This window comes from Gordonia sp. VNK1 (assembly GCF_040049135.1).
In the GTDB taxonomy this organism is placed as follows: Bacteria; Actinomycetota; Actinomycetes; order Mycobacteriales; family Mycobacteriaceae; genus Gordonia; species Gordonia oleivorans.
The window spans coordinates 114,942-341,417 of sequence record NZ_JBDZDJ010000005.1; the positions used below are offsets into that span (position 1 = coordinate 114,942).

General features: G+C 67.8%; 196 protein-coding genes, 1 tRNA gene, 5 pseudogenes and 3 riboswitches (1 of these 205 cut by a window edge). Of the genes and pseudogenes, 89 read left to right on the forward strand and 113 right to left on the reverse strand.

The features are described 5' to 3' along the window. Positions 1–2,246, forward strand: the 3' portion of a protein-coding gene (locus tag ABLE94_RS08050) for a molybdopterin-dependent oxidoreductase (RefSeq protein ID WP_348808527.1). 511 nt of this gene lie to the left of the window's left edge; the window shows 2,246 of its 2,757 coding nt (coding positions 512–2,757); the start codon falls outside the window, past its left edge; it ends in the stop codon at positions 2,244–2,246. A 94-nt stretch (positions 2,247–2,340) separates the two neighbouring features. Beyond that, entirely contained in the window at positions 2,341–3,627 is a 1,287-nt protein-coding gene (locus tag ABLE94_RS08055; protein ID WP_425476165.1) for an Nramp family divalent metal transporter, read from the forward strand. A 166-nt stretch (positions 3,628–3,793) separates the two neighbouring features. Here ABLE94_RS08055 and ABLE94_RS08060 read toward each other — a convergent pair whose 3' ends face one another. After that, on the reverse strand, positions 3,794–5,017 hold the full coding sequence (locus ABLE94_RS08060) for an acyl-CoA dehydrogenase family protein (protein WP_348808529.1): 1,224 nt from the start codon (positions 5,015–5,017) through the stop codon (positions 3,794–3,796). Positions 5,018–5,217: 200 nt separating this feature from the next. Then, positions 5,218–5,349: riboswitch (cobalamin riboswitch) on the forward strand. A 33-nt stretch (positions 5,350–5,382) separates the two neighbouring features. Here ABLE94_RS08060 and ABLE94_RS08065 point away from each other — a divergent pair. From ABLE94_RS08065 to ABLE94_RS08075, 3 genes are read left to right on the forward strand one after another with little or no spacing between them, the layout of a single operon-like run. Further along, positions 5,383–5,607 carry a CbtB-domain containing protein gene (locus tag ABLE94_RS08065; RefSeq protein ID WP_348802570.1) on the forward strand — a complete coding sequence of 75 codons (225 nt, stop codon included), beginning with the start codon at positions 5,383–5,385 and terminating at the stop codon, positions 5,605–5,607. Positions 5,608–5,619: 12 nt separating this feature from the next. Continuing rightward, a complete protein-coding gene (locus ABLE94_RS08070; RefSeq protein ID WP_348802571.1) occupies positions 5,620–6,537 on the forward strand; it encodes a CbtA family protein in 918 nt (305 codons plus the stop codon). Next, positions 6,534–7,184, forward strand: a complete 651-nt coding sequence (locus tag ABLE94_RS08075) for a (2Fe-2S)-binding protein (RefSeq protein WP_348808530.1) — start codon at positions 6,534–6,536, stop codon at positions 7,182–7,184. Before ABLE94_RS08070 ends, ABLE94_RS08075 begins: the two co-directional genes overlap by 4 nt. A gap of 79 nt (positions 7,185–7,263) precedes the next feature. Here ABLE94_RS08075 and ABLE94_RS08080 read toward each other — a convergent pair whose 3' ends face one another. Both ABLE94_RS08080 and ABLE94_RS08085 read right to left on the reverse strand, forming a co-directional pair. Beyond that, entirely contained in the window at positions 7,264–8,085 is an 822-nt protein-coding gene (locus ABLE94_RS08080) for a CbtA family protein (RefSeq protein ID WP_348808531.1), read from the reverse strand. 25 nt (positions 8,086–8,110) lie between these two features. Further along, complete coding sequence (locus tag ABLE94_RS08085) at positions 8,111–8,332, reverse strand: CbtB domain-containing protein (protein ID WP_348802574.1); 222 nt, start codon at positions 8,330–8,332, stop codon at positions 8,111–8,113. A 61-nt stretch (positions 8,333–8,393) separates the two neighbouring features. Next, a riboswitch (cobalamin riboswitch) is annotated at positions 8,394–8,480 on the reverse strand. A 120-nt stretch (positions 8,481–8,600) separates the two neighbouring features. Here ABLE94_RS08085 and ABLE94_RS08090 point away from each other — a divergent pair. Further along, positions 8,601–13,262, forward strand: coding sequence for an ATP-dependent helicase (locus tag ABLE94_RS08090; protein ID WP_348808532.1), 4,662 nt, complete (start codon positions 8,601–8,603; stop codon positions 13,260–13,262). Continuing rightward, positions 13,249–14,034 carry a DNA-formamidopyrimidine glycosylase family protein gene (locus ABLE94_RS08095; protein WP_348808533.1) on the forward strand — a complete coding sequence of 262 codons (786 nt, stop codon included), beginning with the start codon at positions 13,249–13,251 and terminating at the stop codon, positions 14,032–14,034. The genes ABLE94_RS08090 and ABLE94_RS08095 overlap by 14 nt, the downstream gene beginning before the upstream one ends. A gap of 10 nt (positions 14,035–14,044) precedes the next feature. On the opposite strand, the gene ABLE94_RS08100 is transcribed toward ABLE94_RS08095, so the two are convergent. Continuing rightward, the gene (locus ABLE94_RS08100; protein WP_348808534.1) at positions 14,045–14,467 is read right to left on the reverse strand and encodes a pyridoxamine 5'-phosphate oxidase family protein; all 423 of its coding nucleotides are present in this window, start codon (positions 14,465–14,467) and stop codon (positions 14,045–14,047) included. 113 nt (positions 14,468–14,580) lie between these two features. Beyond that, positions 14,581–16,341, reverse strand: a complete 1,761-nt coding sequence (glpD, locus tag ABLE94_RS08105) for a glycerol-3-phosphate dehydrogenase (RefSeq protein ID WP_348808535.1) — start codon at positions 16,339–16,341, stop codon at positions 14,581–14,583. Positions 16,342–16,409: 68 nt separating this feature from the next. Here glpD and glpK point away from each other — a divergent pair, with 68 nt between their 5' ends. Next, positions 16,410–17,918, forward strand: a complete 1,509-nt coding sequence (gene glpK / locus ABLE94_RS08110; protein WP_348808536.1) for a glycerol kinase GlpK — start codon at positions 16,410–16,412, stop codon at positions 17,916–17,918. A gap of 44 nt (positions 17,919–17,962) precedes the next feature. On the opposite strand, the gene ABLE94_RS08115 is transcribed toward glpK, so the two are convergent. The 3 genes from ABLE94_RS08115 to ABLE94_RS08125 form a co-directional block, all read right to left on the reverse strand. Next, positions 17,963–18,415, reverse strand: coding sequence for a hypothetical protein (locus ABLE94_RS08115; RefSeq protein ID WP_348808537.1), 453 nt, complete (start codon positions 18,413–18,415; stop codon positions 17,963–17,965). After that, positions 18,408–19,784 (reverse strand): hypothetical protein, encoded by a 1,377-nt coding sequence (locus ABLE94_RS08120; protein ID WP_348808538.1) that lies wholly within the window; start codon positions 19,782–19,784, stop codon positions 18,408–18,410. Before ABLE94_RS08120 ends, ABLE94_RS08115 begins: the two co-directional genes overlap by 8 nt. Positions 19,785–19,928: 144 nt before the next feature. Further along, positions 19,929–21,332, reverse strand: a complete 1,404-nt coding sequence (locus ABLE94_RS08125) for an NAD(P)H-quinone dehydrogenase (protein ID WP_348808539.1) — start codon at positions 21,330–21,332, stop codon at positions 19,929–19,931. Between the two features lie 235 nt (positions 21,333–21,567). Between ABLE94_RS08125 and ABLE94_RS08130 the strand changes: the two genes are divergently transcribed. Continuing rightward, a complete protein-coding gene (locus ABLE94_RS08130; RefSeq protein ID WP_348802586.1) occupies positions 21,568–22,053 on the forward strand; it encodes a gamma-glutamylcyclotransferase family protein in 486 nt (161 codons plus the stop codon). A gap of 33 nt (positions 22,054–22,086) precedes the next feature. On the opposite strand, the gene ABLE94_RS08135 is transcribed toward ABLE94_RS08130, so the two are convergent. Next, positions 22,087–23,280, reverse strand: a complete 1,194-nt coding sequence (locus ABLE94_RS08135; RefSeq protein WP_348808540.1) for an amidohydrolase — start codon at positions 23,278–23,280, stop codon at positions 22,087–22,089. Between the two features lie 49 nt (positions 23,281–23,329). Then, positions 23,330–24,037 carry an enoyl-CoA hydratase/isomerase family protein gene (locus tag ABLE94_RS08140; RefSeq protein WP_348808541.1) on the reverse strand — a complete coding sequence of 236 codons (708 nt, stop codon included), beginning with the start codon at positions 24,035–24,037 and terminating at the stop codon, positions 23,330–23,332. Between the two features lie 160 nt (positions 24,038–24,197). On the opposite strand from ABLE94_RS08140, the gene ABLE94_RS08145 reads away from it, so the two are divergent. The 3 genes from ABLE94_RS08145 (at position 24,198) to ABLE94_RS08155 (ending at position 26,595) form a co-directional block, all read left to right on the forward strand. Further along, on the forward strand, positions 24,198–25,001 hold the full coding sequence (locus ABLE94_RS08145; protein ID WP_348808542.1) for a purine-nucleoside phosphorylase: 804 nt from the start codon (positions 24,198–24,200) through the stop codon (positions 24,999–25,001). Positions 25,002–25,072: 71 nt separating this feature from the next. Further along, positions 25,073–25,726 (forward strand): hypothetical protein, encoded by a 654-nt coding sequence (locus tag ABLE94_RS08150; protein WP_348808543.1) that lies wholly within the window; start codon positions 25,073–25,075, stop codon positions 25,724–25,726. An 89-nt stretch (positions 25,727–25,815) separates the two neighbouring features. Then, positions 25,816–26,595 carry an ABC transporter ATP-binding protein gene (locus ABLE94_RS08155; protein WP_348808544.1) on the forward strand — a complete coding sequence of 260 codons (780 nt, stop codon included), beginning with the start codon at positions 25,816–25,818 and terminating at the stop codon, positions 26,593–26,595. A 36-nt stretch (positions 26,596–26,631) separates the two neighbouring features. Here the strand turns inward: ABLE94_RS08155 and upp are convergent, their stop codons facing one another. Further along, complete coding sequence (gene upp / locus ABLE94_RS08160; RefSeq protein ID WP_348802593.1) at positions 26,632–27,255, reverse strand: uracil phosphoribosyltransferase; 624 nt, start codon at positions 27,253–27,255, stop codon at positions 26,632–26,634. Positions 27,256–27,362: 107 nt separating this feature from the next. Here upp and ABLE94_RS08165 point away from each other — a divergent pair, with 107 nt between their 5' ends. The 3 genes from ABLE94_RS08165 to ABLE94_RS08175 all read left to right on the forward strand — a co-directional run bounded on the left by ABLE94_RS08165 (position 27,363) and on the right by ABLE94_RS08175 (position 30,126). Continuing rightward, complete coding sequence (locus ABLE94_RS08165; RefSeq protein WP_348802594.1) at positions 27,363–27,761, forward strand: type VII secretion target; 399 nt, start codon at positions 27,363–27,365, stop codon at positions 27,759–27,761. Beyond that, positions 27,761–28,723 carry a C40 family peptidase gene (locus ABLE94_RS08170; protein ID WP_348802596.1) on the forward strand — a complete coding sequence of 321 codons (963 nt, stop codon included), beginning with the start codon at positions 27,761–27,763 and terminating at the stop codon, positions 28,721–28,723. The genes ABLE94_RS08165 and ABLE94_RS08170 overlap by 1 nt, the downstream gene beginning before the upstream one ends. Before the next feature lie 101 nt (positions 28,724–28,824). Then, positions 28,825–30,126, forward strand: a complete 1,302-nt coding sequence (locus ABLE94_RS08175) for a SatS C-terminal domain-containing protein (RefSeq protein WP_348808545.1) — start codon at positions 28,825–28,827, stop codon at positions 30,124–30,126. Between the two features lie 87 nt (positions 30,127–30,213). On the opposite strand, the gene ABLE94_RS08180 is transcribed toward ABLE94_RS08175, so the two are convergent. Genes ABLE94_RS08180 through ABLE94_RS08190 form a run of 3 tightly spaced genes read right to left on the reverse strand, consistent with a single transcriptional unit; the run spans position 30,214 to position 33,073 of the window. Further along, a complete protein-coding gene (locus ABLE94_RS08180) occupies positions 30,214–31,344 on the reverse strand; it encodes an adenosine deaminase (RefSeq protein ID WP_348802599.1) in 1,131 nt (376 codons plus the stop codon). Beyond that, positions 31,341–32,657: a thymidine phosphorylase gene (locus ABLE94_RS08185; protein ID WP_348808546.1), complete on the reverse strand. Its 1,317-nt coding sequence runs from the start codon at positions 32,655–32,657 to the stop codon at positions 31,341–31,343. The genes ABLE94_RS08180 and ABLE94_RS08185 overlap by 4 nt, the downstream gene beginning before the upstream one ends. Next, positions 32,654–33,073, reverse strand: coding sequence for a cytidine deaminase (locus tag ABLE94_RS08190; protein WP_348803188.1), 420 nt, complete (start codon positions 33,071–33,073; stop codon positions 32,654–32,656). The genes ABLE94_RS08185 and ABLE94_RS08190 overlap by 4 nt, the downstream gene beginning before the upstream one ends. A gap of 224 nt (positions 33,074–33,297) precedes the next feature. Between ABLE94_RS08190 and sdhC the strand changes: the two genes are divergently transcribed. From sdhC to ABLE94_RS08210, 4 genes are read left to right on the forward strand one after another with little or no spacing between them, the layout of a single operon-like run. Next, complete coding sequence (gene sdhC / locus ABLE94_RS08195; RefSeq protein WP_348808547.1) at positions 33,298–33,705, forward strand: succinate dehydrogenase, cytochrome b556 subunit; 408 nt, start codon at positions 33,298–33,300, stop codon at positions 33,703–33,705. A gap of 12 nt (positions 33,706–33,717) precedes the next feature. Continuing rightward, positions 33,718–34,170, forward strand: a complete 453-nt coding sequence (locus ABLE94_RS08200; protein ID WP_348802602.1) for a succinate dehydrogenase hydrophobic membrane anchor subunit — start codon at positions 33,718–33,720, stop codon at positions 34,168–34,170. Between the two features lie 36 nt (positions 34,171–34,206). Next, entirely contained in the window at positions 34,207–35,961 is a 1,755-nt protein-coding gene (gene sdhA / locus ABLE94_RS08205; RefSeq protein WP_348802603.1) for a succinate dehydrogenase flavoprotein subunit, read from the forward strand. Then, entirely contained in the window at positions 35,961–36,749 is a 789-nt protein-coding gene (locus tag ABLE94_RS08210; protein ID WP_348802605.1) for a succinate dehydrogenase iron-sulfur subunit, read from the forward strand. The genes sdhA and ABLE94_RS08210 overlap by 1 nt, the downstream gene beginning before the upstream one ends. 88 nt (positions 36,750–36,837) lie before the next feature. Here the strand turns inward: ABLE94_RS08210 and ABLE94_RS08215 are convergent, their stop codons facing one another. Further along, a complete protein-coding gene (locus ABLE94_RS08215) occupies positions 36,838–37,398 on the reverse strand; it encodes a Uma2 family endonuclease (protein ID WP_348802606.1) in 561 nt (186 codons plus the stop codon). 130 nt (positions 37,399–37,528) lie between these two features. Between ABLE94_RS08215 and ABLE94_RS08220 the strand changes: the two genes are divergently transcribed. The 4 genes from ABLE94_RS08220 (at position 37,529) to ABLE94_RS08235 (ending at position 41,241) form a co-directional block, all read left to right on the forward strand. Further along, positions 37,529–37,915, forward strand: coding sequence for a hypothetical protein (locus tag ABLE94_RS08220; RefSeq protein WP_348808548.1), 387 nt, complete (start codon positions 37,529–37,531; stop codon positions 37,913–37,915). A 140-nt stretch (positions 37,916–38,055) separates the two neighbouring features. Beyond that, on the forward strand, positions 38,056–39,561 hold the full coding sequence (locus tag ABLE94_RS08225; RefSeq protein ID WP_348808549.1) for an APC family permease: 1,506 nt from the start codon (positions 38,056–38,058) through the stop codon (positions 39,559–39,561). Then, positions 39,551–40,510, forward strand: coding sequence for a universal stress protein (locus ABLE94_RS08230; protein ID WP_348802609.1), 960 nt, complete (start codon positions 39,551–39,553; stop codon positions 40,508–40,510). The genes ABLE94_RS08225 and ABLE94_RS08230 overlap by 11 nt, the downstream gene beginning before the upstream one ends. Further along, positions 40,507–41,241: a type 1 glutamine amidotransferase gene (locus ABLE94_RS08235; protein ID WP_348802610.1), complete on the forward strand. Its 735-nt coding sequence runs from the start codon at positions 40,507–40,509 to the stop codon at positions 41,239–41,241. The genes ABLE94_RS08230 and ABLE94_RS08235 overlap by 4 nt, the downstream gene beginning before the upstream one ends. Positions 41,242–41,244: 3 nt before the next feature. Here the strand turns inward: ABLE94_RS08235 and ABLE94_RS08240 are convergent, their stop codons facing one another. Together ABLE94_RS08240 and ABLE94_RS08245 are read right to left on the reverse strand one after the other, a co-directional pair. Next, on the reverse strand, positions 41,245–42,660 hold the full coding sequence (locus ABLE94_RS08240) for an NAD(P)/FAD-dependent oxidoreductase (RefSeq protein ID WP_348808550.1): 1,416 nt from the start codon (positions 42,658–42,660) through the stop codon (positions 41,245–41,247). Continuing rightward, the gene (locus tag ABLE94_RS08245; protein ID WP_348808551.1) at positions 42,657–44,159 is read right to left on the reverse strand and encodes an aminobutyraldehyde dehydrogenase; all 1,503 of its coding nucleotides are present in this window, start codon (positions 44,157–44,159) and stop codon (positions 42,657–42,659) included. Before ABLE94_RS08245 ends, ABLE94_RS08240 begins: the two co-directional genes overlap by 4 nt. 110 nt (positions 44,160–44,269) lie before the next feature. On the opposite strand from ABLE94_RS08245, the gene ABLE94_RS08250 reads away from it, so the two are divergent. The 3 genes from ABLE94_RS08250 (at position 44,270) to ABLE94_RS08260 (ending at position 47,464) form a co-directional block, all read left to right on the forward strand. Further along, a complete protein-coding gene (locus tag ABLE94_RS08250) occupies positions 44,270–44,734 on the forward strand; it encodes an Lrp/AsnC family transcriptional regulator (RefSeq protein WP_348802613.1) in 465 nt (154 codons plus the stop codon). Next, a complete protein-coding gene (locus tag ABLE94_RS08255) occupies positions 44,731–46,119 on the forward strand; it encodes an aspartate aminotransferase family protein (RefSeq protein ID WP_348808552.1) in 1,389 nt (462 codons plus the stop codon). Before ABLE94_RS08250 ends, ABLE94_RS08255 begins: the two co-directional genes overlap by 4 nt. Positions 46,120–46,216: 97 nt before the next feature. Then, positions 46,217–47,464: a D-alanyl-D-alanine carboxypeptidase family protein gene (locus ABLE94_RS08260; RefSeq protein ID WP_425476166.1), complete on the forward strand. Its 1,248-nt coding sequence runs from the start codon at positions 46,217–46,219 to the stop codon at positions 47,462–47,464. 16 nt (positions 47,465–47,480) lie between these two features. On the opposite strand, the gene ABLE94_RS08265 is transcribed toward ABLE94_RS08260, so the two are convergent. The 3 genes from ABLE94_RS08265 to ABLE94_RS08275 form a co-directional block, all read right to left on the reverse strand. Continuing rightward, positions 47,481–48,536, reverse strand: coding sequence for a YhjD/YihY/BrkB family envelope integrity protein (locus ABLE94_RS08265; RefSeq protein WP_348802615.1), 1,056 nt, complete (start codon positions 48,534–48,536; stop codon positions 47,481–47,483). Between the two features lie 82 nt (positions 48,537–48,618). After that, the gene (gene trpS / locus ABLE94_RS08270; RefSeq protein ID WP_348802616.1) at positions 48,619–49,656 is read right to left on the reverse strand and encodes a tryptophan--tRNA ligase; all 1,038 of its coding nucleotides are present in this window, start codon (positions 49,654–49,656) and stop codon (positions 48,619–48,621) included. A 24-nt stretch (positions 49,657–49,680) separates the two neighbouring features. Further along, on the reverse strand, positions 49,681–50,538 hold the full coding sequence (locus tag ABLE94_RS08275) for an exodeoxyribonuclease III (RefSeq protein WP_348802617.1): 858 nt from the start codon (positions 50,536–50,538) through the stop codon (positions 49,681–49,683). A gap of 124 nt (positions 50,539–50,662) precedes the next feature. Here ABLE94_RS08275 and ABLE94_RS08280 point away from each other — a divergent pair, with 124 nt between their 5' ends. Next, a complete protein-coding gene (locus ABLE94_RS08280) occupies positions 50,663–50,842 on the forward strand; it encodes a (2Fe-2S)-binding protein (protein ID WP_348802619.1) in 180 nt (59 codons plus the stop codon). A 97-nt stretch (positions 50,843–50,939) separates the two neighbouring features. Beyond that, positions 50,940–51,425, forward strand: coding sequence for a bacterioferritin (gene bfr / locus ABLE94_RS08285; RefSeq protein WP_348802620.1), 486 nt, complete (start codon positions 50,940–50,942; stop codon positions 51,423–51,425). 111 nt (positions 51,426–51,536) lie between these two features. On the opposite strand, the gene ABLE94_RS08290 is transcribed toward bfr, so the two are convergent. After that, positions 51,537–52,829, reverse strand: a complete 1,293-nt coding sequence (locus ABLE94_RS08290; RefSeq protein ID WP_348808553.1) for an MFS transporter — start codon at positions 52,827–52,829, stop codon at positions 51,537–51,539. A gap of 116 nt (positions 52,830–52,945) precedes the next feature. Further along, positions 52,946–54,664 (reverse strand): cutinase family protein, encoded by a 1,719-nt coding sequence (locus tag ABLE94_RS08295; RefSeq protein WP_348808554.1) that lies wholly within the window; start codon positions 54,662–54,664, stop codon positions 52,946–52,948. Positions 54,665–54,867: 203 nt separating this feature from the next. After that, positions 54,868–54,988, forward strand: a riboswitch (SAM riboswitch). Positions 54,989–55,050: 62 nt separating this feature from the next. Here ABLE94_RS08295 and ABLE94_RS08300 point away from each other — a divergent pair. Together ABLE94_RS08300 and metX are read left to right on the forward strand one after the other, a co-directional pair. Beyond that, positions 55,051–56,379, forward strand: coding sequence for a bifunctional o-acetylhomoserine/o-acetylserine sulfhydrylase (locus ABLE94_RS08300; RefSeq protein WP_348808555.1), 1,329 nt, complete (start codon positions 55,051–55,053; stop codon positions 56,377–56,379). A gap of 29 nt (positions 56,380–56,408) precedes the next feature. Next, the gene (gene metX, locus ABLE94_RS08305; RefSeq protein WP_348808556.1) at positions 56,409–57,557 is read left to right on the forward strand and encodes a homoserine O-acetyltransferase MetX; all 1,149 of its coding nucleotides are present in this window, start codon (positions 56,409–56,411) and stop codon (positions 57,555–57,557) included. Positions 57,558–57,595: 38 nt separating this feature from the next. Here metX and ABLE94_RS08310 read toward each other — a convergent pair whose 3' ends face one another. From ABLE94_RS08310 to ABLE94_RS08320, 3 genes are all read right to left on the reverse strand, one after another. Then, positions 57,596–59,095, reverse strand: a complete 1,500-nt coding sequence (locus ABLE94_RS08310) for a molecular chaperone (protein WP_348808557.1) — start codon at positions 59,093–59,095, stop codon at positions 57,596–57,598. Between the two features lie 107 nt (positions 59,096–59,202). Beyond that, a complete protein-coding gene (locus ABLE94_RS08315) occupies positions 59,203–59,526 on the reverse strand; it encodes a DUF3017 domain-containing protein (RefSeq protein WP_348802626.1) in 324 nt (107 codons plus the stop codon). Beyond that, on the reverse strand, positions 59,523–60,389 hold the full coding sequence (locus ABLE94_RS08320; protein WP_348802627.1) for a bifunctional methylenetetrahydrofolate dehydrogenase/methenyltetrahydrofolate cyclohydrolase: 867 nt from the start codon (positions 60,387–60,389) through the stop codon (positions 59,523–59,525). Before ABLE94_RS08320 ends, ABLE94_RS08315 begins: the two co-directional genes overlap by 4 nt. Positions 60,390–60,445: 56 nt before the next feature. Between ABLE94_RS08320 and ABLE94_RS08325 the strand changes: the two genes are divergently transcribed. Both ABLE94_RS08325 and ABLE94_RS08330 read left to right on the forward strand, forming a co-directional pair. Continuing rightward, on the forward strand, positions 60,446–61,402 hold the full coding sequence (locus tag ABLE94_RS08325; RefSeq protein WP_348808558.1) for a serine/threonine dehydratase: 957 nt from the start codon (positions 60,446–60,448) through the stop codon (positions 61,400–61,402). A gap of 39 nt (positions 61,403–61,441) precedes the next feature. Next, positions 61,442–61,906 carry a tRNA (cytidine(34)-2'-O)-methyltransferase gene (locus ABLE94_RS08330; RefSeq protein ID WP_348808559.1) on the forward strand — a complete coding sequence of 155 codons (465 nt, stop codon included), beginning with the start codon at positions 61,442–61,444 and terminating at the stop codon, positions 61,904–61,906. 232 nt (positions 61,907–62,138) lie between these two features. Here the strand turns inward: ABLE94_RS08330 and ABLE94_RS08335 are convergent, their stop codons facing one another. From ABLE94_RS08335 to ABLE94_RS08350, 3 genes and pseudogenes are all read right to left on the reverse strand, one after another. Continuing rightward, positions 62,139–62,366 (reverse strand): DUF167 domain-containing protein, encoded by a 228-nt coding sequence (locus ABLE94_RS08335; RefSeq protein WP_348802631.1) that lies wholly within the window; start codon positions 62,364–62,366, stop codon positions 62,139–62,141. Between the two features lie 174 nt (positions 62,367–62,540). Beyond that, positions 62,541–65,807 carry an error-prone DNA polymerase gene (locus ABLE94_RS08340; RefSeq protein WP_348808560.1) on the reverse strand — a complete coding sequence of 1,089 codons (3,267 nt, stop codon included), beginning with the start codon at positions 65,805–65,807 and terminating at the stop codon, positions 62,541–62,543. A gap of 343 nt (positions 65,808–66,150) precedes the next feature. Next, positions 66,151–66,587, reverse strand: a pseudogene (locus tag ABLE94_RS08350) (helix-turn-helix domain-containing protein); the annotation flags it as partial. Positions 66,588–66,743: 156 nt separating this feature from the next. On the opposite strand from ABLE94_RS08350, the gene ABLE94_RS08355 reads away from it, so the two are divergent. The 5 genes and pseudogenes from ABLE94_RS08355 (at position 66,744) to ABLE94_RS08375 (ending at position 69,753) form a co-directional block, all read left to right on the forward strand. Beyond that, a complete protein-coding gene (locus ABLE94_RS08355; RefSeq protein WP_348808561.1) occupies positions 66,744–67,106 on the forward strand; it encodes an ArsR/SmtB family transcription factor in 363 nt (120 codons plus the stop codon). Continuing rightward, positions 67,103–68,206 carry an ACR3 family arsenite efflux transporter gene (arsB, locus tag ABLE94_RS08360; RefSeq protein WP_348808562.1) on the forward strand — a complete coding sequence of 368 codons (1,104 nt, stop codon included), beginning with the start codon at positions 67,103–67,105 and terminating at the stop codon, positions 68,204–68,206. Before ABLE94_RS08355 ends, arsB begins: the two co-directional genes overlap by 4 nt. Continuing rightward, positions 68,199–68,846 (forward strand): annotated as a pseudogene (locus ABLE94_RS08365) (arsenate reductase/protein-tyrosine-phosphatase family protein). The gene arsB and the pseudogene ABLE94_RS08365 overlap by 8 nt, the downstream one beginning before the upstream one ends. Positions 68,847–68,920: 74 nt before the next feature. Further along, a complete protein-coding gene (locus ABLE94_RS08370; protein ID WP_348808564.1) occupies positions 68,921–69,346 on the forward strand; it encodes an arsenate reductase ArsC in 426 nt (141 codons plus the stop codon). Beyond that, positions 69,343–69,753 carry an arsenate-mycothiol transferase ArsC gene (locus ABLE94_RS08375; protein ID WP_348808565.1) on the forward strand — a complete coding sequence of 137 codons (411 nt, stop codon included), beginning with the start codon at positions 69,343–69,345 and terminating at the stop codon, positions 69,751–69,753. Before ABLE94_RS08370 ends, ABLE94_RS08375 begins: the two co-directional genes overlap by 4 nt. 24 nt (positions 69,754–69,777) lie before the next feature. Here the strand turns inward: ABLE94_RS08375 and ABLE94_RS08380 are convergent, their stop codons facing one another. After that, positions 69,778–70,263, reverse strand: coding sequence for an ArsI/CadI family heavy metal resistance metalloenzyme (locus ABLE94_RS08380; protein ID WP_348808566.1), 486 nt, complete (start codon positions 70,261–70,263; stop codon positions 69,778–69,780). 99 nt (positions 70,264–70,362) lie between these two features. Between ABLE94_RS08380 and ABLE94_RS08385 the strand changes: the two genes are divergently transcribed. The 3 genes from ABLE94_RS08385 (at position 70,363) to ABLE94_RS08395 (ending at position 74,038) form a co-directional block, all read left to right on the forward strand. Beyond that, positions 70,363–70,725, forward strand: coding sequence for an Rv2640c family ArsR-like transcriptional regulator (locus ABLE94_RS08385; RefSeq protein ID WP_348808567.1), 363 nt, complete (start codon positions 70,363–70,365; stop codon positions 70,723–70,725). A gap of 296 nt (positions 70,726–71,021) precedes the next feature. After that, positions 71,022–72,953, forward strand: coding sequence for an SDR family oxidoreductase (locus ABLE94_RS08390; protein WP_348808568.1), 1,932 nt, complete (start codon positions 71,022–71,024; stop codon positions 72,951–72,953). Next, positions 72,950–74,038: an alanine racemase gene (locus ABLE94_RS08395; RefSeq protein ID WP_348808569.1), complete on the forward strand. Its 1,089-nt coding sequence runs from the start codon at positions 72,950–72,952 to the stop codon at positions 74,036–74,038. The genes ABLE94_RS08390 and ABLE94_RS08395 overlap by 4 nt, the downstream gene beginning before the upstream one ends. A 184-nt stretch (positions 74,039–74,222) precedes the next feature. On the opposite strand, the gene ABLE94_RS08400 is transcribed toward ABLE94_RS08395, so the two are convergent. The 3 genes from ABLE94_RS08400 to ABLE94_RS08410 form a co-directional block, all read right to left on the reverse strand. Continuing rightward, the gene (locus ABLE94_RS08400; protein ID WP_348808570.1) at positions 74,223–75,881 is read right to left on the reverse strand and encodes a DNA polymerase Y family protein; all 1,659 of its coding nucleotides are present in this window, start codon (positions 75,879–75,881) and stop codon (positions 74,223–74,225) included. Further along, a complete protein-coding gene (gene imuA', locus ABLE94_RS08405) occupies positions 75,881–76,705 on the reverse strand; it encodes a DnaE2-dependent mutagenesis accessory factor ImuA' (protein WP_348802637.1) in 825 nt (274 codons plus the stop codon). Before imuA' ends, ABLE94_RS08400 begins: the two co-directional genes overlap by 1 nt. Positions 76,706–77,010: 305 nt before the next feature. After that, positions 77,011–78,093: an Rv2578c family radical SAM protein gene (locus ABLE94_RS08410; RefSeq protein ID WP_348802638.1), complete on the reverse strand. Its 1,083-nt coding sequence runs from the start codon at positions 78,091–78,093 to the stop codon at positions 77,011–77,013. A gap of 101 nt (positions 78,094–78,194) precedes the next feature. Here ABLE94_RS08410 and ABLE94_RS08415 point away from each other — a divergent pair, with 101 nt between their 5' ends. Then, the gene (locus tag ABLE94_RS08415; protein WP_348802640.1) at positions 78,195–79,487 is read left to right on the forward strand and encodes a serine/threonine-protein kinase; all 1,293 of its coding nucleotides are present in this window, start codon (positions 78,195–78,197) and stop codon (positions 79,485–79,487) included. A 21-nt stretch (positions 79,488–79,508) separates the two neighbouring features. On the opposite strand, the pseudogene ABLE94_RS08420 reads toward ABLE94_RS08415, so the two are convergent. After that, positions 79,509–80,208 (reverse strand): annotated as a pseudogene (locus tag ABLE94_RS08420) (response regulator). Then, positions 80,205–81,479: a PspC domain-containing protein gene (locus tag ABLE94_RS08425; protein WP_348802642.1), complete on the reverse strand. Its 1,275-nt coding sequence runs from the start codon at positions 81,477–81,479 to the stop codon at positions 80,205–80,207. Before ABLE94_RS08425 ends, ABLE94_RS08420 begins: the two are co-directional and overlap by 4 nt. Before the next feature lie 140 nt (positions 81,480–81,619). On the opposite strand from ABLE94_RS08425, the gene ABLE94_RS08430 reads away from it, so the two are divergent. Together ABLE94_RS08430 and ABLE94_RS08435 are read left to right on the forward strand one after the other, a co-directional pair. Then, the gene (locus tag ABLE94_RS08430; protein ID WP_348802643.1) at positions 81,620–82,975 is read left to right on the forward strand and encodes a PspC domain-containing protein; all 1,356 of its coding nucleotides are present in this window, start codon (positions 81,620–81,622) and stop codon (positions 82,973–82,975) included. Further along, positions 82,972–83,244 carry a hypothetical protein gene (locus ABLE94_RS08435; protein WP_348802644.1) on the forward strand — a complete coding sequence of 91 codons (273 nt, stop codon included), beginning with the start codon at positions 82,972–82,974 and terminating at the stop codon, positions 83,242–83,244. Before ABLE94_RS08430 ends, ABLE94_RS08435 begins: the two co-directional genes overlap by 4 nt. Before the next feature lie 27 nt (positions 83,245–83,271). Here ABLE94_RS08435 and guaA read toward each other — a convergent pair whose 3' ends face one another. Beyond that, positions 83,272–84,861, reverse strand: coding sequence for a glutamine-hydrolyzing GMP synthase (guaA, locus tag ABLE94_RS08440; protein WP_348808571.1), 1,590 nt, complete (start codon positions 84,859–84,861; stop codon positions 83,272–83,274). Positions 84,862–84,961: 100 nt separating this feature from the next. On the opposite strand from guaA, the gene ABLE94_RS08445 reads away from it, so the two are divergent. The 3 genes from ABLE94_RS08445 to ABLE94_RS08455 are packed head-to-tail and all read left to right on the forward strand — an operon-like array spanning position 84,962 to position 86,901. Further along, entirely contained in the window at positions 84,962–85,576 is a 615-nt protein-coding gene (locus ABLE94_RS08445; protein WP_348802646.1) for a biotin transporter BioY, read from the forward strand. A gap of 51 nt (positions 85,577–85,627) precedes the next feature. Next, positions 85,628–86,302, forward strand: a complete 675-nt coding sequence (locus ABLE94_RS08450) for an energy-coupling factor ABC transporter ATP-binding protein (protein WP_348802648.1) — start codon at positions 85,628–85,630, stop codon at positions 86,300–86,302. Next, on the forward strand, positions 86,299–86,901 hold the full coding sequence (locus ABLE94_RS08455) for an energy-coupling factor transporter transmembrane component T family protein (protein ID WP_348802649.1): 603 nt from the start codon (positions 86,299–86,301) through the stop codon (positions 86,899–86,901). The genes ABLE94_RS08450 and ABLE94_RS08455 overlap by 4 nt, the downstream gene beginning before the upstream one ends. 14 nt (positions 86,902–86,915) lie before the next feature. On the opposite strand, the gene ABLE94_RS08460 is transcribed toward ABLE94_RS08455, so the two are convergent. The 3 genes from ABLE94_RS08460 to guaB all read right to left on the reverse strand — a co-directional run bounded on the left by ABLE94_RS08460 (position 86,916) and on the right by guaB (position 91,525). Then, a complete protein-coding gene (locus tag ABLE94_RS08460; RefSeq protein ID WP_348802650.1) occupies positions 86,916–88,700 on the reverse strand; it encodes a GMC family oxidoreductase N-terminal domain-containing protein in 1,785 nt (594 codons plus the stop codon). A 65-nt stretch (positions 88,701–88,765) separates the two neighbouring features. Beyond that, complete coding sequence (locus ABLE94_RS08465) at positions 88,766–89,908, reverse strand: GuaB3 family IMP dehydrogenase-related protein (protein ID WP_348802651.1); 1,143 nt, start codon at positions 89,906–89,908, stop codon at positions 88,766–88,768. Between the two features lie 105 nt (positions 89,909–90,013). Next, complete coding sequence (guaB, locus tag ABLE94_RS08470; protein WP_348802652.1) at positions 90,014–91,525, reverse strand: IMP dehydrogenase; 1,512 nt, start codon at positions 91,523–91,525, stop codon at positions 90,014–90,016. A 132-nt stretch (positions 91,526–91,657) separates the two neighbouring features. Between guaB and ABLE94_RS08475 the strand changes: the two genes are divergently transcribed. Next, entirely contained in the window at positions 91,658–92,047 is a 390-nt protein-coding gene (locus tag ABLE94_RS08475) for a DUF5319 domain-containing protein (protein ID WP_348808622.1), read from the forward strand. A 61-nt stretch (positions 92,048–92,108) separates the two neighbouring features. On the opposite strand, the gene ABLE94_RS08480 is transcribed toward ABLE94_RS08475, so the two are convergent. From ABLE94_RS08480 to ABLE94_RS08490, 3 genes are all read right to left on the reverse strand, one after another. Continuing rightward, positions 92,109–93,020: an anti-sigma-D factor RsdA gene (locus tag ABLE94_RS08480; protein WP_348808572.1), complete on the reverse strand. Its 912-nt coding sequence runs from the start codon at positions 93,018–93,020 to the stop codon at positions 92,109–92,111. Then, a complete protein-coding gene (locus ABLE94_RS08485) occupies positions 92,992–93,582 on the reverse strand; it encodes a sigma-70 family RNA polymerase sigma factor (protein WP_348802654.1) in 591 nt (196 codons plus the stop codon). The genes ABLE94_RS08480 and ABLE94_RS08485 overlap by 29 nt, the downstream gene beginning before the upstream one ends. A 146-nt stretch (positions 93,583–93,728) precedes the next feature. Then, entirely contained in the window at positions 93,729–94,448 is a 720-nt protein-coding gene (locus ABLE94_RS08490; protein ID WP_348808573.1) for a hypothetical protein, read from the reverse strand. A gap of 574 nt (positions 94,449–95,022) precedes the next feature. On the opposite strand from ABLE94_RS08490, the gene ABLE94_RS08495 reads away from it, so the two are divergent. Beyond that, positions 95,023–95,319 (forward strand): WhiB family transcriptional regulator, encoded by a 297-nt coding sequence (locus tag ABLE94_RS08495; protein ID WP_053777703.1) that lies wholly within the window; start codon positions 95,023–95,025, stop codon positions 95,317–95,319. Positions 95,320–95,455: 136 nt separating this feature from the next. Here ABLE94_RS08495 and groL read toward each other — a convergent pair whose 3' ends face one another. The 3 genes from groL to ABLE94_RS08510 form a co-directional block, all read right to left on the reverse strand. Then, positions 95,456–97,066 carry a chaperonin GroEL gene (gene groL / locus ABLE94_RS08500; RefSeq protein WP_348808574.1) on the reverse strand — a complete coding sequence of 537 codons (1,611 nt, stop codon included), beginning with the start codon at positions 97,064–97,066 and terminating at the stop codon, positions 95,456–95,458. Positions 97,067–97,492: 426 nt separating this feature from the next. Continuing rightward, positions 97,493–97,792 (reverse strand): co-chaperone GroES, encoded by a 300-nt coding sequence (gene groES / locus ABLE94_RS08505; RefSeq protein ID WP_006334733.1) that lies wholly within the window; start codon positions 97,790–97,792, stop codon positions 97,493–97,495. 174 nt (positions 97,793–97,966) lie between these two features. Next, positions 97,967–99,526 carry an MFS transporter gene (locus tag ABLE94_RS08510; RefSeq protein ID WP_348808575.1) on the reverse strand — a complete coding sequence of 520 codons (1,560 nt, stop codon included), beginning with the start codon at positions 99,524–99,526 and terminating at the stop codon, positions 97,967–97,969. Positions 99,527–99,624: 98 nt separating this feature from the next. Between ABLE94_RS08510 and ABLE94_RS08515 the strand changes: the two genes are divergently transcribed. Next, a complete protein-coding gene (locus tag ABLE94_RS08515) occupies positions 99,625–100,092 on the forward strand; it encodes a MarR family winged helix-turn-helix transcriptional regulator (protein WP_348802658.1) in 468 nt (155 codons plus the stop codon). A 58-nt stretch (positions 100,093–100,150) separates the two neighbouring features. Here the strand turns inward: ABLE94_RS08515 and tsaD are convergent, their stop codons facing one another. Genes tsaD through alr form a run of 6 tightly spaced genes read right to left on the reverse strand, consistent with a single transcriptional unit; the run spans position 100,151 to position 105,302 of the window. Further along, entirely contained in the window at positions 100,151–101,197 is a 1,047-nt protein-coding gene (gene tsaD / locus ABLE94_RS08520) for a tRNA (adenosine(37)-N6)-threonylcarbamoyltransferase complex transferase subunit TsaD (RefSeq protein WP_348808576.1), read from the reverse strand. Continuing rightward, a complete protein-coding gene (gene rimI, locus ABLE94_RS08525) occupies positions 101,194–101,751 on the reverse strand; it encodes a ribosomal protein S18-alanine N-acetyltransferase (protein ID WP_348802660.1) in 558 nt (185 codons plus the stop codon). The genes tsaD and rimI overlap by 4 nt, the downstream gene beginning before the upstream one ends. 26 nt (positions 101,752–101,777) lie before the next feature. Then, on the reverse strand, positions 101,778–102,527 hold the full coding sequence (gene tsaB / locus ABLE94_RS08530) for a tRNA (adenosine(37)-N6)-threonylcarbamoyltransferase complex dimerization subunit type 1 TsaB (protein WP_348802661.1): 750 nt from the start codon (positions 102,525–102,527) through the stop codon (positions 101,778–101,780). Then, positions 102,524–102,973, reverse strand: a complete 450-nt coding sequence (tsaE, locus tag ABLE94_RS08535; RefSeq protein ID WP_348802662.1) for a tRNA (adenosine(37)-N6)-threonylcarbamoyltransferase complex ATPase subunit type 1 TsaE — start codon at positions 102,971–102,973, stop codon at positions 102,524–102,526. Before tsaE ends, tsaB begins: the two co-directional genes overlap by 4 nt. Next, positions 102,970–104,100: an alpha/beta fold hydrolase gene (locus tag ABLE94_RS08540; RefSeq protein ID WP_348802663.1), complete on the reverse strand. Its 1,131-nt coding sequence runs from the start codon at positions 104,098–104,100 to the stop codon at positions 102,970–102,972. Before ABLE94_RS08540 ends, tsaE begins: the two co-directional genes overlap by 4 nt. Further along, positions 104,097–105,302, reverse strand: a complete 1,206-nt coding sequence (gene alr, locus ABLE94_RS08545; RefSeq protein WP_348808577.1) for an alanine racemase — start codon at positions 105,300–105,302, stop codon at positions 104,097–104,099. Before alr ends, ABLE94_RS08540 begins: the two co-directional genes overlap by 4 nt. Positions 105,303–105,515: 213 nt before the next feature. On the opposite strand from alr, the gene ABLE94_RS08550 reads away from it, so the two are divergent. Further along, positions 105,516–105,869: a hypothetical protein gene (locus ABLE94_RS08550; RefSeq protein ID WP_348802665.1), complete on the forward strand. Its 354-nt coding sequence runs from the start codon at positions 105,516–105,518 to the stop codon at positions 105,867–105,869. Here the strand turns inward: ABLE94_RS08550 and ABLE94_RS08555 are convergent. From ABLE94_RS08555 to eccCa, 12 genes are all read right to left on the reverse strand, one after another. Beyond that, on the reverse strand, positions 105,837–107,327 hold the full coding sequence (locus tag ABLE94_RS08555; RefSeq protein WP_348808578.1) for an NAD(P)H-hydrate dehydratase: 1,491 nt from the start codon (positions 107,325–107,327) through the stop codon (positions 105,837–105,839). The two genes, ABLE94_RS08550 and ABLE94_RS08555, sit on opposite strands and share 33 nt — an antisense overlap. A 6-nt stretch (positions 107,328–107,333) precedes the next feature. Next, positions 107,334–109,196, reverse strand: coding sequence for a glutamine--fructose-6-phosphate transaminase (isomerizing) (gene glmS, locus ABLE94_RS08560; protein ID WP_348802667.1), 1,863 nt, complete (start codon positions 109,194–109,196; stop codon positions 107,334–107,336). 6 nt (positions 109,197–109,202) lie between these two features. Continuing rightward, on the reverse strand, positions 109,203–110,144 hold the full coding sequence (locus ABLE94_RS08565) for a dienelactone hydrolase family protein (RefSeq protein WP_348802668.1): 942 nt from the start codon (positions 110,142–110,144) through the stop codon (positions 109,203–109,205). A 10-nt stretch (positions 110,145–110,154) separates the two neighbouring features. Beyond that, a complete protein-coding gene (locus ABLE94_RS08570) occupies positions 110,155–110,415 on the reverse strand; it encodes a hypothetical protein (protein ID WP_348802669.1) in 261 nt (86 codons plus the stop codon). After that, entirely contained in the window at positions 110,412–111,422 is a 1,011-nt protein-coding gene (locus ABLE94_RS08575) for a hypothetical protein (RefSeq protein WP_348802670.1), read from the reverse strand. Before ABLE94_RS08575 ends, ABLE94_RS08570 begins: the two co-directional genes overlap by 4 nt. Beyond that, a complete protein-coding gene (locus ABLE94_RS08580; protein WP_348802671.1) occupies positions 111,422–111,802 on the reverse strand; it encodes a hypothetical protein in 381 nt (126 codons plus the stop codon). Before ABLE94_RS08580 ends, ABLE94_RS08575 begins: the two co-directional genes overlap by 1 nt. A 78-nt stretch (positions 111,803–111,880) precedes the next feature. Next, positions 111,881–112,576 carry an HAD family hydrolase gene (locus tag ABLE94_RS08585; RefSeq protein ID WP_348802672.1) on the reverse strand — a complete coding sequence of 232 codons (696 nt, stop codon included), beginning with the start codon at positions 112,574–112,576 and terminating at the stop codon, positions 111,881–111,883. Between the two features lie 11 nt (positions 112,577–112,587). Beyond that, complete coding sequence (gene glmM, locus ABLE94_RS08590) at positions 112,588–113,916, reverse strand: phosphoglucosamine mutase (protein ID WP_348802673.1); 1,329 nt, start codon at positions 113,914–113,916, stop codon at positions 112,588–112,590. Position 113,917: 1 nt separating this feature from the next. Beyond that, positions 113,918–114,520 carry a 30S ribosomal protein S9 gene (gene rpsI, locus ABLE94_RS08595; RefSeq protein ID WP_348802674.1) on the reverse strand — a complete coding sequence of 201 codons (603 nt, stop codon included), beginning with the start codon at positions 114,518–114,520 and terminating at the stop codon, positions 113,918–113,920. After that, positions 114,517–114,960, reverse strand: a complete 444-nt coding sequence (rplM, locus tag ABLE94_RS08600) for a 50S ribosomal protein L13 (RefSeq protein ID WP_348802675.1) — start codon at positions 114,958–114,960, stop codon at positions 114,517–114,519. Before rplM ends, rpsI begins: the two co-directional genes overlap by 4 nt. A gap of 206 nt (positions 114,961–115,166) precedes the next feature. Beyond that, positions 115,167–116,519 (reverse strand): type VII secretion-associated protein, encoded by a 1,353-nt coding sequence (locus ABLE94_RS08605; RefSeq protein ID WP_348802676.1) that lies wholly within the window; start codon positions 116,517–116,519, stop codon positions 115,167–115,169. Then, the gene (gene eccCa, locus ABLE94_RS08610; RefSeq protein WP_348803191.1) at positions 116,516–120,685 is read right to left on the reverse strand and encodes a type VII secretion protein EccCa; all 4,170 of its coding nucleotides are present in this window, start codon (positions 120,683–120,685) and stop codon (positions 116,516–116,518) included. Before eccCa ends, ABLE94_RS08605 begins: the two co-directional genes overlap by 4 nt. Positions 120,686–120,795: 110 nt before the next feature. Between eccCa and eccD the strand changes: the two genes are divergently transcribed. Continuing rightward, a complete protein-coding gene (eccD, locus tag ABLE94_RS08615) occupies positions 120,796–122,349 on the forward strand; it encodes a type VII secretion integral membrane protein EccD (protein ID WP_425476167.1) in 1,554 nt (517 codons plus the stop codon). 1 nt (position 122,350) lies between these two features. Beyond that, positions 122,351–123,748: a type VII secretion-associated serine protease mycosin gene (gene mycP, locus ABLE94_RS08620; RefSeq protein ID WP_348802677.1), complete on the forward strand. Its 1,398-nt coding sequence runs from the start codon at positions 122,351–122,353 to the stop codon at positions 123,746–123,748. Between the two features lie 101 nt (positions 123,749–123,849). Here mycP and ABLE94_RS08625 read toward each other — a convergent pair whose 3' ends face one another. Next, positions 123,850–124,803: a 4-hydroxy-3-methylbut-2-enyl diphosphate reductase gene (locus ABLE94_RS08625; protein WP_348802678.1), complete on the reverse strand. Its 954-nt coding sequence runs from the start codon at positions 124,801–124,803 to the stop codon at positions 123,850–123,852. Between the two features lie 52 nt (positions 124,804–124,855). Here ABLE94_RS08625 and ABLE94_RS08630 point away from each other — a divergent pair, with 52 nt between their 5' ends. The 3 genes from ABLE94_RS08630 to ABLE94_RS08640 are packed head-to-tail and all read left to right on the forward strand — an operon-like array spanning position 124,856 to position 127,270. After that, entirely contained in the window at positions 124,856–125,662 is an 807-nt protein-coding gene (locus ABLE94_RS08630; RefSeq protein WP_348808579.1) for a lipid droplet-associated protein, read from the forward strand. Between the two features lie 49 nt (positions 125,663–125,711). Continuing rightward, positions 125,712–126,965: an exodeoxyribonuclease VII large subunit gene (gene xseA, locus ABLE94_RS08635; protein ID WP_348808580.1), complete on the forward strand. Its 1,254-nt coding sequence runs from the start codon at positions 125,712–125,714 to the stop codon at positions 126,963–126,965. Beyond that, on the forward strand, positions 126,962–127,270 hold the full coding sequence (locus tag ABLE94_RS08640) for an exodeoxyribonuclease VII small subunit (protein WP_348802681.1): 309 nt from the start codon (positions 126,962–126,964) through the stop codon (positions 127,268–127,270). Before xseA ends, ABLE94_RS08640 begins: the two co-directional genes overlap by 4 nt. Before the next feature lie 42 nt (positions 127,271–127,312). Here the strand turns inward: ABLE94_RS08640 and ABLE94_RS08645 are convergent, their stop codons facing one another. Together ABLE94_RS08645 and ABLE94_RS08650 are read right to left on the reverse strand one after the other, a co-directional pair. After that, positions 127,313–128,881 (reverse strand): FMN-binding glutamate synthase family protein, encoded by a 1,569-nt coding sequence (locus ABLE94_RS08645; protein WP_348802682.1) that lies wholly within the window; start codon positions 128,879–128,881, stop codon positions 127,313–127,315. Positions 128,882–129,016: 135 nt separating this feature from the next. Next, positions 129,017–129,598, reverse strand: coding sequence for a DUF4245 domain-containing protein (locus tag ABLE94_RS08650; protein ID WP_348808581.1), 582 nt, complete (start codon positions 129,596–129,598; stop codon positions 129,017–129,019). A 159-nt stretch (positions 129,599–129,757) separates the two neighbouring features. Between ABLE94_RS08650 and glpX the strand changes: the two genes are divergently transcribed. Both glpX and ABLE94_RS08660 read left to right on the forward strand, forming a co-directional pair. Further along, on the forward strand, positions 129,758–130,753 hold the full coding sequence (gene glpX / locus ABLE94_RS08655) for a class II fructose-bisphosphatase (RefSeq protein WP_348802684.1): 996 nt from the start codon (positions 129,758–129,760) through the stop codon (positions 130,751–130,753). Between the two features lie 114 nt (positions 130,754–130,867). Further along, positions 130,868–131,521, forward strand: coding sequence for a YoaK family protein (locus tag ABLE94_RS08660; RefSeq protein ID WP_348802685.1), 654 nt, complete (start codon positions 130,868–130,870; stop codon positions 131,519–131,521). A gap of 64 nt (positions 131,522–131,585) precedes the next feature. Here ABLE94_RS08660 and ABLE94_RS08665 read toward each other — a convergent pair whose 3' ends face one another. The 3 genes from ABLE94_RS08665 to ABLE94_RS08675 are packed head-to-tail and all read right to left on the reverse strand — an operon-like array spanning position 131,586 to position 136,775. Next, entirely contained in the window at positions 131,586–133,028 is a 1,443-nt protein-coding gene (locus tag ABLE94_RS08665) for a wax ester/triacylglycerol synthase domain-containing protein (RefSeq protein ID WP_348802686.1), read from the reverse strand. Between the two features lies 1 nt (position 133,029). After that, positions 133,030–134,511, reverse strand: a complete 1,482-nt coding sequence (locus ABLE94_RS08670) for an HAD-IB family hydrolase (RefSeq protein ID WP_348808582.1) — start codon at positions 134,509–134,511, stop codon at positions 133,030–133,032. Then, positions 134,508–136,775 (reverse strand): glycerol-3-phosphate 1-O-acyltransferase, encoded by a 2,268-nt coding sequence (locus tag ABLE94_RS08675; protein ID WP_425476170.1) that lies wholly within the window; start codon positions 136,773–136,775, stop codon positions 134,508–134,510. The genes ABLE94_RS08670 and ABLE94_RS08675 overlap by 4 nt, the downstream gene beginning before the upstream one ends. Before the next feature lie 126 nt (positions 136,776–136,901). On the opposite strand from ABLE94_RS08675, the gene ABLE94_RS08680 reads away from it, so the two are divergent. Continuing rightward, complete coding sequence (locus ABLE94_RS08680; protein WP_348808623.1) at positions 136,902–138,602, forward strand: fumarate hydratase; 1,701 nt, start codon at positions 136,902–136,904, stop codon at positions 138,600–138,602. Between the two features lie 101 nt (positions 138,603–138,703). Here the strand turns inward: ABLE94_RS08680 and ABLE94_RS08685 are convergent, their stop codons facing one another. Next, on the reverse strand, positions 138,704–139,663 hold the full coding sequence (locus ABLE94_RS08685; RefSeq protein ID WP_348802692.1) for a hypothetical protein: 960 nt from the start codon (positions 139,661–139,663) through the stop codon (positions 138,704–138,706). 173 nt (positions 139,664–139,836) lie between these two features. Between ABLE94_RS08685 and ABLE94_RS08690 the strand changes: the two genes are divergently transcribed. From ABLE94_RS08690 to ABLE94_RS08700, 3 genes are all read left to right on the forward strand, one after another. Beyond that, positions 139,837–140,580 (forward strand): VIT1/CCC1 transporter family protein, encoded by a 744-nt coding sequence (locus ABLE94_RS08690; RefSeq protein ID WP_348808583.1) that lies wholly within the window; start codon positions 139,837–139,839, stop codon positions 140,578–140,580. Between the two features lie 105 nt (positions 140,581–140,685). Beyond that, entirely contained in the window at positions 140,686–142,101 is a 1,416-nt protein-coding gene (locus tag ABLE94_RS08695; protein WP_348802694.1) for a class II fumarate hydratase, read from the forward strand. A 255-nt stretch (positions 142,102–142,356) separates the two neighbouring features. Next, positions 142,357–143,043, forward strand: a complete 687-nt coding sequence (locus ABLE94_RS08700) for a PIG-L deacetylase family protein (protein ID WP_348802695.1) — start codon at positions 142,357–142,359, stop codon at positions 143,041–143,043. 78 nt (positions 143,044–143,121) lie between these two features. On the opposite strand, the gene ABLE94_RS08705 is transcribed toward ABLE94_RS08700, so the two are convergent. Continuing rightward, positions 143,122–144,084 carry a L,D-transpeptidase family protein gene (locus ABLE94_RS08705; RefSeq protein WP_348808584.1) on the reverse strand — a complete coding sequence of 321 codons (963 nt, stop codon included), beginning with the start codon at positions 144,082–144,084 and terminating at the stop codon, positions 143,122–143,124. Between the two features lie 198 nt (positions 144,085–144,282). Between ABLE94_RS08705 and ABLE94_RS08710 the strand changes: the two genes are divergently transcribed. The 3 genes and pseudogenes from ABLE94_RS08710 to ABLE94_RS08720 all read left to right on the forward strand — a co-directional run bounded on the left by ABLE94_RS08710 (position 144,283) and on the right by ABLE94_RS08720 (position 148,362). Beyond that, positions 144,283–145,242 (forward strand): phosphotriesterase family protein, encoded by a 960-nt coding sequence (locus ABLE94_RS08710; RefSeq protein ID WP_348802697.1) that lies wholly within the window; start codon positions 144,283–144,285, stop codon positions 145,240–145,242. A 227-nt stretch (positions 145,243–145,469) separates the two neighbouring features. Continuing rightward, entirely contained in the window at positions 145,470–146,972 is a 1,503-nt protein-coding gene (locus tag ABLE94_RS08715; protein WP_348808585.1) for a class I adenylate-forming enzyme family protein, read from the forward strand. A 147-nt stretch (positions 146,973–147,119) separates the two neighbouring features. Continuing rightward, positions 147,120–148,362, forward strand: a pseudogene (locus ABLE94_RS08720) (MCE family protein). Here ABLE94_RS08720 and ABLE94_RS08725 read toward each other — a convergent pair. The 8 genes from ABLE94_RS08725 to ABLE94_RS08760 all read right to left on the reverse strand — a co-directional run bounded on the left by ABLE94_RS08725 (position 148,363) and on the right by ABLE94_RS08760 (position 158,344). Then, positions 148,363–149,073, reverse strand: a complete 711-nt coding sequence (locus ABLE94_RS08725) for a TetR/AcrR family transcriptional regulator (RefSeq protein ID WP_348808586.1) — start codon at positions 149,071–149,073, stop codon at positions 148,363–148,365. It abuts the pseudogene before it with no gap. A 119-nt stretch (positions 149,074–149,192) separates the two neighbouring features. Beyond that, on the reverse strand, positions 149,193–150,242 hold the full coding sequence (locus ABLE94_RS08730) for a phosphotransferase family protein (RefSeq protein ID WP_425476171.1): 1,050 nt from the start codon (positions 150,240–150,242) through the stop codon (positions 149,193–149,195). 31 nt (positions 150,243–150,273) lie between these two features. Continuing rightward, positions 150,274–151,581 carry an acyl-CoA dehydrogenase family protein gene (locus ABLE94_RS08735; RefSeq protein ID WP_348808588.1) on the reverse strand — a complete coding sequence of 436 codons (1,308 nt, stop codon included), beginning with the start codon at positions 151,579–151,581 and terminating at the stop codon, positions 150,274–150,276. A 46-nt stretch (positions 151,582–151,627) separates the two neighbouring features. Then, on the reverse strand, positions 151,628–152,449 hold the full coding sequence (locus ABLE94_RS08740) for an SDR family oxidoreductase (protein WP_348808589.1): 822 nt from the start codon (positions 152,447–152,449) through the stop codon (positions 151,628–151,630). An 81-nt stretch (positions 152,450–152,530) separates the two neighbouring features. Further along, entirely contained in the window at positions 152,531–154,390 is a 1,860-nt protein-coding gene (locus ABLE94_RS08745; RefSeq protein WP_348802705.1) for an ABC transporter permease subunit, read from the reverse strand. Then, positions 154,387–155,571 (reverse strand): polyamine ABC transporter substrate-binding protein, encoded by a 1,185-nt coding sequence (locus ABLE94_RS08750; RefSeq protein WP_348802706.1) that lies wholly within the window; start codon positions 155,569–155,571, stop codon positions 154,387–154,389. Before ABLE94_RS08750 ends, ABLE94_RS08745 begins: the two co-directional genes overlap by 4 nt. Next, the gene (locus tag ABLE94_RS08755) at positions 155,568–156,698 is read right to left on the reverse strand and encodes an ABC transporter ATP-binding protein (RefSeq protein WP_348802707.1); all 1,131 of its coding nucleotides are present in this window, start codon (positions 156,696–156,698) and stop codon (positions 155,568–155,570) included. Before ABLE94_RS08755 ends, ABLE94_RS08750 begins: the two co-directional genes overlap by 4 nt. Then, positions 156,695–158,344, reverse strand: coding sequence for an amidohydrolase (locus ABLE94_RS08760; RefSeq protein ID WP_348802708.1), 1,650 nt, complete (start codon positions 158,342–158,344; stop codon positions 156,695–156,697). The genes ABLE94_RS08755 and ABLE94_RS08760 overlap by 4 nt, the downstream gene beginning before the upstream one ends. Positions 158,345–158,514: 170 nt before the next feature. On the opposite strand from ABLE94_RS08760, the gene ABLE94_RS08765 reads away from it, so the two are divergent. Beyond that, a complete protein-coding gene (locus tag ABLE94_RS08765) occupies positions 158,515–159,903 on the forward strand; it encodes an NAD(P)/FAD-dependent oxidoreductase (RefSeq protein WP_348802709.1) in 1,389 nt (462 codons plus the stop codon). A gap of 66 nt (positions 159,904–159,969) precedes the next feature. On the opposite strand, the gene phoH2 is transcribed toward ABLE94_RS08765, so the two are convergent. The 4 genes from phoH2 to ABLE94_RS08785 form a co-directional block, all read right to left on the reverse strand. Next, on the reverse strand, positions 159,970–161,277 hold the full coding sequence (gene phoH2 / locus ABLE94_RS08770) for an RNA 5'-3' helicase PhoH2 (protein ID WP_348802710.1): 1,308 nt from the start codon (positions 161,275–161,277) through the stop codon (positions 159,970–159,972). Positions 161,278–161,740: 463 nt separating this feature from the next. After that, entirely contained in the window at positions 161,741–162,613 is an 873-nt protein-coding gene (locus ABLE94_RS08775) for an acyl-ACP desaturase (protein WP_348802711.1), read from the reverse strand. Positions 162,614–162,710: 97 nt separating this feature from the next. Beyond that, positions 162,711–163,988: a serine hydroxymethyltransferase gene (gene glyA / locus ABLE94_RS08780; protein WP_348803194.1), complete on the reverse strand. Its 1,278-nt coding sequence runs from the start codon at positions 163,986–163,988 to the stop codon at positions 162,711–162,713. Positions 163,989–164,105: 117 nt separating this feature from the next. Beyond that, positions 164,106–165,362 carry a DUF885 domain-containing protein gene (locus ABLE94_RS08785; RefSeq protein WP_348802712.1) on the reverse strand — a complete coding sequence of 419 codons (1,257 nt, stop codon included), beginning with the start codon at positions 165,360–165,362 and terminating at the stop codon, positions 164,106–164,108. Between the two features lie 143 nt (positions 165,363–165,505). Between ABLE94_RS08785 and coaA the strand changes: the two genes are divergently transcribed. Next, positions 165,506–166,447 (forward strand): type I pantothenate kinase, encoded by a 942-nt coding sequence (gene coaA / locus ABLE94_RS08790; RefSeq protein WP_348802714.1) that lies wholly within the window; start codon positions 165,506–165,508, stop codon positions 166,445–166,447. Positions 166,448–166,496: 49 nt separating this feature from the next. On the opposite strand, the pseudogene ABLE94_RS08795 reads toward coaA, so the two are convergent. The 3 genes and pseudogenes from ABLE94_RS08795 to ABLE94_RS08805 form a co-directional block, all read right to left on the reverse strand. Further along, positions 166,497–166,993, reverse strand: a pseudogene (locus ABLE94_RS08795) (carboxymuconolactone decarboxylase family protein). Beyond that, positions 166,990–167,757: an SDR family oxidoreductase gene (locus tag ABLE94_RS08800; protein WP_348808590.1), complete on the reverse strand. Its 768-nt coding sequence runs from the start codon at positions 167,755–167,757 to the stop codon at positions 166,990–166,992. The pseudogene ABLE94_RS08795 and the gene ABLE94_RS08800 overlap by 4 nt, the downstream one beginning before the upstream one ends. 187 nt (positions 167,758–167,944) lie before the next feature. Further along, positions 167,945–170,101 (reverse strand): HNH endonuclease signature motif containing protein, encoded by a 2,157-nt coding sequence (locus ABLE94_RS08805; protein WP_348808591.1) that lies wholly within the window; start codon positions 170,099–170,101, stop codon positions 167,945–167,947. Between the two features lie 386 nt (positions 170,102–170,487). Here ABLE94_RS08805 and pdxR point away from each other — a divergent pair, with 386 nt between their 5' ends. Further along, entirely contained in the window at positions 170,488–171,981 is a 1,494-nt protein-coding gene (pdxR, locus tag ABLE94_RS08810) for a MocR-like pyridoxine biosynthesis transcription factor PdxR (protein WP_348802718.1), read from the forward strand. 57 nt (positions 171,982–172,038) lie between these two features. On the opposite strand, the gene ABLE94_RS08815 is transcribed toward pdxR, so the two are convergent. Next, positions 172,039–172,851, reverse strand: a complete 813-nt coding sequence (locus ABLE94_RS08815) for an isoprenyl transferase (RefSeq protein WP_348808592.1) — start codon at positions 172,849–172,851, stop codon at positions 172,039–172,041. Positions 172,852–172,892: 41 nt separating this feature from the next. Continuing rightward, positions 172,893–173,969: an ABC-2 transporter permease gene (locus ABLE94_RS08820; protein WP_348808593.1), complete on the reverse strand. Its 1,077-nt coding sequence runs from the start codon at positions 173,967–173,969 to the stop codon at positions 172,893–172,895. A 65-nt stretch (positions 173,970–174,034) separates the two neighbouring features. On the opposite strand from ABLE94_RS08820, the gene ABLE94_RS08825 reads away from it, so the two are divergent. From ABLE94_RS08825 to ABLE94_RS08835, 3 genes are all read left to right on the forward strand, one after another. Next, on the forward strand, positions 174,035–174,484 hold the full coding sequence (locus ABLE94_RS08825) for a MarR family winged helix-turn-helix transcriptional regulator (protein ID WP_348808594.1): 450 nt from the start codon (positions 174,035–174,037) through the stop codon (positions 174,482–174,484). 85 nt (positions 174,485–174,569) lie between these two features. Next, positions 174,570–175,235, forward strand: coding sequence for a PAQR family membrane homeostasis protein TrhA (gene trhA / locus ABLE94_RS08830; protein ID WP_348808624.1), 666 nt, complete (start codon positions 174,570–174,572; stop codon positions 175,233–175,235). Positions 175,236–175,345: 110 nt separating this feature from the next. Further along, on the forward strand, positions 175,346–176,962 hold the full coding sequence (locus ABLE94_RS08835; RefSeq protein ID WP_348808595.1) for an alkaline phosphatase D family protein: 1,617 nt from the start codon (positions 175,346–175,348) through the stop codon (positions 176,960–176,962). Positions 176,963–176,998: 36 nt separating this feature from the next. On the opposite strand, the gene ABLE94_RS08840 is transcribed toward ABLE94_RS08835, so the two are convergent. The 5 genes from ABLE94_RS08840 to ABLE94_RS08860 all read right to left on the reverse strand — a co-directional run bounded on the left by ABLE94_RS08840 (position 176,999) and on the right by ABLE94_RS08860 (position 183,135). Next, on the reverse strand, positions 176,999–178,075 hold the full coding sequence (locus tag ABLE94_RS08840) for a 3-deoxy-7-phosphoheptulonate synthase (RefSeq protein ID WP_348808596.1): 1,077 nt from the start codon (positions 178,073–178,075) through the stop codon (positions 176,999–177,001). Between the two features lie 291 nt (positions 178,076–178,366). Next, complete coding sequence (locus tag ABLE94_RS08845) at positions 178,367–180,958, reverse strand: PEP/pyruvate-binding domain-containing protein (RefSeq protein WP_348808597.1); 2,592 nt, start codon at positions 180,956–180,958, stop codon at positions 178,367–178,369. Next, the gene (locus ABLE94_RS08850) at positions 180,955–181,929 is read right to left on the reverse strand and encodes a DUF7064 domain-containing protein (protein WP_348802725.1); all 975 of its coding nucleotides are present in this window, start codon (positions 181,927–181,929) and stop codon (positions 180,955–180,957) included. Before ABLE94_RS08850 ends, ABLE94_RS08845 begins: the two co-directional genes overlap by 4 nt. Before the next feature lie 58 nt (positions 181,930–181,987). Further along, entirely contained in the window at positions 181,988–182,617 is a 630-nt protein-coding gene (locus tag ABLE94_RS08855) for a TetR/AcrR family transcriptional regulator (protein ID WP_348802726.1), read from the reverse strand. Between the two features lie 71 nt (positions 182,618–182,688). Continuing rightward, the gene (locus ABLE94_RS08860) at positions 182,689–183,135 is read right to left on the reverse strand and encodes an Lrp/AsnC family transcriptional regulator (protein ID WP_348802727.1); all 447 of its coding nucleotides are present in this window, start codon (positions 183,133–183,135) and stop codon (positions 182,689–182,691) included. 97 nt (positions 183,136–183,232) lie between these two features. On the opposite strand from ABLE94_RS08860, the gene rocD reads away from it, so the two are divergent. From rocD to ABLE94_RS08875, 3 genes are all read left to right on the forward strand, one after another. Continuing rightward, positions 183,233–185,308 (forward strand): ornithine--oxo-acid transaminase, encoded by a 2,076-nt coding sequence (gene rocD, locus ABLE94_RS08865; protein WP_348802729.1) that lies wholly within the window; start codon positions 183,233–183,235, stop codon positions 185,306–185,308. A gap of 64 nt (positions 185,309–185,372) precedes the next feature. Next, the gene (locus tag ABLE94_RS08870; protein ID WP_348802730.1) at positions 185,373–185,993 is read left to right on the forward strand and encodes a histidine phosphatase family protein; all 621 of its coding nucleotides are present in this window, start codon (positions 185,373–185,375) and stop codon (positions 185,991–185,993) included. After that, positions 185,993–186,817 (forward strand): patatin-like phospholipase family protein, encoded by an 825-nt coding sequence (locus ABLE94_RS08875; RefSeq protein WP_348802731.1) that lies wholly within the window; start codon positions 185,993–185,995, stop codon positions 186,815–186,817. The genes ABLE94_RS08870 and ABLE94_RS08875 overlap by 1 nt, the downstream gene beginning before the upstream one ends. Before the next feature lie 39 nt (positions 186,818–186,856). Here the strand turns inward: ABLE94_RS08875 and ABLE94_RS08880 are convergent, their stop codons facing one another. Next, positions 186,857–188,863 (reverse strand): thioredoxin domain-containing protein, encoded by a 2,007-nt coding sequence (locus ABLE94_RS08880; RefSeq protein WP_348802732.1) that lies wholly within the window; start codon positions 188,861–188,863, stop codon positions 186,857–186,859. A gap of 18 nt (positions 188,864–188,881) precedes the next feature. Between ABLE94_RS08880 and ABLE94_RS08885 the strand changes: the two genes are divergently transcribed. Next, positions 188,882–189,103, forward strand: a complete 222-nt coding sequence (locus tag ABLE94_RS08885) for a PIN domain-containing protein (RefSeq protein WP_348802734.1) — start codon at positions 188,882–188,884, stop codon at positions 189,101–189,103. Positions 189,104–189,120: 17 nt separating this feature from the next. On the opposite strand, the gene ABLE94_RS08890 is transcribed toward ABLE94_RS08885, so the two are convergent. Together ABLE94_RS08890 and mca are read right to left on the reverse strand one after the other, a co-directional pair. Then, on the reverse strand, positions 189,121–189,483 hold the full coding sequence (locus ABLE94_RS08890) for a hypothetical protein (protein WP_348808598.1): 363 nt from the start codon (positions 189,481–189,483) through the stop codon (positions 189,121–189,123). After that, a complete protein-coding gene (gene mca / locus ABLE94_RS08895) occupies positions 189,480–190,346 on the reverse strand; it encodes a mycothiol conjugate amidase Mca (RefSeq protein WP_348803196.1) in 867 nt (288 codons plus the stop codon). The genes ABLE94_RS08890 and mca overlap by 4 nt, the downstream gene beginning before the upstream one ends. A 132-nt stretch (positions 190,347–190,478) precedes the next feature. On the opposite strand from mca, the gene ABLE94_RS08900 reads away from it, so the two are divergent. The 8 genes from ABLE94_RS08900 to ABLE94_RS08935 all read left to right on the forward strand — a co-directional run bounded on the left by ABLE94_RS08900 (position 190,479) and on the right by ABLE94_RS08935 (position 200,172). Continuing rightward, positions 190,479–190,952, forward strand: a complete 474-nt coding sequence (locus tag ABLE94_RS08900; protein WP_348802736.1) for a DUF4307 domain-containing protein — start codon at positions 190,479–190,481, stop codon at positions 190,950–190,952. A gap of 76 nt (positions 190,953–191,028) precedes the next feature. Further along, on the forward strand, positions 191,029–191,781 hold the full coding sequence (locus tag ABLE94_RS08905) for a queuosine precursor transporter (protein ID WP_348802737.1): 753 nt from the start codon (positions 191,029–191,031) through the stop codon (positions 191,779–191,781). A gap of 168 nt (positions 191,782–191,949) precedes the next feature. Then, a complete protein-coding gene (gene greA / locus ABLE94_RS08910; protein ID WP_348802738.1) occupies positions 191,950–192,447 on the forward strand; it encodes a transcription elongation factor GreA in 498 nt (165 codons plus the stop codon). A gap of 118 nt (positions 192,448–192,565) precedes the next feature. Then, positions 192,566–193,447: an SGNH/GDSL hydrolase family protein gene (locus ABLE94_RS08915; RefSeq protein ID WP_348802739.1), complete on the forward strand. Its 882-nt coding sequence runs from the start codon at positions 192,566–192,568 to the stop codon at positions 193,445–193,447. A 63-nt stretch (positions 193,448–193,510) separates the two neighbouring features. Further along, on the forward strand, positions 193,511–194,965 hold the full coding sequence (locus ABLE94_RS08920) for a DUF3375 domain-containing protein (protein ID WP_348802740.1): 1,455 nt from the start codon (positions 193,511–193,513) through the stop codon (positions 194,963–194,965). Next, on the forward strand, positions 194,962–195,558 hold the full coding sequence (locus ABLE94_RS08925; protein ID WP_348808599.1) for a DUF4194 domain-containing protein: 597 nt from the start codon (positions 194,962–194,964) through the stop codon (positions 195,556–195,558). Before ABLE94_RS08920 ends, ABLE94_RS08925 begins: the two co-directional genes overlap by 4 nt. Then, positions 195,558–198,953, forward strand: coding sequence for an ATP-binding protein (locus ABLE94_RS08930; RefSeq protein WP_348808600.1), 3,396 nt, complete (start codon positions 195,558–195,560; stop codon positions 198,951–198,953). Before ABLE94_RS08925 ends, ABLE94_RS08930 begins: the two co-directional genes overlap by 1 nt. Before the next feature lie 28 nt (positions 198,954–198,981). Next, positions 198,982–200,172 carry a Wadjet anti-phage system protein JetD domain-containing protein gene (locus ABLE94_RS08935; protein WP_348802744.1) on the forward strand — a complete coding sequence of 397 codons (1,191 nt, stop codon included), beginning with the start codon at positions 198,982–198,984 and terminating at the stop codon, positions 200,170–200,172. A gap of 33 nt (positions 200,173–200,205) precedes the next feature. On the opposite strand, the gene ABLE94_RS08940 is transcribed toward ABLE94_RS08935, so the two are convergent. The 6 genes from ABLE94_RS08940 to ABLE94_RS08965 form a co-directional block, all read right to left on the reverse strand. Beyond that, positions 200,206–201,486 (reverse strand): HipA domain-containing protein, encoded by a 1,281-nt coding sequence (locus ABLE94_RS08940; protein WP_348802745.1) that lies wholly within the window; start codon positions 201,484–201,486, stop codon positions 200,206–200,208. Then, a complete protein-coding gene (locus tag ABLE94_RS08945) occupies positions 201,483–201,728 on the reverse strand; it encodes a helix-turn-helix domain-containing protein (protein WP_348802746.1) in 246 nt (81 codons plus the stop codon). The genes ABLE94_RS08940 and ABLE94_RS08945 overlap by 4 nt, the downstream gene beginning before the upstream one ends. Positions 201,729–202,060: 332 nt before the next feature. After that, positions 202,061–202,807: a DUF4352 domain-containing protein gene (locus ABLE94_RS08950; RefSeq protein WP_348808601.1), complete on the reverse strand. Its 747-nt coding sequence runs from the start codon at positions 202,805–202,807 to the stop codon at positions 202,061–202,063. Between the two features lie 354 nt (positions 202,808–203,161). Then, a complete protein-coding gene (locus ABLE94_RS08955; protein WP_348802748.1) occupies positions 203,162–203,554 on the reverse strand; it encodes a type II toxin-antitoxin system VapC family toxin in 393 nt (130 codons plus the stop codon). A 6-nt stretch (positions 203,555–203,560) separates the two neighbouring features. Then, positions 203,561–203,824, reverse strand: a complete 264-nt coding sequence (locus tag ABLE94_RS08960) for a type II toxin-antitoxin system Phd/YefM family antitoxin (protein ID WP_348802749.1) — start codon at positions 203,822–203,824, stop codon at positions 203,561–203,563. 99 nt (positions 203,825–203,923) lie between these two features. After that, on the reverse strand, positions 203,924–204,799 hold the full coding sequence (locus tag ABLE94_RS08965) for a hypothetical protein (RefSeq protein WP_348802750.1): 876 nt from the start codon (positions 204,797–204,799) through the stop codon (positions 203,924–203,926). Between the two features lie 162 nt (positions 204,800–204,961). Here ABLE94_RS08965 and ABLE94_RS08970 point away from each other — a divergent pair, with 162 nt between their 5' ends. The 3 genes from ABLE94_RS08970 (at position 204,962) to ABLE94_RS08980 (ending at position 207,240) form a co-directional block, all read left to right on the forward strand. Continuing rightward, entirely contained in the window at positions 204,962–205,270 is a 309-nt protein-coding gene (locus ABLE94_RS08970) for a hypothetical protein (RefSeq protein WP_348802751.1), read from the forward strand. A 99-nt stretch (positions 205,271–205,369) separates the two neighbouring features. Continuing rightward, on the forward strand, positions 205,370–206,407 hold the full coding sequence (locus ABLE94_RS08975) for an ATP-binding cassette domain-containing protein (RefSeq protein ID WP_348808602.1): 1,038 nt from the start codon (positions 205,370–205,372) through the stop codon (positions 206,405–206,407). Next, on the forward strand, positions 206,404–207,240 hold the full coding sequence (locus tag ABLE94_RS08980) for an ABC transporter permease (protein WP_348802754.1): 837 nt from the start codon (positions 206,404–206,406) through the stop codon (positions 207,238–207,240). Before ABLE94_RS08975 ends, ABLE94_RS08980 begins: the two co-directional genes overlap by 4 nt. Here the strand turns inward: ABLE94_RS08980 and ABLE94_RS08985 are convergent. Then, positions 207,222–210,560, reverse strand: coding sequence for an AfsR/SARP family transcriptional regulator (locus tag ABLE94_RS08985; RefSeq protein ID WP_348808603.1), 3,339 nt, complete (start codon positions 210,558–210,560; stop codon positions 207,222–207,224). The two genes, ABLE94_RS08980 and ABLE94_RS08985, sit on opposite strands and share 19 nt — an antisense overlap. Before the next feature lie 79 nt (positions 210,561–210,639). Here ABLE94_RS08985 and ABLE94_RS08990 point away from each other — a divergent pair, with 79 nt between their 5' ends. Beyond that, a complete protein-coding gene (locus ABLE94_RS08990; RefSeq protein ID WP_348808604.1) occupies positions 210,640–211,158 on the forward strand; it encodes an SRPBCC family protein in 519 nt (172 codons plus the stop codon). 66 nt (positions 211,159–211,224) lie between these two features. Here ABLE94_RS08990 and ilvA read toward each other — a convergent pair whose 3' ends face one another. From ilvA to ABLE94_RS09005, 3 genes are read right to left on the reverse strand one after another with little or no spacing between them, the layout of a single operon-like run. Then, positions 211,225–212,424, reverse strand: a complete 1,200-nt coding sequence (ilvA, locus tag ABLE94_RS08995; RefSeq protein WP_348808605.1) for a threonine ammonia-lyase — start codon at positions 212,422–212,424, stop codon at positions 211,225–211,227. 34 nt (positions 212,425–212,458) lie between these two features. Beyond that, a complete protein-coding gene (locus tag ABLE94_RS09000; RefSeq protein ID WP_348802761.1) occupies positions 212,459–213,640 on the reverse strand; it encodes a cystathionine gamma-synthase in 1,182 nt (393 codons plus the stop codon). Positions 213,641–213,679: 39 nt separating this feature from the next. Next, entirely contained in the window at positions 213,680–215,080 is a 1,401-nt protein-coding gene (locus ABLE94_RS09005) for a cystathionine beta-synthase (RefSeq protein WP_348808606.1), read from the reverse strand. A gap of 84 nt (positions 215,081–215,164) precedes the next feature. On the opposite strand from ABLE94_RS09005, the gene ABLE94_RS09010 reads away from it, so the two are divergent. Continuing rightward, positions 215,165–216,103: an SGNH/GDSL hydrolase family protein gene (locus tag ABLE94_RS09010; protein WP_348802763.1), complete on the forward strand. Its 939-nt coding sequence runs from the start codon at positions 215,165–215,167 to the stop codon at positions 216,101–216,103. Positions 216,104–216,151: 48 nt separating this feature from the next. Continuing rightward, the gene (locus tag ABLE94_RS09015) at positions 216,152–217,375 is read left to right on the forward strand and encodes an acetyl-CoA C-acetyltransferase (RefSeq protein ID WP_348808607.1); all 1,224 of its coding nucleotides are present in this window, start codon (positions 216,152–216,154) and stop codon (positions 217,373–217,375) included. 65 nt (positions 217,376–217,440) lie between these two features. Here the strand turns inward: ABLE94_RS09015 and ABLE94_RS09020 are convergent, their stop codons facing one another. The 3 genes from ABLE94_RS09020 to ABLE94_RS09030 form a co-directional block, all read right to left on the reverse strand. Next, on the reverse strand, positions 217,441–218,298 hold the full coding sequence (locus ABLE94_RS09020; RefSeq protein ID WP_348802765.1) for a Bax inhibitor-1/YccA family protein: 858 nt from the start codon (positions 218,296–218,298) through the stop codon (positions 217,441–217,443). 166 nt (positions 218,299–218,464) lie between these two features. After that, positions 218,465–219,142, reverse strand: coding sequence for a TetR/AcrR family transcriptional regulator (locus tag ABLE94_RS09025; RefSeq protein ID WP_348802766.1), 678 nt, complete (start codon positions 219,140–219,142; stop codon positions 218,465–218,467). Continuing rightward, positions 219,096–221,417, reverse strand: a complete 2,322-nt coding sequence (locus ABLE94_RS09030) for an MMPL family transporter (RefSeq protein ID WP_348808608.1) — start codon at positions 221,415–221,417, stop codon at positions 219,096–219,098. The genes ABLE94_RS09025 and ABLE94_RS09030 overlap by 47 nt, the downstream gene beginning before the upstream one ends. Before the next feature lie 131 nt (positions 221,418–221,548). Between ABLE94_RS09030 and ABLE94_RS09035 the strand changes: the two genes are divergently transcribed. Then, positions 221,549–221,622: transfer RNA gene (locus tag ABLE94_RS09035), tRNA-Leu, on the forward strand. A 92-nt stretch (positions 221,623–221,714) separates the two neighbouring features. Here the strand turns inward: ABLE94_RS09035 and ABLE94_RS09040 are convergent. The 5 genes from ABLE94_RS09040 to ABLE94_RS09060 form a co-directional block, all read right to left on the reverse strand. Beyond that, complete coding sequence (locus ABLE94_RS09040; protein ID WP_348808609.1) at positions 221,715–223,298, reverse strand: hypothetical protein; 1,584 nt, start codon at positions 223,296–223,298, stop codon at positions 221,715–221,717. Between the two features lie 64 nt (positions 223,299–223,362). Then, entirely contained in the window at positions 223,363–224,058 is a 696-nt protein-coding gene (locus tag ABLE94_RS09045; protein ID WP_348808610.1) for a signal peptidase I, read from the reverse strand. A 174-nt stretch (positions 224,059–224,232) separates the two neighbouring features. Beyond that, positions 224,233–225,657 carry a cutinase family protein gene (locus tag ABLE94_RS09050; protein WP_348808611.1) on the reverse strand — a complete coding sequence of 475 codons (1,425 nt, stop codon included), beginning with the start codon at positions 225,655–225,657 and terminating at the stop codon, positions 224,233–224,235. Positions 225,658–225,788: 131 nt separating this feature from the next. Continuing rightward, positions 225,789–225,998, reverse strand: coding sequence for a hypothetical protein (locus tag ABLE94_RS09055; protein WP_348808612.1), 210 nt, complete (start codon positions 225,996–225,998; stop codon positions 225,789–225,791). Then, positions 225,995–226,315, reverse strand: a complete 321-nt coding sequence (locus ABLE94_RS09060) for a hypothetical protein (protein WP_348808613.1) — start codon at positions 226,313–226,315, stop codon at positions 225,995–225,997. The genes ABLE94_RS09055 and ABLE94_RS09060 overlap by 4 nt, the downstream gene beginning before the upstream one ends. Between the last annotated feature and the right edge of the window lie 161 nt (positions 226,316–226,476).

A 226,476-nucleotide genomic window follows, 5' to 3' on the forward strand; every position in this document is an offset into this window, starting at 1 on the left:
GCGTCGTCACCGGCACCGAACCGTATACCTTTGACGTCGAGGTGCCGGGGATGCAGTTCCTGCGGGTGCTCACCTCACCGCACCCGCATGCCCGGATCACCTCGATCGACACCACCGAGGCGGCCACGGTCGAGGGCGTGACCCTGATCCTGACCCACGAGAACGTCTCCACCCGACGGTTTTCCACCGCGCGTCATGACCTTCGCGAGGACGATCCGGACGACACCCTGGTCTTCGATCCGGTGGTGCGCTTCGTCGGCCAGCGGGTCGCCGCCGTCGTCGCCGACACCGCGACGGCCGCCGAGGAGGCCTGCCGCCGGATCACCGTGACCTACGAACCACTGCCCGCGGTGTTCGATCCGTCCGACGCCCGCCGGCCGGGTGCCCCGCTCATCCACCCGGACCGCACCCCGGCGGATCGCGTGGCGCACGCCGACCGCAACGTGATCGCCGCATTCCATGACGGTTTCGGCGGTGATGTGGATGTGGCACTGCACAATTCGCCGGTCACCGTCGGCGGAACCTGGCGGACGTCGCGGGTCAGCCACGCCCAACTCGAAACGCACGGCAGCATCGGTTGGCTCGACGACGACGGCCGGCTCGTCCTGCGGACCAGCACCCAGGTCCCATTCCTGGTGCGTGACGAACTCGCCTTGCTCCTCGATCTCCCACCGGAACGGATCCGCGTCGCCGCCGCCCGCGTCGGCGGCGGATTCGGCGGCAAACAGGAGTTGCTCACCGAGGATCTCGTTGCGATCGCGGTACTGCGGACCGGCCGTCCGGTCGGCTACGAGATGACCCGCACCGACGAGATGACCCGTACCACCTACCGTCATCCCTTCGAGGTGTCGGTGGATCTCGGCGCCGATGACGCCGGGCGGCTGAGGGCGATGAAGGTCGACGTGCTCTCCGACACCGGCGCCTACGGCAACCACGCCATCGGGGTGATGTTCCACGCCTGCGCCGAATCGGTCTCGGTGTACAACTGCCCGGTCAAACGGGTGGATGCGGAGGTCGTCTATACCAACAACCCTCCGTCGGGGGCCTTCCGCGGATACGGCCTCGGCCAGGTCATCTTCGCGATCGAGAGTGCGATGGACGAACTCGCGCTGCGGCTCGGTGTCGACCCGTTCGAGCTGCGCCGGATCAACGCTGTGGCACAAGGTGATCCGCTGTTGATCGCACACCCGGAACCCGAGGAGGACCTGGTCTACGGCAGCTACGGACTCGACCAGTGCCTCGACCTGGCGCAGGCGGCATTGACGAAGGGCAACGGCGTCACCGCACCGGCCGGAGAGTCGTGGCGGATCGGCGAGGGTATGGCCCTCGCGGCGATCGCGACCATGGCCCCACGCGGACATCACTCCGATGTCAGCGTCGCCGTCGACGCCGGCGGGACGTATCACGTCGGGGTCGGCACGGCCGAGTTCGGCAACGGCACCACCACTGTGCACGCCCAGATCACCGCGACAACGATGTCGACGTCGGTGGATCGCGTCGTCCTCCGCAACGGCGACACCGACGCCGCCGGCTACGACACCGGGGCCTTCGCCTCCGCGGGTACCACCGTCGCGGGCAAGGCAGTGTACGGCGCCGCGCTGGAACTGCGAGAGGTGTTGCTGCGCACCGCAGCCGCGTTGTCCTCGGCCACCCCCGACGAGGTCCGCCTGACCGCCGACGGCCCGCTCGTCGGGGAGCGGATGATCACCTTCGCCGAGCTGATCGGCGCCGTCGACGCCGATCATCGCATCGAACTTCCCGGCGGGCCTCGTGCCGTGGCAACCGGCGCCGAACACGGCGAACTGCGATCCATCGCCTTCAACGTGCAGGCATTCCGCGTGGCCGTCGACACCGACTCCGGCTCGGTGGTCATCCTGCAGTCCGTCCACGCCGCCGACGCGGGCACCGTGATGAACCCCGAGCAGTGCCTCGGACAGGTGGAGGGTGGCGTCGCGCAGGCGATCGGCTCGAGCCTGTACGAGGAGATCATGCTCGACGGCAAGGGCGCGGTGTTGACGCCGGTGTTCCGCACCTACCGCGTACCGCAGATGGTCGACATCCCCGATACCGAGGTGTTCTTCGCCGACACCTCCGACGACCTCGGCCCCTTCGGCGCCAAGTCGATGAGCGAATCGCCGTACAACCCGGTGGCGCCGGCTCTGGCCAATGCGATCCGCCGGGCCATCGGAGTGCGACCACACGAGACACCGATGTCGCGGGATCGGGTCTGGCGACTTCTGCAGTGACGAAACCGGCTCACCCATCCGCGATTTTTCGGCGTACCGAACTTTTGGTTTCGCCTCACTTGATGATCGGCCACGGCTGTGACAGATTGAGCGGGTGAATCAGGTGGACACGCGCACCTCCGAGTCACCGGATACCGCGGCGACCCGACGACGAATCCGGCTGCGTCGATTCCGGTCGTTCCGTCAAATCGCACTGTTCGGCCCGGCCTTCGTCGCCGCCGTCGCCTACGTCGACCCCGGTAACGTCGCCGCCAACATCACCGCGGGCGCCCGCTACGGATTCCTGCTGGTCTGGGTGCTGGTGATCGCCAACGTCATCGCCATGCTCATCCAGTACCAGTCGGCCAAGCTCGGCATCGTCACCGGCAGGAGCCTCCCCGGACTACTTGGCGAACGGCTCGGCAAACGCCGGCGCCTCGCCTACTGGGCCCAGGCGGAGATCGTCGCCATCGCCACCGACCTCGCCGAGGTCCTCGGCGGCGCGATCGCCCTGCAGTTGCTCTTCGATCTGCCCCTCCTGGTCGGCGGCATCATCGTCGGCGTCGTCTCCACGGTGGTGTTGTTGCTGCAGAACCCGCGCCAGCAACGGGTCTTCGAGACCGTCATCCTGTCGATGCTGGCCATCATCGTGGTCGGCTTCCTGGCTGGTCTCGTGGTGAACCCGCCGCCGGTGTCCGACGTCGTCGGCGGTCTCGTTCCCCGCCTGCAGGGTCCCGAAACCGTGCTGCTGGCCGCCTCGATGCTCGGCGCGACGGTGATGCCGCACGCCATCTACGTGCACTCGTCACTGGTGATCGACCGGCACGGCGTCGCCAAGACCCCGGCCCGACGGCGGCTGCTGGTGCGTGCCACCCGTTGGGATGTGGTGACCGCCCTGATCATCGCCGGCGCGGTGAACATCTCCCTGCTGCTGCTCGCGGCCCAGAATCTGCGCGGCAAGGAGGGCACCGACACCATCGAGGGCGCCTACCACGCGGTGGCCGATTCGATGGGACCGCACATGGCGACCATCTTCGCGATCGGGCTGCTGGCCAGCGGACTGGCCGCCACCTCGGTCGGATCGTCGGCGGGTGCGGCCATCATGGCCGGCCTGTTGCACAGACGTATCCCGCTGGTGATCCGGCGGCTGGCCACCCTGGTTCCCGCCCTGGCGGTGCTCGCCCTCGGCGTCGATCCCACCTGGGCACTGGTGATGAGCCAGGTGGTCCTGAGTTTCGGCATCCCCTTCGCGATCATCCCGCTCGGACGACTCACCGCCGACCGGTCACTGATGGGTGAGTTCGCCGACGGGTGGCCACTGCGCATCGTCGCGGCCCTGTCGTCGGTGATGATCGTCGTCCTCAACATCGCCCTCATCGTGCTGGTGTTGACCGGGACCTGAGCGGAATGGGGCCACCGCCGGCGGCACGGCCCCCGCGACCATTGGCCACCGCGACCACTGAATCTGGTGCTTGCCGCAGTGGTTGCGCGACCGGGTGTTCGGGGTTGAGACCAACAGATACCGGCCTCGACGACGCCCGGCGTCGAGGCCGGTATCGGCGGCGCGTCTAGGCCAGCAACCCCTTGGCCACGTGGGTCACCTGGATCTCGTTGCTGCCCGCGTAGATCATCAGCGACTTGGCGTCGCGCGCAAGCTGTTCCACGCGATACTCGGCCATGTAGCCGTTGCCGCCGAAGAGCTGCACGGCCTCCATCGCCACGTCGGTGGCGGCCTTGGACGAGTACAGCTTCATCGCCGACGCCTCGGCCAGGCTCGGCGGCTTGCCCGCCTTGGTGCGCTCGATCGCGCTGAAGAGCATGTTCTGCACGTTGATCCGGGCCACCTCCATCTCGGCGAGCTTGAGCTGGATGAGCTGGAATCTCCCGATCTCCTGACCCCACAGCGTGCGGGTCTTCGCGTAATCGATGCTCAGGCGTAGACATTCGTTGATGATGCCCATCGCCAACGCCGCGATGCCGATGCGCTCGGCGGTGAAACCGGCCTTTGCCCCTTCTGCGCCACGCGAATCCGAGCCGGTGTCCTCGGTCTCGCCGAGCAGCCGGTCACGACCGAGGCGCACATTGTCGAAGAACAACTCACCGGTCGGCGAGCTCACCATGCCCATCTTCTTGAACGGTTTGCCCTGGGTCAGCCCCTCCATACCCTTGTCGAGGACGAAGGAGAGCACCTTGCGCTCCCGCATCGGGGTGTCCGAGCCGTCGTCGAGTTTGGCGAAGACGACGATCGTGTCGGCGTACGGACCGTTGGTGATGAAGGTCTTCTGCCCGTTGAGCACGTACTCGTCGCCGTCGCGGCGCACCGTGGTCTTCATGCCGCCGAGGGCATCCGAGCCCGAGTCGGGTTCGGTGATCGCCCACGCGCCCACCTTCTCCATCGTCACCAGTTCGGGTAACCAGCGCTTCTTCTGCGCGAGGGTGCCCTTGCCGCGGATGGTCGAGGCCGTCAGACCCATGCTGACGCCCATGGAACCGACGAGTCCGAGGCAGACGCCGGCCAGTTCGATGTTGACGATCATGAACATCGAGCCGGCCATGGCACCTCCGCCACCACCGCCGGACGACTTCTCCCCGGCGGCCTCGGCGGCCAGCTCCTTTTCCAGCGCATCCTTGGCCATCGCGTCGACACCGAAGGTGGACAACAACTTTCGGGTGATGTCATAGGGCGGCAGCACCCCCGTCTCGAGCTCGTCGATGTGCGGACGGATCTCCTTGTCGATGAACGCGCGCAAGGCGTCGCGCACCATCAGATCTTCCTCTGACCATTCGAACATCGACACACCTCACAAGTAGGGAGCACCAGTGGAACACGTTTCAGCTCCCAACTGTGTCAGCCGCCACTGTCACCGTCAAGGAACAGATCGGAGATTTCATCTCTTTGCTGAGGGATGCGCCGATCCGGACAATGCGGCCACCTCCGCACGGGACTATCGAGACATCCCGGACACCCGTCTTGACCTGCACTCTTCCGGGTGATGTGCTCATCTGCGACGGCGCACGGAACCCGGTGAGAATCCGGGACGGTGGCGCCACTGTGAGCCCGACGTATCGCCCACGCGATACGTCACCGGCAAGTCAGACACGTCGCCGTCACCGAGTTGCACACCATCGACGGGGCGCATCACCCCAGGAGGTTCCGATGACTTCACACGTCGCACAGCCGAGCGCCGGCGTCCAGGTCTCACCCGAGGCGCTGTCCGCCGGGCGTGTCGCCCTGATCCTCGGCATCACCGTCCTGCTGGCCTTGCTGGCCTACTACTTCATCGGCATCGACGAGGGGATGACCTCCGTGTTCGGCAAGACGATGGTCGTCCACGAGTGGGTGCACGACGCCCGCCACTTCCTCGGCTTCCCCTGCCACTGAGCCGGCTGAACGATGTTGGAACTCCGCGTCATCGGGCGCGGAGCCCTGGCCGGTCTGATCGCCGGCATTCTGGGCTTCGTCTTCGCCCGCATCTTTGCCGAACCCGTCATCAACACGGCGATCGACTACGAGTCGGGGCGAGACGAGGTCCTCGATGCCCTCAACCAGGCGGCGGGCCGGGCCACCGAGGCCGAGGGCTCGGAGATCTTCAGTCGATCCATCCAGTCGACGGTGGGCATCGCCACCGGGATCATCGGCTTCTCCGTCGCGATGGGCGCCCTGATCGCGGTCGCCTACCTGGTCCTGATGGGACGAACGGGTCTCCGCGCGCAGTACCTTTCCTGGCTGATCGCCGGCTTCGGATTCCTCGGCATCTACCTGCTCCCGTTCGTCAAGTACCCGGCCAACCCGCCGGCCATCGGACACGACTTCACCATCGCGACCCGCGGACAGCTGTACCTGGCGATGGTGACGATCTCGTTGATCCTCCTCGGACTCGCGGTGTACGTCGCGCACATGTTGCACTCCCGGATCGGCACCTACCGAGCCGTGTTGGTCGCGGGCGCCGGCTTCCTGGTCCTGTTCGGTATCGCACTGGCCGCGATGCCCTCGCTCGGCGACCTGCAGGCGAACGTCGACCACGCCGGCGAATTCGGCTTCGCGCGGGCGTCCACGGAAACGCCGCAGCCGATCACCAACATCCTCGACAAGCCCCTCACCATCGACGGGAAGACCTACGCACCCGGCCAGATCGCCTACCCCGGCTTCGACGCGGACGTGTTGTGGAAGTTCCGCTGGTACTCACTGCTCAATCAGGCGTTGATCTGGCTGGTGATCGGAATGGTGTTCGGCGCGTTGATGAACCGGATGATGCCGTCGGATGACGCGCGGCCGAGTGAGGACCGGCGCGATACGCTCGTCACACGGTGACCCACCTGGACGAACTCGGCCCCTTCTTCGGCGTTGCGCGGCACGCCGCGTCCGACCATGCCATCACTCCGTGGACGCCGATGTCGGACCTGCTCGCCGACCCCGGCATCCTCACCGATCGCGTCGCGCGCGTCCGCGGCGCGCTCGCTGCCGGCGGCCCGGTCGAGGAAAGGGTCGCCGCATCGGTGACACATCTGGGTCTCGTCGCGCGCATCATCGCCCCCGCCATCGCCGTCGAGGCCCTGGGTGATCCACCGATCTCGTTGCGCCCGGACGACATCTGGTGGCAGGACGAACTGGGTGGTCCCTACCCGCTCTCGGTGACCGCGGCGGAACCGGGCACCGACAGCGGCGACTCGGTCGTCGAGGCGCTGACCCACCTCGTCGGTGACACCTTCGGGGTCAGTGCCCGAACCCTGTGGGGCAATGTCGCCTCCGCGGCGAACAGCGCCGCGCAGCTCATCGCCGCGGCCCGGCCCGACCTGCAGGAAGCCGCTCGGGATGCCGCCGACCGACACCTCGCCGACGGCCGGGTCGAGGGCGGTGCGTTGCGCTCCGGTCCGACATTTCGCCGACGCAGTTGTTGCCTGATCTATCAGGTCAGCGGTGACCGCCGATCCGTCTGCGGCGATTGCGTGCTGACCTGACCGGCGAGTCCCCGGTACAACGACGCCGCCCGGCACCATCGCTGGTGCCGGGCGGCGTCGTCTGTGTTCGGTCTTCGTATCAGCTGTTCGCGTCGGCCATGGCCGACGATCGGTTGGCCGACGATCGACTCATCCACGTCAGCAAGCCGGCGAACGCCGTGGTCAGGACGGTCCACAGGATCACCTGATTGGCGATTGCGTACACCCGGAAATCTCCGATGACCGCGCTCGGGAAACCGGGGAACACGATCCGATCACCGTTCATCAACGGTTCGGGAACCTCGTGGAACTCCGGCAGCAACGCGATCGCGATCGTGACCACCACCAGGAATCCGATCGCCGCAACCACGGCCGAGCCGAGGCCACCCCACCGGGGCCGCAGCCACAATGCGAGGACGACGGCCGCAATCATCGCCACCACTGCGACGATCGTGATGGTGAGGTAGGCACTCGATCGTGCCCCGATGGTGTCGTCGTCACCCACTGCCGGCGGATTGGCCGGGTAGGCGAAGAACGGGACTCCGAAGAACGCGATGAAACCCAGCACGCCGACGGCCGCCGACGCCCACCGGGGATCGGTGTCCGGGAAGTGATGCCCCAGATAGGTCCACAGGATGGTGAACGCGACCGCGAAAAAGGCGCCCATCGCCACCGCGAAGATCACGGTGCCGACGCCTGCGCCGATGTTCTCCTGCACGGACCGGGTGAAGAGCTCGGCACCGTGCTCGTGGCCGGCGTGACCATGCGCGGCCTCGAGTGCCTCCTGCGCCTGCGACCGACCGTCCTCATAGTCGATGGCCTTGGCGACCTGCGGCTCAATGAACAGCCGGGCGAAAACATATGCGACGATGCCGGCGACCAGGCCTGACAGCACGCCCGCGCCGATGAACTTTCTCTCCATGTTCGGTTGTCTCCCTTATCTCGGATCAGTGGCAGGGGAATCCGAGGAAGTGCCGGGAGTCGTGGACGAACTCATGGATGTGGGTGTCGCTGCCGAACACCGACCACGCGCCCTGGTCGTAGCCGATGAAGTAGTACGCCATGGCGGCGAGGATGACGGTGGCGGTCAGCCACAGTGCGGCCGACGCAGCCGAAAGATTGGGAACCGCAAGGGACAGACCCTTGCCGTGATGAGTTGTTGCGACCATCGAACTGATGTCCTTTCGTGGGATGACGCGTCCCTACGGGGTGTCGGGCTCGACATTGTGCGGTGTTCTGACTCGCCCCATCCCGGGGAGGCGTCCCCGGCATACGGCTCACAGTGGCGCGACCGTCCCGGGCTTTCACCGGGTTTCCCGTCCAAAGTCTGAAATGACCATATACCGGATCGCCCCGGGGTCACGACCTGATGTTGCGAGCACACCTGCGGCGATGTCGGCACCGCCGACTGTCGGTGCCCTCGTGGATGATGGATTCATGCCCACCCCGGCCGAGGTTCTGCACCGCTTCACCGCTCCCACCCGACGGTGGTTCGGCGGCGCGTTCGCCGAGCCCACGCCGGCGCAGGTCGGCGCGTGGTCGGCCATCGCCGACGGTGACAACACCCTGGTCATCGCGCCCACCGGGTCGGGTAAGACGCTCTCGGCCTTCCTGTGGGCCCTCGATCGCCTCGCCGCCCGGCCGGAGCGGTCCCGCGGCACCACCCGGGTGCTCTACATCTCCCCGCTGAAGGCCCTCGCCGTCGACGTGGAACGAAATCTGCGCGCGCCGCTGACCGGCATCACCCGCGCCGCACAGGAACTCGGCGAACCCGAACCGGCGATCACCGTCGGCCTGCGTTCGGGTGATACCCCGGCGGCCACCCGCCGTCTGCTGGTCCGCACGCCGCCGGACATCCTCATCACCACCCCCGAGTCGCTGTATCTGATGCTGACGTCGTCGGCGCGGGAGACGCTGACCGGCGTCGAGGCCGTCATCGTCGACGAGGTCCACGCGGTCGCCGGAACCAAACGCGGCACCCACCTCGCACTCTCGCTGGAACGCCTCGACGAGCTGCTCGAGCGGCCCGCCCAGCGCATCGGATTGTCGGCGACGGTCCGGCCACCGGAGGTGGTGGCCGACTTCCTCACCGGAGCGGCCGGCGCCACCATCGTGCGGCCACCCGCCGCCAAGACCTTCGACCTGCGCGTCGACGTGCCGGTCGAGGACATGTCCAACATCCCGCCGCCGCCGGACGCCGGGGACGCCGACCTCGACGACGCCTTCTCCCCGACCGCGGGCTCGCTGTGGCCCTACGTCGAGTCCGCGATCGTCGACCTCATCGAGGCCAACCGCACCACCATCGTCTTCGCGAACTCGCGCCGCCTCGCCGAACGGTTGACCGCGCGACTCAACGAGATCGCCGAGACCCGTGCCGACGGCGACGGCCCGGTGCGCGAACCACCCCGCAACACCCGGGTCGGCGGCGGCGCGCCGGCCCTCGTGCTGGGCAGCGGCGCCACCACCGGGGCACCCTCGGTGCTCGCACGCGCCCACCACGGCTCCGTCAGCAAGGAGCAGCGCGCCGAGATCGAGGACGACCTCAAGACCGGTCGGCTGCGGTGCGTCGTGGCCACCAGTTCGCTGGAACTCGGCATCGACATGGGATCGGTCGATCTCGTCGTGCAGGTCGAGGCGCCACCATCGGTGGCCAGTGGCCTGCAACGCATCGGGCGCGCCGGACATCAGGTCGGCGAGATCAGCCAAGGTGTGCTGTTCCCCAAACACCGCACCGACCTCATCCACTGCACCGTCGCGGTGTCCCGGATGCGCGCCGGGGAGATCGAGGAACTGCGCATCCCCACCAACCCGCTCGACGTGCTCGCCCAACAGACCATCGCCGCCGCGGCCGTCGACGACCTCGACGTGGATGCCTGGTTCGACGTGGTGCGCCGCGCCGCGCCGTATCGCGAGCTCGCCCGCTCGGTGTACGAGGCGACGCTCGACCTGATCTCCGGACGGTTCCCGTCGGACGAGTTCGCCGAGCTCCGCCCTCGGGTGACCTGGGACCGTGACCGCAACCTGCTCAACGGCCGCCGCGGCGCGCAACGCCTCGCGGTCACCTCGGGCGGGACGATTCCCGACCGGGGACTGTTCGGTGTCTTCATGGTCGGCGAGAAAGCCGCGCGGGTGGGTGAGCTCGATGAGGAGATGGTCTACGAATCGCGCGTCGGCGACGTCTTCGCCCTCGGCGCCACCAGCTGGCGCATCGAGGACATCACCCATGACCGTGTGCTGGTCACCCCCGCCTTCGGCCAGCCCGGACGTCTGCCGTTCTGGATCGGTGACTCCGTCGGCCGCCCCGCCGAACTCGGTGCGGCCATCGGCAGATTCACCGCCGAGATCGCCGATGACGCCGAACTCGATCGTCGCGCAACCGAACTCGGTCTGACCACCTTCGCCCGCGACAACCTCGCCGCACTCATCGCCGAACAGCGCGACGCCACCGGGTACCTGCCCAGCGATCGCACCCTGGTGGTCGAACGATTCCGTGACGAACTCGGCGACTGGCGAGTGATCCTGCACTCCCCCTACGGGTTACGGGTACACGCCCCCTGGGCGTCGGCGATCTCGGCACAGCTCAAGACCTCCCTCGGTCTCGACGGCGCCGTCACCGCCTCCGACGACGGCATCATCGTCCGCCTGCCCGACACCGACGACACCCCACCGGGTGCCGCGGTGTTCACCATCTCCCCCGACGACATCGAGCAACTCGTCACCGATGCACTGGCCGACTCGTCGATGTTCGCCTCCCGTTTCCGCGAATGTGCGGCCCGCGCCCTGCTGCTGCCCCGGCGCGATCCGGGCCGTCGCGCACCGCTGTGGCAACAACGCCAGCGCAGCGCGCAATTGCTCGCCGTCGCTTCGCAATTCCCCGACTTCCCGATCGTTCTGGAGGCGGTCCGGGAATGCCTGCAGGATGTCTACGACCTGCCCGCGCTGACGGAGTTGTTGCGCGGCATCGGCACTCGCCGCATCCGGATCGTCGAGACCGAGACCGAGGCCCCGTCGCCGTTCGCGGCGTCGTTGCTCTTCGGCTACGTCGGGGCGTTCATGTACAACGACGACGCCCCGCTGGCCGAACGCCGGGCGGCGGCACTGTCCCTCGACACCGCGTTGCTCGCGCAACTCCTCGGCCGGGTCGACCTGCGTGAACTCCTCGATCCCGCGGTCATCGCCGAGGTCACCGCACGCCTGCAACGCACCGACCCGGCGCGCGCCGCGCGTGACGCCGAGGATGTCGTGGACCTGTTGCGCTGGCTCGGGCCACTGACCACCGACGAGGTGGCCGCCCGATACCGGGGTGATCGGGAGGACCAGAACATTTCCGCAGCAACGGTTCTCGCCGCACTGCACCGCGACGGTGCGATCATCTCGATCAGTCACCGCGGTCGACCGCTGTGGGCGGCCATCGAGGACACCGCACGACTGCGCGATGCGCTGGGCGTCCCGGCTCCGATGGGCGTGCCCGCGGCCTTTCTGGAGGCGGTCGCCGATCCCTTGGGCGACGTCGTCCACCGCTACGCCCGCACCCACGGTCCGTTCACCGTCGAGCAGGCCGCCGACTCCCTGGGACTGGGGGCGGCCGTCGTGCGTGACACCCTGGTCCGCCTGGCCGGTGACCGCAAGGTCATCGAGGGCGATTTCCTCCCCGACACCACGGGAACCCAGTGGTGTCACAGCGAGGTCCTCGGCCAGATCCGACGCGGATCCCTGGCCGCCGGCCGCGCCGACATCGCGCCGGTCGATCCGGCCACCCTCACCCGTTTCCTGTTGTCCTGGCAGCACGTCACCCCCACCGACGACCGGTTGTCCGGCGTCGACGGCGTCGCCGTGGTGATCGATCAGCTGGCCGGTTATCCGCTGCCGGCCTCCGCGTGGGAATCGTTGATCCTGCCGGCGCGCGTCACCGACTACTCCCCCGCGATGCTCGACGAACTGCTGTCCTCCGGTGAGGTCACCTGGTCGGGTGCCGGACGCATCGGCGGTTCCGACGGCTGGATTCGCCTGTGTCCCAACGATCTCGCCGAGGTCATCCTCGGTGAACCCGACGAGATCGATGTGACCGACGCACACCGCCTGGTGATCGACCGGCTGGCCGGCGGCGGTGGCCTGCGCTACGCACAGATCCTCGACGCCGCACCCGACGCCGGGTCGCAGCGTCCCGGGGTCGGCGGCGCCGAGGTGGAGGCCGCACTCTGGGATCTCGTCTGGTCGGGTCGGGTGTCCAACGATTCCTTCGCACCCGTGCGGGCGCTGCTCATGCCGCGCCGGGCGTCGGGCTCCCGACCGACCGCCACTCCCGCCCACCGCACGCGGGCCCGGGCGCCCCGGCTGCGGCCGTCGCGGCTGACCACGCGCCACCTGATCTCCACGGCGGGTGCGCCGGCCACCCCACCGCAGCTCGCCGGACGGTGGTTCTCCCGCCCCGCCGTCATCTCGGATCCGACGCTGCGCACCCAGGTCACCTGCGACCAACTGCTCACCCGCTACGGCGTGGTGACGCGCGGACCGGTCGTCGCCGAGGGCATCATCGGCGGGTTCGCCCGGATCTACAAGGCCCTCACCGTCTTCGAGGACAGCGGACAGGTTCGGCGTGGCTACTACGTCGACGGGCTCGGCGGTGCCCAGTTCGCCGCCCCCGCCGTCGTCGACGATCTCCGCCGGCATGCCCTCGAACCGGGCGAGGACTCCCGTCGCAACCGCGGCACCGCCGTGGTGATCGCCGCCACCGATCCCGCCAATCCGTTTGGCGCAGCACTGGAGTGGCCATCCCGGCCCGACGGTGACAATCGATCCGGCCATCGTCCGGGCCGCAAGCCGGGTGCGCTGGTGGTGCTGGTGGGCGGCCGGCTCGCGGCCTTCGTCGAACGGGGCGGCAAGACGGTGCTCACCTTCGGTGATTCCGGCCAGGCCGTGCGGGACGCCGCCGGCGCACTGGCCGAGGCGGTCGGCACCGGTCGGGTCGCACGGCTGTCCATCGATCAGATCGACGGCGTCGAGGCCCTGCGGTCGGACCTCTCCGCCGTCTTCGTCGACGCCGGGTTCTCCACCACGCCCCGCGGACTCCGGATGCGGCACACCCATGCCCGAGGGTGACACCGTCTTCCGCGCCGCCGACCGGCTACGGCGCGGACTGGCCGGAAAGGTGTTGACCCACAGCGATTTCCGGGTTCCCTCGCTGGCCACCGCCGATCTGAGCGGCCACACCGTCACCGCCGTACGGTCGCGCGGCAAGCACCTGCTGATCGATGTCACCGACCCCGAGGGCGGCCAACAGGTGAGCATCCACTCGCATCTGAAGATGGAGGGGATCTGGACCGTCGCACCGCTCGGCACCCGCTGGCGCCGCCCGGCGCATCAGGCGCGCATCATCCTGCGCACCGCAGCGCACGAGGCGGTCGGATTCGCCCTGGGAATCCTGGAGTTGCTCGACGACCCCGACACCGCACTGGGTTACCTGGGGCCCGATCTGCTGGGCGAGGACTGGGATGCCGCCGAGGCGGTGCGCCGGATCGAGAGCGAGCCGGACCGCGCGATCGGCGACGCCCTGCTCGATCAGCGGCTGATGGCCGGCGTCGGCAACGAGTACCGCAGCGAATTGTGCTTCCTGCGTGGGGTGCTACCGGGCACCCCGGTCACGGATGTCGACGTTGCACCGATGGTCGATCTGGCGCATCGGATGTTGTGGGCCAATCGGCTCAGAACGGCGCGCACCACCACCGGTGACACCCGGGGTGATGCGCGCGTATGGGTCTACGGCCGACGCGGACGACTGTGCCGTCGGTGCGGCACGCCCATCGAGCGGGGGTTTCTCGCGACCGACACCGAGGAACGGGTCATCTACTGGTGCCCGCGGTGCCAGACGTGAGAGTCGCGCCCTACACCGGGTAGCGCTCCGGCTCCGGTCCGAATTCGAAACGGCGGGCAGTGATGTCGCCGACACTGATCTCGACGTAGTTGTACTTGATGGTGGGAACCCACGGTGTGAGCGGCAGGGTGTCGGCCTCGGCGATCTCGTCACCGCGCGCGAGCACCCGTGCGGTGCCCTTGGCCACCACACTCCATCCGCCGTCGTCGGTGTACTCGTCGACCTCGAAGGCCACATGCTCGTTGACGACGAGTTCGGACAGCTTGGTGCCCTCCGCGGAGCGGAAGACGATACGGCCCTCGTCGGAGTAATAATTCACCGGGAAGATGTCCGGTTGTCCACCAACGCTCACCGCGAGGCGACCGAGTTGCTTCGAGCCGAGCAACTTCCAGGCCTCGTCAGCGGGAAGTTCCTGAATCGGGTTGTCCACCATGACCTGTCCTTTTCCCATACCTCATCGTCGCATCCTCGACGTTACCGGTCCCAGAGCCAAAGGTCCTGCCGAAACTCTTAAAGCCGTGTCCGCACCGTCCACGGCATGTCACCTCACGTCTGGGGCACCGGCACCGGTTCGAGGATCTCGGCGCGCGACTCGGGCGCGGCGGCGCGTAATGCGTCGGCCGACGAGTCGTCGGGTTGCTGCTGCGACGCCACCTCGGCGGCCACCCGGGCGTTGTAGGTCTCCACCTCGAAGGCGATCCGCTCGTCGTCCCAGCCGAGCACCGGCGCCAGCAACTCGGCGACCTCCTGCGCACAGCCCACACCACGATGGGAGTACTCGATGGAGATCCGGGTCCGCCGGGCCAGCACGTCCTCGAGATGCAGGGCCGCCTCGTCGATCGCCGCGTAGACGATCTCCACCCGCAGATACTGCGGGGCGGCGGCCAGCGGGCGCAGCAACGACGGATCGGCGTCGGCGTAGTACAGCACGTCGTCGATGAGCGAGCCGTACCGGTTGAGCAGTCGTCGAACCCGGTAGGGATGCAAGCCGAACCGCTTGCCGAGGTGCTCGCACTGATTGATCAGCGCGAAGTACCCGTCGGCGCCGATCAGCGGCACCCGCTCGGTGATCGACGGGGCCACCCGGGTCGGGATGAAGTCATCGCAGGCGTCGACGGCGTCGGCGGCCATCACCCGATAGGTGGTGTACTTGCCGCCGGCGATCGACACCAGTCCGGGCGCCACCCGCGCGACCGCATGTTCCCGTGAGAGCTTCGAGGTCGCCTCGTCCTCCCCGGCCAGCAGCGGCCGCAGACCGGCGTACACCCCCTCGATGTCGTCGTGGGTGAGTTTGGTGACCAGCACCGTGTTCACATGCTCGAGGATGTAATCGATGTCGGCCCGCGTCGCGGCCGGATGAGCCAGATCGAGATTCCAGTCGGTGTCGGTGGTGCCGATGATCCAGTGCGTCTCCCACGGGATGACGAAGAGCACCGACTTCTCGGTGCGCAGGATGATCGCGGTCTCGCTGACGATGCGGTCACGGGGCACCACGATGTGCACACCCTTGGACGCCCGTACCCGGAAGTGGCCACGCTGATGCGACAGCGCCTGTACCTCGTCGGTCCACACGCCGGCGGCGTTGATCACGCAGTGCGCCCGGACCTCGGCGGTCTCACCGTTCTCGGTGTCGCGGACCTTGACGCCCATCACCCGGTCGGCCTCCCGGAGGAATCCGACCACCTGCGTCGAGGTGCGGATCACCGCGCCGTAGTTGGCTGCGGTGCGCGCCACGGTCAGGCTGTGCCGGGCGTCGTCGACAACGGTGTCGTAGTAGCGGATGCCGCCGATCAACGAATCCCGCTTGAGCGCCGGGGCCACCCGCAGCGCCCCGGAACGGGTCACATGCTGTTGTCCGGGAACCGATTTCGCGCCGCCCATACGGTCGTAGAGGAAGATTCCGGCGGCCACATACGGGCGTTCCCAGATGCGTTGGGTCAGCGGGTAGAGAAACGGGAGGGGTTTGACAAGGTGCGGGGCCAGCAGCCGCAGCGACAGTTCACGTTCGCGCAGAGCCTCGCGGACCAGACCGAACTCGAGTTGCTCGAGATAGCGCAGCCCACCGTGGAACATCTTCGACGATCGGCTCGAGGTTCCCGACGCGATGTCGCGGGCCTCCACCAGCGCCACCCGCAGGCCGCGGGTCGCCGCGTCGAGTGCGGCGCCGACGCCCACCACACCGCCGCCGACGACGACGATGTCGAATTGCTCACTCGAGAGTCGTTTCCAGGCCTCGGCCCGATACAGCGGACCCATATCCGCTGGTCGGTCCGGGTTGAATCCGGTCTCATTCGGCTCGGTGTCCATGCCGGCCAGCGTAATTGATCTCGGCGGAACCCACCGTCTGCGACCCGCACCGTGCGACACTGACCCCCGTGGATAGCGCTTCCGGATACGTCGCGGCCATCGATCAGGGAACGACGTCGACGCGGGCCATGGTCTTCGACCGCCGCGGACAGGTCATCGCCGCCGAACAACTCGAACACCGACAGATCTTCCCCCGCGCCGGATGGGTCGAACACGATGCCGCCGAGATCTGGCGCAACACCCGCCGCGTCGTGGCATCCGCACTGGCGTCGGCCGATCTGACCTCCGACGACATCGTCGCGTGCGGACTGACCAATCAACGGGAGACCACCCTGGCCTGGGACCGCACCACCGGCGAACCGCTGCACAACGCGATCGTCTGGCAGGACACCCGCACCGGCGAACTGTGCGACCGGCTCGCCGGCGATGCCGGCGCCGACCGGTACCGCGACCGCACCGGGCTACCGCTGTCGACCTACTTCGCCGGGCCCAAGATGCGCTGGCTGCTCGACAATGTGGAGGGCGTTGCCGAACGTGCCGAGGCCGGCGAACTCTGTTTCGGCACAATGGATTCCTGGATCGCCTGGAACATCACCGGAGGCGCGTCCGGCGGCCTGCACATCACCGACGTCACCAACGCGTCGCGCACCATGCTGATGGATCTTCGGACACTGTCCTGGGATGAGGAGATCTGCGCGGAGATGGGGATACCCGTCGACGCACTCCCCGAGATCCGCAGCAGCTCGCAGGTGTACGGGACGCTACGCGAACAGGGAACCCTGCACGGAGTACCCCTTGCCGGCATCCTCGGCGATCAGCAGGCGGCGACGTTCGGCCAGGCGTGCCTGTCACCCGGCGAGGCGAAGAACACCTACGGCACCGGGAACTTCTTGTTGCTCAACACCGGAACCGACGCGGTGTTCTCCGATCACGGACTGCTGACCACCGTGTGTTACCGCATCGGTGAGGCACCGCCGCACTATGCCCTCGAGGGCTCGATCGCCGTCACCGGTTCGCTGGTGCAGTGGCTGCGGGACAACCTCGGCCTCTTCTCCTCCGCCGGTGAGGTCGAGCAACTCGCGGCCGGCGTCGACGACAACGGCGGCGTGTACTTCGTCCCCGCCTTCTCCGGGTTGTTCGCGCCGCGGTGGCGACCCGATGCCCGCGGCGTCATCGCCGGCCTGACCCGCTTCGCCAACAAGGGGCACATCGCCCGGGCCGCGTTGGAGGCCAGCGCTTTTCAGACCCGGGAGGTGATCGAGGCGATGCAGGCCGACTCCGGTGTCACCCTGTCGACCCTCAAGGTCGACGGCGGCATGGTGGTCAACAATCTCTTGATGCAGTTCCAGGCCGATATCCTCGATGTGCCGGTGGTGCGGCCGGTGGTCAACGAGACCACCGCCCTCGGCGCGGCATACGCGGCCGGACTGGCCGTCGGCTACTGGGACGACGAGGACGAGATCCGGCAGAATTGGGCCGAACACACCCGGTGGACACCCGCGATGGACACCGACGAGCGCGACCGCCTGTACCGGGAGTGGAATCGCGCTGTGGAGCACAGTTTCGGGTTGGCCTGACCCGGCCGGTCGAGGACGATCGGGCGCGATCGAGCTCCAGCCGGTCACACCACGAATTCGACGAGGACCGCGACGACGCCCGCGGTCCCGCCCATCGCGATCGCTGCCTCGTAGGCCGCTTCGGAGAGTCGCTCGGCGGCATCGACGTCGGGATCGACGGCGATGCTCAGCGCATGCACCGCCCGGGCCCGCACGAATGCCGCTCGCTGCATGGCGATGTCACCGGACCGGTGCGCGACGGCGGCGTCGATGTCACGACGGGTCAGCGCCGCGACCAAGCGTGAACGCGTCGCCGGCGACACCCGACCCTCCTCCCGCCACTGCGAAAGGGCCTCCCGGACAACGGCATCGGCATTGGCCTCGGTGACGTCGATCGCCGAGATCACCAGCATTCGCAGGCAGTCGTCGATGTCGGCGGCACCTACCCGGGCGACGAGCTCCGCCACCGCCGCACCCGGAAGTCGTGCCAGCCGACCGCGAATCATGTTCTCAGCCATCGCGATCGGCGCCCCCGGCTCGCGTCGGCGGGACGGCATCACCGTCACCACCGCCTGCCGCGGAGTCGACGGGAACCGCATCGCCCGCCGAGCCGGCGGCGCCCACCGGTTCGCGATCGCTGACGGGCACGGTGGCCGCCGACGAACCGCCCGGATCCGCGGTCGCGGGATAGGCCTGCGGAGTCCAGTCGCCGATGACCGGCGGTCCGACGAGCGGCAGATCTCCGACGATGTCGCGGCCGTGCTCGCCGTGATGCAGGTAGGGGGCGGGCCGGTGCCGGGTGTCGCGATCGCGACCCGTCGGCGCCGCGCCCGGGCCGGTACCGGGCGGGGTACCACGCAATCCCGGACCCGACGACGGGGCGCCCGACCCGGCGGGCGCAGCGGAGGCCACCGGCGCCGCGGAACCGGCAGCGAGGAACGGGGGCACCACGCTCGGCACCCCGGACGGCGCGCCGCCGACCGGACCGACCGGATTCGACCCGCGCCCGCCGCCGCCCTCACCCGATCCGGTGGTTCGCCCGCCGGGTGCACCGGCCCCGGCGCCGACGCCGACCGGGTCGCCTAGCCCGCCACGGGTCAGGGTGGACGGATCCTCCCCGTCATCGGCCGACGGGGACCCGGTGGTGGTCGACGTCGTCACCGGGGTGGTCCCGGTCGCCGGGGCGGCCGGTGTCGCGGTGTCCGGGTCGGTGGTCGTCGGAGAGAGTTCGATGACCCCGCCGGGTGCCGACGGATCCGCGCCGTCGATGTCGGCGATGGCGCCCGACTGGCCACCCCCGGCCGGGCCGGAGGTGGAGCCGGCACCCGTCGTCGTGCCACCGGCAACCCCACCGGAGTGGAAGTTGTCCTTCTCCACACTCGTGACCTCGGGCAACGCGTCGGCCGCCTCGAGCATCGGAGAACTGTACCTGCCGGTCATCAGCCGGGTGACCAGCGCGCGCACGGTCGCCGCGTCCTCGGGATGCTCCTGCAGTCGACGCTGATGCTCGACCAGGACCGGCTCCTGCGCCCGGGTGGCTCCGAGGACTCCGGCGGCGGCACCGATGGCCGCGGCGCTGGTCGCAGCACCCTCGGCGGTCGCGCGGATCTCGGCCACCAGACGATCCGCGGCGTCGACGGCACCCTCGGCGGCCCGGCCCCGCAGCACACCGACGTTGTCGAAGGCGCCCGCGAGAGCATCCGCGATGCCCGCGATGGTGGCGATGGCGATGGTCACGGCTTCGGCGTCACCGCGGGCCGAACTCTCGCTCATCGTGGTGAGGATGTGCAGAATCTCGCCGATGCTCATCGATCCCCACGGGGTCTGCGCACCGGGACGGCAATGCTCCGCGCCGGCGGTGGGCCGCTCACCCCGCCCAGATGTCATTCGCTGTCGCCCCCCGAGATCGTCACCAATCCAGGGCCCGTCGAAACCCCCTGTGCACGCACTCTATCGCCGTGCGTGCCGTCGCGGCGTGCCCGGCGTTCGGTTGTGGATCGGGGATCGGTCCGCCTCGACCGGCCCGCCCGGTCAGTCGAGGTCGTCGTGGCGCACGAGCTGGCGGGCCGCCTCGGTGACCGACCCGGACAGCGACGGATACACCGAAAAGGTCTGGGCCAGATCGGACACCGTCAGCTTGTTCTGCACCGCGACCGCGATCGGCAGGATCAGCTCCGACGCCGTCGGCGCGACCACCACGCCGCCGATCACCACACCGGTCGCCGGTCGGCAGAAGATCTTGACGAAGCCGCGTCGTAGGCCGCTCATCTTGGCGCGCGGATTGGTCGCCAGCGGCAGCATCACCGTGCGGGCCGGGTACTCACCGGAGTCGATCGCGTTCTGCGACACCCCGACCGTGGCGATCTCCGGACGGGTGAAGATCGCGGACGCAACGGTTTTCAGCTTGATCGGGCTGACGCCCTCGCCGAGGGCGTGATACATCGCGATCCGGCCCTGCATCGCGGCCACCGAGGCCAGCGGGAACAGTCCGGTGCAGTCGCCGGCGGCGTAGATTCCGGCGACCGAGGTCCGCGAGACGCGGTCGACGGTGATGTATCCGCCACGGTGGGTGTCCACGCCGGCACCACTCAACCCCAGGTTGTCGGTGTTGGGCACCGATCCCACCGTCATCAGCACATGCGAGCCGGTCACGGTCCGGCCGTCGGCGAGGTGTGCGGTCACCGTGTTGCCGGTCCGCACGACCCGATCCGCCCGGGCGTGTTTGACCAGCTCCACACCACGCTCGGCGAGCGCCTCCTCGAGCACGAGGGCGGCGTCCTCGTCCTCGTGGGGAAGGACGCGATCGCGACTGGACACCAGCGTGACCTTGACGCCGAGTTCGGTGTAGGCGTGGACGAACTCCGCACCGGTCACACCGGATCCGATCACCACCAGGTGCTCGGGCAGGGTCTCGAGGTCGTAGAGCTGACGCCAGGTGAGGATGCGTTCGCCGTCGGGCTGCGCGTCGGGCAGTACCCGGGGTGAGGCGCCGGTGGCGATCAGCACCACATCACCCTCGAAGTGTTCGGTGGACCCGTCCGGCAGGGTCGCCGTGACGCCGTGGGTGGACACCCCGACCTGGGTCTGGTCGAGTGCCGCGTGCCCGGACACCAGCTTGACGCCCTCGCTGACCAGTCGCGATCGGATGTCGGCGGACTGCGCGAACGCCAGGTCGCGGACGCGCTGATGAATCTGCGGGAGCGTCACCAGCGTGTCGTCGGTGCGGATGTTGATACCCAGATCGGCGGCACGACGCACCTCGGTGCGGATACCGGTCGAGGCGATGAACGTCTTGGAGGGGACACAGTCCCAGAGCACACACGCCCCACCGATGCCGTCGGAGTCGATCAGGGTGATGTCGGCGCCATAGGCCGCGGCGGCCTGCGCCGCCTCGTAGCCCGCCGGACCTCCGCCGATGATCACGATCCTGGTCACTGGTGTGTCTCCTCCGCGGGTGCGCCGGGCATGCGATTTCTCCGCTCACCAACCTAGGCCATCGGACCGGCGGACCGCCGCGCGGGCGACCCGTGGGGCCGGGTGGGGTGTGTTCGTGAGCGTCGTGCGATCGGCGTCCGCGTAATACGATCATCGTGGCCACCGAGGGCCACGCGGTGCGCAAAACGATGAGGTCGGGCCCATCCCGACGGGAAAGTGCAGGTCAGAGGCGACTATGCCCATCTACGCGGCTTACGGCAGCAACATGCATCCCGAACAGATGGCGGAGCGCGCGCCGCATTCGCCGATGTCGGGGACCGGGTGGCTGCACGGGTGGCGACTGACCTTCGCCGGCGGTGACATCGGGTGGGAAGGATCACTGGCCACCGTCACCGAGGACCGCGACGACCCGGACGCCAAGGTGTTCGTGGTGCTCTATGACGTCCCCACCGAGGACGAGGACAACCTCGATCGGTGGGAGGGCTCCGAGCTCGGTATCCACCGCAAGATCCGCGCCCGCGTCGACACCGACGGCGGTGACGGTGTGCTGGCCTGGCTGTACGTCCTCGACGCCTACGAGGGCGGACTCCCCTCTGCGCGCTACCTGGGCGTGATGGCCGAGGCGGCCGAAATCGCCGGTGCGCCTGCTGAATACGTGCAGGATCTCCGTCTGCGCGAGTCGCGCAACGTCGGTCCCGGCCCGGGCGCCGCGGAAGCCTGAGCCGAGCTGCGCCCGGCCGAACCAGCCGAAGGCTCAGCCCTCGGAACCGACGCCGAAGATCACCCCGGCCAGCGCCCGTACACCCACGTCCAGGGCGCGCTCGTCGATGTCGAAGTTGGGGCTGTGCAGATCGACCTGTGGGCCGAAACCGCTCCACACGCCCAGGCGTCCCATCGCCCCGGGCACCTGCTCGAGATACCAGGAGAAGTCCTCCCCGCCGGGCGACTGCGGGGTGTCGGCCACGGCATCCTCGCCGATGGCCGCGACCGACCGGGTCAGCATCTCGATCGCTGTCGCGTCGTTGACCACCGGTGGGACACCCCGGAAGTAGGACAGGTCGTAGGACACCCCCAGCGGCGCCAGGAGTTCACCGACGACGCTGCGCACCAACGGTTCCATCTCCGCCCAGGTGAGATGTTCACCGGTGCGCACGGTTCCCCGCAGTTGCCCTTCCTGCGGGATCGCGTTGGGTGCGTTGCCGGCGTGCGCCGCCCCCCACGCCATCACGGTCCCCGACCGCGGATCGATCCGCCGCGAGAGGATTCCGGGCAGTCCGGTGATGACGGTCCCCATCGCGTACACCAGATCCCCGGTGAGATGCGGTCTCGAGGTGTGTCCGCCGGGTGAGCGCAACTGTAGTTCGATGTGGTCGGCGGCCGAGGTGAGCGCCCCCTCCCGCAGTCCCACCGAGCCGACGGGCAGCCGCGGGTCGCAGTGCAGCGCGAAGATGCGGCTCACGCCTTCGGTGACCCCGGCCGCGACCGCGTCGAGCGCGCCGCCGGGCATCACCTCCTCGGCGGGCTGGAAGATCAGTCGCACCCCGACGGGCAGGGCAGGCGCCGAGGCGAGCACCGCGGCGGTACCCAACAGGATCGCCGTGTGCGCATCGTGACCGCAGGAATGCGAGACGCCGTCGGTGGTGGAGCTGAAGGGCAGACCGGTGTGCTCGGTGATCGGCAGGGCATCCATGTCCGCGCGCAACGCCAGCCGCGGCCCGGTGGCGGGCCCCAGATCACAGACCACGCCGGTGCCCAGCGGCAGTCGACGCGGCGACAGCCCGAGGGTGGCCAGTTCGGTCATCACCAGTTCGGTGGTGGCGACCTCCTGCCGCGAGAGTTCCGGAGTCGCGTGGATCCGCCGCCGCCACCCGATGAGCCGATCGCGGTGCGCCGCCAGCCAGGCGTCGATCACGCCGCCGGATGGGTCACCGATGCCCGCCTGTGTCACCGCCACTGTTCCTTCCGCTGGTCGGAGATTCCCGCTCATCGTGGGCCGATCACAGCAGCGACGGCGGGGTGGGTACGGCCAGGTCGGCGAGTAACGGCTGCCGCAGTCCCTGCTTGATCAGTGTCTGCGTCGGGCCGGCCAGCGGAGCGCGTGCTGCGGCCACCTCGGCGGCCCGTCGGAGCAGGTCGGTGGCCGGCACCGCCTCGTCGACGATACCGGCGGCCACCGCGTCGTCGGCGCCGTAACGACGTGAGGTGAGCATCGCCTCGGTGGCGGCCCGATCGGTCAGCCGGGTGCGGACCAACGAGGCCATCCCCTTGGTGAACGGCATGCCCAGGGCCGCCTCGGGCAGCGACCAGAAACCACGTTCGGTGCGCATCACCAGGTGATCGGCGCAGAGCGCCAGCATCGCCCCGGCTCCGAAGGCGTGACCGTTGACGGCCGCGATCACCGGCACCGGCAGGGTCAGCACCGTGCGGTAGAGCGCATGGACCCGGTCCAGGTAGGCCGGGAGGTCAGCGGCGTTGGTGGCGATGTAGTCGGTGTCGAGGCCGTTGGTGAAGAACTTGCCGGTCGCGGTGATCACCACGGCCTTCGCCCCACCGGAGACCGCCCCGTCGAGCAGCGAGGTGACGGTGTCGATCCACTCGAGGCGGAAACGGTTCTCCGGATTCGCCTCGTCGAGTTCGACACCCGGGGTGCCCAGGAAGAGTTCCGCCACGTCGGCGGCGGTGGGCTGTTCGCTCAGGAATGGCATGCAGAGACCTTATCGCCTGAGGCCGGGCGATCTTCGGCGCCGTCGACGCCGGGGTCCCCGCAACCACTCATCCATCGTTGCCGCGCACATCGACGACGATCTCGCCGCCCGTGCGCGTCGTCGTATGAGATCGTCGGCTCGGGCCACTAGGGTTGGCGGCATGGATCCCACCGTCGACGCGGACGCCGCGGCGATCGCCGCCGCCGCCACGATTTCTGCCGAAACCGATTGTGCCGCACATGATATCGCGGTGATCCTGGGTTCGGGGTGGGCGCCGGCCGCGGACGCCTTCGGCACACCGATCGCGACCGTGGCGATGTCGGATGTCCCGGGATTCCTCGCCCCCTCGGCCGCCGGTCACGGTGGCACCATCCGATCGGTGCACATCGGCGACCGGCGGGTGCTGATCATGCTCGGCCGCACGCACGCCTACGAGGGACACGATCTGGCCCGGGTGGTGCATCCGATCCGCACCGCGGCGGCGGCCGGGGTGCACACGGTGATCCTGACCAACGCCGCCGGCGGGCTCCGCGAGGGCATGAGCGTCGGTCAACCCGTGCTGATCTCCGACCATCTGAACCTGACCGCCCGGTCCCCGCTGGTCGGCGCGCGTTTCGTCAACATGGTCGACGCCTACGCCCCGCGGCTGCGGGAGATCGCCCGCGGCGTCGACGCCACGTTGACCGAGGGCGTGTACGCGGGACTGCCGGGCCCGCACTACGAGACGCCCGCGGAGATCCGCATGCTGCGGACCCTCGGCGCCGACCTCGTCGGCATGTCGACGGTCCACGAGACGATCGCGGCCCGCGAGGCCGGGCTGGAGGTCCTCGGGGTGTCACTCGTCACCAACCTGGCGGCCGGGATCACCGGTGAACCGCTCGACCATGCCGAGGTGCTGGAGGTGGGCCGCGCGTCGGCCACCCGCATGGGCGAACTGCTGGCGAGCATCATCGGGACCCTGTGACCTATGCGAGTACCCACCGACCGTGACGGATCAGCGCCCGACGGACCACCGACCGAACGCAAGGGGATGCGATGACCTATCCGCCCGACAATTCCGGCGGGTACCCACCCGCCGGCGGATACGGATATCCGACGCCGCCGCCGCAGGGCTACGGTCCCCCGCCGCCGCGGTCGCCGTGGTCGTCGCCCCTGGTGATCGCGGCGATCGTGCTCGGCGTCGTCGTGGTGCTCGGCGCAGGCGTGGGCGCTTATCTGCTGCTGCACAACAGCGGCGGCTCCGACGAGGCGGCCGCGTCGTCATCGACCACCACGACCACCGCGCCCGGGGTGACGCAGGTCCCCGGCGGAAGATCGACGTCGACCACCACCACGACCACCACCCTCACCCAGGCCCGCCCGTCACCGACCGTGTCGGGGGCCGACTGGCAGGGCTTCCTGTCCGGCCCGCGCTGTAATGCCGCCGACGATCCGGCGGTGGCGATCGGGCGCACCGCCCGATCCCGGGTGGTGATCTGCCAGGTGGGTGACCAGACCGGGCGGTACTACTACAAGGGCGCCGCGGACGCGGGTGAGATCGAGGTCGGGTTCCCCCAGCATGTGGGCAACACCTTCATCGCCCGCAACGGATCGGTGACCTACACGGTGTCGCCGTCCGCGCTGGTCATCGCCGACGGTGGCGTCACGCAGTCCACCGAACCGATGCTCGAATACTGGGCGGCGAGCTGACGCCGACCGTCCGCGCCGCCGACCCCTGGGTCCAGAACCACCGACCCCTGGGTCCAGAACCGCAGACCCCTGGGTCTAGAACTGAACGGGTGCCCCCGGTTCTCGATGCCCGCCATCTCGATGTGATCCGCAGTTCGCGTGCGCTGTTGCACGATGTGAGTCTGACCGTGCACCCGGGTCAGCATTGGGCGCTGCTCGGCCCGAACGGCGCCGGGAAGTCGACCCTGATGGCCATCCTCGGTGCCCGATCGCATCCGACGACCGGCGTCGTCGACGTGCTCGGCAAGCGGCTCGGTCGCGTCGACATGCGCGAATTGCGCACGCACATCGGACATGTCGATCCGCGGTGGCGCATCGACGTGCCGATCAGCGCGCACGATGTGGTGCTGACGGGATTGACGAACACACCCGAACTCGACCGCCGACACCATTACACCGACGCCGAACACCGGCGCGCCGACGACCTGTTGGACCTGCTGGGGATGACCGAGCGACGTGACTCGGTGTGGCCGGTGATGAGTCAGGGTGAACGGGGGCGCACCCTCATCGCACGGGCGCTGATGCCGCAGCCGGCGTTACTGCTCCTCGACGAGCCGGCCACCGGCCTCGACCTCGCCGCGCGGGAGAAACTGCTCTCGGCGATCGATCGGCTCCGCGGCGACGTGCCGGATCTGGCGAGTGTGCTGGTCACCCATCACCTCGAGGATCTGCCGGCGAGCACCACCCACGCGATGCTGCTGCGTGAGGGCGAGGCGATCGCGGCCGGCGACGTCGACGACACGCTGACGTCGGCGGCCATCAGTACCGCCTTCGATCATCCGGTGACGGTGCGCAGGCACGGCGGGCGCTGGTCGGCGGTCGCCGCCTGAGATATCTGCTCGGCGGTGGCCGCCTGAGGTATCTGCTCAGCGCGGACCGAACTGACGATCCCCGGCGTCGCCGAGGCCGGGAACGATGTAGGCGACGTCGTTGAGGCCCTCGTCCACCGCGGCCACGAACAACCGGATCGGATGACCCGACTTCTCCAGTGCCGCAACACCTTCGGGGGCGGCAACCACGCACAGCGCGGTGATGTCGGTGGCACCGCGGGCCACCAGCAACTCGATCGTGTACAGCAACGATCCGCCGGTGGCCAGCATCGGATCCAGCACGAACACCGGCTGATCCGACAGGTCGTCCGGCAACGATTCCAGATACGGCACCGGGGTGGCGGTGGACTCGTCGCGGGCCACGCCGACAAACCCGACGAGCGCCTCCGGGACCATCGCATGCGCCTGTTCGACCATGCCGAGTCCCGCCCGCAGGACCGGAACGAACAACGGCGGCTTGGCAAGTCGCGACCCGGCGCACCGGGTGATCGGGGTGTCGATCGTCTCGGCGACCGTCGGGGCGTCGGCCAGTGCCTCGTAGACGAGCATCTGCGTCAGGTCCGACAATGCCGCCCGGAAACCCGCATTGGCGGTCGTCTTGTCGCGCATCGTGGTCAGTCGTGCCGCGGCGAGCGGGTGATCGACGATGTGAACAGCCATGAGCAAACCATAGTGCGCACACCTGGCCGGGGCCCGGCAACGAAAATCGTCCACATCAATACCGGCCACGATGGAACCGTCGGGGGTTTCGCCGCGTCCAACCCTGCATGACCACCACTCCGCCACTCTCCGTCTCCCCCGCAGCCGTGCAGTCCTTCGCCGGCCACGAGGCCACCACCGCCACCCGCCTCGGGATGCACACCGCCGCCACCGACCTCACGCCGCTGGCCCTGACCTTCGGCCTGATCGGTTCGGATTTCCTGGCCGCACTCGGACAGGTGATCGACGTCCGACGCACCCGCCTGCGCCGCATCGCCGAGACCCACCTCGCCATCTCCGCTCAGAGTTCGGCAGCGGCGTCGGGGTACACGAGCACCGACGACACGGCCGGCGCGGTGCTGACCGGCGCTGTGCCGGGCCCCACGATGCCGACCCGCACCATGCCCGCTCCCACCATGCCCGCCGCCGACATGACTGCCGCCGACATGACCGGGGTGCGACTCTGATGCTGACCGCCGATGTGTTGATCGCGCCCCTGCGCATGCTGATGCCCGCCCTGGGCACCGGTGTCCTTCCCGGAAACGACCCGGTGACCGCGATCGCGGCGTTGGCGCCCGATCTCGCCGCGATCCGGGACGAGGCCATGGCCGCGGCGTCGAACGTGGAGGCCGCATGGGACGGTGCGGGCGGGACCGCGGCGACCGCCGCCGCACGACGCGCCACCACCACGACCGTGGCGATCGAGGAGGACACCGCCGACATCGTCCGCATCACCGGGACCGCGGCCGGCCGTGTCGAACGGGCGGCCGCCGAACTCAACGGACTGCTCGACTCGTTTGCCGCGGCGGCGCGGGCTCTGGGTGACGGGCTGTTCACCCCGGCCGGGCTCATGATGCTGCTGCCCGTGGCCCTCGACCACATCGAACGCGGCGTGACGGTCGTCGCCCGGACCCGGGCCGAACTCGCCGGCGACACCCGCGAATTGATGGCGTCGGCGCAGACCGAGGCCCCCGCCGGTGTGCCTGCATCGCTGCCCACCCCGGCCTCGGTGCCCGCCGGTCCCGGCACCGATCACGGCGGTGTCGCGATCACCCTTCCCGACGGGTCGGTGGCGTACGCACCGAACGAACGCGCCGCCACCGCGGTCCGGGCCGCGCTGAGTCAGCAGGGTGTGCCCTACGTGTGGGGCGGCACCGACCCGAGCGGATTCGATTGCAGCGGCCTCACCCAATGGGCCTACCGGCAGGCGGGACTCGAGCTGCCGAGGCTGGCCCAGGAGCAGGACACCGCCGGGATCGCGGTGGCGCAGGGCGACCTGCTGCCCGGCGACCTCGCCGTGTGGGACGGGCACGTCGCGATGTACATCGGCAACAACCAACTCGTCGAAGCCGGCGATCCGGTCCAGGTGTCACCGCTGCGCACCAGCAACGCCGGGCAGGGATTCCAGGGTTTCTTCCGGCCGCGGTGATGCCCGCGATGACGTCCTCGTCGTCGGTGCACCGAGGTGTTCATCAACTCGTCGTGGGGTCGGTATGGATGTCACAGGCATGATCGCTACGCTGTGACGTCATGGCCGGAGACATTGTCCCCATCGAGCTCGGACTCACCGACGGAAACAGCTTCACGCTGTGGGCGCCCCGCTGGCGCGAGGGCGACGACGAGTGGGAGGCGTTCCTGGGTCTCGACGAGGACCTCTACGTCTTCCCGGGCGTCGCCGAACTCGTCGCGTTCATCCGCACCGACGACGACAACGACCTCGTCGAGCATCCGGCGTGGGAGACCGTGAAGGGTCTGCAGGCCGACGAGCTGGTTCCCGACGACCGGCACACCTATGACCTGGTGGGCGTGCCGGAGCTCGCCGCCGAGGATCCCACCCCCGAGGTCATCGCCGAACTCGAGGACGCGCTGGAGATCGTGCGCATCCTCGGTGAGGTGTGCGAGCTGGTGGTGATCACCAAGTTCTTCAACGGCAACCCGATCCTGGGTGCGGTGACCACCGGCACCCGCAACTTCGAGGGCCGCGACGGCACCGACCTGTGGGTGCGCATCGGCCGTCTCATCGCCAAGCACTGGGACAACGTCCTCGACGCCATCGACGAGGTCATCACCACCCCCGACGTGCCCGACGACGCCGTCACCACCGCCGCCGCCGAACTCGAGGCCGCGGCGTCGGCGGAGGACGAGGACGAGCCGGATGAGGATCTCGACCTCGTCGGCGACGCCGACGCGGAGGCATCCGAGGACGACGAGGCCACCGAGGAGACCGACGACGACCTCGACGACTCCGACGACGAGGACGAGAACGACGAGATCGACGACGACGATTTCTGGGCCTCGGTCGGCATCGACCCGATCCGCATCGTCACCGGCGCCGGGGAATACCTGTCGCTGCGCTGCTACCTCGGTGACGACCCGGTCTTCCTCGGCAAGGACGGCAAGATCTTCGTCTTCACCTCGCCGCGGGTGCTGTCGAAGTTCCTCGCCGACGAGAACAGCCACGACTTGTCGGGTGTGTCGACCTTCGACGAGGTGCGGGTGGCCGCCACCGACGGTTCACTGGAGTTCGACGTCATCGACGACAACGTCTACGTGCTGCCCGGGCTGAGTGAGGACATCTCCGACGGCCCCCGCCGCATCGACCGCAACCAGCTCGAGCTGGCCGTCGAATTGTTCACCGACGCAGCCGATTACGCCGACGACGACTCCGTCGGCGAGGCACTCGGGTCCACCACCCCGCTGGGCTGGTTCGTCGACTACGCGATCAATCCCGATCCCAAGCGGCTGGCCCCGAGCCCGCCGTTCGAGAACGAGGCCGAGGCGTGGCGCGCCCTCGAGCACGAGTTCGAGGATCGGCTCGTCAAGAAGCGCTGACGCCGCGCCACTAATGGGTCGTGTTGGAGAAGGTGGGTGCTACCGCACCCACCTTCTCACGCACGACCCACTTTCCCGCCGACCTGATCAGCCCTCGATCAGCACCGCATAGCCGGGCTTGATGACGTTGTCGATGACCGCGAGACGCTCGTCGAAGTGGATGAACGCCGACTTCATCGCGTTGACGGTGAAGCGTTCGAAGTCGGCCCAGCCGTAACCGAACTGCTCGGAGAGCTTGGCGAATTCCTTGCTCATCGTGGTGTCGCTCATCAGCCGGTTGTCGGTGTTCACCGTCACCCGGAAACGCAACCGCGCGAGCACGTTGAACGGATGCTCCGCCAGCGAGGCGACCGCGCCGGTCTGCACGTTCGAGCTCGGGCACAGCTCCAACGGGATTCGCTTGTCGCGCACGATGTTCGCGATGAGGCCGAGTTCGGCTCCGGGGAACGCCTCGTCGTCGGGCCGGGACCCGGCCGGCAGCACGATGTCGTCGATGACGCGCACCCCGTGACCGAGCCGGTCGGTGCCGCAGAAGCCGATGGCCTCGTGGATGGACGGCAGGCCGAACGCCTCGCCGGCATGAATGGTGAACGGCGCACTGTTGGCCCGCATGTACTCGAATGCGTCGAGGTGCCGGGTCGGCGGGTGGCCCGCCTCGGCGCCGGCGATGTCGAATCCGACCACCCCGCGGTCGCGGTAGCGCACCGCCAGTTCGGCGATCTCCCGGGAGCGGGCGGCGTGCCGCATCGCGGTGACCAGGCAGCGCACCATGATCCGACGGCCCGACGCCGCGGCGATCGCCTCCCCCTCGGCGAATCCGGTCAGCACCGCCTCGACCACCTCGTCGAGGTCGAGTCCGGCCTCGAGGTGCTGTTCGGGGGCGTAGCGCACCTCGGCGTACACGACGCCGTCGGCGGCGAGATCCTCCACACATTCGCGGGCCACCCGGACCAGCGCGTCGGCGGTCTGCATCACGCCGACGGTGTGCGCGAAGGTCTCCAGATATCTTTCCAGCGAGCCGCTGTCGGCGGCCTCGCGGAACCAGATGGCGAGATCGTCCGCGGTATCGGCGGGCAGTTCGTCGTAGCCGGTCTCCCGCGCCAGCTCCAGCACCGTCGACGGCCTCAGTCCGCCGTCGAGATGATCGTGCAACAGCACCTTCGGGGCGAGCAGCAGTGCGGCGGGATCCAGCGGTGAACGCGGCGGCATTGACGTCATGCCCCGAACCTAACGCGTTCGATCACGCGGGGCCGGACGACGGGCGTGTGCGCCCCGATGTCGACGGCGCCGACCAGCGCGGCCCGCGCGGCGGCGAACCGCTCCGGGGTCTGCGTGTGCATGACGAAGAGCACCTCGCCGGCGCGCACCTCGTCGCCGGGTGCGACGTGCACGATGACACCGGCCTCGGCCTGCACCGATTCGCCGGGGACCGATCGTCCGGCGCCGAGTCGCCAGGCCGCATCCCCGACAGCGCGGGCATCCACCCGCGCCACCACCCCGGACTGCTCCGCGATCACCACATCGGTGTGCCGTGCGCGGGGCAGCGGGGCGTCCGGGTCGCCCCCCTGCGCGGTGATCATCGCGCGCCAGGAATCCATTGCTCGACCGTTGCGCAGGTTCTCCGCCGGGTCGACGTCGGAAACACCCGCCAGGGTCAGCATCTCGACGGCGAGCGCTACGGTCAGTTCCACCACGTCCGCCGGTCCGCCACCGGCGAGCACCTCGACGGATTCGGCCACCTCGACGGCGTTGCCGGCCGCCCGGCCCAACGGCGTGTCCATGTCGGTCAGCAACGCCGAGGTCGCCACCCCGGCCCGCTCGCCCAGGTCGACCATGGTGGCCGCCAGTTCGCGCGCATCGTCCTCGCCCGGCAGGAACGCACCCGAACCCACCTTCACGTCGAGCACCAGGGCACCGGTGCCCTCGGCGATCTTCTTGCTCATGATCGAACTGGCGATCAGCGGGATCGACTCGACGGTGCCGGTGACGTCGCGCAGCGCGTAGAGCAGGCGATCGGCCGGTGCCAGGCCGGGACTGGCCGCGCACACCACCGCGCCGACCTGTTCGAGTTGGGTGATCATCTCCTCGACGGTGAGATCGGCCCGCCATCCCGGAATGGACTCGAGCTTGTCGAGGGTTCCGCCGGTGTGGCCCAGGCCGCGTCCGGACAACTGCGGTACCGCCACCCCGTACGAGGCGACCAGCGGTGCGAGCGGAAGGGTGATCTTGTCGCCGACCCCACCGGTGGAGTGCTTGTCGACGGTCACCAACCGTCGGCCGTCCCGGCTCAGTCCGGAGAAGTCGGCCTGGGCGCCGCTGTCGATCATCGCCTGGGTCCAGGTGGAGATCTCCCGGCGGTCCATCCCGCGCAGCACGATCGCCATCAGCAACGCCGACATCTGTTCCGGCGCCACCACACCGTGGGTGTAGGCGTCGACGACCCAGTCGATCTGCGCATCGGTCAATGCCCGGCCGTCCCGTTTGGTGGTGATCACCGAGATCGGGTCGATCCCGACGCTCTCCCCGCTCACCGGGACGCCTCGCCGAGTTCCCCTGCGGCCAGATCGTCCGGTCCGAACGCGTCGGGCAGCAACTCACCGAGCGCACGCGGACCGGCGGGGTGGTCGACGAGCAACTCCGCGCCACCGTGTTCGTAGAGCACCTGCCGGCACCGGCCGCACGGCATCAGCACCTCGCCGCGGGAGTCGCTGACACTCACCGCACGCAGCCGGCCGCCACCCGATCCGATGAGGTCGGTCACCAATGCGACCTCGGCGCAGACACCGAGTCCGTATGAGACATTTTCCACATTGCAGCCGGTGACAATTCGGCCCTCGTGGGTGCTCCCGGCGGCACCGACCGGGAACCTCGAGTACGGCGCGTAGGCTCGCTCCACCATGTCAATTGCCTTGTGGCGCAGTGTATTCCAATCAATGTCGACAGTCAGCGGAAACTCCTTGTGAACGGGGATACAACCGGACACAGACGACTCTGCGGTCACTGTTGCAATGGTAAGGCAAACCTAAGTCGGAATCTCTTGTGGCCCAAATCTGTTCGGGCAATTCACGGCTGCCCTCAGCATAGGTTTAAAGTCTCTTGCATGGGTCCATGGTGGAGCCTCCACAAGGCGGCTCCCTGCGTCCATCGACGATGTTGGAGGCCAATTTCGCAATGAGCACCCCGACCGAAACCGCACCGGAGCCGGTGCGTAAGCGATCTCTGTATCGAGGCGACCCCGGGATGTGGTCATGGGTGCTCCACCGGATCACCGGTGTCACCATCTTCTTCTTCCTCTTCGTGCATGTTCTGGACACCGCGGTCATCCGCATCGATCCGAACAAGTACTCCGAGATCATCGAGACCTACAAGACGCCGCTCATCGGCCTGATGGAGATCGGTCTCGTCGCCTGTGTTCTGTACCACGCCTTCAACGGTGTGCGGATCATCCTCGTCGACTTCTGGTCGAAGGGTGCCAAGTACCAGCGACAGATGCTGTGGGGGATCCTGTCGATCTTCGCGATCGTGTTCGCGGCGGCGGCGGTCCGCCTCCTCCAGATCCTGATCACGCACTCGTTCTAGGAGAGATCACCGATGACTGCATCCTCCCCGCACCTCGCCAAGACACTCGGCACCGACTACGACCGGCCGGCCAGTCTCGACAACCCGCGCTCGCCGCGCGCCCGCAAGGGCGGCAACTTCGAGAAGTACGCATGGCTGTTCATGCGCTTCTCCGGCCTGGCGCTGATCATCCTCACCATCGGCCACATGTTCATCATGCTGGCGTGGGACAACGGCGTGCACCGCATCGACGCGTCCTTCGTCGCCGCCCGGTGGAAGGAACCCTTCTGGCAGATCTGGGACCTCACGATGCTGTGGCTGGCCCAGTTGCACGGCGGCAACGGTGTGCGCACCGTCATCGCCGACTACTCGCGCAAGGACTCCACCCGGTTCTGGCTGAACGTTCTACTCGGCATCTCGATGATCCTGGTGCTGGTGCTCGGCACCTACGCCCTTCTGACCTTTGACGTCAACAGCGCGAGCTGACGCGCCCCACGTCGACCACAGGAGACACGAATACATATGCAGGAACACCGCTACGACGTGCTGATCGTCGGCGCCGGCGGCGCCGGGATGCGCGCGGCCATCGAGGCCGCTCCCCGCGCCCGCACCGCGGTCCTCACCAAGCTGTACCCCACCCGCAGCCACACCGGCGCGGCCCAGGGCGGCATGTGCGCCGCACTGGCCAACGTCGAAGAGGACAACTGGGAGTGGCACACCTTTGACACCGTCAAGGGTGGCGACTACATCGTCGACCAGGACGCCGCGGAGATCATGGCCAAGGAGGCCATCGACGCAGTGCTCGACCTGGAGAAGATGGGTCTGCCGTTCAACCGCACCCCCGAGGGTCGCATCGACCAGCGCCGCTTCGGCGGTCACACCCGCGATCACGGCAAGGCCCCGGTCCGTCGCGCCTGCTACGCCGCCGACCGCACCGGTCACATGATCCTGCAGACCCTGTACCAGAACTGCGTCAAGCACGACGTCGAGTTCTTCAACGAGTTCTACGCGCTCGACCTGTGCCTGTCCGAGAACGAGAACGGCGAACCGGTGGCCACCGGCATCGTCGCCTACGAACTCGCGACCGGCGAGATCCACGTGTTCCACGCCAAGTCGATCGTGTTCGCGACCGGCGGCTCGGGACGTATGTACAAGACCACCTCCAACGCCCACACCCTCACCGGTGACGGCATGGGCATCGTGTTCCGCAAGGGACTTCCCCTGGAGGACATGGAGTTCCACCAGTTCCATCCGACCGGCCTGGCCGGTCTGGGCATCCTCATCTCCGAGGCCGTCCGTGGTGAGGGCGGCATCCTGCGCAACGCCGAGGGCGAGCGCTTCATGGAGCGCTACGCCCCCACCATCAAGGACCTCGCCCCCCGCGACATCGTCGCCCGTTCGATGGTGCTCGAGGTCCTCGAGGGCCGCGGCGCCGGACCGAACAAGGATTACGTCTACATCGACGTGACCCACCTCGGCGAGGACGTGCTCAACGAGAAGCTCCCCGACATCACCGAGTTCTCCCGCACCTACCTGGGCGTCGACCCGGTCACCGAATGGGTTCCGGTCTTCCCGACCTGCCACTACGTGATGGGCGGCATCCCGACCAACATCGAGGGTCAGGTGCTGCGCAACCCCACCGACGTCGTGCACGGTCTGTACGCCGCGGGCGAATGCGCATGCGTCTCGGTGCACGGCGCCAACCGCCTGGGCACCAACTCGTTGCTCGACATCAACGTCTTCGGCCGTCGCGCCGGCATCGCCGCCGCCGACTACGCCAACTCGGCGTCGTTCACCGACCTGCCGGAAGAGCCGACCGCGATGGTCGACGGCTGGCTGGAGACGATCCTGTCCGAGCACGGGCACGAGCGGGTCGCCGACATCCGCACCGAGCTGCAGGCCTCGATGGACGCCAACGCGTCGGTGTTCCGCACCGAAGAGACCCTCAAGCAGGCGCTCACCGACATCCACGCCCTCAAGGAGCGCTACGCCCACATCCGCGTGCAGGACAAGGGCAAGCGTTTCAACTCCGACCTGCTCGAGGCCATCGAGCTCGGCTTCCTGCTGGAGATGGCCGAGGTCACCGTGGTCGGGGCGCTCAACCGCAAGGAGTCGCGCGGCGGTCACGCCCGCGAGGATTACCCGAACCGCGACGACGTCAACTACATGCGGCACACGATGGCCTATAAGAAGGGCACCGACCTGCTCAGCGACATCGAGCTGGACTGGAAGCCCGTCATCCAAACCCGCTACGAGCCGATGGAGCGTAAGTACTGATGACCGCCGTCATGGACAACCCGGCTCCCTCCTCCGACGAGCCGCCACTGCCCGCCGTCCCCGACGAGGCGACGATGGTGACGCTGAAGATCTACCGGTTCAACCCGGAGAATCCCGATGCCCAGGGCTTCGAGAGCTTCCGCGTCCCCGCCCTGCCGACCGACCGGCTGCTCAACCTGCTGCTGTACGTGAAGGGCTACCTCGACGGCACCCTGACGTTCCGTCGCAGCTGCGCGCACGGCGTCTGCGGTTCCGACGCGATGCGGATCAACGGCGTCAACCGGCTGGCCTGCAAGCTCCTGATGAAGGATCTGCTCCCCAAGGACAAGAGCAAAGAGATCACCATCACCATCGAGCCCATCAAGGGGCTTCCGGTGGAGAAGGATCTCGTGGTCAACATGGAGCCGTTCTTCGACGCCTACCGCGCGATCAAGCCGTACCTGATCACCACCGGCAACGAGCCGACCCGCGAACGCATCCAGTCGGCCACCGACCGCGCCCGCTTCGACGACACCACCAAGTGCATCCTGTGTGCCTGCTGCACCACGAGTTGCCCGGTGTTCTGGAACGAGGGCAGCTACTACGGCCCCGCCGCCATCGTCAACGCTCATCGCTTCATCTTCGACAGCCGCGACGAGGGTGCCGTCGAACGACTCGACATCCTCAACGACGTCGACGGGGTGTGGCGCTGCCGCACCACCTTCAACTGCACCGACGCCTGCCCGCGTGGCATCCAGGTCACCCAGGCCATCCAAGAGGTCAAGCGCGCTCTGATGTTCTCGCGCTGACACGCAGACCACCTCTGCAGCCCCAACGAAGGCCCGCGCCGCACGGCACGGGCCTTCGTTGTGTCTCGAGAGATGTGGTGTCTCGGGCTCAGCCGACGAGTTCGGCCGGGACCACGCTCACCGGGAACGGCCGCTCGACGGTGAACGTGTCCTCCCCGGTGACCCGCCCGACCTCGCGGTAGGCACCGTCGATCAGTTCCCACGCGAGGATCGACGGCTCGTCGGGATCGACCACCCAGTAGTGGGCGCAGGCGGCGCGTTGCAACCGTTCCTTCTTCAGCAGCAGGTCCACCCCCCGCGTCGACGGTGAGAGCACCTCGACGGCCAGCACCGGCGGTCCGGGAAGTCCGTCGTCGGTGAACGCCGCACGCGGCGCGACCAGCAGATCGGGCTGGATCACGGTGTTCTCCGACAGGATCACGTCCAGTGGGGCGAAGAGCACCTCGAGGTCGGCCGGGCAGGCCGCATGCACACGAAGAAAGAGATCGCGGATGGCACGCTGATGTCGCGGCCGCGGAGCCGGACTCACGATGAGGACCCCGTCGATGAGTTCGTAGCGCCAGCCGTCATCAGGAGCCGCGTCGAGATCCGCGCGGGTCAGTTCGCGGCCCCGCGGCAGGGTCCAGGTCTCGCTGGTCATGGATGTCATGGTAGGGCGCCTCCTTGATCATGGCGACGAGTATGGACCGGACAGCTTGCGAGACCAGCACCGTTCTTGCCGGCCTGTGGACAACCGGATCGGATGGAACCGATCGCGCTCGGGCTGCGTCCAACCCGGCATGACACACACGATCACCCGCGGAACCGCCCTGCTCGCAGCCGTCCTTCTCATGAGCTTCCTCGGCTCCCCACCACACGCCGCAGCGCAACCACCGGACCCGGTGACCATCACGCTCACCTCGGACACCGAGATCAACGAGCAACTGCTCTGGTACGACTCCGCCGGCCGTCCCCGGCAACAGTTCGACGTGCCCCTGACCGATGTCGACGAGGACAGCGGACACCACGTGGCGACGTTGACCTACATCCCCAATGATGCCGAGACCATCGTCCGCGTCGTCTTCGTCAGCGGCGGCGAGTACGCGGCATGCGCCATCACCCGCGGGGACGCCACCGTCGCCGAGGACACCGCACAGGGCGACCGAGCGATGGCCGTGTGTGAGTAAATCCCGATCAGAGATCGCCAACGGTCACTGATATCGGGATATTATTCACTCGAAACCACTGATTCCGCGATAGCGCTGCGCGTCGGCAACGGAAACCTTAGTCTGAGTCCCTGCATGCGCACGCAAGGTGGGAGTAGCACATGACCGAGAGTGTTCAGGCCGAGCTCCAGGGCGGCGACAAGGGACTACGCGCCGGCTCCATCGGCCTCGTCGGCAACGTGATCATCGGGCTGTCGGCGGTGGCGCCGGCGTACAGCCTCGCCGCCACGCTCGGCTTCGTCGTCGCCGCGGTACACACCAAGGCGCCGGCGATGTTCGTGGTGGCGTTCATCCCGATGCTGCTGGTGGCCTTCGCCTACCGGGAACTCTCGCGCGACACCCCCGACTGTGGCACCACCTTCACCTGGGGAACCAAGGCCTTCGGACCGTGGATCGGGTGGATCGGCGGGTGGGGTCTGGCGGTGTCGGCGATCATCGTGCTGGCCAATGTCGCCGAGATCGCAGCGGTCTATCTGCTGGAGTTCCTCGGCCTGGAGTCGCTGGCGGACACCCTCTGGATCAAGGTACTGCTCGGCTGCGTCTTCATCGCCGGCATGACCTGGGTGAGCATCCGGGGCATCGTCATCAGCGAACGGCTGCTGGTGGCTCTGATGTTCATCCAGTTCGGGGTGCTCGTGCTGGCAAGCGTCATCGCGCTGGTCAAGGTGGGACTGGGAACGGCCGGGCCGCAGGCGATTTCACCGGAATGGAACTGGTTGTGGCCGGGCGGGTTGAGTCAGTCGGAGATCGCCGCGGCGGTGATCCTGTGCATCTTCATCTATTGGGGCTGGGACGCGTGTCTCGCGGTCGGTGAGGAGACCAAGGATCCGGAAAAGACCCCCGGGCGTGCGGCGGTGATCACCTGCGTGATCCTGGTGGCCACCTACGTGCTGGTCGCCTACGCCATCCAGTCCTTCGCCGGCTTCGGCGACACCGGCATCGGGCTGAACAACGAGGACAACGTCGACGACGTCCTCACCATCCTCGGTGAGCCGGTGGCCGGCGGCATCATGGCATCGGCGTTGTTGCTGACGGTGAGCGTCTCGGCGATCTCCTCGACCCAGTCGACGATCCTGCCGACCGCGCGTGGCTCGCTGTCGATGGCGGTGTACAAGGCGATCCCGGATCGGTTCTCCAAGATCCATCCGCGCTACATGACCCCGGCCTTCGGCACCGCGGTGATGGGTGTGTCCGCGCTGGTGTTCTACCTGGTCCTGTCCATCGCGAGCCAGAACACCCTGGCCGACTCGATCGCCTCGCTCGGGCTGGCGGTCGCGTTCTACTACGGCATCACCGCCTACTCCTCGGTCTGGTACTTCCGCCGCACCCTGTTCGACTCGGCCCGTAACTTCTTCATGCGCGGCCTGTTTCCGCTCCTCGGCGGGATCGCGATGACCTGGGCGTTCGTCAAGAGTGCCATCGACATGGTTGCGCCCGACTACGGTTACACCTCCGTGGGCCCCATCGGCGGCGTGTTCATCCTCGGCGTCGGCATGCTCGTCCTGGGCGTCCCGCTGATGCTGGCGTGCTTCGCCCAGCGCCGAGAGTTCTTCCAGGGCAAGACATTGACCGCGAACACCGAAGTGAAGGTTCCCGATGTCTACTGACACCCCATCGTCCCCGACCCCGGAGAGCCAGGCTCCCGAGAGCCCGGCCCCCGACACCGCGACCCCCGCGCGGTCGTCGGCCTGCCGTGGACGTCTCGTCGTCGGCTATCTCGCCACCCCGTCGGGCAACGACGGGGTCGCACTCGCGGCGGCGCTGGCCCGTAAGACCGGCGCGTCCATCGACCTGGTGTGCGTGGTGCATCCCGTTCCCTACGACGGCTCCCCCGGACTCGAGCAGTATGAGGCCCGCCTCGAGGAACAGGCGGGTCGGTGGCTGGCCGAGGGGGCGACTCTGGTTCCCGACGACATCGAGACCCGGGCGATCGTCACCGTCAACGAGTCCTTCGCCGCCGGACTGATCGAGATCGCCGAGGCGAACGGGGCCGACCTGATCGTGGTGGGCGGCACCGGGGACGGCCTGTTCAGTCGGCACAACCTGGGAACGGTGAGTACCGAACTGCTGCACTCGGCACCGCTGCCGGTGGCGTTGGCGCCGCGCGGATATGCCACCCGCTCGGAGGTCGCCCTGGACATGGTGACCGTTGCCGTGCCGGTCCGGCCGTCGGCATCGGATCCGCTGCCGTTCGCGATCGAACTGGCGGAGTCGGCACATCTCGATCTGCGTCTGGTGTCGCTGGTGTCGCTGGATTCGCCGTTCGAGGACGACACCTCCCGCGCGGCACGCGCCAAGCAGGTCGAGGTGGCCCGCGACCTCCTCGAGCACACCCGCGCGGCCGTCGAGGCCGACCTGGACATCGAGGTGCTCGTCGCCGACGGCCCGACCCTCGACGAGGCGCTGGACAATCTCGAGTGGGACCAGAACGATCTCGTCGCCGTCGGTTCGGGGCACCTCGGCGCGGCCAACCGGGTGTTCCTGGGCAGTACGGCGGCCCGCATCCTGCGATGGACGACCGCGCCGGTCATCGTCATCCCGCGGACGGGGGCATGACCCGGGTGCGGGTGCTCGAACTCCGCCACGCCGAGTGCGAGTCGCCGGGAGCCTACCTGGCCGGGCTCGACGAGGTCGCCGACGTCCGCACGGTGCGCTCCTGGTGCGAACCGATGCCCGACGATCCCACCGACTTCGACGCGATCCTGGTGATGGGCGGTCCGATGGGTGCCAACGACGGCCCGACCCTCCCCTGGATCGACGCCGAGATCGCGTTTCTGACCGACGCGATCGCCGCCGGCATCCCGATCTGGGGAGTCTGCCTGGGCTCGCAGCTGCTCGCCCGGGCGCTCGGCGCGGCGGTGCGGACCGGTCCGGAACCGGAACTGGGGATCGCCGACGTCACCCTCACCGCGGACGCCGCCACCGATCCGGTGTGGGCCGGCACCGCCACCATCCCGGCGATGCACTGGCACTACGACACCTTCGACCTGCCCGGTGGCGCAACACTTCTCGGGTCGTCGAAGCTCTGTGCTCATCAACTGTTCCGGCACGGACCGCATTACGGCGTGCAGTTCCACCTCGAGGTCGACACCGCCCTGTTCGACGAGTGGCTCGGGGTCCCCGAGTACCGTCGTGAACTCGAGAGCGCTCTGGGTCCCGACGGACCCGCCGGTATCCGAGCCGATGTCGCACGGGCGCAACAGATCACGCGTCCACTGGCCGCGACGGCGATCCGCCGGTGGGTCGAGGTGGTCGTCGCCGGGTGTGCCGATCTCCGACGGGTCTGAGGTTCAGCTGTCGAAGCCCAGCCCCAGCTTGTCCATCGCGCTCAGCCATGCGCCACGACGCCCCTCACGCCGTTCGCTGCGCGCCAGCTGATGGCGGGTGATGGTGATCCCGGCCCACCGCAGTGGCTCCGGCGGAAAGGGAATCGGCTTGGACCGCACCATGTTCAGAGCGGTGCGTTCGGTCTCCAGGCCGTCGACGAGGTCCAGCGCGGTCGCCGCGGCGAAATGCGAGGCGCCGACCCCGAGCCCGGTGAAGCCGACCGCGCTGACCACCCGGCCGCCGAAGGATCGGTCCCAGAACGCACAGAACCGTGAACAGGTGTCGATCGCACCGCCCCAGGTGTGGGTGGCGCGGATACCCTCGAGCTGCGGGAAGAACTGCAGCAGATGTTCGGCCAGGATCGCGAACTCCCCCGGCTCGAATTCGTGCCGCCGCGCCCCGTCGGAACCGTAGTGATACAACGCATCCCAGCCGCCGAAGAGAATCCGGTCGTCGGCGGTGAGCCGGAAGTAGTGAAACCTCGGTCCGGAATCAGCCAGTCCCTCGCGCCCGGCCCAGCCCAGCGACGCACGCTGCTCGGCGGTCAGCGGTTCGGTCATCAGGGCGTAGTCCCACACCGGGACGGTGAACAGGCGTAACCGGCGCAGGACCGACGGACTCGCCGACGTCGCCAGCACGATCCGGCGGGCCAGCACATCACCGTAACCGGTCTGGGCGCGCAGCCACTCACCCTCCCGCCCGATCCCGGTGATCTCGGTGCCCTCGTAGATGCGCACGCCCAGACGCTGCGCCGCCTCGGCGAGGCCCCACGCCAGCTTGGCCGGATCGAGCATGAGCACATCCGGGTCGTGCACCGCGGCACGCACCATCGGCGAGTTCACCCGCTCGCGGGCCTGAGGGCCCGGCAGCATGGTCAGTTCCTGTCCGAGAAATGCTGCCGCAGATGATAATTCACGAAGTCCGTCGACCTGCCAGTCGAAGTTGGCGATGTCGAGTTCACCGTTGCGTTCGGCGTCGGCGTCGATACCCAGACGGTCCATCGCCGCCTCGATGCCGTCGAGTGTCTCGCGTCCCAGTCGCGTCAGGGTCGGCATCTCGTCGGCGAAGCGTTCCAGACCGTTGCCGATGCCGTGGGTGAGGCTCGCCGAGCAGAATCCGCCGTTACGACCGGAGGCGTGTTCGGCGATCCGGTCACGTTCGACGAGGACCACGCGTCGGCCCGGGTCGCGTTCGGCTGCGGTGACCGCCGTCCACAGGCCGGTGAATCCCCCACCGACCACCAGCAGATCGGCGTCGACCTCGTCGGAGAGCCGGTCGCGCGCCGCGGGCCGCTCCGGCCGGTCGAGCCAGAAGGATTCCGGCGACGCCTGCGCGACCATCTCGACCGCCCGCCGGCCCGGCCGCGTTGCCCAGGTCATCGGACCGCGCGCCCGGGCGTGGCGAATACCGTTCGGTGCCACTCCTTGTCGACGACACCGGTGATGTCGCTCATGACATGTTTGACCGACAGGTACTCCTCGAGTGAATACATCGACATGTCCTTGCCGAATCCCGAGGCGCCGACACCACCGTGCGGCATCTCGCTGATGATGGGGATGTGGTCGTTGATCCACACGCAGCCGGCGCGGATCTCGCGCGACGCCCGCTGGGCCCGGTAGACGTCGCGGGTCCACGCCGAGGCCGCCAGGCCGTAGACGGTGTCGTTGGCCCGGCGGATCGCATCGTCGTCGTCGGTGAACGAGGAGACCGTCAGCACGGGACCGAAGACCTCGTCGCGGTAGATCTCCGAGGATTCGGCGACGTCGGCCACCAGGGTCGGCGGATAGAAGGCGCCACGCCCCTCCGGGACGACGCCGCCCACGACGATGCGGGCACCGTCGGCACGCGCCCGCTCCACCATGCCGGCCACCTTGTCGCGATGCGCCCGCGAGATCAGCGAACCCAGATCCGTTGCGGGATCGGTCGGATCGCCCACCGTCACACCCGACATCAGCTCGGCCACCCCGGCGACGAAGTCGTCGTAGAGGTCGGCGGCGACGATGGCCCGGGTGGCGGCGGTGCAGTCCTGCCCGCCGTTGATCAGTGACGCGGCCACCGCTCCGGCGATCGCCGCGTCGAGGTCGGCATCGTCGAAGACCACGAAGGGCGCCTTGCCGCCGAGTTCGAGTTGTACGCGCGTACCGTTGCGCGCAGCCTGCGCCATCACCATCCGGCCCACCGGTGTCGATCCGGTGAAGGTCACCATGTCGACGCCGGCATGGCCCGCGATCGCGGCTCCGGCCTGCGCCCCGGTCCCCACCACGACGTTGAGCACGCCGTCGGGCACACCGGCCCGGGTGGCCAGCCGCGCCAGCGTCAGGGTGGTCAGCGGGGTCAGCTCGGCGGGTTTGAGCACCACCGCACATCCGGCGGCCAGCGCCGGCAGCACCTTCCAGACCGCCATCTGCAGCGGATAATTCCACGGGGTGATCGACCCGATGACCCCCACCGGCTCACGACGGATGCTCGAGGTGTGATCACCGGAGTACTCCGCCGACGCCTTGCCCTCCAGATGCCGCGCGGCACCGGCGAAGAACCGGACGTTGTCGACGCTGCCCGGTACGTCGAACTCGCGGGCGAGCCTGATCGCCTTGCCGGTGTGCGCGGTCTCCTCCGCCGCCAACGACTCCGACTCGGCATCGAGCGCGTCGGCGAGCGCGGCGAGCACCTCCGACCGTTCCGCGGGTGTCGCACCGCCCCACTCCCGTTGGGCGTCACTAGCCGCGGCCACCGCGGCGTCGACGTCGGCGGGACTCGCCAGAGTCAGGGTCGCCAGCGCCTCATCGGTGGCAGGATTGACGACGACGTGGTCGGGACCGGAGCCCGGCGCGGCTGCTCCGGCAACCCAGCCGGACGGGACGGTTGCGGTGTTCGGCACGACGGCGATACTACCGGCCGGACAACGGATTCGCGACAGCCAACGGAATCCTGATTGCGAAATCATCAGAAAATGTTGCGACAAACCACGAAATCCGTCAGGATCGTCGTGTGCCTGACACACCACCCGCACATCTGGACAACACCGCCAAACGCATCATCGAGCTCCTGCAGGCCGATGGACGCAGTTCGTACGCGTCCATCGGCAAAGAGGTCGGCCTCTCCGAGGCCGCCGTCCGCAACCGGGTCCAGAAGCTCGGCGACAGCGGTCTGCTGCAGATCGTGGCGGTCACCGATCCGTTGAAGCTGGGCTTCTCGCGCCAGGCGCTGATCGGCATCCGCTGCACCGGGGACACCGAGGCGCTGGCCCGCGCACTGGCCGACCACGCCGAGATCGACTACGTCGTGTTGACCGCCGGGTCCTTCGACATCCTGATCGAGGTCGTGTGCGAGGACGACGATCACCTCCTGTCGATTCTCAACAAGACGGTGCGCCGCCATCCCGAGGTGACCGCCACCGAAACGCTCGTCTATCTGAAACTTGTCAAACAGCAATACAATTGGGGTACACGATGACCGCAGTCGCACAACAATCCGCCGGCTCCAGTTCCTGGGGCGAACGCAGCGCCGCACATCTGTGGGGACACTTCGCCCGGCACGGTGAGGGCATCGCCCCGCCGGTGATCACCAAGGGTGAGGGCGTCCGCATCTTCGACGACCGCGGCCGCAGCTACCTCGACGGCCTGGCCGGCCTCTTCGTCGTCCAGGCCGGGCACGGTCGCGTCGAACTCGCCGAGGCGGCCGCCAAGCAGGCCAAGGAGCTCGCCTTCTTCCCGGTGTGGTCGTATGCGACCCCACCGGCGATCGAACTCGCCGAACGACTGGCCGCCTACGCGCCGGGCGATCTCAACCGGGTCTTTTTCACCACCGGCGGCGGCGAGGCCGTCGAGAGCGCCTGGAAACTCGCCAAGCAGTACTACAAGCTCGTCGGTAAACCATTGAAGCACAAGGTGATCTCTCGATCGGTCGCCTATCACGGCACCCCGCAGGGAGCGCTCGCCATCACCGGCGTGCCGGCCCTCAAGCAGATGTTCGAGCCGCTCACCCCGGGCGGTTTCCGCGCCCCCAACACCAACATCTACCGCGCGCCCGACGCCGAATTGGCCGCCGATCCCAAGAAGTTCGGCCGCTGGGCCGCCGACCGCATCGCCGAGGCCATCGAATTCGAGGGCCCCGACACCGTCGCCGCGGTCTTCCTCGAGCCGGTGCAGAACGCCGGCGGGTGCTTCCCACCGCCGCCCGGATACTTCGAGCGGGTCCGCGAGATCTGCGACTCCTACGACGTGCTGCTGGTCTCCGACGAGGTGATCTGCGCGTTCGGCCGCATCGGTTCGATGTTCGCCTGCGAGGACTTCGGCTACCAACCCGACATCATCACCTGCGCCAAGGGCATGACCTCGGGATACTCGCCGATCGGTGCGATGATCGCGAGTGAGCGACTGTTCGAACCGTTCAACGACGGTTCCACCACCTTCCCGCACGGCTACACCTTCGGCGGACATCCGGTGTCGGCGGCGGTGGCCCTGGCCAATCTCGATCTCTTCGAACGCGAAGGCCTCAACGATCACGTCAAGACCAACGCACCGGCGTTCCGCGCGACGCTGGAGAAGCTGCACGACCTGCCGATCGTCGGCGATGTGCGCGGCGAGGGCTACTTCTACGGCATCGAGTTGGTCAAGGACAAGACCACCAAGGAGACCTTCTCCGACGCCGAGTCCGAGCGCATCCTGCGCGGCTTCCTGTCCTCGGCGCTGTTCGACAACGGTCTCTACTGCCGCGCCGACGATCGGGGCGACCCGGTCGTCCAGCTGGCCCCGCCGCTGCTCGCCGGGCAGGCCGAGTTCGACGAGATCGAGCAGATCCTGCGGACGGTGCTGACCGAGGCCTACACCCTGCTCTGAGACGACCACCCTGAGACGACCACCCTGGGAACGACCGGACAGATCCGTCTACGCCGGGGACACCGGGTGGGAGGTCACCGCTGGTAACCTCCCACCGGTGACCTCGCGCCACCGCCTCCTGGCCCTTGCCGTCGCCGCCGTGGTGACCTGCCTGTCCGGTGCTCCCGCCCTCGCGGACCCGGTGGCCACACCGGTGACCGATCACTGCCCGCACCGGGTCGCCACGCCCCCGGCGGTGGACACCTCCGAAGTCGTCGCACCCGGTTCTGCGGCTCCCACCCCGCTACCGGTCCCGACCGAGACCGTGGGCGGCGACGCGCTCGCCGGCTGCGGGGTGATCGCCGATCCGGCGGCCGGGCCGGTGCCCGATCGGCTCACCTCGGCCGGCTGGCTGGTCGCCGACATGGACTCCGGAGCGGTCATCGCGGCCAAGGACCCGCACGGCCGCTATCGGCCGGCGTCGACGATCAAGGTGCTGCTCGCGCTCACCGTCCTCGACAGCGGACTCGACCTCGACCGCGTGGTGGAGCCGACCGTCGAGGACTGGAGCGCCGAGGGCGACTCCTGCGGGATGGGACCGGGCGGGCACTACACCGTCCGCGATCTGCTCAGCGGTCTCATCGTGGTGTCGGGCAATGACTGCGCGAATGCGCTGGCCCGACAACTCGGCGGCGTGGACGCGGCGCTGACGAAGATGAACACGCTCGCCGGCGACCTGCACGCCCTCGACACCCGCGCGGCAAGCCCGTCCGGACTCGACGCCGCCGGGATGTCGACCTCACCCTATGACCTCGCGCTGATCTTCCGCGCCGCGATGGACAACGCCACCTTCGCCGAGATCATCGCCAAGCCGACCTACTTCTTCCCCGGCTATCCGGCCCGAGCCGATGTCCCCGGCGACACCGACCACCCGGGATATGAGATGCAGACGTCCAATCACCTTCTGCTGGAGGGTTATCCGGGCATGCTCGGCGGCAAGACCGGGTACACCGACGACGCCCTGAAGACCTTCGTCGGGGCCGCACAGCAGGGGGATCGTCGCATCCTGATCGTGCAGATGTACGGGCTGTCCACCGCCGACGACAACTACTGGACCCAGGGCGCGTCGCTTCTCGATTACGGATTCCGGTCCCCTACGGGAATCCGCGTCGGAGAGTTGGTGGCCGGTGACCGGCCGGCGTCGGCAAGCCCCACCGCCGGTGCGGCGCCGCAGAATGCGAGCCTCTCCGACCCGGCCACCAACCGGAGCACATCGACACGCCTGCTCATCGGACTCGTCGCGGCGCTGGCCGTCGTCGCCCTCGTGGCCGCCGCCCGGCGCATGATGGTCCGCCGCCGCGGCTGATGACCGGCGGCGCCGATCAGTCGCGAAACCTCTTGAGCGCCAGGCCGACCAGCGTGCCGAACGCCGCGGCCCCGGCGACCACGCCGGCGCGGGGCATCGGGTTCACCTCCACCGTGGGGCGGACGACGACGGCCTGCTCGGCCGGGTCGACCTCGTCGGCCACCTGATACGGGGCGTTGACCGGATCTGTCGCGCACCACGCGGTGGCGTACAGGATGATGCGAGAGGCCAGGTAGGCGAAGACCATCACGCCCAGGATGGGCCCGAACGCCACCCCGGCCGGGCTGCTCAGCACCGACTTCAGGTAGATCCCGCCGACCGCCTTGACGATCTCGAAGGCGATGGCGGTGATCAGGCCGGCCTTCAGGGTGTTGCGGAAGGGCAAGGGCACCAACGGTAATCGCGACAGCACGAAGGTGAACAACAACCAACTGGCCAGCACCGAGATCACCACCGCGACACCACGCACCACCACCGGCGCCCAGGCGGCGTCATCGGCCTTGACCCAGCGCAGGATCGTCGACACGATGCCGCCGCCGTTGGCCAACGTGGTGAACGCCATCGTCACCGCGAACGCGACCCCGAGGAGCGCGAAGGTCAGCAGGTCGGTTCCCTTGGACACCAGAGCATTACGATTCAGGCGCCCGCCGAACATCTCGGTCATCCCCGCTCGGACCCCGGCGATCCAGCCGATGCCGGTCAGCGCGGCACCGAGAAGTCCGACGACGCCCACCGCGGTGCGTGAGGCGATCGCGGAATCGATGACCTGCTCGACCTGGCTGCCGAGTTCGCCGGGCAGTTCCTTGACCACCGCCTCCTGGATCTGGTCGATCAGGTCGGGCCGGCTGGCCAGGACGAAGGCGGCGATCGCGAAGGCCACCATCACGATCGGGACGAGCGCCAGGATGCCGTTGAAACTGATGCTCGCCGCATACAGGTTGCCGCGCCGGGTGGTGTATCGCTGATGCATCGCGATCAGGTGCTCCAGCCACGGCCATCGTCGGCGCGCGTCGGCGAACTGCTGCTGCGCGAGCGCGATCAGTCGCTTGATCCGGTCGATCATCGCACCCATGTGTGCCACCCTCCGCCTCGGTCCGGAGCGCACGCTCCGCGATCACGCGACCCGCCGGGCGTGGACTACACCGACGGCGGGTCTACTCCCCCACCGTAGGCGCGAGGAACCCCACCTTGTCGTATACCGATGCCAGCGTGGCGGCCGCGACCTCGCGGGCCCGGCCGGCGCCCCGTGCCAGGATGGCGTCGAGTTCGGCAGGGTCGTCGAGGTATTCGGTGACGCGGCCACGCAGCGGTGTCACAAAGTCGGCGAGTACCTCGGCGGTGTCGACCTTGAGGTCGCCGTACCCCTTGCCCTCGTACTTGGCGACGAGATCGTCGACGCCCACCCCGCTGAGCGCCGACTGGATGGTCAGCAGGTTGCTCACACCCGGCTTCTCGGCCGGGTCGAACCGGATGACCGAATCGGTGTCGGTGACCGCCGAACGGATCTTCTTCGCCGAGCGCTTCGGGTCGTCGAGGAGGTTGATCAGACCCTTGTCGGTGTCGGCGGACTTGCTCATCTTGGCCGTCGGATTCTGCAGGTCGTAGATCTTGGCGAATTCGGAGACGATGTGCGCCCGCGGGACGACGAAGGCCTTCCCGAAGCGCTTGTTGAAGCGCTGTGCGAGATCACGGGTCAGTTCCAGATGCTGACGCTGATCCTCTCCCACCGGGACGAAATCGACGTCGAAGGCGAGGATGTCGGCGGCCATCAGGATCGGGTAGGTGAACAGGCCCACGCCGGTCGCGTCGGTGCCCTGCTTGGCGCTCTTGTCCTTGAACTGCGTCATGCGACCGGCCTCACCGAATCCGGTGATGCACTGCAGCACCCAGGTCAGCTGCGCGATCTCGGGGACGTGGGACTGCACGTACACCGTCGCACGGGCCGGGTCGACGCCGACCGCGAGCAGCTGGGCCACCGACAGCCGGGTGCGATCGGCGAGGGTCTTCGGGTCGAACTCGACGGTCAACGCGTGCATGTCGGGGATGAAGTAGAACGCGTCGAACTCGTCCTGCAGTTCTACCCACTGCTTGACCGCGCCCAGGTAATTGCCCAGGTGGAAGGAGTCGCTGGTGGGTTGAATGCCCGACAGCACACGCCGGCGCGGCGCGGCGGATTCCGAAACGTCACTCATGACACCAGATTCTCTCAAACCCGGTCACTCGTAGATCACGGTGACCGGCGCGTGATCCGACCAGCGGCGGTCGTAGGAGTCGGCGCGGTCGACGAACGCCTTGACCGCCCGCCGGGCCAGGGCCCGATTGGCGAGTTGATAGTCGATCCGCCACCCCGAGTCGTTGTCGAAGGCCTTGCCCCGCCACGACCACCAGCTGTACGGGCCGTCGACGCCCGGATGCAGTTCGCGCAGCACGTCGACCCAGCCGGATCCGAGGCGGTGCGCCACCCACTCCCGTTCGTGGGGCAGGAACCCGGGGTTACGGAGATTGCCCTTCCAGTTCTTGATGTCGGACTCGGCGTGGGCGATGTTCCAGTCGCCGCCGACCACGACGTCGCGGCGGCGTCGTGCCGCGGTGGTCAGGTAGTCGCCGAACTCCGTGAGGAAGCGTTTCTTCTCCTCGAACTTCGCGGCCTCCTTGTCGGTACTCGACGGCGTCGGGGCCGCCGCCCCCTTGGGGAGGTAGAGACTCCCGACGGTCAGTGGTCCCGCTCCGGATCCGACGCCGTCGGCGAAGTCGGCCTCGAGGTAGCGCCCGGTCGGGTCGAACTCGGCGCTGCCGAAGCCCGTCCGCACCGCCGTCGGTGTGACCTTGCTCATCACTCCCACCCCGGCATGGCCCTTGACCACCGATTCGGTCATCGTCAGCTGCCATCCCCGATCGAGCGCCGGCCCGAGCGCCTCGCGCGCCTGTTGTTCGCTCGCCCGGATCTCCTGGAGCAGCACGATGTCCGGATCTGCCGAATCGAGCCAGGTCAGCAGGCCGGGGTTGATCTCGGATCGCGCCTTGGTGGCCGCCCGGATGCCGTTCACGTTGACGGTGGTGATCGTGGTTGTCACGGCTCCACACCCTACGTCGATGCTCCGACATCCCAATCTGGACTGGGTCCAAGGTTAGGCAACCCTTGCGTACCGTCGGGGTTTTATGTAATCCTCACCTAACAGTCAGATGAGGTGAGTTCCGATGTTCGTTTGTATCTGCCGCGCGGTGACCGAGGACGAGGTCCACGAGCACTGCTCCCAGGGTGCGCGGACCGTCGATGCCATCAGCGACCGCTGCGGCGCCGGCGAAGGATGCGGAACCTGCCTCGAACGACTCTCCGAGATTCTCAGCGAAAGGACCGCCGTCACCAGCGCCGCCTGACACACGCCGAGCTCGACCTCATGTGAATGACTCACATGGGGCCATTGGTCGTGTTACCGTTCGACTCATCATTCTTTGAGCCGAATGGAGTTGTGTCATGCGTGGAGATGACGAGGTCATCGCCCTGTTGAACGAGCAGCTGACCAGTGAGCTGACCGCCATCAACCAGTACTTCCTGCACGCGAAGATGCAGGACAACTGGGGTTTCACGGAGTTGGCCGGCAAGACCCGCGCCGAATCGATCGAGGAGATGACCCACGCCGAGATCCTCACCGACCGCATTCTGTTCCTCGAGGGTCTGCCGAACTATCAGAAGCTGCTGCCGCTGCGCATCGGGCAGACCCTGCGCGAGCAGTTCGAATCCGACCTCGCCATCGAACTCGAGGTGGTCGACCGGCTGAAGCCGGGAATTGCCCTGTGCCGCAGCAAGGGTGACATCACCTCGGCGAAGCTGTTCGAGGAGATCCTCAAGGACGAGGAACACCACATCGATTACCTCGAGACCCAGCTCGAACTGATGGACAAGCTCGGCGAGCAGCTGTACATGGCCAAGATCGTCGCGACCCCGCCGGACGTGGGCTGAGTCGCCGGGATTCCCCGAGCATCAGACTTCAACGCATATCAGTGGCGCCGCCTGTCCGACAGGCGGCGCCACTGGTGTCTGACCCCCGTGTCTGACCCCCGGGTCCGCGATTCACACCGTCTCGGCGGGTGAGGTCTGCCGGCTCTGCATCCAGATGCCGCGCACCCGACGATGCTGCGCCACCAGCGCGGCCACCAGGACCACGATTCCCGCCACCGCCAGGGCGGCGCCGAGGATCGACGGGGCGCGGTAGCCGTATCCGGCCGCGATCACCACACCACCCAGCCAGGCGCCGGCGGCGTTGGCGATGTTGAGCGCCGAGTGATTGAGCGCCGCCGCCAGCGTCTGCGCATCTTCGGCGACATCCATCAGCCGGGTCTGCAGCGCCGGCACCATCGAGGTACCGCCGACGCCGACGAAGAACGTCAGGATCAGGGCCGCCCACACGTTCTGCACCAGGAGCGCGAACAGGAGCAGCACCAGTCCGGTGCCGGTGAGTCCCACCAGGATCGACAGCGCGACGTTGCGGTCGGCGGCGATGCCGCCGACGATGTTGCCCACCACCATGCCGAGACCGAACAGCATCAGCGCGATCGGCACCAATGACACCGGGAGCCCGGCCAGCGATGTCAACGCGGTGTTCAGATAGGTGTAGAAGGCGAACATGCCGCCGAATCCGACGACGCCGATGAACAGGGTGAACCACACCTGCGGTCGACGCAGCGCGCCGAGCTCGGTCATCGGATTGGTGACGCGCATGTCCTGCAGCGACGGCAGATTCATCGCCAGCGCACCGATCGTCGCCACGCCGACCACCACGACGACCACGAACGCGCTACGCCAGCCGAAGTGCTCACCGAGCCACGCGGCCATCGGCACCCCGGCGACATTCGCCACGGCCAGCCCGAGCATGACCTGACCGATCGCCGCGGCCCGCTTCCGCGGTCCAGCCAGGTGGGCGGCGACCAGTGCGGCCACCCCGAAGTACGCGCCGTGCGGAAGACCCGCGACGAACGGCGCCGCGATGAGCAGACCGAACGTCGGGGCCACCACCGTCGCCGCATTGCCGATGGTGAAGGCCACCATCAGAGCGATCAGCAGGGTGCGTCGCGACATCCGCGCGGTCAGCGCGGCGATGAGCGGTGCGCCGATCACCACACCGAGGGCGTAGGCGGAGATGACGATGCCGGCGCTGGGTTCACTCACCGACATCGCATGGGCGATGTTGGGCAGCAGGCCCATGGCGACGAATTCGGTCGTCCCGATGCCGAACCCGCCGAGAGCCATCGCCAGGATCGCCCACCGGATCGGACGGGCGGGCGAGGGCGGCGCGCTCGCCGAGGTCTCCGAGGGTGAGGAGGACTCGACGACGGAGTCGGCAGGCGTGTGGACGGACTCGGGCATAGGTCCACCAACCACCGCGCGGGCGCCGAGGATTCCCATTCGGCGGCGTGAGGTCGTTCACATGGCAAACGGCGCGCGCCGCACGGAGCCGAGCGCCCGAGGCGGGCGTCGTCGGGTCAGCCGACGCCGACCGGTTCCTTCGAGGCGTCGACGGCTGCACCGTCGGCGGTGGGCACGGCGCTGCCCGTGGTCTCGGGCGTGGGCGACGAAGTGACCGACGGCGTCGGGTCAGCGGTGGGCCCGGGCGTGGCCGACGGCGTGGCACTGCCGGTGGGCTCGGGCGTGACCGACGGCGTGGCGCCGCCGGTGGGCTCGGGCGTGGCCGACGGCGTGGTGTCGACGGTGGTCACCGGCGTCGCCGGTGAATCCGACGTCGATGTTTCCGGTACCTGCGTTCCGCCGCCGAGGCTTCCCGGAGTGCCATCGGTCTGCGCGTCGCCGCTGCCCTCGGCCTCTTCCTGCGTCTCCCCCGCCGACAGCGTGCTGACGCCGTACGACCTCGCGGACGCCGGCGACGAGGACAGCGCCGCAATCGTCTGCGATGCCGTCGTCTGGGATGCCGAGTCGGGGCCCCACGGCACCGTGGTGATGCCCTCGACGATCCGCTCGGCCCAGTACCGGACGAAGTTCACCGGCAGCAGCACGATGCTCGTCGCACTCGCCGCGAGCGCCACCACACCCTGCTTGAACAGTGCCGAATCCCACTGCAGCACACCGTTGAGGATGTCCTGGAAGTCGAACAGATTCGGGAGGTAGGCGCCGTAACCCAGCTCCGGCAGCGGTGGCAGCCAGTCCATCACCCAGCGGATCGGGACCTGGAAGTCGGACAGGGTGATTCCGATGATGTCCGGGAAGCGGAATCGATACGGCAGCAGATCGGGCACCGACCAGTCGAGTCCCACGGCGTCGACGAGATTCTGCACGATGATCGCCGACGATGACGGCGACGAGATGGTGCACGTCCGCACATTCTCGAGGGTGCCGGTCTTGGTGCACGTCATCTCACCGTCGACCGAGCCCAAATCCCAGATGACGTCGTCGCCGGGATCTTGATACATGTGATACGGGTACTGGCCGTGTTTGACCCAGTACCCGAAGAAGTCGTCGACGACGCCGATCGGGTCGTGCAGCACATCCGGCAGGTCGCAGATCGGATCGCCCTCGATGCAGTAGGTGGTCACCGGCAGGCCGCCGTAATCGGCCCCGCTACGCGGGCCCGACATGGTCAGGCCCGGGATGACACCGACGAGGGCCGATTCGATGCCCTGTCCCCACAGGGTCCCCACCATCCGGGGATCGGAGTAGAGCTCACCGGTGACCTTGCTCGAATCGATGACGGTGCCGTCCTCGAGCGGGCGGTTCTGACCGAAGTCGGTGAGGACGTCGCCGGCGATACGCGCACCCTGGGAGTATCCGACGATGACGATCTTGCTGTCGGGACAGCTCTGCTGATACGTCGCGACGGCCTGCTCCAGGTTCGCCCTTCCCTCGGCCTCGCTCGCGTTGTAGCCGACCGCTCCCAGCGGCCAGATGGTTGCCGAATACGGCACCGGGATGATGTCGTAAGCATCTTCGCCCGAGTAGGGACTGTTGGTAAGCTCCTGCCACTGCGGCCCGTGCCCGGTGTATCGCTGCTCGATCCCCACCAGGTAACTCGCGTCGGTGTTCCACGTTCCCCCGACGGTGAAGACCGCACCGGGCGCGCAATCGCTCTCCTGCGCGAGCGCCACCCCACGCCCCAGGAATGTCGCCGTCACCAGCGACGCCGCCACCGCACCCACACCAACCGTGAGAGCTGCGAGTCGAATGCGACGTCGGTCCCCGAACCCTGCCATAGCGTGCAGCGTAGGCCGATGTCCAGTAGTGGATATCGAAAACCGGCCTCACGATCCACAATTCCTCCGGCCGGAGGACACCACCGCGCTCTCGAGCGCACCGCGCGGTGCCGTTTCGGTGGCCACCACGCCCGCCACCGTTCCAACCATGGTGAGCAGGAGGGTTATCAGCCCGGCGTGGCCGTGCTATATCCTTGTCGCCAGGTCATGAGCATCAGCGACAAGCCCCGGCTTGCTGATCGGCAACCCTCCAACCGCGGTGGGGTGCTCCGGGTGATGACCGGGTTGTGGGACGACGCAGTGTGTCCCCGGCAAGCGCGGGTCCGAAGGTCGGACCCCATCAGGGTTCCAGTAACCCTGCCGACCGTAGAAAGTGATCTATTTCCATGTCTGACGCAGCCAACGACGGCACCGTGAATCCTGTGGACACCTGGAGCTTCGAGACCAAACAGATCCATGCGGGTCAGAGCGCCGACGCCGCCACCAACGCTCGCGCGCTGCCGATCTACCAGACCACGTCGTACACCTTCAACGACACCACCCACGCCGCCAACCTGTTCGGGCTGGCCGAGCCGGGCAACATCTACACCCGCATCATGAACCCGACCCAGGACGTCGTCGAGCAGCGCCTGGCCGCTCTCGAGGGCGGTGTCGCCGCACTTCTCGTCGCGTCGGGGCAGGCCGCCGAGACCTACGCCATCCTCAACATCGTCGAGAACGGCGGGCACGTGGTGTCGAGCCCGCGGCTCTACGGCGGCACCTTCAACCTCTTCCACTACACGCTGCCCAAGCTCGGCGTCGAGGTCTCCTTCGTCGAGGACCCGGAGGACCTCGAGTCGTGGCAGGCGGCCGTGCGCCCCAACACCCGGGCCTTCTACGGCGAGTCGGTCTCGAACCCGAACAACGAGATCCTGGACATCGCAGGCATTTCCGAGGTCGCGCACCGCAACGGTGTGCCGCTGATCGTCGACAACACTGTCGCCACCCCGTACCTGCTCAACCCGCTGGCGCACGGCGCCGACATCGTCGTGCACTCGGCGACGAAGTACATCGGTGGACACGGCACCGCGATCGGCGGCGTGATCATCGACGGCGGTACCTTCGACTGGCGGGTGCAGCGTGACGGGGTCGACCTGTTCCCCGGCTTCACCACCCCCGACCCGAGCTACCACGGCGCGGTGTTCGCCGATCTCGGCGCGCCCGCCTACGCCCTCAAGGCCCGCGTGCAGTTGCTGCGTGACACCGGTGCGGCGATCTCGCCGTTCAACGCCTTCCTGCTCGCCCAGGGCCTGGAAACCCTGAGCCTGCGCATCGAACGGCACGTCGCCAACGCACAGCGCGTCGCCGAGTTCCTCAACGACCATCCGCAGGTCTCCTCGGTCGCCTACGCCGGCCTGTCGTCGTCGCCGTGGTACGCGCGCGGACAGCAACTGGCACCCAAGGGCCAGGGCGCGATCATCGGCTTCGAGATCGTCGGCGGTGTCGACGCGGGCAAGCGTTTCGTGGAGGCCCTGACGCTGCACAGCCACGTCGCCAACATCGGTGATGTGCGTTCGCTGGTCATCCATCCCGCCTCGACCACCCACAGTCAGCTCACCCCCGAGGAGCAGCTGGCCGCGGGTGTGACCCCCGGTCTGGTCCGCCTGGCCGTCGGCATCGAGGGCATCGACGACATCCTGGCCGACCTCGCCCACGGTTTCGCCGCCGCACAGTAATTCGGACTCGAGACAGGAGCACACACCCCGTGTCGGTGAGCATCGACCCCCAGGCCTCCGCGGCGCATCAACCCGAGTGGGAGCAGGTCCCCGACGGGCAGATGGTCCGCATGCGGGTGGGGTCGTTGGCTCTGGACAACGGGGAGGTGCTCGACGACGTCACCCTGGCGTTCCAGCGCTGGGGGACGTTGTCACCCGAACGCGACAATGTCGTCCTCACCCTGCATGCGCTGACCGGTGATTCCCATGTCACCGGACCCGCGACCGACGAGCAGCCCTCCCCCGGATGGTGGGACGGCCTGATCGGTCCGGGTGCGGCGATCGACACCGACGAATGGTGTGTGATCTCGGCGAACGTGCTCGGCGGGTGCCGCGGTTCGACCGGTCCGTCCTCGCCGGATCCCCAAGGGCGGCCGTGGGGTTCACGCTTCCCGCAGATCACCGTGCTCGATCAGGTGCGGGCCGAGGCCGCCCTCCTCGAGGCGCTCGACATCCGCAGCATCGGTGCGGTTCTCGGCGGCTCGATGGGTGGGGCCCGTGCGCTCGAGTGGGCCATCACCTACCCCGACAAGGTGCGTACCGCGCTGGTGCTCGCGGTCGGTGCCCGCGCCACCGCCGATCAGATCGGCACGCAGACAACACAGATCGCGGCGATCACGGCCGACCCGGACTGGCAGGGCGGCAACTATCACGGCACCGGCCGTTCACCGATGATCGGCATGGGGATCGCGCGTCGTATCGCGCATCTGACCTATCGACATGAACTGGAACTCGACGAGCGGTTCGGCGATTCTGCGCAGGATGGTGAAAACCCCTTGCGCGGTGGGCGATACGCGATCGCGAGCTACCTCGAGCACCAGGCGGACAAGCTCATCGAACGTTTCGATCCGGGCAGTTATGTGGTGCTGAGCGAGGTTCTCAACCATCACGACGTCGGACGCGGCCGAGGCGGCATCGCCGCGGCGCTGGGGTCGTGTCAGGTGCCGATCATCGTCGCCGGTATCGATTCGGATCGCCTGTACCCGTTGCGGTTACAACAGGAGCTCGCCGACGGCCTAGGCAACTGCGTGGGCGGTCTGCAGGTGATCCGGTCCGACAAGGGCCACGACGGCTTTCTCACCGAGTTCGACGCCATCGCCGATCTCCTCAAGCGCACAGTGGATCTCGCGCGCCGCTGATCGTCGCCGATCGGCACGGCCGCAGCCGTCGAGTCGGGTCAGCCGGCCGGAGTGGTGGTCGTCGTCGGCGCAGCGGACGGCACGGCCTGCTGCCGCGGCGCCGGGACGGGATAGGGTGTCAGATCCGGCGTGTCCGGGGCCGGGGTGCTCGTCTGCGGCGGCATGAGCGGCAGCAGTCCCGGCGGCAACCATTGCGATGGAATCGGCAGTGGCGGTGGCGTTGTCGGGGTCGTGGTGCTCGGCGACGTGACATTCGGCGACGCGGTGGTGGTGCTCGGTGTGTTCGGCACCAGCGTCAGCGTCGTTGCCGAGATCGTGGTCTGCGGCAGTTCGGTCGTCGCCCAACCCGGTGACTGAAACCCGCCGGGCGGTGGTGCGATCGTCGGCGGCAGCACCGCGCTGATCTCGGCGGATGTCGTCGAACGCGTCGTCGAGGTCCACCCGGTGTAGTCGGTGGTCGCGACCTCCTCGGCACCCTCCGTGGACGTCGGCGCCGGGGAATCCCCGGTGGACAGCGTTGCGCCGACCGCGACGGCGGCCATCACGACGGCGGCGATCAGACAACCGACCAGGGCCGCCGGTGCCAGCGACCAGCGTGGCCCGCGATGCCCGCCGATGAAGCCGAGACCGCCGGTCGACGACGACGACGAGGCGAGCATCGCCGCGCCGGTCGCGGCGACGATCTCCGGGGAGGGCGGTACAAGCACCTCCAGATCGACGTCGCCGGCGAGTTCGTGGATCACCGGCAGATTCGCCAGGCCACCCACCAGGACGACCGCGTCGGGTGCCGGACCGCGCCGACCGACCGCGGAGACGTAGCGCGTGAACACTCCACGCGCATCCGCCACCATCGGCGCGGCCGCCTCGGCGACCGCCGCCCGGGTCAGACGCAGACCACCCGCACCGGATGCGGGTACCGCGTCGCCGATCTCCTCCTTGGCGGTCCGGCAAGCACCGACGAGCAACTCCCGCCCACGTCGCGTCTGCGCCTCCCGGCCGACCGAGACCGATTGCGCGGCAACATGATCGGCGAGCGATCGATCCAGCGCACGACCACTGATCACCACGGTTCGTTCGATCGACGCAATCGTCCCGGCAGCGGGATCCACCGTGTAGAGCGACATTCCGGTGTCACCGCAATCGGCCACCACCACGGCGGTGAAGCGGTCGATCTGGCCGGTGCGGGTGAGGTATTCGGCCACCGCCTCTTCGTCGGAACTCAGGTAGACCTGTCGGCGTGTCCCCGTCCCGCCCGAGCGCAGGCGGCGGCGCTGCGTGGCGGTCCGAGCGGTGACGCCGATCGGTCCGACACGGCGATCGGCCGCCCGCGCCGCGTCGAGCATGAGGTCGATCCCGGCATTGACGCGACCGACGGAGTCGAGGCCGTCGGTGGGGTCGACCTCGAAGACGCGTGAGGTGACATCGGTCCGGCCGGCGTCGTCAAGGGTCATCAGGACGTAATGGATCATGCCCTCGCCCACCGAGACACCCAGCGACGTCGCGTCGCCGTCAGTGCCCTGGCTGTTGGTCTCCAACATGGATGAGATGCCAATCCCTACTTAGTGTCGCTAACGACCGTGTCATTCCTCGATCTGATGAGCGCCGCTTCTTGGCCCCGAATGTCACGCTGAGGTCACCAGTGTAATCAATCTGTGCCCAAAGGGTCGATCGAGGTGGCCAGCCACAGCATCAGTCCACCCACCGTCGCCATCGCGGCGACGTCGAACAACCGGCCCCTGACCTGCAACAATCCGACCCTGGTGGTTGGAATCAGGGCGCGCAGAAGTGCACCCAGCAAGAGCGCGGAACCGAACACGAACGCACCACGCCGCCAGCGATCGAAGAGCACCAACCCCGCGGCCACCACCACACCGAGCATCACCAGCAGATACGGAATCTGCACGATGCACGCCCGGACGATGCGCGCCCGGTGAATCCGCCGGGTCCGGTCGGTGGCGTCGGCGGTCATCGACCCAGCTTCTCCGCGAGTTGCGCCTCCGCCCGCTCGACGACGTTGACCAGGAGGAACGCCCGGGTCAGGGGGCCCACACCGCCCGGATTGGGTGAGACGTGGCCGGCCACCTCCCACACGTCGGGTGCCACGTCTCCACGGAGTCCGTCATCGGTGCGGCTCACTCCGACGTCGATGACCGCGGCGCCCGGCTTCACCATGTCGGCGGTCACCAGGTGGGGTACCCCGGCGGCGGCGATGACGATGTCGGCGCGCGACACCTCGGCGGCGAGGTCGCGGGTGCCGGTGTGACACAGCGTCACGGTGGCGTTCTCGCTGCGGCGGGTCAGCAACAATCCGATGGGCCGCCCGATCGTCACGCCACGACCGATGACCGTCACCCGGGCACCGGCGATCGGGATGTCGTAACGCCGCAGCAGGTGGATGACCCCGCGCGGCGTGCACGGCAGCGTCGACTCCTTGCCCAGGACCAGTCGGCCGAGATTGATCGGATGCAGACCGTCGGCGTCCTTGGCCGGGTCGATGCGCTCGAGCGCCGCGTTCTCGTCGAGGTGTGCCGGCAGCGGCAGCTGGACGATGTACCCGGTGCAGGCCGGATCGGCGTTGAGTTCGTCGATGGCGGCGTTGAGCTCGTCGGTGGTGGCGTCGGCCGGCAGATCCTTGCGGATCGAGTCCACGCCGATGCGCGCGCAGTCGGCGTGCTTGCCCTTGACGTAGGACTGCGATCCCGGATCGTCGCCCACGAGAATGGTCCCCAGCCCGGGATGTACGCCGGCCGCATGGAGCTTCTCTACCCGGGCGCTGAGGTCGGTGAAGATCTCGTCGCGGGTGACCTTGCCGTCCAGTCGTATCGCACTCACGGCGACCATTGTTCCACCTGTGCGGCGGCGCCCGGCCCGGCGGTAGCGTTCTGGGCATGTCGGCATCGATGGTCGCGGCGGTGACGCCGGACGACGTCCGCGCGGCGCAGTCGCGGATCGCGGGGACGGTCCGCCGTACTCCGCTACTCCACGCAGAGCTCGCCACCGGCCGTGGGCCGGTTCCGGTGGTCTTCAAGCTCGAGTTCACCCAGATCGGTGGCTGCTTCAAACCGCGCGGCAGCGTCAACGCGGTGATCCGCGCACGCGACCAGGGACGGCTCCCGGAGGCCGGCGTCCTGGTGGCCTCGGGCGGCAATGCCGCGATCGGCGCCGCCTGGGCGGCCCGCCTCGCCGGCACCGGGTGCACGGTCGTCGTCCCGGAGTCGGCACCCGCGGTCAAGGTCGCGGCACTGCGTGCCCTCGGCGCGACGGTCCACCTGATCGGTTCCCGCTACCAGGATGCCGCCGACGCGGCCGCCGGGATGGCGCTGGAGAGCGGCGCACTGGCGCTGCACGCCTACGACCGACCAGACATCGTGGCCGGAGCAGGCACCATCGGCCTCGAACTCGTCGACGACGTCGACGGCCCGCTGACCACCGTCGTGTGTGTCGGTGGAGGTGGCCTGCTGGGTGGGATGTCGGCCACACTGCGGCCCGGCGACCGGCTCGTGGGTGCCGAGCCCGTCGGTGCCTCCTGCCTGCATCAGGCGATCACGGCCGGAGGCCCGGTCGACGTCGACCTCGACAGCGTGGCCGCCGACTCGCTCGGCGCCACCCGGGTGGGCGAGATCTGCTGGGCGAGTATCGCGGGGCGGGCCGTGGACAGCGTCGTCGTGCCGGACGCCGCGATCATCAGCGCTCGGACGATGCTGTGGGAACGGTTCCGGATCGTCGTGGAGCACGGCACCGCCACCGCCGTCGCCGCGGTCACCACGGGAGTTGTTGCGGCCGATGATGATTCAACCCTGTGTGTGGTCCTGTGCGGGGCCAACACCGGGTTGACCGGGCTCTGACGGTCACCGGGTGCGACGCGCCCGGCACAATGGGATCCCATGTTCCGCATCATGTTCTACCAGCCGTGCATACCACCGAACACCGGTAACGCGATCCGGCTGGCCGCCAACACCGGCTGCGAACTGCATCTGATCGAACCGCTGGGGTTCTCCATGTCGGATGCGCAGGTGAAACGTGCCGGGCTGGATTACCACGAGATGGCGACGGTGACCGTCCACCCGAATCTCGAGACCGCGTGGACCGCCCTCAAGCCGGAGCGGGTGTTCGCGTTCACCGCGCACGCCGAGCGGTTTCACACCGACGTCGAGTACGCGCCCAGCGATGTGTTGCTGTTCGGGCCTGAGCCGACCGGACTTCCCGCCGAGGTGCTGGACGAACCCGAGGTCACCGATCGCATCCGGATCCCGATGCTGGCCGGACGGCGGTCACACAATCTGGCCAACGCAGCGAGCATCGCGGTGTATGAGGCGTGGCGTCAGCAGGGATTCGCCGGCTCGGTCTGAGGCCTCGCGGCGAGCGGTCAGTCGACGGACACGGCGTAGCGGTCGGCGAGTTCGAGAAGCGCGGTCTCCAGAAAATTGTCGACGTTGTCGGCGATGATGTCGGGTGTCTGCCTCCGACCACCACAGAGCGAGGGCTTCGCGTTCGTCGTCAGGTCGCCGAAGCCACCTCGCCCCGGCGCCGATGAAGGATCTCGTCGGTGGCCATCGCCCGCCCCCGGGTGGCGTCCACCGCTCAGCTCACCCGGAACCGCTTGGTGCGGGACGTGGCACCGCCGACCAGGGCAACACGGCTCTTGGGTACTCCGAGGTGCTTGGCGAGCAGCTCGGCGATGGCCTTGTTGGCCTTGCCCTCGGTGGCCGGCTCCCGCACGAAAATGGTGATCGCACCATCGGGTCCGGTCTCGACCAGCGGCCCCTTTCGGCTGCTCGGCTTGGCCGTGACGATCACCTGTTGCGGCATGCGTCGCTTCCCCTCACGTCGTTCTCACACAGAAACACTGTCACTGTCATATCTGGACGGCTCGTCTGCCGGATATGCCACGAACCCCGGGTCATGATCCACGAAGTCGCGTGTCGTCGCACGCGTGATTTCACTCGTGGCACACATTGTGCCCCATCCGCTCGGATTCTCCGCTCAGTGCCAGTCACGCGAACGAGACCCCACGCGAAGATCCATGCGCTGCAAGCGATCCGCGACCACCGTGACAGCGCCCTCGGCGTTCTGCACCCGACCCCGGACCAGCAGTGCGGTGGCCGTATGCGCCAGTTCCCGGTACTTCGACCACAAACCCACCGAACAGACGACGTTGACCATGCCGGTCTCGTCCTCGAGGTTGATGAATGTCACACCCGAGGCCGTGGCCGGGCGCTGACGATGGGTGACCGCCCCGCCCACCAGGACCCGGGAACCGTCCGGGACGGCCAACAGACCGTCGGCGGGGATCACCCCCAACGCCGCCAATCGCGGTCGCAGATACTGGGTCGGATAGGACGCCGGTGTGATACCGGTGGCCCACGCGTCGGTGGCGGCCAACTCCACATCGGTGAGTCCCGGCAGCATCGGGGTCGTTGATGCCTGAGGGAGATCGAGGTGCTCCGGACGCGCCGTCGACGCCGCACCGGCCTCCCACAACGCCTGCCGCCGACTGAGTCCGAACGTCTCGAAGGCCCCCGCCCCGGCCAGTCCCTCCAATTGCCGGGTGGTCAACCCGGCTCGTCGGGACAGATCGGCGAGACCGGTGAAGTCGCCGTCGGCACAACGCGCCTCGATGATCCGTTCGGCCACCTCGTCGCCCACCCCACGAACCCCAGACAAGCCCAGCCGGACCTCCTCCCCATGATTTTCCAGGGTCGCCTCGGCGCGTGAACGGTTGATGTCGGGTCGGTGAACCCGCACACCGTGTCGGCGCGCATCGGCCACCAGCGACTGGGGCGAGTAGAAGCCCATCGGTTGCGCCCGCAGCAACGCCGCACAGAAAGCGGCAGGGTGATGCAACTTGAACCACGACGAATAGAACACTAGCGAGGCGAAACTCTGCGAATGACTTTCCGGGAAACCGAAATTGGCGAAGGCCGCCATCTTCTCGAAGATCCGGTCGGCGGTGTCCCCGGTGATCCCGTGGGTCGACTCCATGCCGTCGTAGAACCGCTGACGCAGTCGCTGCATCTTCTCCGGTGACCGCTTGGAACCCATTGCCCGACGCAACTGGTCGGCCTCGGTGGCGTCGAAGCCCGCGACGTCAACGGCCAACTGCATCAACTGTTCCTGAAACAGCGGCACCCCCAGCGTGCGTTCGAGCGCCTTGAACATCGACGGGTGCTCGACGCCGACCGGCTCGGTCCCGTTGCGCCGCCGGATGTAGGGATGCACCGACCCGCCCTGGATGGGCCCGGGACGGATCAGCGCGACCTCCACCACCAGATCGTAGAAACAGCGGGGCTTCAGGCGTGGCAGCGTGGCCATCTGCGCACGGGATTCCACCTGGAACACACCGACCGAGTCGGCGCGGCACAACATGTCGTACACCGCGGTCTCGGCGAGGTCGAGGGTGGCCAGGTCGACGTGCAGGTCCTTGTGTTCGGCTACGAGATCGATCGCATAGTGCAACGCCGAGAGCATCCCCAGACCCAGGAGATCGAACTTCACCAAACCGATTGCCGCACAGTCATCTTTGTCCCATTGCAGGACGCTGCGGTCGGCCATCCGAGCCCACTCGGTGGGACAGACGTCGGCGATCGGCCGGTCGCAGATCACCATGCCACCGGAGTGGATTCCCAAATGTCTTGGCATTCCCCCGATCTCGTCGGCAAGTTCACGAACGTCGGCGGGCGCGTCCTGCGGCATCGTGGCCCACGCATCCTGCTGCCCGGTGGCATAGCCCAACGCCTTGGCACTGTCGCGTACGGATGACCGTTGCCGATAGGTGATCACGTTGGCCACCTGGGCGCTGAAGTCGCGGCCGTAACGCCGGTAGACGTACTGGATCGCCTCTTCCCGCCGGTCGGACTCGATGTCGACGTCGATGTCGGGCGGCCCGTCACGTTCGGGTGAGAGGAACCGCTCGAACAGCAACTCGTTGGCCACCGGATCGACATTGGTGATGCCGAGGGCGTAACAGACCGCGGAGTTCGCGGCGCTCCCCCGTCCCTGGCAGAGGATGTCGTTGCGTTTGCAGAAGTCGACGATGTCGGCGACGACGAGGAAGTACCCGGGGAAGGAGAGGGTATCGATGATCGCCAGTTCGTGTTCGATCTGTCGATACGCCTGGGGATGCCGCGTGGGGGTGCCATACCTCGCGGCGGCCCGGGTCATCGTGAGATGCCGCAGCCAGGTGGCCTCGGTGTGCCCGTCGGGAACATCGAAGGGCGGCAGTTTCGGTGCGATCAAACCCAATTCGAAGGCGCAGTCGGCAGCGATCTGCACGGCGTTGTCGATCGCCTCGGGATGTGCGGGCAACATCCGAGCCATCTCGTCGCCACTGCGCAGGTGCGCTCCGCCGACCCCGGGCATCCATCCCTCGATGGTCTCGATGTCGGTGCGGGCCCGTACCGCCGCCATCGCCATCGCCAGCCGACGTCGTGGCGGTCCGGCGAAATGGGCTCCGGCGGTGGCCACCGTCGGTATCCCGAACCGGGTGGCCAGACCGGCCAGCGCCGCGTTGCGGGCATCGTCGTCGGGAAGCCCCTGCGCGGTGAGTTCGACGACCACACCACCGGCTCCGTAGCGGTCGATCAGACCACCGAGCGCCTTCTCCGCGGCCGGGAGCCCCCCGCGATCCAGCGCTCGGCGCACCGCCCCCTTACGACAGCCGGTCAGCACCAGCCAATGTCCGGCGTCGGCGATGAGGCGGTCGGCGTCGTAGCGCAGCAGCCCCTTCTCGCCTCCGGACATGTGTGCGTCGGCGATCACCCGCGACAGTCGCCGATATCCCTCACTGTCTCGCGCCAGCACCAGCAGATGTTCGCCGGGCGGATCCGTCACGCCGGTCCGGGCCACATCCGGCTGCAGCGACAGCTCCGCACCGAACACCGTCGGCATGCCGAATTCCCTTGCCGCCTCGGCGAATCGCACCACGCCGTAGAAGCCGTCGTGGTCGGTGATCGACAATGCCGTCAGATCCAGCCGCTGCGCCTCGGCGACCATCTCCTCGGGCATCGACGCGCCGTCGAGAAAGCTGTAGGCGCTGTGCGCGTGCAGTTCCGCGTAGCGGACCGACGAGGACTCGGTCCGGATCTCCGGCGCCACGTAGGGTCCACGCTTACGTGACCAGGCCGGCGAGTCCCCACCGTCGCCGGGGCCGAAGAACTCACCGGGACGATCGTGACCGTCGGAGGCGCGCGCACGCCCGGAGAGGACTCGCTCCATCTCCGACCACGTCGGTGGCCCCTGGTTCCAACCCATCCGTTCATCATAGAACATGCGTTCGATACTGGTCATCGCACCGGCCGTCTAGGTCTGTGATGTATCGGTACATAGGTGACAGTTCTGCGTCAGGCCATCGGTGACACTTGGTGTGTCAGGACTTCGGTGACGGTCTGGTCTTCGTGGGGCGTGGGCCGCGGGGTTGTCGATTGCCGACGTAGCTAACTCCGGGAGTGGGTCGAGGGTGCTCGACAACGACCTCTCCGTCGGTGTTGGCGATGACGACCGTGTTCCGCGAGGCCGGTGTGGCTCACCGTGAACCGAAGAAGAAGCCTCGCTCGGCGTGGCGGCGGTTCGTCTATCCGGCACCGGACGCGTGCTGGCAACTCGATGGCACCGAATATGTAGGTGACTGCATCCACGCTGACGGTCCCGGAGGTACTGACAGTTCGGAGCAGGACAAGATACGGGCCAGCGATGCCGTCGAGGGGACCTCCGTCAGGCCCATCGACTGCATCTTGTCATGCACGCTGATCGGTTCGTGATCCAGACCGGAAGCCTCTAGGGCAGCGCGCACCGCGACTGCTTGCCCTTGACCTCGTCACTCAGCGCCGACGGGCTCGACTTCGGGCGGCGGGTGCGGGGTTCCAGCACCGCCGCGGCCCCCTCGTCCTTGGCACGTTTACGCAACTCGTAGAACGACTTCCGGGAAATTCCGTGTTCGGCGCAGAACGTCGAGACCACTCCGCGCGGTGCATCATCAGGCCACTGCGAGATAGCCAGACGCACGACAGGGTCGATAGGGTTGTTAACAGCCACCGTCTGAGCGTTGAGTGCGGCAGCGTGATCTGACCCGACGAGGTCGGTTCGATCGAAGCCCAACCGACAGCGTGTCGTGGATATCGATGCGAAACACAAGCCTGCCTCCAGATCGGTCGTCTTGTCGCCTGAATCGACGTGTATCAATATTGACGTGTGTCGAATAAGAATCTCCTGCTGCCACCCGGCCGCGGCCTCAGCACTGACGAGACCGGGGCTGTCACCCCACTGTTGAAGGCGCTCGCGGACCCGGTTCGGCTGCGGTTGCTCTCGGAGGTCGCTGCGCATCCGGGCGGCGAGGCGTGCGTGTGCGACATCTCCGGACCGTTCGAGCTGTCGCAGCCGACGATCTCGCATCATCTGAAGGTTCTGCGTCAGGCAGGTCTGGTGACGAGCGAACGGCGCGCGACCTGGGTGTACTACCGCGTGAATACCGAAGCATTGCAACAACTGTCAGCCCTGCTGGGAGATCTCGCCACGGTCGTGGGGGAAACGCGTTCGTGCGAGGCCGACCAGTGACCGCCACCGACACCGCGGTCGCGGGAAAGTTGTCGATGCTCGACCGGTTCCTACCGGTGTGGATCGGCGCCGCGATGGTCGCCGGCCTGCTGCTCGGCCGAGTTGTCCCGGGCCTGGGTGACACCCTGGCGGCGGTAGAACTCGACGGCATCTCGCTGCCGATCACCCTCGGCCTGCTGATCATGATGTACCCGGTGCTGGCCAAGGTGCGCTACGACCGGCTCGATTCGGTCACCGGTGACCGTCGCCTGCTGCTCGGATCGCTTCTGCTCAACTGGATCATCGGACCGGCGTTGATGTTCGCGCTGGCCTGGCTGCTACTCCCGGATCTGCCGGAATACCGGACCGGACTGATCATCGTCGGACTGGCCCGCTGCATCGCGATGGTCATCATCTGGAACGACCTGGCCTGCGGTGACCGCGAAGCCGCTGCCGTCCTCGTCGCGCTGAACTCGGTGTTCCAGGTGATCATGTTCGCCGTGCTGGGCTGGTTCTACCTCTCGGTGCTACCCGGCTGGCTCGGCCTGGAACAGACCACGATCGACGCCTCGCCGTGGCAGATCGCGAAGTCGGTCCTGATCTTCCTCGGCATCCCCCTGGTCGCCGGCTACCTCACCCGCCGCATCGGCGAACGGACCAAAGGCCGCGACTGGTACGAATCCTCGTTCCTCCCGCGGTTGGGTCCGTGGGCGCTCTACGGGCTGCTCTTCACCATCGTCATCCTGTTCGCCTTGCAGGGTGAGCAGATCACCTCGCAACCCTGGGACGTCGTGCGGATCGCGCTCCCGCTGCTGATCTACTTCGCGGTGATGTGGGGCGGCGGATTCCTCCTCGGCGCCGTGATGGGACTCGGTTACGAGCGGACCACCACGCTCGCATTCACCGCCGCGGGCAACAACTTCGAGCTCGCCATCGCCGTCGCGATCGCCACCTACGGTGCGACCTCCGGCCAGACTCTCGCCGGAGTCATCGGACCACTCATCGAAGTGCCGGTCCTCGTCGCCCTCGTGTACGTGTCCCTGGCATTGCGGAAACGCTTCACCAGCCCGAGCACCGCCTCTAGCCCAGATGTATCGAAGGAGCCAGGTCGCGATGCCTGAGAATGTGTTGGACGAGCAGCTGAGTCGCGGCGAACACCGCCCAACCCGAACTGTTGATGACCATACCGTGCTCGCCCGCACCACCGCTGACCTGGCCACCAAGTACGAGGGTGTGGTGTCTCGCCAGACGGTGGAACGCTGTGTGTTCGAGTCCTACACCGCGTTACGGCGCACCTCCCGGGTGCACGCGCACCTGACGACCTTGGCGGGACGATTCGCTGCTGATCGGTTACGCGCACTGGCCCAGGCGGAGGGTTCGGTACCCAAGGATGTGCCCGAGGTCTTGTTCATCTGTGTGCAGAACGCCCGCCGCTCGCAGATGGCCGCCGGATTGTTGACCCATCACGCCGCCGGTCGGGTACACGTGCGCTCCGGCGGATCGGTGCCCGCGCATTCGATCAACCCGACCGTCGTCGAGGCGATGTCTGAGATCGGCGTCGACTTGGGCACCGAGTACCCCAAACCGCTCACCGACGATGTGGTCGCTGCCGCTGACGTGGTGGTGTCGATGGGCTGCGGCGACGCGTGCCCGATCTATCCCGGCAAGCGCTATCTGGACTGGACGGTCTCAGACCCCGAGGGCCGTCCCCTCAACGAGGTTCGCGCGATCCGCGACGATCTTGATGCCCGCGTTCGCTAGCTTCTCTCCGGACTCGCTGCCGAACGGGTCTAACTTTTCCGAGCTTCCCTCACAGCTGAAAGGGCTTGTGTCTTATGTCTTTCTCTCGACCTAGCGTGCTGTTTGTATGTGTCCACAACGCTGGCCGATCGCAGATGGCCGCCGGTTTCCTCACCGCTCTTCGCCAGGGCAGCGTCGAGGTCCGCTCGGCCGGATCCGCGCCCGCCGACTCGATCAACCCGGCCGCTGTCGAGGCGATGGCTGAAGTCGGTATCGACATCTCCGCGCAGTCACCAAAGATCCTCACCCCCGACTCTGTCGAATCCTCCGACGTCGTGATCACCATGGGCTGTGGCGATGCGTGCCCGGTGTTCCCCGGCGTCAGCTACCGCGACTGGGCCCTCGACGACCCGGCCGGCCAAGGTATTGACGCGGTCCGCTCGATCCGCGATCAGATCCGCGCACTGGTCGAGGGCCTGCTCGACGAACTGGTACCCGCCGACCAGCGGGTCGGCCAGTGAGCACGCCACCGCAGGTGTTGTTCGTGTGCGTGAGCAACCGCGGCAAATCGGTGATGGCTGAACACCTCACGCCCACGGTCACCGGCCGGATCACCCCATCCTCGGCCGGGACGAGTGCGAAGATCGGCGGCCAGGTCAACGAACTGTCCGCCCAGGTACTCGCCGAAGTCGGCGCCGACGTCGCCGGACATCAGCCGCGGCAACTCACCGACGACCTGATGCAAGCCGTGGACCTGGTCGTGGTGGTCGGTACCGCTGACGTCACCCCACCCGACGGCGTCGCCCTCGAGGTGTGGGACACCGACGAACCTTCCGAACGGGGCATCGACGGCGTCGAACGGATGCGGCTGATCCGCGACGACATCACCCACCGGATCCGCGCCCTCGCCGACCGCATCGCGCGGTAGGCGAGAGCGCGAGCCACGACCCCCTCAGCAGCAGGCGGTGCGCGCCTCGGCCGGTTCGGGGGCGTTGCCACCGCAGCACACCGAACCCTGCTCGGCTTCCTCGGCGGCGTTCTGTTCCAGGAGTTTCGGGCTGGTGCCGAAGGTGTCGGAGTCGGCGAGCACGGTGTAGACCTCCCACTTCTCCTTCGCCGGCCCGGTCACCCACACCTTGTCCTGCGTCGCGAAACAACAGGTGGAGTTGATCTCCTCCTGCGTAAACAGGCCCTCACCGGACAGGCGGGCGATCTCAGCGTGCACCTTCTCGCTGGACTCCACCTCGACACCGAGATGGTTGATGGTGCCGCCCTGGCCGGGGTTCTCCAGCAGCACCAGCTTCAGCGGCGGCTCGGCGACCGCGAAGTTGGCGTAGCCCGGCTTGCGTTTGGCCGGGGTGGTGTTGAACAGCTTGGAGTAGAACTCGATCGCGGTACCGAGATCATCGACGTTGAGTGCGAGCTGCATACGGGACATGACCATCACCTTCACCTGTGAGACATATATCGAACTACGGTCATCATGCAGAGTGCCGACCTTTTCGACATATGTCAAGACCACGGGTATGGTCGGGTTATGCCGAAGACCTTGCCGATGGTCGACATCAGTGCCCCGATCTGCTGCGCGCCGGTGTCGGCGGCTCCGCTCGATGACGACACCGCGCTGGAGATTGCGTTGCGTCTCAAGGCGCTTGCCGATCCCGTGCGGATCAAGCTGGTCTCGATCCTGCTCGCCGACACCGGTGACGGGATCTGCACCTGCGACCTCGCGACCGCGGTCGGGCTCACCGAAGCCACCACAAGTCACCACCTGGGGGTGCTCCGCAAGGCCGGCATGGTCGCACCTGACCGGCGGGGGATGAACGTCTACTACCGAGCGCAACCGGACTCGTTGGAAGCGCTGCGCAACGTTCTCAGCGCCACGACAGGGTGCTGCTGAACCGTCACAGGCGCGAATCGTCGAGCAATTGCGTCAGGCTCCCCTCATCGGCAACCGCGACACGCGAGTTCGCACAGAGCGTTGCCTCGCGGACATTTCATGAAGAAGTGTCACCACCAATACCGCTCGTACCGTCACCGATGTCCTGATGCAGAAGTGTCACCGATGTCCTGCGAGATGACACCGGCCGTCGAGGTCGGCGTCCCATCCTTGCCATCGGACACTGGAAGTGTCAGGCTGGGACAATCGTCCTTACCGGACAGTAAGAACCCGCCCGGCAGATCGGGAGCGATCGCATGTCCACCTACTTCGTCACCGGCGGCAGTGGCTTCATCGGCCGGCGCCTGCTGCGTGCCCTGCTGATCGGCAGGCCCGACGCCACCATCCACGCGCTCGTCCGCGCATCCTCACTGGCCCGGCTCACCGCGATCGCCGACGACCTGCCCGGCGGGGAGCGCATCCACCCCGTCGTCGGTGACATCACCGAACCGGGACTCGGCCTGCGCGACACCGACCTCGACGTCGATCACGTCATCCACCTCGCCGCCATCTACGACATGGCCGCCGACGATGCCGCACAACAGGCGGCCAATGTCGCCGGCACCGCCCACGTCGCCGACTTCGCCCTGGCCCATGACGCCACCTGTCATCACGTCTCGTCCATCGCCGTCGCCGGCGACCACCGCGGCGTGTTCACCGAGGACGACTTCGACGTCGGACAGGGATTTCCGACCGCCTATCACCGCACCAAGTTCGAGGCGGAGAAGGTCATCCGCGACCGGGCAGACCTGCGGTGGCGCATCTATCGCCCGTCGGTGGTGGTCGGTGACTCACGCACCGGCGAGATGGACAAGGTCGACGGACCCTACTATTTCTTCGGCCATCTCCGGCAGTTCTCCAGACTGCCTGCCGCACTGCGACTTCCGTTCCCCGATCTGGGCCACATCAACGTGGTTCCGGTCGACTACGTCGTCAACGCGCTCGCCGCCCTGATCCTCGCCGAGGACACGAGCGCACACCGGGTCCATCACCTCGGCGATCGCACCGACCGCAGCATCACCGACCTCTACAACGCTCTCGCCCCCGCGTTCCATGCGCCGCGCGGCATCACCGTGGTACCGCATCAACTCGTCGAACCCGCGGTGACCCTCACCGGCTTCGGCCCATTGCGATTGGGCCGCAACCTCATCGCCGAACAACAGGGAATCCCACCGGCACTTCTCGACGCGATGGATCTGCCCGTGCGATTCTCCTCGGATCGGACCATCACCCGCCTCTCACCCCTCGGGGTCTGCCCACCCCCGGCGCTCGAGGACTACGCACCCGCCCTGTGGACGTACTGGTCACACCACCTCGATCCGGCCCGCCACCGACGCACCGACCCACGAGGGCCTCTGGTGGGCAAGGTCATTCTCATCACCGGCGGCTCGTCGGGAATCGGTAAGTCCACCGCCCGCATGTGTGTGGCCCGGGGTGCGACGGTCATCATCGTGGCCCGCCACGCCTACGAACTCGATTCCGCGGCACGCGAGATCAACTCCGTCACACCGACACCCGGTGTGCCACGCGGACATGCGTACCCGGTCGTCTGCGACATCACCGACGAGGAATCGGTCCAGGCGATGGTCAAGTCCGTCCTCGTCGATCATGATCATGTCGATGTTCTCGTCAACAATGCCGGGCGGTCGATCCGGCGGGCCACCGTCAATGCCGTCGACCGTTCCCACGACTATCACCGGGTGATGGCGGTGAACTACTTCGGCGCAGTGAACATGGTGCTGGCGCTGTTGCCGCACATGACAAGCCGGCACTGCGGCCACATCGTCAACGTGACCTCGATCGCGGTGCAGTCACGCGGTGGACGCTTCAGCGCCTACGCCGCCTCCAAGGCCGCCCTGGAGGCATTCAGCGATGCGACCGCCGTCGAGACGTTGTCCGATCACGTCACGTTCACCAACGTGCGACTGCCGCTCGTGCGGACGCGGATGATCAGTCCCACCGAGGATTACCGCCGGTCGGCGGGCGTGTGGAGTCCGGACAGGGCCGCGGCGCGCGTGCTCGACGCGATCGAACATCGCCCCCAACACATCTCGACCCCGCTCGGCGATCTCGCCGACCTCGGACGACGCTTCGCACCACGACTGACCACGCGAATCCTGCATCAGGAGTTCCTGCTCGGACGCGAGTCGGCCGCCGCCCTCGGCGAACCACGGCCGAGACGCCGATGATCGACACCCCGTACCTGTCGGTCGATACCGATCGGCTCGATGCCAATCTGCACTCCATGGCGCGGCTCTGCGCCGAGGCCGGCATCGCACTGCGACCGCACGCCAAGACACACAAGTGCATCGAGATCGCCGAGCGCCAGATCACCTGTGGTGCGCAGTGTCTGACGGTCGCGACGATCGGCGAGGCGGAGGTCTTCGCGGCTGCCGCAGATCGGACGGGATGCCGGGATCTGTTCATCGCCTATCCGTTGTGGGTGACCGCCGACAAGGGTGCACGGCTGCGCGCGCTCGCCGATCAGGTGTCGCTGCGGATCGGGGTGGCCTCGGTGGAGGGAGCCCGGCAACTCGGTATGACGCTGGGCGGCAAACGATTCGGATATTCGGTCGAGGTTCTCGTGGAGGTCGATTCGGGCCAGCATCGCACCGGCGTCGCACCGGGCGATGCCGGCACGGTGGCGGCGGCCGCCGTCGACGCCGGCCTCGACGTGGTGGGGGTGTTCACCTTTCCCGGTCACGGATACGGGCCCGGGGATTCCCGGCGGCGGGCCGCCCGCGAGGAGGCGGACGCCTTGGCATCGGCAGCGGAATCGTTACGGGCCACGGGAATCGACCCACGGGTACGCAGTGGCGGATCGACCCCGACCATCGCCTTTGCCGACACCGGGATCCTCACCGAGATCCGCCCCGGCGTCTACCCGTTCTTCGACGCACAGCAGATCGAGTTGGGGACGTGCGGATTCGACGACGTGTCGTTGTCGGCGGTCACCACCGTGGTCCACCGCAGCGGCACCCGGATCGTCGTCGATGCCGGGAGCAAGATCCTCGGTGCCGACCGGCCCGGGTGGGCAACCGGATTCGGCCGGGTGGCCGATGCGCCGGACGCACGGATCACCTCCCTGTCGGAGCATCACGGGGTCATCGAGTATCCCGATACCGCAGCGGCGATTCCGGCTGTCGGTGAGGTGATCCGGGTGATCCCCAATCACGTGTGCACAGCGGTCAACCTGGTCGACGAACTGATCGTCGAGTCCGATTCGGTTGAGCCGCAACGGTGGCCGGTGGCGGCACGCGGACGCAACAGCTGAGCCCCACTTGCGTTGACAGCGCCCTGTTCTCCGTTGACAGCGCTCTGTTCTCCGTTGACAGCGCCCACAATTCCGTTGACAGCGCCCTGTTCTCCGTTGACAGCGCTCTGTTCTCCGTTGACAGCGCCCACAATTCCGTTGACAGCGCTCTGTTCTCCGTTGACAGCGCCCGCATCCCGGCAGCTCACTCGTATATCCCCTCCACCACCCAGCCACCCGATCGATAGCACAGCAACAGTGCCCGCGAATCGTCGAGTAGTACCTGGGCTCGGGCGTCGACCTCGTCGACACCTGAGCCATTGCGGGTGATCCCGGTCGGCCACGGGCCCGCCCACCATCGCAGTTCCCAGCTGCTGCGTCGATCCGTCCCACCGGGTCCGGGACGGTGCGCGAGTCGAACGGTTGTCGGTTCGGCGGAGAAGGCACCGCGCGGGGTCACCAGCACCGGATCGCCGGACAGATCGATCACCTCGACGGGGATGTCGGCCATCACCGACGGCGCCGGACGCGGCATCCTCCCCGGCCATGGCGCAGACGGATCACGCTGTGGCACAGCATCTTCGCCGAGAGCGACCATCGTGATCGCCGCACCCGGATCACGGCCTCCACTCCGGACGGGGATGCGGACCGCATCCCCACCGAGCAATCCCTGCACCCGCTCCATGCTGCGACGGGCACGTTCGGACACACCTGCGCCACCCGGCAGACCCGCCCCGGCCAGCGAGTACTGCAGCGCACCGGCATCGACCACTTCCACCGGTTCCAGCCGAAGCATGGCGATCGGTGAATCGGGACGGGCGTCGCCGGTCGCATTACGCCTCCCCCCGGTCATCCATCCCTCCAGCTGCCACCGGATACGGTCGGCGGTGGCCGTCGGGGTGAGCGGTTGCGCGCATCGCCAGGTACGCGTATGGCGTTGCCCGCGTTCGGTGATCGCTTCGACGACCAGTTTCGTGCAGGCCATCGAGGCGTCTGTCAACCGGCGATGCACCACCTCGGCCAGACGACGGCCGATGAAGGCGGCCGCATCGATCCGGTCCACCGGCGGATCACAGACGTACTCGATCGACAGGTCGTCGGGCAGTGCGCGCGCCGACGGTGGTCTGCCGGGCAGGGCGTTCGCCTGTCGATGTGCGGTCACCGCGTCGGCGTCGAATCGGGTGGCGATGTCGGCGACCCGCATGTCGGCGAAGTCACCGATGGTCACCACACCCAGGCGGCGCAGCAGTTCGACCAGTCCGTCACGCCCCGGCGCGCACAGCGAGGATTCCACGGCGAGATCGGCGATCGGGAGTCCGGCGAGATGCACACGATCGCCACCCGGCGTCACATTGCATCCACGCCGGGCGGCCAGGACCGCGGTGAACAGTTCGTCGGCGATCCCGACCTGCGATTCGACACCACACGCCGACACCCGATCGACGAGTTCCTCGGCAAGGGTGTCCTCGCCACCGTGGACGCGCACGGCTCCGGACAACGAGACCACCAGCAACCCTGGTCGTATCACCTCCATGGCGGGGACCATCTCGGCGACGGCCGCAGCGATCGGTTCGAACGCCCGCCCATCGCGATGATCGTCGGCGAGGACCACCGTCATCTCCGGGCACCGGGACTGCGCCTGACGCTTCCGCATGCCACGGCGCACCCCGGCTGCCCGGGCGGGTGCCGAGCAGGCGATCACCCGATTGGCACTGAGCACCGCGACCGGATGCCGGGGCGGCAGGTCGGCCTCGGCTGCCGCCGCGATGGCCGGCCAGTCGGGGCACCACAGTGCCAGCACGCGCCGCCGGGCCAGTACCCGCCGCCGGGCCTCGACGCGCGATCGTGGTTCGGCACCGGCCATCAGTTGGCCACCGCCACATCCGGTTCGGAACCGACCGAACCGAACGTCGCATCCAACCGCCGGATCAGTACCCGATCGTCTCCGAAATCGCCTGCCACAAACTCTATTTCGGTGTCTCGACGACGACGGTCACGACCCTCGGCCACCACCCTCAGCCGCATGCCGGCGAGATGTCCGTGCCCGCTGCGCGCATCGGCCAGGTCGCCACGTCCGGCAAGAGTGGGACGATGCCGGTATCCGATCACCCGAACATCCAGACGGGTGTGCGCGCCCGGCCATACACCGCCGACGGCGATCAGCGACGACGACTGCTGACGTGCACGACCACCGACCACCCGGCATCGGGACGGCGGGACGGAGACCCCACCGAGCCCGAGGATCACCAGGTCCATACCGTCGAGCAGAACCGAGGCCACCTCGACCGGATCGACACCGGGTTCGGCGACGACCGCGATGCGTTCGAGATCGGCCCCCATCTCCACCGCCGATGCCAGGTTGAGCCCGGGCACACCCACGATGCCGATCTGTCCGCCGCCCGCGGTCACCGTGGCGATCAGGGACATGAGCAGTGATCGGGCACCGGTGTAGCAGAGAATCCCGCCCCGCACGATGCCGCGCTGGGGCAACACCTCGGCGAGTTCGTCGGACACCGGCAACACGTCGACGGATACCGGTTCCGCGGTCCGGCGATCGGGCGTGCCCGACATGACCGCCATCTGGCGGCGCAGGCCGGCCAGCGTGTCGTTTCGATGCTGTTCGGCTGCACCCGAACCGGATGGACCCGGAACATCTCCTTCTCGGCGAGATAACGACAACACACCCATGACACCCCTCCTGGCCGGCACCGACAACGCGTGGTGAGCAGGGAAGATGCTCCGAGCCGAGCGAACGACGAGCACTCTCCGCACTGAGTCCTCGAACGTTTATTCGACGCCTTTGATCGTACGACGCCCCACCGACAGACCGCAACAGCGCCGGTGAGCGCACTCCCCCGATGGCCGCGCCCACTCGACGTGAAACGGCGCCCACTCGACGAAGAACAGCGCCCACTCGACGGAAAAGAGCGCCCACTCGACGTGAAACGGCACCCACTCGACGGAAAAGAGCGCCCACTCGACGGGAGTGAGAGTCAGAACAGGGTCAGCACCTGTTGTACCGCCGGCGTCGCCACCAGGTCATCACCGGCACCCACGCCGCCCACTCCGGCCACGCCGCGCACTCCGGCACGTGCGCCGACGGTACCCGACGCCTCCTCGCGCGGCTCGCCCCCGGACGCGAGTCCATGGCGAATCACCAAGGGGCGCATACGTTCACGCAACCATGACGAGTACTCCGGGGTGACATAGGCGCCGCGGCCGTACAGGCTGCGATAGCGGCGCATCAGCGCCGGATGATGCTCGGCCAGCCAGCCCAGGAACCACGGCTTGGTCGCGCCACGCAGATGCATCGGAAAGGCGGTCACCCCACTCGCCCCCGCCTGCGCCAACGATTCGAGCAGTGCATCGAGGTGGGCGGCGGAGTCGGTGAGATACGGGATCACCGGCGCGACCATCACATGTGGTCGGAACCCGGCGTCGGCGATCTCGCGGATCAGCGCCAGCCGGGCCGCGGGCGACGGCGTCCCGGGTTCGATCTGCTTCTGCAGATCCGCATCGTGAAAGGCAAGGGACACACTGAGTCCCACCGAGACCTGGCCGGCGGCCTGCCGCAGCAGCGGCAGATCGCGGCGCAGCAGCGTGCCCTTGGTCAGGATCGAGAACGGGGTGCCCGACTCCGTCAGCGCCGAGATCACCCCGGGCATAAGACGATAGCGCCCCTCCGCGCGCTGATACGGATCGGTATTGGTCCCGAGCGCCACCTGGTCGCGCCGCCAGGATCGTCGTCGTAACTCCTTGCGCAGCACCGCCGCGACGTTGAGCTTGACCACCACCTGGGTGTCGAAATCCCGGCCCGCGTCGAGATCGAGGTATTCGTGGGTGGGCCGGGCAAAGCAATACCGGCAGGCATGCGTGCACCCGCGAAACGTGTTGACCGTGAACGAGAACGGTAGTCCCGACTCGACCGGCACCTGATTGAGCGCACTCTTGGCGAGCACCTCGTGGAAGGTGACGCCCTCGAACTCCGGAGTCGAGACACTGCGGACCAGTCCCGCCCGCCCGAGACCGGGGAGCGCGCCGTCGTCGGCTTCGATCGCCTGTTCGGACCATCGCATGCCAGAAGTCGAACACGCGTGCGAGGTGATGTCAAGCGTGGCGCCCCCGACCGCCCTTGTCCCGGCGGGCCGCTTCGATCCCCCGGCTATCATCTCGTGGTATGCCCGCCGATACCGATGCCCGCGCGACCCCCGGGCCGAGCTACCTGGTGGCCGGCCGCTACCGGTTGATCTCGCGCATCGGCGGCGGCGGCATGGGCACCGTCTGGCTCGCCCGGGATCAACTCCTCGACCGTGAGGTCGCGGTGAAACAGGTGCTCTCCACCGAAGGACTCTCCGAGGACTCCGCCGAGAACGTCCGGCAGCGGGCCATGCGCGAGGGACGGATCGCCGCCCGGCTGAGTCACCGCAATGCGATCGCCATGCACGACGTCGCCCTCGAACGAGGCGAACCGTGGCTGGTGATGGAGTATCTGCCCTCGCGCAGCGTCGCCCAGATCCTGCATTCCGTCGGCACCATCGACATCGTCGAGGCCGCCAAGATCGGGGCCCAGGTCGCCGACGCGATGATCGAGGCCCACGCCGCCGGGATCATCCACCGCGACATCAAACCCGGCAACATCCTCATCGCCGGCGGGGGTCGCAACGCCGGACTGGTGAAGCTCACCGATTTCGGCATCTCCCGCGCCAAGGACGATGTGACACTCACCCAGACCGGTCTGATCACCGGGACGCCCGCGTATTTCGCACCCGAGGTCGCCCGCGGTGACGAACCCGCGGAGGCGTCCGACGTGTATTCGCTGGGCGCGACGATCTACACGATGGTCGAGGGCACACCGCCTTTCGGGGTCGACGACAATTCCCTGGTGATGTTGCACCGGGTGGCCCGCGCCCAGATCAACCCGATGACCCGGGCCGGCGCACTCGAACCGGTGCTCCTGCGGATGCTCGAACCCAGCCCCCGGCGCCGCATCACCATGGAACAGGCCCGCGATCAACTGGCCCGGGTGGCCGCCGGTGATCACGGCACCGCCGAACAGGTCCTCACCAGCCTGGTGTCGCGGGCGGGTATCGGCGCATCCCACCGTCCCCAGACCATGCCGCCGGCATCGTCGGGCGGTCCCGGCGCCGGCGATCCCGGAGCCCGCGACAGCGGCGGTTCTGTTGTACCGCCCTCGAATTCACCCCCGTACCATCCCACCCGGGTAGCCACCCCACCACCCTTCGCCCCTGGGCCGTCGACACCCGGGCTCGCCTCCAACCCGTCGATCCCGCCCTACGGTGGCACCGCGCCCCCGGGCACTCCGCCCTCCTACAGCAACGCCATGCCCTCCTACATCCCGCCGCCGGCCCCGCGGTCCCAGACCTCGCCGGCCCTGCTGGCGCTGGTGGTGTTCCTGTTCTTCGTGGTCCTCGCCGGCATCGTCGTCCTGGTGATCGCCCTGGCCGGGTGACCCTGGCATCCGGGCCCACGCTCACCCGATGTGCCGGTTCGCCGCCCATCGGGTCAGCGCATTCCGGTTGGACTGCTGCGTCTTTCGCAGCACATTGGAGGCATGGGTCTCGACCGTCTTGATCGAGATGAACAGTTCTTCGGCGATCTCCCGGTAGGTGTAGCCCCGGGCCAACAACCGCAGCACCTCGAGCTCCCGGCGCGTCAGCGAGTCCAGTTCCGGGTCGAGTTGCGGTTCGGGCACCGACGACTTGCCGGTGAACGAGTCGAGCACGAAACCGGCCAGCCGCGGACTGAACACCGCATCACCGTCGGCGACCCGCCGGATCGCGTCGGCGAGTTCCGCGCCGTCGATCGTCTTGGTGACGTACCCGCGCGCCCCGGCGGCGGATCGTCGCGATCACGTCCTCGGCCGCGTCGGACACGCTGAGCGCCAAGAACACCGGGGCGTCGGCCCCCATCGCGTCGACCACCCCGCGCAGCACCGCGACCCCGCCGCCGGAGGGCATGTGCACGTCGAGGAGCACCACATCGGGACGCACTCGGGTGATCCCGGTGATGGCCTCGGCCACCGAACCGGCCTCACCCGCCACCGACAGTCCGGCCTCGTCGGCCAACTCGGCGCGGACCCCCGACCGGAAGACGCCGTGATCGTCGACGAGGAACACCCGGTAACGCTGCTCCCCGTCGGTCCGCCCGTCCGCACCGTCGGTGATCGTCATGACACCCTCCCGTTCTGGTGATCCGATTCACCGGCCTGCTCACTCATCCCGGAATCCCCACCCGGCACCGTGGTACGTGGAATGGTCATGCGCACATTGGTTCCCCGCCCGGGCGCCGACACCACCGACACCCGGCCACCGACCCGCTCGATGCGGGAGACGATCGAGCCCGCCACGCCGTGGCGGTCGTCGTCGACCTGATCCGGATCGAACCCGACACCACGGTCGCGCACGTACACCTCCACCTCGTCGTCGCCGACCTCGAGATACACATCGACCTTCCGCTCCCCGGAGTGCTTGGCCGCGTTGACCAATGCCTCGCGTGTGGCACCGATGAGCGCGGGCCAGCGCTTGGCCGCGAGCTTGTCGGCCCGGTGCGCTTCGGTGTCCGCATCCGGTGACAGATCACCGACGGTGACCACCTCCACCTCGATGCCGTAGTGATCCTCGACCTCGGCGCCGACGCTGCGCAACGCCGCACTCAGAGAGCCGCCGCGCTGCGCCGGATCACCGAAAAGCCAACTGCGCAGCTCTCTTTCCTGGCTTCGGGCCAGGCGGGCGACCTCGTCGGGTTTGGCCGCCTGCTTCTGGATCAGCGCCAGGGTCTGCAGCACCGAGTCGTGCAGATGGGAGGCGATCTCCTCGCGCTCGGCGTTGCGGATGCGCGCGGCGCGTTCCTCGTTGAGGGCTCGCCACATCCGCATCCACAGCGGCACCGTCAACAGCACCACCCCGATCAAGGTGGTCGCCACGGCCAGCAGGGTGGTGCTCAGGCTGCTGAAGTTACGGGTACCGGCGAGCACGATCACCACCAGCCCGCCGATCACCAGCACCGCACCGCCGGCCAACCGCAACCAGGTGACCACCGGACTGTGGGTGCGAACGCGCGTGGAGGTGTCGAACTCCCGCCACACCAGGCTCGCCCCGACCGCGACGAAGACCAGGGGGATGAGATAGGTCGCCGGGGTACCGGAGGCGGCGAAGCCGACCACCATCATCGCGACCAGGCCGATGAGTGCCAGTCCGTACGCCTGGCGACGCTCCCCCGGCGCCGGCGGCTCCACGTCGTCGCCGGGCGGGCAGAAGAACCACAGCAGGCCGTAGGCCAGTACCCCCGCCCCGGCCATCGCCGTCAACACGACGAAAACCACTCGGACGCGGAAGGTGTCGACACCGAGGTGATCGGCGACACCACCGGCGACGCCACCGATCACCCGACCACCGCTGCGGCGCAGCAACCGCGGTGGTGTTTGCACCTCGGCGACACCCATGACTCGATAGTGGCATGCCGTCGGCGTTCGGGCATCAGGGTTGTTCCCCAGGCGACACCCTTAAACCCGGTGAATCCCGGGTGGATCTCAGGGTCGGTCCCCGATGCGGCCACACCGGTGCGGCGACGAGGATGGCTGTCATGGATACCGCACAGTTTCGGACCCAGGTCTCGCGGTTGTGGGACACCCGGCCCGTCCGGCCCGCCGCACCCCGCACGGTCGCGGGCGTCTGCATCGGGATCGGCAACCGCTACCGGGTCGACCCGACGTTGGTGAAGGTCGCCTTCGTCGTCGCGACCGTCTTCGGTGGCAGTGGACTGATCCTCTACATCGCCGCGTGGATCGCTTTTCCCTCGAGCACCGCGGCCCCGGCACCGGGCGGCGACCCGGCGGCCAACAGGCGGGCCCGCCACGGTAATCCGTCGATGATCCTGCTGGTCGTCGTGGTCGTGATCATCGCCACCTCGATCGGGTCGTCGGGTCCGTGGGGATCGGGGGGTCTGCTCGGCGGAATCCTGATGCTCGTCGGCTGGTGGCTGCTCTACCTGCGCACCCCCGAGCCGCTGCCGGAGACCGCCGTCTCGACGCTGCGCGGGCCGTCGACGCCGCAACGATTCGAGCGCTGGACACCGCGCGCGGTGCGGGTGGCCGCCGGCATCGATGCGGGAAGCCCGCCGCCGCGGACCGAATCCACCGCAGCCGCAGTCGATCTGACCAAGGTCCATCCCGAGGTCCACCCCGACGACACCGCCACGATTCCGGCATCCGCCTCGGCCGCCGACTTCGCCGATCGCACCCCGCCGGCGTGGGACCCGTTGGGCGCCGCACGATTCGCCTGGGATCTGCCCGAACCGGCGGCGCCGGCCCCGCCCCCGGCGTCGACGCCGCCGCGGCGCTCACCCATGGCGCTCATCGTGATCGGCCTCGCGGTCCTCGTCGCCGCCGCGGGGGCGGCCGCCCATCAGGCCGGCGCCGACTGGTTCACCGTGCCGCACGTGCTCTCGCTGGTCCTGGCCGTCGTCGGCGCCGGGGCGCTCGTGATGGGTTTGCGTCGTCATCGGCCGGGGTCACATCCCGGTGCCCTGGTGCCGCTGACCATCGGACTCGGTGTGGCCGTGGTGTTCTCGACGGTGCTGACCACCTGGGGACCCGATGACCGCCACTGGGGAATGCCGACCGGCGGGGTCGGCGAACGGAACTGGGCACCGCCGAGCGAGAACGACATCCGGGACACCTACTCGCTGGGGATGGGCAAGATGACGCTCGATCTGCGTGGCATCGACCTGACCACCGACCGCCGGGTGGAACTGCGCAACGGGGTCGGCGAGGTCAACGTCGAGGTCGCCGAAGGGATGAACATCCGGGCCACCTGCTCCACCGGTGTCGGTGACTACACCTGCCCGGAGGGACTCGACGGCGGTGCCGACGGCACCGACGGGCCGGTGTTGACCATCGATGCACACACCAACGTGGGAAATGTGGAGATCCGACGATGAGCACCGCGAGCGGGCCGGCACCCGACAACGACGCCTTCGGCAACGACACCTCCGGCAACGATGTCCCCGGCACCGCCGAAGACCGATCACGCCGCGCGCCCGGCGTCGCCCTGATCGGCGTCGCCGCACTCGCAGTGGCCGGATGGGGCCTCGCCGACGGCCCGGCCCTGCCCGATCCGGCCACCCTCGGCTGGCTCGCGGTCGGCGTCGGCGTGGTGATCGGCGCCCTGCTGATTCTCAGCGGTACGCGCTCATCCCGACGGAACTGAACCGGCGCGGACGCGCCGAGGGAACCGTCACTCCCACTCGATGGTGCCCGGCGGCTTGCTCGTCACGTCGAGGACCACGCGGTTGACGTCGGGCACCTCGTTGGTGATCCGGGTGGAGATCAGTTCGAGCACCTCGTACGGCACCCGGGTCCAGTCGGCGGTCATCGCGTCCTCGCTCGACACCGGCCGCAGCACGATCGGATGACCGTAGGTCCGCCCGTCGCCCTGCACCCCGACGCTGCGGACGTCGGCGAGCAACACCACCGGGCACTGCCAGATCTGCCCGTCCAGACCCGCCGCGGTCAGTTCCTCGCGGGCGATCAGGTCGGCCTTGCGCAGCATCTCGAGGCGGTCGGCGGTCACCTCGCCGACGATGCGGATCGCCAGACCCGGCCCCGGGAAGGGTTGGCGGCCGACGATCTCCTCCGGCAGGCCCAACTCGCGTCCGACGGCGCGGACCTCGTCCTTGAACAGCAGCCGCAGCGGCTCGACCAGGGCGAACTCCAGGTCCTCCGGGAGCCCACCGACGTTGTGGTGGCTCTTGATGTTGGCGGTGCCGCTGCCACTGCCGGATTCGACGACGTCCGGGTACAGGGTGCCCTGCACCAGGAAGTCGACCTTCTGCCCGTCCTCGGCGTGATCGCCGAGCACGTCGGTGACCGCACCCTCGAAGGACCGGATGAACTCGCGGCCGATGATCTTGCGCTTGGTCTCGGGATCGCTCACCCCGGCCAGTTCCGACAGGAAGGTGTCGGCGGCGTCGACGGTGACCAGCTTGGCGCCGGTCGCCCCGACGAAGTCGTGTTGCACCTGCTCACGTTCACCCGCCCGCAGCAGTCCGTGGTCGACGAACACACAGGTCAGCCGATCGCCGATGGCCCGTTGCACCAGCGCCGCAGCGACCGCGGAGTCGACGCCACCGGACAGGCCGCAGATGGCCAGTCCGTCACCGATCTGATCGGACACCTGGTCGATGAGGGCGTCGGCGATGTTGGCCGCCGTCCAGTCGGCCTCCAGCCCGGCGATCTCGTACAGGAATCGGGTGAGCACCTGCTGGCCGTGCGGGGTGTGCAGCACCTCGGGGTGATACTGAACCCCGGCCATCCGGCGTTCGACATTCTCGAAGGCGGCCACCGGTGCGCCCGGCGTCGACCCGGTGACGACGAACCCCTCGGGCGCGGTCTGCACGGCATCGTTGTGGCTCATCCACACCGGCGCGGTGTCGGTGAGTCCCTGATGCAACACGCCGCCGTCGCCGTCGAGGGTCAGGGTCGTGCGCCCGAATTCGCGTCCGCCCGTATTGGCGACCACACCCCCGAGTGCGGCGGCCATCGACTGGAAGCCGTAGCAGATGCCGAACACCGGAACGCCGAGGTCCAGGATGGCCGGATCGATGGACGGCGCATCCTCGGCGTACACCGACGACGGCCCACCGGAGAGCACCAGCGCCACCGGATTCTTGGCCGTGAACTCCTCCAGCGACGCGTCGTGGCTGATCACCTCGGAGTAGATGCGGGCCTCACGGACACGGCGTGCGATGAGCTGGGCGTACTGGGCCCCGAAGTCGACGACGAGGACCGGGCGCGGGCCGTCGATGAATCCTTCAGAATCGGTCACGAGGCGAGTCTAGTGGCTCCTCCCATGCCCGTCGGCCGAGCCCGTCGACCGGCCTCGGGTTCCGGACGCACGAGTCGGGGTGGAATACTCGATGTCCGCGATGACTACTTCAGATACTCGTGATAGGCCCTGGTCACTGACCATCTCCGACATCACCCAGGCGGCGGTGTTCGCCGCACTCATCGCGGCGCTCGGTCTGCCGGGGAGCATCAACATCGGGACCAGCGGTGTGCCGCTCACGTTCCAGACGCTCGGGGTGATGCTGGCCGGTGCCGTCCTCGGCCCCAAGAAGGGCACCCTCGCGGTAATCATCTTCATGGCGCTGGCCATCGCGGGGCTGCCGATCCTCTCCGGCGGCCGCAGTGGTCTCACCGCGCTGGCCTCGCCGACCGCCGGCTACTTCATCGGGTTCCTGCCGGCCGTCATCGTCATCGGCCTTCTCACCGCGATGATGATGCCCCGGTACCGGTTCTGGTGGGGCATCGTCATCAACCTGCTCGGCGGCACGGTCGTGCTCTACACGTTCGGCGTCGCGGGTCTGCTGATCCGCACCGACCTCACCCTGTGGGCCGCGATCACCACCAACGGCACCTTCCTGGTCGGCGATCTCATCAAGGCCGTCGTCGCCGCCCTGGTGGCATCTCAGGTGCACCGCGGATGGCCGGGACTGATCACCCCGCTGCGCCGGTCGGCTCGCCGTGCGACCGCGAACTGACGTACGGCGTGATCGAGGCGCCGTGATCGAGGGCAGCATGATCGAGGCGGCATGATCGAGTTCGGGGGTGTCTCCCACGCCTACGGCGCCCGCACGGTACTGCGTGACATCACGCTGCGCCTCACCGAACACCGGATCGGCATCGTCGGCGCCAACGGCAGCGGCAAATCCACCCTGGCCCGGATGATCAACGCGCTGGTGATCCCCGACCACGGCACCGTCACGGTCAACGGTCTGCCCACCGCGAAGAACAAACGTCGCATCCGGCGCGAGGTCGGGTTCGTCTTCTCCGACCCGGACCGGCAGATCATCATGCCCACGGTGCGTGAGGACATCGAGTTGTCGCTGACCCGTACCGAACTGTCCAAGGCCGAACGCGCCGAACGCACCATGGCCGTGCTGCGGCGCTTCGACCTCGCCGACCACGCCGATCACCCCGCGGGTCGGCTGTCCGGCGGGCAGAAACAGCTCCTCGCGCTGGCGTCGATCTTCGTCACCGAGCCGAGCATCATCGTCGCCGACGAACCGACCACGCTGCTCGATCTGCGCAACAGCGCGATGATGCGGCGGGTCTTCGCCGCACTCGACGAACAGCTGATCGTGGTCAGCCACGATCTCGACCTGGTCGCCGATGTCGACCGGATCCTCGTCGTCGACGACGGGCGGATCGCCGTCGACGACGAGCCCGGCCCCGCGTTGGCGGCCTACCGGAAGATGATGGCGTGAACCCGCTGGGCATCTATCGGCCCGGCCACAGCGTGCTCCATCGCCTGTCCCCCGGCATCAAACTCCTCGGCCTGGCCGTCGCCATCGTGGCGATCACCGTGGGCGTGCGGTCGCTGACCACGCTCGGCATCGTCGCCGGTGGCGTGGTGGCGCTCTACGCCCTCGCCGGGATCGGCCCGATCACCGCGTGGCGGCAGTTCCGGCCCCTGCTGTGGATCCTGGTGTTCATCTTCGTCTTTCAGGTGATCTTCACCGACTGGCACCGCGCGGTCCTGGTGTGCGGGGTGCTCGCCCTGTCGGTGATGCTCGCGGCCGTGGTCACCCTGACTACGCGCACCACCGACATGCTCGAGTCGATGACCCGAGCATTGAACCCGTTGCGCCGCTTCGGGGTTCGCACCGATCTCATCGCCATCGCGCTGGCCCTGACCATCCGGGCGATCCCGCTGATCGTCGAGATCGCCACGCAGGTCGACGAGGCCCGACGGGCCCGCGGGTTGCGGCCCGGCCCACGAATCCTGGTGGCGCCCATCGTGCTCGGCGCACTGCGCACCGCCGACGGTTTCGCCGAGAGCCTCAGCGCGCGCGGACTGGACTGAGTCCCGGCGCCCCTTCAGCAGGCGTCGAGTTCAGGAGGCGTCGAGTTCTCCGAGGCGTCGACGTGATGCACCGGCGTGAGCGGCAACCGCAGTGCCCCGGGCGCGTCGGCCGGGACCACCGGATGCGCGGGTGCCACGGCATCGATCCGCCGGTAGCCGCCGCCCTGCTCCGGTCGCCGGTCATCCTCGCCCTTGTTGGGCCACAACGCGATCGCCCGCTCGGCCTGCGCGCAGATCGACAGTGACGGATTCACCCCGAGATTCGCCGAGATGGCCGCACCGTCGGTGATGTGCAGGGTGGGATAGTTCCACACCCGGTGATACGCATCGATCACGCCGGTGGCGGGATCGTCGGAGATCGCGCAGCCACCGAGGTAGTGCGCGGTGAGCGGCATGTTGACGATGTCGCCCCAGGTGCCGCCGGCGATCCCGCCGGGGAGTTTGTCGGCGATACGCCGGGTTGCCTCGTTGCCCTGAGGAATCCAGGTGGGGTTGGGTTCGCCGTGGCCCTGCTTGCTGGTGATGTATCGCAGCGGCCCACGGCGCCGGACGAAGGTGGTCAGCGAGTTGTTGTTGTTCTGCATCACCAGCGCGATCACCGTGCGCTGACTCCACTTCCGGACGTAGAGCAGGCGCACCATCATGAACGGGTTGGTGATCACCTGACGCAGGAACTGACCGAACCGATTCAGCGGACTGCCGCCGTCGGTCAGCGCGGTCTGCAGGTAGGCGATCGCATTGGACCCCTTGCCGTAACGCACCGGCTCGATGTGCGTGTTGGCCTCCGGGTGGAACGACGACGTGATCGCCACACCCTGCGAATAATCGTGTGCCGGATCATATTTCGCGGCCATCGCACCGAGGATCGACTCCGAGTTGGTGCGGGTCAGCCGACCCATCGCGTCCGAGATCTTCGGTAGCGTCGAACGTTTCGCATGATGCATCAGGCGCTGGGTGTTGAAGGTTCCGGCCGCGACGATCACCTGATCGGCGGTGAAGGTGCGCCGTCGCGCACCCACCGGGCCCCACGACGACGACCCGTGCGTACCGACCCGCCAGGTGCCGTCCGCGTCCCGGCTGATCGCGTCGACGGTGGTGCGGTCGATGATCTGCGCACCGGCCCGTTCGGCGAGGCCGAGGTAGTTCTTCATCAGGGTGTTCTTGGCACCCACCCGGCAACCGGTCATGCACGCCCCGCATTCGGTGCACGCCGTGCGCTCGGGTCCGGCGCCGCCGAAGTACGGGTCGGGCACCGTCTGTCCGGGCTCGCCGGCCAGACCGGTCTTGGCGCCGAAGAACACCCCGACCGGTGTCGCGGTGAAGGTGTCGCCGACGCCCATCTCGTCGGCGACCTCCTTGATCACCCGATCCGACTCGGTGAACGTCGGATTGGTGACCACCCCGAGCATGCGGCGCGCCTGCTCGTAGTAGGGAGTGAGTTCGTCCTCCCAGTCGGTGATGTGGTTCCACTGCGGATCGGTGAAGAACGGTGTGGGCGGCTTGTACAGCGTGTTGGCGTAGTTCAGCGAACCGCCGCCGACCCCGGCGCCGGCCATGATCATCACGTCCTTGAGGGCGTGGATGCGTTGGATGCCGTAGAGCCCCAACTTGGGCGCCCACAGCCACTTGTTGAGGCGCCAGCTGGTCTTGGCGAAGTCCGCGTCCTCGAAGCGCCGGCCGGCCTCGATCACACCGACGCGGTACCCCTTCTCCACGAGGCGCAGCGCGCTGACGCTGCCGCCGAAGCCGGATCCGATGATGAGCACGTCGAACTGGGTCGATCCATGGTGGGCTGCCATGAAAACATACTAATGCCGGTTGTCACATCGGGTGATCCGGGTCTCGTTTCCCGCCGTGACGCCGGTCAGCGATGGACGGTCAGACCGACCCGCTGGAACTCCTTGAGGTCGGAGTACCCGGCCTTGGCCATCGAACGACGCAGAGCACCAACGAGATTCAGCTCGCCGTACGGGTCGTCGGAGGGACCGGTGAGTACCTGCTCCAGACTCGGCCGATCCTGCGGGGTGGACACCTGCAGCATCGTCCCGCGCGGCGTATCCGGATGGGCTGCGGCCGACGGCCAGTACCACCCGCCACCGGGTGCCTCGGCGGCCGCGGCCAGCGGCGTGCCGAGCACCGCTGCGTCGGCACCACAGGCGATCGCCTTCGCCAGATCACCGGAGGTGTGGATGTCACCGTCGGCGATCACGTGCACGTAGCGGCCACCGGTCTCGTCGAGGTAGTCACGACGCGCCGCGGCGGCATCGGCGATCGCGGTCGCCATCGGCACCCCGATGCCCAGGACCTCACCGGTGGTGGTGGCACCGGCCGTGGACCCGTATCCGACGATCACACCGGCCGCGCCGGTGCGCATGAGATGCAGCGCGGTGCGGTGATCGTGGACGCCACCGGCGATCACCGGGATGTCGAGGTCGGCGATGAAGGTCTTGAGGTTGAGCGGATGCTCCGCGCCCTGCACGACGTGTTCGGCGGAGATGATCGTGCCGTGCACCACCAGGATCTCCACACCCGCGGCCAGCAGCGCCGGGGTCAGTTCGGGTGCGTGTTGCGGACTGACCCGCACCGCCGTGGTCACTCCGGCGTCGCGCACGGTGGCGACCGCCTCGGCCAGCAGGTCGGTGTCGAGTGGAGCCGAATGCAGCTCCTGCAGGCGCCGGACGGCCGCCTGCGGGTCGGGATCGGTGGAGGCCAGCTCGATCAGTTCGGCGATCTTGTCCTCGACATCGCGATGCCGGGCCCAGAGCCCCTCACCGTTGATCACGCCGAGCGCGCCGAGACGCCCGAGTTCGACGGCGACGGCCGGGGACACCAGCGCATCGGTCGGATGACTCAGGATGGGCGCATCGAACCGGTAGGCGTCGATCTGCCATGCGGTCGACACGTCCTTGGACGAGCGGGTCCGTCGCGACGGCACGATGCTGATGTCGTCGAGTTCGAACGTCTGCCGGGCCGTGCGACCCATGCCGAGGTCCACGAGGTCATGCACCGAGAGCGCCTTTCTGGTTCTGCGCACACCGAGGTCGTCGGTGTGGCGAGATCACGATTCGCCGACGGCGGGAGCCGCCGGCGTGGAGAGCCACCGGCGAGGCCGTCAGCGTGAATAGTAGTTGGGCGCCTCGGCGGTCAGGGTGATGTCGTGCGGATGCGACTCCTTGAGCCCGGCCGCGGTGATCTGGACGAACCGCGCGTGCTGCAGATCCGGGATCGTCGACGCCCCCGTGTAGCCCATCGCCGCACGCAACCCACCGACGAGCTGGTGGATCACCTGACTCAGCGGACCACGGAAGGGCACCCGGCCCTCGATCCCCTCCGGCACCAGCTTCTCCTCCTTGAGGACGTCGTCCTGGAAGTAGCGGTCCTTGGAGTACGACTTGGCCTGTCCGCGGCCCTGCATCGCACCGAGCGAACCCATGCCGCGGTAACTCTTGAACTGCTTGCCGTTCACCAGGATCAGATCTCCCGGCGCCTCGGCGGTACCGGCCAACAGCGAGCCGAGCATCGCTGTGGAGGCCCCCGCCGCCAGCGCCTTGGCGATGTCGCCGGAGTACTGCAGCCCGCCGTCGGCGATCACCGGCACACCGGCGGCCTGACAGACCGTGACCGCCTCCAGGATCGCGGTGATCTGCGGGGCGCCGACCCCGGCGACCACCCGCGTGGTGCAGATCGAGCCGGGCCCGACCCCGACCTTGACGGCGTCGGCTCCGGCGTCCACGAGGGCCTGCGCGGCCTCCCGGGTGGCGACGTTGCCGCCGACGATCTCCACGCGGTCGCCGATCTCGGCCTTGAGCTTGGAGACCATGTCCAACACGAGTCGATTGTGGGCGTGTGCGGTGTCGACGATGATCACGTCGGCGCCCACGTCGGCCAGTGCCATCGCGCGGTCCCACTGCGAATCGCCGGTGCCGACCGCGGCGCCGACGAGCAGTCGTCCGTCGGAGTCCTTGGTGGCGAACGGATGCTGTTCGGTCTTGACGAAGTCCTTGACCGTGATCAGACCGGTCAGGCGCCCGTTGCCGTCGACGATGGGCAGTTTCTCGACCTTGTTGCGCCGCAACAGACCCAGCGCCGCCTCGGCGGACACGCCCTCCTGCGCGGTGATCAGCGGCGCCTTGGTCATCACCTCGGACACGGCGCGGTCCTGGTCGACCTCGAAACGCATGTCGCGGTTGGTGATGATGCCGACGAGCTCACCGGTGTCGTCGACGACGGGCAGACCCGAGATGCGGTAGCGCGCACACATCGAGTCGACCTCGGCGAGGGTGTTGGTCGGCGAACAGGTCACCGGGTCGGTCACCATGCCGGCCTCGGAACGCTTGACGGTCTCGACCTGCGAGGCCTGATCCTCGATGGACAGGTTGCGGTGCAGGACACCCATGCCGCCGGAGCGGGCCATCGCGATGGCCATCCGGGCCTCGGTGACGGTGTCCATCGCCGAACTCACCAGCGGCACCCGCAACGAGATCTTCTTGGTCAGTTGCGACGAGGTGTCGGCCTCGCTCGGGATCACATCCGATGCCGAGGGCAGCAACAGGACGTCGTCGAAGGTGAGGCCGAGCATCGCGACCTTACCGGGATCGTCTCCACCGGTGCGCACGTGTGTCATCGGTCCATGGTATCGGGCGTTTCTGGGGAAACCGAATACGGCGATCTGGGTCACGTCGACCGCACCGGACCGGGTCGTCGATCTGTGGAACCGATGCGGCGCAGGTCACGCGACATCGGCTACGGTGGTGGGGTGCGTGACCACCTTCCACCGGGCCTACCACCGGACCCGTTCGCCGATGATCCCAGCGATCCGGCGTCGGCATTGGACTCCGTCGAACCGGGTATCCCCCTCGACGAGAACGAGCGGCTGGCCGTCGAGGAGGATCTCGCCGACCTCGCCGTCTACGAGGCCCTACTGACCCAGCGCGGGGTCCGTGGTCTCGTGGTGGTCTGCGAAGACTGCCACGAGGATCACTATCACGACTGGGATATGTTGCGCGCCAACCTCTTACAGCTGCTGATCGACGGCACCGTGCGCCCGCACGAGCCGGCCGTGGACCCGCGTCCGGACGACTACGTCACCTGGGATTACTGCCGCGGCTACGCCGACGCCCACGGACACCTCGGCAGCGAACGCTGAACGGCTGAGCGCTCCCCGCCCCGCGCAGATCGGCTCGAACTCAGTTCAGCTCGGACTCAGATCAGCTCGGACTCAGGACCGTCGACGCCGCGGCCGTGGTGCTCGGAACGCCTCCACTGGTCGGCACCGGAACCTCCGCCGACGTGGGCGGCACCTGACTGGTCGGCGGCACACTGGGAACGGTGGTCTGATTCGTCGGTTCCGATGTCTCCGGCGCCGTGGTCGCGTCCGTGTCATCGGCGGGCGGTGCCGGCTCCACCGACGCCGAGCCGCTGCGCGTGGTCGACGTCGACGGGCGACTCGACTCGTCGGAGCGCAATCGGTTGATCCACTGGGTCATCTGCTCACGCGTACCCGAATCCGACACCGGCCCCATCTTGCTCTGGGCACGTTCGATCAGCTGCTGCGCCTGCGCGGTGTCACCGGCCGCGAGGGCCGCCTCGGCCTGCTCGAGATCCGAGCGCACGTCGTAGGCGGCCTGGGTCTCCGACGCCGCCTGCGCGAAGACCACCTTCTTCACACCCCAGAGCGGATCCCCGGGCTGGGCGCCCTCACTGACGACGGTCAGGCCGGCAGCGGCCACCACCGCGATCGCGGCCGCCCCGGCGACGATCCGCAGCGAACGGACCACCCCGGCGGCGCGGCGGGTGGGCATCTCGGCGGCCATCGCGCGTGCGACCTCGTCGAGGGCCGGAAGCGGTGGTTCGGGTGTGCCGATGACGTCATGTCGCCACCCCGACAACAGGACCGCGAGTTCATACTCGGCCGGATCCCTGGTGGGAGTGGACAGGTCGCGCGAGAGCGCATCGAGAAATGCGTCATCGACATGCACCTCTCGCACATCGATGGAATCGTCGGGGGCGCCTGATGGCACATATCCCCGCCGCTGCCCGGCGCCGGACGCGTCCCCCGACGGCCGACGATCCGGCTGCGGGCGACGTCGATCACGCTCGTCGTTCGTCACGTCGTCCACCTGCCTTCCTCAGCTCGTCTTTCAATTTCGCCAGCGCTCGATGCTGGGCCACCCGGACCGCGCCCGGTGTGCTCCCGACGGCGTCGGCGGTCTCCTCCGCCGACATCCCGACGACCAGCCGCAGCACCAGGATCTCCCGCTGCTTGTCCGGAAGCACCGACATCAACTGCCTCATCTGCCGACTCGCATCGGATTCGAGTGCCGCCTGTTCGGGCCCACCGAGGACGGTGGTCACATCGGGCACCTCGTCGACCGGGTCGGCCTTGACCCGCCCGGCCACCCGCATCGCGTCGGCCACCTTGTGCGAGGCGATCCCATAAACGAAGGCCATGAACGGTTTGCCCTGATCCTGATACCTGGGCAAGGCCGTCATCACCGCCATCAACGCCTCCTGAGCAATGTCGTCGGCGGAGAACAGATGTCGTTCTCCGACCCCGATTCGCCCTCGGCAGTAGCGCAGGATCGGCTCATGCACACTTTCGAGAACTGACGTGAGCGCTGCGCGGTCGCCCTGCCTTGCGGCGTGGACGGCGGCGTCCAACTCATCACCTGTCAGCTTCATCGTCAGTACTGATCCCCGCGTTACACGTTGTGTGACTGGTCTCACCAGCCCTTATCGGCCATTTTCCCGCCCGGCGAAGCGGGCGATGAAGGCACCGCGTCGGCGACCAGGCGGCGTGGCCGGGCAGTGGACCCCAAGCAGACACCTTAGCGATCGTTTGTCACGGTCACGAATGGCATGCCGCGCGCATACAGCAACCGATACCTGTCGTCCATATCGGTGCGGACATATGCGTCGTCGTCACCGATACCGGCCAACAGCGACAGTGCCGCCCACTCCAACGGGATCAAATCGCCCGCGGCCGCTTCGGCACGAAGCCGACGGGCCGTGCGGATCGCCGGATCGGTGTCACCGGAGGCGGACACCGCCGCGGCGACGATGAGTTCGGTCTTGATGCGGTGTCGTGGCGGTGCGGCGGCCCCGAAACGCCGCACCAGGGCCAGCGCCCGCCGCGCCTCGATCAGCGCCGTCGCCGGATCACCGGTGTAGAGGGCCCGTTCGGCCCGGACCCAGAACAGTCGTACCCGCGGACGACCGGTCACCCACTCCTCGCCGACGGTCTCGTCGTGGGGCGCCAGCACCCGGTCCGCTCGATTCAGGAGGCGTTCGGAGGCACCGAAACGGCCGAGCCCGAGGTTGTCGGCCGCGAGATTCACCATCACATCGGCAACCGCGGCAACCGCGGCGTGGTCGTGGACATCGGGCCGCGGGTCGACGAGAGCCAGCGCCCGACCGTCACGCGTCAGCGCATCACCGTGCCGACCCGATTGCCGCAACAGCGATGCACCCGCACTCACCGACAGGGCCGCCAGACGCGCATCGCCCAGGCGTCGGGCGACGAGACCGACCTCGTCGAGGCGGGTCATGGCAACACAGCCATATCCCCGCGCACCGATCTCGACGGCCTCCGACCACGCCGCCCAACGTCGATCACCTGGCGAAACGTGGTCCGGATCACCCTCAGAAGAACCAGTTAGCATGAATTTAACCCGGCGACACAATTGTTAAAAACCCTTCCAAGGTCAATGGGCGATGACGCCAATGTTTCTATTACGTTAATCGCCGCACCGGCGTGCCGCCCCTCCCGCACGACCACCTCGGCACCCCCATCGCGATCCAACCGCCAGTATCCGCTGGTCACAGTACATCTCGGCACCGAAACCGCCACCCGAATCCACGCCCGAGAGCACCTGTGCTAACGGCCAGTACGTCACTAACACCCCGTTAACAATGGCGGAATCTTTCCGATCTCTGCCCCCCAATTGACGGTATTGACGTCGTTTCTCAGGCCCGCTTAGTGTTTGCTTGCGCCGAGCGAAAACACCCGGGTCAGACCCCCTGAACCCGATCGTCCGAACCCGATCGTCACCGCAACCGCGCACGGACCACGCCACGACGCGATCACCCGCGATCCCCGTCCTGCAACAAGGAGAAGCTGCCATGCCCCAGCCCAATCACCTCCCCGGACCCAACGCAGACGTGTGGGATTGGCAGATGCACGGCCTGTGCCGCGGCGTTGAGTCGTCCATGTTCTTCCACCCGGACGGAGAACGCGGCCGTGCCCGCGCACAACGTGAGCGTCGCGCCAAAGAGATGTGCCACCAATGCCCGGTGATCGCCCAATGCCGCGAACACGCACTCGCCGTGGCCGAACCCTACGGCATCTGGGGCGGGCTGTCCGAGTCAGAACGCAGCATGCTGATGAAGCGCGGCGTCGGACGCCGCATCGCCAGCTGACTGTCACACCGCCCGGATCATCGCCGGTCGGATCACGCAACCAGACCAGACACCTCCGGGGTGGTCACCATGGAAGTGACCACCCCGGAGGTGTGTCTGTCTGACGAGGCGATGACCGTCAGGTCACCCCCGCACGTCAGTGGGCGTGACCATGCCCATGATCATCGCCGCCCTGCTCGGGCTTGTCGGTCACCGCGGTCTCGGTGGTCAGCACCATTCGCGCCACCGACGCCGCATTCACCACCGCCGACCGGGTCACCTTCACCGGATCGATGATGCCCTCGGCCACCAGATCGCCATAGGTCAGGGTCGCGGCATTGAAACCCTCCCCCGACTCGGCAACCCGGTTCACCACGACCGCACCGTCGACACCGGCATTGGTGGCAATCCAGAACAACGGTGCCTTGACGGCCTCGCGGACCACCCGCACACCCAGCGCCTCATCAGCATCGATCAGCTCATCGGCCAATGCGTCGAGCACCGACGCCGCGGCCACGATCGCCGAACCGCCACCGGGGATGATGCCCTCCTCGACCGCGGCCTTCGCCGCCGCCACCGCATCCTCGACGCGATGCTTGCGCTCCTTCAGCGCGGTCTCGGTCGCCGCACCCACCCGGATCACCGCGATACCACCGGCCAGCTTCGCCAGCCGCTCGGCCAGCTTCTCCCGATCCCAATCCGAATCGCTCGCCTCGATCTCACGGCGCAACTGCGCGGCACGATCGGCAACGGCCTCCGAGGTACCGGCACCCTCGACAATCGTCGTGGTGTCCTTGGTGACCACCACACGACGCGCCGACCCCAGCAGATCCAGTTCGGCGGTCGCAAGATTCAGACCGATGTCCGACGAGATCACCGTCGCACCCGTGACCACCGCCAGATCCTCCAGGAACGCCTTGCGACGATCACCGAAGAACGGGGCCTTCACCGCAACAGCCTTGATCGTCTTGCGGATCGAGTTGACCACCAACGTCGACAGCGGCTCACCCTCGACGTCCTCGGCGATGATCAGCAACGACTTACCCGCACCGACCACCTTCTCCAGCAGCGGCAGGAAATCCGGCAACGAACTGATCTTGTCGCGGTACAGCAGCACCAGCGCGTCGTCGAGCGCCGCCTCCTGGGCGTCGGCGTCGGTGACGAAATACGGCGACAGATAACCCTTGTCGAACTGCACGCCCTCCGTCACATCGAGGTCGGTCTGCAGACCCGAACCCTCCTCGACGGTGACCACACCGTCGACACCCACGGTCTCCATGGCCTTACCGACCATCTCACCGACCTCCTCATCACGCGACGACACCGTCGCCACCTGCGAGATCGCCTTCTCACCGGCAACCGGGGTCGCCACCCGCAACAACTCCGCGCCCAGCGCATCGGCGGCCTTGCCGATACCCGCGCCCAACGCAATCGGATTGGCACCGGCGGCCACATTGCGCAGACCCGCCGCCACGATCGCCTGAGCCAACACCGTCGCCGTCGTCGTACCATCGCCGGCCACATCATTGGTCTTCGTCGCCACCGACTTCACCAACTGCGCACCGAGATTCTCGAACGGATCCTCCAGATCCACATCACGCGCAATCGTCACACCATCATTGGTGACACTCGGACCACCAAAAGCCTTGGCCAGCACCACATGCCGACCCCGCGGCCCCAACGTCACCTTCACCGTGTCGGCGAGCTGGTTGATACCCCGCTCCAGCGCCCGACGGGCCTTCTCATCGAACTCGATTTGTTTGGACATACACACCTTTGTTCTTGGCGTCGCCTCCGGCGACGCGCAGTTTGCGCCACTCTGTTGTCGGCGCCGCCTCCGGCGACGCGCAGTTTGCGCCCTTGTGCACCACTCTTCGTCGTCGCCCGCATTGTCGCTTCGCTCCTCGCGGGCTCCTCCTCATCGCGGCGCGGCGCAAACAGGTGGTGGTGACGTTTCTTTCACTCACCACCCGCTTGCGGGCTCCTCCTGCATCGCGGCGCGGCGCAAACAGGTGGTGGTGGCGTTTCCTCCACTCACCACCCGCTTGCGCGCCTGCTCCTGCACGCGGCACGTTGCCGGTGGCGATCAAGTGGCTATTTCATTGTTGAGCTGTCGGCTCTCTCTGCGACTCCGCCCCGGCACCCCTTGTGGGGTACCGGGGCGGAGCAGAACACGAGAAAACCTCGTGATCTCTTACTTGCCGATGACAGCGAGCACGTCGCGCGCCGACAGGATCAGGTACTCCTCGCCGGCGTACTTGATCTCGGTGCCGCCGTACTTGCTGTAGATGACGGTGTCGCCTTCCTTCACGTCGACCGGGACGCGGTTGCCCTGCTCGGTCACGCGGCCTTCGCCGACAGCGATGACGGTGCCCTCTTGCGGCTTCTCCTTGGCGGTGTCCGGGATGACCAGGCCCGACGCGGTGGTCGTCTCGGCCTCCACGGCCTGCACCAGGATCTTGTCCTCAAGCGGCTTGATGTTCACGCTCGCCACGATGTGAGTCCTCAACTTTCTCGTCTGAGAAATCGATGTATTTGTTGCAGATGTCCTGCACTTGGGGCTCTGCCACAAACCTCGTCGTCGCGGGTGCCGAGGTTCACAACACAGTGCCTACTAGCACTCTATACATGCGAGTGCCAGCACTCAAGGTTGGTGGGTGCAAAAAGTTCAGACCTGGCCGCAGAGCTCCCGGTCACGGTCGGCATCGGCGGTGACATCCGGCGGCGACGTCGTCGACGGTACCCGGATCCGGCGACTCCACCAGGCCACGCCCACCGCACCGATCAGCCCCGCCACCGACAAGGCGCTCACCACCCAGATCGCGGTCGTCATCCCGCCGAGCAGCGCTCCCGGGCGGGCCGGCTCGGCGGAACTGGTCAGGATGGCCGTGATGACGGCCAGCATCACCGCACCCCCGATCTGCACGCTGGTGTTGACCAGCCCCGACGCCAGACCCTGCTCGTCGTCGTCGACCCCACTGGTGCCCTGGGCGGTCACCGACGGGAAGGTCAGCGCGAAGCCGATGCCGAGCAGGATGATGGTGGGCAGCAGGAACTCCGTGTACCCCATCCCCGGTTGGACCCGGGCGAACCAGAGGTAGCCGCCGAGGAATGCGGCGAACCCGAAGATCATCAGGACCGGCGTGGGCACCCGGTCCAGTACCCGGTCCATCCGCACCGCACTGGCCGCGACGATGAGTCCGGCGGGCAGGAACCCGAGCGCCATCATCAGCGGCGACCACCCCAACACATCCTGCAGATACAACGTCACCACGAACTGGAAGGCGACGTATCCGCCGAACATCAACGCACCGGACACATTGGCATGCACCAGCAGGGTCGACCGCAGAATGCCGAGCCGGATCAGCGGATGCCGATGCCGCACCTCGACCACGACGAACAGCAGACCGGCCACCACCGCCGCCGCGAACACCCCGATCGTCGCCGGCGCACCCCAGCCCACCTGCGGGGCCCGCACCACCCCGAACACCAGCAGCAGCAACGCGGCCGTACTGGCCACCGCACCGAGCACGTCGAACTGCGACCACCGGAAGTGCGTGCGCTCGCCCCGGGGGATCACCCGCATACCGATCACCAACAGCGCCAACGCAACCGGGCCCGGGAACATCAGCGTCGCGCGCCACGACCACTCCGTCAACAGTCCACCGAAGACCAGACCCAGCGAGAATCCACTCGCACCGCACACCGTGTAGATGCTCAGCGCCCGATTACGGGCCGGACCTTCGGCGAAGGTCGTGGTGATGATGGACAGACCGGCTGACACCGTGAACGCCGCGGCCGCCCCCTTCACGAACCGCAATCCGACGATCACCCCGTCGACATCGACGAGCCCGCTGATCACCGACGCCACCCCGAACACACCCAGGGCCACCAGAAAGACCCGTCGTCGGCCGAGCAGATCACTGACCCGCCCGCCCAGGAGCAGCAGACCGCCGTAGCCGAGAACGTATCCGCTCACGATCCACTGCAGCGCGGATTGCCCCATCCCCAGGTCCGCACCGATCGACGGCAGCGCGACGCCGACCATCGAGATGTCCAGGCCGTCAAGGAACAACGCCCCCGCCAGGACCACCAGCAGAATCCAGGTACGCGCCGGCCACCCACCTCCCGAGGTGATGTGGCCGGCCGCAACATGGTCGGACGGGTTGAGCTCTGGCGCGCGGAGCGCCTCCTGATGCGCGATCACATGCGGATCTGTCTGCGTCATGAGGAAAGTATATGCATATGCATTTAATGCTTGTGCATCTATTGATCTCACATAATGTTCTCTTGCATACGAATCTCGTGCGGTGTTAGTATGCGGCCATGAGCAGGGTGTCCGAGCCGACCGCCGCGATCGACACCACCGGGCAACCGGGTGCCGCCGATGACACGGCCGCCGATCATCTGGCGTCCGCCTGGCACGACCTCTCGATCCGTTTCCACCGCATCCAGTGCACCCTCGACCGCGAACTCCACGACCGCCACCAGCTCACGGCCAGCGAATTCGAAGTACTGGAACAACTCTGCGCCGCCGACGGTCACTCGCTGCGGATGAACGACCTCGCCGGCGAGGTGCACCTGACGCAGAGCGCGTTGTCGCGTGTGGTCGGCCGACTCGAGAAGGACGGACTCGTGCACCGGACGATGTGCGCGACCGATCGCCGGTCGGTGTTCGCCGCACTCACCCCCGCCGGGATCACCCGCTACGACCAGGCCCGCCCCACCCAGCGCCGCATCCTGGCCGAATTGTGCGTCGGCTGCCCGGACCTGCTCCGCGAGCAGGCCCGATAAGTCATACCCGGCCGAGTCAGACCTGCCGAGCCGGTCCCGCCGAGACCGACCTGCCTCGTCAGACCTGCGAGAGCTGCACGCTCAACCCGGGATCGGTCGCCACGGTCAGCGGCGACGGCTGCGCCCCGCCGGCGATCACATGAGCACCCAGGGTCGCGATCATCACGCCGTTGTCGGTGCACCGTCGCGGGGTCGGAACCCGCAGGGTGATGCCGGCAGCCTCACACCGCTGCGCGGCCAGCGACCGGATACGCGAATTCGCGGTCGCCCCGCCACCCAGCACCAGGGTGGTCACACCCAGATCCTGACAGGCCCGAACGGCCTTGAGCGTCAACACATCCGCGACGGCCTCCTGGAACGAGGCGGCGACGTCGGCGATCGGCACCTCCACGCCGTCGCGGCGGCACTTCTCCACATACCGCGCCACCGCCGTCTTCACCCCACTGAAGGAGAAGTCGTAGCGGGCATCGCGGGGGCCGGTCATTCCACGCGGGAACTCGATGGCGTGCGGATCACCGTGTGCGGCAGCCTTGTCCAGTGCCGGGCCACCCGGGAAACCCAGGTCGAGGAGCCGGGCGACCTTGTCGAAGGCCTCACCCGCCGCATCGTCGACGGTGGTGCCCAACTCGACGATCGGCTCGGCGAGGTCGGTCACGTGCAGCAGATGGGTGTGTCCACCGGACACCAGCAGCGCCACGCATTCCGGCATCGGACCGTGTTCGAGCGTGTCGACCGCCACGTGCCCGCCGAGATGATTCATCGCATACAGCGGTACATCCCAGGCCAGCGCATAGGCCTTCGCGGCGGCCACCCCCACCAGGAGCGCACCCGCCAGACCGGGTCCGATGGTCACCGCGATCGCGTTGGGACGGTCGATTCCGGCCGTCTCACGGGCCCGCCGCATCGTCGGGACGATGGCCTCGAGATGCGCGCGTGACGCGATCTCGGGCACCACTCCCCCGAATCGGGCGTGCTCGTCGACGCTCGATGCCACCTCGTCGGCGAGCAGCACCGCACGTCCCGGTTCTGCACCCGTGCCGGGTTCCCATCGCACGATGCCGACCCCGGTCTCATCGCACGAACTCTCGATTCCCATCACGATCATGGTTGTTCACTCCTACTGCCGCGCACGTCGTCCGGCGCATCGGCCGACGGCGGCACCTGCGGCTGCTCGGACCGTCGCGGGCGGATCATCGTGTAGGCATCCGCCCCCGACGGCTGGTAATAGCCACGCCGAACACCCGACGTCACGAAACCGTTGCGCTCATACAGTGCGATCGCGGTGTCGTTGTCGACGCGGACCTCCAGGAAGACCGGTGCGTCGAGGGCGTCGGCGACCGCCAGCATCGCCGCGAGCAGGCCGCGTCCGTATCCGAGACCTCGATGGGTCGGTGCCACCGCGATCGTGTGGATCTCGCATTCGTGGTCGCCGGGCGATCCGAGGGTGGATATCCCCGCATAGCCGACCACCTGCGCACCGCGCTCGTCCCGGGCGGCGAAATACCGGTTGTACGGTGCGTTGAGTTCGGCGCGAAAGGCCGCGGCGGGCCACGGTGAATCCTCGCTGAACATCTCGCGTTCCAACGCCGCGCACCGCGGGATGTCCGAATACTCCAACGCGTCGATGATCCCGCCGCCGGTCACCTGCGCACCTGTCACCGTCTCGCCTGTCACCGTCTCGCCTGTCACTGGGCGCTCACCGTTTTGGGCCGCTGATCCTTGCGTTCGACCGCATCGGGCCGGCGCAGGTACAGCGGCGTCAGGGGTCCCGGGGCGGCATCGGCGTAGAGGTCACCACGTGCGGCCTCGACGAGGCCGGCCACCGTCGGCACCGAGACCACCGGATCGCTTCCGGCCCAACCGATCAGGCGGAGATGCTCGGCGGAGCCACCCACCGCGTCGACGGCGGCGGGTCCACCGTCGATGAGATCGGCGACGTGGGCGGGTGCGGTGACCTCGGGGCCGACGCGGCGGTGCCCGCCCGGCCCGTAGAGGGCCCAGTACACCTCGCGGCGACGCGCGTCGGTGGCCACCAGCACCGCCGTCGCCGCCGGCACCGCACGGGCGGTCTCGCGGGCGATGGCGTCCAGCGAACACACCCCGTACGCCGAAATACCCAGGGCGTCGGCGAAACCCGCGCCGGTGGCCATACCCACCCGCAGTCCGGTGAAGGGTCCCGGACCGGTGCCGACGACCACCGCGTCGATCTGATCGCGACCGATTCCCGCCTCGTCCAGGCACTGCGCCATCAGGGTGGTCAGGATCTCCGCATGGCGTCGACCGTCGGCATTCGCCCGCTGCGCGAGTACCTCGACGTCGCCGGTCGGGTGGCACCGCGCCACCCCGGTGACGACGGTGTCGGTCGCGGTGTCGATGACCAGCACGGTGAGCGCCGCGGCATCGGGAGTCTGCGCACCCGAAGTGATTGTGCTCATTGGTGATTCACCCATCCCCATTCGGCGTGACGGACGTCGGTGTCGGGGTCGCGGGTCAACCGCACCAGCAGATGACGGTCGGCGAGACGCTCGGCCACCCCCTCACCCCACTCGACCACCACCACCGCGTCGGCGAGATCGGTGTCGAGATCAAGGGCGTCGAGTTCCTCCAGACCGCCGAGCCGATAGGCATCCACGTGCACCATTCCGGGCCGCCCGTCGCCGCCCGGGCGATGCTCGCGCGCGATGATGAACGTCGGCGACGACACCCTGCCGACGACACCGAGTCCACGGGCGATCCCCCGGGCCAGCGCGGTCTTCCCGGCGCCCAGCGGACCATCCAGAATCACCAGATCCCCGGCCGAGAGGTCATGTGCCAGTGACTCTCCCAGGCTCTCGGTGTCGGTGACGTCGGGCAGCTCGCGGGTCTGCACCCCGGTACTCATGCACGCACCTTGCGCCGTTGCCACCACCGTCGGGGTGGCTGCGGCAGCGCCACCCGGGCACGATCGAGGAGTTGATCGATCGCATCGGTGACCCGATCGGGTTCCTCCATCAGCACCATGTGCCCGGCACCGTCGACGACTTCCATCACCGAATCGGCACCGAGTTCCCCGTAGAGGCGCAACGAGTTCGGCAGCGGTGTCATCTTGTCCGCGTCCCCACAGACGACCACGGTCGGCACCTGCGCCAGGATCGGCAGGGCCATCATCTCGTCGTGCCGTTCGAGCGCGCCGAGGAAGTTCACGACGGTGGTGATGGGCGTGTTCTGGATCATCTTCTCCACCGCACGGCCGGCGGCCGGGCTGTGGAAATCCGGCCCGAAGCTCGCCTCCACCAGCACCGGTTCGAGCGCGAGGCGGGTCAGGTCCCGTCCGGCCTGGATGACGCGCGGGGTGCGCCGGGCCGCCAGTGCGAAGGCGTCGAGCAGCGGATTGCGCAATCCGCGACCGAGTCCGGCCTCGGTCAGTCCACTCGCGGCCGTGGCCACGAGCGCGACACCGGCCACCCGGCCGTCCGGTCCGAAGTGATGCGGATGCCGATCGGCCAGCTTCATCAGCGACATGCCGCCCATCGAATGTCCCACGAGGACAACCGGTCCGGCGGGCGCCATCGCCTCGATCACGGTGGCGGCATCGTCACCGAGGCGCGCCATGGTGCACTCCTGCGCCGGCGCGGCGTCACTGGCTCCGTGCCCGCGCTGGTCGTAGAACACCATCCGGATTCGCCGGTCGGCCCACCGCCGGGCGAGGTCGTAGCGCTGGAAGTGCCAGCTCGCCATCCGCAGGCTGAACCCGTGCGCGAAGATCACGGTGAACTCCGGCGTCTGTCCGGGTTCGAGGCCGCCGAGATCGACGGTCCGGACCGCGAGGGCCAGGCCGTCGTCGGTGGTGACCGTCGTGGCGGGATCGTCATAGATCGTGGTGAAATCGATTCCGGCATAGGCATCGTCGCCGCGGGCCATCCGTCTGCGGGTGACCGCGGTGCGTGCGGCGCCCGAGGCCACCAGGCCGCCCAGTGCCGCCACGCCCGCCAAACCCGCTGCCACACCGAATCGTTCGGTGGTGTTCATCGGCGATCCCCCGTCGCTGTATGTCCGGCCACCTTGTGTGCGGTCACCACTGAGTCGCTCGGCGATACCGATGATCGGTGCACCCGGGCGGCGCGGCCACCGATACGCGACAGGATCTCGTAGTCGATGGTGCCGATGGTCTCGGCCCATTCCTGCGCCGTCGGGCCGCCGTCGGCACCGGTGCCGAAGAGTTCGGCCACATCCCCCTCGCGCACGTCGCCCGCTCCGCTGTTACTTCCGTCGGGTCCGAGGTCGACGACCATCTGATCCATGCAGACCCGGCCGATCTGCGGGAAGTCCCGGCCGTTGATGCGGGCCCGCAGCCGCCCGGACGCCAGGCGGGGTACCCCGTCGGCGTATCCGGCCGGGATGACCGCGATGGTGGTGTCCCGTTCGGCCACCCAGGTGTGGCTGTAGGACACGCCCTGTCCCGCCGGGATGCGTTTGACCAGTGCGATCTCCCCGGTCAGGGTCATCGCCGGGATCAGTCCGAAGTCACGTCCGGGGATAGGGACACCGCCGTAGAGGGCGATACCGGGCCGGACCAGGTCGTAGGCGAGATCGGCACGGGTCAGTGCCGCAGGCGAATTCGCCAGATGCATCACCTGTGGCGCCGCACCGAGCCGGGCCAGGTCATCGCGTGCCTCTTCGAGCCGGTGCGCCTGAAGCGAATTCAGCGGGTGATCGGGTTCGTCTCCGCGGGCGAGATGGCACATCAGGCCGCGCACCCGGACCGCGTCGTCGGCGACGGCCTTGGCGAGATCGTCGGCGAAGTCCGCCCATTCGTCGGGTGCCACGCCGCTGCGTCCCAGCCCGGTGTCGAGCTTGACGGTGACGGTGGCGGTGGTCCCGGTGGCCGCGGCGGCATCGAGGACCGCGGCGAGTTGCCTGCGTGATGACAGCGCGAGGTCGACATCGGCGGCAATCGCCGCCGAGAAATCGGCCGAGTTCGTGTGCAGCCACGCGGTGATGTGCGCGTCGATGCCGGCCGCACGCAGGTCGAGCGCTTCGCCGATGACGGCGACCCCGAGTTCGCTCGCCCCGGCGGCCAGGGCGGCCCGCGCCACCGGGACCGCACCGTGCCCGTAGGCGTCGGCCTTGACCACCGCGATCACACCGGCCCCCGACGCCGCGCGCACCACGCCCACGTTGTGGGCGATCGCGTCGAGGTCGATGGTTGCGGTCAGCGCTGAGGTAGTCATCGGCGTCCATTGTCCCAGATGACGCGGAGTGCTCTGCCGACCGAGGCGACGGTCGCGGTGACTGGTCCGTCACTCTGAACGGCATCGTGACCAGCACCACGTGAGGTGCGACGGTGAGGTACCCAACCGACCGGTACTCCTCGGCCGATCACGCAGCCACGGCAGGTGTTTCTACGCATCCGCCGACGTTCCGGGCGGTGTTGGGTGGTGGGCATGTCTGACCCGCTGCCGTATCCCGCGCCATCACCCAAGTCCCGCGCACTGATTCTGACCTGGGTGTTCGGCCTGCTCACACCGATCTTGTTCGCCGCCCTGACATGGATCTTCTTCCTCTCCCTCGACGCGGCCTTCAACGCGCCCGACGAGGAGGCCCAGCGCTATTACCTTCCGGCAGGCTGCTTCGCCGCGGCAACCCTGGTGTCGGCGACCACCGCGCTCGTGTGCCTGATCGCGGCCTACCGTCACAAGCCGCCCGCGCGCACCACCGAACTCGGCTTCGCGACCACACTCGTGGTCATCGGTTGCCTGATGGCGTTACCGTCGCTGCTCGTGCTCACGACCGTGTGAGGTCAGCAGCTCGCGGATCGCCGGTCGCAGCGCCCCGAGCAGTGCCGACGCCCCGATGGGTGCGCCCCGCGAGGCCAGCGCGGCGGCGTGTGCGTGGACCCGCGCGGCGGCCGCACCGGCCCAGGCCGGTGGCAGGCCCGCGGCCAGCAGCGACCCGGCGATCCCGGACAGCACGTCCCCGGCGCCGGCGGTCGCCGCCCACGACGAGCCGGCGTCGTTGCCGTAGACGATCCCGTCGGATTCGGCGACGAGCGTGATCCGGCCCTTGAGCAGGACCGTGACACCCCAGCGTCGGGCCAGATCCCGGACGGCGGCGAGCCGGTCCGGGCCGACGGGTTCACCGGTCAACCGCGCGAACTCGCCGGCGTGCGGGGTCAGCAGGGTCGGCGCGTCCCGGCCGACGACGAGGTCGTGGTGATCGGCGATGAGGGTCAGGGCGTCGGCGTCCACCAGTACCGGCAGATCGGTCGCCAGGACCGTACGCAGGGTCTCCAACGCATCGTCGTCGGTGCCGGCCCCCGGCCCGATCGTCCACGCCTGTACCCGCCCGGCGTCGGCGAGCTCGGCGACGGAGACGACCTCGGGGAAGTGTGAGACCACCTCGGCGTGGGCGGACCCGACATATCGGGTCATCCCGGAGGTCGCGGACACCGCGGCCCCCGAACACAGGATGGCCGCCCCCGGATACCGATGAGAGCCGGCGATGATGCCGACGACCCCCTGGGTGTACTTGTCGTCGTGCGGCCCGGGGACCGGCCAGCTCTCGGCGATGTCGGTGTCGGTCAGCGCATACAGGTGCGTGGCCCCCGTCGCCCCTGCCGCGCCGGGCGCCGTCGGCTCCCCGTCTGCGTCCTGCGCCAGCCCGATGTCGACGAGCACCACCCGCCCGCACTGCGGCGCGGCCAGCAGATGGGCGTGGCGGCGCACACCGAACGTGACGGTGATGTCGGCCCGCACCGCGGGCGAGTGCACCTCGCCGGTGTCGGCGTCGACACCGGAGGGCAGGTCGACCGCGACGACGAGGGTGCGCGGGTCGAGCGCGGCGAACACCGCCGCGGCCGCCGGGCGTAACGGTCCCCGACCGCCGATGCCGACGACACCGTCGATGACCGCGTCGAGTCCCGTCGGCAGCACGTCGACGACGCGGCCGCCGGCGCGGCGGAGCGCGGCGAGCCCGCCGGGATGGGCCTTGTCGGGCGCGAGGAGCAGGGCACTGACCGCGACGCCCCGACCCACGAGCGCGGCCCCGGCGTAGAGGGCGTCTCCCCCGTTGTCACCGGCGCCGACGACCACCCCGACGCGGCGTCCGTGGCAGCCGCCCGCGCGGGTGAACTCGTCGATCACCGCCTGCGCCACCCCGTGCGACGCGCGGCGCATCAGCGTGCCGTTCGTCAGCAGGTCGCCGGTCGCGCGTTCGGCCTCGCGGACCCGTTCGGCGGTGACGTAGGTGACCGGCATGGCTGTCTATTCGACGGTGACCGACTTGGCCAGGTTGCGGGGCTTGTCGACGTCGTAGCCGCGGGCCTGGGCGACACTGGCGGCGAACACCTGCAGCGGGACGGTCGAGACCAGCGGCTGCAGCAACGTGGGCGTCTTGGGGATCGGGATGAAGTGATCGGCGACGGCGCGGGCCGAGTCATCGTCGGGTTCGGCGATGACGATGGTCCGCGCACCTCGTGCCTGGATCTCGCGGATGTTGCTGACCATCTTCGAATGCAGCACGGCACGACCGTCGGCCGACGGCATCACGATGATCACCGGCAGGCCGTCGTCGATCAGGGCGATCGGGCCGTGCTTGAGCTCGCCGGCCGCGAAACCCTCGGCGTGCATGTAGGCGAGTTCCTTGAGCTTCAGCGCACCCTCGAGGGCCACCGGGAAGCCGACGTGGCGACCGATGAACAGCACGGTGTTGTGGTGGGCCAGGGATCGGGCGAGTTCCCGCACCGGTTCCATGGTGCCGAGGACCTCGCGGACCGCGTCGGTCATCGCCTCCATCGCGGCGAACTCGCGGGCGACCTCGTCGGAGTACTTGGTGCCGCGGGCCTGCGCGAGCGCCAGACCCACCAGATAGGCGGCGGCGATCTGCGCGAGGAAGCACTTGGTGGAGGCCACCCCGATCTCGGGTCCGGCGTGGGTGTAGAGCACCGCGTCCGACTCGCGCGGGATCTGCGCACCGTTGGTGTTGCAGATGGCCAGCACCCGCGCCTTCTGCGTCTTGGCGTGCCGGACCGCTTCCAGGGTGTCGGCGGTCTCACCGGACTGCGAGATCGCCACCACCAGCGTCGACCGGTCGAGCACCGGATCGCGGTAGCGGAACTCGCTGGCCAGTTCCACCTCGACGGGCAGGCGGGTCCAGTGTTCGATGGCGTACTTGGCGAGCATGCCGGCGTGGTAGGCGGTGCCGCAGGCCACCACGAAGACCTTGTCGACGTCGCGGAGATCCTGATCGGACAGCCGCTGCTCGTCGAGCACGATCCGGCCCTCGTCGAGGTGACCGAGCAGGGTGTCGGCGATCGCGGCGGGCTGCTCGGCGATCTCCTTGAGCATGAAGAAGTCGTAGCCGCCCTTCTCTGCGGCCGCGAGATCCCAATCGATGTGAAAAGGCTTGCCCGCCTGCGGATTCTGATCGAAGTCGGTGATGGTGAAGCTGTCCGCGGTGATCACCACGACCTCGTCCTGCCCGAGTTCGACGGCGTCACGGGTGTGCTCGATGAACGCCGTCACATCCGAGGCGACGAACATCTCGCCGTCGCCGACGCCCACCACCAGCGGGGTGGATCGTCGCGCGGCGACGATGGTGCCGGGATGGTCGGAATGGGTGAAGACGAGCGTGAACGCCCCCTCGAGTCGACTGAGGGCGGCGTACGCGCTGGCCACGAAGTCGCCGGCGGTGGCGCCGTGGGCGTACTCCCGCTCGATCAGGTGGACCGCGGTCTCGGTGTCGGTGTCGGAGCGGAACTCGATGCCGGCATCCTCGAGTTCGGTCCGCAGGGGGGCGTAGTTCTCGATGATGCCGTTGTGCACCACCGCGATCTTGCCGTCGGTGCTGACGTGCGGATGCGCGTTGCGGTCGGTGGGCTGCCCGTGGGTGGCCCAGCGGGTGTGTCCCATGCCGGTCGTCCCGGCCAGCGACTCCCGTCCCACCGTGGCGATCTGCTTGTCGAGGTTCTCCAGCCTGCCGGCCTTCTTCTCGACCGCCGTGTGACCACGGCCGTCGAGGATCGCGACCCCGGCGGAGTCGTATCCGCGGTATTCCATCCGTCGCAGTGCTTCCACCACGATGTCGAGGGCGTCACGGCTGCCCACATATCCGACGATTCCACACATAGAAGGTCAGGGTACCGGGATTCTGCGGGCGATCCGGCCACGCTGATTGCGCGGTTTGGCGCCCAGCAACCGGGACACGTGATCCAGCTCGCCCTCCGTGGTCTCCGACGGATCGCTGACCACGGTCTTCTTGATGATCTCCGAGGCATCGGCGAACCCGGCATAGCGGTCGTCACCGGCCACCGCATGCAGCAGAAAGCCCGTCGTCAACGCGCGGACCTGCGTGTGGGTCACCTTGTCGGCACCGTTGATGCCGAGCAGCGATTTCGGTGAGCGGTGTTCGAGGAATCCCTTGCTGGTGGCCCCGGGCAGGGTGCGCAAGACCACATCGCCGCCGTAGGCCTGCGCCAGCGGGCGGGCGTTGGCGTCGAACGTGTCGAGGGCCGTACCGGCCGCGAGAACCAGACCGGGCGCGCGGACCTGCGCCGCGGCGGCCGGGAGTATCGGGGTCGTCGGCGCGGGGAAGATCGCGACCACACCCGACGTCGACACGGCCGGTTGGCCGAGGACGACCTCGTCGGAGGCCGCGATCACCGCGGCCGCCGCCCCGAAGCCATGGCCGAGAAAACCGATGCGGGCCGGATCCGCGGTCACGGTGCCGTCGCCGAGGGGCGCGTAGGACACGATGGTGGCCGCCGAGCGCATCTCGGCGGCCAGACCCACGTCGGAGGCGAAGGGTCCGCGTTGGCCCTCGGGTACCGCGACCACGAAGCCCCAGGACGCGAGGTGATAGAGGAAGTCGCGATAGCGACCGGCCCCGGTGAGCCAGCCGTGCCCGAAGGCGAGCACGGGTCGTCGGGTGCCGTCGGCGGGCGCGAACACACGACCCTCGATGCCGACGATGCCGAGACCACCGGCGAGCACGCGGTGCGGACCTCGCCGGGTCAGCTCCTTCATCAGCTTCTCCGGGGGCGTGGAAGGTTTGCGGGAACGCTTCTTGCCGGGCACGTGTGACAGCCTATGCGTTCGGACGGCCCCGATGGGGACTGGCCTCGGACATGTCCGCGGGCAGCAGGATTCGGGGGGTGGCGGTGTCGCAGGCGTCCGCCGCGGCCTGCAGTTCGGTGCGCAGGTCCGCGACGTCGTTGCGGCGGGTCTGCTGGTGTTCGCCGAGTTCGGCGGCCAGACGCAGTGTCGTCTCACTGAACCGGCGTGACTCCGCGGTCACCGTGGCGACGGTCCGGCGCGCGATCATCTCGATCTGCTCGGCGGCGTTCACTGATCACCCGCCAGTGCGAGGTCGGATTCCGGAAGCGAGGGCGACGGGGATGGTGCGGGAGGCGGCGGCATCGGCGCGTGACCTCCCAGCGCGTGGCCGGGTTGCCCGGACTTGGATATGACACCGGAATCTGTTGCCTCACCGGATGTTTCGTCAGGAACGACCACATCGGACTTCTGCGCCGTGAGTGTCAGCGGTACGTCGGCCGCATTGTCCTTCGTACTCGGGTGCCCCACCGCCGACGCGTCGGCTCCGGTGCCGACGCCGGTGCTGACGCCGTGGACGACGTCACCGGTGGATTCCGCGGCCATACCGCTGTCGTCGCCGGGGCCGTACCCACCGCCCGCGCCCGCCAGACCCGACTCCGCCCGCACGTTCGACGGCGGTGACCAGGAGCCGGCCGAGGTGGCCAGCTGTTCGAGGATGGCCGAGATCCCGGTGCGGGTGGAATCGGCCGTGGTGTGCAGAAGATGCACCCGGGCGCCGATGTCGGCGGCGACGACGGTCAGGGGCACCCGACCGGACAGGACGGCGGCGGGGAGTTCGCCCGGCGGGACGCCGGCGATCAGCGGCGTGGACAGGCGCGCGACGGTCAGATACCAGGTGCGCAGGACCTGATCGATTCCCGACGCCGCCGCGGCCGTCGCGTCGGCGACCGAACGCAGCGCCTGCAGATCGGCCTCGGCGCGCCGCTGATGGTCGACGGCCAGGGTCATCGCCACCGCACCGGCACCCGACGACCAGGCGTGATCGAGTCGGACCTGCTGTTCGGGGAGCCGGTGCCACAGATCGGCGACCACCCGGTGGACGGTCTGCAGGCGATGCGCATCGGCGGACAGCCGGGTCAGGTCGAGGGTCCCGACCTCACGCAGTGTGGTTCGGACGTCGTCGTCGGCAGGCACCGTCACCCCGATGGTGCGCCCGACACCGAGCACCGTCACCAGGTCCTCCACACCCGCGACGGCCCGATCACGCAGCACCGCAAGGGTTTCCGGCTCCCGAACCATCAGGACGCCGGCTCCGGATCGGCGGATGCGGCCACCACCCGGGCCGCTTGCGCATCCGCATCGGCGAGCGCCGCCAGGCCGTGGGCCAGGATGTCGGCCAGCCGGGCCGCCGATGCGGCCTGCGCGGCGAGGCCCTGCGCGAGCGCGCGGCCCATCTCCCCGACCCGCACGCCGAGGTCGTCGGCCAGTGCGTGATCGGGCAGTGCGTGATCGGGCAGGTCGCCGCACCCGCCACTGCTCCACGCACCGAAGTCGTGGGCGGTCAGATCATCGGTGGCGGCCGTCAACACGTGCGACGCACGCCGGTAGAACGCGATCACCTCGGCCACCTCGTCCGCATCGATCGCGACATCATCGACCGCGACATTCGACGATTCCACGTGGTCCCCCTCCCGTCGTCAGACGATTGTGACCCACGATCCCCCATCTGTGCCGGAGGAATCCACAACTACCGGTACTCAGTGCAGCAGGCCGTGCGCCCGGACGGCGTCGGTCAAGGCGCTCGGACGCCCGGCGACCGGGACGTCGTGCACGAGTTCGAAGGCGCAGCCGAGGCGGGTGGCACCGCCGTCGGCTTCGGCGCTGTCGCCGATCATCAGCGCGTCGTAGGCCGGCACACCGAGCGGCTCGAGGGCGGCGTGGAAGATCCGTGGGTTGGGTTTGATGGCGCCGACCTCATACGACAGCGCGAAGGTGCCGATCGTGTCGGCAAGTCCGTGCAGGGCAAAGACTTTCCGGAGATCGAAGGCGATGTTGCTGACCACGCCGACCGGCACCGACGCGGCGGCGAGTCCGGTGAGCACGGTGGTGGTGTCACCGAAGGGCACCCACGAGTGCGGGTCGAGGACACGTTCGTACAGCGATTCGGCGTGCCCGGGGGTACGCAGACCGGATGCCCGGAGCACCGCGAGGTAGGCGCGGCGATGCTGTTCGGGATCGAGATCGCGTCGTTCCCAGGCGATCCGATCATCGTCGACGATGTCGGCGGGCAGCCCGACGGGCTGGGTCATCCGGCGCATCAGTTCGGCCTGGGCGTCGACGTGCAGTGGCTCACCGTGCTCGTCGTGCAGGTCGGCGAACCACTCGTCACGCGCCTCGAACCGGAACAGGGTGCCGGAGAAGTCGAACAGGACGGCCTTCGGTGCGCCGCTCATTCGACGGGGCCTCAGGCACCCGCGGTGGCGACGACGTCGGCGACGCGCGCGGCGATGGCGTGCGCCAACTCGGCGGTCGGCGCTTCCACCATCACCCGTACGAGTTGTTCGGTTCCCGACGGCCGCAACAGGATTCGGCCCTGATCGCCGAGCTCGGCCTCGGCCGCGGTGACCGCCTCGGTCACCGAGATCGCCACGGCGACCGCATGTTTGTCGGCCACCCGGACGTTGATCAGCTCCTGCGGCAACGTCGTCATGACTCCGGCCAGATCGGCCAGACGTGTGGCGCTCTCCACCATTTCGGCCATCAGCAGCAGGCCGGTGAGGATGCCGTCGCCGGTGGTCCCGGAGCCGGGGACGACGATGTGCCCGGACTGTTCGCCACCGAGCGAGTAGTCACCGCGGCGCAGTTCGGAGAGCACGTACCGATCGCCGACGGCGGTGGTGTGCAACGAGATTCCGGCCTCGCGCATGGCGATGTGCAGTCCGAGGTTGCTCATCACGGTGGCCACGAGGACACCGTCCCGCAGACGCCCGTGACGATGCATGGCGCTCGCCAGGATCGCCATGATGTGGTCGCCGTCGACGAGTTGGCCGGTCGAGTCGACGGCCAGGCAGCGGTCGGCGTCACCGTCGTGGGCCAGGCCGAGGTCGGCGCCGTGTTCGAGGACGGCGGCCTGCAGCTTGCCCATGTGGGTGGAGCCGCAGTCCTCGTTGATGTTGATGCCGTCGGGATCGGCGTGGATCGGGATGACCGTGGCACCCGCGGCGGCGTAGACGTGCGGCGCGACGTGCGAGGCGGCGCCGTGCGCGCAGTCGACGACGACGGTCAGCGCGTCGAGTCGCACATCGATCGCGGCGGCGAGGTGACGGGCGTAGCGGTCCTCCGCGTCGGGTGCGTCGGAGAGTCGGCCCACGCCGGCGCCGGTGGGGCGCGGCAGGTCACCGTCCATCGCGGCCTCGATGCGGTCCTCGATCTCGTCGTCGAGTTTGTGTCCGCCGGCGCCGAAGAACTTGATGCCGTTGTCGGGCATGGGGTTGTGCGATGCGGAGATCATCACACCGAAGGCGGCGCCGTAGTCGGCGGTCAGGAAGGCGATCGCCGGGGTGGGCAGCACACCCACCCGGATCGCGTCGACGCCGGAGGCGGCCAGCCCCGCGCAGACCGCGGCCTCGAGCATCTCGCTGGAGGCGCGGGGATCGCGACCCACCACCGCGCGGGGGCGTGGGCCGGTACCGAGAACGAACGCGGCGGCCGAGGCCAGGCGCAACGCGAGCTCGGAGGTGAGCTCGGCGTTGGCCAGGCCTCGGACGCCGTCGGTTCCGAAGAGGCGTGCCAAGTCAGCGCTTGGAGTACTGCGACGCCTTGCGGGCCTTCTTCAGGCCGTACTTCTTGCGCTCGACCGCACGCGGGTCACGCGTCAGGAAGCCGGCCTTCTTCAGGGCCGGGCGATCCTCCGGGGTGACCTCGATGAGGGCACGGGCGATGGCCAGACGCAGCGCACCGGCCTGGCCCGAGGGGCCGCCACCGACGAGCTTGGCGTAGATGTCGAACGACTCGGTGCGCTCGACGGTGACCAGCGGGGCCTTGATCAGCTGCTGGTGCACCTTGTTCGGGAAGTACTCCTCGATGGTGCGGCCGTTGAGGGTGAACTGGCCCGAACCCGGAACCAGACGCACCCGCACCACGGCCTCCTTGCGGCGGCCGACGGTCTGGATCGGGCGGTCGATGACGACCGGCGCACGATCCACGGCCGGCTCGGCGACGACATCGGCGTCGGCGTCGTAGTCGTCGGAAGCGGCCTCGACCTCTTCGACGGCCTCGACGGCCTGCTCGACGGCGGTCTCGGCGGCAGCGGTGTCGTCACCGGCAGCGGCCTGGGCCTCGGCGGCATTCTCCACGGCGGCCTCGACGGCCTCGTCGGAAATGTTCTCGTTGGTCACTGGGCCACCTGCTTGATCTCGAAGGGGACGGGCCGCTGCGCGGCGTGGGGGTGATTCGGGCCGGCGTACACCTTGAGCTTCGACGCCATGGCGCGTCCCAGCTTGGTGTGCGGCAGCATGCCCTTGATGGCCTTCTCGACCACGCGCTCGGGGTTGGACTCGAGCAGCTCGGCGGTCGTCTGGACCTTCAGGCCACCCGGATGCCCGGAGTGCCGGTAGTTCAGCTTGCGCTCGGCCTTGTTGCTGGTCAGGGCGACCTTGTCGGCATTGATGATGACGACGAAATCGCCACCGTCGACATGCGGGGCGTAGGTCGGCTTGTGCTTGCCGCGGAGCAGGTTCGCGCTCTGCACGGCCAGCCGGCCGAGCACCACGTCGGTGGCGTCGATGACATGCCACGTGCGTGTGATGTCACCGGCCTTCGGGGTGTAGGTAGGCACAGTTGGTCCTCAACTTGTCTGTGATCGGTGCTGGTCAGGCACGATGGCAGAGGTTGTTCCGGCGACCAGTGGGGACCCGGGCCTCGACTACCCGCACACCACGACGGCATGAGGGTGCCACGCACCAGCGATCCAGAGTACGGGAGCGGCCCCATCGGGGTCAAAACGCTGTCTGAGCTGGCCGGTAAGGGCACCAGAGGCGGGGACTATCGGGCGGCGATCCGGGCCGATTCGACCGCCTGCACGCACGGCCCGTCCACCGATTGGCCGCCGGTTCCGGCCTGACATCCGATGCTGACCTGGAGATCGTGTTCGACCAGGACGTACCAGCGGATCGGTGCGCCGGACGCCGGTGCCTCGCGGTAGCTGATCACATCCCGGCCGGCGAATCGGGTCGAGGGCGAAAACTCGCTGACCACGTCGTCGCCGCGCTGTCCGATCCGGTTACCCATGCTCACGCCCACCGACGCCGGTGTCGATCCGGCGCGGATCGGCGATTGCACGAGGATGAGCCGGGCGCCGTCGTCGGGAGCGACGAAGACGGTGCGTGACTGGGACGGTGACCGGGTCGCCGGTGACGCCGGCGCCGAGCCCGGTGCCGGCGGGTCGTCGCGGTGCCAGGCGGGTGGGATCAGCATCGACGTGCGGCCCACCGTGACGGCCAGCGGTGTGGGCGGTGGTGATTCGTCGGTCTGGACGATCCCCACCAGCCCGGCGATCGCGACGACGATCACCGCGGCCATCGCCGCGGCGGCCCAGGCCCACCGCCGTCGACCGGCGCGCGAGGTACTCGGCATCGCCTCCGCCGCGGCGTCGGCCCAGGCCGGGTCGGTAGCGGCGGATCCCGCCGAGCCGGCCGTCGACGGCGCCCGGGTGACCAGGCGCCGGTCGACCCGCACCACCCGACCGGCGACGGTGTGTTCGGTGATGGTGTCGACGGCTCGGGTCACCTCGGCGGCGGTGACCCCGTCGACGAACACGGCTTCGACGCCGTCGTCGATCACCGCCTGGACCGCGGCGGAATCGGTCGCGTCGCCGACCGCGCGCAGGATGCCACTCGCCTCGATCTCCCACCCGGTCGGGATGCGGCGCAACCGCTGCACGTCCCACCGGGGAGAGCGGCGGCCGTCGTCATGGTCGGGAAGGGCGGTCGTCTCCACGACCGCGCACCGCGAGACGGTGACGTCGGCATGGGTGCGGGCGATCTGCACCGCGCGGGGCAGCACGTCGATGTCGGTCGGCACCATCGCCGCGGCGCGGCGCAGCACCCCGGTGCGCACCGATCCCCAGGTGCTGGGGTGGGTGAGGATCAGCGGAGTCCATCCGACCGACTCGGCGATCGCCGCGAACACCGCCGCCCACCGCGCCGGTGCCGGCGCGGCGACACCATCGACGACGATCGTGTCGGCGTCGATGGCGTTGAGCAGCGCGGACACATCCGGGCCCGCCCCCGCATCGCCGAGGACCACCTGCCCGTAGGCGAGGTCGATGACGGTCGCCCGCCGGGACACCACCGGCGCCGGCGGGTGGGCTCGCGGTGGCGCCGTCGTCGCGGTCACGAGGACACCTGATCGGAGATGCCGACCTGGATCATCTCCGCCGGCCGGCTGCGTGAGATCAGTTCACCGCGCCCGGGAACGAGTCGCTGCAATCGCGAGCGTCCGGTGATGTAGCCCTCGTCCCGGTCACCGCTCATCAGCAACATGTCGCAGGACAGGTCGCGCAGCCGGGCGATCACCGGGTCGAACATCGCCCGCCCCAGGCCGCCGGATCGGCGTGCGAGAACGATGTGCATCCCGATGTCACGGGCGTGCGAGGCCAGATCCAGCAGGGGCAGCATCGGATTCGCCGACGACGTCGCGACCATGTCGTAGTCGTCGACGATGACGTAGACGTCCGGGCCCGACCACCAGCTGCGGTCCTTGAGCGCATCCACCGTGATGTCCTCGGGTGGAAGGCGTTGGGTGAAGTAGCCGGCCAGTTGGCGCATCATGGCCGTGGCGTTGTCGTTGGAGCTGGCGTAGCCGGCGAGATGGTCACCGGAGATCAGGCCGAGCATCGTCCGCCGGTAGTCGACCAGCACGATCTTCACCTGTTCGGGCGTCGACCCCGAAACCAGGCCGGCGACAATGGTTCTCAGCAGCGTCGTCTTGCCGTGCTCGACGTCGGCAAACGCCATGAAGTGCGGCTGCGCGGCGAAATCCAGTATCACCGGCGCCAATTCGAGTTCGCCGAGGCCGATGGCGACCTGGGTGACCGGCAGTGGTCCCCGTTCGGCCGTGACGCGTTCGGCAACGTGGGACATCGCGATCTCGGTGCCCAGCGTGCGTACCCGCATCGCCCGACGGTCGCCGTAGGCCAGCGAGATGGCGTCGACCGCCATCTGCGCACCGACCGGGAGCGACGTGGGCGTAGGGTCGCCGTCGAGCCGCGGCAGCGCCACCAGCAGGTGCATCTCGTCCGGGCTCAGTCCGCGGCCCGGGCGGTTGTGCGGAACAAGTGAGGCGGCCCGGCGCCCGACCTCGGAATCCATGGCGTCGCCGAGACGTAGTTCGACACGGCTTCCGATGAGGTCACGCATCGCCGGTCGGACCTCGGCCCACCGGGTGGCCGTGATCACCAGGTGGACACCGTAGGACAGCCCCTGCGCGGCGATCATGGAGATCTGCTCCTCGAGGAATTCCATCTCGCCGCGCAGCACGCCGACACCGTCGAGCACCAGGAAGACGTCGCCGTGCGGGTCGTCGGCGAGCGGATCGTCGGGGTCGGTCCGTCCGGTGCCCGCCCAGGCGGCCCGGCGCTGTCGATAATCCTGCATCGACTCCAGACCGGCCCGCGCGAAACGCAATTCGCGGGCCCGGATGACCGCGGCCACCTCGGCGACGGTGCGACGCACCGCATCCATGTCGGCGCGCGTGGCCACCGACCCGACGTGCGGGAGCCCCGCCACCCCGGCGAGCGAACCGCCACCGAAATCGAGGCAGTAGAACTGCACCTGCTCGGGTGTGTGCGTGGCCGCCGCGGCCACGATCAGCGTGCGCAGTGCCGTCGACTTGCCCGACTGCGGTCCACCCACGATCGCGACATTGCCTGCGGCCGCGGACAGATCCAGGACGTGCACGTCCCGCCGCTGATCGAAGGGTCGGTCGATGATGCCGATCGGCACCCGCAGCGCGCCCGGCGGTGCGGGCGCGGAGTAGTCGCGGTCGCCGACGAGTGCGTCCACGGTGGGCGAGGAGTCCAGGGGCGGCAGCCAGACCTCGTGAGCCGGCGGACCGTATCCGACGATACGCCCCACCAGCGTCTGCAGCAGCGTGGGCACCGTCACCGAACCACCGTGCTGCGCAGCAGGATTCGGACCTCCGGCACCCGGCTCGGGGGGATCGGGCATCGACGTCGCCGGTGGGGTCTCCTCGAGCAACGCGGCCGCATTGTCGAGGACCGAACCCACCACCGGCGCGCTCTCGGGTGGCGGCGGCCCATCGAAGGGCACGGGTAGCGCGGTGAAGACCTTCATGCGGGCGCGGGGACCCCGTGCCTCGGCCGCACCGAACTCGTCGGGCGAGCCGTGCACCGGCGGGTGATACGGACCCGACACATAGGAGGTGTTGAAGCGGACGGGTTCACCGGAGTCGGCCTTGAGATATGCCGAACCGGGCACGCTGGGCAGATGATAGGCGTCCGGAACGCCGAGCACCGATCGTGACTCGTTGGCCGAGAAGGTCTTCAGTCCGATCCGATACGACAGGTGCGAATCGAGCCCACGGAGTTTCCCCTCCTCCAACCGTTGCGAGGCCAGCAGCAGATGGATGTGCAGGGACCGTCCCAGACGGCCGATCGCGACGAACAGTTCGGCGAAATCCGGTTTCTGAGAGAGCAATTCGGAGAACTCGTCGACGACGATGAACAACGCGGGAAGCGGTTGGAGGGGTGCCCCGGCCAGCCGGGCCTGTTCGTACTCGGTGACGTTGGCGAAATTTCCCGCCGAGCGCAGCACCTCCTGCCTGCGGTTCATCTCCCCCGAGAGGGCATCCTTCATCCGGTCGACCATCGCCAGTTCCTGCTCCAGGTTGGTGATGATCGCCGCCACGTGCGGGCTTCGCTCGAGTCCCAGAAAGGTTGCGCCACCCTTGAAGTCGACGAGAACGAGATTGAGTTCGGCGGGTGAGTGGGTGGCCAGCAGGGCCACGACGAGTGTCCGCAGGAACTCCGATTTCCCCGAGCCCGTCGCTCCGATGCACAGGCCGTGCGGTCCGGTACCGCCGTGGGCGCTCTCCTTGATGTCGAGTTCGACGGTCGAGCCGTTCGGGGTGTAGCCGATGGGCACCCGTAGTCGTTCCCGTCCGGATCGGCCGCGCCAACCCGACGCCGGATCGAATCGCGACACATCGTCGATGCCGAGCAGCGCGGGCAGACCCGGATCGACGGCGGTGGCCTCCGCGTCGAGGCTGGCGATGCTGGCCGCCGACGCGAGGCGGTAGCGTGCCAGACGTCGGGCCATGGCCTCACACTCGGCGATCGACACGCCGTCCCTCGTGGCGAACTCCTCGACGCCGAATGCGCTCCGCGCGGACACCGTGTCATCTCGAACCACCAGGGACAGACCACGTCTGGCGGCCAGCCCGTCGGCGGGCGCCGTGAGATCGACGACGGTGACACCTTCCATGCCGGCGTCGTTGATCAGCCGTTCGCCACCCTCGATGAGACCGTCGTCGATGATGACCACGAGGTGGGGCCGGCCCGGGGTGGGTGGGGCCGAGCGGCTGAACCGGCCACGCTCGGACAGTTCGGTGGCCAGCGCGAGCTCCAGATCGCCCAGGCTCGGGAAGATCATCCGCATCGGACCGATGGCGTCGGCCAGACGCGGATGACCCACGTGCGGGAGCCATTTGGCCCAATCCCACGCCTCTCCGACCGGATCGGCGGTGACCACGGCCACCCGCAGGTGATCCGGACCGTGGAAGACACACAGTTCGATCACCATGGCCCGCACCAGGTCCCGGGTCTCCTGCCGGACGCCCTCGATGTTGAGGGCCGGGAAACCCCGCAGCGACACCGCCGTCGGCAGCCGGTGGACCGCCGAATGGGTACGGACGAACCGGCGCAACGCCACCATCGACACCGGTTCGATGTCCTCGAGCGGCCCGGTCTCCGGCGGGACCAGTCGCGTCGCCAACCGTTGCGTGCCGACACCGACACGGACGTGGGCGAAGTCGCTGTCGGTGGGACGCCGCTCCCACATCCGCCGGCCACCGATGACCTCGGCCAGCGACCGCGGGTCGGGATGGCTCCAGGACAACGCCACGCGCTGGGCCCGGGCGGTCTCGTCGACCTGGCCCCGCAGTTGCGCCAGATACCGGAAGTAGTCCTTGCGTTCCTCGTTGAGTTCGGCCGCCTTCTTCCCACCGCCACGTCCGCCGGCCGCGAACATCCCGAACATCGACATCAGCATCATCAGCGGGAACATCATGAACAGGGGGTTGGAGAGGATATTGCGTCCACCGGTCGCGAACATCAGTCCGACCATGCCCACCACCGCAACGATCATGACCACCGGCAACAGCTTGACCAGCAGATTGCCGGGCACCACGCGGGGCACGTCCGGTGGTTGCGCGATGTTGAGTTCACCACCGGGCATGCGGGGCGGCGTGATACGCGGTCGCCGCACGAAGCCGTCCGTGAGCACCAACCAACTCCCCCTCGTCAGTCCACCCGTGCCGACCATCTCCGCGCCGTCGTGACGGGTCGGGTTATCCACCGCCGGCAGTGGCCCGGGTCACCCGGACCGTGATGTCCGGTTATGGTAACTGCGAACCAGCGGGGAGGTAACGGTAGATGTCACTTGTGGATACACGGTCAACGGGGCACCCGGTCACATCGATACCGCCGGATTCCGCGCCGTCGGCGGATACCCCCACAGTCGAGCCCACGATGGTGCGGGTGTCGGTGCTCGGTGGCAACACCCAGATGGACGTGGCACTCCCGGCCGGTGTGCCCATCGCCGCGCTGATGACCGATCTCATCGCCCACGTCGAATCCCGCAGTCCCCGGCGCAGCCGGAGCGATGACCCGGATGGCGATGCGGCGTCGGAGGGTTCGCGACCCGACGATCACCGTCACCGGTGGACCCTGTCGCACATCGGCCGACACCCACTGCCCCTCGAGCGGTCGCTGGCGGAGTGCGGGGTCCGCCACGGCGACCTGCTGGTGATCTCCCGGCTGCGTACCGGCGAGGCACCGGTCCTCTACGACGACGTCGTCGACGCGGTCGCGCGGCTCAACGAGTCGCATTTCGCCAACTGGTCTGCACGTGCCGCCCGGATTCTCGGTTTCTCCGCGACGATCCTCGCGTCGTTGGTCGCCGCGGTGAGCCTGTGCGGCATGCGTGCCCAGCACAGTGACTGGTGGCCGGCGATCCCGGCCGCGCTCGCCGCCGTCGCACTGATCACCGCGTCGACGATCGTGGCGCGTCATCGTCGTGACGGAGCCACCGCCGCGGCGTTGTCGGCGGCCGCGATCCCGCCCGCATTCGCGGCCGGGATGCTGGGCGTGCCCGGCACTTTCGGCTCCGCCGGAGTGAGCCTGGGGTTCGCGAGCGCACTGGTGTGTGCGGTGATCTCCTATCGGTGTTCGGCGGCCGGGCCGGTGATCCACAGCGCGGTCATCACGGCATCGATCCTGGGTGGTTGCGCCTGTGTCGCCGATCTTCTCCTGACCGCGCCCGGTGGTGACGTGGCGGCGGTGACCGCGGTGGTCGGCCTGGTGGTGATCGGCCTGGCGCCACGGCTGACCATCGTGCTCGCCAAACTGCCGCTTCCGCCCGTGCCGACGGCCGGGGCACCCATCGACATCGACGACGCGGAGCCACCCCCGACCATCGAGGGGATCGGCGCGATCGGCGCCATCGCCCTACCCAAAACCGATGCACTGGAACGTCGTTCTTACCTGGCGAACGCCTACCTCACCGGGATCGTCGCCGGATCGACGGTGATCACGGCGGTCGCCGCCGTTGTGACGGCCACCCCGTGGGCCGGAATCGACTGGCGGTCGATGTCGTTGGCGATGATCGTCGCCGTCGTGCTGTGCCTGCGCGGGCGGTCGCACTCCGATCTGGCGCAGGCCGCCACCCTGGTCACCGGCGGGTGTCTGACGCTGGCCGCGATCGTCGCGTCGTGGGCGCTGGGCCCGGGGATGTGGCCGCTCGCCGGTTTCGCCGTGGGTGTCCTCGCCATGATCGCCGCCATGATCGGCGGGGTTGTGGCTCCGCGACATGCGTTTTCGCCGGTGATGCGTCGGCTGGCGGAGCTGACGGAGTACGCGCTGATCGCCGTGATCGTGCCGCTGCTGGCATGGATTCTCGACCTGTATCAGACCGTCCGGAATCTGTGAGATGACCTCGGACACCGCGTCGGGTGCCCGGCGTGTCCTGGCCGCAGCGCTCACCGCGGTGATCGTCGCACTGGGCGGCGCGGCGCCTGCGTCCGCCCTGACACCGCCGGTCATCGACACGGGCGCACTCGTGCGTTCGGCGCCGGTGGCACCGCCGGAACGCACCGAACAGCGGACCCTGTGCGCGCGGCCCCTCACCGCACCGTCCCCCACCCGGGTCCCGCCCGCGCAGCGGATGATGAATCTCGATGACGCGTGGCGGTTCTCCCGGGGCGCCGGGCAGCGCGTCGCGGTCATCGACACGGGTGTGTCACCGCACCCGCGCCTGCCCCGGCTCCGCGGTGGTGGCGACTACGTCTCGGCCGGCGACGGCCTGTCCGACTGCGACGCGCACGGGACACTGGTCGCCGGGATCATCGGCGCCGCACCGTCATCCGACGATGCCTTCGTCGGGGTCGCGCCCGATGCCTCGATCATCTCGATCCGGCAGTCGAGCGCGGCGTTCGACGCCGCCGACCGCCGGCGGGAGGATTCCGATCCCGCGGTCGGCGGCGGCTACGGGTCCGTGTCGACACTGGCGAACGCGGTTGTCCGGGCCGTCGATCTCGGTGCCACGGTCATCAACATCTCCGAGGTGGCCTGTTCGTCCGCCGGCGACCGTCCCGCCGATCGAGCGCTGGGCGCGGCCGTCCGCCACGCCTATGAACGCAATGTGGTGGTGGTCGTCGCCGCTGGCAATCTGTCACAGGGATCGGCCTGCGCACAACAGAATCCGGCACCCGATCCCGCCGACACCGCGGGCTGGGGTTCGGTGGTGACCGTCGCCAGCCCCGCCTGGTTCTCCCCGTATGTGCTCACCGTCGGTGCGGTCGATGCCGGTTCGGGTGCCCCGAGTTCCTTCAGCCTGCACGGCCCGTGGGTCGACGTCGCCGCCCCGGGGACCGACATCGTCAGCCTCGACAGCACCCCGCGCAGTTCCGCGCTGGTGAATGCCCTGCGCAGCGACTCCGGCCCGGTTCCGGTGCTGGGCACCAGCTTTGCCGCGCCCTACGTCGCCGGGACCGCCGCGCTGATCCGCGCCCGCTACCCGCAACTGTCGGCGGGACAGGTGATGGACCGCATCATCGCCACGGCCCACGCGCCCGGGACCGGGCACGACCAGGCCATCGGTTACGGCGTCATCGATCCGGTGGCGGCCCTGACCGCCGAACTCGGTCCCGCGGTCGAGCCGGCCACGTCGGCGCCGATCGCCGCCCCGGCAGCCCCGCCGGTCGTCGACCACACCGCCCGCAACGTCGCCCTGATCGGCGTGGCGGTGGCGGTGACACTGGTGATCGTGGTGCTCGCGCTGTCGTTACCGCATCGTCGGGTCCGCCGACTCGAACCCGACGAGTACTGAGCGGTCGGCTCCGGAAGCTGCGCGCGCAACTCCCACCTGCACGGAATGCATTGCGTGCAGGTGGGAGTTGGGCATGCAGATGGCCGAGGAGGTCAGGGAGGTCAGCGCGCCGTCCGCGCCGGCCGCAGCTCCCGCGGCAACGCGAAGGTCAGCGTCTCCTCGGCGGTGGTGACCTTCTCCACCGAGTCGAATCCGTACTCGGAGAGGAAGTCGATGACGCCGCGCACCAGCACCTCGGGGACCGACGCGCCGGAGGTGATGCCGACGGTGCTGACGCCCTCGAGCCACGACGGGTCGATCTCGCGGGCGTAATCGACCAGATACGACGCGGCCGCCCCGTTCTGCAGGGCCACCTCCACCAGACGCACCGAGTTCGACGAGTTCTTCGACCCGACGACGATCACCAGGTCGCACTGCGGGGCCATCGCCTTCACCGCGACCTGCCGGTTCTGGGTGGCGTAACAGATGTCGTCGCTCGGCGGGTCGTTGAGTTCCGGGAAACGTTCGCGCAGGCGCCGGACGGTTTCCATCGTCTCGTCGACCGACAGCGTGGTCTGCGACAGCCAGATCACCTTGGACTCGTCACGCACGGTCACCTTGTCCACCGCGTCGGGGCCGTCGACGAGCTGGATGTGCTCGGGTGCCTCACCGGCGGTGCCCTCGACCTCCTCGTGGCCCTCGTGGCCGATGAGCAGGATGTCGTAATCGTCGCGGGCGAATCGCTTGGCCTCCTGGTGCACCTTGGTGACCAGCGGACATGTCGCGTCGATGGTCTTCAGGTTGCGCACCGCGGCGGTGCGGTGGACCTCCGGGGACACACCGTGCGCGGAGAACACGACGATCGCCCCCTCGGGCACCTCGTCGGTCTCCCCGACGAAGATCGCACCGCGTTCGGCCAGCGTGTCGACGACGTGCCGGTTGTGCACGATCTCCTTGCGGACGTAGACGGGAGCCCCGTGTTTGTCGAGGGCACGCTCGACGGTCTCCACGGCCCGGTCGACGCCGGCACAGTACCCCCGCGGTTCGGCGAGCAGGACGCGCTTGGGTTCAGACATGACTCCCAGGGTACGTGTTGGCCGCCACGAGCGAAGATGGCAGAGTGAACCCATGGTTCGCGCACCTTATCCGGCCCGTATCGCCGCAGGTCTCGTCGTCACCGCGATCGAGGAGACGCGCAAGCTCCCCACTCTGCTCGTCACCCTGCCGATGACCGCGGTCAGCGAAACCCTGCAGTTCGCGATGCGCGCACAGCAGGGCATCGCCGAACTCGCCATCAAGGGTGACACCGCGCTCGAGTTCCTCTTCGACCATCCCGACGAGCAACCGTCGTGGGCCCGCTTCGACGACGACGAGATCGACGTCACCGAGTCGGTCGTGCCGATCGAGTCCGGGCGCAAGGGCGGCACCACCGACGAGTCGACGCCGGCGGCGGCCACACCGGCTCCGGCGAAGAAGGCGGCCGCGAAGAAGGCACCCGCCACCAAGGCCCCTGAACCAAAGACGCCGGCGAAGAAGGCCCCGGCGGCCAAGAAAACTCCGGCGGCCGCGAAGACTCCGGCCAAGAAGGCATCCGCTCCGGCCCCGGCGCCCGAATCCGAGGCGCCCCGCGCCGACGCCGGCCGGTTCGCGCTCTACAGCTCCGCGCCCCAGGACGTCATCGACTCGGCCCACGAGTCCGCCTCCGAGGCGGACGCCGAGTCGCCGGCATCCGGCGATGTGCCCGAAGTCGTCGAGTACACCGACTACGACACCCTCACCCTCGCCCAGCTGCGCGCCAAGCTGCGCACCGTCAGCGTCGACGACCTCACCGCGCTTCTGGCGTATGAGAAGAGCACCCGCAACCGCGCACCGTTCATCACGATGATCGACAACCGGATCACCGCCGCCGAGAACAAGCGCTCCACCTCCTCGTGACGGGGCGCGTCACCTTTCCGGGGGCTGTGACCGTCGCACCGGGGACACCGTGACCGCCGGGGCCAACACCGCCGACAATCCCTGGCCGGTCCGCACCGTCAACACCAAGATCGCCGACTGGGTGCATCGTCTCGGCCAGATCTGGGTGGAAGGCCAGATCACCCAGATCAGCCGACGCCCGGGCACCCGCACATCCTTTCTGACACTGCGGGATCCGGCCGCCGACATCTCCATCTCGGTGACCTGCAGCCCCGATCTGCTCGCCCGCTCCGAGGTGCCGCTGACCGAGGGCGCGCACGTGGTGATGCTCGGACGCCCCAGCTACTACACCGGCCGCGGTACGATCTCGTTGCGGGTCAGCGACATTCGCCCCATCGGCATCGGGCAACTGTTGCTGCGGATCGAACGGCTGCGGCAGCTCCTGGCCGCCGAGGGCCTGTTCGACACCCGGATGAAACGCCGGCTGCCCTTCCTGCCCCGCACCATCGGCCTGATCTCCGGGCGGGCGAGCGCCGCGCAGCACGACGTGGTCACGGTCGCGTCAACCCGTTGGGCGGCAGTGCGTTTCGACGTGCGGGACGCCCCGGTCCAGGGGCCGACGGCGGTAACGCGGATCATCGCCCACCTCAACGACCTCGACGCACACCCCGACATCGACGTCATCATCATCGCCCGCGGCGGCGGCAGCGTCGAAGACCTGTTGCCGTTCTCCGACGAGACCCTGCTGCGCGCGGTGGCCGCCTGCACCACCCCGGTGGTCAGCGCCATCGGCCACGAACCCGACACGCCGCTGCTCGATCTCGTCGCCGACCTGCGCGCGGCCACCCCGACCGACGCCGCCAAACGTGTGGTCCCCGACGTCGAGGCCGAACTGGCCGGCATCACCGCGCTGCGGCGACGCAGTGCGCACGCCCTGCGCAACTGGGTGCACCGGGAGGATCGGGTGATCGCCGGCCTGCGCGCGAGACCCGTTCTCGCCGATCCGTTCTCGATGATCGACCGGCACGTCGAGGGCGTCGAGCGGGCCCGCTCCGACATCCGGCGTGATGTGCTGCGCCTCATCGACACCCAGGAGCGCCGCACCGAGGCCCTCGCCGCGCGGCTGGCCACCCTCGGGCCGGCCCAGACCCTCGCCCGCGGCTATGCCGTCGTGCAACGCACCGACGTCGATCCGCCGCAGGTCCTCGACTCCGTCGACGGCGTCGGCGCCGGGACCGCGCTGCGCATCCGCGTCGCCGACGGTTCCCTGCACGCGCACGTCGATCAGCCCGCACATCCCGATCATCAGGAGCCCGATCAGTGAGTCCGCAACGGAGCCAGAAAGATTCATCGCAGAAAGATTCAGCCCCGAAAGATCCAGCCCAGCCCACCGACGTCCCGGTCGAACAACTCGGCTACGAGCAGGCCCGCGACGAACTGGTGGAGGTGGTGACCACCCTGGAACGCGGCGGCCTCGATCTCGATGCGTCACTGGCCCTGTGGGAACGCGGTGAGGCGCTCGCCGACCGCTGCGAGGCACACCTCGCGGGTGCCCGCGACCGCATCGAGGCAGTGCTCAACGACGGCGATGACGATGGTGACGACGACGAGGACGATTTCGACGACTGACCCGCGCGCCGTCGGGACCTGACCGGGATGTACCGGCCCCGATCAGCCGACCGGCCGGAACGAATCCGGATCAGCGCGGGAGAAGTCCTCCACCCACGATTCCGGCGGATCACACAGCAGCACACCGTCGTCGAGCCACTCGTAGATCTCGGCGTAGGACCGCTGTTCAGTGGTCGAGAGCCGTTTGCGCAGCAGGTGCGGGCCGAGGCGGGCCGGATCGTCGATACCCATCGAACCCATCAGCCGCATCGCCTGCGCCACCGTCGCCTTGTGATAGCGGTAGACGCGTTCGCTCTTGTCGGCCACATCCAGCGCCCGCGCCCGCCGCGGGTCCTGGGTGGCCACTCCCACCGGGCACTGATTGGTGTGGCAGCGCTGCGACTGGATGCAGCCGACCGCCATCATCATCGCGCGTGCGGCGTTGGTGAAATCGGCGCCCTGGATGAGGCGTTTGACGATGTCGTTGCCGGAGGCCACCTTGGCGCTCGCCCCGATCCGGATCCGGTCCCGCAGACCACATCCGACCAGGGCGTTGTGCATCGTCATCAGTCCGTCGGTCAGGGGCAGACCGACGTGATCCTCGAATTCCAGCGGCGCCGCCGCGGTACCTCCCTCGGCACCGTCGATGACGATGAAATCCGGGGTGATCTGCTCCTCCACCATCGCCTTGCACATCGCCAGCACATCCACCCGGGAACCCACACACAGCTTGAACCCCACCGGTTTCCCGTCGGCCAGTTCCCGCAGCCGCCCGATGAAGGTGATGAGTTCCCGCGGGGTGGAGAACGCCGAATGCGCGGGCGGGCTCACACACTTGCGCCCCACCGGCACACCTCGATACCGCGCGATCTCCTCGGTGACCTTCGACCCGGGCAGCACGCCACCGATGCCCGGCTTCGCGCCCTGACTCAGCTTCACCAGGATCGCCTTGACCTGTTCGGTGGCGGCTTTCTCGGCGAAGGTGTCCGGATCGAAATGTCCGTCGGCGGTGCGGGTTCCGTAGTAGCCCGAGCCGATCTCCCAGATGACGTCGGCACCGGTCAGGTGATACGGCGTCAGCCCGCCCTCGCCGGTGTCGTGGGCGAAACCGCCCTTCCGGGCCCCCTCGTTCAGCGCCCGCAACGCGTTCGACGACAGCGCACCGAAACTCATCGCCGAGACATTGAGCAGCGACATGTCGTACGGGCGGGTGCAGTCGGGTCCGCCGATCCGCACCCGGAACGGCTCGGGCGGCGCCATCAGCGGTGCGGCCGAGTGGACGAGGTATTCGTAACCCTCGGCGTCGATGTCGCGTTCGGTGCCGAAGGACAATTCCGACGCGGTGCCCTTGGCCCGCTCGTAGATCAGGGAGCGGACGTCACGATCGTAGGGGCGGCCGTCGAAGTTCCGCTCGATGAAGTACTGCTGGATCTCCGGACGCAGCATCTCCAGCAGGAATCGCATGTGTCCGAGCACCGGATAGTTCCGCAGGATCGAGTGCTTGCGCTGGAGCAGGTCGTAGATGCCGAGGGCGGCGAGCGGCGTCAGGATCGCCGCCGGGATGATCCACACCCAGGAGCCGATCACGGCCCCGACGATGCAGACCACCGCGGCCACCACCAGTGCGCCCATGCTCACAATCCGCAGTCGTAACACCCCGACACCTTCTTTCCGACCACATGTCACGACGCCACGTCGGCAACGTCATCCGACATGAGATCACGACGGCCGGGAGAGTGTCTGCCCAACCGCGTGTGAGACCCGGGTTCAGCCCCGACCGGGCAGGGGTTGCTGTGCGAGAACCGCCGCGGCCATCTTCTCCATGTCGTCGGCGGAACCGGTCGACATCACCGCGATGCGCACGTTCCCCAGATCGGTGATCCAGATGTTGTTGCCGTCGTAGGTGGAATAGAGCACCCAGCGATGGCCACCGATCTCGCGGGTACCGGTACCGGAGGCGACCTCGTCGTCGTCGCCACCCCCGGCGAGATGGGTGACGAGTGTGTCCTCGGAGGCGTCGGTCTGGGTGAGCTGCACGTAGTTACCCGACGGGGTCAGCCATCCCACATTGCTCAGCACATGTCCCGAGGCGTTCTCGCGGCTTCCGGAATTGGGTTTCCAGCCGTCCGGATCGGCGGGGCGTCGCACCGGGAACGGCATCGACTGCGAATCGGCGAGCAGTGCGCCCTGCACGTCGAACGGTGCGCGCCGGTCGTCCTTGGCGGTCCCGGTCAGTCCGACCGAGCAGTTGCCGGAGACCATGGCGACGAACGCGCAGATCACCAGCAGCGGAATGATCGACCAGATCATGTCCTTGCCGCTGGTCAGATAGCGCGGTTTGGAGGCCATGAGGCCAGTATTGCAGTCGGCCTCGCGCCGACCCCAATCGTGTGATGGCAGGCACGCACACCCCGCGCGCCCAAAGGGCGACCCGCCGACGCGCGGGCGGCGTGACATGCGAGGATGGACGGTGAGCCGCAACGCCGCACGCCGAGGAGTCGAAGAGACATGAGCGCATCCACCCACCAGGCACCCGACCGCAACTTGGCGATGGAGTTGGTGCGAGTCACCGAGGCGGCCGCGCTCGCGGCCGGTCGCTGGGTGGGTCGCGGCGACAAGAAGGGCGGCGACGGTGCCGCCGTGGACGCCATGCGCGAACTGCTGTCGACGGTGTCGATGCGCGGTGTGGTCGTGATCGGTGAGGGCGAGAAGGACGAGGCCCCGATGCTGTTCAACGGCGAAGAGGTCGGCGACGGCGACGGCCCCGACTGCGACGTCGCGGTCGACCCGATCGACGGCACCACGCTGATGGCCGAGGGCCGCCCCAACTCGATCGCGGTGATCGCGGTCAGCGAACGCGGCTCCATGTACGACCCGTCGGCCGTCTTCTACATGGACAAGATCGCCGTCGGCCCGGAGGCCAAGGGCGCGATCAACATCGACGAGTCGGTGGAGTGGAACATCAACTCGGTCGCCAAGGCCAAGGGCATCGACGTCGCCGACCTGACCGTGGTCGTCCTCGACCGTCCCCGCCACGCCGATCTGATCGGCGAGATCCGTCAGGCCGGCGCCAAGATCCGCCTGATCTCCGACGGCGACGTCGCCGGGTCGATCGCCGCGGCCGGCGACTACAGCACCGTCGACATGCTGATGGGTGTCGGTGGCACCCCGGAGGGCATCATCACCGCCGTCGCGATGAAGTGCATGGGTGGCGAGATCCAGGGCAAGCTGTGGCCGCGTAACGAGGAGGAGCGCAAGAAGGCCCTCGACGCCGGCCACGACCTCGACCGGGTCCTCACCAACGACATCCTGGTCAGCGGCGAGAACTCCTTCTTCTGCGCCACCGGCGTCACCAACGGTGACATGCTGCGCGGTGTCACCTACCGACCGGGCGGCGCCACCACCCGCTCGCTGGTGATGCGCTCGAAGTCCGGCACCATCCGCCGCATCGAGGCCGTGCACAAGACCGCGAAGCTGCGTGAGTACGCCCGCCTCGACATCTAGTCGTCCGATCTCCTGACCTCGCCCGGTCCCCCACGAGGGGACCGGGCGAATGTCGTATGGACACACGCGCATTCACCGATTCTCCGACCTATCTCGGCTGATACCCTCACACCCGTGTCGGACACAGCCGCAGCCACGCCGGGGCGGGCGCCGTCCGAACGCGCGCTGGCACTGACATTGCTGGCCGCGGCCGGGTACCTCGACGCGGTCGCATTCCTGGCTCTCAGCGGAATCTTCGTCGCCTTCATGTCGGGGAACACCACCATCCTCGGACAGTCCATCGCCTACGGTCACTGGCACACCCTGGCCATCTGCGCGGCCCTGATCATCGGTTTCTTCGCCGGCAACATCCTCGGCAACGTCATCACCCGATGGGGCGGGCCACGCGCTCACCACATCCAGTCCTCGGCGACGATCGCCTGGGTGGCGCTCGGGGCACTGCTCACCGTCGTGGTGTCACCGGAGATCGGCCTGCCCGTGGTCGCGATCGGCAGCGGCCTGATCAACACGGCCCTGTCGCGATCCACCGATGTGCATGTGGGGCTGACCTACGTCACCGGGACCCTGGTCAAGGCCGCGCACCAGTTGGTGTACGGCATCAGGACCGACGACGCCTGGCAGTGGACCACCACCGTGGCGACCTGGCTCGTCTTCGCCTGCGGTGCGATGGCCGGCGGCTTCGGCTACCGCTGGATCGGGGTGTCGTCGATCTGGATCGCGGTGGTGGCGTTGGTGATCGCCGCGTTCCTGCCGCACCGCAGCGACTGACCACCCGGCCACCGACCATGCGCCGGCCGACCACCCGGCGACCGGCCCCGCCTCGACATCCCCCTCAGACGACCCGACGCATCACGCCCGGGGTGGCATCGGCACCGTCGGGGCCCTCGGCCACCAGGCCCAGCACCTCGTCGAAACCGGCGACGACGGATTCGGCGAACAGTTCCGGATCGGTGACCGCCGCGGCGTCGAAGTTCAGTCCCAGACACGCGATCTGATTGTGGGTGATCAACGTGGCCATCACCGCACACCCCGGCAGCGGCCCGAACGGGAAGAGCCGCTCCACCTTTGCGCCGGCGACGTAGGTGTCCCACGGGATTCCGGGGACGTTGCTGGCCTGCAGGTCGTTCTGGCTCGTCGCGCCGCTGAACTGTCCGAGGAGCCGGCCGGGCATCCAGGCGAGCACCGACCCCAGGGTGTTGAAGATGTCGACGGCGGGTTCGTTCTTGGCGGCCCGCACCTGTTCGCGGATGGTCAGGACCCGTTCGAAGGGATCGGCGATGTCCATCGGGCCGGCCATCCGCCCGACGGCGATGCGGTTGCCGCCCTCGGGATCCTCGGGTCGCCGCACCGAGATCGGGATGGCCACCGGTATCGGGGCGAGTGCGGCACCGCTCTTCTCGTGATAGATCCGGAATCCGCCGATGAGCCCGCCGAGGTAGATGTCGTTGATCGAGGCCCGCACCGCGCGCGCCGCGGCCTGCATGTCCGGAAACGGCACCTCGAACGCGGCGAACCGCCACGACACGCTGCGCGCCGATAGCAGCGGCGATCCCGGCGGCGACACCATCCCGGCCACCCGCGGTACCGAACGCCCATACCGCAGAACCGAACTGAGCGCATGGGCCGGGTCCCGCAGGGCGGCCACACCGCGCAGCGCCAGCGAGGCACGATGCGGTATCCGGGCCACCTCCTCGCCGATCTGTCGCCGGAGCACATCGAGCGCCGAGATGGATGTCGGCATCGGGGCGGGCGGCTGCGGCTTACCCGGGATCGGGTCACGTGACGTCGAATGCAGTTGCGCGAGAACCAGGATGGCGCCGAGGCCGTCGGTGAGCGCGTGGTGCGCCTTGAGGAAGTAGGCGCACTTGCCGCCGGCGAGTCCCTCGATCAGGTAGCCCTCCCACGGCGGCCGTGCCGGATCGAGCGCCGTCATCGCGAGTTGTTCACAGGTGGACAGCAATTCGCGCATCGAACCGTCGCCGACGAGTGCGATCCGGCGCACGTGATAGTGCAGGTCGAATTCCGCGTCGACCGCCCAACTCGGTGTTCCGGTGGCCAACGGCGACTCGATGACGCGTTGCCGGAATCGGGGCGCCATCCGGCTTCCCCAGTCGTGCGCCGCGAGCAACCGGTCCCAATCCGGTACGCGGTCATAGATTTCCAGCATGGAGATGGTGCCCCGCAGTTTGCGGTCGGCATCGCCGCGCCACATCAAGGCGTCGACCGGGCTCATATGCGGTTCGGTCCCCCACGACAGGGGTGCGTCCTCACTCATCTCACGCCTCCATCGTGCGGGTCATCCGGCCGTCCTCGAACGATTCGACGGGCCACTGGGCCAGCGTGGACACGAACATCTGACGCACCTCCTCGGCATGTTCGCCGACGGCCTCGGTGGTCCAGGTCGAGGTGTCCACCGGCGGCAGCACCTTCACCTCGACGGTGCCCGGCGAGATGAGTTGCGCTCCGCGCCACATCAATTCGCCGACGTTGCGCAGCACGATGGGCACCACCGGCACACCCGCCTGCATGGCGATGTGGAAGGGCCCCTTCTTGAACGGCCCGATCCGCGGGGTCGCCGAGCGCGTGCCCTCCGGCGCCACCACCAGCGACGCACCGCCGTCGCGCAGTTTGCGCACGGCGGGTTCGAGTTGGTCGATGGCGCGTCCGGCATCGGCACGGTCGATGAACACCAGTCCCGCCGAGTCGAGGATCTGCCCGAAGACCGGCAGGTCCCCCACCTCCTTCTTCGCCACCCCGGTGGCGTCACGCCGCACCAGGTGGACGATGACGGCCAGGTCGAGCTTCGACTGATGGTTGAAGACGAACACGCACGGCCGCGACGAGGTGAGGTACTGACCACCGTCGAGGACGCTGACGTCGATACCGGCAAGGGCCAGTCCGACGTCGGTGCCCATCGCCACCGCGGCCTGCATGGCCGTCTCCGATCCGACGCCGGGTACCAGTCCGGCAACGAAACCCGCTGCGGCAGAGGCGAGGAACGAGCCGTAGCAGGCGCCGGTCCGCGCCGCCATCGCCCATCGGTTGTGTGACGGGTTGCGCAGGTCGAGGATCGGCCAGCCACGGGCGCTCGCCTCGGCACGCAGGGTGCGGCGCGGCGACACCGCGGCCGGATGTCCCACGCTCTCCAGGTAGGGGATGTCCTCGTTGCCGTCGCTGTAGGCGAACGAGGCGTCGAGGTTTATGTCGTGTTCCCGCGCGAGGGTGCGTACCGCGGCGGCCTTGCCCGGTCCCCACAGCGGTCGGCCGATCACCGCTCCGGTGACGATGCCGTCGACCACCTCGACGTCGGTGGCCAGGGCGTGATCGGCGCCGATCTCACGCGCGATCGGTTCGATCTGGAACCGGGTGGCCGACGACGCGATCACGATGCGATGCCCGCGTTCCCGATGCGCCCGCAGGATCTGCCACATCTGCGGCCGGAGTTTGGCGGCGGTGTCCTGCCGGAAGAGCCGCTCCCCCATGGCCAGCACCTCGGTGTACGGTTTGCCGGCGAAGGTCGGTTTGGTGGCCTCGAGCACCTCGGCGTAATCCTGTTCGGATTCCACTCCGCGCAGTCCGATGAGGGCGAAGTCGGCGACCTCACCGAGCCCGAATTCAAGACTGCGGAGACGTTCCCCGAAGATCGCGGTGGCCGAGAATCCCTCGATCAGGGTGCCGTCGTAGTCGAAGAAGGCACCGATGTGTTTGCCACGTGGCGACGACCGGATCGCCTCGAGCCGTCGGGTGAACGCACTCACGACAGCGCCTCCTCCTGGGCGACCTCGATGGCCGCGATACGCGCGAGACGATCACGCATCTGCTCGACCTCGGCCAGCCACGCGGTCCGTGCGCTCACCACGTCGACGTCGTCGCCACCGGAGATCAGCCGCCGGTTCTCCGCCAGCCGGTAGGCCGCGTCGTACAGTTCGGTCGACACCGAATCCTGGCTGCGCACAACACCCTGCAGCGCCAGTTGACGTCCCAGCCCGAGTCCGTCGGCGATCACCTGCTCCTTGCCGAGGGCGGCCGCACCACCGGAGACCAGCAGCTGCGCCACCACCAACTGGGCGTCGAAGAACGGTTGCAGGGTCCGCCGCGCGAACAATGCTCCCGACGTGGACAGCAGCGTGTTGTGGAACCACTCCGCCGACGGGGTGACGGTGCGCCATTCCGGTGCGATCAGGTCGACCTCGCCGCCGAGCCTGTGCAGGAACTCGGTCTTGGTGGGGAAGAAGAACTCGAACTTCAGCAGGTCCCGGATCCGCAGTGCCTCCTCCTGCGCGGCGGCGAGCATCGTCTCGTGCTCATGGTCATGCCCGAGGTCGCCGTCGAGCGCCGCCAGCAACGCCACCTCGACGATCGCGCGATCCACGAAGTGATGCAGCGCCCCGTTGCGGTAGTAGGCCGCGATCGCGTGGCTGTTCGGGGCGATCGACCACACCGTGTCGGGGCCGCCGGTGAAGCGTTGGAGGACCTTGGCGGTTTCCAGTTCCCGCAGGGTCGTCTGCAGACCGAGCCCGCGGCACAGCGACGGGTCGGGGCCGGGCAGTCCGCGGGCGTCGATGTAGTCGAGCAGGGGCGCGAGGATCGTCTCGATCTCGGCGACGGTGTAGGCGCGATCGCCGGCACCGAGCAACGCGAACCCTGCGAGCGACGTCGCCGAGATCGGGGTGGCCGCGTTGATCTCGTCCATCACCGTGAACGCGACCTTCTCCAGCCCGGCCGGGTCGTCGGCGACCTTGTCGATCGCCTCCCGCAACGAGAACGGTTCGCCGAAACGCACCCGCGCCTCACCCATGTAGGTGCGTTGCGCCTTGGCGTACTTCAGCAGCCAGGTGACGCTCTCGGGCTTCTTGGTCCCGCCGGCCGATTCGCGGGCGATCGCCCCGATCTCGTGGAGCTGGTCGTAGACGATCGACGTCGGGACCACCATCATGTCGGCGTTCTCGAGGTTGGCGAGGGCGTCGACCACATAGGACAGCAGGCCGAGCTTCGGTGGGCGCAGCTTGCCGGTGCGGCTGCGGCCGCCCTCGATGTACCACTCGAGGTTGAAGCGTTTCTCCACGATGAACGACAGATAGGAGCGCATCGCGAACTTGTACACCGGGTCGCCACCGAAGCGGCGGCGGATGAAGATCACCCCCGCGCGCCGCGCGATCGGGGCCAGCGGCCACAGCGCCAGATTGTTGCCCCCCAGCACCAGATTCGGTGGGAAGTCATGGGAGCGAAGGATTTCCGAGAGCACCAGGGTGTCGACGTAGGAGCGATGCGACGGCAGGAAGATCAACCCGTGGGTCTTGTTGAGGGTCCGTAGCTTCCCCAGGGTGTCGAGGTCGGCCGACACCGTCCAGGTGCGCTCGTAGAGGGCGCGGAACGTCGAGGAGAAGACGTCGTCCATCAATCGTGACTGGGTCGCCACGAAGGTCGACATCTTGTCGGTGGCCTCGGCCACCACCGCGGCCGCCGGACGCCCGAGTTCGGCCGCCAGTTTCGCCGCGTTGGTGCGGAACCGCGCCGACGACCCGATCTGTTCGGCGACCAGCCGGGGCACCTTGTAGCGGTCACCCACCAGCTGCCGTTCGGCGCGTTCGGCCGACAGAGACGCTTGCAGCGCAACGTAACTCGCGAACGATTCCCCTTCGGCCGACGCCGACGCGTGCCGGGTGCGCAGATCGTCGACGGTGGCCGCCTCACCGGCCACCACCCGCAGCCGGTCCGGTGCCCGGTTGCGGATGGCCGACTGCCGGAAGGCCATCGGACGCCGAGGATTCGACAGTGCGAGGACATCGGCCATCGACACCCGCCGCTCACCGCGACGTACCGGCGGGAGCCACACGGCCCGTGCGGGTATCAACGAGGTGTCGGGATCGAGGCCGTCCGGGTCGACCTCGCCGAGGGTGCGCAGCGTCGCCTCGGGGTGGGTGGCCGCAGCCCACTCGGCCACCGCCTCCCGCTCACACGACGTTCGAACCTCCGCCAACACGATTGCCGGCACCTGACCACCCGCCTTCCTCCCCGCCATCACTGATGATGAGGCCACAATAGCCATCGCATGTGATCTGTGGCACACACATCCCCGCCTCCGCCGTTCGGAACGGGGCCGGCGGGCGCCCATTGCGACGCTGACCGGCCACGATAGAATCCGATGGTGAGCAAACCAGCCCTTGCTCCGGAGTTCCGCTATGCCGATTTGCTGCCCTCCGGCGCCGACGAGACCCCCTATCGCCTGATCACCACCGAGGGGGTGTCCACCGTCGACGTCGACGGTCACCGCTTCCTCAAGGTCGCCCCCGAGGCATTGCAGAGGCTGACCGCCGAGGCGATGCACGACATCAGCCACTACCTGCGTCCCGCGCACCTCGCCCAGTTGCGCAAGATCATCGACGACCCGGAGGCGTCGGGCAACGACCGCTTCGTCGCGCTCGACCTGCTCAAGAACGTCAACATCTCCGCCGGCGGCGTGCTGCCGATGTGCCAGGACACCGGCACCGCGATCGTGATGGGCAAGAAATCCGAGGGCGTGCTGACCGGAGCCGATGACGCGCAATGGATTTCGCGCGGGGTGTATGACGCCTACACCAAACTCAACCTGCGCTACTCCCAGCTGGCCCCGCTGACCACCTACGAGGAGCGCAACACCGGCACCAACCTGCCCGCACAGGTGGAGATCTATGCCACCGAGCAGGGACCGAAGGGCCCGGAGTACAAGTTCCTGTTCATGGCCAAGGGCGGCGGCTCGGCCAACAAGTCCTTCCTGTTCCAGGAGACCAAGGCCATCCTGAATCCCAAGCGCCTCTTGGAGTTTCTCGACGAGAAGATCCGTTCGCTGGGAACCGCGGCCTGCCCGCCGTATCACCTCGCCGTCGTCATCGGCGGCACCTCGGCCGAATTCGCGCTCAAGACCGCGAAGTACGCCTCCGCGCACTACCTCGACACCCTGCCCACCTCGGGTTCGATGTCGGCGCACGGCTTCCGCGACCTCGAACTCGAGGAGGAGGTGTTCAAGCTGACCCAATCCTTCGGTATCGGAGCACAATTCGGCGGCAAGTACTTCTGCCACGACGTCCGCGTCGTCCGCCTGCCGCGGCACGGCGCGTCGTGCCCCGTCGCGATCGCGGTCTCCTGCTCGGCCGACCGTCAGGCGCTCGGCAAGATCACCGCCGACGGCGTCTTCCTCGAGCAACTCGAAACCGACCCGGCCCACTACATGCCCGACGCCGGCGTGGCCGAGGACATCGAGGGCGGTCAGGTCGTCGCGATCGACCTGAACCGGCCGATGCCGGAGATCCTCGCCGAACTGTCGAAGTACCCGGTCAAGACGCGGCTCTCGCTGACCGGACCGCTCGTCGTCGCCCGCGACATCGCACACGCCAAGATCTCCGAACGTCTCGACGCCGGCGAACCGATGCCGGAGTACCTGCGCAATCACCCGGTCTACTACGCGGGTCCGGCCAAGACGCCGGAGGGCATGGCATCGGGCTCCTTCGGTCCGACCACCGCGGGCCGGATGGATTCCTACGTCGAACAGTTCCAGGCAGCCGGCGGCTCGATGGTGATGCTGGCCAAGGGCAACCGCTCCAAGCAGGTCACCAACGCGTGCGCCACCCACGGCGGTTTCTACCTGGGCTCGATCGGCGGGCCCGCGGCACGCCTGGCCCTGGACTGCATCAAGAGCCAGGAGGTCATCGAATACCCCGAGTTGGGGATGGAGGCCGTCTGGAAGATCGAGGTCGAGGACTTCCCCGCCTTCATCGTCGTCGACGACAAGGGCAACGACTTCTTCACCGATCCCGGTGGCGCCGTGACGGTTCCGCTGGGTGGGGTGCGGATTCGTTCGCGGGAACACTGAGCCCCGAGACAGCCAGCCCCGAGACAGCCAGCCCCGAGACAGCCAGCCCCGAGACAGCCAGAGCACAGTGCCGTAGATCGGTGCCAGTATGTGACACCGATCTACGGCACAGGTGGACACTCCGCACAGCGGACGACTGGTCCCCGCCAGCCGCGGGCATGCAGAGCGCGAGCGAGCTTCACCGCCGTGGCACATGGCCTTCCGAAAACCTGTCCCCACCCCAGACGCAGTGTCAACCGGCTCGCTGCCACCGCGGCATCGAGGTCCCGCTCGAGGTCACGGTCACGCGCCACCGGGCCGTCATGACCGAGCCGACCGTCGAGTTCGACGACGAGCCCCCAGTCCTCGTAGTCGACGTCGCGAAAGCCGTGCCGCCCTGCGGTTGTCGGAGCCTGCCGCTCCGGTGTGGGTAGGCCGTGTGCTCGTTCGATCCTCGTCAGGTAGCCATGCTCGAGAACCGAACACGTACCGTCACGAACATCGCGGAGGACGCCGGCGACGAACTCCCGCTTCGCCATGCGCGGCCTGCTCTCCAGCGCCGCGAGCAGTCGGTCCGCGGTTGTCCTGCGCGCACCCACCACATCGGCCAGGCAGGCGATGACGGCGGTGGTCGACGTGGCCTCGGCGACGACGTCGAGCACCGCCTCGTCGAGGCGGACGCGCGGTGGATGCGCATGCCACAACACCCTGTCATCGAGTCGTGAGCCGTAGTGGACGACGACGCCCGCGCGTCGGGTCACCCGACGGTGGCGGTCGACCAGGATGTGCACCGGCCCGCCGGCATTCGGCTCACCGTCGGAGATCGCGGACAGGTGACTCAATGCCGCCGGAAATGCGTCGAGCACGACGCTCCACGCCCGCTGCGTCCCGGTGATCGGCCCGGTGTGGTTGACGTAGACGCCCGGGTACACCGTCACCCACTCCCGGCGTCGTAGCTTTCGACGGAGAAACGCGGCGGAGAATCCGCACTCGACGACCTGCCTACGAGCAATGACACCGTCCTGCGCGACGAGCAGTTGGTCGAGACGAGTCGCATCGGGCTGGGTCACACGTGAGGTCACCGTCATGGACGCTCATTGTGGCCGTGTGAGACGAGGGTCGGCCCGCGCGTCGGCGTCCCTGTGGACAACGGCGCACCCCACCCTCGATCAGTGCCGTATGTAGGTGCCACCCCGTGACACCTGCGTACGGCACTGGGCTCTCGGCCACCCGATCGCCGCGGCGCACGAGTAGCGTGAAGCGACGTCGTCCCATCCGAGGAAAGAAGCCTGAACTGAGTCGGTCGTCGTTCCTCACACGCGTCACCTCCCGGTGGGGCAGCATCGACGCCGACGCCGTGCGAACCCGGCTGGTCGACGTCAACGACGGCGTGATCGCGGTCGCCGGTATGGGACTCGGTCTGGCCGGCGCCGACGTCGCATCCCACACCACGTACGGGATCATCATCCTCAACACGGTGGTGGGAGCGCTCGCGGTCTTCGGCGTTCGCCTCGGCGAGGAGTTCGCCGGACTCGAAGCCGAGCAGGCCACGATCGCTCACGAGCAGCGACTGCTGGAACTCAGTCCCGACGAGGAACTCGCCGAGATGATCGAATGGTTCGAACACAAAGGCGTCAGCCCGGAGACATCGCGGACGGTGGCGGAAGAACTCTCCGCGGCCGACTCGTTGTCGACCCAGTTGGAGATCGAATACGGCATCCGCGAGCGGACGACGCCACGTCAGGCGTGGCAGGAATCGGTGATGGCGGGAGTCGGCTTCGCCCTGGGTGCGCTGATCCCGGCGTTCTTCGCCATCGTCACGCCGTGGCGCTGGCACGTCGGCTCGGTGATTCTGGCGATGATGGCATCCCTCGTCGTGACATCGGTGCTCCTTGCCCGATTGGGACATTCGGCGATCTGGCCCACGATTCTGCGATCGGTCATCGTGGGCGTCTCGGCATTGGGGATCTCCTATCTGCTCGGCGATCTACTGTTGTGACCAACAACCCGTTGTGACGAGCGGGTGGAGTTGGTTCTGCAGACGCTGAGTACGGTGGACCAAGGACACCCTTATCTCCCCGACGAAGCCGGAGGCATTGCAACCATGGCCGAGCAGCACCCCGCCGAACAGCAGTACCGCATCGAGCACGACACGATGGGCGAGGTCAAGGTGCCCGTCGACGCGCTGTGGCGGGCGCAGACCCAACGCGCGGTGGAGAACTTCCCGATCAGTCACCGGCCGCTCGAACGCACCCAGATCCGGGCGATGGGCTTGCTGAAGGCGGCATGCGCGCAGGTCAACAAGGATCTGGGGTTGCTCGACGCCACCAAGGCCGACGCGATCATCGCCGCGGCCAAGGAGATCGCCGACGGCAAGCATGACGACCAGTTCCCGATCGACGTGTTCCAGACCGGTTCGGGTACCAGCTCCAACATGAACACCAACGAGGTGATCGCCTCGATCGCGAAGGCCGCCGGCGTCGAAGTCCATCCCAACGACCACGTCAACATGTCTCAGTCGTCCAACGACACCTTCCCCACCGCCACCCATGTGGCCGCCACCGAGGCGGTGGTCAGCGACCTGATTCCGGCGCTGGATCATCTGCGGCTCGCCCTGTTGGCGAAGTCGGAGGAGTGGCGCGAGGTGGTCAAGAGTGGCCGCACCCACCTGATGGATGCGGTGCCGGTGACCCTCGGCCAGGAATTCGGCGGGTACGCACGACAGGTCGAGGCCGGCATGGAGCGTCTCACCGCGACCCTGCCGCGCGTCGGTGAACTGCCGATCGGCGGGACCGCCGTGGGTACCGGCCTCAATGCGCCCGCCGGATTCGGCACCAAGGTCGTCGCCGAACTCCGCAATCTCACCGACGTCGACGCCCTCGCGCTGGCGAAGGACAACTTCGAGGCGCAGGCCGCGCGTGACGGCCTCGTCGAGTTGTCCGGTCAGCTCAAGACGGTGGCGGTGTCGTTGACCAAGATCGCCAACGATGTCCGCTGGATGGGCTCCGGTCCGCTGACCGGCCTCGGCGAGATCCATCTGCCGGACCTGCAGCCCGGCAGCTCGATCATGCCCGGCAAGGTGAATCCGGTTCTGCCCGAGGCGGTGACGCAGGTCGCGGCACAGGTCATCGGCAACGACGCCGCGGTCACCTGGGGCGGCGGCAACGGCGCCTTCGAACTCAACGTCTACATCCCGATGATGGCCCGCAACGTGCTCGAGTCACTGAAGCTGCTCGCCAACGTCTCCCGGATCTTCGCCGATCGGTGCATCAGCGGACTCACCGCAAACACCGAGCATCTCAAAACCCTGGCCGAGAGTTCGCCGTCGATCGTGACACCACTGAACAGCGCGATCGGCTATGAGGAAGCGGCCGCGGTCGCCAAGCAGGCCCTCAAGGAGCACAAGACGATTCGGCAGACGGTCATCGATCGCGGACTGATCGGTGAGAATCTCAGCGAGGCCGAACTCGACAAGCGCCTCGACGTGCTCAAGATGGCCAATCTGGATCGGGAGCGCTGACCCGACCCCGAGCCCGACGAGGCGTGGGGGCGCCCGGATGGGGCGCCCCCCGGTCCTCGGCCCGGCTCGAACGGGCTACCACCCTCACCAACTGCGGGCGCCGTCATCCGGTGGCCACGGCGCCTTGGGCGAGGCCGAAACGAGAGTAGCGGACCGGCCGCGCGCGGTTTCGAGCGGTTTTCGTGGCGGTGCTCCTCATCGGGGGCATCGCTCATCGGGGGCATCACGGTGGGTGGCCCGCTGTAAGGTCGGTCCATGTCCACCCTCTCCGATTTTCCCGAGGACTGGCACACCGCACTGGTGCTCGTCGCCCATCCCGACGACCCCGAGTACGGGATCGCCGCCGCCGTACGCCGATGGACCGACGAGGGCAAGCACGTCGTCTACGCGCTCGCCTCGAGCGGCGAAAAGGGGATCGCCGGAATGGATCCCGCCGAGGCCGGCCCGCTCCGCGAGAATGAACAACGAATCTCGGCGGCGATCGTCGGGGTCGACGAGGTCGAATTCTGGGGGTACCCCGACAGCGACATCCGCAACAGCGCGACCCTGCGCGCGACCATCGCCGACGCCATCCGCCGTATTCGTCCCGACCTCATCGTGTCGCTCTACGGCGGCACGCACTGGGCCCCCGATGCACCCAATCAGCCCGACCACATCGAGTTCTCGGCCGCGGTCCGCGAGGCATTCTCGGCGTTGGAGCAGGCCGATCGACCGCGGTGGTTGTTCGAGAACGGTCCTGATGCCACGCACGCCGTCCCGGTGAGCGCTACCGACATCGACTCCGCGATCCGGGCTCTGGCGGCCCACCGCGTCTATCTGGAAGTCCTCGATCCCGACACGCCGGTCGCCGAGCAGGCCCGCGCACAGGTCGATCAGATGACCGCCGCCCGACCGGACTACGACGGCCGCCGCGCGGTGGGATTCGCAGCGAAGCTGTTGTGACACAGTGCGATACACGCAGCGACGCCGCCGATCATCACGATCGACGGCGTCACCTCGTCACCGATGAGTCTGTGTGCGTTATCCACCCGCTCCCAGCAGCGCCGGCAGCAGTCCGACGAGCTGACCGAGCAACTGGGTCAACGCATTCGAGCCGAGGTCACTGGTACCGGGGGTGGTGGTACCCGGAGTCGTCGTTCCCGGAGTGGTCGTACCCGGAGTCGTCGTACCCGGCGTGGTCACCGCGGGCGCGGTGCCGGTCGGTGCTCCCTGGTTCACGCCGATGGTGATCTTGGGACGTTTGGCCGGGTCGAGCCAGACGAGGATGTTGCGCAGCACCTCCTTGTCGATGGCCACACATCCCATCGTCGGTTCGCCGGTGCTGGCGTGCAGGAAGATCGCCGACGCCTTGCCCGGGATACGCTGCGGGTTGGACGCGATGTTCACCGCGTAGTCGTAGGCCGCGCCGGAGTTGTACAGGTTCTCACTGTCACCGCCGGGGCTCTGCACCTGGCGTACGTGGGTGTTGTAGGTCGGCGACTTCATGTCCGAGTCCCACCAGTCCTGGGTGTCGGTCTTGAAGTACGGCATTTTGGTGCCCGGGTTGGCCAGTCGCCCGAAGGCCTGATCCAGGGCGAAGGTGCCCTCCGGCGTCCGGTAGACATTGTCGGCCGCCTGACCCATTCCGAGTTCGCCGAGGTAGGCCTTCGTCGGCCCGAAGACCGGCTTCCACGTTCCGCTCGCATCCTTCTCGAACGCGGTGAGTGTGCCGGTCTCGTCGCTCGCATTCGGAGCGGTGACCACGATCATCTGGCTGGTGTCACCGGAGGTCGCGCCGTCGCCGGAACCACTACCCGACAACGTGTTCATAATCCCGTCGACCTCGGGGATACCGGTCTGCGGAATGCTGATCCCCCCGGGCAGCGTGGCACCGGCACCCGGCGTCGTCGTGGGTGTCGTGGTTTCCGGTGCGGCGACCGCGTGGCCGGCTCCACCGGCGAGCGCGGCGAACAGCGCAATCACCAGTAGTCCCAAAAACCTCATTCGCCTCATCAGTAACTTCTGCACCACACCAGTGTGACAAAAGGCAAGAGGCGTTGAGTCTCGCGATGGTCACGGTGCGGCATGAATCCGATCACCCATGCCCTTGAACTTGAACTCACACTCAATTACGCTGGCCTGACCGTGACGCAGACCACATTCGGACGTCGCGGGGATACCGCTCGCAGCGAAGGGAAGCGCATGTCCGCCGTCAACACCGTCACCGGCACCATCGACTCGGCCGATCTCGGCCGCACGCTGATCCACGAACACGTCTTCGTGCTCGGTGAGGAGTTCCGCGAGAACTACCAGTACGACTGGGACGAGGAGCAGAAGATCGCCGAGGCCGTGCGTGACCTCACCGAACTCAAGTCCCTCGGCATCGACACGATCTTCGATCCGACCGTGCTCGGCCTCGGCCGCTACATCCCCCGCATCCAGCGCATCGCCGAACAGATCGACCTCAACATCGTCGTCGCCACCGGCGTCTACACCTACAACGACGTCCCGTTCCAGTTCCACTACACCGGCCCGGGCCTGCTTTTCGACGTCGACGAGCCGCTGGTCACCTACTTCGTCACCGACCTGACCAAGGGAATCGCCGACACCGGCGTCCGCGCCGCCTTCCTGAAATGCGCCATCGAGGAACCCGGCCTGACGCCCGGCGTCGAACGCGTCATGCGGGCCGTCGGGCAGGCCAGTGTGCAGACCGGTGCGCCGATCACCGTGCACACCAACCCGCACACCGAGTCGGGCCTGGTCGCCCAACGCGTCCTCGCCGAGGAGGGCGCCGACCTCACCAAGGTGGTCATCGGCCACTCCGGCGACAGCACCGACCTCGACTATCTGATGAAGATCGCCGACGCCGGGTCGATTCTCGGGATGGACCGGTTCGGCCTCGACGTCCTGCTGCCCTTCGACGACCGCATCAACACCATCGTCGAGCTCGTCAAGCGCGGCTACGCCGACCGCATCGGCCTCGCCCACGACGCATCCTGCTTCATCGACTGGTTCGACCCGGAGGACAAGCGGAAAGTGGTGCCCAAGTGGAACTTCCGGCACATCAGTGAGGACGTGCTGCCGGCGTTGCGCGAACGCGGTGTCACCGACGAACAGATCACCACGATGCTCGTCGACGTCCCACGCCGCTACTTCGAATGAGCCACGCGATCACCCACTCCCCGACCCCGCCCGATGAAGGAACATCACTGATGGCCAATCCCGTTGCCGCACTGCCTTACTGGCCACACTGCCGACCAGGAGAGCACTGATGGCCAATCCCGTTGCCGCACTGGTTCACCGGCCACGCCGTCGAGAAGGAGAGCACTGATGGCCAATCCCGTTGCCGCACTGGTTCACCGGCCACACCCTCGAGAAGGAGAGCACTGATGGCCAACCCCGTTGCCGCACTGTGGCGCGGCGCCGAGCACCACCCCGACCGCATCGCGGTGCGCAGCGGGGCACGCACCCTCACCTACGCCGAACTGGTCGATCACATCGCGTGTGCAGCAGCCGATTTCCGAAGCAGAGGCGTCACCCCCGGCGACCGCGTCCTGCTCATCGCTCCGACGATCCCGGAGTTCGCCATCACCTACTATGCCCTGCACACCGTCGGCGCCACCGTCATCACCGTGAATGTGATGTCCACGGCACCCGAGATCGAGTATGTGACAACCGATTCCGGGACCTCGATGATCGTGGCGTGGCAGGACTGCGCCGACGCCGCCCGCCGGGTCGCCGACTCGGCTGGCCTGCCGCTCGTCGTGGTCGAACCCTGTGAGAACACCGACACCGACACCGACCGGGTGAGCACCTATGTGGACCGGGATGACAACAGCACGGCGGTCATCCTCTACACCTCCGGCACCACCGGCCGACCCAAGGGTGCGCAGCTCAGTGTCGCGAACGTCGATGCCGCACCACAGGCCTTCCGCCCCGCCCTGCGACTGGGCGAACAGGAACGCTGGGCCACCGCCCTCCCACTGTTCCACTGCTTCGGTCAGGTGGTCGTCATGCACGGCGCACTCACCTGGGGCGGCACTCTGTCGCTGCTGAGCCCGTTCTCGCCGCGCGAGTTCATGGATCGCCTGCGCGACGAGCAGATCACCATCGCGTGCGGGGTGCCGACGATGTGGAATGCCATGCTGCACGTCACCACCGGCTACCGCCCGGACGACTTCACGCATCTGCGGCTCGCCTGCTCGGGTGGAGCGTCGTTGCCCGGCGAGGTGATCCGCGCCTTCGAGGAGCGCTTCGGTTGTTCCATCCTCGAGGGTTACGGACTCACCGAGACCGCGGGTACCGCAACGTTCCGCAACCTGGACGGACCGGCCAAGGTCGGCACGGTCGGTACCGCCCTACCCGGATTCCGCATCGAGGTGCGCGACCCCGAGGGCCGGGTGGTGCCCGACGGCCAGGTCGGTGAGATCGTCATCTCCGGCCCGACCGTGATGACCGGCTACTGGAACCGACCCGAGGCCACCGCGGCCGACCTCGTCGACGGCTGGCTCAAGACCGGCGATCTCGGATCGATGGACGCCGACGGCGACGTCCGAATCGTCGACCGCGCCAAGGACCTGATCATCCGGGGTGGGTACAACGTCTATCCCCGCGAGGTCGAGGAGGTGCTCTACGAACACCCGGATATCGTCGAGGTGGCCGTGATCGGCGTTCCCGACGATCATTACGGCGAGGAGATCGCGGCGGTGATCGCGCCGCGTCCGGGCACCGAGATCGACATCGAGGCGTTGCGTTCCTGGGCCAAGGAACGGCTGTCGGCGTACAAGGTGCCGCGGATCATCCACTGTGTGGACGCGCTGCCGAAGGGCGCGACCGGCAAGATCCTGAAACGGGCCATCGACCGGGATCCCCTGAGCGCCACGGTGAGGTGACGCGCCACAGCGATCGGTGAGTGTGGCCGCCGCTACTGTGCGAGTCGGTGCGCGGCCACATCACCGAGCCCTTCCCCACCGAACTGACCGACGAGTAGGGTTACCGAGTCCCGGTCGGGGACAGGAAGGGTCGGGTCCCCGCGGCACATGCCACCTCTCAGTCGTCTTGCGCGCCTCCAGATTGCGGCGATTCTCATCATCGGGCTCGCCGTGAGCGTGTTCGCCGGAATCCGGTATGTGCATCTCAATCGACTGGCCGGCATCGGGGTCTACACCGTCACCGCGTCGCTCCCGGACTCCGGTGGCATCTTCACCAACGCCGAGGTGACCTACCTCGGCGTACCGGTCGGGCGGGTGGGTGACCTGCGGTTGACCGCCGACGGCGTCGACGTGGAGATGATCCTCGGCCCCACAGGTCCCCGCATCGTCGGTGGCGGTGGTGGCCAACCGTTCGGCCATCGGCGAGCAGTACATCGATCTGCAACCCGCCGCGATCGACGGCGAATATCTCACCGATGGGGCGTCGGTCACGCGATCGTCGGTACCGCCTCGCCTCGAGGATGTGGTGTCGTCGGCGATCGATCTCACCTCGTCGATCCCGCTCGATGACCTGCACACCGTGATCACCGAGCTGGGTACGGCCTTCGCCGGGCAACACGAGAACCTCCCGCGACTGGTCGATTCGCTGTCGGCGCTGGCCGCCGCCGGTGCCGACAATCTGCCGCAGACCATCGGGCTGATCCGTGACGCCGACGTCGCGCTGGCCACCCAGGAGGATCAGGCCGACGCGATTCTCACGTGGTCACGCGGACTCGACGTCGTCACCGCGACCCTGGCGACCGCCGATCCCGACCTGCGGCGACTGTTGACGACCGGTTCGGCCTCGGCCACCGAGATCTCTGCCCTCGTGCAGAACAACGGTGATGACCTCGCGACCGTGGTCCGTCAGCTCGCCGACACCGCAGGCACCATCGAACCGGCCACCTACACCACGGCGACCACCTTTTCACTGCTGTCGCTGTTGTCCGGCGGTGCCCACTCCCCTGCCCCCGGGGATGGTCAGATCCACTTCGGCATCGTGCTCGAGACCAACAATCCGCCGGCATGCACCCGGGGATACGAGAGCACGCAGCGGATGATCGACGAGTTGACACGCAAGAACCCGCAGTTCGACATCCGCTACGACGATTTCCCGTTCAACACCGATGCCCATTGCGATGTGCCGCTGGGCAATCCGACGGGAGTGCGAGGCGCCGCCCGCACCGTCTACGCCGATCCCGACACCGCACAGCCGTGGGATGCCACCCCCAAGAAGGACCCGGACAAGCTCAACCTCACTCCGCTGGCGCAACAACTGGCGACACTGATGGGTGTGCGCCCCGTCCGATGATCACCGCGTGTCGGGATGATTCAGCCCGATCGCATTGGCCCACAGCCGGGTTGCGGTGAATACGAGCTGATCCATGTCGGCGCCGCCCGTGTCCGGACCGCCCGTGTCCGGGTCGACTCCGACGGCGAACGCCTGATAGGCCATTCGAGAAACCATGCCCGAGAGCGCACTTGCCGCCGCGAGCGGATCGAGGTCGGGGTCGGCCAGGCCGCGCTCCTGGAGTTCGGCGACGTGCCGTGCATTGCGCAGGGCGAAGACCTGTCCACGCGCACGGCGCTTCTCGCGGAACTCGGGAATGTTGGCCGACACCTGCTCGAGCACCAGCCGCAGTTTCGCATTGCGCTTGTACGCCTCGAAGTAGGCGCGGTTGGCCGCCTCGAGAACCGCGATCGGATCGTCCTGCTGTCCCGGCTCGACGTGCGGATAGCCTGGATGCAGCATGTCCTCGTGTGCAAGGGCCAGCACCGCGTCGAGGATCTCTTCCTTGCTGTCGAAGTAGGTGTAGAAGGTGCCGGTCGAACACTTCGCCTCGGCGGTGATGTCGGTCAGCCGCGCATCCGAGAAGCCGTCGCGTTCAAAGATCCGGCGGGCCGCCGCGATCAGCGCCGACCGGGTCCGCTCACCGCGGGCGGTGACGGGCGGTGCCTTGTCGGCCTGCGTCACCGCCAGCGGCGGCAGCGGATCGCGATCAGTGGTCTCGCGTGCGGTCATGACGTCATCATCTCAGGCCCGAGGCCGAATTCACATTCATGACCGTCCCTTCTCATCCAGGTCTGCCCGTGTCGTCACAGCCGATGTCGTCGCAGCCGGTGTCGTGACAGCCGGTGTCGTCACAGCCCGGCGGCGTCGGCGACCGTTGTCGCCTTGGCGACGAGTCCGTCGATCACCGCCGTGGTCGGTACACCTGCCGCGGCGCGGTTACCGGGATTGTCCTGCGCGCGCCGGAGTACGCCTTCGGCGATGATGGCCACCTTCCACAATCCGAGCGCATGCCAGAATCGCAGGGCCTGGGCGTCGCGGCCGGTGCGCTCGAGGTAGGAGGCCGCCAATCGGTCTCGGTCCGGGAAGCCGTCGAGCAGTTCTACCGGCGCGGCGCTGAGCGGCGCCTCCCCGGGTGCCGGCCAGTACGCAAGGGTGCTGCCGATGTCGGCGAGCGGATCACCGAGGGTGGACAGTTCCCAGTCGAGTGCCGCGCGGACGTGCCCATCGCCCGGGTCGACCATGACGTTGCGAATATGGAAGTCGCCGTGCACCAATCGGGTTTCGCGTTGTTCGGGAACGTTCGCCGACAGCCGCGCGGTCAGCGCGTCGAGTTCGGGGACCTCCCGCGTCTTCGACTTCTCCCACTGTGCACTCCACCGCTTCAGTTGCCGTGCGGCATAGGGTTTGTGACCGGCCAGATCCGACAGGCCCACCGTGTCGATGTCGACGGCATGGATCTTCGCCAGCGTGACCACCATCGACTCGCCGACGGCGGACCGCGTTGCCGGCGACAGCGCCGTCGCCTTGTCCATCGAGTCCAGGACGACGCCGTCGACGAACTCCATCACCACCAGCGGTACCGGGGCGACGGCCGCGTCGTCGCACACTCCGAGGATGCCGGGCACCGGAACGTCGGTGGTGGACAAGGCCGACAGTATCCGTGCCTCGCGGACCACGTCATGGGCCGACGCGAGCAGATTGCCCACCGGCGGCCGACGCAGCACCCACTTCGCGCCGGCCTCGTCGGCGAGCAGGTAGGTCAGATTCGACTGGCCGAAACCGACTCGCGTGCATGTCGATTCACCCTGCGGTTCGACCCCGATGCCACCGAGCCAGGCGACCAGGGCGGCGGCGTCGACCTCCGGGATGACCGCCAGCCCCGAGGCCGGCGCACTCACGTCACTCACTGTGATTCCTTCCCGACGGTGCTCAGTACCGCGCCGAGAGCGCGTCGTCGGACACCCCGGCCACCGTCTCGGGCACCGTGGCCGCGTCCCGGTAGCTGCGGAGTTCGCGACGGGCGATGGCCCGCTTGTGCACCTCGTCCGGTCCGTCGGCCAGACGCAGGGTGCGGATGTGCGCGTAGGCCATGGCGAGCGGGAAGTCGTCGGTGACGCCCCCACCGCCGTGCACCTGGATGGCCCGGTCGATGATCTTGAGCGCCATGCTCGGTGCGGCGACCTTGATGGCGGCGATCTCGGTGGCCGCGGCCTTGTTGCCGACGGTGTCCATCATGTAGGCGGCCTTGAGCGTGAGCAGACGCACCATCTCGATGTCGATGCGCGCCTCGGCAATCCAATCCTGGATGTTGGCACGGTCGGCGATCGGACGACCGAAGGTGGTGCGTTCGGTGGCGCGCTTGCACATCAGTTCCAGGGCCCGTTCGGCCATGCCGATGGTCCGCATGCAGTGATGGATGCGGCCCGGACCCAGTCGTGCCTGCGCGATGGCAAATCCCTCGCCTTCGCCCTTGAGCACGTCGGTCGCCGGCACCCGGACACTGTCGAAGATCAACTCGCCGTGACTTTCCCGGTCGACGTAGCCGAAGACCGGCAGGTTGCGCACGATGGTGAGTCCGGGGGCATCCGATGGCACGACCATCATCGACTGCTGCCGGTGCGTCGGGGCACTCGGGTCGGTCTTGCCCATCACGATGAGCACCTTGCAGTCCGGGCGAACGGCGTTGGAGGCGAACCACTTCCGGCCGTTGAGTACGTACTCGTCGCCGTCGCGGACCATCTGCAGTTCGATGTTGGTGGCATCCGAGCTCGCCACCGCGGGCTCGGTCATGGCGAACGCCGATGCGATCTCGCCGTCGAGGAGGGGCTGCAGGTACTTCTTCTTGTGCTCGTCGGTGCCGAAGAGGGTGAGCACCTCCATGTTCCCGGTGTCGGGGGCGTTGCAGTTGAACACCTCCGACGCCCAGCCGACCCGGCCCATGATCTCGGCGAGGTGCGCGTACTCCAGATTGCTCAGCCCCGGCCCCTGTTCCGCGTGCGGATGGCCGTCATGATCGTTCCCGCTCGCACCGCTCCCGGCGAACCAGAGATTCCACAGGCCTTCGGCCTTTGCCTTCTGCTTCAGCTCGATCAGAATATCCGGTGTCGCATGGGGATTCGACGACTCGCGCATCTGCTGTTCATAGACCGCCTCGTTCGGATAGACGTAGGCGTCCATGAAGGCGAGCAGCTTCTGCCGGTACTCCTCGGCGCGCGGTGAGGGCTCGAACAAGGTCATTGTTCCTCCTGATAGAAAAAAGGGTTGAGGTGTGGGGCCGGCGATCTCACGAATCGGCGGTCGCGAGCAGCGACTGCTGGAAGCGGCGCATTCCGCGCAGCCACCGGTCATAGTCGGATCCCTTGTGCCGGTACATCTCCAGTACCTCCGGATGCGGCAGGATCAGGAAGTGCTCGGCAACGATGGCGGCCAGTACGACGTCGGCGACGTCGTCGGCGTCGAGGACCGCACCGGCGGTCTCCACGGCGCGCTGCATGAGGCGTTCCCCGGGGTCGTCGCCGCCGGCGTCGGGCCGTAGGAGTTTGGTGTCGACACCCATCGGGCACAGGCAGCTCACCCGGACACCGGCGTCACCGTAGGTGGCGCTGAGCCATTCGGCGAATCCGACCGCGGCGTGCTTGGTCACCGAGTACGTCGCCGATCCGAGCTGGGTCAGCAGGCCCGCGGCCGATGCGGTGCTGACGAAGTAGCCGCTGCCCCGCCCGGTCCATTCGGGGACGAGGCGCCGTGCGGCGCGGATGTGCGCCATCAGGTTGACGTCGATGACGGTGGCCCAGTCGGCGTCGGTGGCGTCGAGACCGGACTTGCCGCCGATGCCGGCGTTGGCGAAGTACATGTCGACCGGGCCGAATGACGCCTCGGCGGCGGCGATGGCCTCGTCGATGTGGGCGTCACTGGCGGCGTCCCCGGAGACCGCGATCGCCGACCCACCGTCGGCCGTGATCGCGGCGGCGGTGGCGGCGACCGCGTCGGCATCGAGGTCGGTGACCACCACGCGCGCACCGGCCCGACTCAAGCCCTTCGCGATCGCTCCCCCGATACCGCCGCCCGCTCCGGTGACGATGGCGACTGTGTTCTGGATCTCCATGAACCGACCGTACTTGAACCCGGTTTCAAGTTCAAGCAGGTCGGTTCACGTCGGCGCGGTTCCCTCGGAGGGTCCCGGTGCTCACCCGATCATCTTGGCCATCGACGTCGAGTCCTCCCCGGATCGCCGCAGGATGAGCCCGGACAACGCGAGCACCACCAGGGTGAGGAGCAGCATCAGGGTCGACATCGCCGCGATCTCCGGGCGCAGCGCGACACGGACCGACGAGAAGATGTACACCGGCCACGGGGTGTAGCCCGGCTGCTGCACGAACGACGAGATCACCACGTCGTCGAGGCTGAAGGTGAAGGCCAGCATCATGCCGGCGAACACCCCCGGCATGGCGGCCGGTGCGATGACGTGCCGCAGGCGGGCGAGCGGCGACGCGTAGAGGTCGGCGGCGGCCTCCTCCAGCGACGGATCGAGCGCCGCGATGCGCGCCCGGACGATGAAGGTGACCACCACCATCGACACCACCGCATGCGAGATCACCAGGCGGACCAGGCCGTTGTTGAACGGCACGATGCTCCAGTCCACGCCGAGCGTCACATACCAGGGCAGGAAGGCCACCGCGTCGGCGATGTCGGGGGTCACCAGCGTGACGGTCAGCAGACCGAGCAGACCGACCGACCACCACCGCGGCCGGCGTGACATCCCGATCGCGATGCCCGCGAAGGAACCCAGCACGGTGGCGAGCAGCGCCGAGAGCAACCCGACCTCGAGGGACACCTTCACCGACTGCAGGATCGTGTCATTCCCGATGGCGTCGGTGTAGGCACTCAGCCCGAACCCCTCGAACGAGCTGAGCACCCGGCCGGTGTTGAACGAGTAGACGACGATCACCAGGATGGGCAGGAACAGGAAGAGGTACACCAGCACCGCCCACACCTTCAGGCAGATGCTGTACCAATCCGTCTGTGTGCGTAGCGGTGTCATCCGCAACGGGGCCAGCGGCGGCAGCGAGCCGGCATCACCGGCCGGCGCGGGCAGCGTCACCGCGAACGGTCCCCGATCCAGCGCCACCGCGATCCCCTTGATGACCACTCCGACGATCACCACACACGCCAGCACGACCAGCATGAGCGACACCGTCATCGCCGAGCCGAGCGCCCAGTTCTGGGCGGTCTCGAACTGGGCCGCGATCATCTGACCGGCCATCGTGCCCTTGGCGCCACCGAGGACCGACGGGGTGACGTAGTCACCCATCAGCGGGATGAACACCAGCAACGCACCGGAGACGATGCCCGGGGACGCCAGTGGCAGGGTGATGCGGAAGAACGTGGTCACCCGGTTGGCGCCGAGATCGCGTCCGGCCTCCCGCAACGACACCCCGGCCCGGTCCATCGCGACGAACAGCGGGAACACCATCAGCGGCAGGTAGTTGTAGACGACACCGATCTGCACCGCGGCGCGCGTGTAGAGGATGCCGAGTTCGCCGAGGCCGACGCTCTGCATCAGACCCGACAGCCAGCCCGACGGTGCCAGGGTGATCTGCCAGCCGATGGTGCGGACCAGGAAGTTGGTGAAGAACGGGATGATGATCAGGGCGAGGTAGACCGGACGTCGACGCGGATTCGATTTCACCGCAAGCCAATACGCGAACGGGATACCCACCAGCAGCGAGATCACCACCCCGGTGACCGCGATGCCGAGAGTGTTGACGAAGGTCGAACGGTAATCCGCGCCGAAGGCCTCGGAGTAGCGGCCGAAGCCCAATTGGTCGGTGGCGTAGGTGGTGAACTGATCGGGTTTGTAGCCGAAGCTGTACCAGATCACCAGCGCCAGCGGGATCACGAAGAAGAAGACCAGGTACGCCCAGGCCGGGAAGGTGAGGCCACCGGCACCGAAGATCCGCTGCCGCAGTGGGGGTTTCGGGGTGGGGATGGACTCGGGTTCGGGCGCGGCGTGGCGGGGACCGCCCGGGGTGGTGACTGTGGTCATCGGGCGCTCCTCGCCTGCATCTGGTTCAGGATCTCGGTCCGTTCCTGGGTGGCCGAGTCGACGTTGGCCGACACCAGCCGGTTGACAACCTCGTCGGGTGGGAACAGCAGATCCGGGAAGTCGAGGTCGGCCGCCCGCCCCTTCTCCGCAAGTCCTTTCACACCGGTCTGATAGCCGATGTATTCCATCTCGCGGAAGGAGACCTCCGGATCGAGCATGTAGTTGATGAATTCGTGTGCGGCGACCGGGTGTTGGGTGCCCCGCACGATGGAGAAGTTGTCCACGAACAGGTTTGCGGTGGGCAGCGGATAGACGAAGCCCCACGCGTCGGGGTCGTCCTCCTCCGACAGGGTCAGGCGCGCATCGCCGTTCCACGCCTGCAGCAGGGTGTAGGCACCGCCGGAGACCACCGAGGTGATCGACGAGTTGTATCCCTGCACCGTTGGCGCGAGCTCGTTGACGAGCAGTGCGCGCGCGGCGTCGAGGTCCTTCTGTTCGGTGGTGTTGGGGTCGATGTTCAAGGCGCCCATGGCAATCGAGACGACCTCCCACGGGTCCTCGAGCACGCTCACCTTGCCACGCGCCGGGCCCCGGGCGAGTTCGATGAAGTCGCGCCAGGTGGTCGGCGTGGTGGCGGTGAGGTCCTTGCGGTACATGAAACCGGTGGTGCCCCAGTCCTTACACGCCCCGTACCGTGACTGCGGATTCCACGACGGGTTGAAGAAGCGTTCCTCCAGATTCGCCAGGTTCGGGATGCGGGAGTGGTCGAGCGGGTCGAGCAGTCCGTGCTCCACCATCTGCGGAATGTAGACACCGGTCGGCACCACCACGTCGTAGCCCGAGGTGCCGCGTGCCGCAGCGAGTTTGGCGATCATCTCCTCGTTGGAGCCGAAGGAGTCGACCTGCAGGGTGAGCCCGACCTCATCCTCGAAGGCCTCCAGATCGGCCGGGTCCTCGTAGTCACCCCAGCTGTAGTAGTTGAGTCGGTTCTCGGTGGTGTCACCCATCGGCGCCGACCCGGCCACCTTGTGGCTGCCGCCGCAGGCCGAGACGGCCACTCCGGCGGCCGCCACCCCGATGCCGGCCAGGAAGCTGCGGCGGCTGATCCGCGTCACACTCGCCCGCGGGACGAGGGCATTGACGGTGGCCGAATCCGTGTGAGATCGGTTGCGGCCCTTCACTTGGCGTACACCCGGGTGTCGGCGGCGGCGAAGGTCGCGGTCACGTGCTGCCCCTCGTGCAGCGGCGGGAAGTTGCGGGTCGCGCCGCGGACGAGGATCTCGGTGCCGGCGTCGGTGGTGACCACGACCTGAGTGAGGTCACCGAGGAAGGACACCCCGGAGGCCGTGCCCGACACCACATTGTCGGCCGCGTCGATGTCGGCCTGGCCCTCGGCGAACCAGATCGCCTCCGGACGCACCGCGACCACCAGTTCGCCGGTGAGGTTGTCGACGTCGCCGGAGGCGGCGAACGCGCCGTCGGTGGTCTGCACCCGTCCGTCCACGTAGCCGCCGGTGACGTCGAAAAAGGTTTGTTTGCCGATGAAGTCGGCGACGAACCGGTTGACCGGGGCCGCGTAGATCTCCTGCCCCTGGCCGACCTGGGCGATGTGGCCCTCGCTCATCACGACGATGCGGTCGCTCATCGAGAGCGCTTCCTCCTGGTCGTGGGTGACGAAGATGAAGGTGGTGCCGAGCTCCTTCTGCAGGAGTTTGAGTTCGATCTGCATCTCCTCGCGGAGTTTGCGATCCAGCGCGCTCATCGGTTCGTCGAGGAGCAGGACGTCGGGCCGGTTGGCCAGTGCCCGCGCCAGCGCCACACGCTGCTGCTGACCACCCGACAGCATCGACGGTTTGCGGTCGGCGAAGCGGGTCATCTGCACCAGTTCGAGTGCGTCGGCGACGCGCCGGCCGATCTCCTTCTTTCCGACCTTGCGTTGGCGCAGCCCGAATCCGACGTTCTGGGCCACCGACATGTGCGGAAACAGGGCGTAGGACTGGAAGACGGTGTTCACCGGCCGCCGTTCCGGTGGCACGTCGATGATCGAGGCACCGTCGAGCGAGATGTCACCGGCGGTGGGTCGTTCGAAGCCGGCGAGCATGCGCAGCAGCGTCGTCTTGCCGCAGCCCGACGGCCCGAGGAGCGACACGAATTCGCCTGCGGCGACGTCGAGGTCGATGTCGGTCACGGCGACGTGCCCGTTGTCGTAGACCTTGGTGATCCCGCGCAGGCTGACCGCTCCGCGTGGTGCGGAGCCGTCCGCCGGGACGGTGTCCGGGCTGTGGGGGGCGTCGGGAAGTGCGGTCATGTATCGGGCCTTTCATGGACGATGACACCGTCGGCGACGACGAGATCGGATCGGGTCTGCCAAAGCGAATCACTGGGCTCGGAGAACGGATTGCGGTCGGCGACGACGAGATCGGCGACGGCGCCGATCCGGATCGTGCCGCTGCGGTCGCGGCGGTTGATCCGGGCGGAACCGCGGGTGTAGGCGCCGAGTGCGGTGACCAGGTCCAGGGCCTCGCCGGGAAGCAGTGGTGGGCGCTCGGAATCCGGTTCGACGCGGTTGACCGCCACCGAGATCGCCGCCCACGGGTCCGGCGTCGACACCGGCCAGTCACTGCCGGCGACCATCGTCGCGCCGGTGGCGGCCAGTGAGGCGAACGGATAGTGCCATCGGTAGCGGTCCGCGCCGATCGCGGGATGCACGAGCGCGGTCATCGAGTCGTCGTTGCACGCCCACAGCGCCTGCATGTTGACCGCGACGTCGAGGTGGGTGAAGCGTTCGATGTCGTCGGGGCGGACGAGTTGGACATGTGCGATGTGGTGGCGACCGGGGGTGATGCCGTTCGCGCGCCGCGCGGCGGTCATCGCGTCGAGGGCGGCGGTGACCGCGGCGTCCCCGATGGCGTGGAAGTGGATGTCGAGTCCCGCCGCGTCGCAGGCGATCACGGCCGCGGTGAGGACCTTCTCGTCGAAGTAGGCGAGTCCCGATCCGACCGGATCTCCGCCGCAGGTGCAGTACGGTGCCGACATCAGTGCCGTCTGGTTCTCGACGACCCCGTCGACCATGATCTTCACCGCGGGCATGCTCCAGCGTCGCCCGGCCGTGCGGTCGCGGCGGTTGACGAACTCGGCGACCACGTCGTCGATGTCTCCGAGGGTCGTGCCGCGCGGCAGCCAGGATGCTCCGACGACGCGCCCGGTGAGCCGTCCCGCGTCCTCGGCCGCCGCATAGGTGCGTGCGAGGTCGGTCATCCCCGGGTAGTCACCGACGATGGCCTCCTGCCAACCGGTGACGCCCAGAGAATGCAGATAACGCTGGGCGGTCGCCAGCCCCGCCGCCTGCTCGGCGTCGCCGGGCGGCGGGATCAGCGCCGACACCAGATCCATCGCACCCTCGTGCAGGGTGCCGGTGGGAGTGCCGTCGGTGTCTCGTTCGATGCGGCCGTCGGGCGGGTCCGGGGTGTCCGCATCGATCCCGGCGAGGTGCAGGGCACGGGAGTTGACCCATGCGCCGTGGTGGTCGCGGTTCAGCAGAAAGGCGGGGCGGTCGGGCACCACCGCATCCAGTGCCGCGGCCGTCGGGCACCCGCGGTCGAAATGGCTCATCGACCACCCCGATCCGGCGATCCATTCGCCGTCATGACCGGCGGCGTGGGCGGCGATCGTCGCGATGGCACTCGAGGCGTCGACGGCGTCGGTCAGGTCGCAGGCATTGCGGTCGATCCCCGCCGAGAGTGCGTGGATGTGGGCGTCGGTGAAGCCGGGATGCAGCAGACGTCCGGCCAGGTCGATGTCTGCGGCGTCGGGAATGACCTCGCGCACCCGCCGCACGTCACCCAGGGCGATCACCCGTCCGTCGCGCACCCCGACGGCCAGGTCGGGGTGCACGCGGCGACCGTCGAAGACCGGTCCCGAGTGGAACACGGTGTCCGGGAGAGCTCGTGACACGGGCGGACCGGGTCCTTCCTGTCGTGCATCCGATCCGATACCGCCCATGCGGTCGAACTGGCGTAATCATCAGTCTGACTGGATAATCGTCACGGATTTCGTGGCTGAATGCCACATCGGCGACTGATTATTAATGTGCTCGCAACATTCGCTCGAATACGGTGATGGATATGCGCAACGGCGACGTGTCCTTCTGGCACACCACCCTCGACGAACTCCCCCGCCGATCGGCCCTGCCCGGGAATCTCGATGTCGACATCGCGATCGTCGGCGGAGGGCTCACCGGGCTCTGGTCGGCCTACTACCTGGCCCGCACGCTGCCCGACGCCCGGATCGCCGTCCTCGAACGCGAGTTCTGCGGCTTCGGTGCGTCCGGCCGCAATGGTGGTTGGCTGTCGGCCGAGGTGGCGGGCAATCGGGCGCGTTACGCCGCGATCGCCGAGTCGAGGGGCCGCGACGGCCTCGACGCGAACCGTCGGCTCACCGCGACGATGCGCGCCGGCGTCGACGAGGTCCTCGACCGCATCGAGGAGGAGGGCATCGACTGCGATGCTGTGAAGTCCGGTGTGCTGCACATCGCGCGGTGCGCCGCGCAGGAGCGCAGGCTCGGCGACGACCTCGAGCACGAGCAGCGTTTCGGTGGGCAGTGGGATCTCCTCGACGCGGCGGCACTGCGCGACCGGCTGGCCATCCCCGGCGCCCGCGCCGCCATGTTCTCGGCGCAGTGCGCGCGGGTGAATCCCGCCAGACTCACCGCCGGGGTGGCCGCGGCGGTCGAACGCTCCGGCGTGTCGATCTTCGAGAACACGCGCGTGCTCGACGTCGCGCCACGCCGGGTGTCCACCGATCACGGCGTCGTCTCCGCCGAGACCATCCTGGTGTGTCTCGAGGGTTTTACGCCCACCATGCCCGGGTGGCGGCGTCGGCTGCTGCCGATGAACTCGTCGATGATCGTCACCGAGCCGCTGCCCGAGCATGTCTGGGACGAGATCGGTTGGGCCGGGGCAGAATTGCTGGGCGAGACGGCGCACGCCTACACCTACTCCCAGCGCACCGCCGACGGCCGGATCGCGTTGGGCGGCCGGGGCGTCCCGTATCGGTTCGGCTCCGGCGTCGACGATCACGGGCGCACCCAACAGCGCACCATCGATTCGCTGGTCCGCGCGCTGCACGAGATGTTCCCGGCCACCCGCGACGTGGCGATCGCCCACGCGTGGTGCGGGGTGCTCGGGGTGAACCGGGACTGGTCGGCGACGATCGGCTACGACCCGGTCACCGGGATCGGTTCGGCCAGTGGATATGTCGGCTCGGGACTGACCACCACCAATGTCGCCGGCCGCACCCTGCGTGACCTCGTCGTCGGTGATCGGACGGAGCTGACCACGCTGCCGTGGGTGGGTCACCATACGCGACGGTGGGAACCCGAACCGTTGCGCTGGCTCGGTGTCGCGACCATGTATGCCGCCTACCGCGGCGCCGATCGCAGAGAGCTCGCGAGCGCCTCGCCGACGAACGATCTCGTTGCGCGCCTGGCGGATCGGGTGTCCGGTCGGGCGTGAGACCGCCATCAACGCACCGACCGCGCCATCCCGTGGAGTCGAGGATGGCGCGGTCGGTGTGGGACGTCAGTATGCAGCGCCCGGAGCGAACTCCTCGAGCACCTCCGTCACCAGCGCGGCGATCGGTGAACGCTCGCTGCGGGTGAGGGTGATGTGGGCGAAGAGCGGATGGCCCTTCAACTTCTCGATGACGGCGGCGACACCGTCATGCCGGCCGACGCGCAGGTTGTCACGCTGGGCGACATCGTGGGTCAGTACGACGCGCGATCCGGAGCCGAGTCGGGAGAGCACCGTCAGCAGCACGTTGCGTTCCAGCGACTGCGCCTCGTCGACGATGACGAACGAATCGTGCAACGACCGTCCACGAATGTGGGTGAGCGGCAACACTTCCAGCATGCCACGGGAGAGCACCTCCTCGATGACCTCGGTCGACGCCAGGCCTTCGAGGGTGTCGAAGACGGCCTGCGCCCACGGCCCCATCTTCTCCGCCTCACCACCGGGGAGATAGCCGAGCTGTTGTCCGCCAACGGCATACAGCGGACGGAAGACGACGACCTTACGCTGGGTGCGGCGTTCGAGCACCGCCTCGAGCCCGGCACACAGTGCCAGTGCCGACTTTCCGGTGCCGGCCTTGCCGCCGAGCGAGACGATACCCACGCTGTCGTCGAGCAGCAGGTCGAGGGCGACCCGCTGTTCGGCCGAACGACCATGCAGCCCAAAGGCTTCCCGGTCACCGCGGACGAGCTGGATCTGCTTGGCCTCGTTCACCCGGCCGAGAGCGCTCGACGATCCGTGGCCGACCAGCCGAACACCGGTGTGGCACGGCAGTTCTCGGGCCTCGTCGATATCCACGACACCCTCGGCGAACAGGGTGTCGATGGCCGGCGACTCGACCTCGAGTTCGGTCATCCCCGACCATCCCGAGACCACCACATCCTGGGCGTGGTATTCGTCGGCGTCGAGTCCGACGGCGCCGGCCTTTACGCGCAGCGGGGTGTCCTTGGAGACCAGCGTGACGTGTTTGCCCTCGGCCCGAAGATTCAGGGCGCATGCGAGAATCCGCGAATCGTTTGTCTCGGTGCGGAATCCCGACGGCAGGACGGCGGGATCGGTGTGATTGAGCTCCACCTGAAGGGTGCCGCCCGCCTCGCCGATCGGGAACGGGACGTCGAGGCGGCCGTGTTCGAGGCGGAGGTCGTCGAGGAGCCGCAAGGCCTCACGTGCGAACCAGCCGAGCTCGTGGTGGTGACGTTTGCCCTCGAGTTCGCCGATGACCACCAGTGGAAGAACCACATGGTGTTCGGCGAAACGCGTGACCGCCCAGGGATCAGAGAGCAGGACGGAGGTGTCGAGGACGTAGGTGCGTGTGGTCACGTGGGCTCCTACGTTTGTGCGGCGCCCGCACAAACCAGTTCAAGTGGGCCGGTCGGTTCTCGTGTCTTCAGCGGCGTGGGCCGGTGAGGACGAGGACCGGGGCCGGCCCTCTCGCGCTGCTGTTGCAAACCACGAATCGAACCTCCCGGACGAACCGCTTCCCCGCGGCCCGTCACTGGTCAACGTACGCGGAATGGCGCGGCGCGGCGCGTCGGAAAGGGTGTGTCGGCGTGAATTTCGCGTTAACGGCGCTATCGTGGGTCCCAGTGACGTCCGGGGCCGCCACGACGGTGAAATCCGTGTTCAGAGCGGGTTTCTCCCACCACACTCCCACTTCTCACCCTTCCCCGACCGCACCTGATTCGCTGGTGAACCGAGTGAAAAACACCACTGCCGGTCCCGCGGTGCGGAACCGGCAGTGGTGTCGGTCGATCGTGTGGTGCCTGCTCGGCGACCCGGTTGCTCAGCGACCGGCCAGCGCGAGGATGCGCCCCCGCGCGGCCTCGGCGTCGTCACCCAGGCCCTGCACGCTGTCGAGCTTGAGGGCATCGGCCAGGGACGCGGCGATCGCGGCGTGCGTCTCGTCGTTCTCGTACCCGGCGATCAGGGCCCGCTCGGCGTCGAAGTCGTCGATGTCGAAGCCGAGCGGCTCGACCGTCAGACGCGTGAGCGCCTTGTCGACGGCGATGACGGTGGCGTCCTGATCGGCGACCAGCGCGGCGTTGAGGAAGTTGGCGAAGGTGGTCGCCTGCAGTGCATCGTCACCGGAGATCTTGGCGAGGATCTGGAGGTAGTTGTCGTCGACGACGGCGCCCGCATGCTTCTTGATGAACTGCACGCACTGGTACTCGTGCACCGCCATCAGAGCGAGGACGTCGAGCGGGCCGAGTTCGGCGACGGCCTGCGGGTTCTGCCGGTACCCCTTGGTGACGTGCTCGCGGCGACGTTCCTCGGAGTCGACGGGGTCGATGGCGCGGGTGACCACGAGGTAGTCACGCAGCACCACGGCGTGGCGGTTGTCCTCGGCGGTCCAGACACCGACGAGCTGTCGCCAGTCGGAGAAGGCCGGGAAGTACTTGGCCAGCACCCGGTGGAAGGACGGCAGATTGTCCTTGGTCAGCAGCAGCGCCAGGGCTCCGGCACGGGCCTCGTCGGACAGCGTGCCCTGGGACGGATCCCAGTCGTCGCCGCCGAGGAAGGCGAAGTTGCGGCCGTCGTCCCACGGCACCCAGTCGTGCGGGTTCCACACGGTGGCTGCCGCCGCGTGGTCCTCGGCGATCTCGGGAAGCGCCTTCTCGAGCGCGATGATCAGGTCGTCTTCGGTGAGTGCGTTCATCGCGATACAGGATACGGATTCGTCACGGCTGTGGGCAATCCGGACATGGGGCAATCCGGACATGGGGCAATCCGGTGATATCGAGGACCGCCCCAGATCAGATGCGGCTCATCAGGCCCCAGGACTCGAGCCCGTCGTAGAGCGGGAAGTCCAGCGCCAACTGCGACACCCGCGCGCGGAGTGCGGAGACGTCGGCGGAGGTGCCCGCGGCCAGCGCGGTGGCAATGATATCGGCGACCTCGGTGAACTGCTCGTCGCCGAAACCGCGGGTGGCCAGCGCGGGCGTTCCGATCCGCAGACCGGAGGTGACCATCGGGGGGCGCGGGTCGAAGGGGACGGCGTTGCGGTTGACGGTGATGCCGACCTCGTGGAGCAGGTCCTCGGCCTGCTGGCCGTCGAGCGGGCTGTTGCGCAGGTCGACGAGCACCAGGTGCACATCGGTGCCGCCGGTCAGCACCGACACGCCGGCCTTGCTGACGTCCTCGCCGGTCAGACGCTCGGCGAGGATCTTCGCGCCCGACAGTGTCCGACGCTGACGCTCGGCGAACTCCTCGGTGCCGGCGATCTTCAACGCGACGGCCTTGCCGGCGATGACGTGCATGAGCGGGCCGCCCTGCTGGCCGGGGAACACCGCCGAGTTGAGCTTCTTGGCCCATTCCTGCTTGGCCAGGATGATGCCCGAACGCGGTCCGCCGAGTGTCTTGTGCACGGTGGAGGACACGACGTCGGAGGCGGGCACCGGGTTCGGGTGCAGGCCGGCGGCGACGAGACCGGCGAAGTGGGCCATGTCGGTCCACAGATAGGCGCCCACCTCGTCGGCGATCGAGCGGAATGCGTCGAAGTCCAGGGTGCGGGGGTAGGCCGACCAGCCGGCGACGATCACCTTGGGGCGGGTGTCGAGGGCGATCTTGCGGACCTCGTCCATGTCGACGCGGAAGTCTTCCTTGCTGACTCCGTAGAAGGCGTTCTCGTAGAGCTTGCCGGAGAAGTTCAGCCGCATGCCGTGGGTGAGGTGACCGCCGTGGGCCAGATCGAGGCCGAGCAGAGTTTCGCCGGGGCTCATCAGCGCCATCAGGACCGCGGCGTTGGCCTGCGCGCCCGAGTGCGGCTGCACGTTGGCGAAGTCGGCACCGAACAGTGCCTTGGCACGGTCACGCGCGATGTCCTCGACGACGTCGACGTACTCGCAACCGCCGTAGTAGCGGCGACCGGGATACCCCTCGGCGTACTTGTTGGTCAGGACGCTGCCCTGCGCCTGCAGGACCGCGCGCGGCACGAAATTCTCCGACGCGATCATCTCCAGCGTGTCGCGCTGCCGGCTCAGCTCGCCGTTCATCGCCGCGGCGACATCGGGGTCGAGGTCGGCCAGCGACATCGCGTTCACAGACTGTTCGGAGGTGACGTTGTCGGTCATGCCCGCAAGTCTATGGCCCGAGGCCCCCGCCGACGAAGTGGGTGCTCACCTGCCGTCGCCGGTCCGATAGCTGCGGCGTCAGGATTCACCGAGTTCGGCGCGCAGGGACGCCGGGATCAGCGGTTCGTCGAGGAGCCGACCGAACCGTGCGGACCGGTCAGCTCCGGCGATCCCCGGCGCGGACGAGTCGAGCCAGCGCTGCAGCAACCGGTACCCCTCCACATAGGTGGAGATGTAGGCCCGCCACAGCGGCGAGGTGAGGAAGCGCAGCATCTGCCGGGCGCGGGGTTCAGGGGCCAGTAGCCACCGCTGCAGGAATGCCGCGACCGTGTCGGTGTCGGCATGCTGATCGTGCAGGAGCAGGGCCGCGTCCTGCCGCACGCCGAGCAGGCCGGCGGTGGCGCGCGAAACCCGTTGGGCGCGTTCGCCGTCGAAGCGGAGTCCGAGGTCGGCGTAGATCTCGGCGGCCCAGGTCCCCCACTCGGGGCCGATGATCGCGCCGAGCGCGTGGTCGGCGAGTCCCTCGGCCATCAGGCACTGCGGGGTGTTCACCAGGAAGATCGTCTGCTCGGTCTGGCCACCGCCGACGAGGCGTTGTTCCTTGCGGCAGTGCTCGGTGTGATGGCCCGGGTACGCCTCATGCGCGATCAGGTGCGGAAGGTTCGACATGTGCTGAGTCAGGTCGACGTTGATCGCCACCCGCGACCGATAACCGCCGAGGTAATAGTTGAAACCCGACCACGGTTTGTCGGTGACCACCTCGAAGTCGACGATCTCGGAGTCCGGCAACGGGTATGCCTCCCGCACCTTTTCGCGCAGCGCGCCACTGAATTCCCGAACGCATTCGTCGACGCGGTCCGCGGGGATCTCGTCGGCGCGGCGATAGGCGGCGTAGGCGTCGGTCAGTTGCGCTCCGGTCGTACCCTCTACGCCCAGTGCGGCGGCGAGTTGACCGTGCGCCGCCCGGTAGTCGTCGGTGTCGCCGAGGGCGATGTCGACGTCGAAGTAGGCACGTACCTCGTCGACGAAACCGATGTCCTCGCCGGCGAACTTGCGCGCCGAACATTCCAGCGCCCGCAGGTGCGCGGCGATGAACGCGGCGCGATCGTCGTCGAGATCGCCGGGGAGATCGGCGAGCAGGCCGCGGGCGGTGTCGGCGAGACGGGCTGGTTCGGGTGCGGGGGCGGCCTGAACCTCGGCGCGCAGTTCGGGATCTCCGGTGAATGCGTCGACGAACCCTTCCTCGATGCGATCGAAGGCGAGCCCGAGCCGGAGGTAGTCGATGACGAGCGTCGACTCGGCAGAGGCGACCGTCTCCCCGTGGGAACGTGACATGACACCGAAGGCTACCGATGGCCGGCAGATTGCGCCCGGATGGCGCGCAGGGTGTGCCCTGTCCACTCGGTCAGGTGGGCCTTATAGGGTGTACGCATGATTCGCACCTCAGCAGCGGCCGTTTCGGGTCCGAGGCAGGGCTGATGGCACGTCACTCGAGCGACCGGGATCCCAGTCTGTACATGGAACTGGACCGCAAACAGTGGCGTGAACTGCGTGAATCGATGCCGATGGTGCTCAACTCGGATGAACTCGATCAACTCGTCGGTCTCGGTGAGCAGATCGATCTGACCGAGGTCGCCGAGGTCTATCTGCCGCTCTCGCGTCTGATCCACCTGCAGGTGGCGGCGCGGCAACGGTTGTTCGCGGCGACGTCGACCTTCCTGGGTGATCGTCGTACCGACAAGCAGGTGCCGTTCATCATCGGCATCGCGGGTTCCGTCGCCGTCGGGAAGTCGACGACGGCGCGTGTTCTCGCCGCCCTGTTGGCGCGGTGGGAATCGCACCCCAAGGTCGACCTGGTGACGACCGACGGATTCCTGTTGCCGACCGCGGAGCTCGAACGCCGAGCCATCATGCATCGCAAGGGTTTTCCCGAATCGTACGATCGTCGGGCATTGTTGCGGTTCGTCACCGAGGTGAAGTCGGGGGCGCGTGAGGTGACGGCGCCGGTGTACTCGCACCTCACCTACGACATCGTGCCCGACGTCCGTCATTACATCCGGCAGCCCGACATCCTGATCTTGGAGGGTCTCAACGTCTTACAGACGGGCGAGACGCTGATGGTGTCGGACCTCTTCGACTTCTCCATTTACGTCGACGCCAAGACCGACGACATCGAGAAGTGGTACGTCTCGCGGTTCCTGCAGATGCGGTCGACGTCGTTCTCGGACCCGAATTCGCATTTCCACCACTATGCCTCGTTGACCGACGAGCAGGCCACCATCGCGGCCCGCGACATCTGGACCTCGATCAATCTGCCCAATCTGCGGGAGAACATCCTGCCGACGCGGCCGCGCGCGACGCTGGTGTTGCGCAAGGACACCGACCATTCGATCAATCGGGTGCGGCTGCGCAAACTGTGACGGGCGTGGGCCCACCGACGACGACCGCGGCCGCGCGGACGACGCGGCCTCACGTGCGCCGCTCGTCCAGACCCGCGGGGTAGCCACCGGTCAGCGCGATGCGATTCCAGGTGTTGATCATCGTGATCGACGCCAGCACACGACCGAAGTCGGCGTCGTCGAATTCGGTTCGTACACGGGTGAATACGTCGTCGGGGACCCCCGCTCGCCCACCTTCGTCACATTTTCGGTGAGTTCGAGGGCTGCGCGTTCGCGAGCGGTGAAGTGGTCGCCCGCTTCTCGCCAGACCGAGACCAACGACACCTTCAGATTCGCGATGCCCATGGCGAGCGCGTCGGAGACGTGCATGTGCAGGCAGTAGGCGCACCCGTTGCACTGGGATGCCCGGATCTTGATGAGCTCCACCAGTTCTGGATCGAGACCACGTCCGACGGCCCGTTGCAGCGCGACGAGTGCCTTGTAGATGTCCGGGTTCTCTTCGGGTAGCCAGTACCGGACACCGTCGGGTGCGGTCGTCGTCGGCGGGGTCGTCGTCGGTGGGGTCATCGGCGGGCCCCGTCGGTGGTCTGATGCTTCAGCCAGTCACCGAAGGTCGTCGACGCCCTCTCGACGTCGCCGTGCGGCAGCAGTCCACCGCTGCGCATCGCGGACCCGCCGATGTTGACCCCTATCACCCACCGTGGGCTACCTTCTTGCCGCGCATAAGCTTTGGCAACGTCGACCATATCCATCTCGGCCGGCCCGGCCACCTCGACGTCGCCGGCGGTGGGGGCCGTGGCGGCGTCGGCGAGGACCCGTGCGGCGTCCGCGGCCGCCAGCGGGCGGCTGAGCATGTGAGGAACGACGGCGACCGGCCCGAACCGGGTGCGTTCGATCATCTGTCCCGCCAGTTCGTACCACTGGGCCGATCGCACCACGGTCAGTGTCGCGGCGTCGAGGCGCTCGCGATACACCTTCTCCTGCTCACCTTTTCCCTGGTAGTAGCCGAACTTGGCGTTCACCTCGGGGTCGGCGGCGTTGATGATGGACAGACAGACCACGCGCGACACCCCGGCAGAACGTGCGGCCGCCGACACGTTGGCGGCGACTGTGCCGAAGAAGTCGACGGCGACCTTGGCTCGGGTGGTGGTGACGTTGGTCGCGTCCACCACGGCGTCGGCGCCCGCGAAGGCACTCTGGAGCCCGCTTCCGGAGTAGGCATCAACACCTGATGACCGTTGCGCCGCAACGGTATCGACTCCCTTCGCAGCGAGTTCCCTGACGAGATGACGTCCGATCATCCCGCTCGCCCCCAACACCACAACCTTCATCACTGCCTCCTTGTGTCATCCTCCGCCACGGTGGCGCAGTTCGACGGTACCGACCGATTGCATCGCAAATGCGGTGCAATCCGGGTGTAGATATCTGTGCCAATTGTGCAGCGGTGCCAATGCGCAACGGAACGTGCAGCGGTACCGACTACGGCCCGACGACCGTGTCGCCCTCCCTGCCCTGCGATCACCTGGGGTAGGTGATGAGGATCTGTCCGGTGTGGATGTTGGTCCAGGTGATGGACCGGTCGAGGTGCATGACGCCACGCCAATGCCCGACGTGCTTGCGGTGATGGTCCGGTTTACACAGGGGCGCAAGGTTTTCCACCACGGTCCAGCCACCCTCGGCGGGGTTGGCATGGAAGAACGCGACCAGGTGATCGAGTTCGCAGAGGTGTGCGGGCATCCCGCAGAACGGGTACCGGCACCACAGGTCGGTGGACAAGACCTCATCACGTATCCGCTGCGACGGGGCATAGGTCAACGCCCCCGGCGGCGGCGAGGTGTAGCCACCATGACCGGTCGGGTCCACCGGCGGCGCTTGCGCCCGATCGACCACCTTCTGTAAGCGTTGCAGGGCCGGGCGGGCGTGATCGGGCACCCAGATCACCCGGGCATGGGCTGCGACATGTTCGGCCTGGACCGGATCGATCGCGCCGTACCCGTGCAACCGGTCCGGGATCTGCCCACTCGCGTCACGCACCAGCAGAAACGCCGGTGGTTGCGCCGGGGTGACCGGCACGACCTGCCCCGATACCGGCGGGGCCGGCACGATCGGGGACGTCACCGCCATCACCGGCACCGGAGAGGTGTCGACCGGCACCACAGCCGTCGACGCGCCTGCGGCGTCCATGCCGCCGGTCTCGTCGGCGCTGTCGTCGTTGCCGTCGCCGTTGGTGTCATTGTGGCCGTTGACATTACGATCGTCATCGGGGTCCCACTGCAGGTCGTGATGAGCGTGCGGGTCATCGGGTTCGGGCGCGGTGTCCTCGTCGGGCAGGTACTCCTCGGCATCATCATGTCTCGGAGCGAGCACCTCGTCGGGACCGGACACCGTGAACGACGCCTCGCCGAACACCACCACCTCGGTCGAGGACTCGGACGTGACAGGCTCGGACTCCGACGGCGCGGACTCGAACGGGCCAGATTCAGACGAGATCGGCGGGGAATCCTGGACCGGCTCGGATGCCGGGGTCGGCGAGGACTCGGACGGCGTGGACTTGCCCGCAGCGCGGCCCGCAGCCGCCTTGGCCTCGTGCCGTCGCTGCCGACGAGCGGCCGGAGCAGGGCAATTATCCAACCCGCACTGACACCCCAACCGCACCCCCGGCGCGCCGAGCAACTCACCGAACGCCACCGTCCGCAACAACCCCACCCACCGCGGATCATGCCGACACACCCGCCGCGCAATCAACTTCGCCATCCGCTCCCGCAGATAAATCCCATCCTGCGCCAGCACACACGCAGCAATCGTGGCGTGACCATCGATATCATTCCGGACGATCACATCCGCCCAGTCCTGCTCGAACTCCTCCCGCGACCGCGTCGCCCGATCCGCGTCATCAGCGATCAACGCGTCATCCAGATCATCACGCAACACCGAATCAGCGGTATCCCGCGCACCCAACTCCAACGCAATATCCTCAAACGACGGCCGCTCGGCGTCAGTCTCATCGGCATCGGGATCGGCGTCGGGATCGGCGTCATCTCCGTCGACGCCACGACCCTCGGCATCCACCTCCGCGTCACGATCGGCATCACCGCCGTCGACACGATCAGCCTCGCCGGCATCACCGTCGGCGGCGTCGTCGTTGGTCTGACCCTGCGCACCATCGGAATCCGGTTGCGGCACACCATCACCATCACACGTGCTGCCGTCACCGCCGGTGCCGTCCTCACCACCAGCACTGTCCCCACCTCCGGTGCTCGGCTCGGGCTTGGCGTTCATCGCCGCACGCTCAGCCGCCTGCACCAGAATCCTCACCCGATGCGTCGAATACTGCCCCTCCAAGAACGCCACCCGGATCTTCGGGAAATCCAGCAACAGATCCTCGAGATTCATCCACTGCCGCGCCCTGGACCGCGTGATCCCCAACGCCAACGACACATCCCCCACCGCCGCCTTCACCGCCCGATCCCGCACCACCATCTGCCGCAACCCCGGCAACCCGGCAAGGGCCTCCTCATAGGAACGCCGACCGATCTCCCCGGCCAACAACACCACTCGCGCTTCCTCACGACGCGACCGCATCAACGCCAACCGCGCCTGCTCCCCACACTCGGCCAACGACATCGACCGCACCCGCGCGAGATCGGCATCGACGTCATAGGTGAACACCGACACCACCCCCTCCCACGCAGTCAGCAGAACCGGATAACCATTCGCTCACAGTCGAATCCGATCCCGGAGATCACGCCGCCGGAACCATCTCCAACCCTCTGACCCCCACGCTATACCCGACCACCGACAAAACGGATCAAGCGGCATCCGCACCAGATCAGGCTGTGCACAACCCGGTCGGCCAGATTGCCGCGCCGAGAACTCCTCCCCCACTGACAGATTCGTCCCCCAGCAATTCCCACGGACGATCACGAACCCCGGGGACGAACCATTCTTCCCTCAGGTTTCGCCCGTCCCACGTGGTTCTCGTTGTTCGACAACACCCCTCACCGGCGGACTATCGTCGATCCGGGTACCGTCGGAGTGCATCAGAATCGAGGGTCAATTCGGTGACAGATCAACAGGCCATTCGCGGGCCCGATCCGTGGGACGAGCTGGCGGCACGGCTGGGCACCGATCTGTTCCTGGACCTGCAGCCGGATCCGTCCACGACGGCACGCGGTCGAGGCGCCCAGTTGCGGCGCCGACTCGCCGATGCGCTGCGCGATGCCATCGCCGACGGCCGACTCCCGGCCGGCACGACGTTGCCTCCGTATCGGTCGCTGGCCGCCGACGTCGGCCTGTCGCGCGGCACGGTGACCGCGGTGTACAACGAACTCGTCGCCGAGGGGCGCCTGATCGCACGACAGGGATCGGGGACCACAGTGGCTGCCGGGGCCGCCCGTTCGGTGGAAAGCCCCGGAAGCCACGTTCCATCGGCTACCGCCAGTGTCAGACACGACTTCTCACTGGGTCAGCCCAACGCGTCGTTGTTTCCGCGAGCCGAATGGGTGGCCGCGACCCGCCGTGCGCTCGCCGAGGCACCCGATGCAGTGTTCGGGCCGTCACCACCGAACGGCAGCGAACGCCTACGAACCGAACTCGCGCACTATCTGTCCCGGGCCCGCGGGGTCCGCACCACGCCGGACCGCATCGTGCTGACCACCTCGGTGATGAGTGCGCTCGAGCTTCTCGGACGCACCGTCCTCGGCCGACGCATCGCGGTCGAAGGTTACGGACTACCGTTCCACCGCGACGTCATTGCGCGTCAAGGGGTTTCGATCGAGCCCATCCCTGTGGATCATCACGGCGCCGTCGTCGAGGATCTCGTCGACCGGGATGTCTCCGCCGTTCTTCTCACACCGAGCCACCAGTTTCCCCTGGGCGTTGCGCTGGAACCCGACCGCCGCCGCCAGGTGATCGAGTGGGCACGCCGCAGCGATGCACTGATCATCGAGGACGACTACGACGGCGAGCTCCGTTACGACCGCGAACCCGTCGGCGCCCTGCAGGGGCTCGCGCCGGAACAGGTGATCTACGTCGGCTCGGTCAGTAAGAGCCTGTCCCCCGCGGTGCGGATCGGATGGATCGTCTTGCCGCCTCGCCTGGTGGACACGGTCATGTGGGCCAAGGGAATTCGCGAACCCGATGCGAGCGTCGTCGATCAGCTGGTGTTGGCCGACATGATCGCCACGGGGGCTTACGACAAGCACATCCGACGCAGCAGGCAATTCTATCGTCGCCGCCGTGACACGCTGATCACCCGTTTGGCCGAACAAGGCATCACCGTCGGCGGAATTCCGGCGGGCCTGCACGCCGTCGTCGGAATGGGTCACGACGCCGAGAGCCGGGTGCTGAACGCCGGGTGGGACCGCGGTTTCTCGCTCGTGGGCCTCGACTCGCTCCGCCATCCCGATGCACCGGCGGTCATCGACCGGGACGGCAACCCCGGGGGTGGCATCCTCGTCGGATTCGGTACCCCGGCCGCATCGACATTCGACACCGACGTCAACGCACTGACCGAACTCATCACGAATGGCAGCCCGCCCGGCCCGCTCGAGTGAAACGACATCACCTGGCGTCACGCCTCTGCGTGACCTCAATTCCGACCGGAGCCAAACTCACTTCCCGAACCGACGACTCCTCGCCGCGTAATCACGAAGTGCGCGAAGGAAATCCACCCGCCGAAACTCCGGCCAGTACGCGTCGGTAAACCAGATCTCCGAATACGCGCTCTGCCACAACAGAAAACCGGACAACCGCTGCTCCCCCGAGGTCCGGATCACCAGATCCGGATCGGGCTGCCCCTTCGTATAGAGATTGCGATCGATCCCCTCGACAGTGACCGCGCCGATCATCTCCTGCGGGGTGGCACCGGCATCGGCGGCATCGGTCAACAACGCCCGCACCGCGTCGACGATCTCCTGACGCCCGCCGTACCCGACCGCCACATTCACGTTCATCCCGGTACGTCCCTGCGTCCGCTCCGACGCCGCACGCAGCCGATCGGCCACCGCCCCGGGCAACTGATCGAGTGTCCCGACGATGCGAACGCGCCAGTCGCCGGCCGGGACGTCATCGTCGGCGCCGTCACCGACGGGCCCGGAGATCTCGTCGACGATGTCGGGCACGATCTCCATCAACGCGTCGAGTTCCTCGGATTCGCGTTGCAGGTTCTCCGTCGACAGCAGGTAGATGGTGACGGTCTCGATGTCGAGTTCCGAACACCAGCCCAGCATGTCGGCGATGCGCCGGGCCCCGACCCGGTGACCGTGACTGACATCCTCGAATCCGGCCTCACGCGCCCAGCGCCGATTGCCGTCGCAGATGATCGCGACGTGATGCGGCAGCCGGGTCGTGTCCATGAGTTGGACCAGCCGTCGCTCGTAGACGCTGAGCATCGGTCCGCGCAGACGATCGGGAAGCAGTTTCATCGCGACCAGATTAGCGCCCGACGCTGACACCGCCGCCACGCTCAGGCAACTACGTCCTCGGCGAGTTCCTCCTCGGCGGCCGGCGACAGTGCGGCACGCTCGTGCCGACCGGCCGGACCCCCGGGTGCGGCGACCTCCGGATGCCGACGACGACGCTCCACAGCCGCGGCCACGCCGACCAGCGCCACCGCCGCGATCAGCCAGCCGATGATCTTGGCGACCTCACCGCCGACGCCGACCTGTGGGAAATAGGCGAGGTCACGCGCCGATTCCTGGAAGCCGGCACCGATCCAGAAGTCGTGCAGCACTCCGAAGAACCGGGGCTGCAACTGCGGCGGGAACACACCGCCCGAACTGGTGAAGTTCAGGCCGACGAAGATCGTCACCATCGCCAGCGTCGTGAAACGCCCGATCAGCGGATGCAGCCCGACCGCGAAGAGCATGGTGGCCAGGGCATACGGAATCGCCAACCCGAACATCTCCCACTCGGCACCGGGCAGGGCGTCGAATCCCCACACCGCGATCGCTGAGATCACCGCCGCCACCAGCACCGACGCCGCGACGGCGATCCCCGCCCGGACCCGGATGTCGCGGCCGCCCGCGGCCACCGCGATCGCGATACCCGTGCCGTACGACCCGACCGTCAGCGCGACCAGGAAGAAGAAGATGCTCTGCCCGGACGGATCACGGGTGGCATCGACGGGCACCACGTCGACGATCCGAAGCGGCTGGTCACGGGCGATGGTGATGGCGGAGAAGATGCGTTCGACGGTGACGGCCGTCGGGTCACCGGCCGCCGTCGACACCATCAGCTGCGCGGTCGGCCGATCGGGAACGAACGCGGCAACGATCTCGCGCCGTTCGATCGCGTCACGGGCGGCATCTTCATCGTCGACGGTGCGGACCGCCACCTTGTCACCGAGATCCTGCTGCAACTGTTGTGCCGTCACCGCGGTCTGCACACCCGACCCGACGACATCGATGCGAAGGCCCTGCGGATCGGGCTTGTGGAATCCACCGAGATAGCACAGGGCCATGACGATGCCGATCACGAACGGCACCGCCACATGCGACGCGATCGTCTTGATCGGCAGCGGTGGCGTGGGCGCAGCAGACATGTCACTCTCCTCCAGAAGTCAGCTGAGTTGCATTATGCAACTATAACGAGTTGTAGAATACAACCATGGATGCCGAGTCGCAATCGACGACCGCCGAGCAGGTCGCCCACGAACTGGTGACCCTGTCCCGGCGCCTCCGGAACGGGGCTCGGGAAATCTACGGCGATGCCGGGTTGACCTTCGTGGAGTACTCGCTGCTGAGCCTGGTCGCCGACAACCCCGGCATCAGCGCCTCCGACCTCGCGCGTGCCGCCCATATCGACAAGTCCACGGCGAGTAGACAACTGGGCGAACTGCGACGCCGCGAACTGCTCACCCGCAGCGACACTCACGAGTCGCCGCGCACTCAGGCGCTGGAGATCACCGACTCCGCGCGCGCAGTCCTCGATCAGATCCGGCACCGCAGCGGCGTCGAGATCGCCTCCCGATTGACCGACTGGCCGACGCAGGACATCGAGCAGTTCGCCGCGCTGCTGCGCAGGTACAACGGTTCCGAACCACTCCCACCACGGTGACCACGCGCACCGGACGGCGTGCGGGTGATCGACAGATCATCCCGTCCACCCGCTAAGTTACGGTACCGTAGGTTTCGTGACCTCGATGCTGCCGCCACATCTCGCCGACCGACCACGGTTACGCGGCGTCATCCACCAGTACTCGGCCTACGTCGCCGCGATCTGCGGTGTCGCCGTGATCATCGGTGCGGCCTTTCTGCGCGGTACCGCCGCGGCGCTGGCCTGCGCCGTCTACGCGCTCACCGTGTTCGGTGTCTTCGCGGTCTCGGCGAGCTATCACCGCATCCCGTGGAAGACCCCGCGTGCGCAGATCCGGATGAAACGCGCCGACCACTCGATGATCTTCCTGTTCATCGCCGGCACCTACACCCCGTTCTGCGCGGTCGGCCTGCCGTCCCCGGCCCGATGGTGGGTCCTCGGGATCGTCTGGGCCGGGGCACTGAGCGGTGTCGTCCTCAAACTCGCCTGGCCGGCCGCTCCCCGATGGCTCGGGGTGTCGCTCTACGTGCTGCTCGGCTGGGTGATCGTCGCCGTCGCCCCGACCCTGGTGGCCCACACGAGCATCACCGTCATCGTCCTGCTCGCCCTGGGTGGCGTCTTCTACACCGTCGGCGGCATCCTCTACGCCGCCCGCTGGCCCAATCCGTGGCCGACACATTTCGGACACCACGAGGTCTTCCACGCCTGCACCGCCGTCGCCGCGCTGCTGCACTACATCGCGGTGTGGCTGGTCCTGGCCTACGCGATCTGACGGCCAGCCTGACAGCCACTCTCACACCGCCACGCGTCTTCACCTCGTCCGCACCCCGCGGTTGACGGTGGGCCGATTCGGCGTCATCCGGCACTGGTCGGCTGAGCCGCATGCCCGGTGCACAACTCTCGACCCTGCGCGTGGGACCCGACAAGGTGGTCCGCGGCGGCCTCACCCGTCGCCGATTCCTCACCTGGACTGGTGTCGCCGCCGGACTCGCCACCGCGCCGACCCTTTTCGCCACCGACGCGGCGTCGGCGCCCGCACCACGATCCGGCGGGAATCCGTTCACCCTCGGTGTGGCCTCCGGCGATCCCCTCCCCGACGGCATCGTGCTGTGGACCCGCCTCGCCGTCGATCCCCTGGCCCGCGCCGGTGGCATGGGCGCGGCGTCACATCGGGTCGACTGGGAACTCGCCGCCGACGAGGGCATGCGGCTCGTGCTGCGACGCGGCACGACGACGGCCACCGCGCGCGGCGGTCACAGTGTGCACGTGGACGTCCGCGGACTCGCGCCCGCGACCGACTACTTCTACCGATTCCGGGCGCTTGGTGAGACGTCACGGGTCGGACGCACCCGCACCGCACCGGCCGCGGGATCACCGGTGGGGCAACTGACCGTCGCGATGGCCTCGTGCCAGTCCTGGGCCGACGGCTTCTACAACGCCTTCGCCGACATGGCACGCACCGCACCCGACGTCATCGCCCATCTCGGCGACTACATCTACGAGAAGCCCATCCCACCGGACGGCGGTGCCCGCGCGACGACGGCCATGCCGGCCTCCGCGCATCGGGAGTGTGCGACCCTCGACGACTACCGCGACCGGTACGCGCTCTACAAACTCGACGCCGATCTGCAACGCGCGCACGCCACCAGCCCGTTCATCACGATCTTCGACGACCACGAGGTGGACAACAACTGGGCCGCCGACATCCCCGAGGACGATCAGCCGATACCGCAGTTCGTGACCCGTCACGCACAGGCGATCCGAGCCTGGTGGGAGAACACCCCCACCCGGGTCTCCGCGCCCGGTAACGGTTTTCGCGCCTACCGCCGATTCGTCTTCGGTGACCTCGCCACCGTCAGTGTGCTCGACACCCGGACCCACCGCAGTGATCAGGTCAACGGCGACAACGACACCGGCCAGAACGCCGCCACCGCCGACACACGTCGCACCATCACCGGGGTGGCACAGGAACGCTGGATTCTCGACGGGCTATCCGCGAGCCGGACCCGCTGGAATGTGCTCGCCCATCAGACACCCATCGCCGATCTGGCCCACGACGACAACGGAATTCGCGCCGTCAGCATGGATGGGTGGAGCGGATACGAGGCGTCGCGCGACCGAATCCTCGACGGCGCCCGCCACCGCAGGGTGGGAAACCTCGTGTCCATCGTCGGCGACATCCACCGGAATATCGTGTCGGAGTTGCGATCCACCTACACCCGCCCGTCCCCCACCGTCGGGGTCGAACTCGCCGGCACCTCGATCGCCTCGGGCGGTGACGGGCAGGACAGCGACGATCAGGACCGCGCACTCAAGGCCGGGTCACCGCTCATCCACTTCGGCAGCTCCCAACGCGGGTATGTGCTGCACCGGATCACCCACACACAGTGGCAGGCCGAATTCCGCGTCACCGATTCGATCGGCGATCCGGGCGCCCCGCTGCATCGTCGCGCGCTCGTCACCATCCCCGACGGCCGACCCGACATCGACGTGATCTGAGGTAGGGTCAGCCAATCAGCCTGGGCACCAGGATGATCAGGCCTGCGCCAACTCCGCCAGCACCGCGGCGCTGACCTCCCAGTCCATGCACTTGTCCGTGACCGACTTGCCGTACACCAGCGGCGTGGCGTCGGGCGACTGCGCGCCCGCCTCGATGAAGCTCTCCAGCATCACACCGCTGATCTGCGACTCCTGGCCTGCCGCGCGCCGCGCGCGGACCGACGCCGCGATCTCGCGGGCGACCTCGGCCTGACGGACGTGGTCCTTACCCGAATTGGCATGGCTCGCATCGATCATCACGCGCGCCGGCAGACCGGCCTTCGCCAGCGCGGCGACCGCAGCGGTGACCGAGTCGTCGTCGAAGTTCGGCCCGTGGGTGCCGCCGCGCAGGATGATGTGGCAGTCGGCGTTACCCGCCGACTCCACCAGCGCGCCGTGCCCGAAGTCGTCGACGCCGAAGAAGACATGCTGTGCGGCAGCCGCTTTCACACCGTCGATGGCCACCTGCACGTTGCCGTCGGTGCCGTTCTTGAACCCGATCGGCATCGACAGACCCGACGCCAACTGCCGGTGCACCTGCGATTCGGTGGTGCGGGCACCGATGGCCCCCCACGCGACAGCATCCGCGATGTACTGGGGGCTGGTCGGTTCGAGGAACTCACATCCCACCGGCAGACCGAGGTCGATGATGTCGAGCAGCAACGACCGCGCGGTCCGCAGGCCCCGCTCGACGTCGTAGGTCTCGTCCATCCCGGGATCGTTGATCAGGCCCTTCCAGCCGACCGTGGTGCGCGGCTTCTCGAAGTAGACCCGCATGACGATCTTGAGCTTCTCGGCGTAACGCTGCGCGAGCGGTGCGAGCCGTCGGGCGTAATCGAGCGCGGCGATCGGATCATGCACCGAACACGGCCCCACGACGACGAGCAGCCGGTCGTCGGTGCCGGCGAGGATTGCGGCGATCTCATCACGATCACGCTGCACGGCCAGCGCTCGACGCGCGGTCAACGGCAGTTCGGTGCGGATGCTGTCGGGCGACGGAATCGCCCGGAACGCTTTGATCCTGCGGTCCGAGGTGGATTCGGCAGCGATCGTCGATGCCGATGTTCGGGGCATATCTCCGAGGGTGGTCACGTGGGTGCCTTTCGCGGTGGGGGCCTGTCGTGGATCTCGGGCCCGCCCACCTCGTTCTCGCCGGAAAGCCCTTGACATGACAAGAGCAGCGACCTGATGGTCACTGCTCGGGGCTCCGGGTTGAGGTTGTGCGACGCGTCAGCGCTTCATCGCAGGCTCACCCGGAGCCTCGATAAAGAAACGCCAATAGGCGCGCACGGTGCTGATCACGTCAGCGAGGCTACCACGGCCTCGCCCGGGTGCCCAAAGACACCCGGGCGGGGGCCCACCGCATCAGACGACCGCGGACGCCTCCCGCCCACCGTCGGGCACACCCGCGACGACATCGGTGATCGGGTCCTCGACGACGGTGACGACACCACGTCCACCGTCGACCTCGACCACGGTCTCCGCGGCGAATCTCGACACCGCGTGCGGGATGCCGGTGACGGTGGGAATCCCGTACTCGCGCGCCAGGATCGCCCCGTGGCTCAACACGCCACCGGTCTCGGTGATGAGCCCTCCGAGGAGCGGGAAGACCGCCGTCCACCCCGGATCGATGTTCTTGGCGACCAGGATGTCACCGGCCCGGACGTCGGCGAGCTCGGTGATGTCGGTGACCGCGCGGGTCGGTCCGGTGGCCACACCACGCGCGGCCGCCACACCCACCAATCCGTCGGTGTCGTCGTCGGTGGGCGCGTCTCCCTCGGCGATCTCCCCCTCGGTCTCGACATCGTCGAACAGGTAGGTGGCCGGCAGCCGATTGCGATAGGTGAGGTAGTTCTGCCGTCGACTCTCGAGTTGCTCGGGATCGATCGGCACACCCACGCCCTCCCACTGCGACACCGCACCCCACCATTCGGTGTCGGTCAGCAGGAACACGTCGTCGACGTCGGCGATCACGCCGGCCTCGACGAGATCGTGCGCCCGTGCCAGGATCAACGACCGGGCATGTGCGAGAAGGTAATCCAGCAGATAGCGCTGATTTTCGCGATAGACGGTGAACTCCTGCGTCCACCGGATCGCCCACTCCAGGATGCCCGTGCGGATCCGTCCCAGCGGTCCACGCCCGGCGCGACCCAGCACCGTCGACAACGCCTCGGCACGCAGGGCCGCGGCCCGCGATTCGCCGACGTCGGGATCGGCCGCCCCACCGAGAACCTGGGCGCGCACGAACCCGAAGATCACCTCCGGCTGATCCCGCCACCGGGGCGCGGCCACATCACGGCTGTCCGCACGGTGCCCGTGCCGGACGAGGAAGTCGTCGAAACGTGTCCAGAACGAGTGGTCGTCGGTGTCGCGGCGCAGTGCCCAGAAGTCCTCGGCGGTGCCCAGTTGCGCGGCGAACTCGCTGTCGCGCAACGCCGTCCGGGCCAGTTGGTAGATCTCCCGGTTGATCTGTGCGGTGCGGGTGCCGGGCAGACCGCTGATCAGGTCGGTGTAGAGCCGACCGTCGTTGTCGCCCACCCATGCCGCCAGCAGTTGCGGCAACAGCCGGTGCAGCATCGTGTTGTGCATCCCCATGCCCCACCGCAGCAACCGGAAATGCTCGACGCCCATCGACTCGAGTTCATCGTATTGCCGACGCCACTCCGCCGAGTCCAGGGTCCGATAGTCCTGGGTGAGCAGCGGCCCGACGACGCCTTCGACGCGCTCACCGTGATGGCGCATCCCGGCGAGGTTGGCGTGCTGGCCCGCACGGTCACGATCCCGGCGGAACGAACGCGCGATCTCCAGTGTCAGCCGCGGACTCCAGTCCGCGGATTCTATGTGGCGCAACCACATCGGCGTGAACCAGGCCGAGAAGACATCCTCGCGCATCCCTTTCGGCAACGAACGGGCCATGCCGACGGCGTAGTCTCCGTCCATGTACATGTAGCCGTTGAACAGGATGAACGGTTCCCGCGCCGCGAGGTCGGCCCGCTTCTGCAGACGCGGCAGTTCGACGAAGAGCGGAATGTCCATCCACGAGTTGATCACCGCGGCCGACAGCGGCAGCGAGTACTCGGATTTGTACTCATCGCCCCAGCGGCGCGAGAAGACCGTGACCGGATCGGCGCTCGGAAGTGCGGTCATCGGGCGATCCTGCAGCACGTAGACCTCGCCGTCGCAGATCGCCCATTCGATGTCGCGGGCTTGGCCGATCCGCGTGCCCACGGTACGCGAGATCGCATACAGCGCAGCGATTCCCGCCTCGTCGAGAGCGGGCTCGGTGCGCCGGGACTGCGCCACCGGGCGGGTCCGCAGACCATCGGAGTACACCGTCTCGACCTCCTTGCAGGCGATCCGCCGGTGCCGGACACTGCCATCGGATCGCTGCAGAACGATGTGGTCGGGGTCGACGATGCCGGAGACGACGGACTCGCCCAATCCCCACGCCGCGTCGATGACGATCTCGTCGGCGAACGGCCGGTGCGGATTGGCGGTGAGCATGACTCCGGCGGCGTCGGGCATCAGCATCCGCTGCAGGACGAGGGCGATGCCGCCGCCGGCGTCGATGTCACGCTCGCCGCGGTAGACCTCGGCGCGGTCCGCGGCGTGCGCATCCCAGCAGCGGCGGACCGCGGCGGCGAGTTCCTCGGGTGAGCCGACGCCGAGCACGGTGTCGTACACCCCCGCGAACGAGGCACCGTCGAGATCCTCGGCGACCGCCGATGAGCGCACCGCCCAACGGGATTCGGGCCCCGCCATCGCGATGTCGCGCCACCACCGGGTCAGCGCATCGAGACAGCGCCGGCGGGCCACCTCGTCGCGGGAATCGCTCGCCGGGATCACCCAGGCGTCCGGGACGGGCAGCCCGGCGCGCAGCAGCCGGACCAATCCCAGGGTCTTGCCGCCGACGTCGTCGATACGCCAGTGCGATTCGGCGGTGACGCGGGCGATCATCGAATCCGGCCCATGATCGAACGGGCCAGGACCGGGGCGAGGTCGGGCAGCCGGCGCAGCGCGGCTCCGGTTCCGGCGTGCCATGCGTGCTCGAGCACGCCGGCGCCGGTGCGGGTGACGCCGTCGATCTGCATCTCGAATCGGGCGTGGGTTTCCTGCAGGAACAAACCCTTCTTCACCAGCGGGACCTGGGCCAGCGCGGTGGCGTGGATGTGGTGGACGTCCCCGCGCTCGTCGCACAACCGGATGTCGGCGGCAGCGGGGACGTGCGGGGTCCGGCCCCACGTGTAGTCGACCGAGGCGTCGGTCACCGCGACGTTCTCGCCGTCCCGGAACAGGAAGCCCGACGGCCCGTCCTGACCGGGGACCAGCGACAGGGTGACGTTGAACGCCAGGTCCGGACCGAAGTGCCCGGTGAGCCACTCCCAACCGCGGATGGCGCCCCATTCGCGCACTCCCCAGGACTTGTCCCGCTGCCCGAACGCGTCGACCCGGTGTTCGCGGCCGTTGACGGTGATGTGTCCGGTCACCGCACCGAACTGCTCGAAGTGGTGCGCACCCGAGGGTGCGGCGTCGTTGGTGTCGGCACCGGCCGGCGAGTAATCGTGCGGTGGTCCGAGCGCGGTGAAGGAGAGATCGACGCGGGTGCGGCCGGCGAGGTCGATGTGCCAGCGGGTCAACGGTTCTCGCATCGTGTACCCCAACGCGCCGACGCGCACGCCGCGTCGTGCCGGGGTGGTGCGTTCGGCGTCGTCGACGCGTACCCCGATGGCGGGATAGACGTATTCCAGTCGACCGTCGCGCACGGTGATGAGCAGACCGTCGGCCTTGCCGTCGGCGGGATTGAAGCCGATCCGGGTCAGCCCGAACGACTCCCCGTCGAGATCGGCCCAGTTGAAGTAGAAGCTCTCCTGCCATGCGGCCTCACCCGTGGGCGTGTGGGCTTCCTCGTCGGACATCGTGATCGACACGACAGCACCTCCATAGAGTAGTTGAGATCACTCTATGAGTTGTTTGTCAGATGTCAATCTATTCGGCGCGATCCACGTCGATTTCTCGGGAACCCGGGACACGCAGACCGTCGAGGACGACGTCGACGGCCAATCGCGCGACGTCCTCGCTCGACAACGCCGCCGACCCGCGGATCTCCGGGGCCGCGCTGGCCAGTCCGCCGATCCCCCAGGTGGTGAGGAAGAAGTAGACGGCCTCCACGGCTCCCTCGCGGACCACACCCGCCTCCTGGAGTTCGAGCAGTAGCGCCGCCGTCAACTCGCGGGTCGGGGTGATGTAGCGCTCGAGCATGTAGTCGAACCGGGGGCCCGGCCGTGACGACTCCTCTTGGATGACGCGTGCGAGCCCGGGATGTGCCAGCGTCGCGGCGACGTACTTGTGCATCGCGTGCCGCAGCAGTTCCATGGTGTCGTCGGGAACCTCGTCGGGTTCCATCGTCATCAGCGAGAACAATTGGGCGAAGCCATGATCCACCGCCGCGTACCACGCGGCCTCCTTGGATTGGTAGCGACTGTGGATCAGATTGTGGCTGATCCCGAGGTGCCGGCAGATCCCGCGCACACTGGTGCCCTCGAATCCGAGATCGGCGAACGCGTCGAGCAGACTTTCAAGGAGTTCGGTCTCCCCGATGACCATGGGACGAGGCACCCGACCAGTATAGGGACGCCCCGTGCGTCGCCCGGCGGTCACAACGGCGCGCGACCGGGCCGAGGTACCGATCAGGGATGACCCCGGTCGATGAGGTGGCTGAGCACGATGATCGACTCGGTCCGGTCCACCCCACCGGCCTGCCGAATCCGTTCGAGCGCCTGCTCGAGGTGGTGGACGTCGCGGGCCATCAAGCGCAGGATCGCATCGGCCTGACCGGTGATGGTGGCGGCACTGACCACCTCCTGGATCGGTTCCCAGGACGCGGCGAGCACCTCGGGCGAGATGTTGCCCCGGCAGAACACCTGGACGTAGGCCTCGGTGGTCCATTGCATGGCCGCCGGGTCGATGACGGTGGTGAAGCCCTTGATCACCCCGTCATCGAGGAGCCGATCGACCCGCCGTTTGACCGCGGGCGCCGACAGTCCCACCTCGTCACCGATCTGCGCGTACGTCGCGCGGGCGTCGCGGGTGAGGCATGCCAGCACCTTCTCATCAAGATCATCGAGTCCGCGCAACGGATCGCCTTTCACGTACGGTTGAACAACGAATTGTTTCGTCAATGCGCAATGTACAGTGATTGATTGCATCCAGGGGCGCTTCTACCCTGGAATTATGACGCTGACGACGCCCTACTGCTCCGCGCCCTCGCTCCGGTCCGCGCGCACCCGGACCTACGCCATGACCCCGCCGGCCCACTACACGGTCAGCTATGCGATCAATCCGTGGATGGATCCGAGCATCCCGGTGAACACCGAACTCGCACTCGCCCAATGGAACACGCTTCGTGCCACCTATGAGTCGCTGGGTCACACCGTGCATCTGGTCGATCCGCAGCCGGGGCTGCCCGACATGGTCTACGCCGCCAACGGTGGTCTCGTCGTCGACGGCCGTGCCATCGCGGCCCGCTTCACCTTTCCCGAACGTGCCGCCGAGGCCGATCATTACGCCGCGTGGTTCCAGACGGCCGGCCTGACCGAGGTCCACCGCACCAGTGGTGTCCAGGAGGGCGAGGGCGACTTCCTCGTCGTCGGTGAACGCATCCTGGCCGGCACCGGTTTCCGCACCCATCCCGACACCCACGCCGAGATCGCCGCCCTCACCGGGCTGCCGGTGATCACCCTCGACCTCGTCGACCCGCGCTACTACCACCTCGACACCGCCCTCGGCGTGCTCGACGAGAACACCGTGGCCTACTACCCCGCCGCATTCTCCGAATCGTCGCGGCACCTGCTCGAGGAGCTGTTCCCCGACGCCATCATCGCCTCGGCCGCCGATGCCGAGGTCCTCGGCCTGAACCTGGTGTCCGACGGACATCACGTGGTGATGACCGACGCGGCACCACACCTGGCCGGATTGCTGCGCGACGCCGGATACGAACCGGTCCCCCTGGATCTGTCCGAGCTGCTCAAGGGCGGCGGCGGTGTGAAGTGTTGCACACTGGAGATGCGGCTCGCCGACACCGGTTCGTCGGCGGCCGGTACGGATGCGAGGGAGGCAACGATGCACTCTGCGACGGCAGAACCCCATGTGGCCCACAACTATTCACCGCTTCCGGTGACCGCGGCGACCGCCGAGGGCGCGTGGATCACCGACGTCGACGGACGCCGGTACCTCGACTGCCTGGGCGCGTACTCGGCGGTGAACTTCGGGCACCGCAATCCCGAGATCACCGCCGCCGCCATGGAACAGCTCGGTCGGGTGACGTTGACGAGCCGCGCGTTCCAGTCCGATCAGCTCGAGCCGTTCTGCGCGGCGCTGGCCACCCTCTGCGGCAAGGACATGGTGCTGCCGATGAACACCGGCGCCGAGGCCGTCGAGTCGGCGCTCAAGGTCGCCCGCAAGTGGGGCTACGACGTGAAGGGGGTGCCCGACGGGCAGGCCGAGATCATCGTCGCCGGCGGCAACTTCCACGGCCGCACCATCAGCATCGTCAGCTTCAGTGACGACGAGGATGCCCGCGGCGGATTCGGGCCCTTCACACCGGGTTTCGTGCGCGTGCCCTACGGCGACGCCACCGCGCTGGCCGACGCGATCACCGAGCGCACCGTCGCCGTGCTCGTCGAACCCATCCAGGGTGAGGCCGGCATCATCGTGCCGCCGGACGATTACCTGCCCACCGTGCGTCGACTCTGCACCGACAACGACGTGCTGATGATCGCCGACGAGATCCAGTCCGGCCTCGGCCGCACCGGCAAGACCTTCGCCTGCCAGCACTGGGATGTGGTGCCCGACGTCTACACCCTCGGCAAGGCCCTCGGGGGCGGCATCCTGCCGGTGTCGGCGGTGGTCGCCAACACCGATGTGCTCGGCGTGCTGCATCCCGGACAGCACGGCTCGACCTTCGGCGGCAATCCCCTGGCCGCCGCCGTCGGCCACACCGTCGTCCGCATGCTGGCCGAGGGCACCTGGCAGGCCCGCGCCGCCGACCTCGGCGAGTACATGCACACCCGGCTGCGCGAGTTCATCGGCAAGGGCGTGCACGCCGTGCGCGGCAAGGGACTGTGGGCGGGCGTCGACATCGACCCGGCGCTCGGCACCGGCAAGGAGATCTGCCTGCGACTGGCGGACCTCGGTGTCCTCGCCAAGGACACCCACGGCTCGACGATCCGTTTCGCGCCGCCGATCGTGATCACCCACGACGAGATCGACTGGATGATCGGGCGTTTCGCAGAAGCCCTGCAGGCCTGAGCCCGTAGATGGCCCGCTGCCGGGTTCCCGCCGCGACACGTGCGGTGCGACTACGCTGACGAGCGTGTCCACCGAACGTGTTCGTCGTCGAGTCCTGCTCATCCGTCATGGCCAGACCGAGTGGTCGTTGACCGACCGGCACACCGGCCGGACCGACATCAATCTCACGCCGCGGGGTGAGCAGGATGCGACGAGCCTGCGGGGAATCGCCGACCGCGTCGGCCTCGTCGAGCCGTACGTGATGGCGTCCCCGAGACGCCGTGCTCAGCGCACCGCGGAGTTGGCGGGCTTGACGGTCGACGAAACCAGCGAATTGTTCGCCGAATGGGATTACGGGCGATACGAGGGGCTGACCCGGATCCAGATCCACGCAGAACACGACCCGGAGTGGGCGATCTGGACGACGGGCGCGCCCGACGGCGAATCGGTGGAGCAGATGACCCGACGCGTCGACGCCGCCGTCGCACACGTCGAGGAGACGTGGGACTCACGTGACGTGATCATCGTCTCGCACGGCCACTTCTCCCGGTCGTTCATCTGCCGGTTCCTGCACTGGCCCATCGCCCAGGGCGCCAGCATCGACCTGCGTCCCGCCGGATCGGCGCTGCTCATCGACGCGGAGGGAGACCGTCGTCTGTCCGAACTGCTCCCGGCCGGACAGTGGGCATCCCCGACGGCGATCTGATGGCGCAATCGATCTCGCCGACCACCGTGGTCCTCGGCGGTGGCGGACTGGCCGGTATCGGCTGGCTCACCGGGGTTCTGGCCGCGCTGGAGGAAGACGGCGGCTTCCACCTCCGCGATGCCGACCGCGTCATCGGAACCTCGGCCGGTTCGGCAACCGCTGCGGCGATCCTGCAATCCGGCTCGGCCACCACACAATTCGACACCATGGTGCGCCGCTCACGCCGATCCGCCGAACTGACACCGACGGCCGATGTGGTCACCACATTGACCTCATTCGTCGAGATCTCCACCTCCACCGACTCCGACGACGGCAAGGTCGCCAGATTCGTCGAGTTGTCCCGATCGATGGCGGGCGTCGAACCAGGCGCACGCCGCGCCGCCATCGAGTCCCGTCTGACCGACGACACCTGGCCGAGTTCCTTGGCCGTCACCGCGATGCGCGCCGATGGCCGCCGCGTGGTGTTCACCGCCACCGATGAGGTGAACCTCGTCGACGCGATCACCGCGAGTTGTGCGGTACCCGGATTGTGGCCCGCGGTGACCATCGGCGACGCCACCTATGTCGACGGCGGCGTCCTGTCGATCACCAATGCGGATCTGGCGGAACCGAATTCGCGGACGCTGGTGCTCGCACCGGTACCGGAGGATCCGCAGACCGCCACACCGGCGGTGGCCGCGGTACTGAGGGCCGCCACCGTGATCACCCCGTCGCAGCGCACCGTCGTCGGATTCGGCACCGATCCGTTCGACCCCGAAGTTCGAGGCGTGGCAGCGGTTCTGGGATACGAGGACGGCCTGGATTCGCTCAGCCGGCTTGCGTGACCGCGGCCGTTCACACCGCGCGCATGAGACCCCGTCGATTCACGGGCGACGGAAGGACTCCACGGTCAGCTCGTCGAGGCCGGTGACCGGAAGATCGCACACCGTACCGCGGCACACGTAGGCGGCGTCGGCACCGCCGACGGTCCCGCGGTCGGCCAGCAACGGATTCGAATCGCGTTTTCCGGCAACGATTGTCGTACCGCCGGGAGCGACCGCACGAGCACGCGCGGCCAACTCCCCCGCACTCCCCTGCGCCTGCGAGACCGCGATCTGCAGCGGACCGGCCACGACGGCCTCCGCGACGGCCAGCCAGTGGCCGCCCGAGCGGGCCAGTTTGGCCAGCACCACCGCACCCCGGGCCAGGGTGGCGTCGAGAAGTTCGGTGTAGCGTGATGCCGCCTCGACCGGGGCGAGTGTCGAGGCGACGAGCAGCGCCTCCGCCATCAACGAGGTACCCGACGGTGTGGCACCATCGATCGGATCGCGTGGGCGGGCGATCAGGTCATCACCGGCCGCGTCGTAGAAACTGCCCGGTTCCGCCGGGTCGGCGAACGTGTCGATCGTGACCTCGAGAACCGCGAATGCGGTGTCGTACCATTGCTTCTCGCCGGCCACCTGGTACAGCGCGAGCAGCGCCGTGACCAGCGCGGCATGATCGTCCAGCGCGGCGATCGGAGCGCCGACCCGACCACCCAGCGACGAACGGTGCAGCACCCCGTCGACGATGTGGCCGTCGACCACCTCGCGTGCCACCTCGGCGGCCAGATCAACCCAATCGGGGCGGCCCAGTCCCGCGCCGGCCTCGACGAGCGCGGTGATCGCCATGGCATTCCAGCCGGTGACGACCTTGTCGTCACGCTCGGGTTGTGGCCGACCGGCGCGCACCTCCAGCAGCCGACGCCGGATCTCGGCGTAGCGTGGCGCGTCGTCGGGGTCCGCCCGCAGTTGCAGCGTCGACGTACCGTGCTCGAAGGTGCCCGCCGCGGTCACCCCGAAAAGGTCTGCGGCCCAATGCCCATCGGTCTCGCCGAGGACCTCGACCAACTGAGCGGGCGTCCACACGTATGTCGACCCCTCGGTCCCGTCGGCGTCGGCATCCAGCGCGGAGGCAAAGCCCCCGGGCACCCGCAGATCCCGCACCAGAAACTCGACGATCTCACCGGTCACCCGCAGCGAGAACGCATCACCATCGATGCGCGCGAGATGCGCATAGGCCCGCAGCAGCTGCACATTGTCGTAGAGCATCTTCTCGAAATGCGGTATCACCCAGTCGTTGTCGACGGCGTACCGGGCGAAGCCGCCACCGATTTGATCGTAGATGCCGCCGCGCGCCATCACCTCACATGTGCGACGCGCGGCGTCGGCGGCGTCGGGTACCCCGGTGCGTTCGCTGTGGCGGATCAGTCCCTCCAGCAGCGCCGACGGCGGGAACTTGGGTGCACCACCGAATCCGCCGGATTCGCGGTCCTCGTCGCCCAGGGCGCTGGTGACCGCGTGGGCCAGCAACCGGTCATCGACCGGGATTGCCGCCGCGGGCAGTGCGGATGCGTTGGCAGTCAGGTGATCACGGATCTTGGCCCCGACGTCTCGAACCTCCTCGCGACGTTCGGTCCAGGCCTGCGTGATCGCCGTGAGCAATTGACGAAACGACGGCATCCCCGATCGCGGTGTCGACGGGAAGTAGGTGCCGCAATAGAACGGCTCCCCCGAGGGCAACAGGAAACACGTCATCGGCCAGCCACCCTGGCCGGTCATCGCGACGGTGGCATTCATGTAGATCGCGTCGATGTCGGGACGTTCCTCCCGGTCCACCTTCACGCACACGAAGTCGGCGTTCATCTGCTCGGCGGTCGCGGCGTCCTCGAAGGATTCGTGCGCCATCACGTGACACCAGTGGCACGCGGCGTAACCCACCGACAGCAGCACCGGCACATCACGACGGCGCGCCTCGTCGAGCGCGGCGTCACCCCATTCGTGCCAGTGCACCGGGTTCTGCGCATGCTGGCGCAGATACGGACTCGTGGACGCGGCGAGGAGGTTGGCCATGACTCCAGCGTGGCACGGGTGGTACTCACAGCCGTGCGGGCACTACCGAATTGCGACTTCTGGCCGGATACGGCGTCCTACGCCGACATCGATCTGGCTCATGTCCGGGGACATCGTCAGGTCACCGACGCCTACCTCGCGCGGCTTGCCCAACTCCACGGCGGCGTGCTCGCCACCTTCGACGAAGGCCTCGTCGCTTCGCTGCCCGACTGCACGGTACTGGTCGGCGCCGAGGACTGAGGGCACGTCACGCGAGTTCAGGACTCCGACGAGCGCCCGATTCCCTTGTCGGTCACGACTTTTCCGGGGACGACCTTCTCGGTGCCGACCTTCTCGCTGCCGACCTGCTCGCCGGCCGCACCGCGCGCCGCGACCGACCCGGGCCCGCTACCGCCGTCGAAATCGGTTCCCTCGTCGAAGGCCTGATCGGCCTCGGGGTGATCGGTGTCGAAGGTCTTCGGAAGCTTCTTGAGCTGGCGGTTCATCGACCAGATCAGCAGCGCCGTGCCGACGAGCAGCAGGATGATGATGAGCAGCCCGAGGGGGGACGCCTTGCCGAACTCGGGGCCCTGCGGCTGTTCCTGCGCGGCCAGGATCGTGGTGTAGAGCGCGGAGGTCATCGCGGCACCTCACTGGTCGCGTCGACGCCGGTGAACAGATCGTTCTCCGGGATCGAGGTGGTCACCCGCGTCTGGGCGAGTTCGAATTCCTCGGTCGGCCACAGTCGTTGCTGCCATTCGAGGGGCACCGCGAAGAACATGCCGTTCGGATCGATCTGCGTGGCGTGGGCGCGCAGCGCGTCGTCACGTTGCGGGAAGTACTTGCCGCATTCGACCTGGGTGGTCACCCGCCCCATCAGGTCGCCGCGACTCGGGTCCCATTTACTCAGCCACTCCTTGAAGGGGCTTTCCTGGCCGTGCCGCTCGAACTCGTCGGAGAACAGCACCATCCGATCCCGGATGAAGCCGTGCGTGTAATACAGCTTGGACACCGTCCACGGTTCGCCGGTTCCCGGATAGGCCTCCGGATCGCCGGCCGCGTCGAAGGCGGCGACCGACACCTTGTGGCACATGATGTGGTCGGGATGCGGATATCCGCCGTGCTCGTCGTAGGTGATCATCACGTGCGGGCGGAACTCCCGGACCACCTTGACCAGCGCCTCGGTGGGCACCTCCAGCGGCAGCGTCGCAAACGAACCCTCCGGCAGCGGCGGCAGCGGATCGCCCTCGGGAAGCCCGGAGTCGACGAACCCGAGCCACATCTGCTCGACGCCGAGCGCCGCCGCGGCCTTGGCCATCTCCTCCTTGCGGACCTCGCTCATCCGTTCCTTGACCCCCGGGCGATCCATCGCCGGGTTCAGGATGTCGCCGCGTTCACCGCCGGTGAGGGTGACGATGAGGACGTCATTGCCCTCGGCGGCGTACTTGGCGGAGGTACCCGCCCCCTTGCTCGATTCGTCATCGGGGTGCGCATGCACGGCCATCAGACGGAATCCGCCACGCGCCCCAGATGTCGAGGGAACCGACGGCGTCGATACGTCGGGTCCGGCGGTGTGGGTCTCGGGCACAGTTCCTCGCCTTCGGGTCGTTACTCCTCTCATGGTAGGTATTGACGCGTGAACAGTTCAGACGGGGGCCGCCCATCGGGCCCCGACCTGCATGATCGCCCCCACAGTGGGCCGCGGGCGACGTACCCCGTCACACAATCGGCGTCGAGTCGCCGGTTCTGGTTCCTCGGATTGTCGGCGCTCGTCGTCATCACCGGCGTCGTCCTGGCGGTCATCGGCTACCAGAAGTTCGCCGACCCCGACGTCTCCGGATCGGCCACCGGCTACGAGATCCTCGACCCCTCGACGGTGGCCGTGCAGTTCACCGTCAACCGCGCCGATCCGTCACGCCCCGTCGCCTGCGTGGTGCGCGCCCGATCCAAGGACGGCTCGGAGACCGGTCGCCGCGAAGTCCTGATCGGCCCCGGTGAGGTGCAAGAAGGCCACCGCGTCGACGTGGCGACGTCGGAACCGCCGGTGATCGGCGAGGTGTTCGGGTGCACCACCGACGTGCCCGCCTACCTCACCGAGCAACCGCAGTGACCGCCGAACACAATTACCTACCCCCACAGTGACCGACAACCACAGTGCCGATAACCACAGTGACGGGGCAGCACCGGTGACACAGACCGAACCACGCGAGTCGCGGGCGATCTTCGCCACCGTCTCGAGCCCCTATCTGCCGATGCTGACCGCCCTGTTCGTCGGGGTGATGCTGATCAGCAACATCACCGGCACCAAGGGTGTGCTGCTGTTCGACCAGTGGCTGCATCTCGACGCCGGCCCGATCCATCTCAACGGCCTCGTCACCGACGGCGCGTTCTTCCTGTTCCCGCTCGCCTACGTGCTCGGCGACGTCATCAGCGAGGTCTACGGCTTCCGCGCCATGCGCCGGGTGATCCTGGCCGGATTCGTGGTCTTGCTGATCGCCTCCGCCTGCTTCTGGCTGACGATTCACCTGCCCGCCGCGCCCTTCTATTCCGGCCAGGAATCCTTCGAAACCGTCGCCGGCGTGGTCCCCCAATTCCTGCTCGCCGGATTGCTCGGATATCTGGCCGGTGAGTTCCTCAATTCCTTTGTGCTGGTGAAGATGAAGGAACGCGCCGGCGAGCGTCGCCTGTGGGCCCGGCTGATCGGCTCGACGGTCGTCGGCGAGTTCGCCGACACCCTGGTCTTCTGTTCGGTCGCCGCATCCGCCCTCGGCATCTCCACCTGGGGCGACTTCATCAACTACACCGCGGTCGGATTCGTCTGGAAGACCCTCGTCGAGGTGGTCGTCATGCCCATCACCTACCTGGTGGTCGGCTGGCTCAAACGTGCCGAACCGTCGTATGCCCAGGCGTTGGAACGGGTTCATTCCGCCGACACGTGATGTGCGCCTCATGGCAATCACTGCTATCCTGTATTGAAACACGGCTCCGCGAGGGGTCGTGTTGCTGCATTTAGAGCGGACGACAGTCCCACACACAAGTTTTACAGCAGTCCATATGTCCCGGTTGAAACCAACGCCCGGGGCGCGGACAACACAAAGGAGTGACCGATGACCGACACCCAGGTGACCTGGCTGACCCAGGAGTCGCATGACCGTCTCAAGGACGAGTTGGACTCCCTGATCGCCAATCGTCCGGTCATTGCCGCCGAGATCAACGAGCGTCGCGAAGAGGGCGATCTCAAGGAGAACGGCGGTTACCACGCGGCCCGCGAGGAGCAGGGCCAGCAGGAAGCGCGCATCCGGCAACTGCAGGAGCTGCTCAACAACGCCAAGGTCGGCGAGGCACCCACCCAGTCGGGTGTGGCACTGCCCGGTTCGGTCGTGACCGTCTACTACGACGGCGACGAGTCCGATTCGGAGACCTTCCTGATCGCCACCCGCGAAGAGGGCGGCGCCAACGGCGGTTCGCTGGAGACCTACTCGCCGAGCTCCCCGCTCGGCGCGGCACTGATCGACGCCAAGGTCGGCGAGACCCGTGAGTACACCGTGCCCAGCGGAGCCACCGTCAAGGTGACCCTGGTCAAGGCGGAGCCGTACCACAGCTGATCTGATCGACGAGTCCTCGATCGCGGTCGCCCACCCGGGCGGCCGCGATCGTTGCGTTTGTGGGCTCGATGCCGACCAAACCCACCCCACGCAAACTAGAACGTGTTACACATGAGGTATGAGTCTGCTCGCATACGCGCGCAGAGCGGGGGTCCTCGTCGTATCCGCGTGGTTCGCGGCCGCGATCGTCGGCGCCGGTTCTGCCGCCGCCGCACCCGCCCCGGCACCGGTCACCTACGTCAACATCGGTGACAGTTACTCCTCCGGGGCGGGCGTGATGCCCACCGCCCCGGGCACGTCTCCCCTGTGCGCGCAGTCCGAGCACAATTACGCCCACCTCATCGCCCGCCGGCTCGGATATCACCTCACCGACGCGAGTTGCGGCGGCGCGAAGACCGACGATTTCTTCGCCGCCCAATATCCGGGCCTGCGACCGCAACTCGATGCGGTCACCCCGGACGCCGACCTGGTGACCTTCATGATCGGCGGCAACGACGGCATGGTCTTCGCCGAGACCGTCGCCAAGTGCGTGGCCGCGGCGGCTACCACCGGCGGCCAGGGATCGCCGTGCGCGAACACCTACGGCGACAGCATCATTGCGCAGATCACCACCGAGACCTACCCGAAGCTGGTCCGCGCCATGGCCGCCGTCCGTGCCAAGGCCCCCCGGGCACGCGTCGCGGTGATCGGCTATCCGTGGATCATGCCCGCCCGATACCAGCCCTGCCCGACCTTCCCCGTCGCCACCGGAGACGTCGCCTACACCCACCGAATCCAAGCGGCACTGAACGATTCGATTCAACGGGCCGCACGTCAGACCGGCGTCACCTACGTCGATGCCGCGACACCGTCGGTCGGACATGACAGTTGCCAACCGGTGGGCAGCCGGTGGGTCGAACCCCTGATCTCCGATCAACAGATCGTCCCGGTCCACCCGAATGCCCTGGGCGAACGAGAACTGGCCACCATCACGGTCGGAGCACTGGATCTCAAACGTTGACACCTGCTCGTCGACGCGCACCGCGTCCGCGAGGATGTCGGTCCCGGCGTCTAACCTGGCTTCGTGCAGTATGACGAGATCGCCTCGGTGCGCGCGACCAGCGCGGCCTGGCGACTGCTGCGCGCCGACAACGCACCGCTGATCCTGTCGTTCCTCGGCCGGGTGTTCGTCGACGACAACGTCCGTGAGATCTCCGAATCGCACCTGACAGGACTGCTCGACGACGAGCTGTACGCCGTCAACCAGCGCCTCGGCGCCGACACCCACCCCAAGTCGGCGAAGGCCTACCTCGACGACTGGTCCTCGGCGGAATCGGGATGGTTGCGCAAGTACTACATCACCGACAGCGACGAACCCCACTACGACGCGACGGCCGCGGTGGAACGTGCCGTCGCCTGGGTCGATGCACTGCGCGTGCGATCATTCGTCGGCACCGAGTCCCGGCTGAACACCGTGTTCGACCTGCTGCGGCAGATCGTGTACGGAACCGAGACCGACCCCGAGGTACGCCTCGCCGAGTTGCGGCGGCGGCGCGCCGACATCGACGCGGAGATCGACGCCGTGGAACGCGGCGACATCAGGCTCCTGGATGCGACCAGTCGCAGTGACCGGTATCAACAGTTCTCCGATACCGCCCGCGCTCTGCTCTCCGACTTCCGGGAGGTCGAGGCCAACTTCCGCGCCCTCGATCGGCAGATGCGCGAACGGATCGCCACCTGGAACGGCACCAAGGGCGAACTCCTCGACGACATCGTCGGCAGCCGCAACATGATCAGCGATTCCGATCAGGGCCGCAGCTTCGGCGCCTTCTACGATCTGCTGCTGTCGGCCGACCGCCTCGACGAGCTGACCGATCTGATCCGTCGGGTGCAGACCGTCGACGGTGTGCGCGACATCGATGCGCGACTCGGCCACGTCCATCACGACTGGCTCGACGCCGGTGGCCGGACACAGGCCACGGTGCGGCAACTGTCGGAACAACTCCGCCGGTTCCTCGACGACCAGGTCTGGCTGGAGAACCGCCGTGTCATGGACCTGCTGCGCAACATCGAGGCCACCGCGATCGGTCTGCGCGACGAACGCGTCACCGACTTCTCCCACGAGATCGATGCCACCGCACCCGATGTCACGCTCCCGATGGAGCGTCCGCTGTATCGCAAACCGGCGACCGCCGCCGTCGACAGCGGCGGCATCACCGCCGGGCAGGTCGACGGAAGTGCCGACGCACTCTACGAGCAGATCCATGTCGATCCCGCACCGTTGATCGACGGCGTCCGGAAGATGTTGCGCCGCACCGACCAGATCACTCTCACCGACGTCGTGGCGGCCGCGCCGCTGCGTCAGGGCCTCGCCGAACTCGTCACCTACCTCAGCCTCGACGACACCACCTTCGCCAAGAGCTTCGACGAGTCGGCCACCGACCTGGTGACCTGGACCGACGAGAACGGCACCACCCGCACCGCCCGCATCCCCAGGGTGATCTACACCCGCGCCACCCACGGAGCACGAGTCCGATGACCCGACCCGCCACCCGCACCGACCTGCACCTCCCGCTGGCCGTCACCGCCCTGATGAAGGGGGTGGTGTATCGCGATGCGCACGAGACGATCTGGCCTCATCTCGTCGGGTTGGCGCCGCAGGTCGCCGATTATGTCGCCACCCTGGGTCTGACCGTCTTCATCGACGAATCGGAGGGCTATGCATTCCTGCGGTCCAAGAGCGACGATGAGCTCGCCGACCTCGGAATCCCGAGACTCGTTCCCCGGCATCAACTCTCGTTGCACACCAGCGTGCTGCTGGCGCTGCTGCGCAAACGTCTCGCCGAGTTCGACTCGACCGATTCCGGGCCCCGGCTGATCGTGTCCACCGAGCAGATGGTGGAGATGATGACGCCGATGCTGCCGCAGAGCACCAACGAGGCACGCACCGTCGACCTCGTCGAGACGGCGTTGCGGCGTGCCGCCGACCTGGGGTTCGTCCGACGAATCCCCAAGCAGGAGGGGAAGTTCGAGGTCCGCCGCGTGATCAAGGCGTTCGTCGATGCCCAGTGGTTGGCCGGCCTCGACGCCCACCTCGCCGAGTACGCCGAGATCCTGGCGGAGGGACGCTGATGACCGGACTCTTCGCCGCCACCGAACTCCAGAGCACCGACGACGCCCTGCCCGGATTTCGTCTCCGCAGATTTCAGGTGCTCAACTGGGGCACCTTCGACGGCCGCGTCTGGACACTGAACCTCGACGGTCGCAACGGATTGCTCACCGGCGACATCGGTTCGGGAAAGTCGACGCTGGTCGATGCCCTCACCACGCTGCTGCTCCCGGCGAACCGGGTGGCCTACAACAAGGCCGCCGGCGCCGACACCCGGGAGCGCGACCTGCGCTCCTATGTGCTGGGCCACTACAAGTCCGAACGCAACGAGACCACCGGCAGTTCACGACCGGTCGCCCTGCGCGGCACGTCGAGTTACTCGGTGATCCTCGGGGTGTTCGCCAACACCGGAGTCGACGAGGAGGTCACCCTCGCGCAGGTCTTCTCCACGCGCCGCGACAACGGCCAGCCCGAGCGATTCTTCACCGTCACCGACCACGCCCTCGCCATCGAAGCCGACTTCACCGATTTCGGCAACGACCTCAAGAACCTGCGGAAGCGGCTCCGACACAACGGGACCCGAATCCACGACCACTTCCCCGAGTACGGTCGTGACTATCGGCGTCGGTTGGCCATCCGGTCCGAGCAGGCCATGGACCTCTTCCATCAGACCGTGTCGATGAAGGCGGTGGGCAACCTCAACGACTTCGTCCGCGACCACATGCTCGAACCGTTCGACTCCGGCACCTGGGTCGAGAACCTCGTCGAACATTTCGGTGACCTCACCGCCGCCCACGACGCCGTCGTCATGGCGCGCACCCAACTCGCCGAACTCGAACCGCTGCTGGCCGATCACGACCGCTACGAGGATCATTCGCGCCGGGCCGCCGACCTTCGTGCGCGTCGCGCGGCGTTGCGCTTCTACTTCGCCGAACGCCGCGTCGAGTTGTTCACCGCCGACATCGACGCCCACCGCGCCCGACTGTCGGCCACCGCCGGTGAACTCGACACCGTCGAGACCACACTCGCCGATCTGCGTTCCCGACTCGATGAGCTCAAGATCGAGCAGGCCGGTCACGGCGGCACCGAGATCGCCACCCTGGAACAGCGCATCGCCGAGGCGACACGGCAGCGTGAGGAGCGCAGTCGCGCGCACGCCACCTTCGCCGGATTGCTCGAGGCCGCCGATCTGCCCGAGGTGAGCGATCGAGCGCAGTTCGATCAGCGGATCAGCGAGGTCGCCGGCACCGTCGAGCGTCTCGACACCGACATCTCCGAGCACCGCAACGCGATCACCGAACTCGGCGTCGACCGCCGGCAGTTCGACACCGACGGCGCACGCCTGGCCGCGGAGATCGCCAGTCTGCGCGGTCGCACCTCCAACATCCCCGATCGCAACCTGCGAATCCGCGAGATGATCTGTGCGGGAACCGGTATCGCGCCGTCGGGGCTGCCGTTCGTCGGTGAGCTGATCGGCATCCGGGACGACGAAACCCGCTGGGAGGGCGCGGCCGAACGCGTCCTGCGGGGATTCGGACTGTCGATCCTGGTGGCGCAGGACGACTACGACGACGTCTCCGCCTGGATCAACGACCACCACCTCGGTGGCCGTGTCGTGTATTTCCGGGTGCCGAACCGTGTTCCGCGCCAGGGTCAGCCCGCCCCACCGTCGGATGCCCTGGTCCACAAGCTCGACATCAAGGACGGTCCGTTCTACGGGTGGCTGGAACGCAAGCTCTTCGAACGCGCCCGGCACATCTGCGCCGACACGATGGACCGGTTCCGCGGCGAGGAGTACGCCGTCACCGTGGCCGGCCAGATCCGGTCCGGCGGCGGACGCCACGAGAAGGACGACTCGCACCGGATCGACGATCGCCGCAACTACGTCCTGGGCTGGCGCAACGAACAGAAGATAGCCGCGCTGATCAGCGAGGCACAACGCATCCAGGCCGAACTCAACCGCATCGGTGACGACCTGACCGCCCGCAACCGGCAGGTCGAGATCCTGACCACACGCCGTGCGGCACTGGACAAGCTCACCGTGTTCACCTCGTTCGACACCGTCGACTGGCGGTCGGTGGCCGCGCGGATCGCCACCCTGACCGCGCGCAAGACCGAACTGGAACAGTCCTCCCACGAACTCGCCCGGATCACCGCCGACATCGATGCCACCACCGAACGCATCGCCTCGACCAACTCCCGGCGCGATGGGTTGCGTGACACCATCTCCCGCGTCGAGGTGGCGCTGACACAGTCGGGCGCGGGGCGCACCTCCGCGCAGGCACTGCTCGACGACGACGGCTACGCCGATGCCGCAACGCATTTCGAGGTGATCACCTCCGACATCGGTGAGGCCCCGGTGACGCTAGAGACGGCCGCCGACATCGAGAACCGGCTGTCGGCATCGCTCACCGCCGACTCCGATCAGCACGCGTCGCGGGCCGGCCTGTTCGCCACCCGGGTGGTCAACAAGATGTCGGAGTTTCTCCGCAACCATCCGGTGGTGTCCACCGAGATGGACGCCGACATCGGCGCCGCAGGCGAGTTCCGGGACCTGCACCGCCGACTCGCCGATGACGATCTGCCCCGTTTCGAGCACGAATTCAAGACCTACCTCAACACCAACGCGATCCGCGACATCGCCATCTTCTCCGCGCAACTGAACAAACAGGTCGATGTCATCGCGTCGAAGATCGACACCATCAACGACTCGCTCGCCGGTATCCAGTACAACCCGGGCCGACATATCCGGCTGGAGGTCAACGCCTCCCCCAACACCGAGATCCGCGACTTCCGCGACCAACTCCGCCGCTGCAGCGACGGTTCCTTCGACGCCGATGCCGACGACCACTACGCCGAGGAGAAGTTCCTGCTCGTCAAGTCCCTGGTGGAGCGATTCCGCGGACGTGACGGCCACACCGACATCGACCGCAAGTGGACGCGCCACGTCACCGACGTGCGCAACTGGGTGACCTTCGCGGCGTCGGAACGCTTCACCGACACCGACGTCGAGTTCGAGAACTACACCGACTCCGACGGTAAGTCAGGTGGTCAGAAGGAGAAGCTCGCCTACACCATCCTCGCGGCCTCCCTGGCGTATCAGTTCGATCTGAAGTGGGGTGCGCGGACGTCGCGGGATTTCCGCTTCGTCGTCATCGACGAGGCCTTCGGTCGCGGTTCGGACGAATCCGCACGCTATGCCCTGTCTCTGTTCAAGCGGCTGGGACTGCAACTGCTCATCGTCACGCCGCTGACCAAGATCTACACGATCGAACCGTTCGTGTCGGCGGTCGGCTATGTGGAGAACCGCACCGGCAGCAATTCCCAACTGCAGTGCCTGACCATCGAGGAATACCAGGCGCAACGTCGTGCCCGGGAGATGATCTCCGTCATCGACGACGGCACCGGCACCGCATGAGTGGTGTGCGTGCGATGCGGCCGCCCCGATGACTGAGACCGCCCCGATGACGGAGTGGACGACCCCCGACGACATCGTCGGCAGGCTCCGTCGCCGGTGGGATCGCGGCGAATTCCTGCGCGCCCGCGCACATCACGCACCGTTCGAGGTGCTCGACCTGCCGATCCGCGGCCCCAAGGTCGGCGAACTCGGCGAACGCTTCGACGATGTCGGCGCGTGGGTTCGACTGTGGCACAACGCACGTCGACAACACCCGCTGACTGTCATCGACAAGACCGTCGGCGGGCGGCGGTTCGGGGTCACCACCCTGCCCGCACGCGTACGGGTGGACGATCTCGCCGACCTGTCCCGGCTGCTCGGCACCACGCGTCAGATCGCCACCCACGACCGGCTTCTCGAATCGGCGGCGTGGGCTCCCCGGGTGCGCGACTGGGTCGCGGACAAACCGCATCGGGCACTCGCCCACGCCGACGACTTCGCCGCGCTGATGGTGGCGCTGCGCTGGATCGTCGACAACGCCGGCAGTGGCCGGCGACTACGAGAGATCGATGCGCCCGGCATCGACACCAAGTTCATCGAATCCCACCACCGCATCCTGCTCGAACTCGGGGCGCTGGTGGTCGAATCCGACCTGATGCGTCCCACCGAGCCGGGCATCGCCGGCCGCTTCGGATTCGCCACCGCCGACACCCGCATCCGGTTCCGGATGCTCGATCACGACATCGATTCGCCGATCGCCGGATTCGACGACGTCGAGGTGCGCGCCGTCGACCTCGCCCGTACCCCACTGCGTGTCTCGACCGTCTACATCGTCGAGAATCTGGCGACGTACCTGTCCTTCCCCGACGTGCCCGACGCCGCCGTCCTCTTCGGCGGCGGGTACGCGGCCGTCGCGATCGGCGCACTGACCTGGTTGCGTGACAAGCGAATTCGGTACTGGGGTGATCTCGACACTCACGGGTTCGCCATTCTCGATCGGGTCCGCGTCACCATCGGCCACGCGGAGTCGTTCCTGATGGACTCCGACACCCTGCTGGCCCATCGACGTTCCTGGGGCACCGAACCGCATCAGGTCACCCGATCGCTGCCACGCCTGACCGACGCCGAGGCCCAGACCTATCAGGCGCTCGTCGAAGCGACCTTCGGTCCGTCGATCAGGCTGGAGCAGGAACGGATTCCGATGGCGCAGGCCCGCGAGGTTCTCGGGCTCGACGGGTAGTCGTCGGCAACACCGCACCTGGAACCGCCGGCGTCAGTTTCTCCGGAGTAGCGGCAGAGTCGCCACACTGTCGACGACGGACGTCGCGAATTCCCGGGTTGCCACGTCGACATGACTCAGTTCGTCGCGGGCCGCTTCGAACGCGCCGGGGGCGTCGGCACGCAGCCCATCGAGGAGGCCGATCGCCCGCTCGGGGTCAACCGCCAATTGCCTTGCGGCGTCCAGGCATTGCTTCGTGCCGATGGCGTCGAATCGATACTCTTTACCGATCCGCATTGCGGAGTATGTCGGGCTGTCCGGGGTGCGATAGGGCGCGTAGGTCGCGAGATCGTAGAGTGGCGCCATTCGCACCGACGTCCGATCAAGCATCACCGAGTAGTTCTTGATATGCGCATCGGTGCCCTGAATCACGGTGTTGAACATCAGGCCCTGGTAGAACGCCCACGACGCTGGCGCTCGTTCGGCAGGGCGCGGAAGTCCCCGGAATAGGCGCGCGACATCACCGACACCCGGGCCACCGTCATGGCGCTGATATTTCTTGTCCGGTGCGACGGCAAGCGCCTGCCCTAGGTCTTCCTGATGGAGTCGACACCACTGTCCGTCGCGAAACGCCCGATCGTAGCGTTCGATCACGATCGTGGGAATGTTGTCGAACACGTGTACTTCGCTCACAGCCACCGGAAGTCCGAGGATCGCCGCCGCCCGCATCGTCATGTGTTCCACGACGTCGAGGCGCCGGAACCCACCGGCGGTCGGCTTGAGGATGTGGGTGGTCGGGGTGGCCTCGAGCGGTTCGGCCCACATTCCGCCGCCGGTGCGGAGCAGCGCTGTCTTTGGCTGTGCGCCGGCGAGGCTGAACCTTCCCAATACCGCAGCGGCGGAACGCCCATCGCGATATTCGTCGATCACCGCCCGCAATTGGGACGCGACCTCGGTATCGGTCAGCTCGCGATAGCGCCCTCGGGTCAGCACCGCATCCGAGGAGTCGCGGCCCTCGGGGACAATTTGCAGGGCTCCGGCCACGTCTTCCCCGGTGTGCTCGAGGATCGCGAAAGGGTTCCCGGCGGCGACTCCGAATCGACGAGCGATCGCCTCGCGGGCAGCGGCATTGTCGGTGATGAGCCCGTTGAAATACGGCAACACCGCTCGCCTGCGGTGCTCTGCAATGGAGAGCGGCATCGACAGCGAGATAGGCGTCGCGTCGGCGCGTGAGCGGTAGTCATCGTCGTACACGAAGCGAAGGTCACCGGCGGCGGATTGCAGCAGACGCCCGCAGAGGACGCCATCCATGTAGACCAGGAGCACGTTCGTCATCGAGGGTCCTCGTTGTCACCAGAAGCGGGGAAGGCGGGATCGGCGACAACGTCGAACGCGTAACCCAGCGCCGAGTAGACGTCCATCACCTTCGACATGTCCACCGACGGTTTGCCGTTCTCGAAGTTCAGCAACCACCGCATCGATACTCCGGCGCGCTCGGCCAGAGCCGCTTGCGACAGCCCGGCATCCTCACGGAGGCTCCGGAGGACGATCCCCGCCTCACGCGGTGTGCGAAACATGCGAACTCCTCTCCTACTGCTGCTCACCATGTGCACGTTCGTGCACCATAACTCTTGTGCACGTGCGTGCACAAGCTTCGGTGGTGAACGTCCGTGCACACAATGGAGCGAGTGTTGAACCTGAACCAACGAGCGCCATTCAGCGATGACGGTCCGCCCGCGCACAAAGCGGCCACGTACTGCTGCAAAGACCATTCAAAATCTCATGAGATTCATGCCCGAGAAGGGACTGACCCCCGCGTGCACTGAGGACCGAACCCGGGTTATGAACGCGCACAAGCCCGGTGGCCTCCCACCCATCACGGACGGAAGGCCATCGAGCACAGCATCGCTCAGGCCAGATTGACCGTCACCCCGCCCGAGAACGCGGAGTCGTGCAGTTCGATGCTCGCCGGCACGGCGTCCTGGGGCATGTCGTAGACCACCTTCGCGGTCACCGTGTTACCGGGATTGATGTTGTCCCACACGGGGATATCCGATCCGCCGAGCGCGATCTGGGCCGAGGTGCTGGGCTCGAAGCTACGACCCTGACCGTCGAACAGCTTCTGATCCGACGGCGAGAATCCATACGCCTGGTCGGAGATGTTCTTGACCGTCATGGTCACCACCACGAACTGCCCCTGCGCTTGCTCGGTCAGATACGGATTGTCACCCACACTGGCCAGACCCTTCTCGACGCCGGTGACGACGAACTCGAACTTACCGTCCCGCACCGGCGTGTTCAGACCCGCAGCCTGGTCACCGTTCTCCTCGGTGGCGGTCGCCGGCCCACCCGAGGTGCCCGACGACGCGGAGTCGTCCGACCCGCCCGCCGACACCGCCGCGACGATGATGATGAACAGCACCACCAGCGCACCAACGATCCACGGCCACTTCCGCTTCCGCTTCTTGGGCACAGGCATCGGCTGCTGGGGCGCACCGTATGGAGGTGCACCGTACTGGGGTGCGCCGTACTGAGGTGCGCCGTACTGAGGTGCGCCGTACTGGGGCACACCGGACTGAGGCACACCATCCTGGGGGGCGGGTCCGTACGGCTCCGAACCCTGCTGCGGCTGAACGGGATTCTGGGGATCGGTCATGATGAGTTCTCCTTCTCAGGGCGGCGCCCGGGAAGTCGGCTCCGCCTGGCGTCACACACTGCTCAGGAGGTCCGACAGAACCGGCCGCGCGGTCATTCGACCGAATGCTTCCCCTCTCGGAGCTATTCGATAGCACCCGATCAAATCGACCGCTCTAATTACGTTACGCGGCCTGTGTCCGATTTGGTCGATATGGCGCGGACGGAGCCTATGGACACGGTCACACAGGAAAGCCTGCGCTGAGATACCCGTCTGCAGAATCCGTCGGTCCACTACAACGCCGTCGGCCAGGCCGTGATGGCCGAAGTCACCGCGCGCGCGGCGGTCACCTCGGGGTAGGTCAGCTCGAGTAGGTCAGCTCGGCGTTACGGTGGCGACCCCGAGCGCATGAGCCGCCGCGGCCAGTCGGTCGTCATAGGTCACGATCGCCTCGAGATCGTCGCCGAGGTCGAGTGCACAGGCCAGGTGCAGCGCATCGAGGGACCGCATCACCGCGGGGTCCAACAGTCCGGCAGCGTCGAAGACATCAGTTCCCATGGTCATCAGGATCACGGCATCCAGAACGGCGCGCGTCTGGATCACCAGGTCCGGCGCCACCCGACGTACCGCGCGGAGCAATTCGGTACGCGCCAGATCCGAGGACACCAGCACCCGTTCATCGGCGGCCATCCACCGACGCAGAGCGACCGTCTCCGTCTCTGCGACAACAAGTTTGGCCAGTGCCGAGGTGTCAACGTAGTGCGCCACGCTGCGTCAGTACCGTTCGTCGTCACGCATGGCCGCCAGCGCCTCCGACAGATTCGGACCGGGTAACGGTTCCGGTAGATCCCGGAGGGCCCGACGAGGGGGCCGGGCGGTTCCGCCCTGAAGCCGACGGCGTAGTGGTGACGCCGGAATGGCCGTCATCTGCGCCACCGGCCGGCCGCGATCGGTGATCGTGACGGTCTCGCCCGCAGCGGCCGCGGCCACCACCGCCGACGCATTCTGTTTCAGGGCACGAATACCGACTTCGGACATGTGCTTCATTGTAGAACAAGGCCCGCGGTCCGCCCCTCGAATGCCCGCCGTCCCCGCGTCGTGCGGCACCGAACGCCCGGGCTCCCCCACGCGATGCGCTCACGCCACGTCGAGCAGCCGGAGCGGCGGCGTTGTCGCATTGTCGCCGAGCGCATCGGAATCGCCATCGGAACGCACCGAGATGACGTTGTCCTGCAACGCTTTTCCAATCCTCTGCATCAGCTCCACGATCGAGGCGTCGGCGTCGTTGAAGCGACGCCGCGCGGCCAACGGCACATCGAAGCAGGTGGCCTCGACGAGCACGGATCTCTTCCATCCGGCGCCGCGAATCCAGTCCAGGTCACGACTGCGTGTGAGTGGCGCGACCACCACCAGGGGTGCATTCTCCTTCGTCCACCACAGGATTCCGTCGACGTCGACCTCCGGCATCTCCGGAGCGTCGGCGGGCAGGATCTCGCGAAAGCGCTGCGGTGACTTCTCGAAGAGCAGCAGGCCGGCCGGCCCGAGTTCCGCCACGGCGGTGGTCACGCCGGGCTCACCTCGGGGTGCCTCGCCGAGACACGTGAGTACATGCTCGGGCACCCAGATCGGGGTGATGCGTTCGAGCGTGTCGACCGCATTGACCGAGTGCACCGCACGCAGCGACGCGAGGCGGATCATCTCGACGATGTCGCCGAGTTCCCCGATCAGCCGGTCCTGATCGTCGACCGCCCCGAACTCCGACTCGTCGAGGTCTTCGAGCATCGCTTCCACCGACGACATCCGTCGTTGCAACGGGAGCAGGTAGGAGTACCACTCCTCGCCCAGTTCGTCGTGCGCGCCGGCCAGTCGGGTCTGTATCTCGGCGACCGATGTCACCGTCCACGGCACGCGCCGTACTTCGCGGTGGTCGGCGGCATGGCGCCGTCGGCCGGTGTCACGGCCGGCATGACGGCCTCGGGTCTTCTTCGGTGTGGTGTGGTGTCGTCGTCCCATGCCGGGCAGCGTAAGCCCGATTCGCCCGACCACCTCCGGGAAATTCCACAGGCCCGCCACCCACACACAGCCAATCCACAGGCGTGGTCCAGATCACCATCAACCTGCGGGTTCATGGTGGACTCATCGGACTTATCGGTCCCGCAACGAAAGGAGACCCCGATGCGGATTCACAAGCACACCCCCGAGATCCCGATGATCGTCCTCACCGACGATCCCGCAGTCCGCGGCTACGCCGACGCCCTGTTCGACACCGATGTCCCGGTGGCCATCGTCAGCGCCAGTTACGCCGACGTCGTCCCGTACATGCTCGGCAACAACGGCCACACGGTCGCCCTGGTCGCCGACGTCGACGACCCCGAACAACTCGCCGCGGCGATCCTGACCGTCGAACGACGACTGGGGACGGTCGGATCGGTCATCCGCTACGGCGCCGACCTGCCGACCAGCCCGCTGCCGACCGCCGCCTGACCTGCGCTGACCCGCCGGGGGCACCGCGATTACACCGTTTGTCAGCGCGCGTAAGCCAACGTAAGGACGACGACAGCGGCACGGTTCATAGTGGTTGACATGACATCAGCAACCACCGCCGGCCCGGCCCGGGTGAGTGACGGGACCTCCGGAACCGACCTCGCCATCGAGGCCCACGGGCTGGTCAAGACATTCGGATCGAACCGCGCCGTCGACGGCGTCGATCTCGTCGTCCCCACCGGATCGGTGTACGGCGTCCTCGGCCCCAACGGCGCCGGGAAGACCACCACCGTCAGCATGCTGGCAACCCTCCTGCGCCCCGACGCCGGCACCGCCAAGATCTTCGGTTTCGACGTCGTCGACGACGCGGTCGCGGTGCGGTCGCTCGTCGGCGTCACCGGACAGTACGCGTCGGTCGACGAGGACCTGACCGCGACGCAGAACCTCGTCGTCTTCGCCCGCCTCCTCGGACTGTCCCGCAAGGCATCCAAGGCACGCGCCGCCGAACTCCTCGACGAGTTCTCCCTCACCGAGGCCGCCGACCGTCCGCTCAAGGACTTCTCCGGCGGCATGCGACGACGACTCGACCTCGCCGCCAGCCTCATCGACACTCCGCCCCTGCTGTTCCTCGACGAACCCACCACCGGCCTCGACCCGCGTACCCGGGCGCAGATGTGGGACACCATCCGCCGACTCGTCGCGAACGGCTCGACGGTGCTGCTCACCACCCAGTACCTCGACGAGGCCGATCAACTCGCCGACCGCATCGCGGTCATCGATCACGGTCGCGTCATCGCCGACGACACCGCCGACGCGCTGAAGAACTCGGTCGGCTCGGCCACCCTGCAGCTGAGGCCCGCCGATCGCGCCGCGGCGCCGCGGGTGGCCGAGATCGTCGAACGGGTCCTCGGTGAACCGGCCGCTCTCTCGGCCGAGGCCGGCTGGGTCTCGGCATCGCTGCACCGCCCCGACCTCGTTCCCGATGTCCTCATCGCGATGCGCGCCGACGGCATCACCGTCGACGAGATCACCGTCCAGAAACCCAGCCTCGACGAGGTGTTCCTCACTCTCACCGGCAAACCCGCCGAGACCGAGGGCACCTCCGATCACGATGCGAACGAGGAGAATCAGGGATGACCACCACCGTCGCACCCACATCCGTTCCCCAGGCCATCACCACCCGCGACGTCCGCGGCCAGGCCAAACGCTCGGTCAGCCTCGTCGAGACGATCCGTCAGTCATTCACCATGGCCTACCGCGGCGTGCTCAAGATCCGGCACAACCCCGAGCAACTCTTCGACGTGACGATCCAGCCGATCGTGTTCACCTTGATGTTCACCTACATCTTCGGCGGGGCGATCAGCGGTAATGTCCACGCCTACCTGCCGGTGATCATTCCCGGCATCATGGTGCAGACCGTGATCATGACGTCGATCGTCACCGGCACCCAACTCCGCGAGGACATGGACAAGGGCGTGTTCGACAGATTCCGCTCGCTCCCGATCGCGCGGATCTCTCCGTTGTCGGGGGCATTGCTCGCCGACGTGATCCGCTATCTGATCGCCAGCACGCTGACCATCGTGATGGGCATCATCCTGGGTTGGCGTCCGGACGCGCTCGGCGCGATCGCCTCGGCCCTGCTCGTCATGATCTGCAGCTTCGCGGTGTCCTGGATCTTCGCCCTGATGGGCTGCCTGATGAGCAAAGCCTCTGCGGTGCAGGGCATTTCGCTGCTCATCATGTTCCCCCTGACCTTCATGTCCAATGCCTTCGTCCCGGTGAGCACCATGCCGGGGTGGCTGCAGGGATTCGTCAACGCCAACCCGGTGAGCCACCTGGTCACCGCGGTTCGTGATCTGACCGCCAACGGACAGGCGACCATCCACGTCGTGTGGGCCCTGCTCGGCGCGTTGATCATCACCGTGATCTTCGCCCCGCTCGCGGTGCGCGCCTATATGCGCAACGCCTGATCCGCATCACGGAACGACGCCAGGATGGTCCGCACCTCTGCGGCCGCCTGGCGTCGTCGTATGCGCTCGACGTCACGAATCTCGTTGTCCCACCGGACCGAATCCACCTCCGACAGCTCACGCATGTCACGATCGACGAGGTACAGACCGAGGCTGTCCCGGCGTGCCCCCATCCGCCGCGACAGCATCAGCAGTCGCACCCCGTCGTCGTGTGTGCGCGGATCGTCGAGGAGCACGTAGCCGGCGGCGAGGACGATGCTCCCCGCCTGCGGCACGTCGAACCATCCGCCGGTGTAGGTCGACACCAACCCGTCGACGATCATCGGTACGAACTCGCGGGCCTGCCGCGCCCGCCCGCACCGCATCAATCCCACCTCCGCCATCGCCACCATCATGGCCACACTCGGATCTCCCGCACCGATCGGATGATCGCGGCGCAGCAACGCCATGGTGCGCCGGTAGAGGTCACCGGCCGACTCCACCTCGCCGCGGGCGAGTGCGTACTCCGCATGCGACAGCAGGATTCCCGCGGCCATCTCCGGATTGGCCTGCGGATCGGGATCGGCGGGCGTCCACCCCTCCGACAGGATCGCCAACTCCGTTGCCGCATCCTCCAATTCGCCCAGAGCCACCAGGGTGATCACCAGGTGGACGCGGGCCTGGATCTCATCCTCGTAGGCGCCGAGCCGGACGAGGTCGACCACGCCCACCCGGTAGAACTCGACGGCGGTTCGCCAGTGCGCCTGCTGGCCATGGATACTCGCGATCCGCACCTGCGCCATTCCCGACAGCCAGACATCCCGCGGGGCGGCCACCTCACGGAGTTGCAGCGCGTCGGCGAGCGCCCCGTCGAGGTGACCGAGGTTCTCCCGCAAGTTCATTCGCGCCGACAACGCCGCCGTCGAGACCGCGGCGTCCGACGAGAGGGTTCCCCGTACGATGTGGCGCAGCGCCGCGATCGGGGTGCGGCTGAGCACACACGCGGTGACGAAATCGGTCGTCGACAGATAGGTCAGGTCCGCCCGGAACAACCGCCGCAGATAGTAGCGGCCGGTCGCCAGTGCACGCAGGTCCTGATCAAGCACCCGGTGCGCCATCGACATCAGCAGCGTGGCCTGCCAGGCCCGGCGCACCGCGGTATCGGCGACCAGCGGGGGCGGGGGCGGTAGCACACCGAGAAGCCTTCCGCCCCAGTTCATCACCTCCGCATGCAGTCCACGCGCCATCCAGAAGCCGGCGAGGATCGGAAACACCGTGACCACAGTGTTGACCACCGCGGTGCCAACCGCGCTGTCGACCGCGCCGTCGGCACCCGACTGCACAGCAGGATCGGACGGCGCGGTATCGAGCGCGTCAACGCAGTCGCGGAGCACCCAGACGAGATTCTCCGCATCGGCCGCCACGGCGCCGATCAACTCCTCGTCCACGCCGTCCTCGTACGACGTCATCACGTCAGCGGCCAGCGACCGCGCCCAGCGGCGCATCCCGGCCCGGACATCCTCGGATTCGCCTGCGTCGGAGGCGAGTTTGCCCTCGCCGAATTCGCGCACCATCTCCAGCATGCGATACCGCACATGACCGCACTCCTCTGCGACGGTCAACAGCGACTGGTTCACCAACGACGCCAGCGCGTCGTCGAGGCGGACTCCCCGGAAACCGGTGACGATCTCGGCCGCGTCGGTGGTGAACCCCGCCGGGAACCGGCACAGACGACGCAGGGCGGCCCGGGCGTCGTCGTCGAGCAGATCCCAACTCCAGTCGATCACCGCGTACAACGTGCGGTGCCGGTCCGGTGCGCTGCGATCGGCTCCGCGCAACAACGCGAACCGCTCGGCCAACCGGCCGGCGATCTCGTCCACCGTCATCGTCCGGATCCGGGCGGCGGCCAGTTCGATGGCCAACGGCAAGCCGTCGAGGTGACGGCAGAGTCCGGCCACCGCGGCGGGATCCAGGTCGGCGCCCGGCCGGACCGCGACCGCGCGCGTCACGAACAATTCCATTGCCGCACCGCCACCCTCGACGTCGAGCACCGGTAACAGGTAGATCTGCTCGGCGGGCAGCATCAACGGTGAACGACTCGTGACCAGAACCCGTAGCGCCGGATCGGCGGCGAGGAGATCGGCGACGAGGCGGGCGCAACGGTCGATGACCTGCTCACAGTTGTCCAGGATCAGCAGGACCCGCCGGCCGCGCAGCGCGTCGAGCAGCCGCTCCTGCAGATCGCCGACGGCCCGTCGGGGACGACCGCTGCCGGTCAGCTCGGCCTCGCCGACGCCGAGTGCGGCCGCGATGGCCGGGACGACGTCGTCGTCGTTGCGAATCGGCGCCAACGGCACGAAGTGCACGCTGTCGCCGGCGTCGACGCGCCGATGCCCCACCCGGTTGGCCACCCGCGTCTTGCCGACGCCACCGGGGCCCTGCACCGTCACCAACCGGTGCGTCCCCAGCAGCGCGTCGATCGCCTCGACGTCGTGGGCACGACCGATCAGACCTGTTGTCTCGGAGAATAATCCGGATGAGCGGCCACGCCGCGGACTCGCGGTGTCACCGGCCGGGGTGAGGCCGTCGTGTGCAGCGCCGGCGAGCAGTTCGTCATGCAACGCCGAGATCTGCGGACCCGGGTCGACGCCGAGTTCGGCCGCGAGCGCCCGCCGTAGTCGGGCGTACACCGAGATCGCGTCGGCGCCCCGCCCCATCGCCACCAGCGCGCGCATCAGATCCAGATGCGCAGACTCGTCGAGGATGTCGGTCCGGCAACGCTTTTCGGCGATCGATCGTGCCAGATCGAAATCCCCCCGGGCCATCGCGGCACCACCGCGACGACGATCGAGGGCGTCGGCGACCTCGGTGGCACGAGTCCGCACCTGCTCGATCAGCTCATCGGAACCGTCGGCTCCGAGATCGTCCCCGGCCGTACCCCGGAACCAGCCCATCGCATCCGCCAGCGACGTCGCATCCTCATCAGAGGCGCAGGCCATCACCACATCGAGATCGGTCCGGCATCCCACCAGTCGGTGTCCGGTGCCGGATGCCTCGATGTGCGCGGCACCGAGCAGGCCTCGCAGCCGCGAGATCTGGGTGTGCAGCGCCGACGCCGGTGATCGTGGCGGGGTATCGCCCCACACATCGTTGATGAGTCGCTCGGCCGACCGGGTCCGGCCGCCGGCCAGTGCCAGCGAGGTCAGCAGGCGTTTGGCGCGGATGCCGGGCACCACCGCGATCGCGGAATCCTCCGGCAGCGCACCACTCTCGGGCCCGGCCGCGGTGATGACCGCCACCGGGCCCAGTAGCCCGATGATGGTCTGCTGCTCCGGCCCCACCCCGCCAGGGTAGTGGACGACGGCACACCGTCACCGCAACCTGCTTCGTCGAGCACCGCGTCATGACTACTGTCGTGTCATGGCGCGCAGCTACGACCTCGAACCGTTCGAACTCGACTTCTTCGACACCGCCCCGATCCGGTTTCGCATCGATGTGAACATCCCGGTGACGCCCGCACGGGCATGGGCGGAGCTGACCCGGCAGAACACGCTGGACTGGTGCAAGCCGATCAAGTCGATCGACTTCACCTCACCGGCCCCCTACGGCGTCGGCACCACGCGGCGGGCGGTGCTCTCCCCGGGCTATCTCACCCTCAACGAGTACTTCTTCGACTGGACCGAGGACCCGGAGAACACCAAGTTCCACAACGCTTTTCGGGTGGAATCGGTCAATGTCCCGGGGTTGCGGCGCTTCGGCGAGTACACCGAGATCACGCCGGCCGCCGTCGGCTCACGACTGGTGTGGACCTTCGCGCTGGAACTCGGGCCGTCCTCGCGAGCGCTCAACGCGTTCTCCAATCCCGCGTCGACGCCGGTGTTCCGCACCATCGAGGCCGACACCCTGCGCCACTTCGCGCATCTGTCACCGCAGGGCTGAGCACCAGGCCCGAGCACCACAGGGCCGAGCACCAGGCCTGGGCACCGCAGGGCCGGGCACCGCACGTCAGCGGACGAACCCGGCCTGCGACAGCGCCGCACGCACGGCGACCTGATGGTCGGGGCCGCGGGTCTCGGCGCTGACGGTCACCTGGACCTCGCCCAGCGACAGCCCTTCGGCGACCCTCGAGTGCACCACGTCGACGACGCTGGCGCCCTGCTCACGCAGCAGTTCCAGCAGTGAGATCAACCCGCCGGGCCGATCGGGTACCGACGCGGTGATCGTCAGGAATCGACCTGCCGCGCTCAGACCGGTGGTGGTGACGTGGCTCAGCACCAGCGGATCGATGTTGCCGCCGGAGGCCACCACACACACCTGCCCCGCCACATCCCCGAGTGCGCCGTCCATCAATGCCGCCACCGCGGCCGCACCGGCGGGTTCGACGAGCAGCTTCGCCCGCTCGAGCATCAACAGCAGTGCCGTGGCCAGCGATTCCTCGCTGACGGTGACGACGTCGTCGACGAGTTCCCGGATGTGGGCGAACGGCACCTCGCCCGGCAGCGCGACCGCGATACCGTCGGCCATCGTGGACATCTCCCGCGCCGCCACCGGATGACCGGCGCGCAGTGATTCCGGCCAGGCAGCGGCCGACCGAGCCTGCACCCCGACGATCCGGATCCCCGGATGGTCGGGCTTGATCGCGGCGGCCACCCCCGCGAGCAGACCGCCGCCGCCGAGCGGCACCACGACCGTGGTGACGTCGGGGAGTTGTTCGAGTATCTCGACGCCCACTCCGGCCTGCCCGAGCACGATGTCGCGATGATCGAACGGATGGATCAGGACCGCGCCGGTGCGGTCGGCGTATTCCTTTGCGTACGTGAGGGATTCGTCGACGGTCGCTCCCGCCAACTCGACCTGGGCACCATAGGCACGGGTGGCGACGACCTTGGGCAGGGCCGCACCCACCGGCATGTACACCCGGGCGGTGATGCCGAGTCGGGCCGCCGACCACGCCACCCCCTGAGCGTGGTTGCCGGCGCTGGCCGCGACGACGCCCCGGCGTCGTTGGGACTCCGACAGTCGCGAGATCCGGTAGTAGGCGCCACGGGGCTTGAACGAGCCGGTGCGCTGCAGGTTCTCGCACTTGATCCAGACGTCGGCGCCGACCCGTTCGGAGAGCACCCGCGAGGCCACCATCGGTGTCCGCCGCATGACACCGCTCAGCGCGGTTGCGGCCGCACCGATCTCGTCCGGGGTGAGCAACATCGCCGGTTACCTGTGCCGGGTGTCTCGCGGCGGCTTACTTCAGGGCCTGCTCGAGATCGGCGAGGATGTCGTCGATGTCCTCGATACCCACCGACAGCCGCACCAGATTCGACGGAACCTCCAGCAACGACCCCGCCGTCGAGGCATGGGTCATCGCGCCCGGATGCTCGATGAGTGATTCGATGCCGCCGAGGGATTCGGCGAGGGTGAACACCTCGGTCCGCGCGCAGAACTTCTTCGCGTCGTCGACGTCGCCGTTCACCAGGACCGACACCATGCCGCCGAATCGCTTCATCTGCTTGGCCGCGACCTCGTGGCCGGGGTGCATCGGCAGTCCGGGGTAGAGCACCCGCTCGATGCGGTCATGCCTCGACAGGAAGTCGACGACGGCTTCGGCGTTGTCGCAATGCTTTTCCATCCGGACCGCCAGGGTCTTGACGCCGCGCATCGTAAGGTAGGCGTCGAACGGTCCGGGCACCGCGCCCGCGCCGTTCTGCAGGAAGGCGATCTTCTCGTCGAGTTCGGCGTCGTCGGTGATGAGCGCCCCGCCCACCACGTCGGAGTGTCCGCCGAGGTACTTCGTGGTCGAATGCAGCACCACGTCGGCGCCCAGGGTCAGCGGCTGCTGCAGGTACGGCGTGGCAAAGGTGTTGTCCACCACCAATTTCGCCCCGGCCTCGTGGGCGACGGCCCCGATCTCCTCGATGTCACCGACGTTGAGCAATGGGTTGGTGGGAGTCTCCACCCACACCAACTTGGTGGCGGGAGTAATCGCTGAACGGATCGCATCGACGTCGGTCACCGGCGCGACGGAGTAGTCGATCCCCCACTGGGTGAAGACCTTGTCGATCAGGCGGAAGGTGCCGCCGTATGCGTCGTTGGGGATGACCAGGTGATCGCCGGGCCGCAGCGAGGCCCGCAGCAGGGCGTCGGTGGCGGCCATACCGGAGGCGAAACCCCGTCCGTACGTGCCGCGTTCGATGGCCGCCAGGTTCGCCTCCAGGACACGACGCGTCGGATTTCCGGTACGGGCGTACTCGAATCCGTCGCGCATGCCGCCCACACCGTCCTGGGCGAAGGTCGAACTCGCGTAGATCGGGACGTTGACGGCGCCGTTGAGCGGGTTCGGCTCGTACCCGGCATGGATCGCGTCGGTGGCGAACCCCCGGCGGCGCCCGGTGTCCTGACGATCAGTGCTGTCCTGACTGTCACTCACGTGCAACTCCTCCTCGCTGAGCTCGTGGACTCGCCGGACCTAACCGGCGGTGATGGTGGGATGGGTGCTGACAAAGGCCAGCAGATCGTGGCGGGTGATGACGCCGATAGGCTTGCCGTCCTCGACCACCATGAGTGCGTCGGTGTCCGAGAGCGCCTTGGTGGCCGCCGACACCGGCTCGCCGGAACCGATGAGCGGGAACGGTTCTCCCATGTGCGCCGACACCGGATCGGCGAGGCTCGCGCGGCCCTCGAACACGGCACTGAGCAGATCCCGCTCGGTGACCGCACCGGCCACCTCGCCGGCCATCACCGGAGGCTCGGCGCCGACCACCGGCATCTGGGAGACGCCGTATTCGCGCAGGATCTCGATGGCGTCACGCAGGGTCTCCGACGGATGCGTGTGCACCAGATCCGGCAGGGCTCCGGTCTTGCCGCGCAACACGTCGCCGACGAGCGGCTCCGGCCTGGTGCTGTCCAGTGGCGTGCGCAGGAATCCGTAACTGCTCATCCACTCGTCGTTGAAGATCTTCGCCATGTAGCCGCGGCCGCCATCGGGCAGCAGCACGACGACGACGGCGTCGGGACCTTCACGCTGCGCCACCTGCAGTGCCGCCACCACGGCCATGCCGCAGGACCCACCGACGAGCAGTCCCTCCTCACGGGCCAATCGGCGCGTCATGTCGAAGGAGTCGGCGTCGGAGACCGCGATGATCTCGTCGGGCACGCTGGGGTCGTAGGCCTCGGGCCAGAAATCCTCGCCGACCCCCTCGACGAGATAGGGCCGGCCGGTGCCGCCGGAGTACACCGAGCCCTCCGGATCGACGCCGATCACCTTCACCGCGCCGCCGGACACCTCCTTGAGGTAGCGGCCGGTGCCGGTGATGGTGCCGCCGGTGCCGACGCCGGCGACGAAGTGGGTGACCTTGCCGTCGGTGTCGGCCCAGATCTCCGGACCGGTGGTCTCGTAGTGGCTTTGTGGTCCGGCCGGGTTGGCGTACTGGTTGGGCTTCCACGCGCCGTCGATCTCGCGGGCGAGGCGGTCGGAAACGCTGTAGTAGCTGTCGGGGTGCTCGGGCGCGACGGCCGTCGGGCACACCACCACCTCGGCTCCGTAGGCGCGCAGGACGTTGCGTTTGTCCTCGCCGACCTTGTCCGGGCACACGAACACGCACTTGTAACCGCGCCGCTGCGCGACGAGCGCCAGACCGACGCCGGTGTTGCCGGAGGTGGGTTCGACGATCGTGCCGCCGGGGCGCAGTTCGCCGGACTTCTCGGCGGCCTCGATCATCCGCAGGGCGATCCGGTCCTTGCTGCTGCCCCCGGGGTTGAGGTATTCGACCTTGGCCGCGACGAGCCCGGAACCGGGAGTGACCACCGAGTTGAGCTTGACCAGGGGCGTGTTGCCCACCAGGTCGACGACAGAATTGGCGATGCGCATGCCTCCATCGTCCCAGAGTCGCTCGGCGCCGTGGAAACCGACATCGGGGCAGGGCCCACTCGTGGTGCCACTAAGCTGGCTGACGTGTCCGGTACCCGCTCCAGCGACCACCGACTCCTGCGTGATCTGGGCGCCACCGCAGCTGCGACGTCCGCTGCGGCGGGGATCACCTGGGGTGGCTACAACCTGTTGGTATGGCAGGCCCAGAAGGCTCGCACGGTCATCCCGCACCGCACCGACAACGCCCCCAACGGCGACGGCATCTACCGCCCCGATGGCAGCGGGCCGTACCGGGTGACCCGCGAGAACCGCGACGTCGTCGAATTGAACCTGGCGGTCTTCGGGGATTCGACGGCCGCCGGACTCGGCGCCGACACCCCTGACCAGACGCCCGGCGCACGACTGGCGCGGCGCATCGCCGTCGACACCGACAACGTGGTGCGCTACAGCAACAAGGCCATCGTCGGGGCCACGTCCAAGGGGCTGGCCGCCCAGATCGACGCCATGCTGATCGCCGGTCATCGTCCCGACATCGCAGTCATCCTCATCGGCGCCAACGACGTGACCGCCCGCAACGGGATCCGCGCCTCGGCCTCCCGACTCGGCGAGGCGGTGCGGCGACTGCGTGCCGTCAACGCCCAGGTCGTGGTCGGTACGTGCCCGGACCTGGGTGCCATCACAGCGATACCGCAGCCGCTGCGCACCCTCCTGCGCCTGTGGGGCGCGCGCCTCGCCGCCCGGCAGAAGGCCGCGGTCCGCGGGGCCGGTGGACGGCCGGTGCCACTGGCCGATCTCCTCTCCGACCATTTCCGTCAGTCCCCCGACCGCATGTTCTCCGTCGACCGGTTCCATCCGTCGGCCGACGGGTACGAGCTGGCCGCCGACATCCTGCTCCCGGAAACCCTTGCCGCGATCGGGGAATGGGGACCGGCTCCCCTCCCCCAGCTTCCCGAGGTGTCGCCCACGGTCAAGTCGAGCAAGCTGATGGATCGGCTGTTGCGTCGTGCGCGCGACATCGATTGACACACCACGATTCATCGACGTCGGAGTGGGTGACGTAACCTGGGCCACATGCCTGAAGCCGTCATCGTCGCCCATGCACGCTCCCCGATCGGCCGCGCCGCCAAGGGATCCCTCAAGGACATCCGTCCGGACGAATTGTCCCGGCAGATGATCGCCGCCGCCCTCGCCAAGGTCCCCGAACTCGATCCCAAGGACATCGAGGACATCCACTGGGGAATCGGCCAGCCCGGTGGCCAGGGTGGCTACAACATCGGTCGCGTCCTGGCCGTCGAACTCGGCCACGACCACATCCCCGGCGTCACCGTGAACCGTTACTGCTCGTCGTCGCTGCAGACCACGCGCATGGCCCTGCACGCGATCCGGTCAGGCGAGGGCGACGTGTTCATCTCCGGCGGTGTCGAGAGCGTGTCGAGCTTCGGCATCTCCGGTGGTGCCGACGGCCTCCCCAATTCCAAGAACCCGATCTTCGACGAGGCGATTGCCCGCACCGACAAGACCGCCGAGGGCGGCGCCGGACCGTGGCACGATCCGCGTGAGGACGGCATCCTGCCCGATGTCTACATCGCCATGGGCCAGACCGCGGAAAACGTCGCGACCTACACCGGCATCTCCCGCGAGGACCAGGACCGCTGGGGTGTGCGCAGTCAGAACCGGGCCGAGGAGGCCATCAAGTCCGGGTTCTTCGAGCGCGAGATCGACCCGGTCACGTTGCCCGACGGCACGGTCGTCAGTACCGACGACGGCCCTCGTGCGGGTACCACGTACGAGAAGATCAGCCAGCTCAAGCCGGTGTTCCGGCCCGACGGCACCGTCACCGCCGGCAACGCCTGCCCCCTCAACGACGGTGCCGCGGCGCTGGTCATCATGAGCGACACCAAGGCCAAGGAGCTCGGACTGACCCCGCTCGCGCGTGTGGTGGCCACGGCCGCGACCGGACTCTCACCGGAGATCATGGGTCTCGGCCCGATCGAGGCCATCCGCAAGGTCCTCAAGGTGTCCGGCATGGCGCTGTCCGACATCGATCTCGTCGAGATCAACGAGGCCTTCGCGGTGCAGGTTCTCGGATCCGCCGATGTCCTCGGCATCGACCACGACAAGCTCAACGTCTCGGGCGGGGCGATCGCGCTGGGCCACCCGTTCGGCATGACCGGTGCCCGCATCACCACCACGCTCCTGAACAATCTGCAGACCCACGACAAGACCTTCGGTATCGAGTCGATGTGCGTCGGCGGCGGGCAGGGCATGGCGATGGTGCTCGAGCGTTTGAGCTGACCAGACCCGATCAACGACAGAACCCCGCCTCCGGAATCCGGACGCGGGGTTCTGTGCTCTGGTGACTAGTCCGACTGGAAGTAGCTCAGCAGTCGCAGGATCTCGACGTAGAGCCAGACCAGGGTGACGGTCAGACCGAGGGCGACTCCCCATGCGGCCCGCGACGGCGCACCGGCACGGATCAAGCGGTCCGCGGCATCGAAGTCGATGAGGAAGCTGAACGCGGCGATCGCGATGCAGATCAGCGAGAAGATGATGGCGATCGGTCCGCCGTCACGCAGGATGCCCGCGCTCTGGGTGAACAGGCCGAGGATCAGGTTGCCGACCATGAGCACGATCACGCCGATCAGACCGGCGAACAGCATGCGGGTGAATCGCGGCGTGACACGGATCGCGCCCACCTTGTAGACGACCAGCATGCCGAAGAACACACCGAAGGTGCCGAGCACCGCCTGACCGATGAGCGCGCCGGCGTTGGCGCTGTCGGCGATGACCCAGTTGCCGAAGACATACGAGATCGAGCCGACGAACAAGCCCTCGAACACCGCGTAGGCGAGCACGATGGCGGGATTGTCCTGCTTGCGGCCGAAGCTCGCGACGAGGACGAGGATCAGGCCGACGATCGCACCCACGCCGGCCAGCGGGCCGGCGAGGGCTTCGTTGGACGCGCACAGGAAGTAGGCCACGATCGCCGAGATCGAGAGCACGCCGAGCGTGATCGCGGTCTTGGTGACGACGTCGTCGATCGTCAGTTGCCGTGTCGTGGGCGGGGCCGGGGTATACGGCTGGGTCGGCTGTCCGTACTGGTTGAACATCGCGGCCTGGCCGGCTCCGGCGGCGCCGGTTCCGAAGCCCGCATAGCCGCCGGCAGTCTGATTGTCGCGGACCACGCCGCGCATCACCGGATTGCTACTGTCTCGCACTGCTGCTCCCTATCTGAACCTGAGTGGACGTCGTGCCACATCGTGTGTGGACGGGACTGTTCTGCTGTGACCAACGCGGAAGTCGCCCCCTGAGTTCCGACTTTACCTTTTCTTGACCATCATGGGGCGAGTCGACACCTGACCGATATGTCCGTATGGGCCGCGATCAGCGTCGCAGAGCGGCGAGCAGCCGTCGCAACTCGTGCGGCTGCTCGCATCCGGTGACCCCCATGACCGCTCGACCCAGACACACCGCGCGCAGCGTGACCTCCGCACGGTCGAAGTCCTCACCCCAGCTCAACGTGGGCTTGGCGATCATCAGCGAGGCGAGACCGTGGGCGGTCGACCACAACTCGAGCACGATGTCGCCGACGTCCGCAGGATCGAAGATCCCGGCCTCGGCGACCTCGTTGATCGTCTCGGTGACCCGGACGAACGCCGAGACCGCGAGCACCTCGTCGACCTTGGTGGTGGTGTCGATCGTGGTCGCCGAGAACGCCTGCCGGTACAACACCGGGGTCGACACGGCGAACCGCACGTATGCCATGCCCAGGCACAACGCCCGCTCTAGCGGGTCGTCGACGCCGATGGTCGCGGCCACCAGACGATCGTCGAGCTGTTCGAAGTACCGCGCACAGACGGCGTCGAGCAATGCGTCCTTGTCGGCGAAGTGCAGATAGATCGACGGCGGCGTCACCCCGACCCGCGTCGCCACCGCACGGATCGACACGCCCGCCGCGTCCCGCTCGTCGAGCAGCAGCTCGGTGGCCGCGTCGATGATCTCCTCGGCGAGGAGTTCACCCGACCCGCGGGGCGACCGACTTCGTCGGTGGGACCTGGTCACTGTTCTCCTGCTCATCGAAACCGGGCTGGTCGAATTGTCCGGCGGCCCCCTCTTCGGACAATCCGATGCGATCATGCAGTGCCCGCAGCGGGCGCGGCGCCCACCAGTTGTAGCGGCCCGCCAAACGCATGAACGCGGGGACGAGCAGCATCCGGATGATCGTCGCGTCCATCAGAACGGCCAGCGTCAGTCCCACCCCGAACATACGCATGAACGACACCTCCGACACGGCAATCCCGGCGAAGACGATGCTCATCAGCAGGGCCGCGGCGGTGACGACTCGTCCGGTCCGGGCGATACCGACGGCGACCGCGTGATCGTTGGCCGCCCGGGTGCGGTCGGAGGACAACCATTCCTCCCGGATGCGTCCCAGCAGGAACACCTCGTAGTCCATCGACAATCCGAACGCGACGCAGAACATCAGCACCGGCATGGTGGCGACGAGGTATCCGGTTGCGGTGGTACCGAGGCCGTCGAGGTGCCCGTCCTGGAAGAACCAGACCATCGCCCCGAAGGTCGCCGAGAGCGACAGGATGTTGAGCACCAACGCCTTCAAGGGCAGCACCACCGAGCCGGTGAACAGGAACAGCAGGATGAACGTGGCCACGGCGATGATCAGCAGCACCCACGGCAGGTGGGCGTAGATCGAGTCGACGGTGTCGGTGTTGGCCGCCTGCATCCCGGTGATGCCGACGTCGAGGCCCGCGGGTGTCGGTACCGCCCGCAGCCCCTCGAGTTGGTCGGCGCCCGCCGACGTCAGCGGTTGCACCTCGCTGGAGATCGTCACCAGTGAGGTCACCCGGCCGTCGGCGTCCGTCCGGTTGTCGGCGGGATCGGGCGGCGCCACCTGGTTGCCGTCGACGAAGCCGCCCACGCCGCCGGAGATCGAGGTCACCCCGTCCACTCGGGACAGTTCCGATGCGTACCGTGCACGCGCCTGGTCGTCGGCCGGCCCGGAGATCACCACGGTCAGCGTCGAACTCAGGTCGTCGGTGAACTGGTCGCGGATCTCCTCCTGGACCTGGTGAGTGCTCGCCGATTGCGGGAGAACCCGGTCGTCGGGGAATCCGAAGGTGATCGAGAGGAAGGGCACGCCCAGGATGACGAGAAACGCGATGACCGCGGCCGCGACCGGAGCGGCATGCCGCAGCACCCACCCGACGAACCGATACCACCGGCTCTGTTCGATCGGCACCGGGGCGGGTTCATCCCGTCCACGGAGTCTGCGGATACCGCGCCGCACGTCGAGCGCGTCGATGCGGGCACCGAGGAGTGTGAGTACGGCGGGCGTCACGATCAGCGCCGCGAGTACCGCGATGACGACGACCCCCAGACCGGCGTAGGCGAAGGACCGCAGGAAGTACATCGGGAACACCGCGAGCGCGCACATCGACAGCGCCACCGTGACCGCGGAGAACGCCACCGTGCGCCCGGCGGTGTTCATCATGATGAAGATCGCGGTTCGCCGGTCCCGGCCGGCGGCGACCTCTTCGCGATAGCGCGTCACCAGCAGCAGGGTGTAGTCGATGGCCAACGCCAAACCCAGTGCGGTGGTGAGGTTGAGCGCGAAGATGGAGACGTCGGTGATCGACCCGACCAGACGCAGCAATGCGAACGTCACCACGATGGCGATGATGCCGACGACGATCGGGAGGGCCGCCGCGACGAGACCGCCGAACACCACGATCAGGACGAGGAAACTGATCGGGATGGCGATCGCCTCGGCCATCGCGAGATCCTTGGTGGTTTGTTCGTTGACCTGGCCGAACACCAGCGCCTGCCCGCCCGCGCGGACGGTGATGCCGTCGTGCTCCCCCACGAAGCGTTGTTCGATGTCCTCCGCGTACGCCGGTGCGTTGGCGTCACCGCCATCGATGGTGGCCACGATCAGCGCCGACGAGCGATCGGTGCTCAACAACGCGGGCGCCAGCGCGGGTTGTTGCCACACCGACAGGATCGGTTGTTGCACATGGTCGGTCGCGGCCAGGTCGGTGACCATCTGGCGTCCGAGGGCGACCGCCGCGGGATCGCGCGACATGTCGACGCCGGCCGGGCCGTCGAGTTTGAACACCAGTTGCGGACCGCCGCGCTCGAAGGTCTCGTTGACCACGGCCGTGGCCCGCGCGGATTCCGAGTTCGGGTCCTCGTATCCCGCCGAGAGCAGGTGCCCGGCCGCCGAGGCCCCGTAGAGTCCGCACCCGATGAGGATCAGGAACAGCACGGCCAGAACACGTTTCGGCGCGGATACAGCGATGGTGGTGATTCGGGTCAGCATGGTTCCCCCACGAGGAGTCAGTGACTTATCGCCGTTAAGTTAACGCTATTAAGTCACCGAGTCAACGGTGAGTACTCCGTTGAGACCACAGGATCGACGGTGCGGGCAGGTCTGGCATGCTGTTCAGCGCGGCCCCTATAGCCCAATTGGCAGAGGCAGCGGACTTAAAATCCGCACAGTGTCGGTTCGAGTCCGACTGGGGGCACCGGTTCTCACCGCGGAAGCGGCACCGATCCCGTTCGGTGCCGGTCATGCGCTGTGTTGATCCAGCGCCGTGTTGATCCAGCGCCGTGTTGATCACCGTCCCGTACCGGGCGCCGCTCCTGCCGCCGCAGATCCACTCGTCGTTCGCGTTGGCGTCGACGGTGTCGCGGCGGACGGTGCTGTCGCGACCTGCTCGGATCCCGACGCCCCGGGCGACGACGTCGACGCGCCCGTATCGGTCGACACGTCCGGGGTCGGCTGGACCGGCTCGGTGACCGCCGGCGCGGTTGTGGACGGTGTGGCCGTGGACGGCGTCGTCGGGGCCGGGGCCGCCGACGTCGGGGCGGTCGGCGTGGTCGTCGTCGGCTCGGCGGGCTCGGTCACCGACACCGCGGGCAGGGTGAACGTCCATCCCGCGGTACCGTCGGGCAGCCACATCACGGTCGAGGTGCCGCTGCGCACGGTGAATGCCACCCACCCGGTGTATGTCCTACCGGCCTGCAACCGGGTGGACAGCGCCGGTGACGGCACAGTGTCGGCCGCGGTGACCGCCGCCGTGGTCGTGCCGAGGACCTGCCGGAACGAGTCGGACGAGATCGTCGACAAACGATCTGCGCTGTCCTCGTCGGAGGTCGTGACGGTCATCCGCACGGCGACGGTCGACGGACCGCCCGACGTGGTGGCATTGTTGTCGATCTCGTGCAGGGTGGCCGTGGCCAGGTGGGTGCCGTCGGTGCTGATCACCTCGAACCCCTGGTTGAGTCGCACGGCAGTCGGTGAGGTCGGACCGGAGTCGCTGGTACCGGCGTCTTCCGACTCGGCGTCTTCCGACTCGGCGGCCGCACCGTTCTCCGAGTCCTCGGCCTCCCCGTCGGCGTGTTCTTCGTCGTCTTGTTCTTCACCTTGTTCTTCGTCGGCAGCCTGCTCATCGGGGCCGTTGACGGTCATCGCGCCGAGGGAGGACGGAACATAGCCGCCCACACCGCATTCGGCGTGCACGAGAACGCCCGAGTACGACCACAGCGAACCCTGACTCGCGGTGAGGCTCAACGTCGAGACGGCAGTGTCATCCGCGATCGTCTGGACGTGGGTCAGCGCGACCGACACCGATCCGCTGCTGCCCGACGAGGTCTGATTGGGCCCCGGGATCGTGACCGTCTGCGGTGACGTGCCGAGGGCGTTGCGGACGATGATCGAGCCGGTGGGCGCGGTGACCGTCGGCGTGGCGCCGTCGATGGCGCATGTGACCGATGTGCTGATCGCGCCGTTGAGGGTCACGCGATTGCTCGACGAGTAGTTCGTGGTGAACGACTGGAGATACGAGGTCGCCAGACCGCCCTGGGTTTGCGTGAACCGGGCCTGCACGCTGGCAGCGGCCTGCGTCTCGTAGTTGAGGCCACCGCTGATGTCCAACGAACCGGACACCGTTCCGCTGTCGCCGGGATTGGAGTGCGTTCGCTCGGCGCTCGCAGCGGTCGTGGTCCCGTCGCTGCCGGTGTATCGGGCAGCTGTCGCCCTGGCGTAGCCCTCACGGACCCAGTCCCCGCGCTGGAAGTCCGATCCGCCCCACGCCGCATCGGACCACTCGGCGAGGACGCCGGTGGATTGTGCGGCGAACAACGCGGTCAGCACGGTGGCCACGGAGGCGATCAGGACGAGTATCTTCTTGCGTGTCATTTCGGGTGCTCCCTCGGGAGACGTGGGTGGGGTTCGGATGGCGGGATTTGCTTGAGACGTCCGGCTATTCGCGGGGTTGTGTGACCACCACGACCTTGGTCCGTGGCCAGAAGGCCCAGAGCACGAGGCCGGACATGACGATGGTCAAGGTGCCGAGGACGTAGGGATTGGACAGCCAGACCACCTGTTTCGCGAGTCCGGGCATGTGCCAGACGACCTTGCGGACCTCGGTGACCTGATACGGATGCGGATCCGGGTTCGGGTTGGCGTCACCCTTCATCACGATCTCGACGACGTTGCTGTTGGCCGTCGGCGTCACCGAGACGACGCGGTGGGTGACGGGAGCCTTGCCGGCCTCGCGGTCGATGGTGACGATGTCGCCGGCGCGGACCTCCGACGCCGGGATCTTGTGTACGAGCGACAGCGAACCCTGAGGGATGGTCGGCGACATGGATCCCGTCTTGAACATGATCAGGGTGTAGTTGCCGACGTAGGCCCAGATCACCAGCACAATGCAGATCAGGCCGAACACGGCGAGCACGTTGAGCAGCCAATCCACGATGCGGGAACGAAGGCTCCGTCGAGGCGGTATCGGCGTCGCGGCCGGCTCCGGAGAGTTGGTGCGCGTGGTCGGTGCGGCGATGGTTTCAACCGTGGACGTTTCGGCGGGGTCGTCGGGGATCCAGCCGATCTTCCAGGTGGACGCCGGAACGCCGGCGGCGTGACGCCCAGCGGATTGGGCGGGCATGACATCGGTCATTGTTCTTCTCATTTCTGGGCGGCCCACCCGACGTGCGGTGTTGTCGACACCCCGGGCGGACCGATCGATGACCGACATTTCGTGATGTCAGGCCACGTTCTTTTTTCGGCTCCGTTATTCAAGAGCGTTCTGAGAAATTGATTCGGCTCTCCGAACTCAATTACTCGGTACGCTTCAGCGTGCGCTTGCGATATTCTCTGAAAGCCGACCGGCAAACCAGTTGAGCGCGGTGGTTCCTTGACCGTCGACCACATATGCCGGGTAATTGACATGCGTATCCGATGTCAGGAATTCGGTTGCTCCGACGGCCTCTTCGATCACCGCGGCGGGATCACTCACCGCACTCGAGTAGACGATGTCGACCAATGCGCGTCCGGCACGCTCGAGTTCACCGGACACGAGCGGGACACCGTTGGTTCCGGTGGAGGTGCCGTTGACGAATCCGGTTGTCAACGCCCGCAACTCCTGCCCGATCTCGACGAGCTGCGACAGAGTGCCGCCCGCGGCGCTCAGTGCTGCCGGGTTGCCCTGGCTCGCGTGAGCGAACGACCAGGCCAGTTCCTGGATGGTGCCGACCAGGTTGGCGGTGCGCTCGATGTCGACCCGATCGAGGATCACGCACAGGGCCGCAGCGGACTTGGCGAGTCCGGTCTCGTCCGGGATCAAGGCGAGCACCTTGGCCACTGTGCCGTAGTCGACGGCCGCCGCAGCGGTGACCAGAGGACTGAGCTGATTGTTCAGGGTCTGTGAGATCCGTTGCGCCTCTGAGAGGTCACCGGCGGCGACGACCGACGTCAGCCGATTCAGGTTGTCACCGATCCCGGCGAACTCCATGGCTGCGATGCGCTCGACCACGGTCGCGGTCTCGCGCACGGCGCCGGTGGCGCCGGCGTCATCGGTTCCGAGCACGGCCCCGATCTTCGCCAGCAGCGGATTGCTGTCTACGTCTGTGGCACAGTACATGTCGTCGGGGTCGCAGATACTCATGACCCGCCCGGACAGTGCACCCATGCCCTGACTGCGAACGCCGGCGATGCCGGTTCCGGTCGATTGCGGGCCCACCGTCGTCGTGCCTGCGGTCCCCGATTTCGGATCTGCGAGGAGGGCAACGCCGACGACACTGTCGGCCGATACGGGACCACTACCGTTGCCGATCGATGCGGCGAGATCGCCTGCGGCATCGGCACCTTGGCTGTATCCGGTGATGGTGAACGTCGCCGACGGGTGGGCGGAGGCGTAGTCGCGCAGTATCTTCGACGCGTTGCTGATCGCGTCCGCCTTGCTCTCGACATACGTCTGCCCGTTGTCGAATGCACTTGCGGTGTACGGCAGGAAGTAGTTGGTCACCGACGAGCCGTGCGTGCTCTTCAGCTGGTTCGCAATGGAACTCAGCATGCCGGTGGCGACCGTCGGGTCGGCCGATGAGCTGGTCTCCCAGGTGCCGGGAATGAAGAGGTTGAATGTCTGGGTGGTTGCCGCGTTGGCGGTCGCCGGGATCTGGAGGGCGGTGAGTCCGATGGTTGCGGAGAGGGCCGCGATGCCGGCCCCGATGATCCTTCTCGATGTGCGGCCACCACGCGTGGTGGAGGTGGATTGCATTGGTTCAAACAGACTGTGAGAGTGCGTATGTGGACGTCAGAGAACAGGCCTCCGATCTGGAGAGGCCGTCCTTTGCAGGCCGGCCGGCTGTGCCGCCGGCCGCGCCTGCTGGTTGTGAGCGGCAGCGACGATCAGACGTCGGCCTCGCCGAACATCTCCCACGAGGCGGTCAGCCCGGTGTTCAGGTTCGACGGATTGGCGTTGGCATCCATTGTCACGGTGAAGGTCAGCCCTTCGACCTCGTTGGCGTCGATGCTGAAGTCATCGGATTGCCCGTTGGTCAGGTCGCTCATCTTGACGTTGTCCAGGATGACACCTTCCTCGTCGGATTCGATTGTCACGTAAAGGACTTCAGACAGGCTACGTGAACCCGTTCCGGTGTCGGTGAGGACGGGCGCCTTCGCAGGACCGTGGAGGACGCCACCTCGTTGTACTGATCCCGCAGGTGAACGGTCGACGACACGGACGCCCCGGGGGTCAGGTCCAGTCGATCCAGGGCGAAGTTCATCGTTCCCTGATCGGTCTGGGTCTGGAACTCACCCCAGGTGGTTCCTTCGTCGAAGCTGCCCTGGAGGTTCCAGTTGCTGTCGCCGAGGCCGAAATCCGATCCGCCCCAGACCGAATCGTTCCAGGCCGCGAGGGTGATCAAGGCTCCCACACCGAGCACTGCACCAGAGGCCAGCAGAGCCTTCTTCTGGCTCTTGTGACGTAGTTGTGGGTGGGTTCGGCGTGGCGTGAGGGCGCAACGCCGTTGTCCTGCTTAAGGTTTGGTTTGCGAAGACTAAACCTGAGGAGTTCCGGCGTTGCGCATGTCCAGTG

Coding starts and splice junctions, on each gene's coding strand:
- ABLE94_RS08060 (WP_348808529.1), bottom strand. CDS start 5,017: ATGTTCGAATGGTCAGAGGAAGATCTGATGGTGCGCGACGCCTTGCGC.
- ABLE94_RS08065 (WP_348802570.1), top strand. CDS start 5,383: ATGACTTCACACGTCGCACAGCCGAGCGCCGGCGTCCAGGTCTCACCC.
- ABLE94_RS08070 (WP_348802571.1), top strand. CDS start 5,620: ATGTTGGAACTCCGCGTCATCGGGCGCGGAGCCCTGGCCGGTCTGATC.
- ABLE94_RS08080 (WP_348808531.1), bottom strand. CDS start 8,085: ATGGAGAGAAAGTTCATCGGCGCGGGCGTGCTGTCAGGCCTGGTCGCC.
- ABLE94_RS08085 (WP_348802574.1), bottom strand. CDS start 8,332: ATGGTCGCAACAACTCATCACGGCAAGGGTCTGTCCCTTGCGGTTCCC.
- ABLE94_RS08090 (WP_348808532.1), top strand. CDS start 8,601: ATGCCCACCCCGGCCGAGGTTCTGCACCGCTTCACCGCTCCCACCCGA.
- ABLE94_RS08095 (WP_348808533.1), top strand. CDS start 13,249: ATGCCCGAGGGTGACACCGTCTTCCGCGCCGCCGACCGGCTACGGCGC.
- ABLE94_RS08100 (WP_348808534.1), bottom strand. CDS start 14,467: ATGGTGGACAACCCGATTCAGGAACTTCCCGCTGACGAGGCCTGGAAG.
- glpD (WP_348808535.1), bottom strand. CDS start 16,341: ATGGACACCGAGCCGAATGAGACCGGATTCAACCCGGACCGACCAGCG.
- ABLE94_RS08115 (WP_348808537.1), bottom strand. CDS start 18,415: ATGGCTGAGAACATGATTCGCGGTCGGCTGGCACGACTTCCGGGTGCG.
- ABLE94_RS08120 (WP_348808538.1), bottom strand. CDS start 19,784: ATGACATCTGGGCGGGGTGAGCGGCCCACCGCCGGCGCGGAGCATTGC.
- ABLE94_RS08130 (WP_348802586.1), top strand. CDS start 21,568: ATGCCCATCTACGCGGCTTACGGCAGCAACATGCATCCCGAACAGATG.
- ABLE94_RS08140 (WP_348808541.1), bottom strand. CDS start 24,037: ATGCCATTCCTGAGCGAACAGCCCACCGCCGCCGACGTGGCGGAACTC.
- ABLE94_RS08145 (WP_348808542.1), top strand. CDS start 24,198: ATGGATCCCACCGTCGACGCGGACGCCGCGGCGATCGCCGCCGCCGCC.
- ABLE94_RS08150 (WP_348808543.1), top strand. CDS start 25,073: ATGACCTATCCGCCCGACAATTCCGGCGGGTACCCACCCGCCGGCGGA.
- upp (WP_348802593.1), bottom strand. CDS start 27,255: ATGGCTGTTCACATCGTCGATCACCCGCTCGCCGCGGCACGACTGACC.
- ABLE94_RS08165 (WP_348802594.1), top strand. CDS start 27,363: ATGACCACCACTCCGCCACTCTCCGTCTCCCCCGCAGCCGTGCAGTCC.
- ABLE94_RS08170 (WP_348802596.1), top strand. CDS start 27,761: ATGCTGACCGCCGATGTGTTGATCGCGCCCCTGCGCATGCTGATGCCC.
- ABLE94_RS08175 (WP_348808545.1), top strand. CDS start 28,825: ATGGCCGGAGACATTGTCCCCATCGAGCTCGGACTCACCGACGGAAAC.
- ABLE94_RS08180 (WP_348802599.1), bottom strand. CDS start 31,344: ATGACGTCAATGCCGCCGCGTTCACCGCTGGATCCCGCCGCACTGCTG.
- sdhC (WP_348808547.1), top strand. CDS start 33,298: ATGAGCACCCCGACCGAAACCGCACCGGAGCCGGTGCGTAAGCGATCT.
- ABLE94_RS08200 (WP_348802602.1), top strand. CDS start 33,718: ATGACTGCATCCTCCCCGCACCTCGCCAAGACACTCGGCACCGACTAC.
- sdhA (WP_348802603.1), top strand. CDS start 34,207: ATGCAGGAACACCGCTACGACGTGCTGATCGTCGGCGCCGGCGGCGCC.
- ABLE94_RS08210 (WP_348802605.1), top strand. CDS start 35,961: ATGACCGCCGTCATGGACAACCCGGCTCCCTCCTCCGACGAGCCGCCA.
- ABLE94_RS08215 (WP_348802606.1), bottom strand. CDS start 37,398: ATGACATCCATGACCAGCGAGACCTGGACCCTGCCGCGGGGCCGCGAA.
- ABLE94_RS08220 (WP_348808548.1), top strand. CDS start 37,529: ATGACACACACGATCACCCGCGGAACCGCCCTGCTCGCAGCCGTCCTT.
- ABLE94_RS08225 (WP_348808549.1), top strand. CDS start 38,056: ATGACCGAGAGTGTTCAGGCCGAGCTCCAGGGCGGCGACAAGGGACTA.
- ABLE94_RS08230 (WP_348802609.1), top strand. CDS start 39,551: ATGTCTACTGACACCCCATCGTCCCCGACCCCGGAGAGCCAGGCTCCC.
- ABLE94_RS08235 (WP_348802610.1), top strand. CDS start 40,507: ATGACCCGGGTGCGGGTGCTCGAACTCCGCCACGCCGAGTGCGAGTCG.
- ABLE94_RS08240 (WP_348808550.1), bottom strand. CDS start 42,660: ATGACCTGGGCAACGCGGCCGGGCCGGCGGGCGGTCGAGATGGTCGCG.
- ABLE94_RS08255 (WP_348808552.1), top strand. CDS start 44,731: ATGACCGCAGTCGCACAACAATCCGCCGGCTCCAGTTCCTGGGGCGAA.
- ABLE94_RS08265 (WP_348802615.1), bottom strand. CDS start 48,536: ATGGGTGCGATGATCGACCGGATCAAGCGACTGATCGCGCTCGCGCAG.
- trpS (WP_348802616.1), bottom strand. CDS start 49,656: ATGAGTGACGTTTCGGAATCCGCCGCGCCGCGCCGGCGTGTGCTGTCG.
- ABLE94_RS08280 (WP_348802619.1), top strand. CDS start 50,663: ATGTTCGTTTGTATCTGCCGCGCGGTGACCGAGGACGAGGTCCACGAG.
- bfr (WP_348802620.1), top strand. CDS start 50,940: ATGCGTGGAGATGACGAGGTCATCGCCCTGTTGAACGAGCAGCTGACC.
- ABLE94_RS08290 (WP_348808553.1), bottom strand. CDS start 52,829: ATGCCCGAGTCCGTCCACACGCCTGCCGACTCCGTCGTCGAGTCCTCC.
- ABLE94_RS08295 (WP_348808554.1), bottom strand. CDS start 54,664: ATGGCAGGGTTCGGGGACCGACGTCGCATTCGACTCGCAGCTCTCACG.
- ABLE94_RS08300 (WP_348808555.1), top strand. CDS start 55,051: ATGTCTGACGCAGCCAACGACGGCACCGTGAATCCTGTGGACACCTGG.
- ABLE94_RS08310 (WP_348808557.1), bottom strand. CDS start 59,095: ATGTTGGAGACCAACAGCCAGGGCACTGACGGCGACGCGACGTCGCTG.
- ABLE94_RS08315 (WP_348802626.1), bottom strand. CDS start 59,526: ATGACCGCCGACGCCACCGACCGGACCCGGCGGATTCACCGGGCGCGC.
- ABLE94_RS08325 (WP_348808558.1), top strand. CDS start 60,446: ATGTCGGCATCGATGGTCGCGGCGGTGACGCCGGACGACGTCCGCGCG.
- ABLE94_RS08330 (WP_348808559.1), top strand. CDS start 61,442: ATGTTCCGCATCATGTTCTACCAGCCGTGCATACCACCGAACACCGGT.
- ABLE94_RS08335 (WP_348802631.1), bottom strand. CDS start 62,366: ATGCCGCAACAGGTGATCGTCACGGCCAAGCCGAGCAGCCGAAAGGGG.
- ABLE94_RS08340 (WP_348808560.1), bottom strand. CDS start 65,807: ATGGGTTGGAACCAGGGGCCACCGACGTGGTCGGAGATGGAGCGAGTC.
- ABLE94_RS08370 (WP_348808564.1), top strand. CDS start 68,921: ATGTCTTTCTCTCGACCTAGCGTGCTGTTTGTATGTGTCCACAACGCT.
- ABLE94_RS08380 (WP_348808566.1), bottom strand. CDS start 70,263: ATGTCCCGTATGCAGCTCGCACTCAACGTCGATGATCTCGGTACCGCG.
- ABLE94_RS08385 (WP_348808567.1), top strand. CDS start 70,363: ATGCCGAAGACCTTGCCGATGGTCGACATCAGTGCCCCGATCTGCTGC.
- ABLE94_RS08390 (WP_348808568.1), top strand. CDS start 71,022: ATGTCCACCTACTTCGTCACCGGCGGCAGTGGCTTCATCGGCCGGCGC.
- ABLE94_RS08395 (WP_348808569.1), top strand. CDS start 72,950: ATGATCGACACCCCGTACCTGTCGGTCGATACCGATCGGCTCGATGCC.
- ABLE94_RS08400 (WP_348808570.1), bottom strand. CDS start 75,881: ATGGCCGGTGCCGAACCACGATCGCGCGTCGAGGCCCGGCGGCGGGTA.
- imuA' (WP_348802637.1), bottom strand. CDS start 76,705: ATGGGTGTGTTGTCGTTATCTCGCCGAGAAGGAGATGTTCCGGGTCCA.
- ABLE94_RS08410 (WP_348802638.1), bottom strand. CDS start 78,093: ATGCGATGGTCCGAACAGGCGATCGAAGCCGACGACGGCGCGCTCCCC.
- ABLE94_RS08415 (WP_348802640.1), top strand. CDS start 78,195: ATGCCCGCCGATACCGATGCCCGCGCGACCCCCGGGCCGAGCTACCTG.
- ABLE94_RS08425 (WP_348802642.1), bottom strand. CDS start 81,479: ATGGGTGTCGCCGAGGTGCAAACACCACCGCGGTTGCTGCGCCGCAGC.
- ABLE94_RS08430 (WP_348802643.1), top strand. CDS start 81,620: ATGGATACCGCACAGTTTCGGACCCAGGTCTCGCGGTTGTGGGACACC.
- ABLE94_RS08435 (WP_348802644.1), top strand. CDS start 82,972: ATGAGCACCGCGAGCGGGCCGGCACCCGACAACGACGCCTTCGGCAAC.
- ABLE94_RS08445 (WP_348802646.1), top strand. CDS start 84,962: ATGACTACTTCAGATACTCGTGATAGGCCCTGGTCACTGACCATCTCC.
- ABLE94_RS08450 (WP_348802648.1), top strand. CDS start 85,628: ATGATCGAGTTCGGGGGTGTCTCCCACGCCTACGGCGCCCGCACGGTA.
- ABLE94_RS08460 (WP_348802650.1), bottom strand. CDS start 88,700: ATGGCAGCCCACCATGGATCGACCCAGTTCGACGTGCTCATCATCGGA.
- guaB (WP_348802652.1), bottom strand. CDS start 91,525: ATGACACACGTGCGCACCGGTGGAGACGATCCCGGTAAGGTCGCGATG.
- ABLE94_RS08485 (WP_348802654.1), bottom strand. CDS start 93,582: ATGAAGCTGACAGGTGATGAGTTGGACGCCGCCGTCCACGCCGCAAGG.
- ABLE94_RS08490 (WP_348808573.1), bottom strand. CDS start 94,448: ATGACCCGCCTCGACGAGGTCGGTCTCGTCGCCCGACGCCTGGGCGAT.
- ABLE94_RS08495 (WP_053777703.1), top strand. CDS start 95,023: ATGCCCCAGCCCAATCACCTCCCCGGACCCAACGCAGACGTGTGGGAT.
- groL (WP_348808574.1), bottom strand. CDS start 97,066: ATGTCCAAACAAATCGAGTTCGATGAGAAGGCCCGTCGGGCGCTGGAG.
- ABLE94_RS08510 (WP_348808575.1), bottom strand. CDS start 99,526: ATGACGCAGACAGATCCGCATGTGATCGCGCATCAGGAGGCGCTCCGC.
- ABLE94_RS08515 (WP_348802658.1), top strand. CDS start 99,625: ATGAGCAGGGTGTCCGAGCCGACCGCCGCGATCGACACCACCGGGCAA.
- tsaD (WP_348808576.1), bottom strand. CDS start 101,197: ATGATCGTGATGGGAATCGAGAGTTCGTGCGATGAGACCGGGGTCGGC.
- tsaB (WP_348802661.1), bottom strand. CDS start 102,527: ATGAGCACAATCACTTCGGGTGCGCAGACTCCCGATGCCGCGGCGCTC.
- tsaE (WP_348802662.1), bottom strand. CDS start 102,973: ATGAGTACCGGGGTGCAGACCCGCGAGCTGCCCGACGTCACCGACACC.
- ABLE94_RS08540 (WP_348802663.1), bottom strand. CDS start 104,100: ATGAACACCACCGAACGATTCGGTGTGGCAGCGGGTTTGGCGGGCGTG.
- alr (WP_348808577.1), bottom strand. CDS start 105,302: ATGACTACCTCAGCGCTGACCGCAACCATCGACCTCGACGCGATCGCC.
- ABLE94_RS08550 (WP_348802665.1), top strand. CDS start 105,516: ATGTCTGACCCGCTGCCGTATCCCGCGCCATCACCCAAGTCCCGCGCA.
- ABLE94_RS08555 (WP_348808578.1), bottom strand. CDS start 107,327: ATGCCGGTCACCTACGTCACCGCCGAACGGGTCCGCGAGGCCGAACGC.
- glmS (WP_348802667.1), bottom strand. CDS start 109,196: ATGTGTGGAATCGTCGGATATGTGGGCAGCCGTGACGCCCTCGACATC.
- ABLE94_RS08575 (WP_348802670.1), bottom strand. CDS start 111,422: ATGGTTCGGGAGCCGGAAACCCTTGCGGTGCTGCGTGATCGGGCCGTC.
- ABLE94_RS08585 (WP_348802672.1), bottom strand. CDS start 112,576: ATGAGCGGCGCACCGAAGGCCGTCCTGTTCGACTTCTCCGGCACCCTG.
- eccCa (WP_348803191.1), bottom strand. CDS start 120,685: ATGGTCGGCACGGGTGGACTGACGAGGGGGAGTTGGTTGGTGCTCACG.
- eccD (WP_425476167.1), top strand. CDS start 120,796: ATGTCACTTGTGGATACACGGTCAACGGGGCACCCGGTCACATCGATA.
- mycP (WP_348802677.1), top strand. CDS start 122,351: ATGACCTCGGACACCGCGTCGGGTGCCCGGCGTGTCCTGGCCGCAGCG.
- ABLE94_RS08625 (WP_348802678.1), bottom strand. CDS start 124,803: ATGTCTGAACCCAAGCGCGTCCTGCTCGCCGAACCGCGGGGGTACTGT.
- ABLE94_RS08630 (WP_348808579.1), top strand. CDS start 124,856: ATGGTTCGCGCACCTTATCCGGCCCGTATCGCCGCAGGTCTCGTCGTC.
- ABLE94_RS08645 (WP_348802682.1), bottom strand. CDS start 128,881: ATGGGCGCACTGGTGGTGGCCGCGGTGGTCTGCATCGTCGGGGCCGTG.
- ABLE94_RS08650 (WP_348808581.1), bottom strand. CDS start 129,598: ATGGCCTCCAAACCGCGCTATCTGACCAGCGGCAAGGACATGATCTGG.
- glpX (WP_348802684.1), top strand. CDS start 129,758: ATGAGCGCATCCACCCACCAGGCACCCGACCGCAACTTGGCGATGGAG.
- ABLE94_RS08665 (WP_348802686.1), bottom strand. CDS start 133,028: ATGAGTGAGGACGCACCCCTGTCGTGGGGGACCGAACCGCATATGAGC.
- ABLE94_RS08675 (WP_425476170.1), bottom strand. CDS start 136,775: ATGGCGGGGAGGAAGGCGGGTGGTCAGGTGCCGGCAATCGTGTTGGCG.
- ABLE94_RS08695 (WP_348802694.1), top strand. CDS start 140,686: ATGGCCGAGCAGCACCCCGCCGAACAGCAGTACCGCATCGAGCACGAC.
- ABLE94_RS08700 (WP_348802695.1), top strand. CDS start 142,357: ATGTCCACCCTCTCCGATTTTCCCGAGGACTGGCACACCGCACTGGTG.
- ABLE94_RS08705 (WP_348808584.1), bottom strand. CDS start 144,084: ATGAGGTTTTTGGGACTACTGGTGATTGCGCTGTTCGCCGCGCTCGCC.
- ABLE94_RS08710 (WP_348802697.1), top strand. CDS start 144,283: ATGTCCGCCGTCAACACCGTCACCGGCACCATCGACTCGGCCGATCTC.
- ABLE94_RS08715 (WP_348808585.1), top strand. CDS start 145,470: ATGGCCAACCCCGTTGCCGCACTGTGGCGCGGCGCCGAGCACCACCCC.
- ABLE94_RS08725 (WP_348808586.1), bottom strand. CDS start 149,073: ATGACCGCACGCGAGACCACTGATCGCGATCCGCTGCCGCCGCTGGCG.
- ABLE94_RS08735 (WP_348808588.1), bottom strand. CDS start 151,581: ATGACCTTGTTCGAGCCCTCACCGCGCGCCGAGGAGTACCGGCAGAAG.
- ABLE94_RS08740 (WP_348808589.1), bottom strand. CDS start 152,449: ATGGAGATCCAGAACACAGTCGCCATCGTCACCGGAGCGGGCGGCGGT.
- ABLE94_RS08745 (WP_348802705.1), bottom strand. CDS start 154,390: ATGACCACAGTCACCACCCCGGGCGGTCCCCGCCACGCCGCGCCCGAA.
- ABLE94_RS08755 (WP_348802707.1), bottom strand. CDS start 156,698: ATGACCGCACTTCCCGACGCCCCCCACAGCCCGGACACCGTCCCGGCG.
- ABLE94_RS08765 (WP_348802709.1), top strand. CDS start 158,515: ATGCGCAACGGCGACGTGTCCTTCTGGCACACCACCCTCGACGAACTC.
- ABLE94_RS08775 (WP_348802711.1), bottom strand. CDS start 162,613: ATGAACGCACTCACCGAAGACGACCTGATCATCGCGCTCGAGAAGGCG.
- glyA (WP_348803194.1), bottom strand. CDS start 163,988: ATGTCGCTGGCCGACCTCGACCCCGATGTCGCCGCGGCGATGAACGGC.
- ABLE94_RS08785 (WP_348802712.1), bottom strand. CDS start 165,362: ATGTCACGTTCCCACGGGGAGACGGTCGCCTCTGCCGAGTCGACGCTC.
- coaA (WP_348802714.1), top strand. CDS start 165,506: ATGGCACGTCACTCGAGCGACCGGGATCCCAGTCTGTACATGGAACTG.
- ABLE94_RS08800 (WP_348808590.1), bottom strand. CDS start 167,757: ATGAAGGTTGTGGTGTTGGGGGCGAGCGGGATGATCGGACGTCATCTC.
- ABLE94_RS08815 (WP_348808592.1), bottom strand. CDS start 172,851: ATGAAACTGCTTCCCGATCGTCTGCGCGGACCGATGCTCAGCGTCTAC.
- ABLE94_RS08820 (WP_348808593.1), bottom strand. CDS start 173,969: ATGTCTGCTGCGCCCACGCCACCGCTGCCGATCAAGACGATCGCGTCG.
- ABLE94_RS08825 (WP_348808594.1), top strand. CDS start 174,035: ATGGATGCCGAGTCGCAATCGACGACCGCCGAGCAGGTCGCCCACGAA.
- trhA (WP_348808624.1), top strand. CDS start 174,570: ATGCTGCCGCCACATCTCGCCGACCGACCACGGTTACGCGGCGTCATC.
- ABLE94_RS08835 (WP_348808595.1), top strand. CDS start 175,346: ATGCCCGGTGCACAACTCTCGACCCTGCGCGTGGGACCCGACAAGGTG.
- ABLE94_RS08840 (WP_348808596.1), bottom strand. CDS start 178,075: ATGCCCCGAACATCGGCATCGACGATCGCTGCCGAATCCACCTCGGAC.
- ABLE94_RS08845 (WP_348808597.1), bottom strand. CDS start 180,958: ATGATCGCCCGCGTCACCGCCGAATCGCACTGGCGTATCGACGACGTC.
- rocD (WP_348802729.1), top strand. CDS start 183,233: ATGACGCTGACGACGCCCTACTGCTCCGCGCCCTCGCTCCGGTCCGCG.
- ABLE94_RS08875 (WP_348802731.1), top strand. CDS start 185,993: ATGGCGCAATCGATCTCGCCGACCACCGTGGTCCTCGGCGGTGGCGGA.
- ABLE94_RS08880 (WP_348802732.1), bottom strand. CDS start 188,863: ATGGCCAACCTCCTCGCCGCGTCCACGAGTCCGTATCTGCGCCAGCAT.
- ABLE94_RS08890 (WP_348808598.1), bottom strand. CDS start 189,483: ATGACCTCCGCGCTCTACACCACGATCCTGGCCGCGCAGGAACAGCCG.
- mca (WP_348803196.1), bottom strand. CDS start 190,346: ATGGCCGTGCATGCGCACCCCGATGACGAATCGAGCAAGGGGGCGGGT.
- greA (WP_348802738.1), top strand. CDS start 191,950: ATGACCGACACCCAGGTGACCTGGCTGACCCAGGAGTCGCATGACCGT.
- ABLE94_RS08915 (WP_348802739.1), top strand. CDS start 192,566: ATGAGTCTGCTCGCATACGCGCGCAGAGCGGGGGTCCTCGTCGTATCC.
- ABLE94_RS08925 (WP_348808599.1), top strand. CDS start 194,962: ATGACCCGACCCGCCACCCGCACCGACCTGCACCTCCCGCTGGCCGTC.
- ABLE94_RS08930 (WP_348808600.1), top strand. CDS start 195,558: ATGACCGGACTCTTCGCCGCCACCGAACTCCAGAGCACCGACGACGCC.
- ABLE94_RS08935 (WP_348802744.1), top strand. CDS start 198,982: ATGACTGAGACCGCCCCGATGACGGAGTGGACGACCCCCGACGACATC.
- ABLE94_RS08940 (WP_348802745.1), bottom strand. CDS start 201,486: ATGACGAACGTGCTCCTGGTCTACATGGATGGCGTCCTCTGCGGGCGT.
- ABLE94_RS08945 (WP_348802746.1), bottom strand. CDS start 201,728: ATGTTTCGCACACCGCGTGAGGCGGGGATCGTCCTCCGGAGCCTCCGT.
- ABLE94_RS08950 (WP_348808601.1), bottom strand. CDS start 202,807: ATGACCGATCCCCAGAATCCCGTTCAGCCGCAGCAGGGTTCGGAGCCG.
- ABLE94_RS08960 (WP_348802749.1), bottom strand. CDS start 203,824: ATGTCCGAAGTCGGTATTCGTGCCCTGAAACAGAATGCGTCGGCGGTG.
- ABLE94_RS08965 (WP_348802750.1), bottom strand. CDS start 204,799: ATGGGACGACGACACCACACCACACCGAAGAAGACCCGAGGCCGTCAT.
- ABLE94_RS08970 (WP_348802751.1), top strand. CDS start 204,962: ATGCGGATTCACAAGCACACCCCCGAGATCCCGATGATCGTCCTCACC.
- ABLE94_RS08975 (WP_348808602.1), top strand. CDS start 205,370: ATGACATCAGCAACCACCGCCGGCCCGGCCCGGGTGAGTGACGGGACC.
- ABLE94_RS08980 (WP_348802754.1), top strand. CDS start 206,404: ATGACCACCACCGTCGCACCCACATCCGTTCCCCAGGCCATCACCACC.
- ABLE94_RS08990 (WP_348808604.1), top strand. CDS start 210,640: ATGGCGCGCAGCTACGACCTCGAACCGTTCGAACTCGACTTCTTCGAC.
- ilvA (WP_348808605.1), bottom strand. CDS start 212,424: ATGTTGCTCACCCCGGACGAGATCGGTGCGGCCGCAACCGCGCTGAGC.
- ABLE94_RS09005 (WP_348808606.1), bottom strand. CDS start 215,080: ATGCGCATCGCCAATTCTGTCGTCGACCTGGTGGGCAACACGCCCCTG.
- ABLE94_RS09015 (WP_348808607.1), top strand. CDS start 216,152: ATGCCTGAAGCCGTCATCGTCGCCCATGCACGCTCCCCGATCGGCCGC.
- ABLE94_RS09030 (WP_348808608.1), bottom strand. CDS start 221,417: ATGCTGACCCGAATCACCACCATCGCTGTATCCGCGCCGAAACGTGTT.
- ABLE94_RS09040 (WP_348808609.1), bottom strand. CDS start 223,298: ATGACACGCAAGAAGATACTCGTCCTGATCGCCTCCGTGGCCACCGTG.
- ABLE94_RS09045 (WP_348808610.1), bottom strand. CDS start 224,058: ATGACCGATGTCATGCCCGCCCAATCCGCTGGGCGTCACGCCGCCGGC.
- ABLE94_RS09050 (WP_348808611.1), bottom strand. CDS start 225,657: ATGCAATCCACCTCCACCACGCGTGGTGGCCGCACATCGAGAAGGATC.